Source organism: Variovorax sp. J2P1-31 (assembly GCF_030317215.1).
Lineage (GTDB): Bacteria > Pseudomonadota > Gammaproteobacteria > Burkholderiales > Burkholderiaceae_C > Variovorax.
This window is the reverse complement of the sequence record NZ_JASZYA010000006.1, coordinates 1-186,643: the sequence shown is the minus strand read 5'-3', so window position 1 is coordinate 186,643 and position 186,643 is coordinate 1. Positions and strand designations below refer to the sequence as shown.

At 70.4% G+C, this 186,643-nt stretch carries 169 protein-coding genes, 3 pseudogenes and 1 riboswitch; of the genes and pseudogenes, 109 read left to right on the top strand and 63 right to left on the bottom strand.

Annotated elements, in window-relative coordinates; genetic code table 11:
- Positions 1 to 467 precede the first annotated feature (467 nt).
- Positions 468 to 1,160 (top strand): HAD family hydrolase, encoded by a 693-nt coding sequence (locus QTI20_RS30380; RefSeq protein WP_286556461.1) that lies wholly within the window; start codon positions 468 to 470, stop codon positions 1,158 to 1,160.
- Between the two features lie 4 nt (positions 1,161 to 1,164).
- Positions 1,165 to 2,553 (top strand): patatin-like phospholipase family protein, encoded by a 1,389-nt coding sequence (locus QTI20_RS30375; RefSeq protein WP_286556459.1) that lies wholly within the window; start codon positions 1,165 to 1,167, stop codon positions 2,551 to 2,553.
- Here QTI20_RS30375 and soxR read toward each other — a convergent pair.
- Positions 2,550 to 3,038 carry a redox-sensitive transcriptional activator SoxR gene (soxR, locus tag QTI20_RS30370; RefSeq protein ID WP_286556455.1) on the bottom strand — a complete coding sequence of 163 codons (489 nt, stop codon included), beginning with the start codon at positions 3,036 to 3,038 and terminating at the stop codon, positions 2,550 to 2,552. The genes QTI20_RS30375 and soxR overlap by 4 nt on opposite strands.
- 92 nt (positions 3,039 to 3,130) lie before the next feature.
- Here soxR and QTI20_RS30365 point away from each other — a divergent pair, with 92 nt between their 5' ends.
- The gene (locus tag QTI20_RS30365) at positions 3,131 to 3,592 is read left to right on the top strand and encodes a RidA family protein (protein ID WP_286556454.1); all 462 of its coding nucleotides are present in this window, start codon (positions 3,131 to 3,133) and stop codon (positions 3,590 to 3,592) included.
- Between the two features lie 4 nt (positions 3,593 to 3,596).
- Positions 3,597 to 4,802 (top strand): MFS transporter, encoded by a 1,206-nt coding sequence (locus tag QTI20_RS30360; protein ID WP_286556452.1) that lies wholly within the window; start codon positions 3,597 to 3,599, stop codon positions 4,800 to 4,802.
- A gap of 3 nt (positions 4,803 to 4,805) precedes the next feature.
- Here the strand turns inward: QTI20_RS30360 and QTI20_RS30355 are convergent, their stop codons facing one another.
- Positions 4,806 to 5,582: an IclR family transcriptional regulator gene (locus QTI20_RS30355; protein WP_286556451.1), complete on the bottom strand. Its 777-nt coding sequence runs from the start codon at positions 5,580 to 5,582 to the stop codon at positions 4,806 to 4,808.
- 172 nt (positions 5,583 to 5,754) lie between these two features.
- Here QTI20_RS30355 and QTI20_RS30350 point away from each other — a divergent pair, with 172 nt between their 5' ends.
- The 6 genes from QTI20_RS30350 to QTI20_RS30325 all read left to right on the top strand — a co-directional run bounded on the left by QTI20_RS30350 (position 5,755) and on the right by QTI20_RS30325 (position 11,511).
- Complete coding sequence (locus QTI20_RS30350) at positions 5,755 to 7,284, top strand: class I adenylate-forming enzyme family protein (protein ID WP_286556449.1); 1,530 nt, start codon at positions 5,755 to 5,757, stop codon at positions 7,282 to 7,284.
- Complete coding sequence (locus tag QTI20_RS30345; RefSeq protein ID WP_286556447.1) at positions 7,281 to 8,078, top strand: citryl-CoA lyase; 798 nt, start codon at positions 7,281 to 7,283, stop codon at positions 8,076 to 8,078. The genes QTI20_RS30350 and QTI20_RS30345 overlap by 4 nt, the downstream gene beginning before the upstream one ends.
- Positions 8,075 to 8,902 (top strand): DNA polymerase Y subunit UmuC family protein, encoded by an 828-nt coding sequence (locus tag QTI20_RS30340; RefSeq protein ID WP_286574321.1) that lies wholly within the window; start codon positions 8,075 to 8,077, stop codon positions 8,900 to 8,902. Before QTI20_RS30345 ends, QTI20_RS30340 begins: the two co-directional genes overlap by 4 nt.
- A gap of 11 nt (positions 8,903 to 8,913) precedes the next feature.
- A complete protein-coding gene (locus QTI20_RS30335) occupies positions 8,914 to 9,750 on the top strand; it encodes an SDR family NAD(P)-dependent oxidoreductase (protein ID WP_286556462.1) in 837 nt (278 codons plus the stop codon).
- 34 nt (positions 9,751 to 9,784) lie between these two features.
- A complete protein-coding gene (locus QTI20_RS30330) occupies positions 9,785 to 10,768 on the top strand; it encodes a Bug family tripartite tricarboxylate transporter substrate binding protein (protein ID WP_286556444.1) in 984 nt (327 codons plus the stop codon).
- Between the two features lie 71 nt (positions 10,769 to 10,839).
- Positions 10,840 to 11,511 (top strand): glutathione S-transferase family protein, encoded by a 672-nt coding sequence (locus QTI20_RS30325; RefSeq protein ID WP_286556442.1) that lies wholly within the window; start codon positions 10,840 to 10,842, stop codon positions 11,509 to 11,511.
- 14 nt (positions 11,512 to 11,525) lie between these two features.
- On the opposite strand, the gene QTI20_RS30320 is transcribed toward QTI20_RS30325, so the two are convergent.
- Complete coding sequence (locus QTI20_RS30320) at positions 11,526 to 12,572, bottom strand: alpha/beta hydrolase (RefSeq protein ID WP_286556440.1); 1,047 nt, start codon at positions 12,570 to 12,572, stop codon at positions 11,526 to 11,528.
- 236 nt (positions 12,573 to 12,808) lie between these two features.
- Between QTI20_RS30320 and QTI20_RS30315 the strand changes: the two genes are divergently transcribed.
- The 4 genes from QTI20_RS30315 to QTI20_RS30300 all read left to right on the top strand — a co-directional run bounded on the left by QTI20_RS30315 (position 12,809) and on the right by QTI20_RS30300 (position 17,212).
- Positions 12,809 to 14,416 (top strand): MFS transporter, encoded by a 1,608-nt coding sequence (locus QTI20_RS30315; protein ID WP_286556439.1) that lies wholly within the window; start codon positions 12,809 to 12,811, stop codon positions 14,414 to 14,416.
- Positions 14,417 to 14,475: 59 nt separating this feature from the next.
- Complete coding sequence (locus QTI20_RS30310; protein ID WP_286574319.1) at positions 14,476 to 15,024, top strand: DUF3304 domain-containing protein; 549 nt, start codon at positions 14,476 to 14,478, stop codon at positions 15,022 to 15,024.
- Between the two features lie 88 nt (positions 15,025 to 15,112).
- The gene (locus QTI20_RS30305; protein WP_286556435.1) at positions 15,113 to 16,333 is read left to right on the top strand and encodes an MFS transporter; all 1,221 of its coding nucleotides are present in this window, start codon (positions 15,113 to 15,115) and stop codon (positions 16,331 to 16,333) included.
- A 33-nt stretch (positions 16,334 to 16,366) separates the two neighbouring features.
- Positions 16,367 to 17,212: a PA4780 family RIO1-like protein kinase gene (locus tag QTI20_RS30300; RefSeq protein WP_286556433.1), complete on the top strand. Its 846-nt coding sequence runs from the start codon at positions 16,367 to 16,369 to the stop codon at positions 17,210 to 17,212.
- On the opposite strand, the gene QTI20_RS30295 is transcribed toward QTI20_RS30300, so the two are convergent.
- Positions 17,213 to 18,241 (bottom strand): AraC family transcriptional regulator, encoded by a 1,029-nt coding sequence (locus QTI20_RS30295; protein ID WP_286556431.1) that lies wholly within the window; start codon positions 18,239 to 18,241, stop codon positions 17,213 to 17,215.
- A gap of 154 nt (positions 18,242 to 18,395) precedes the next feature.
- Here QTI20_RS30295 and QTI20_RS30290 point away from each other — a divergent pair, with 154 nt between their 5' ends.
- From QTI20_RS30290 to QTI20_RS30235, 12 genes are all read left to right on the top strand, one after another.
- Entirely contained in the window at positions 18,396 to 19,577 is a 1,182-nt protein-coding gene (locus QTI20_RS30290; RefSeq protein WP_183027414.1) for an isovaleryl-CoA dehydrogenase, read from the top strand.
- A gap of 150 nt (positions 19,578 to 19,727) precedes the next feature.
- Positions 19,728 to 21,392, top strand: a complete 1,665-nt coding sequence (locus tag QTI20_RS30285; RefSeq protein ID WP_286556430.1) for an AMP-binding protein — start codon at positions 19,728 to 19,730, stop codon at positions 21,390 to 21,392.
- 149 nt (positions 21,393 to 21,541) lie between these two features.
- A complete protein-coding gene (locus QTI20_RS30280) occupies positions 21,542 to 23,164 on the top strand; it encodes a carboxyl transferase domain-containing protein (RefSeq protein WP_286556429.1) in 1,623 nt (540 codons plus the stop codon).
- 10 nt (positions 23,165 to 23,174) lie between these two features.
- Positions 23,175 to 23,966 carry an enoyl-CoA hydratase/isomerase family protein gene (locus tag QTI20_RS30275; RefSeq protein WP_286556427.1) on the top strand — a complete coding sequence of 264 codons (792 nt, stop codon included), beginning with the start codon at positions 23,175 to 23,177 and terminating at the stop codon, positions 23,964 to 23,966.
- Between the two features lie 157 nt (positions 23,967 to 24,123).
- Positions 24,124 to 24,789 carry a DUF4126 domain-containing protein gene (locus QTI20_RS30270; protein ID WP_286556425.1) on the top strand — a complete coding sequence of 222 codons (666 nt, stop codon included), beginning with the start codon at positions 24,124 to 24,126 and terminating at the stop codon, positions 24,787 to 24,789.
- An 11-nt stretch (positions 24,790 to 24,800) separates the two neighbouring features.
- Positions 24,801 to 26,183 carry an adenosylmethionine--8-amino-7-oxononanoate transaminase gene (gene bioA, locus QTI20_RS30265; RefSeq protein WP_286556424.1) on the top strand — a complete coding sequence of 461 codons (1,383 nt, stop codon included), beginning with the start codon at positions 24,801 to 24,803 and terminating at the stop codon, positions 26,181 to 26,183.
- Positions 26,167 to 27,393 (top strand): 8-amino-7-oxononanoate synthase, encoded by a 1,227-nt coding sequence (bioF, locus tag QTI20_RS30260; RefSeq protein WP_286556422.1) that lies wholly within the window; start codon positions 26,167 to 26,169, stop codon positions 27,391 to 27,393. The genes bioA and bioF overlap by 17 nt, the downstream gene beginning before the upstream one ends.
- Positions 27,390 to 28,064 carry a dethiobiotin synthase gene (gene bioD / locus QTI20_RS30255; RefSeq protein WP_286556421.1) on the top strand — a complete coding sequence of 225 codons (675 nt, stop codon included), beginning with the start codon at positions 27,390 to 27,392 and terminating at the stop codon, positions 28,062 to 28,064. The genes bioF and bioD overlap by 4 nt, the downstream gene beginning before the upstream one ends.
- Positions 28,065 to 28,097: 33 nt before the next feature.
- On the top strand, positions 28,098 to 30,098 hold the full coding sequence (locus QTI20_RS30250; protein WP_286556420.1) for an acetyl/propionyl/methylcrotonyl-CoA carboxylase subunit alpha: 2,001 nt from the start codon (positions 28,098 to 28,100) through the stop codon (positions 30,096 to 30,098).
- Positions 30,099 to 30,156: 58 nt separating this feature from the next.
- Positions 30,157 to 31,071 carry a DUF4349 domain-containing protein gene (locus QTI20_RS30245; RefSeq protein WP_286556418.1) on the top strand — a complete coding sequence of 305 codons (915 nt, stop codon included), beginning with the start codon at positions 30,157 to 30,159 and terminating at the stop codon, positions 31,069 to 31,071.
- A 13-nt stretch (positions 31,072 to 31,084) separates the two neighbouring features.
- Positions 31,085 to 32,023, top strand: a complete 939-nt coding sequence (locus QTI20_RS30240) for a 2-hydroxyacid dehydrogenase (RefSeq protein WP_286556416.1) — start codon at positions 31,085 to 31,087, stop codon at positions 32,021 to 32,023.
- 47 nt (positions 32,024 to 32,070) lie between these two features.
- Positions 32,071 to 32,991: a hydroxymethylglutaryl-CoA lyase gene (locus tag QTI20_RS30235; protein WP_286556414.1), complete on the top strand. Its 921-nt coding sequence runs from the start codon at positions 32,071 to 32,073 to the stop codon at positions 32,989 to 32,991.
- Between the two features lie 3 nt (positions 32,992 to 32,994).
- Here QTI20_RS30235 and QTI20_RS30230 read toward each other — a convergent pair whose 3' ends face one another.
- Genes QTI20_RS30230 through nirB form a run of 4 tightly spaced genes read right to left on the bottom strand, consistent with a single transcriptional unit; the run spans position 32,995 to position 38,458 of the window.
- Positions 32,995 to 34,734: a bifunctional protein-serine/threonine kinase/phosphatase gene (locus tag QTI20_RS30230; protein WP_286556412.1), complete on the bottom strand. Its 1,740-nt coding sequence runs from the start codon at positions 34,732 to 34,734 to the stop codon at positions 32,995 to 32,997.
- A gap of 7 nt (positions 34,735 to 34,741) precedes the next feature.
- Positions 34,742 to 35,554: a formate/nitrite transporter family protein gene (locus tag QTI20_RS30225; RefSeq protein WP_183027402.1), complete on the bottom strand. Its 813-nt coding sequence runs from the start codon at positions 35,552 to 35,554 to the stop codon at positions 34,742 to 34,744.
- A gap of 35 nt (positions 35,555 to 35,589) precedes the next feature.
- Entirely contained in the window at positions 35,590 to 35,934 is a 345-nt protein-coding gene (gene nirD / locus QTI20_RS30220; RefSeq protein ID WP_286556411.1) for a nitrite reductase small subunit NirD, read from the bottom strand.
- A gap of 7 nt (positions 35,935 to 35,941) precedes the next feature.
- On the bottom strand, positions 35,942 to 38,458 hold the full coding sequence (gene nirB, locus QTI20_RS30215; RefSeq protein ID WP_286556410.1) for a nitrite reductase large subunit NirB: 2,517 nt from the start codon (positions 38,456 to 38,458) through the stop codon (positions 35,942 to 35,944).
- Positions 38,459 to 38,861: 403 nt separating this feature from the next.
- On the opposite strand from nirB, the gene QTI20_RS30210 reads away from it, so the two are divergent.
- From QTI20_RS30210 to QTI20_RS30190, 5 genes are all read left to right on the top strand, one after another.
- Positions 38,862 to 39,350: a YbaK/EbsC family protein gene (locus tag QTI20_RS30210; protein WP_286556408.1), complete on the top strand. Its 489-nt coding sequence runs from the start codon at positions 38,862 to 38,864 to the stop codon at positions 39,348 to 39,350.
- The gene (locus QTI20_RS30205) at positions 39,347 to 39,628 is read left to right on the top strand and encodes a DUF1289 domain-containing protein (protein ID WP_183027398.1); all 282 of its coding nucleotides are present in this window, start codon (positions 39,347 to 39,349) and stop codon (positions 39,626 to 39,628) included. Before QTI20_RS30210 ends, QTI20_RS30205 begins: the two co-directional genes overlap by 4 nt.
- Positions 39,625 to 40,269, top strand: coding sequence for a 2-hydroxychromene-2-carboxylate isomerase (locus tag QTI20_RS30200; RefSeq protein ID WP_286556406.1), 645 nt, complete (start codon positions 39,625 to 39,627; stop codon positions 40,267 to 40,269). Before QTI20_RS30205 ends, QTI20_RS30200 begins: the two co-directional genes overlap by 4 nt.
- Positions 40,270 to 40,419: 150 nt before the next feature.
- A complete protein-coding gene (locus tag QTI20_RS30195) occupies positions 40,420 to 42,114 on the top strand; it encodes an MFS transporter (protein WP_286556404.1) in 1,695 nt (564 codons plus the stop codon).
- Between the two features lie 129 nt (positions 42,115 to 42,243).
- Positions 42,244 to 42,390, top strand: coding sequence for a hypothetical protein (locus QTI20_RS30190; protein WP_183027395.1), 147 nt, complete (start codon positions 42,244 to 42,246; stop codon positions 42,388 to 42,390).
- Positions 42,391 to 42,393: 3 nt separating this feature from the next.
- Here the strand turns inward: QTI20_RS30190 and QTI20_RS30185 are convergent, their stop codons facing one another.
- Positions 42,394 to 43,506: an ABC transporter substrate-binding protein gene (locus QTI20_RS30185; RefSeq protein ID WP_286556402.1), complete on the bottom strand. Its 1,113-nt coding sequence runs from the start codon at positions 43,504 to 43,506 to the stop codon at positions 42,394 to 42,396.
- A gap of 181 nt (positions 43,507 to 43,687) precedes the next feature.
- Here QTI20_RS30185 and QTI20_RS30180 point away from each other — a divergent pair, with 181 nt between their 5' ends.
- On the top strand, positions 43,688 to 49,588 hold the full coding sequence (locus QTI20_RS30180; protein ID WP_286556401.1) for an excinuclease ABC subunit UvrA: 5,901 nt from the start codon (positions 43,688 to 43,690) through the stop codon (positions 49,586 to 49,588).
- Between the two features lie 16 nt (positions 49,589 to 49,604).
- Here QTI20_RS30180 and QTI20_RS30175 read toward each other — a convergent pair whose 3' ends face one another.
- Positions 49,605 to 50,504, bottom strand: a complete 900-nt coding sequence (locus QTI20_RS30175; RefSeq protein ID WP_286556399.1) for an SMP-30/gluconolactonase/LRE family protein — start codon at positions 50,502 to 50,504, stop codon at positions 49,605 to 49,607.
- Between the two features lie 243 nt (positions 50,505 to 50,747).
- On the opposite strand from QTI20_RS30175, the gene QTI20_RS30170 reads away from it, so the two are divergent.
- The 3 genes from QTI20_RS30170 to QTI20_RS30160 all read left to right on the top strand — a co-directional run bounded on the left by QTI20_RS30170 (position 50,748) and on the right by QTI20_RS30160 (position 53,295).
- The gene (locus QTI20_RS30170; RefSeq protein ID WP_286556398.1) at positions 50,748 to 51,248 is read left to right on the top strand and encodes a hypothetical protein; all 501 of its coding nucleotides are present in this window, start codon (positions 50,748 to 50,750) and stop codon (positions 51,246 to 51,248) included.
- A gap of 112 nt (positions 51,249 to 51,360) precedes the next feature.
- On the top strand, positions 51,361 to 52,332 hold the full coding sequence (locus QTI20_RS30165) for a Bug family tripartite tricarboxylate transporter substrate binding protein (RefSeq protein ID WP_286556397.1): 972 nt from the start codon (positions 51,361 to 51,363) through the stop codon (positions 52,330 to 52,332).
- A 111-nt stretch (positions 52,333 to 52,443) separates the two neighbouring features.
- Positions 52,444 to 53,295 carry a Fic family protein gene (locus tag QTI20_RS30160; RefSeq protein WP_286556395.1) on the top strand — a complete coding sequence of 284 codons (852 nt, stop codon included), beginning with the start codon at positions 52,444 to 52,446 and terminating at the stop codon, positions 53,293 to 53,295.
- Positions 53,296 to 53,626: 331 nt separating this feature from the next.
- Here the strand turns inward: QTI20_RS30160 and QTI20_RS30155 are convergent, their stop codons facing one another.
- Both QTI20_RS30155 and QTI20_RS30150 read right to left on the bottom strand, forming a co-directional pair.
- Complete coding sequence (locus QTI20_RS30155; protein WP_286556113.1) at positions 53,627 to 55,069, bottom strand: NAD-dependent succinate-semialdehyde dehydrogenase; 1,443 nt, start codon at positions 55,067 to 55,069, stop codon at positions 53,627 to 53,629.
- A 128-nt stretch (positions 55,070 to 55,197) separates the two neighbouring features.
- Entirely contained in the window at positions 55,198 to 55,770 is a 573-nt protein-coding gene (locus tag QTI20_RS30150; protein ID WP_183027388.1) for a TetR/AcrR family transcriptional regulator, read from the bottom strand.
- Positions 55,771 to 55,858: 88 nt separating this feature from the next.
- On the opposite strand from QTI20_RS30150, the gene QTI20_RS30145 reads away from it, so the two are divergent.
- Entirely contained in the window at positions 55,859 to 57,103 is a 1,245-nt protein-coding gene (locus tag QTI20_RS30145; protein ID WP_286556112.1) for an MFS transporter, read from the top strand.
- A gap of 10 nt (positions 57,104 to 57,113) precedes the next feature.
- Here the strand turns inward: QTI20_RS30145 and QTI20_RS30140 are convergent, their stop codons facing one another.
- The gene (locus tag QTI20_RS30140; protein ID WP_286556111.1) at positions 57,114 to 57,941 is read right to left on the bottom strand and encodes an HAD-IIB family hydrolase; all 828 of its coding nucleotides are present in this window, start codon (positions 57,939 to 57,941) and stop codon (positions 57,114 to 57,116) included.
- 103 nt (positions 57,942 to 58,044) lie between these two features.
- On the opposite strand from QTI20_RS30140, the gene QTI20_RS30135 reads away from it, so the two are divergent.
- From QTI20_RS30135 to QTI20_RS30125, 3 genes are read left to right on the top strand one after another with little or no spacing between them, the layout of a single operon-like run.
- Positions 58,045 to 59,040 carry an ABC transporter ATP-binding protein gene (locus QTI20_RS30135; protein WP_286556109.1) on the top strand — a complete coding sequence of 332 codons (996 nt, stop codon included), beginning with the start codon at positions 58,045 to 58,047 and terminating at the stop codon, positions 59,038 to 59,040.
- Positions 59,037 to 59,885: an ABC transporter permease gene (locus QTI20_RS30130; RefSeq protein WP_286556108.1), complete on the top strand. Its 849-nt coding sequence runs from the start codon at positions 59,037 to 59,039 to the stop codon at positions 59,883 to 59,885. The genes QTI20_RS30135 and QTI20_RS30130 overlap by 4 nt, the downstream gene beginning before the upstream one ends.
- A gap of 1 nt (position 59,886) precedes the next feature.
- Positions 59,887 to 60,690 carry an ABC transporter permease gene (locus QTI20_RS30125; protein WP_286556107.1) on the top strand — a complete coding sequence of 268 codons (804 nt, stop codon included), beginning with the start codon at positions 59,887 to 59,889 and terminating at the stop codon, positions 60,688 to 60,690.
- 5 nt (positions 60,691 to 60,695) lie between these two features.
- Here the strand turns inward: QTI20_RS30125 and QTI20_RS30120 are convergent, their stop codons facing one another.
- From QTI20_RS30120 to QTI20_RS30100, 5 genes are all read right to left on the bottom strand, one after another.
- Positions 60,696 to 61,124, bottom strand: coding sequence for a GtrA family protein (locus QTI20_RS30120; RefSeq protein WP_286556105.1), 429 nt, complete (start codon positions 61,122 to 61,124; stop codon positions 60,696 to 60,698).
- Entirely contained in the window at positions 61,102 to 62,088 is a 987-nt protein-coding gene (locus QTI20_RS30115; RefSeq protein WP_286556103.1) for a glycosyltransferase family 2 protein, read from the bottom strand. The genes QTI20_RS30120 and QTI20_RS30115 overlap by 23 nt, the downstream gene beginning before the upstream one ends.
- The gene (locus QTI20_RS30110; RefSeq protein ID WP_286556101.1) at positions 62,085 to 63,842 is read right to left on the bottom strand and encodes an ArnT family glycosyltransferase; all 1,758 of its coding nucleotides are present in this window, start codon (positions 63,840 to 63,842) and stop codon (positions 62,085 to 62,087) included. Before QTI20_RS30110 ends, QTI20_RS30115 begins: the two co-directional genes overlap by 4 nt.
- 12 nt (positions 63,843 to 63,854) lie before the next feature.
- Entirely contained in the window at positions 63,855 to 65,483 is a 1,629-nt protein-coding gene (locus QTI20_RS30105) for a peptide chain release factor 3 (protein ID WP_286556099.1), read from the bottom strand.
- Positions 65,484 to 65,598: 115 nt separating this feature from the next.
- Positions 65,599 to 66,264 carry a hypothetical protein gene (locus QTI20_RS30100; RefSeq protein WP_286556097.1) on the bottom strand — a complete coding sequence of 222 codons (666 nt, stop codon included), beginning with the start codon at positions 66,262 to 66,264 and terminating at the stop codon, positions 65,599 to 65,601.
- 141 nt (positions 66,265 to 66,405) lie between these two features.
- A riboswitch (S-adenosyl-L-homocysteine riboswitch) is annotated at positions 66,406 to 66,473 on the top strand.
- A 65-nt stretch (positions 66,474 to 66,538) separates the two neighbouring features.
- On the opposite strand from QTI20_RS30100, the gene ahcY reads away from it, so the two are divergent.
- The 4 genes from ahcY to QTI20_RS30080 are packed head-to-tail and all read left to right on the top strand — an operon-like array spanning position 66,539 to position 70,312.
- Positions 66,539 to 67,978, top strand: coding sequence for an adenosylhomocysteinase (gene ahcY, locus QTI20_RS30095; RefSeq protein WP_286556095.1), 1,440 nt, complete (start codon positions 66,539 to 66,541; stop codon positions 67,976 to 67,978).
- A gap of 15 nt (positions 67,979 to 67,993) precedes the next feature.
- A complete protein-coding gene (locus QTI20_RS30090) occupies positions 67,994 to 68,797 on the top strand; it encodes a TlyA family RNA methyltransferase (RefSeq protein ID WP_286556093.1) in 804 nt (267 codons plus the stop codon).
- Positions 68,775 to 69,608 (top strand): methylenetetrahydrofolate reductase [NAD(P)H], encoded by an 834-nt coding sequence (metF, locus tag QTI20_RS30085; protein ID WP_286556090.1) that lies wholly within the window; start codon positions 68,775 to 68,777, stop codon positions 69,606 to 69,608. Before QTI20_RS30090 ends, metF begins: the two co-directional genes overlap by 23 nt.
- A complete protein-coding gene (locus tag QTI20_RS30080) occupies positions 69,605 to 70,312 on the top strand; it encodes a septal ring lytic transglycosylase RlpA family protein (RefSeq protein ID WP_286556088.1) in 708 nt (235 codons plus the stop codon). Before metF ends, QTI20_RS30080 begins: the two co-directional genes overlap by 4 nt.
- A 6-nt stretch (positions 70,313 to 70,318) precedes the next feature.
- Here the strand turns inward: QTI20_RS30080 and QTI20_RS30075 are convergent, their stop codons facing one another.
- Positions 70,319 to 71,248, bottom strand: coding sequence for a 23S rRNA (adenine(2030)-N(6))-methyltransferase RlmJ (locus QTI20_RS30075; RefSeq protein ID WP_286556087.1), 930 nt, complete (start codon positions 71,246 to 71,248; stop codon positions 70,319 to 70,321).
- Positions 71,249 to 71,460: 212 nt separating this feature from the next.
- Between QTI20_RS30075 and rplM the strand changes: the two genes are divergently transcribed.
- From rplM to mdtD, 4 genes are all read left to right on the top strand, one after another.
- Complete coding sequence (gene rplM / locus QTI20_RS30070; RefSeq protein ID WP_062479213.1) at positions 71,461 to 71,892, top strand: 50S ribosomal protein L13; 432 nt, start codon at positions 71,461 to 71,463, stop codon at positions 71,890 to 71,892.
- A gap of 12 nt (positions 71,893 to 71,904) precedes the next feature.
- Positions 71,905 to 72,297 carry a 30S ribosomal protein S9 gene (gene rpsI / locus QTI20_RS30065; protein WP_183027376.1) on the top strand — a complete coding sequence of 131 codons (393 nt, stop codon included), beginning with the start codon at positions 71,905 to 71,907 and terminating at the stop codon, positions 72,295 to 72,297.
- 212 nt (positions 72,298 to 72,509) lie between these two features.
- Complete coding sequence (gene erpA / locus QTI20_RS30060; RefSeq protein ID WP_183027375.1) at positions 72,510 to 72,881, top strand: iron-sulfur cluster insertion protein ErpA; 372 nt, start codon at positions 72,510 to 72,512, stop codon at positions 72,879 to 72,881.
- A 107-nt stretch (positions 72,882 to 72,988) separates the two neighbouring features.
- Positions 72,989 to 74,407 carry a multidrug transporter subunit MdtD gene (mdtD, locus tag QTI20_RS30055; RefSeq protein WP_286556085.1) on the top strand — a complete coding sequence of 473 codons (1,419 nt, stop codon included), beginning with the start codon at positions 72,989 to 72,991 and terminating at the stop codon, positions 74,405 to 74,407.
- Positions 74,408 to 74,411: 4 nt separating this feature from the next.
- Here mdtD and QTI20_RS30050 read toward each other — a convergent pair whose 3' ends face one another.
- Positions 74,412 to 75,530, bottom strand: a complete 1,119-nt coding sequence (locus QTI20_RS30050; RefSeq protein WP_286556084.1) for an anhydro-N-acetylmuramic acid kinase — start codon at positions 75,528 to 75,530, stop codon at positions 74,412 to 74,414.
- Positions 75,531 to 75,554: 24 nt separating this feature from the next.
- Positions 75,555 to 76,904 (bottom strand): M23 family metallopeptidase, encoded by a 1,350-nt coding sequence (locus QTI20_RS30045; RefSeq protein ID WP_286556083.1) that lies wholly within the window; start codon positions 76,902 to 76,904, stop codon positions 75,555 to 75,557.
- Positions 76,905 to 77,063: 159 nt separating this feature from the next.
- On the opposite strand from QTI20_RS30045, the gene tyrS reads away from it, so the two are divergent.
- Positions 77,064 to 78,296 (top strand): tyrosine--tRNA ligase, encoded by a 1,233-nt coding sequence (tyrS, locus tag QTI20_RS30040; RefSeq protein WP_286556082.1) that lies wholly within the window; start codon positions 77,064 to 77,066, stop codon positions 78,294 to 78,296.
- A gap of 25 nt (positions 78,297 to 78,321) precedes the next feature.
- Here the strand turns inward: tyrS and QTI20_RS30035 are convergent, their stop codons facing one another.
- The gene (locus QTI20_RS30035) at positions 78,322 to 78,921 is read right to left on the bottom strand and encodes an OmpA family protein (RefSeq protein ID WP_286556081.1); all 600 of its coding nucleotides are present in this window, start codon (positions 78,919 to 78,921) and stop codon (positions 78,322 to 78,324) included.
- A complete protein-coding gene (locus tag QTI20_RS30030; protein WP_286556079.1) occupies positions 78,921 to 79,388 on the bottom strand; it encodes a FecR family protein in 468 nt (155 codons plus the stop codon). The genes QTI20_RS30035 and QTI20_RS30030 overlap by 1 nt, the downstream gene beginning before the upstream one ends.
- Positions 79,389 to 79,488: 100 nt before the next feature.
- On the opposite strand from QTI20_RS30030, the gene QTI20_RS30025 reads away from it, so the two are divergent.
- Both QTI20_RS30025 and dtd read left to right on the top strand, forming a co-directional pair.
- Positions 79,489 to 80,433, top strand: a complete 945-nt coding sequence (locus tag QTI20_RS30025; RefSeq protein ID WP_286556077.1) for a cation diffusion facilitator family transporter — start codon at positions 79,489 to 79,491, stop codon at positions 80,431 to 80,433.
- Positions 80,430 to 80,870 carry a D-aminoacyl-tRNA deacylase gene (dtd, locus tag QTI20_RS30020; RefSeq protein ID WP_286556075.1) on the top strand — a complete coding sequence of 147 codons (441 nt, stop codon included), beginning with the start codon at positions 80,430 to 80,432 and terminating at the stop codon, positions 80,868 to 80,870. The genes QTI20_RS30025 and dtd overlap by 4 nt, the downstream gene beginning before the upstream one ends.
- On the opposite strand, the gene ybeY is transcribed toward dtd, so the two are convergent.
- Positions 80,867 to 81,319 (bottom strand): rRNA maturation RNase YbeY, encoded by a 453-nt coding sequence (gene ybeY / locus QTI20_RS30015; protein ID WP_286556074.1) that lies wholly within the window; start codon positions 81,317 to 81,319, stop codon positions 80,867 to 80,869. The genes dtd and ybeY overlap by 4 nt on opposite strands.
- A 1-nt stretch (position 81,320) precedes the next feature.
- A complete protein-coding gene (locus QTI20_RS30010; RefSeq protein WP_286556072.1) occupies positions 81,321 to 82,268 on the bottom strand; it encodes a PhoH family protein in 948 nt (315 codons plus the stop codon).
- 31 nt (positions 82,269 to 82,299) lie between these two features.
- Here QTI20_RS30010 and ruvA point away from each other — a divergent pair, with 31 nt between their 5' ends.
- Together ruvA and QTI20_RS30000 are read left to right on the top strand one after the other, a co-directional pair.
- Positions 82,300 to 82,872, top strand: coding sequence for a Holliday junction branch migration protein RuvA (gene ruvA / locus QTI20_RS30005; protein ID WP_286556070.1), 573 nt, complete (start codon positions 82,300 to 82,302; stop codon positions 82,870 to 82,872).
- Positions 82,869 to 83,858 (top strand): hypothetical protein, encoded by a 990-nt coding sequence (locus tag QTI20_RS30000; RefSeq protein ID WP_286556069.1) that lies wholly within the window; start codon positions 82,869 to 82,871, stop codon positions 83,856 to 83,858. Before ruvA ends, QTI20_RS30000 begins: the two co-directional genes overlap by 4 nt.
- Positions 83,859 to 83,870: 12 nt before the next feature.
- Here the strand turns inward: QTI20_RS30000 and QTI20_RS29995 are convergent, their stop codons facing one another.
- From QTI20_RS29995 to QTI20_RS29960, 8 genes are all read right to left on the bottom strand, one after another.
- Positions 83,871 to 84,626, bottom strand: coding sequence for a hypothetical protein (locus QTI20_RS29995; RefSeq protein WP_286556068.1), 756 nt, complete (start codon positions 84,624 to 84,626; stop codon positions 83,871 to 83,873).
- A gap of 121 nt (positions 84,627 to 84,747) precedes the next feature.
- The gene (locus QTI20_RS29990) at positions 84,748 to 86,070 is read right to left on the bottom strand and encodes a ParB/Srx family N-terminal domain-containing protein (RefSeq protein ID WP_286556067.1); all 1,323 of its coding nucleotides are present in this window, start codon (positions 86,068 to 86,070) and stop codon (positions 84,748 to 84,750) included.
- Positions 86,071 to 86,206: 136 nt separating this feature from the next.
- The gene (locus QTI20_RS29985) at positions 86,207 to 87,160 is read right to left on the bottom strand and encodes a phosphatidate cytidylyltransferase (protein ID WP_183027361.1); all 954 of its coding nucleotides are present in this window, start codon (positions 87,158 to 87,160) and stop codon (positions 86,207 to 86,209) included.
- A gap of 4 nt (positions 87,161 to 87,164) precedes the next feature.
- Positions 87,165 to 87,839, bottom strand: a complete 675-nt coding sequence (locus tag QTI20_RS29980; RefSeq protein WP_183027360.1) for a lysophospholipid acyltransferase family protein — start codon at positions 87,837 to 87,839, stop codon at positions 87,165 to 87,167.
- 28 nt (positions 87,840 to 87,867) lie between these two features.
- On the bottom strand, positions 87,868 to 88,302 hold the full coding sequence (locus tag QTI20_RS29975; RefSeq protein ID WP_286556064.1) for a hypothetical protein: 435 nt from the start codon (positions 88,300 to 88,302) through the stop codon (positions 87,868 to 87,870).
- Positions 88,299 to 89,618 (bottom strand): phosphatase PAP2/dual specificity phosphatase family protein, encoded by a 1,320-nt coding sequence (locus tag QTI20_RS29970; RefSeq protein WP_286556062.1) that lies wholly within the window; start codon positions 89,616 to 89,618, stop codon positions 88,299 to 88,301. Before QTI20_RS29970 ends, QTI20_RS29975 begins: the two co-directional genes overlap by 4 nt.
- 129 nt (positions 89,619 to 89,747) lie before the next feature.
- Positions 89,748 to 91,517 (bottom strand): bifunctional alpha/beta hydrolase/class I SAM-dependent methyltransferase, encoded by a 1,770-nt coding sequence (locus tag QTI20_RS29965; protein WP_286556061.1) that lies wholly within the window; start codon positions 91,515 to 91,517, stop codon positions 89,748 to 89,750.
- Between the two features lie 52 nt (positions 91,518 to 91,569).
- Positions 91,570 to 92,181, bottom strand: a complete 612-nt coding sequence (locus tag QTI20_RS29960) for a CDP-alcohol phosphatidyltransferase family protein (RefSeq protein ID WP_286556060.1) — start codon at positions 92,179 to 92,181, stop codon at positions 91,570 to 91,572.
- A gap of 75 nt (positions 92,182 to 92,256) precedes the next feature.
- Between QTI20_RS29960 and ruvB the strand changes: the two genes are divergently transcribed.
- The 4 genes from ruvB (at position 92,257) to QTI20_RS29940 (ending at position 96,561) form a co-directional block, all read left to right on the top strand.
- A complete protein-coding gene (gene ruvB, locus QTI20_RS29955) occupies positions 92,257 to 93,312 on the top strand; it encodes a Holliday junction branch migration DNA helicase RuvB (protein WP_183027355.1) in 1,056 nt (351 codons plus the stop codon).
- A gap of 163 nt (positions 93,313 to 93,475) precedes the next feature.
- Positions 93,476 to 94,459: a CDF family Co(II)/Ni(II) efflux transporter DmeF gene (gene dmeF, locus QTI20_RS29950; protein WP_286556058.1), complete on the top strand. Its 984-nt coding sequence runs from the start codon at positions 93,476 to 93,478 to the stop codon at positions 94,457 to 94,459.
- Between the two features lie 54 nt (positions 94,460 to 94,513).
- Entirely contained in the window at positions 94,514 to 95,392 is an 879-nt protein-coding gene (locus QTI20_RS29945) for a UDP-2,3-diacylglucosamine diphosphatase (RefSeq protein WP_286556057.1), read from the top strand.
- The gene (locus tag QTI20_RS29940) at positions 95,389 to 96,561 is read left to right on the top strand and encodes a glycosyltransferase (RefSeq protein WP_286556055.1); all 1,173 of its coding nucleotides are present in this window, start codon (positions 95,389 to 95,391) and stop codon (positions 96,559 to 96,561) included. Before QTI20_RS29945 ends, QTI20_RS29940 begins: the two co-directional genes overlap by 4 nt.
- Here the strand turns inward: QTI20_RS29940 and QTI20_RS29935 are convergent.
- The 6 genes from QTI20_RS29935 to QTI20_RS29910 form a co-directional block, all read right to left on the bottom strand.
- Complete coding sequence (locus QTI20_RS29935) at positions 96,548 to 98,290, bottom strand: cytochrome c biogenesis protein DipZ (protein WP_286556053.1); 1,743 nt, start codon at positions 98,288 to 98,290, stop codon at positions 96,548 to 96,550. The genes QTI20_RS29940 and QTI20_RS29935 overlap by 14 nt on opposite strands.
- A gap of 94 nt (positions 98,291 to 98,384) precedes the next feature.
- A complete protein-coding gene (locus QTI20_RS29930) occupies positions 98,385 to 99,740 on the bottom strand; it encodes an ATP-binding protein (protein ID WP_286556051.1) in 1,356 nt (451 codons plus the stop codon).
- Positions 99,741 to 99,770: 30 nt separating this feature from the next.
- Positions 99,771 to 100,193, bottom strand: a complete 423-nt coding sequence (locus QTI20_RS29925) for an organic hydroperoxide resistance protein (protein ID WP_286556049.1) — start codon at positions 100,191 to 100,193, stop codon at positions 99,771 to 99,773.
- A gap of 142 nt (positions 100,194 to 100,335) precedes the next feature.
- Positions 100,336 to 100,467, bottom strand: coding sequence for a hypothetical protein (locus tag QTI20_RS29920; protein WP_257624864.1), 132 nt, complete (start codon positions 100,465 to 100,467; stop codon positions 100,336 to 100,338).
- 1 nt (position 100,468) lies between these two features.
- On the bottom strand, positions 100,469 to 101,032 hold the full coding sequence (locus tag QTI20_RS29915) for a thioredoxin family protein (protein WP_286556047.1): 564 nt from the start codon (positions 101,030 to 101,032) through the stop codon (positions 100,469 to 100,471).
- Positions 101,033 to 101,073: 41 nt separating this feature from the next.
- Positions 101,074 to 101,445, bottom strand: a complete 372-nt coding sequence (locus tag QTI20_RS29910) for a hypothetical protein (RefSeq protein ID WP_286556045.1) — start codon at positions 101,443 to 101,445, stop codon at positions 101,074 to 101,076.
- Positions 101,446 to 101,714: 269 nt separating this feature from the next.
- Between QTI20_RS29910 and QTI20_RS29905 the strand changes: the two genes are divergently transcribed.
- The 3 genes from QTI20_RS29905 to QTI20_RS29895 all read left to right on the top strand — a co-directional run bounded on the left by QTI20_RS29905 (position 101,715) and on the right by QTI20_RS29895 (position 107,320).
- Positions 101,715 to 102,455 carry a response regulator gene (locus QTI20_RS29905; RefSeq protein ID WP_183027346.1) on the top strand — a complete coding sequence of 247 codons (741 nt, stop codon included), beginning with the start codon at positions 101,715 to 101,717 and terminating at the stop codon, positions 102,453 to 102,455.
- Between the two features lie 134 nt (positions 102,456 to 102,589).
- Positions 102,590 to 103,843, top strand: coding sequence for a metallophosphoesterase family protein (locus QTI20_RS29900; RefSeq protein WP_286556043.1), 1,254 nt, complete (start codon positions 102,590 to 102,592; stop codon positions 103,841 to 103,843).
- A gap of 3 nt (positions 103,844 to 103,846) precedes the next feature.
- Positions 103,847 to 107,320: an ATP-binding protein gene (locus QTI20_RS29895; protein ID WP_286556041.1), complete on the top strand. Its 3,474-nt coding sequence runs from the start codon at positions 103,847 to 103,849 to the stop codon at positions 107,318 to 107,320.
- On the opposite strand, the gene QTI20_RS29890 is transcribed toward QTI20_RS29895, so the two are convergent.
- Entirely contained in the window at positions 107,317 to 107,994 is a 678-nt protein-coding gene (locus QTI20_RS29890) for a helix-turn-helix domain-containing protein (protein WP_286556039.1), read from the bottom strand. The genes QTI20_RS29895 and QTI20_RS29890 overlap by 4 nt on opposite strands.
- 98 nt (positions 107,995 to 108,092) lie before the next feature.
- Here QTI20_RS29890 and QTI20_RS29885 point away from each other — a divergent pair, with 98 nt between their 5' ends.
- Positions 108,093 to 109,247: an NAD(P)/FAD-dependent oxidoreductase gene (locus tag QTI20_RS29885; protein WP_286556038.1), complete on the top strand. Its 1,155-nt coding sequence runs from the start codon at positions 108,093 to 108,095 to the stop codon at positions 109,245 to 109,247.
- A gap of 32 nt (positions 109,248 to 109,279) precedes the next feature.
- Entirely contained in the window at positions 109,280 to 110,725 is a 1,446-nt protein-coding gene (locus QTI20_RS29880; RefSeq protein ID WP_286556036.1) for a M81 family metallopeptidase, read from the top strand.
- Positions 110,726 to 110,778: 53 nt separating this feature from the next.
- On the opposite strand, the gene QTI20_RS29875 is transcribed toward QTI20_RS29880, so the two are convergent.
- The 10 genes and pseudogenes from QTI20_RS29875 to QTI20_RS29830 form a co-directional block, all read right to left on the bottom strand.
- Positions 110,779 to 111,435, bottom strand: a complete 657-nt coding sequence (locus QTI20_RS29875) for an energy transducer TonB (RefSeq protein ID WP_286556034.1) — start codon at positions 111,433 to 111,435, stop codon at positions 110,779 to 110,781.
- Entirely contained in the window at positions 111,432 to 111,866 is a 435-nt protein-coding gene (locus QTI20_RS29870; protein ID WP_286556032.1) for an ExbD/TolR family protein, read from the bottom strand. The genes QTI20_RS29875 and QTI20_RS29870 overlap by 4 nt, the downstream gene beginning before the upstream one ends.
- Positions 111,867 to 111,878: 12 nt before the next feature.
- On the bottom strand, positions 111,879 to 112,307 hold the full coding sequence (locus QTI20_RS29865) for an ExbD/TolR family protein (RefSeq protein WP_183027338.1): 429 nt from the start codon (positions 112,305 to 112,307) through the stop codon (positions 111,879 to 111,881).
- A 34-nt stretch (positions 112,308 to 112,341) separates the two neighbouring features.
- Positions 112,342 to 113,214 (bottom strand): MotA/TolQ/ExbB proton channel family protein, encoded by an 873-nt coding sequence (locus QTI20_RS29860; RefSeq protein WP_286556030.1) that lies wholly within the window; start codon positions 113,212 to 113,214, stop codon positions 112,342 to 112,344.
- Between the two features lie 34 nt (positions 113,215 to 113,248).
- The gene (locus QTI20_RS29855) at positions 113,249 to 114,430 is read right to left on the bottom strand and encodes an alanine racemase (RefSeq protein WP_286556028.1); all 1,182 of its coding nucleotides are present in this window, start codon (positions 114,428 to 114,430) and stop codon (positions 113,249 to 113,251) included.
- Positions 114,427 to 115,212: pseudogene (locus QTI20_RS29850) on the bottom strand (alpha/beta fold hydrolase); the annotation flags it as partial. The pseudogene QTI20_RS29850 and the gene QTI20_RS29855, both read right to left, overlap by 4 nt.
- 159 nt (positions 115,213 to 115,371) lie before the next feature.
- Positions 115,372 to 116,811, bottom strand: a pseudogene (locus QTI20_RS29845) (M81 family metallopeptidase); the annotation flags it as partial.
- Positions 116,808 to 118,478 (bottom strand): serine hydrolase domain-containing protein, encoded by a 1,671-nt coding sequence (locus QTI20_RS29840; RefSeq protein ID WP_286556026.1) that lies wholly within the window; start codon positions 118,476 to 118,478, stop codon positions 116,808 to 116,810. The gene QTI20_RS29840 and the pseudogene QTI20_RS29845, both read right to left, overlap by 4 nt.
- Positions 118,479 to 118,511: 33 nt before the next feature.
- Positions 118,512 to 119,906: an MFS transporter gene (locus QTI20_RS29835; RefSeq protein ID WP_183027334.1), complete on the bottom strand. Its 1,395-nt coding sequence runs from the start codon at positions 119,904 to 119,906 to the stop codon at positions 118,512 to 118,514.
- A 2-nt stretch (positions 119,907 to 119,908) separates the two neighbouring features.
- Complete coding sequence (locus QTI20_RS29830) at positions 119,909 to 122,170, bottom strand: TonB-dependent receptor (RefSeq protein ID WP_286556025.1); 2,262 nt, start codon at positions 122,168 to 122,170, stop codon at positions 119,909 to 119,911.
- Positions 122,171 to 122,354: 184 nt separating this feature from the next.
- On the opposite strand from QTI20_RS29830, the gene QTI20_RS29825 reads away from it, so the two are divergent.
- From QTI20_RS29825 to QTI20_RS29775, 11 genes are all read left to right on the top strand, one after another.
- On the top strand, positions 122,355 to 123,116 hold the full coding sequence (locus QTI20_RS29825) for a helix-turn-helix domain-containing protein (protein ID WP_286556024.1): 762 nt from the start codon (positions 122,355 to 122,357) through the stop codon (positions 123,114 to 123,116).
- A gap of 306 nt (positions 123,117 to 123,422) precedes the next feature.
- Positions 123,423 to 124,559 carry an ABC transporter substrate-binding protein gene (locus QTI20_RS29820; protein ID WP_286556022.1) on the top strand — a complete coding sequence of 379 codons (1,137 nt, stop codon included), beginning with the start codon at positions 123,423 to 123,425 and terminating at the stop codon, positions 124,557 to 124,559.
- Positions 124,560 to 124,589: 30 nt separating this feature from the next.
- Positions 124,590 to 125,462 carry a branched-chain amino acid ABC transporter permease gene (locus QTI20_RS29815; RefSeq protein ID WP_286556020.1) on the top strand — a complete coding sequence of 291 codons (873 nt, stop codon included), beginning with the start codon at positions 124,590 to 124,592 and terminating at the stop codon, positions 125,460 to 125,462.
- Complete coding sequence (locus tag QTI20_RS29810; RefSeq protein ID WP_286556018.1) at positions 125,459 to 126,448, top strand: branched-chain amino acid ABC transporter permease; 990 nt, start codon at positions 125,459 to 125,461, stop codon at positions 126,446 to 126,448. Before QTI20_RS29815 ends, QTI20_RS29810 begins: the two co-directional genes overlap by 4 nt.
- Entirely contained in the window at positions 126,445 to 127,242 is a 798-nt protein-coding gene (locus QTI20_RS29805) for an ABC transporter ATP-binding protein (protein ID WP_183027328.1), read from the top strand. The genes QTI20_RS29810 and QTI20_RS29805 overlap by 4 nt, the downstream gene beginning before the upstream one ends.
- Entirely contained in the window at positions 127,239 to 128,000 is a 762-nt protein-coding gene (locus QTI20_RS29800; RefSeq protein ID WP_219213608.1) for an ABC transporter ATP-binding protein, read from the top strand. The genes QTI20_RS29805 and QTI20_RS29800 overlap by 4 nt, the downstream gene beginning before the upstream one ends.
- Positions 128,001 to 128,108: 108 nt before the next feature.
- On the top strand, positions 128,109 to 129,338 hold the full coding sequence (locus QTI20_RS29795; RefSeq protein ID WP_286556015.1) for an FAD-dependent monooxygenase: 1,230 nt from the start codon (positions 128,109 to 128,111) through the stop codon (positions 129,336 to 129,338).
- 15 nt (positions 129,339 to 129,353) lie between these two features.
- Positions 129,354 to 130,121 carry a maleate cis-trans isomerase family protein gene (locus QTI20_RS29790; protein ID WP_286556013.1) on the top strand — a complete coding sequence of 256 codons (768 nt, stop codon included), beginning with the start codon at positions 129,354 to 129,356 and terminating at the stop codon, positions 130,119 to 130,121.
- Positions 130,118 to 130,948, top strand: coding sequence for an alpha/beta fold hydrolase (locus QTI20_RS29785; RefSeq protein WP_286556011.1), 831 nt, complete (start codon positions 130,118 to 130,120; stop codon positions 130,946 to 130,948). Before QTI20_RS29790 ends, QTI20_RS29785 begins: the two co-directional genes overlap by 4 nt.
- Before the next feature lie 64 nt (positions 130,949 to 131,012).
- Positions 131,013 to 132,089, top strand: a complete 1,077-nt coding sequence (locus QTI20_RS29780; protein WP_286556008.1) for a 2,5-dihydroxypyridine 5,6-dioxygenase NicX family protein — start codon at positions 131,013 to 131,015, stop codon at positions 132,087 to 132,089.
- Positions 132,082 to 132,714, top strand: coding sequence for an isochorismatase family protein (locus QTI20_RS29775; RefSeq protein ID WP_286556007.1), 633 nt, complete (start codon positions 132,082 to 132,084; stop codon positions 132,712 to 132,714). The genes QTI20_RS29780 and QTI20_RS29775 overlap by 8 nt, the downstream gene beginning before the upstream one ends.
- A 20-nt stretch (positions 132,715 to 132,734) precedes the next feature.
- On the opposite strand, the gene QTI20_RS29770 is transcribed toward QTI20_RS29775, so the two are convergent.
- Entirely contained in the window at positions 132,735 to 133,412 is a 678-nt protein-coding gene (locus tag QTI20_RS29770; protein ID WP_286556005.1) for a TetR/AcrR family transcriptional regulator, read from the bottom strand.
- Between the two features lie 101 nt (positions 133,413 to 133,513).
- Here QTI20_RS29770 and QTI20_RS29765 point away from each other — a divergent pair, with 101 nt between their 5' ends.
- Both QTI20_RS29765 and QTI20_RS29760 read left to right on the top strand, forming a co-directional pair.
- A complete protein-coding gene (locus QTI20_RS29765) occupies positions 133,514 to 134,125 on the top strand; it encodes a DUF938 domain-containing protein (RefSeq protein ID WP_286556003.1) in 612 nt (203 codons plus the stop codon).
- A gap of 34 nt (positions 134,126 to 134,159) precedes the next feature.
- Complete coding sequence (locus tag QTI20_RS29760) at positions 134,160 to 134,306, top strand: hypothetical protein (RefSeq protein WP_286556002.1); 147 nt, start codon at positions 134,160 to 134,162, stop codon at positions 134,304 to 134,306.
- 181 nt (positions 134,307 to 134,487) lie between these two features.
- Here QTI20_RS29760 and QTI20_RS29755 read toward each other — a convergent pair whose 3' ends face one another.
- The gene (locus QTI20_RS29755; protein WP_286556001.1) at positions 134,488 to 135,174 is read right to left on the bottom strand and encodes a GntR family transcriptional regulator; all 687 of its coding nucleotides are present in this window, start codon (positions 135,172 to 135,174) and stop codon (positions 134,488 to 134,490) included.
- A 163-nt stretch (positions 135,175 to 135,337) separates the two neighbouring features.
- Here QTI20_RS29755 and QTI20_RS29750 point away from each other — a divergent pair, with 163 nt between their 5' ends.
- Genes QTI20_RS29750 through QTI20_RS29730 form a run of 5 tightly spaced genes read left to right on the top strand, consistent with a single transcriptional unit; the run spans position 135,338 to position 139,767 of the window.
- Positions 135,338 to 135,829 (top strand): TRAP transporter small permease, encoded by a 492-nt coding sequence (locus QTI20_RS29750; protein ID WP_286556000.1) that lies wholly within the window; start codon positions 135,338 to 135,340, stop codon positions 135,827 to 135,829.
- 22 nt (positions 135,830 to 135,851) lie between these two features.
- Positions 135,852 to 137,129 (top strand): TRAP transporter large permease subunit, encoded by a 1,278-nt coding sequence (locus tag QTI20_RS29745; protein WP_286555999.1) that lies wholly within the window; start codon positions 135,852 to 135,854, stop codon positions 137,127 to 137,129.
- A 28-nt stretch (positions 137,130 to 137,157) separates the two neighbouring features.
- The gene (locus QTI20_RS29740) at positions 137,158 to 138,150 is read left to right on the top strand and encodes a TRAP transporter substrate-binding protein (RefSeq protein WP_286555997.1); all 993 of its coding nucleotides are present in this window, start codon (positions 137,158 to 137,160) and stop codon (positions 138,148 to 138,150) included.
- A 35-nt stretch (positions 138,151 to 138,185) separates the two neighbouring features.
- Positions 138,186 to 138,836 carry an RraA family protein gene (locus tag QTI20_RS29735; protein ID WP_286555995.1) on the top strand — a complete coding sequence of 217 codons (651 nt, stop codon included), beginning with the start codon at positions 138,186 to 138,188 and terminating at the stop codon, positions 138,834 to 138,836.
- Position 138,837: 1 nt separating this feature from the next.
- Positions 138,838 to 139,767, top strand: coding sequence for a sugar kinase (locus QTI20_RS29730; RefSeq protein ID WP_286574316.1), 930 nt, complete (start codon positions 138,838 to 138,840; stop codon positions 139,765 to 139,767).
- A 13-nt stretch (positions 139,768 to 139,780) separates the two neighbouring features.
- Here QTI20_RS29730 and QTI20_RS29725 read toward each other — a convergent pair whose 3' ends face one another.
- Positions 139,781 to 140,734, bottom strand: a complete 954-nt coding sequence (locus QTI20_RS29725) for a LysR substrate-binding domain-containing protein (protein WP_286555991.1) — start codon at positions 140,732 to 140,734, stop codon at positions 139,781 to 139,783.
- A gap of 83 nt (positions 140,735 to 140,817) precedes the next feature.
- Here QTI20_RS29725 and QTI20_RS29720 point away from each other — a divergent pair, with 83 nt between their 5' ends.
- Positions 140,818 to 142,107, top strand: coding sequence for an MFS transporter (locus tag QTI20_RS29720; RefSeq protein ID WP_286555989.1), 1,290 nt, complete (start codon positions 140,818 to 140,820; stop codon positions 142,105 to 142,107).
- Here QTI20_RS29720 and QTI20_RS29715 read toward each other — a convergent pair.
- The 7 genes from QTI20_RS29715 to QTI20_RS29685 all read right to left on the bottom strand — a co-directional run bounded on the left by QTI20_RS29715 (position 142,097) and on the right by QTI20_RS29685 (position 149,891).
- Positions 142,097 to 142,873, bottom strand: coding sequence for a sulfite exporter TauE/SafE family protein (locus QTI20_RS29715; RefSeq protein WP_286555987.1), 777 nt, complete (start codon positions 142,871 to 142,873; stop codon positions 142,097 to 142,099). The two genes, QTI20_RS29720 and QTI20_RS29715, sit on opposite strands and share 11 nt — an antisense overlap.
- Positions 142,874 to 142,967: 94 nt before the next feature.
- Positions 142,968 to 143,882: a LysR family transcriptional regulator gene (locus QTI20_RS29710; protein WP_286555986.1), complete on the bottom strand. Its 915-nt coding sequence runs from the start codon at positions 143,880 to 143,882 to the stop codon at positions 142,968 to 142,970.
- Between the two features lie 42 nt (positions 143,883 to 143,924).
- Positions 143,925 to 145,172 carry an NAD(P)/FAD-dependent oxidoreductase gene (locus QTI20_RS29705; RefSeq protein WP_286555984.1) on the bottom strand — a complete coding sequence of 416 codons (1,248 nt, stop codon included), beginning with the start codon at positions 145,170 to 145,172 and terminating at the stop codon, positions 143,925 to 143,927.
- A 16-nt stretch (positions 145,173 to 145,188) separates the two neighbouring features.
- On the bottom strand, positions 145,189 to 145,617 hold the full coding sequence (locus QTI20_RS29700) for an SRPBCC family protein (protein ID WP_286555981.1): 429 nt from the start codon (positions 145,615 to 145,617) through the stop codon (positions 145,189 to 145,191).
- A gap of 12 nt (positions 145,618 to 145,629) precedes the next feature.
- Positions 145,630 to 146,034 carry a YybH family protein gene (locus tag QTI20_RS29695; protein ID WP_286555980.1) on the bottom strand — a complete coding sequence of 135 codons (405 nt, stop codon included), beginning with the start codon at positions 146,032 to 146,034 and terminating at the stop codon, positions 145,630 to 145,632.
- Between the two features lie 26 nt (positions 146,035 to 146,060).
- The gene (locus tag QTI20_RS29690) at positions 146,061 to 147,104 is read right to left on the bottom strand and encodes a Rieske 2Fe-2S domain-containing protein (RefSeq protein ID WP_286555978.1); all 1,044 of its coding nucleotides are present in this window, start codon (positions 147,102 to 147,104) and stop codon (positions 146,061 to 146,063) included.
- Positions 147,105 to 147,260: 156 nt separating this feature from the next.
- Positions 147,261 to 149,891, bottom strand: a complete 2,631-nt coding sequence (locus QTI20_RS29685) for a LuxR C-terminal-related transcriptional regulator (RefSeq protein WP_286555976.1) — start codon at positions 149,889 to 149,891, stop codon at positions 147,261 to 147,263.
- Between the two features lie 234 nt (positions 149,892 to 150,125).
- Here QTI20_RS29685 and QTI20_RS29680 point away from each other — a divergent pair, with 234 nt between their 5' ends.
- The 8 genes from QTI20_RS29680 (at position 150,126) to QTI20_RS29645 (ending at position 159,414) form a co-directional block, all read left to right on the top strand.
- A complete protein-coding gene (locus tag QTI20_RS29680; RefSeq protein ID WP_286555974.1) occupies positions 150,126 to 150,818 on the top strand; it encodes a type 1 glutamine amidotransferase domain-containing protein in 693 nt (230 codons plus the stop codon).
- A 22-nt stretch (positions 150,819 to 150,840) separates the two neighbouring features.
- Positions 150,841 to 151,161, top strand: coding sequence for a 2Fe-2S iron-sulfur cluster-binding protein (locus QTI20_RS29675; RefSeq protein ID WP_286555973.1), 321 nt, complete (start codon positions 150,841 to 150,843; stop codon positions 151,159 to 151,161).
- A gap of 65 nt (positions 151,162 to 151,226) precedes the next feature.
- A complete protein-coding gene (locus QTI20_RS29670) occupies positions 151,227 to 153,053 on the top strand; it encodes a DUF1302 domain-containing protein (protein ID WP_286555972.1) in 1,827 nt (608 codons plus the stop codon).
- Between the two features lie 29 nt (positions 153,054 to 153,082).
- On the top strand, positions 153,083 to 154,414 hold the full coding sequence (locus QTI20_RS29665; protein WP_286555971.1) for a DUF1329 domain-containing protein: 1,332 nt from the start codon (positions 153,083 to 153,085) through the stop codon (positions 154,412 to 154,414).
- A gap of 14 nt (positions 154,415 to 154,428) precedes the next feature.
- A complete protein-coding gene (locus QTI20_RS29660) occupies positions 154,429 to 155,565 on the top strand; it encodes a WD40/YVTN/BNR-like repeat-containing protein (protein ID WP_286555969.1) in 1,137 nt (378 codons plus the stop codon).
- Entirely contained in the window at positions 155,562 to 157,895 is a 2,334-nt protein-coding gene (locus QTI20_RS29655) for an efflux RND transporter permease subunit (protein ID WP_286555968.1), read from the top strand. Before QTI20_RS29660 ends, QTI20_RS29655 begins: the two co-directional genes overlap by 4 nt.
- A 159-nt stretch (positions 157,896 to 158,054) precedes the next feature.
- Positions 158,055 to 158,420, top strand: a complete 366-nt coding sequence (locus QTI20_RS29650) for a cupin domain-containing protein (RefSeq protein ID WP_286555966.1) — start codon at positions 158,055 to 158,057, stop codon at positions 158,418 to 158,420.
- Positions 158,421 to 158,535: 115 nt separating this feature from the next.
- A complete protein-coding gene (locus tag QTI20_RS29645) occupies positions 158,536 to 159,414 on the top strand; it encodes a helix-turn-helix transcriptional regulator (protein ID WP_286555964.1) in 879 nt (292 codons plus the stop codon).
- Here the strand turns inward: QTI20_RS29645 and QTI20_RS29640 are convergent.
- Together QTI20_RS29640 and QTI20_RS29635 are read right to left on the bottom strand one after the other, a co-directional pair.
- On the bottom strand, positions 159,302 to 160,042 hold the full coding sequence (locus QTI20_RS29640) for a TetR/AcrR family transcriptional regulator (protein WP_503011459.1): 741 nt from the start codon (positions 160,040 to 160,042) through the stop codon (positions 159,302 to 159,304). The genes QTI20_RS29645 and QTI20_RS29640 overlap by 113 nt on opposite strands.
- Before the next feature lie 88 nt (positions 160,043 to 160,130).
- Positions 160,131 to 160,742, bottom strand: a complete 612-nt coding sequence (locus QTI20_RS29635) for a TetR/AcrR family transcriptional regulator (protein ID WP_286555962.1) — start codon at positions 160,740 to 160,742, stop codon at positions 160,131 to 160,133.
- A gap of 172 nt (positions 160,743 to 160,914) precedes the next feature.
- On the opposite strand from QTI20_RS29635, the gene QTI20_RS29630 reads away from it, so the two are divergent.
- The 19 genes from QTI20_RS29630 (at position 160,915) to QTI20_RS29540 (ending at position 184,887) form a co-directional block, all read left to right on the top strand.
- Positions 160,915 to 162,153 carry an efflux RND transporter periplasmic adaptor subunit gene (locus tag QTI20_RS29630; RefSeq protein ID WP_286555961.1) on the top strand — a complete coding sequence of 413 codons (1,239 nt, stop codon included), beginning with the start codon at positions 160,915 to 160,917 and terminating at the stop codon, positions 162,151 to 162,153.
- A 13-nt stretch (positions 162,154 to 162,166) separates the two neighbouring features.
- On the top strand, positions 162,167 to 165,331 hold the full coding sequence (locus tag QTI20_RS29625) for an efflux RND transporter permease subunit (RefSeq protein WP_286555960.1): 3,165 nt from the start codon (positions 162,167 to 162,169) through the stop codon (positions 165,329 to 165,331).
- Positions 165,324 to 166,760: an efflux transporter outer membrane subunit gene (locus QTI20_RS29620; protein WP_286555958.1), complete on the top strand. Its 1,437-nt coding sequence runs from the start codon at positions 165,324 to 165,326 to the stop codon at positions 166,758 to 166,760. Before QTI20_RS29625 ends, QTI20_RS29620 begins: the two co-directional genes overlap by 8 nt.
- Complete coding sequence (locus QTI20_RS29615) at positions 166,757 to 168,079, top strand: NAD(P)/FAD-dependent oxidoreductase (RefSeq protein ID WP_286555956.1); 1,323 nt, start codon at positions 166,757 to 166,759, stop codon at positions 168,077 to 168,079. The genes QTI20_RS29620 and QTI20_RS29615 overlap by 4 nt, the downstream gene beginning before the upstream one ends.
- 164 nt (positions 168,080 to 168,243) lie before the next feature.
- Positions 168,244 to 169,455, top strand: a complete 1,212-nt coding sequence (locus QTI20_RS29610; protein ID WP_286555955.1) for a serine hydrolase domain-containing protein — start codon at positions 168,244 to 168,246, stop codon at positions 169,453 to 169,455.
- A 214-nt stretch (positions 169,456 to 169,669) separates the two neighbouring features.
- On the top strand, positions 169,670 to 170,776 hold the full coding sequence (locus QTI20_RS29605; RefSeq protein ID WP_286555953.1) for a Gfo/Idh/MocA family protein: 1,107 nt from the start codon (positions 169,670 to 169,672) through the stop codon (positions 170,774 to 170,776).
- A 180-nt stretch (positions 170,777 to 170,956) separates the two neighbouring features.
- Positions 170,957 to 171,868: a sugar phosphate isomerase/epimerase family protein gene (locus QTI20_RS29600; protein WP_286555952.1), complete on the top strand. Its 912-nt coding sequence runs from the start codon at positions 170,957 to 170,959 to the stop codon at positions 171,866 to 171,868.
- Entirely contained in the window at positions 171,865 to 173,037 is a 1,173-nt protein-coding gene (locus QTI20_RS29595) for an aldose 1-epimerase family protein (RefSeq protein ID WP_286555949.1), read from the top strand. The genes QTI20_RS29600 and QTI20_RS29595 overlap by 4 nt, the downstream gene beginning before the upstream one ends.
- Positions 173,038 to 173,083: 46 nt before the next feature.
- Positions 173,084 to 174,142 (top strand): LacI family DNA-binding transcriptional regulator, encoded by a 1,059-nt coding sequence (locus QTI20_RS29590; protein ID WP_286555948.1) that lies wholly within the window; start codon positions 173,084 to 173,086, stop codon positions 174,140 to 174,142.
- A 29-nt stretch (positions 174,143 to 174,171) separates the two neighbouring features.
- Positions 174,172 to 174,942, top strand: coding sequence for an SDR family NAD(P)-dependent oxidoreductase (locus QTI20_RS29585; RefSeq protein WP_286555945.1), 771 nt, complete (start codon positions 174,172 to 174,174; stop codon positions 174,940 to 174,942).
- Between the two features lie 155 nt (positions 174,943 to 175,097).
- Entirely contained in the window at positions 175,098 to 176,348 is a 1,251-nt protein-coding gene (locus QTI20_RS29580) for an ABC transporter substrate-binding protein (RefSeq protein WP_286555944.1), read from the top strand.
- A gap of 10 nt (positions 176,349 to 176,358) precedes the next feature.
- The gene (locus tag QTI20_RS29575) at positions 176,359 to 177,309 is read left to right on the top strand and encodes a carbohydrate ABC transporter permease (RefSeq protein WP_286574314.1); all 951 of its coding nucleotides are present in this window, start codon (positions 176,359 to 176,361) and stop codon (positions 177,307 to 177,309) included.
- Positions 177,309 to 178,163 carry a carbohydrate ABC transporter permease gene (locus QTI20_RS29570; protein ID WP_286555941.1) on the top strand — a complete coding sequence of 285 codons (855 nt, stop codon included), beginning with the start codon at positions 177,309 to 177,311 and terminating at the stop codon, positions 178,161 to 178,163. Before QTI20_RS29575 ends, QTI20_RS29570 begins: the two co-directional genes overlap by 1 nt.
- A 52-nt stretch (positions 178,164 to 178,215) precedes the next feature.
- Complete coding sequence (locus QTI20_RS29565; RefSeq protein WP_286555939.1) at positions 178,216 to 179,394, top strand: ABC transporter ATP-binding protein; 1,179 nt, start codon at positions 178,216 to 178,218, stop codon at positions 179,392 to 179,394.
- A gap of 29 nt (positions 179,395 to 179,423) precedes the next feature.
- Positions 179,424 to 180,629, top strand: a complete 1,206-nt coding sequence (locus tag QTI20_RS29560) for a CaiB/BaiF CoA transferase family protein (RefSeq protein ID WP_286555937.1) — start codon at positions 179,424 to 179,426, stop codon at positions 180,627 to 180,629.
- Positions 180,626 to 181,771, top strand: coding sequence for an extracellular solute-binding protein (locus tag QTI20_RS29555; RefSeq protein ID WP_286555935.1), 1,146 nt, complete (start codon positions 180,626 to 180,628; stop codon positions 181,769 to 181,771). Before QTI20_RS29560 ends, QTI20_RS29555 begins: the two co-directional genes overlap by 4 nt.
- A 25-nt stretch (positions 181,772 to 181,796) precedes the next feature.
- On the top strand, positions 181,797 to 182,564 hold the full coding sequence (locus QTI20_RS29550; protein ID WP_286555933.1) for an enoyl-CoA hydratase/isomerase family protein: 768 nt from the start codon (positions 181,797 to 181,799) through the stop codon (positions 182,562 to 182,564).
- Complete coding sequence (locus QTI20_RS29545) at positions 182,565 to 183,788, top strand: fumarylacetoacetate hydrolase family protein (RefSeq protein WP_286555931.1); 1,224 nt, start codon at positions 182,565 to 182,567, stop codon at positions 183,786 to 183,788. It begins immediately after the preceding gene.
- 52 nt (positions 183,789 to 183,840) lie between these two features.
- Complete coding sequence (locus QTI20_RS29540; protein ID WP_286555929.1) at positions 183,841 to 184,887, top strand: LacI family DNA-binding transcriptional regulator; 1,047 nt, start codon at positions 183,841 to 183,843, stop codon at positions 184,885 to 184,887.
- Between the two features lie 215 nt (positions 184,888 to 185,102).
- Here the strand turns inward: QTI20_RS29540 and QTI20_RS29535 are convergent, their stop codons facing one another.
- Positions 185,103 to 185,888: an AraC family transcriptional regulator gene (locus tag QTI20_RS29535; RefSeq protein WP_286555928.1), complete on the bottom strand. Its 786-nt coding sequence runs from the start codon at positions 185,886 to 185,888 to the stop codon at positions 185,103 to 185,105.
- A 91-nt stretch (positions 185,889 to 185,979) separates the two neighbouring features.
- Between QTI20_RS29535 and QTI20_RS29530 the strand changes: the two genes are divergently transcribed.
- Both QTI20_RS29530 and QTI20_RS29525 read left to right on the top strand, forming a co-directional pair.
- Positions 185,980 to 186,258: a hypothetical protein gene (locus QTI20_RS29530; protein WP_286555926.1), complete on the top strand. Its 279-nt coding sequence runs from the start codon at positions 185,980 to 185,982 to the stop codon at positions 186,256 to 186,258.
- Positions 186,258 to 186,643 (top strand): annotated as a pseudogene (locus tag QTI20_RS29525) (hypothetical protein); the annotation flags it as partial. The gene QTI20_RS29530 and the pseudogene QTI20_RS29525, both read left to right, overlap by 1 nt.

The window sequence follows — 186,643 nt, the reverse complement described above, 5'->3', positions numbered from 1 at the left end:
CGAGCCCTGATCCGCGAAACGCTCCGCTCCTCAGCGCATCCAGAGGGGCTTGAAGACCGCTCGGGCCTTTGCTTCGCTCGGCCCACAACGCGCTGCAGGCGCGTTGCGCCTGCAGCGCTGGGGCTTTTTGTATTTGTGTTTGTCTTTCGTCGGGCCGAGCGAAGCGATGGCCCGTTCATCTCCCCAATCCCTTCTGGCTGCGCCGAGGAGCGCAGCGGTTCGCGGATCAGGGCTCGCGATTGTCTGAGCGAAGCGAGTTCGAGCGAGACCCCGCGAACCGCGAGCACCGCAGGTTGCCCGTAGCGAAGCGGAGGGACGCAGACAGCAGGGTCGCCTTTTCTTTGCTTACTTTCTTTTGGCGAAGCAAAAGAAAGTGAGTCGCCCGCCGGGGCGAGACCCGGCCCCAGACCTCACTTCCCAATGTTCGGTTGATACCATCCAGGCCAAGCCATCAGACAAGAAAACACATGACAGCCTTCCCCTTCTCCGCCGTCCTCTTCGACTGCGACGGCGTCCTCGTCGACTCCGAACCCATCACCAACGGCGTCCTGCGCGACATGCTCGAAGAGCGCGGCTGGACGCTCAGCAGCGACGAGTGCATGCGCATCTTCGTCGGCAAGGCCGTCAAGGACGAGGCCGCTTTGATCGAGGCGAACACCGGCAGCCCGGTCACCTCGGCGTGGCTCCAGAGCTTCTGGACGCGCCGCAACGAACGCCTGACGAACGAGCTGGTCGAGATCCCCGGCGCACCCGCCGCCATCCGTGCACTGCATGCCACGCTCGGCGGCAAGATCGCCTGCGCCTCGGGCGCCGACCGCATCAAGGTCGAGATGCAGCTGCGCAAGATCGGCGTGTTCGACGCTTTCGAGGGCCGGATCTTCAGCGGCCACGAGATGCCGCGTTCCAAGCCCGCGCCCGACGTCTACCTCGCGGCCGCCGCCGCGCTCGACGTCGACCCGGCCCGCTGCGCGGTGGTGGAAGACACGGTGACCGGCGCCACGGCCGGCGTCGCGGCCGGGGCCACGGTGTTCGGCTACAGCCCGGGCGGCCTGGGCCACAGCGGGGCCGATGCGCTGCGGGCCGCGGGCGCGGTGCAGATCTTCACCGACATGGCGCAATTGCCGGCGGTGCTCGCCGCCTGGCGCGGCGTCCCGGCCTGAGCCCATGCGCGCACGCAGCCGGCCCTTTCTCTTGAGCGCGGGCCTGCTGCTCGCGGCGGCCCTGCTGGCCGGCTGTTCGTCGGTGCGCCCCTGGATCAACGAACCCCTGGGCGACGGCCCGGCGCCCGTCGCCACGCTGTTCAACCCCGACCGCGACCCGAGCCTGCTGGTCGCGGTCACGCTCTCGGGCGGCGGGGCGCGTGCCGCGGCCTTCGGCTACGGCGTGCTGAGCGAACTGCAGCGCACCCACTTCCAGTGGAACGGCCAGGACAAGAACCTGCTCGAGTCCACCGACGTGATCAGCGGCGTCTCGGGCGGCAGCATCCTGGCCGCCTACTACGCGGCCTTCGGCGCCAAGGGGTTGGTCGGCTTCGAGGCCGATTTCCTGCGGCAGAACTTCCAGAACAGCCTGATCACGCAGACCCTGCAGCCCACGCACCTGATCGAGCTCACCTCGCCCTGGTTCGGCCGCAGCCAACTGCTTGCGCGCCGGCTCGACACGCTCTACCAGGGCATGACTTACGCCGACATCGCGCGCCAGCCGCGCCACCCGCAGCTGGTGATCGCGGCCACCGACATGTCGCTGGGCACGGGCTTCGAATTCACCGACGACCAGTTCGCGCTGATCTGTTCCGACCTGGGCAGCGTGCCGCTGTCCTTCGCGGTCGCTGCTTCTTCGGCGGTGCCGCTCGCGCTGAGCCCGATGACGCTCAAGAACCATGCGGGCGACTGCCACGCGCGCAACGTGGTGCCGCGCTTCGCCGGTCTGGAGGGCGGCGACTACCGCACCCGCATGTACCGCTCGCAGGCCAACAGCTACCTCGATGCGGCGCGCCGGCCCTACATCCACCTGGTCGACGGCGGGCTGGCCGACAACCTGGGCGTGCGCCGCCTGCTCGACCGTGCGCTGGCCGGCGGCGGCCTGCGCGACAGCTTCGTCGAGGTCGGCATCCCGCCGGGCAGCGTGCGCCAGCTGGTGCTGATCACGGTGAATTCCGAGCGCGACCCGGCCAACAACATCGACATGAGCGACCGCGTGCCGAGCTTCATGGAGGTGGCCGACGCCCTGCTGTTCGGTGCGGGCGCGCGCGCCACCACCGAGACCCAGGAGTACCTGGCCGACATCACGCGCCAGTGGCGCGCCGAACTGCGCCGTCGCGTGCAGGGCGGCAGCGACGTGTTCGCGCCCGATGCCGAAATCCACGTGGTGCAGGTCAACCTGCGCGACGCCGAGGGCGAGCAGCGCCGCAGCCTGCTGCAGGTGCCCACGGCCTTCACCATCTCCGACGCCGAGGTCGACGGCCTGATCGAGGCCGGCCGGCAGGTGCTGCTGCGCTCGCCGGAGTTCGAGGCGCTGCGCCGTTCATTGGGCGCGCGCCGCGTCGAGCCCTAAGGTGCTTCGCACTGCGCCGCATCGAAGTGCGGCCCCGGCCCCAGCCGCGACAGCGTGTCCTGCGGATTGCGCAGCGGGCAGACCTTGAGCGACAGGCAACCGCAGCCGATGCAGCCGTCGAGCTGGTTGCGCATCTGCGTGAGCGTGAGGATGCGCGCGTCGAGCTCGTCGCGCCATTGGCTCGACAGCCGGCGCCAGTCGGCCCCGGTGGGCGTGCGCCCGGCCGGCAGGGCCTGCAGCGCATCGGCGATAGCGCCCAGCGGAATGCCCACGCGCTGCGCCACCTTGATGAAGGCCACGCGCCGCAGCACCGAGCGCGGGTAGCGCCGCTGGTTGCCGGCGCTGCGCTCGGCATGGATCAAGCCGCGCGATTCGTAGAAATGCAGCGCCGACACGGCCACGCCGCTGCGCGCGGCCAGTTCGCCGACGCCGAGCTCGGGCGAAGGGTCGGTCGGGTCCGGTGGGGAAGAGGGGGCATTGGCCATGGCGCTCCGAGGGTCGATCGCGCGAAGCGCTTGACCTCAAGTTAAGTTGAGATTCGATACTAGCGCCTTCTTCCTCGCATCCCCTGTCCAGCATGTCCTTCTTCACGCTCCCCTTGCATGTGCCGGCCGCCCTGCCGCTGTTCATCAACCCGCCGCGCCTGGCCGGCCGGCGCGCCGATGGCGGCTCGCATGTGGCGGTGGCCACAGCGCCCGCGCGCTTCATCTACCTGGCGGAGCAGGGCGGCGAGGACGCGACCGGTGCGCTGTCGCCGGACTTCGAGGCCCAGCTCGCCCAGGCCCTGCGGAACCTGCGCATGGCGCTGACCGGCGCCGGTGCCGGGCTGCAGCACGTGGTGCGCCTGCGTGTGCTGGTGGTCGGCCACAGCGAGGCCCGGCTGGCCCTGCTCGCGCGCACGCTGGCCGCCGTCTGGGGCGAACTGCCGACGCCGGCCTGCACGCTGATCCCCGTGCCCTGCCTGGCGCGCGAGGGCATGCTGTGCGCGTTCGAGGCCACGGCGGTCAAGGCGATCGCTGCCGCGACCCTGGCAGACTGAGGGCATGTCCTCCGCCACCGTCCTGCCGCGCGCACCCGCCGCCTACCTGAGCCTGCCCGTCCTGTTGCTGATGGCCGTGGCCACCGGCCTGTCCGCGGGCAGCAACTACTTCAACCAGCCGCTGCTGCACTCGATCGCGGTCCACCTGCGCGTGAGCGATGCCGCGGCCGCGCTCACCGTCACGCTGGGGCAGGTGGCCTATGCCTGCGGCCTGCTGCTCCTCGTGCCGCTGGGCGACAAGCTCGAGCGGCGCGGCCTCGCGGTCGGGCTGATGCTGCTGGCCTCGATCGGCCTGTTCATGAGCGGCTTCGCCACCAGCCTGGGCCTGCTGATCGCGGGCACCGTGATGACCGGCCTGTTCTCGGTCGCGGCGCAGACGCTGGTGCCGATGGCCGCCACCTTGTCCGATCCGCAGCGCAGCGGCCGCGCGGTGGGGCTGATGATGAGCGGTCTGCTCACCGGCATCCTCGCGGCGCGCAGCGTGGCCGGGCTGCTGTCGGCCGTGGGCGGATGGAACACGGTCTACCGCGTGGCCGGCGTGCTGATGGTGGCCGTCGCGTCGGTGCTGTGGTTCGTGCTGCCCCGCTCGCGCAATCCCGTGCCGCAGAGCTATGCGCGCACGCTGCGTTCGCTGGGCACGCTGCTGCGCAAGCATCCGCGGCTGCGCAGCCGCGCGCTGATCGGCGCGCTGACCTTCGCCTCGGTCAGCGTGCTGTTCTCCACCATGGCGCTGATGCTGTCGGGGCCGGTGCATGCGATGAGCGACGTGCAGATCGGCCTGGTGGGCCTGGTCGGCGTCGCGGGCGCGTTGATGGCCAGCGTGGCCGGCCGGCTGGGCGACCGCGGCTGGGTCCAGCAGGTCACGGCCGTGTCGGTGCTGCTGCTGGCGCTGGGCTGGGTCTTCCTGTGGCTGGGCGGCGCCAGCCTCGGCTTCTTCCTGCTGGGCATGCTGGTGGTCGACATCGCACTGCCCGGCGTGCACATCAGCAACCAGAACGTGATCTACAAGCTCGAGCCCGAGGCGCGTTCGCGCATCAACGCGGTCTACATGACCAGCTATTTCGCGGGTGCCGCCTGCGGCTCCGCGCTGGGAGCGCTGGCCTGGCGGCATGGCGGCTGGGGCATGGCCTGCGCGTTGGGTGTGGGGCTGGCCGCGCTGGCCGGCACCGCGTTGGCTTACGACCAGCGGCTGGTGGCGCGCCGCCGCTAGCCCTCAGCCCGCCGGCATGCGGCCCGGCGCGGGCTGCTGCAGCGCCATCTGCAAGGCCTCGACCTCGCGCTGCATGGTGCGCACCACCATCGCCTCGCGCTCGGCCATGCGCGAGGCGATCGCGCTCACGCTGACGGCGCCCAGCACCTGGCCCGTGCGGTCGCGGATCGGCACGCCGATGCTGGTCACGCCGGCCACCGCGTAATTGGTGATCGAGGCATAGCCGCGCTGGCGTGCCTGCGCCACCAGCTTCTGCAGGATCGCACGCGTCAGGCCGCCGTAGGGCTTGAGCTGCGGCTCGATGCGCGCCAGCACGGCCGGCAGTTCGGCCTCGGGCATGAAGGCCAGCAGCGCGAGCCCGCCGCCGCCGATGCCCAGCGGGCGCCGCTTGCCCACCTCCACCGTCAGCACCTGGATCGGGAACGAACCCGACTGCCGGTCGAGGCAGAAGGAGTCGGCGCCGCTGCGCACCACCAGGAAGGCCGAGTCGCCGGTGTCCTGCGAGATGCGCGCGAGGAAGGGCGCGCACTGCTGGCGCAGCCCGAAGTGCGAGGCCGCGGCCAGCCCCAGTTCGTAGGCGAAGTGGCCCAGCCGGTAGCGGCGGTCGGCGTCCTGCATCACCAGGCCGCCCTCGACCAGTTGCTTGAGCAGCCGGTGCACCGTGGGCTGGGCCAGGCCGCTGGCCGTCACCAGGTCCGACAGGCGCTCGCCCTCGCGGTAGTTGGCGGAGATCAGGCGCAGCAGTTCGATCGCGCGGTCCAGGCTCTGGACAGTACTCATGGTTTACCCGTGGAACGACATGGAAATCCGGATTATGGACTTTGTGTGTTGGTGCTTCGAAAGTGCATCGCGATACTTCGTGCCTTCGAGAGCGCAGGGATCGACGAAAGACTTTCCGTGTGCTGGCCATTAAGTCCGTATTGCGGACTATGAGGCTCAACCCAAAGCCGCCATGTACCCCATCGATTTCTTCTACCGCGCCGCGCGCCTCCTGCCCGAGCGCATCGCCCTGCAGAGCGGCGACACCGCCCTGCGCTACGACGAGCTGCGCCTGCGCGTCGATGCCGCGGCCGCCGCGCTGCAAGCGCTGGACCCCACGCCCGGCTCGCGCGTGGGCGTCTGCGCGGGCAACACGGTCGAGCACATCGTGGCGCTGCTCGCGGTGCTGGCCGCGGGCAAGACCTGGGTGCCGCTCAACTGGCGCAACCCGTCCGCAGAGCTCGACCGCATCGTGGCCTTCACCGAGCCCTCGATCGTGCTCGCCGAGCCCGCGCACCTGGGCACCTTGGACCTGAAAGGCGTCGGCGCCGTGATCGCGCTCGGCGACGCGGCCACCGGCCAGCCGCGCTTCCAGGACCTGCTCTACCGCCACCGCGGCGAAGTGCCCAGGCCGCACGGCCGTTCGCGCGACGAGGTGCAGGCCATCAAGTTCACCGGCGGCTCGACCGGCGTGCCCAAGGGCGTGATGCAGCCCTACCGCGCCTGGGTCACGACCATCGTCAACCAGATCCATGCCTTCGGCTTCGATGCCGACGAGCGCTACCTGGTGGCCGCGCCGGTCACGCACGGCACCTCGACCTACCTGCTGCCGATCCTCGCGGTGGGCGGCTGCCATGTGCTGCCGGCCGACGCCAAGGCCGCGACGCTGCTGCAGTGCTTTCGCACCCAGGGCATCACCACCACCTTCATGCCGCCCACGCTGCTCTACATGGTGGCGGCCGAGTCGGGTGCGGACCGCGAGCACTTCCCCGCGCTCAAGCACCTGATCTATGGCGGCGCGCCGATGCCGCCCGAGAAGATCGGCCGCATGCGCGCCTTCTTCGGCCCGGTGCTGGAGACCACCTACGGCCAGACCGAGGCGCCGCAGGTGGTGAGCGTGATGCGCGCCGAGGACTTCGCCGACGAACGCAACTGGCGCTCGGTCGGGCGCCAGGGCCTGTTGACCGACATGGCCATCATGGACCCGCAGGGCGCGCTGCTGCCCGTGGGCGAGGTCGGCGAGATCGTGGTGCGCGGCGACCTGGTGATGGCCGGCTATTGGAAGATGCCCGAGAAGAGCGCCGAGACCCTCGTCGACGGCTGGCTGCACACCGGCGACCGCGGCTACGTCGATGCGCGCGGCTACCTCTACCTCAAGGACCGGCTGCGCGAGGTGGTGATCACCGGCGGCTTCAACGTCTACCCGATCGACGTCGAGAGCGTGCTCGACCAGCACCCGGCGGTGCACGAGTCGGCGGTGTTCGGCATCGAGGACGACAAGTGGGGCGAGGCGGTGCACGCGGCCGTGCAGCTCAAGCGCGGCGCCGTGCTGAGCGAGCAGGAACTCATCGCCTTCGCCAAGCCCGAACTGGGGTCGGTCAAGACGCCCAAGGCCATCCATTTCTACGACGACCTGCCGCGCAGCGTGGCGGGCAAGGTGCACAAGCCGACGATCAAGGCCGAGGTGCACCGCAAGCTCAACCGCCAGGAGACCGCAGCATGACCCAGGCAGGGAACACGCCCCACACCGAGCTCTGCACGCACTCGCAGACCTCGATCCACTACCGCAACGAGAATCTGGTCGAGGACATCCTCGGCAAGAAGACTTTCACCGAAGTCATGTTCTCGCAGATCATGGGCCGCGAGGCCAGCGCGCACGACCTCCGGGTGGTCGACGCGGCGCTGATCGCGATCATGGAGCACGGGCTCACGCCCAGCGCCATCGCCACGCGGCTGGTCTACATGAGCTCGCCCGAGAACATCCAGAGCGGCGTGGCCGCGGGCCTGCTGGCCGTGGGCAGCCAGTTCATCGGCACGGTCGAGAACTGCGCCGTGCTGCTGAAGCAGATCATCGACGCGCCCGAAGGCATCGAAGCCGCGGCGCGCGAGGTGGCGCAGCGCCACCAGCGCGAACGCAAGCCGCTGCCCGGCTTCGGCCAGCACCTGCACAAGCCCGACGACCCGCGCGCCGCCCGGCTGCTGGCCATCGGCCGAGAACATCCCGAATTCAAGGGCGACTACCTGAAGGCCATCGCGGCGCTGTCGACGGAGGTCGACCTCGCCTACGGCAAGCACATCACGATCAACGCCACCGGCGCGGTCGGCACGCTGCTGGGCGAGCTCGGCATCCCGCCCGCGCTGATGCGCGGCTTCGCGGTGATCTCGCGCGCCGCCGGCCTGGTGGCGCACATCGCCGAAGAGCAGCGCGTGCCCACCGGCCGCTTCATCTGGGACCTGGTCGACCACGCGGTGCCGTACCAGGGCGAGGGCGAAGGCCACAACAAGGCCCGGCCTTGAGCGGCACCATGGCACGGCCCGGCGTCCTGGTGCTCGACTCGGTCACCAGGTTCGGCCCCGAGGCGCACGGCGCGGTCGCGATCGCGGCCTCGCACGGCGGCGTGATCGCGGCCCACATGGCATTGGCCGGCGGCATCGTCGGGCTGCTGCTCAACGACGCGGGCATCGGCCTCGACCAGGCCGGCCTCGGTGGCCTGGCGTACTGCGACCGCTTCGGCGTGCCCTGCGCGGTGGTCGACCACCGCAGCGCACGCATCGGCGACGGCGCCGACCATGCGGCGCGCGGCCTGGTCTCGCGCGCCAACGCGGCGGCCACGCGGCTCGGCGTGCAACCGGGCATGCCGGCGCGCGAAGCGGCCGAGCGCATGCAGGCGGCGGCGCTGGCCCCGGTCTTCCCCGGCCCGCTGCCGGCCGAGGCGCGCGAGACCGTCGCGCTGGCCGGTGCGCTGCGCCCGCTGGTGCTGATCGATTCGGTCTCGCTGGTGCAGCCCGGCGACGTCGGCGCCGTGGCCTTCACCGGCTCGCACGGCGGCCTGCTGGGCGGGCGGCCCGAGACCGCGATCAAGGTCGATGTGTTCGCCGCGCTCTACAACGACGCGGGCATCGGCGCCGACGAGGCCGGCCTGTCGCGCCTGCCCGCGCTCGATGCGCGCGGCATCGCGGGTGCGACGGTGGCCGCGATGAGCGCGCGCATCGGCGACGCGCACTCAGCCTATGCCACCGGCGTGCTGAGCCATGTCAACCACACGGCCGAGATGCTGGGCGCGTGGGCCGGCATGCGGGCGCGCGACTTCGCCGTGCTGATGTGCGGCGCCATTCCATGAGCACCTCTTCCATGAGCCCCAACGACATCCACGCCGGTGCCACGCCGCCCGCCGGCCGCCAGCGCGTCGCCGGCAAGGTCGCGCTGGTCTTCGGCGCCGGTTCCTCGGGCCCGGGCTGGGGCAACGGCAAGGCCGCGGCCGCGGTCTATGCGCGCGAAGGCGCGCGCGTGGCGGCGGTCGACATCGACCGCGCGGCCGCCGAGGCCACGCGCGACGTGATCCGTGCCGAGGGCTTCGATTGCGAGGCCTACGTGGCCGACGTCACCGTGTCCGAACAGGTGGCCGCGGTGGTGGCGCAGGTGCAGGCGCGCTTCGGCACGGTCGACATCCTGCACAACAACGTCGGCATCACCCGCATGGGCAGCGTGGTCGAGATGAGCGAGGACGACTGGCGCCAGGTCATCGACACCAACCTCACGGGCGTGTTCCTGACCTGCAAGCACGTGATCCCGCTGATGCTGGCGCAGCAGCGCGGCGCGATCGTCAACATCTCCTCGCTGGCCTCGATGCAGGTCAACACCTATCCCTACATGCCGTACTACGCGGCCAAGGCCGGGCTCAACCACCTGACGCGCGCGCTCGCGGTGCAGTACGCGGCGCAGGGCATCCGCGCCAACGCGGTGCTGCCGGGCGTGATGAACACGCCGCTGATCCACACGCAGATCGCGGGCCGCTTCGCGAGCACCGAGGAAATGATCAGGACGCGCAACGCCGCCAGTCCCATGGGCCGCATGGGCGATGCCTGGGACGTGGCCTATGCCTCGCTGTTCCTGGCCTCGGACGAGGCGAACTACATCACGGGCGTGTGCATTCCCGTCGATGGCGGAAAAAGCTGTGCCGGGCGTTGAGCCCTTTCGAACAAAGAGATCCAGGAGACAAACCATGAACCGACGCCAACCCCTCGTCCTCGCCACCGCCTTCGCCGCCGCCCTGCTGGGCCTCGGCGGCGCCGCCTTCGCCCAGGGCGCCTTCCCCGACAAGCCGGTGAAGCTCATCGTGCCCTTCCCGCCGGGCGGCACTTCGGACATCACGGGCCGGATCCTGGCCGAGGCGCTGGGCAAGGAACTGGGCCAGCCGGTGGTGGTGGAGAACAAGGGCGGCGCGGGCGGCACCATCGGCGCGCGCTTCGTGGCCGACGCCAAGCCCGACGGCTACACGCTGCTGCTGGGCACCTCGAGCACCAACGGCACCAACTCGGCGGTCTACAAGAACCTGCCCTTCGACGGCGTCAAGAGCTTCACGCCCATCACCCGCATCGTCACCGTGCCCGGCGTGCTGAGCGTGACCGCCAGCTTCCCGGCCAGGACCTATGCCGAGTTCTACAAGCTGGCCAAGGAGTCGCCGGGCAAGTTCTCGTACGCCTCCTCGGGCAACGGCGGCGCCACGCACATGGCGATGGAGTACTACAAGTCGTTGAGCGGCCTGCGCATCGTGCACGTGCCCTATCGCGGCACCGGCCCGGCGCTCAACGACGTGGTCGGCGGCCAGGTGCAGATGATCTTCGACACGCTGGCCTCCTCGTACCCGCACATCAAGGCCGGCACGCTGATCCCGATGGCCGTGGCCGCGCCGCAGCGCGCGGGCGAACTGCCCAACGTGCCGACCTTCGTCGAGACCGGCCTCAAGACCTTCAACGAAGGCTTCTGGAACGGCGTGCTGGCGCCGGCCGGCCTGCCGCCCGAGGTGCTCAAGACGCTGCACGGCGCGGTGATCCGCGCGCTGCGCACGCAGTCGGTGAAGGACCGCTATGCCGCCACCGGCGCGCTGGTGGTCGAGGACACACCGGAAGCCTTCACCGCGCTGATCACGGCCGACATCGCCAAGTGGAAGAAGGTGGCGGAGTTCGGCAAGATCACGGCGGACTGAGCACGCCGCGGCCGAACGGCCCTGGGGATGTGCCCCTGGCCGCGCGGGCCTCGCTTCGGTAGGCTCGGCGCATGATCGTCCTGCACCACTGCGTCAGCGCCCGCTCCTTCCGTCCGCTCTGGATGCTCGAGGAACTGGGCGCCTCCTACGAATTGCGCATGCTGCCCTTCCCACCGCGCGCGCTGGCCCGTTCCTTTCTCGAACTCAACCCGCTGGGCACCGTGCCGCTGCTGGTCGACGGCGACACGCGCATGACCGAGTCGGCCGCCATGTGCCAGTACCTGGCCGAACGCTGCGATCCGCAGGGCCTCACCGGCCTGGCGGTGCGGCGCGACGAGCCGGCCTACGGCATGTGGCTCAACTGGCTGCACCACGGGGAAGCGACGCTGACCTTTCCCCAGACGCTGGTGCTGCGCTACGGCCGCTTCGAGCCCGCCGAGCGACGGCTGCCCCAGGCCGCGGCGGACTACACCAAGTGGTTCCTCGCGCGGCTGCGCGGCATCGATGCGGCACTGGCGGATCACGAATGGCTCTGCGCCGATCGATTCACCGCGGCCGACGTGTCGGTGGGCTATGCGCTGATGCTGGCCAGCCACCTGGACTTGGTCGAACGCTTTCCGGCCAATGTCGCGGCGTATTGGCAGCGGCTGCAGCGGCGCGAGGGCTACGCGCGTGCACTGGCCGCGCAGGCCGCGGCGGCCGAAGCACAGGGCGTGAAGGCGCAGGCGGCCACGGTCGGCTGACGCGCGCCGCGCCCTCAGCGCGTGAAGGCTTCGCGCAGACGCGCGCCCGCGAAGGCCTGCGCTTCGCGCGCCTTCTCGAGCACCGCGGCCGCGCCGAAGAATTCGTGCGCGACCCCTTCGTATTCGCGCCGCTCCACGGGCACGCCCGCGGTGTTGAGCGCGTCTTCGAGCTTCGCGCCGTCGCTGCGCAGCGGGTCGAGTCGCGCATTGATGAGCGTGACCGAGGGCAGGCCGGCCAACTGCGCATCGATCAACTGCAGGCGTGTGTCCTTCAGGTCGTCGTCGCTGCGCACCAGGTGTTCGACGAACCACTTCACCATCGCGCGGTTGAGCGGCTTGGCGATCGCGTTCTCGATGTACGACTCGGTGTTGAGGCTGGTCTGCGCCACCGGGTAGACCGACAGCACGTGGCGCGGTTGCGGCAGGCCGGCATCGCGCGCGGCAATGGCCGTGGCCACGGCCAGGTTGCCGCCGGCGCTTTCGCCGGCCAGTGCGAGCCGCGACGGATCGCCGCCGAGCGACGCCGCATTCGCGCCGAGCCAGCGGTAGGCCGCCAGCGCATCGTCCCAGGCCGCGGGGAAGCGGTGCTCGGGCGCCTGGCGGTAGTCCACCGACACCACGATCGCACCCGAGGCCTTGGCCAGGCCGCGCGCGCCGCCGTCGTAGACCTTGCGGTCGGCGATCACCCAGCCGCCGCCATGGAAGTACAGCACCACGGGCAACGGCCCCGTGCCCTCGGGCGTGTAGACCGTGGCGGGCAGGGCGCCCGCGGCACCGTCGACCGAGATCTCGCTGGTGCGCACGCCCGGTACCAGATCCTCGGGCCGGGTCGAACGGCCCTGCTGCTGCAGCAGGGCGTTCACCGCATCGGCGGCCGTGGGCTGCCGGCGCGCCTCGGCCACCTCGAGCTTCTCGATGGCCTTGGGGTGGAGCGACTCGTGGGCCTTGGCCAGTGCCAGCATGTCGTCGTCGGCGCGCAGCGACGCCACGGCATTGGAGATCGCGTTGATCACGGGGTTGGGCTTGCCGTCGTCGTCGTGGCGGAGATCGTCGTCGCTCATGGAAGCGTCCTTCAGGGAAAGAGGGAAGATGAAGTGAAGCCGCAGCAGCAGCGCGGCGCTTGCGCACAGCGTTGTGTCCAGGGCTTCGAACGTGTGTCGGACGGCGGCCCGAGGCGCGGTGAGCGGCCGACAGACGCACCCGTGCGGTGCGCGCCTGCCGCCGCGGCGCCGATTGACGCCCGAGGCGCTTTCGCCCCACAGTGCGCAGGCGCCGTCCCTGGCGTGCGAGGAACGCCATGACCCAGATCGGCAAGCCCCCCTGCGACGACGCCGCGATCCGCAGCGGAGCGGTCGCCGCGCCGTGCTCGGCGGCGGCCAAGCGCGGCATCCTGCTCGCGGCCATCCTGGGCTCGAGCATGGCCTTCATCGACGGCACGGTGGTCAACGTGGCGTTGCCCGCAATCCAGCGCGACCTGCATGCCGATGCCTTCCAGGCGCAATGGGTGGTCGAGTCCTATGCGCTGTTCCTCGCGGCGCTGCTGCTGGTGGGCGGCTCGCTGGGCGACCGCTTCGGCCGGCGCCGGATCTTCGCGATCGGCGTGGCGCTGTTCGCGCTGGCCTCGGTGGCCTGCGCGCTGTCGGCCACGGTGCAGCAGCTGATCGCGGCGCGCGCGCTGCAGGGCATCGGCGCCGCGCTGCTGGTGCCGGGCAGCCTGGCCTTGATCAGCGCGTCCTTCCCCGAAGGCGAGCGCGGCAAGGCGATCGGCACCTGGTCGGGCGCGAGCGGCATCACCGCGGCCATCGGGCCGGTCATCGGCGGCTGGCTGGTCGACCAGTATTCGTGGACCTGGGCCTTCCTGATCAACGTGCCGCTGGCCGCGGTGGTGCTGTGGGTCGTGTGGCGCCGCGTGCCCGAGAGCCGCAACCCGGCGGCGGGCCGGCTCGACATCGCGGGTGCGGTGCTCGCGACGCTGGGCCTCGGCGGCATCGTCTACGCGTTCATCGAGGCGCCGGTGCAGCAGTGGCGCGCGCCGGCCGTGATCGCCGCGCTGGTGCTGGGCCTCGCCGCCAGCGTGGCCTTCGTGGTGGTGGAGGCGCGCACGCGCGAACCGATGCTGCCGCTGGCCCTGTTCCGGCGCCGCAACTTCGGCGGCGCCAACCTGCTGACGCTGCTGCTCTATGCGGCGCTGGGCGGCAGCCTCTATTTCTTCCCGCTCAACCTGATCCAGGTGCAGGGCTACTCGGCCACGGTGGCGGGCGCGGCGCTGCTGCCCTTCATCCTGATCATGTTCGCCTTCTCGCGCCAGGCCGGGAAACTGGTCGACCGCTTCGGCCCGCGGCTGCCGCTGGTGGTCGGGCCGCTGATCGCGGGCCTGGGCTTCGCGCTGTTCACCGTGCCCGGCACGCAGGCCAATTACTGGACGGCCTTCTTCCCCGCGGTGGTGGTGCTGGGCATCGGCATGACGATCACCGTGGCGCCGCTCACCACCACCGTGATGAACGCGGTCGGGCCCGAGCAGGCGGGCATCGCCTCGGGCGTGAACAACGCGGTGTCGCGCACGGCCGCGGTGCTGGCGGTGGCGGTGTTCGGCCTGGTGATGGCCGGCGCCTTCGATGCCAGCCTGGCGGGCGCGCTGCGCGAGATGCACGCGTCGCCCGAACTCGCGGCCCATCTGGCGGGCCAGCGCAGCCGGCTCGCCGCGGCCGCGCCGCCGCCGGGCCTCGATGCGGCCGCGGCGCAAGCCGTCACGGCGGCGGTGCAGCAGGCCTTCGTCGCGGGCTTCCGCTGGGTGATGGGCCTGGGCGCGGCGCTGGCCTGGCTGAGCGCGCTGAGCGCCTGGCTGTGGATCGGTGGACGGGCCGACGGCGCCAGCGTCTCGGCCGGGGCTGCGGAGGCTCGTTAGACTGCCTGGACGATGCGCCGTGTCACCGGCAGCAGCGTCGCCAAAGGGAGAGAAGAATGATGAACGAAGGCAAGTGGAATGCCGTGGGGCATGGCTGCGCGCGGGGCGCCTGCGCGGCCGCGGCCGGCCTGCTGCTGTCGCTGATGGCGGCCTGCGGCGGCAGGACGGTGCAGTTGGGTGTGCGGGGCTACATGCACGACGAGGCCGACGATCCCGTGCGGTATTTCAAGGTCGACGGTGTCATGGGCGCGATGCCCGATGCCGACGGCGAGCCGGGCAGGATCGCCTGCTGCGTGAACCTCCCGATCGAATGGCGGCCCGGTCTCACGGCGACGGTCGAGTTCGGCCACGGCACGGCGAGCCCGCCGGCGCGCAGGATCCTCACGGTGCCGGTGGAGGAATACCGGGGCCACGCGCGCGGCACCCTGCAGGCGCATTTCTATCCCGAGGGCCGGGTGCGCATCGTGGTCTCGCGCTTCGCGCCGGGGCATCCGCGCTATCCGCTGCTCGAGGGCGTGGCGCTCGATTGGGGCATGTACCGCAACTACTGTGCGCTGCGGCCCTCCGACGCGGTCTGCCAGGTGCTGCCCAGGGACGGGGCGCGCTGACCGGCCGACCGCTCGCATGTCCGCAAACGGCCAGCGCCGCGGGGCGCCGTCGCCGATGCTCGGTGCCTCGCCATTTCCGCGCCCCGCCATGCACGCCCCGCTGCCCCGTTCCTTCGCCGCCCTGACCGGCGCCAACCTGGCGGCGCAATCGGCCGAGCAACTGAGCCTCGCGGCCACGCCCCTGGTGGCGGTGCTGATGCTCGGCGCCGGCCCGGGCGAGATCGGGCTGCTCGCGGCGCTGCAGACCCTGCCCTTCCTGATCCTGTCGCTGCCCCTGGGCTGGATGGCCGACCGCCTGCCCCGGCGGCGGCTCATGGTGGCCGGCGAGGTGTTGCGCGCGCTGTCGCTGCTGGCCTTGCTCGCGGCCGTGCTGCGGGATCGGTTGTCGGTCGAAGGTCTGGCGCTGCTGGGTTTTCTGGGGGCGGTGGGCACCGTGGCCTTCAGCGTCGCGGCGCCCGCGCTGGTGCCGGCCCTGGTGCCGCGTGAAGCATTGGCGCGTGCCAACGGACGGCTCGAGCTGGCGCGCAGCGCGGCCTTCGCGGGCGGGCCCGCACTGGGCGGCGCCCTGGTGGCCTGGGCCGGCGCACCGGCGGCGTTCGTGCTGGCGGCGGTGCTGTCGCTGGCGGCCGTGGCGCTGTTGTTCCGGCTGGTCGAGCCGGCGCGTCCCGCGCGGCCACCGCGCCATCCGCTGCGCGAAGTGCAGGACGGCGCCTCCTTCGTCTGGCGCGACCCGTTGCTGCGCCCGATGCTGCTGACCGGCGCGGCCTGGAACATCGCCTGGTTCGTGCTGCAGGCCGCGTACGTGCCCTATGCGGTCCGCGTGCTGGGCCTGGGCGCGGGCGCCATCGGGATCACGCTCGGCGCCTTCGGCGCCGGCATGGTGGTGGGCGCGCTGCTGGCGCCGCGCGTGGTGGCGGCCTTGCCCTTCGGTCGCGCGATCCAGCTCGGCCCGCTGGTGTCGGTGCTGGCCGCCGCGGCCATGGTCGCCACGCTTTTCCTGCCCAGCGGCGTGCTCGCGGCATCGGCCTTCTTCCTGTTCGGCGCCGGCCCGATCGTGTGGACCATCACCTCGACCACGCTGCGCCAGAGCCTCACGCCGGCCGCGATGCTGGGGCGCGTGGGCGCGCTGTTCCTCACGGTCAACACCGGCGCCCGCCCGGTCGGCGCCGCGCTGGGCGGCCTGGCCGGCGCGGGCTGGGGCGAGTCCGCCTGCCTCTGGCTCGCGCTGGCGGGCTTCGGGGTGCAGGCGCTGCTGATCCTGGGCTCGCCGGTCGGCGGCCTGCGGCGGATGCCAGCGGCGGCGGGATGAAGGGGCCGCCGCACGTCAGCGCAGAATGCCTGCATGAAAGCACCCCCCCGATTGCAGTCGCTGGTCGACGAAGGTCTGATCGACACCGTGGTGCGACAGCTGATGAGCGGCAAGGAAGCCATGGTCTACGTGGTGCGCTGCGGCGACGAGACGCGCTGCGCCAAGATCTACAAGGAAGCGACGAACCGCAGCTTCCGCCAGGCCGTCGACTACACCGAGAACCGCAAGGTCAAGAACACCCGCCTGCAGCGCGCGATGGCCAAGGGCACCAAGTTCGGCCGCCAGGCGACCGAGGCCGCCTGGCAGAGCGCCGAGGTCGACGCGCTCTACCGGCTGGCCGCGGCCGGCGTGCGCGTGCCCGAGCCCTACAACTTCTGCGACGGCGTGCTGCTGATGGAGCTGGTGACCGACGCCGAGGGCGATGCCGCCCCGCGCCTCAACGACGTGGTGTTCACGCCCGAGGACGCGCTGCGCCACCATGCGAGCCTGCTGGTCGAGGTGGTGCGCATGCTGTGCGCGGGCGTGGTGCACGGCGACCTGTCGGAATTCAACGTGCTGCTGGCGGCCGACGGGCCGGTGATCATCGACCTGCCGCAGGCGGTGGACGCGGCCGGCAACAACCACGCCAAGCGCATGCTGCTGCGCGACGTCGCGAACCTGAAGAACTTCTTCGGCCAGTTCGCGCCCGAGCTGCTGCAGACCCACTACGGCGACGAGATCTGGGCACTTTACGAAAGCGGCGAACTCGATCCGGGCACCCCGCTCACCGGCCGCTTCGCGCATGCGACCGGGCCGGTGGACCTGGGCAACGTGCTGCGCGAGGTCGACGATGCGCGCGCCGAGGAGGCGGCGCGGCTGGTGCGGATGGCGGCGCGCTAGCTACCGGCCTTCCTGCCGGAACGCCCCCGGCGCCACCCCGGTCCAGCCGCGGAAGGCGCGCGAAAAACTCTTCTCGTTGCGAAAGCCCACGGCCAGCGCGATCTGCTTGATCGGCCGCGTGGTGCGCCGCAGCTGGTCGATGGCCTGCTCGCGCCGCACCTCGTCCTTGAGCGCCTGCAGCGAGGTGCCTTCCTCGCTGAGCTGGCGGTGCAGCGTGCGGCTCGACAGGTGCAGCTCCGCGGCCAGCGCCTCGCCGGTGCCCGGGCCGCCCGCGCGCGCGCTCAGCAGCTCGCGCACGCGCTGGCCCAGCAGCCGGTCGCGCCGGTACTGCAGCACGGTGAGCGGCAGCGCGCGCTTGAGCATGGTGCGCAGCGCCGGCTCGTCGCGCTGCATCGGCAGCGCGAGATAACGCTCGTCGAAGCTGTAGCTGGCGCGCGCCGCATCGAAATGCAGTTCACCGCTGAACATCAGCGGGTAGGCGTCGCGGTGCGGCGGGGGCGCGAAGGGAAAGCTGGCGGCGCGCAGCGAGATGCGCGAATCGATGGCCCAGCAGGCATAGCCGTGCAGGAAGCGCAAGGTCGACACCAGGCAGAACTCGCGCAACGCCGGATCGAGCGCGCGGTGCTCGGTGACCGCCACGGTCGCGATGCCATCCGCCACCCGCAGGGCCAGCGTGATGTCTTCGGTCAGCAGCCGGTGGTGCCGGCACCAGCGCTTGATGGCCACGCCCAGGTCGGGCGAGCTCAGCGAGGCGCGGCACAGCATGCCGTGGCTGCCCCAGGGCAGCCGGCGCGAGAACCAGCCCAGCGCCTCGTCGTCCAGTTCCTGCATCGCGTGGGCATTGAGCGCCTCGAACTGCGCGGCCGTGACGCGGGCGCCTTCGCGGGCCAGCTCCTGCGGCGCGATCTGTGCCTGCGCCAGGGCGGCCGCCGGGTCCACGCCGTAGTGCGCATAGCCCTGCACGATCGCTCGCACGAAGGCCATGGGCGTGGCCGCGCGGCCGGGTTTGAGGAAGGCGGGGGAGGGCATCGCGAAACCAAAAGGTGTGGCGTAATTTGCAACCATTGTGGCGGCAAATGCGAAGCCTGCGGGCGTAAGCTGCGGCTTTTGCGCGCGCAGCCGTCCCGGTTCCCGTTCCCGTGCCTGCGAGCGCACCGTGCACCCTTCAGAGGAGACAAGCCCCATGCCCGCCCCGACCCTTCCCGGCCTGAACTTCGACCTCGGCGACACCGTCGACGCGCTGCGCGACGCGATCGCCGATTTCGCGGACCACGAGATCACGCCCCGCGCCGCCCAGATCGACAGCGACAACCTGTTCCCGCACGACCTGTGGAAGAAGCTGGGCGACCTCGGCCTGCACGGCATGACGGTGAAGGAGGAATACGGCGGCACCGAGCTGGGCTACCTCGCGCACATGGTTGCGATGGAAGAAGTCTCGCGCGCCTCGGCCTCGGTGGGCCTGTCGTATGGCGCGCACTCCAACCTGTGCGTGAACCAGATCCACCGCAACGGCAGCGAAGCGCAGAAGAAGAAGTACCTGCCCAAGCTGGTGAGCGGCGAGCACGTGGGCGCGCTCGCGATGAGCGAACCCAATGCCGGCTCCGACGTGGTCAGCATGAAGCTGCGCGCCGAGAAGAAGGGCGACCGCTATGTGCTCAACGGCAGCAAGATGTGGATCACCAACGGCGGCGACGCCGACACGCTGGTGATCTACGCCAAGACCGAGCCCGAGATGGGCGCGCGCGGCATGACGGCCTTCATCGTCGAGAAGGGCTTCAAGGGCTTCTCGGCCGGCACCAAGCTCGACAAGCTGGGCATGCGCGGCAGCAACACCTTCCCGCTGTTCTTCGACAACTGCGAAGTGCCCGAAGAGAACGTGCTGGGCGGCGAAGGCATGGGCGCCAAGGTACTGATGAGCGGCCTCGACTACGAGCGCGCGGTGCTGTCGGGCGGTCCGCTGGGCATCATGGCCGCCTGCATGGATGCGGTGATTCCCTTCGTGCACGAGCGCAAGCAGTTCGGCCAGAGCATCGGCGAGTTCCAGCTGATGCAGGGCAAGATCGCCGACATGTACTCGACCTGGCAGGCCACGCGCGCCTACGTGTACGCGGTGGGCAAGGCCTGCGACCGCAACGACCACGCGCGCACCTTCCGCAAGGACGCGGCCGGCGCCATCCTGTACTCGGCCGAGAAGGCCACCTGGATGGCCGGCGAGGCGATCCAGGCGCTGGGCGGCGTGGGCTACACCAAGGACTTCCCGGTCGAGCGCCTGTGGCGCGACGCCAAGCTCTACGAGATCGGCGCGGGCACCAGCGAGATCCGGCGCATGCTGATCGGGCGCGAGCTGTTCTCGGAAACGGCCTGAAGGCGGACTTCCGGACGCAGAGGGCGCAAAGGTTTCGCGAAGAACGCAAAAGAGCAGCCGAATCTTCTGATTGAATCTTTCGCGCCTTCTGCGAAACCTTCGCGTCCTCTGCGTCCGGTTTCCGAATTTGTATTCGACATGGAGACAAGCATGACTCTGACCGAAAGCTATGCCCGAGGCGCCACCGACGTCCCCCTCATCGAACAACCCATCGGCGCCTTCTTCGACGACATGGTCGCGAAGCAGCCCGATCGCGAGGCCCTGGTCAGCCGCCACGAAGCACAGCGCTTCACGTATCGCGAACTGCAGACCGCGTCGAACCGGCTTGCGAGCGCGCTGCTGAACCTGGGCCTGGTGCCCGGCGACCGCGTGGGCATCTGGTCGCACAACAACGTGCCCTGGGTGCTGCTGCAGATCGCGACCGCCAAGGTCGGCCTGATCCTGGTCAACATCAATCCGGCCTACCGCACCTCGGAGCTTGAGTACGCGCTCAACAAGGTCGGCGCCAAGGCGCTGGTGACCATGGCGCAGTTCAAGACCAGCGACTACCTGGGCATGCTGCGCGAGCTGGGCCCGAAGCGGCTGCCGCTGCTGCAGCACACGGTGTGGATCGACAAGGCCGGCGATGCCGAGCAGCCCGGCATGCAGCGCTTCTCGGCCCTGCTCGCGAGCGGCGATCCGCAGGACGCGCGCATCGCGCAGATCGGCGCCACGCTCGAGGCCACCGACCCGATCAACCTGCAGTTCACCAGCGGCACCACCGGCTTCCCCAAGGGCGCCACGCTGACCCACCGCAACATCCTGAACAACGGCTTCTTCATCGGCGAGTGCATGAAGCTCACGCCCGAAGACCGGCTGTGCATCCCGGTGCCGCTCTACCACTGCTTCGGCATGGTGCTGGGCAACCTGGCGGTGCTCACGCATGGCGCGACCATCGTCTACCCCAACGACGGCTTCGACCCGCTGACCGTGCTCGAGACGGTGCAGGCCGAGCGCTGCACCGGGCTGCACGGCGTGCCCACGATGTTCATCGCCGAGCTCGACCATCCGCGCTTCAAGGAATTCGACCTCTCGACGCTGCGCACCGGCATCATGGCCGGCTCGCCGTGCCCGACCGAGGTGATGAAGCGCGTGGTCGACCAGATGCACCTGGGCGAGATCACCATCGCCTACGGCATGACCGAGACCTCGCCGGTGAGCTGCCAGAGCAGCACCGACACGCCGCAGGACAAGCGCGTGTCGACCGTCGGCACGGTGCAGCCGCACCTCGAAATCAAGATCGTCGACCCCGAGACCGGCGCCACCGTGGCGCGCGGCCAGTCGGGCGAGTTCCTCACGCGCGGCTATTCGGTGATGCACGGCTACTGGCAGGACGAGGAGAAGACCCGCGAAGCCATCGACGCCGAGGGCTGGATGCACACCGGCGACCTGGCGGTGATGGACGCCGAGGGCTACGTCAACATCGTCGGCCGCATCAAGGACCTGGTGATCCGCGGCGGCGAGAACATCTACCCGCGCGAGATCGAGGAATTCCTCTACCGCCATCCCAAGGTGCAGGACGTGCAGGTGGTCGGCCTGCCCGACAAGCGCTACGGCGAGGAGCTCTGCGCCTGGATCATCGTCAAGCCCGGCCAGACGGCCACCGAAGACGAGGTCCGCGATTTCTGCAAGGGCCAGATCGCGCACTACAAGGTGCCCAGGTACATCCAGTTCGTGGCCGAGTTCCCGATGACGGTGACCGGCAAGATCCAGAAATTCAAGATCCGTGACGAGATGAAGGCCCGACTGGGGCTGGAAGAAGCGAAGACGGCATGAAGCCAACCCGGACAGCCGAACGCAGAGGACGCGAGGGTTTCGCAGAGGTCGCAAAAGGAAAACCAGACTTGAAGGATTTCTTCTGCGACTTCTGCGCCACTTTTGTCTTCCTTGCGCGTTCGGAAGTCCGCTCCCGAATTGGATAACCCATGAGCAAACTCGAAACCAAACTGAATGCGCGCAGCGCAGACTTCCAGGCCAACGCCGCCGCGATGCGCGCACTGGTCGACGACCTGCATGCGCAGTTCTCCAAGGTCGAGGCCGGCGGCGGCGAGGCCGCGCGTGCGAAACACGTCGCGCGCGGCAAGCTGCTGCCGCGCGACCGCGTGGCCGAACTGCTGGACCCGGGCACGCCCTTCCTCGAGATCGCGCCGCTGGCGGCCTACGGCATGTACCTCGATGCCAAGGGCGCCGAATCGGCACCCGGCGCGGGCCTGATCGCCGGCATCGGCCGCGTGAGCGGCGTCGACTGCATGATCGTGTGCAACGACGCCACGGTGAAGGGCGGCACCTACTACCCGCTCACGGTGAAGAAGCACCTGCGCGCGCAGGAGATCGCCGAGCAGAACCGCCTGCCCTGCATCTACCTCGTCGACTCCGGCGGTGCCAACCTGCCGAACCAGGACGAGGTCTTCCCCGACCGCGACCACTTCGGTCGCATCTTCTACAACCAGGCCAACATGAGCGCGCAGGGCATCGCGCAGATCGCGGTGGTCATGGGCTCGTGCACGGCGGGCGGCGCCTACGTGCCGGCGATGAGCGACGAGTCGATCATCGTGAAGAACCAGGGCACCATCTTCCTGGGCGGCCCGCCGCTGGTGAAGGCCGCGACCGGCGAGGTCGTGACGGCCGAGGACCTGGGCGGCGGCGACGTGCACACGCGCCTGTCGGGCGTGGCCGACCACCTGGCGCAGAACGACCTGCATGCGCTGTCGCTCGCGCGCTCGGCCATCGCCAACATCAACCGCAAGGACGCGACCGAGGCGCCGCACCCCGACGTGCGCGCGCCAGAGTTTCCGCGCGAGGAGCTGTACGGCGTCATCCCCACCGACACGCGCAAGCCCTTCGACGTGCGCGAGATCATCGCGCGCATCGTCGACGGCAGCGAGTTCCACGAGTTCAAGTCGCGCTTCGGCGCCACGCTGGTCTGCGGCTTCGCCGAGATCGAAGGCATGCCGGTGGGCATCGTGGCCAACAACGGCATCCTGTTTTCCGAGTCGGCCCAGAAGGGCGCGCACTTCATCGAGCTGTGCTGCCAGCGCAAGATCCCGCTGGTGTTCCTGCAGAACATCACCGGCTTCATGGTCGGCCGCAAGTACGAGAACGAAGGCATCGCGCGCCACGGCGCCAAGATGGTGACGGCCGTGGCCACGGCCAACGTGCCCAAGTTCACGATCATCATCGGCGGCAGCTTCGGCGCCGGCAACTACGGCATGTGCGGCCGGGCCTACAGCCCGCGCTTCCTCTGGATGTGGCCCAACGCACGCATCAGCGTGATGGGCGGCGAGCAGGCCGCGAGCGTGCTGGCCACGGTCAAGCGCGACGGCATCGAGGGCAAGGGCGGCCAGTGGAGCGCCGACGAAGAAGAAGCCTTCAAGGCGCCGATCCGTCAGCAGTACGAGGACCAGGGCCATCCCTACTACGCGACCGCGCGGCTGTGGGACGACGGCATCATCGATCCGGCCGACACGCGCCGCGTGCTGGCGCTGGGCCTGGCGGCGGCGCGCAACGCACCCATCCCCGAGCCGAAGTTCGGCATCTTCCGAATGTAAGGGGCAGGGCATGAGCGACTTCACCAAGCTGAAACTCACCCTCGACGGCCCGGTCGCCCGCATCTGGCTCGACCAGCCCGACACGCGCAACGCCTTCGACGACGTCGTGATCGCCGAGCTCACGCAGGCCTTCCTCGAGGCCGGTGCGGCGCCGCAGGTCAAGGCCATCGTGCTGGGCGCCAACGGCCCGGCCTTCTGCGCGGGGGCCAACCTGAACTGGATGCGCCGCATGGCCGACTACACGCGCGACGAGAACCTCGCCGACGCGGGCAAGCTGGCCGAGATGCTGCGCACCATCGCCGAATGCCCCAAGCCCACCATCGCGCGCGTGCAGGGCGACGTGTACGCGGGCGGCATGGGCCTGGTCGCGGCCTGCGACATGGCGGTGAGCGTGGATGCGGCCTGGTACTGCTTGAGCGAAGTGAAGATCGGCCTGGTGCCCGCGACCATCAGCCCCTACGTGATCCGCGCGATGGGCGCGCGTGCGTCCCAGCGCTACTTCCTCACGGCCGAACGCTTCGGCGCGGCCGAGGCGCACCGCATCGGCTTCGTGCACGAAGTGGTGGCGGCCGATGCGCTCGACGCCAAGGTCGACGAACTGCTCAAGGCCCTGACCGGCGCCAGCCCCGCGGCCGTGCGCGCCTGCAAGACGCTGCTGGCCGATGTCACGGGCCGCGAGATCGACGACGCGCTGATCGCCAAGACGGTCGAGGGCATCGCCGACATCCGCGCCAGCGAGGAAGGGCGCGAGGGCGTGCAGGCCTTCCTGCAGAAGCGCAAGCCGTCCTGGATCGACCGATGAACACGGACATCCGGACGCAGAATGAAGCCAGAAGTGCCGCAGAAGGCGCTGAAGGAACCCTGTGGCGGTTTCCTCTCGCGACTTCTGCGGAACCTTCGCGTCCTCTGCGTCCGGCGGTCCGCCTTGCGTTCTTTTCTGATCGACGCCGGCCCACCGCATGACCGCCAATCTCGACCTGCCCCAGCTGCTCGCCCTGGCCGCCGCCATCGGCTGGGCCAGCGGCATCCGCCTGTACCTGGTGGTGCTGCTGACCGGGCTGGTCGGCTACATGGGCTGGGTGCCGCTGCCCAGCGGCCTGCACCTGCTGGCGCATCCGGTGGTGCTGGCCGCGAGCGGCTTCATGGTCTTCGTCGAGTTCTTCGCCGACAAGATCCCCGGGCTCGATTCGCTCTGGGACATGGTCCACACGGTGATCCGCATTCCCGCGGGCGCCGCGCTCGCGGCCGGGGTGTTCGGTGCCGACCATGCGCTGATGGCGCTGGTCGCCGCGCTGCTGGGCGGCGGCTTCGCGGCCACCGCGCATGCGGCCAAGGCCACCACGCGCGCGGCCATCAACACCTCGCCCGAGCCTTTTTCCAACGTCGGCGCTTCGCTGGTCGAGGACACGGCGGTGCCGGCCGGGCTCTGGCTCGCGCTCGCGCATCCGGTCGTCTTCCTCGTGCTGTTCGTGCTGGTGCTGGCGCTGAGCGTGTGGCTCATCCGCAAGAGCTGGCGTTTCCTCAAGGCGCTGCTGGGCCGCGTGACCCGCATCTTCAGCGGCCGGCCCGATCCCGGCGTGGCGCCCGCGTTCCGCCGCAACCGCGGCGACGACGGCCCCGCCTGATCCCGCGCGACATGGAGCTTCCCCTGACACCCGCAGATTCCTCCCGCAATGCCGACTGGCAGGCGCGCAGCCGACGCCATGTCTGGCACCCCTGCACCCAGAGCATCCGCCTCGAGGCGGTGCCGCCGCTGCCGATCGCGCGCGGCGAGGGCGTGTGGCTGGTCGACCACGACGGCCGCCGCTACCTCGACGCCACCAGTTCCTGGTGGGTCAACCTGTTCGGCCACGCCCATCCCTTCATCAACGCCGCGCTCAAGGACCAGCTCGATGCGCTGCCGCACGTGATGCTGGCCGGCTGCACCCATGCGCCCGCGGTCGAACTGTCCGAGCGCCTGGGCGCGCTGACCGGCGGCGTGCTGGGCCACTGCTTCTATGCCTCCGACGGCGCCTCGGCGGTGGAGATCGCGCTGAAGATGAGCTTCCACGCCTGGCGCAACGCGGGCCGTGCCGACAAGCGGCGCTTCGTCGCGCTGCGCCAGGGCTACCACGGCGAGACGCTGGGCGCGCTGCATGTGACCGACGTGGCGGTGTTCCGCGACGCCTATGCGCCGCTGCTGGGCGAGGCGCACCTGGTGCCCTCGCCCGACGCGCGCCTGGCACAGGACGGCGAGGACGCCGCCGCCGTGGCGCGGCGCGCGGCGGATGCGCTCGAGGCCCTGCTGGCCGCGGAGCACCACAGCATCGCGGCGCTGATCGTCGAGCCGCTGGTGCAATGCGCCGCCGGCATGGCGATGCACGACCCCGAATACCTGCGCCGGGTGCGCGCGCTGTGCGATCGCTACGCGGTGCACCTGATCGCCGACGAGATCGCGGTCGGCTGCGGGCGCACCGGCAGCTTCTTCGCCTGCGAGCAGGCCGGCATCTGGCCCGACTTCCTGTGCCTGTCGAAGGGCATCAGCGGCGGCTACCTGCCGCTGGCGCTGGTGATGACGCGCGACGCGATCTACCAGGGCTTCGTCGACGACGACGTGGCGCGCAGCTTCCTGCATTCGCACTCCTACACCGGCAACCCGCTGGCCTGCCGCGCGGCGCTGGCCACGCTCGACCTGTTCGAGCGCGAACAGGTGCTGGTGCGCAACCGCACGCGCGCGGCGCGCATCCTGCACACGCTGCGCGACGCGCTGGGCACGCGCGCGGTCACGCACCTGCGCCAGCGCGGCATGATCACCGCCTTCGACGTGAGCGCGCCGGGTGAACGCTTCGCCGAGCGCTTCCATCTGGCGGCGCGCGACCAGGGGCTGCTGATGCGGCCCATCGGCACCACCGTGTACCTGATGCCGCCCTACGTGATCGGCGACGACGAGATCGACCACCTGGTCGCGGGCACCGTCGCCGTGCTGGACGCGATCGCACCGCATGCCAGGGAAGGGGGCCGCAATGTCGCGCTTGCTTGAAGGCCTGCAGCAGCAGATGGCCGCGCTCGACGCGCAGGCCCTGCGCCGCCGCCGGCAGATCGCCGAGACGCCCTGCGCGCCCGCACAGGTGCTGACCCGGCCCGGCGGCGCGGCGCCGCGCGAACTGCTGGCCTTCAGCAGCAACGACTACCTGGGCCTGGCCGCGCACCCGGCCATCGCCGCGGCGCTGGCCGAAGGCGCGGCGCGCTATGGCGCGGGCAGCGGCGGTTCGCACCTGATCCTGGGCCACTCGCGCGCGCATGCGCAGCTCGAGGAGCGGCTCGCCGAATGGATGGCGCCCCACATCCCCGAAGCGCAGAGCCTGTTCTTCTGCACCGGCTACATGGCCAACCTCGCGGTGCTGTCCGCGCTGGGCGGCGCCGAGGCGGTGATCTTCTCCGAGGCGCTCAACCATGCCTCGCTGATCGACGGCGCGCGGCTGGCCAGGGCGCGGGTGGTGGTCTACCCGCATTGCGACCTGCAGGTCCTCGAGGCGCAGCTCGCGGCCAGCGATGCGCCGGTCAAGCTGATCGTGAGCGACGCGGTGTTCAGCATGGACGGCCGCATCGCGCCCGTGGCCGAGTTGCTGGCGCTGGCCGAGCGCCACGACGCCTGGCTGGTGCTCGACGATGCGCACGGCTTCGGCGTGCTGGGCGCGACCGGGCGCGGCGTGGTCGAGGCCCTGGGCCTGCGCGCCGAGCGGCTGGTGCTGATCGGCACGCTGGGCAAGGCGGCCGGCGTGGCCGGGGCCTTCGTCGCCGCCCACCGCACCGTGATCGACTACCTGGTGCAGCGCGCGCGGCCCTACATCTTCACCACGGCCGCGCCGCCCGCCATCGCGCATGCGTTGCTCACCAGCCTGACGCTGATCGAGGGCGAGGAGGGCGTGCACCGCCGCGCCTTGCTGCGCGCCCGCATCGCCGAGTTCCGCGCTGGCGTGCAGGCCGTGCTGCCGGCCGATGGCCGTGCCCGGCTGGCCGATTCGTCGGTCGCGATCCAGCCGCTGATCGTGGGCGAGAACGCACGCGCGATGCAGCTCATGGCGCAGCTCGATGCGCTGGGCCTGCATGTGGGCGCGATCCGCCCGCCCACCGTGCCGGTGGGCACGGCGCGGCTGCGCATCGCGCTGTCGGCCGCGCACACCGCGGACGAGGTCGCGCGGCTGGTCGAGGCCCTGGGACAGGCGTTGTCGACGGAGGCGAGCGCATGAGTTTCTTCATCACCGGCACCGACACGGGCGTCGGCAAGACCCTGGTGAGCAGCGCGCTGCTGTGGTCGCTGGCCGCATCGGGCCGGCGCGCGGTCGGCATGAAGCCCGTGGCCGCGGGCCTCGAGCCGGTCGATGGCGCCTGGTGCAACGAGGACGTGGTGCAGCTGCAGGCCGCGGGCAACGTCGAGGCCCCGCTGGCCCTGCGCTGCCCCTACCTGCTGCGCGAACCGGTCTCGCCGCACCTGGCCGCGCGCGCCGAGGGCGTGCGTGTCGAACTGCCGCCGCTGCTGTCGGCCTTCGAGGCCTTGCGCGCGCTGGCCGACGTGGTGGTGGTCGAGGGCGTGGGCGGCTTCCGGGTGCCGCTGGGCGAAGGCTTCGACAGCGCCGACCTGGCTACCGCGCTGGGCCTGCCCGTGGTCCTCGTCGTGGGCCTGCGCCTGGGCTGCCTCAACCATGCGCTGCTCAGCGCCGAGGCCATCCGCGCGCGCGGCCTGGTGCTCGCGGGCTGGGTCGGCAGCCACATCGACCCCGGCATGCGCGCGCTCGAGGGCAACCTCGACACGCTGCGCCGCCACCTGAGCGCGCCGTTGCTGGGCGTGGTGCCGCACCTTGCCGCGCCCGACGCCGCCAGCGCGGCCCGCCACCTCGACCTGGGCGCGCTGCGCGCCTGAACCTCCTCCATTCGACATCGACAAAGGTCCCCCATGTTCAAGAAGATCCTGATCGCCAACCGCGGTGAAATCGCCTGCCGCGTGGCCGCCACCGCGCGCCGCCTCGCCATCCGCACGGTCGCCGTCTACTCCGACGCCGATGCCAACGCCAACCATGTTCGAGCCTGCGACGAGTCGGTGCACATCGGCGGCAGCGCGCCCAAGGACAGCTACCTGCGCTGGGAGCGCATCCTCGAGGCCGCCAAGGCCACGGGGGCCGAAGCCATCCACCCGGGCTACGGCTTCCTGAGCGAGAACGAGGAGTTCGCGCAGGCCTGCGCCGACGCCGGCCTGGTCTTCATCGGCCCGCCGCCCTCGGCCATCAAGGACATGGGCCTCAAGGCCGAGTCCAAGCAGCTGATGGAAAAGGCCGGCGTGCCGCTGGTGCCCGGCTACCACGGCCACGACCAGGACCCGGGCCTGCTGCAGCGCGAGGCCGACCGCATCGGCTACCCGGTGCTGATCAAGGCCAGCGCGGGCGGCGGCGGCAAGGGCATGCGCGCGGTCGAGAAGTCGGCGGACTTCGCGGCCGCGCTGGCCTCCTGCCAGCGCGAGGCCATCAACAGCTTCGGCGACGACGCGGTGCTGATCGAGAAGTACGTGCAGCGCCCGCGCCACATCGAGATCCAGGTCTTCGGCGACACGCACGGCGACTGCGTCTACCTGTTCGAGCGCGACTGCTCGGTGCAGCGGCGCCACCAGAAGGTGCTCGAAGAAGCACCCGCGCCCGGCATGACCGAAGCGATGCGCGCGCAGATGGGCGCGGCGGCCGTGGCCGCGGCCAAGGCGGTGAAGTACGTCGGTGCGGGCACCGTGGAATTCATCGTCGAGCAGCGCGACGGCGGCGAGATGAACTTCTTCTTCATGGAGATGAACACCCGCCTGCAGGTCGAGCATCCCGTGACCGAAGCCATCACCGGCCTCGACCTGGTGGAATGGCAGCTGCGCGTGGCCTCGGGCGAGCCGCTGCCGCTGAAGCAGGGCGAACTCCAGATCCACGGCCACGCGATCGAGGCCCGCATCTGCGCCGAGAACCCCGACAACAACTTCCTGCCTGCCACCGGCACGCTGCAGGTCTACCGCAAGCCGCAGGCCACCGCCTTCCAGCGCAGCCGCGTGCGCATCGACGACGGCGTGCGTGAAGGCGGCGAGATCTCGCCCTTCTACGACTCGATGATCGCCAAGCTGATCGTGCACGGCGCGACGCGCGACGAGGCGCTGGCCCGGCTCGATGCCGCGCTGGCGCAGGTGCACATCGTGGGCGTGTCGACCAACGTGCAGTTCCTGCGCGGCATCCTGGCCACGGCTTCGTTCTCGCAGGCCAACCTCGACACCGCGCTGATCGAGCGCGAGCGCGCGGTGCTGTTCGACCGCGAGCCGCTGGGCCTGCCGCTGGCGGCCGCCGCCTCGGTCGCGCGCACCCTGCTCGACGAACGTTCGACCGGCACGCCCGACCCCTTCAGCCAGCGCGACGGCTGGCGCTCGCTGGGCGTCACGGCGCGCATCTTCGCCTTCGAGTTCCGCGGCGAACCGCAGACCGCCACGCTGCGCTACCTGCACGACGGCGCGCTGACGCTGGACGCGGGCGGCGTGTCGGGCCCGCTGGTGATCGGCCGGCTGCCCGAGGGCCAGATCGAGCTGTCCTTCAACGGCCAACGCCACACGCTCGACGTCTACGAGCGCCAGGCCACGACCCATGTGTTCGCGGCCAAGGGCGCGACGAAGATCACCGCCATCGACCGCCTCGCCCACGCGGGCGACACCCAGGCCGAAGGCGGCCGGCTGACCGCGCCCATGCCCGGCAAGGTGGTGTCCTTCGCGGTCAAGGCCGGCGACAAGGTCACGCGCGGCCAGCCGCTGGCGGTGATGGAGGCGATGAAGATGGAGCACACCATCGCCGCGCCGGCCGACGGCACGGTGGAAGAACTGCTCTACGCGCCGGGCGACCAGGTGACCGAAGGATCGGAATTGCTGCGCATCGCGGCCGCCGCTTAACCCCGTTCGCAAGGCTGGGACGTATCAGAGGCATCCACTGCTTTTTTCCAAGGACGCCATGACGCATCGCCAGCCCCTGTTCCTCGCCCGCGCACTCCTGCTGCCCCTGCTCGCGGCCCTCGCGCTCACGGCCTGCGGCCGCAGGAACGCGGAGCTCGCCGAGCCGGCCGCCGCGCCGCCCGCGCCGATGATGGCCGCGCCGGGCTTCGGCGGCGGCGCGGAGAAGCGGGCGCGCGTGCAGCAGGAGGCCGCATCGGCGGACCAGGCCGAAGCCTCGCCGCTGCAACGCTTCCTCGCGGTGCGCCAGGACCTGAACGTCGAGGTGCCGCCCGAACAGCTGGCCGATGCCTGGGCCAAGGTGCGCGACCTGTGCGGCACGCTGCAATGCGAACTGCTGTCCTCGTCGCTGCTGCGCGAGACGCCGCAGCAGCCCGGCAACGCGCAGCTCGAGATGCGCGTGCTGCCGGCCGACGTCGACAAGCTGCTGGGCGGCCTGACCATGGTGGCCCACGTGGTTTCGCACACCACCACCAGCGAGGACAAGACCGCCGAGGTGATCGACGTCGAGGCCCGCATCCGCAATCGCACCGAGTTCCGCGACAGCCTGCGGGTGATGCTGCGCGACACCGTGACCAAGCGCACCATGGCCGACCTGCTCGCGATCCAGCGCACGCTGTCCGACACCCAGGCCGAACTTGACGCCATGGCCACGCAACGCAAGGTATTGGGGCAGCAAACCAGCAAGCAGCACATCCAGATCCAGTTCACCCCGACTCGCGCGCTGGTGCGCGGCGGCGACAGCTACAGCCCGATGGCGAAGGCGCTGCGCAATGCGGGCGCGGTGCTCGCCGAGAGCGTGGGCGCGCTGATCACCTTCGTGGCGGCGGTGCTGCCGTGGGTGCTGTTGATCGGGCTGCCCCTGGGCTGGCTCGCGCGCGTGCTGTGGCGCCGCCGCCGGGCCCGCGCGGCCTGACTAAGATCCGTTCATGCGAATCACCGTCTGCCTCACCGACACCCGCCCCGAATCCTGGATCGAGGGCCTGCGCGCCGCCTTGCCCGATGCCGAAGTCTCGGCCTGGACGCCCGACGCGCCGCCCGCCGACCACGCGGTGGTCTGGGCCCCGCCCCAGGCCTTCCTCGACCAGCAGCCCAGCCTGCGCGGCATCTTCAACATCGGCGCCGGCGTCGATGCGCTGACCAAGCTCAGGCTGCCGCCGGAAGCCCGCATCGTGCGGCTCGACGACGCCGGCATGTCGGTGCAGATGGCCGAGTACGTGTGCCATGCGCTGATCCGCCACTTCCGCGACTTCGACGGCTATGCCGCCGATGCGCGCGACGGCCGCTGGAGCTACCGCAAGCCCAACGTCCGCCAGGACTTCCCGGTCGGCGTCATGGGCCTGGGCGTGCTGGGCCAGCGCGTGGCGAAGGCGGTGGCGCAGTTCGATTTCCCGGTCAAGGGCTGGAGCCGCTCGCCCAAGCAGATCGAGGGCGTGCAGTGCTTCGCGGGCCACGCGCAGCTCGATGCCTTCCTGGCCGCGAGCCGGGTCGTGGTCTGCCTGCTGCCGCTCACGCCCGACACGCGCGGCATCCTGCGGCGCGAGACGCTGCAGAAGCTGCACGGCGGCCGGCCCGGCGGCTACGTGATCAACGTGGCGCGCGGCGGCCACCTGGTCGAGGCCGACCTGATCCCGCTGCTCGACGACGGCCTGCTGGCCGGCGCCACGCTCGACGTGTTCGAGACCGAGCCGCTGCCCGCCGACCACCCCTTCTGGCGCCACCCGAAGATCGACGTCACGCCGCACGCCTCGGCCCGCACCCAGCGCGAGGAGTCGATCGCCCAGATCGCCGGGAAGATCCGTGCCGTCGAAGCGGGTGGGGACTTCGACCGCATCGCGGGCGTCGTCGATCCGCAGCGCGGATACTGACGACAAGAACGATGGCCCGCTGAACCTGTAACGCCACGAGAACGCCCATGAACATCCCCTCCAGAGTCAAGATCGTCGACGTCGGCCCCCGCGACGGCCTGCAGAACGAGAAGCAGCCCGTGCCCGCGGCGGTCAAGATCGAACTCGTGCACCGGCTGCAGGACGCCGGCCTGAGCGCGATCGAGGTCACGAGCTTCGTCAGCCCCAAGTGGGTGCCGCAGATGGCCGACAACGCCGAGGTGATGGCCGGGCTGCGGCGCAATCCGCGCGTGACCTACTCGGTGCTCACGCCCAACATGAAGGGCTTCGAGGCGGCGATCGCCGCGCCGCGCAACCAGTGGCCCGACGAGATCGTGGTGTTCGGCGCCGCCAGCGAGGCCTTCAGCCAGAAGAACATCAACTGCTCGATCGCCGAGAGCATCGAGCGCTTCGCGCCGGTGGTGGCGGCCGCGCGCGAACACGGCATCCATGTGCGCGGCGCGATGTCGTGCACCGTGGGCTGCCCCTACGAAGGCGAGATCGATCCCTCGCGCGTCGACATGCTGGCCGGCCTGATGAAGGGCATCGGCGTGCAGCACGTGGGCGTGGCCGACACCATCGGCGTGGGCACGCCCAACAAGGTGCGGCGCGCGCTCGAGGCCACGCTCAGGCACTACGGCATCGACGACGTCTCGGGCCACTTCCACGACACCTACGGCCAGGCGCTCTCCAACACGCTGGCCAGCCTGGAGATGGGCGTGTGGCAGTACGACACCTCGTCGGCCGGCCTGGGCGGCTGCCCCTACGCCAAGGGCGCGACCGGCAATGTCGCGACCGAGGACGTGGTCTACATGCTGCACGGCATGGGCATCGAGACCGGCATCGACCTCGATGCGCTGATCGACGCGGGCGTCTACATCAGCGATGCGCTGGGCCGCGAGCCGAGCTCGCGGGTGTCGAAGGCGATCCGCACCAAGCGCGCGGGCTAGGGCTCAAGGCCCCAGGGCGCGCAGCGCGAGCAGGCCCACGATGGCCAGGCCCAGCAGCGCCGCCAGGCCCTGCCAGAAGCGCACCGGATGGCGCTCGATCAAGGGCGGCGTGCGCGTGCGCAGGAACTCCGCCCCCGGTGACCGCAGGTCGTGCGCCAGTTCCGAGGCGGCCTGCTGGCGCCGGGCCGGGTTCGGCTGCAGCGCCTTGTGCAGCACCGCATCGACCCAGGCCGGCAGCTCGGGCCGGAAATGGCGCACCGGCGTGTAGCGCAGCCGCTTCGCGTCGGCGGCCGAGCGCACGCGCGAGGCCTGCAGGCCGTAGGGCAGCTGGCCGGTGAGCATGCGGTAGGCGATCACCGCCAGCGAGAAGATGTCCGAGGGCGCGCTGCCGCCCTGGCCCGTGAAGTATTCGGGCGCGGTGTACTGCAGCGTGCCGGCGATGGCGAGCGCGCGGCGTTCGTCGGCGCCATCGGCCAGGCCCGCGACGTGGGCCGAGGCCAGGTCGATGATCTTCACCGTGCCGCTGCGGTCGATCATCACGTTCTCGGGCCGCAGGTCCTGGTGCAGCATCTCGCGGCCGTGCAGCGCCTGCAGGCCGCGCGCGAGCTGCGCGACGATGCCGCGCACGCTGTCGAGCGAGGGCCGCGGATGGTCGACCATCCACTGCGCGAGCGTCTGGCCCTCGACGTAGTCCATCGCGACGAAGAGGTGGCTGCGCGGCCGTTCGATGCGGCTGGCCTTGAGCACGTGCGGGCTGTCGACGCGCCGTGCCACCCATTCCTCGCGCACGAAGCTGTCGAGGTGCGCGGCGTCCTCGCGCAGGTCGACCGAGGGCAGCTTGAGCACCACGCGCTGGCCGGTGGCGTCGTCGGTCGCCAGGTGCACGTGGCTGCGCGCGCTCACGTGCAGCTCGCGCACCAGCGTGAAGCCCTCGAAGCGGTCGCGCGGCGCCAGCGGCGCGGCGATCGCCAGGCCTTCGCGCTGCGCGGCGAGCTGTGCCGCGCTGGCGTCGGGCAGTGCGTCGATGCGCAGCAGCTGCACGGTGCTGTCGTCGGCGCCGCCGCGTTCGTGCGCCGCGCGGCTGAGCAGGCCGGCGGCCGCATCGAAGTCGTCGCCGCAGCGCGCGAGCGCGCGGTGGACGGCGGCCGCCTCGAGCCCGCCGTAGGCGCCGTCGGTGGCCAGCAGGTAGACCTCGCCCACCTCGGCATTCCAGTGGCGGTAGTCGATCTCCACGTTGGGGCCCGCGCCCAGCGCGCGCCCGAGGCAGGACTCGGCCGCGGACAGGTGCACGCGGTGGTCGTCGGTGAGCTGTTCCAGCGCCTGCGCATGCAGGCGGTAGACGCGCGCATCGCCCACATGCAGCAGGTGCAGTTCGCGGCCCTTGAGGATCAGCGCGCTGAAGGTGCAGACGTAGCCGCGGTCCTTGTCGAAGCGCGCGTCGCTGCGCATCGTCTGCGCGTGCAGCCAGGCGTTGGTGGCGGCGAGCACGCGCTGCGCCGCGCGGCGCACCGACCAGGCTTCGGAGGTCGCGTAGTAGTCGTCGAGGAAGCCGCGCACCGCGGCCGCGCTCGCGACCTGGCTCACGCGGCTGGAGCCGATGCCGTCGGCGATCGCCAGGGCGATGCCCTTGGCCGCCAGCAGCGCGCCCTGCGGCAGCATCGCGCCGTGGAAGTCCTGGTTGAGCGCATGGGCGCCGGCCAGCGAATGCTGGCCCAGCGTCACGCGCGGCGCGGGCTGCGGCAAGGCCGGCTCAGCCGATGGCGCGCTTGGGCGCGGTCTTGTAGTGGGTGGCGTAGAGCGTGAGCCCGACGAAGCTCAGGCCGCCGACCAGGTTGCCCAGCACGGTCGGGATCTCGTTCCAGATCAGGTAGTCCATCAGCGTGAACTTGCCGCCCAGCAGCAGGCCGGTGGGGAACAGGAACATGTTGACGATCGAGTGCTCGAAGCCCATGTAGAAGAAGATCATCACCGGCATCCACATGCCGATGGCCTTGCCCGACACGGTGGTCGACATCATGGCCGCGACCACGCCGGTCGAGACCATCCAGTTGCACATCACGCCGCGGATGAACAGGGTCAGCATGCCGGCCGCGCCGTGCGCGGAGTAGCCCAGCGTGCGGCCTTCGCCGATGTGGCCCAGGCGTTCGCCGACCGCGTTGGGCGCTTCGCTGAAGCCGAAGGTGAAGATGATCGCCATGAACACCGCGACCGTGAGCGCCCCGGCGAAGTTGCCGCAGAACACCAGGCCCCAGTTGCGCAGCACGCCGGCCCAGGTCGCGCCCGGGCGCTTGTCGAACACCGCCAGCGGCGCCAGCGTGAACACGCCGGTCAGCAGGTCGAAGCCCATCAGGTACAGCATGATGAAGCCGACCGGGAACAGCATCGCGCCGACCAGCGCATTGCCGGTGTTGACGGTGATGGTCACGGCGAAGGCCGCGGCCAGCGCGAGGATGGCGCCGGCCATGTAGGAGCGGATCAGCGTGTCGCGGGTCGACATCAGCAGCTTGGATTCGCCGGCGTCGACCATCTTGGTCACGAATTCGGCGGGTGCGAGATAGGCCATGAAGGATCCTTGGAGAGAACGGAAAGGAGGAGGGGTCAGTTCAGTGCGACCTGCACGCGGCCGGCCTCGACGCGCACCGCATGGGCGCGCACCGAGTGCTCGGGGAACTCGAGGCATTCGCCGCTCCGCAGGTCGAAGTGGTTCTTGTAGAGCGGCGAGGCGACCACGATGCGTTCGCCGATGCTGCCGACCAGGCCGCGCGACAGCACGCTGGCGCGCGACTTGGGGTCGACGTTGTCGATGGCGAAGAACTGCCGCGCCGCGGCGACATGGAAGATCGCGACGTGCACGCCGTCGACCAGCGCGCAGACGCCGGTGTCGGGCAGGATGTCGGTGGCCGCGCAGACGGCGGTCCAGTGGCGGGTGTCGGGGTGCTTCATGGTGTGCTCAGGCCGTGGCCTCGTCGCGTTCCTCGGCGCGCGCGGGCCGGATCTGACCGCGCTCCTCGACGAACACGATGTGCTCGTCGGGCTTCTCGCTGTTGACGAAGGAGCGGAAGCGCTGGCGCGTGGCCGGGTCGTTGACCGCGGTCTTCCACTCGCATTGGTAGGTGTCGACCACATGCTGCATCTGGGCCTCCAGCGTGGCGCCCAGGCCCAGCGAATCCTGCAGCAGCACGCCCTTGAGGTAGTCGAGGCCGCCCTCGAGGTTGTCGCGCCAGGTGCTGGTGCGCTGCAGCCGGTCGGCCGTGTGCACGTAGAACATCAGGAAGCGGTCGATCAGCCTGACCAGCGCGTCCTTGCCCAGGTCCGAGGCGATCAGTTCGGCGTGGCGCGGCTTCATGCCGCCGTTGCCGCAGACGTAGAGGTTCCAGCCCTTCTCGGTGGCGATGATGCCCACGTCCTTGCCTTGCGCCTCGGCGCATTCGCGGGTGCAGCCCGAGACGCCGAACTTGATCTTGTGCGGCGTGCGCAGGCCCTTGTAGCGGTTCTCGAGTTCGATCGCGAGCGCCATGCTGTCGTCCACGCCGTAGCGGCACCAGGTCGAGCCCACGCAGCTCTTCACCGTGCGCAGCGACTTGCCGTAGGCATGGCCGGACTCGAAGCCGGCCGCGATCAGCTCTTCCCAGATCGGCGGCAGCTGCTCGAGGCGCGCGCCGAACAGGTCGACCCGCGCGCCGCCGGTGATCTTGGTGTAGAGCCCGTACTTCTTCGCCACCTGGCCGACGGCGATCAGGCCGTCGGCCGTGACCTCGCCGCCGGGCATGCGCGGCACCACCGAATAGGAGCCGTCCTTCTGGATGTTGCCCAGGAAGTAGTCGTTGCTGTCCTGCAGGCTGGCCAGGTCCTGCTTGAGCACGAAGTCGTTCCAGCACGAGGCGAAGATGCTGGCCGCGGTGGGCTTGCAGATGTCGCAGCCCAGGCCGTGGCCGTGGCGGGCGAGCAGGTCGGCGAAGGACTTGATCTCGCCCACGCGCACCAGGTGGTAGAGCGCCTGGCGCGAGTAGGGGAAGTGCTCGCACAGGTGGTCGTTCACCGCCATGCCGCGCTGGGCCATGGCCATCTTCATCACCTGGGTGACCAGCGGCACGCAGCCGCCGCAGGAGGCGCCGGCCCTGGTGCAGGCCTTCATGTCGGCGACGGTGCAGACGCCGTCGCCCACGGCCGCGCAGATCGCGCCCTTGCTCACGTTGTTGCACGAGCAGATCTGCGCGCTGTCGGGCAGGGCTTCGACGCCCAGGCCGGGCCGGGCCGTGCCGTCGCTCGCGGGCAGGATCAGGAACTCGGGCTCGGCCGGCAGGGCGATGCCGTTGAGCGCCAGCTGCAGCAGCGTGCCGTACTCGGCCGCATCGCCGACCAGCACCGCGCCCAGCAGCCGCGTGCCGTCCTCGCTGACCACGATCTTCTTGTAGACCTGCTTGTGCTCGTTGACGTACTGGTAGGCGCGCGACTTCGGCGTCTTGCCGTGCGCGTCGCCGATGCTCGCCACGTCCACGCCCATCAGCTTGAGCTTGGTGCTCATGTCGGCGCCGGTGAAGGCCGCGTCCTGCTGGCCCGCGATGTGCCGGGCCGCCACGCGGGCCATCTCGTAGCCGGGCGCGACCAGGCCGAAGGTCTGGTCCTTCCAGGCCGCGCATTCGCCGATCGCGTAGATGTCGCGGTCGCTGGTGCGGCAGTGGTCGTCGACCGCCACGCCGCCGCGCGCGCCCAGGGCCAGCACGCACTGGCGCGCGAGTTCGTCACGCGGGCGGATGCCGGCCGAGAACACGATCATGTCGGTCTCGAGCCAGGTGCCGTCGGCGAACACCATGCGGTGCCGCGCGCTCGCGCCGTCGACGATCTCGACCGTGCTGCGGCTGGTGTGCACATGCAGGCCCAGCGCCTCGATGCCGTGGCGCAGCGCGCGCCCGCCGCCCTCGTCGACCTGCACCGCCATCAGCCGCGGCGCGAACTCGACCACGTGCGTCTCCAGGCCCATGTCGCGCAGCGCCTTCGCGCATTCCAGGCCCAGCAGCCCGCCGCCCACCACCACGCCGCGCTTCGAGCGCGCGCCGCAGGCCTTCATCGCTTCCAGGTCCTCGATGGTGCGGTAGACGAAGCAGTCCGGCCGGTCGCGCCCGGGCAGCGGCGGCACGAAGGGCGAGGACCCGGTGGCCAGCACCAGCTTGTCGTAGTGCAGCACCTCGCCGTCGGCCGTGGTGAGGGTGCGCTCGCGGCGTTCGATGGCCACGGCCCGCGCGGCCAGGCGCAGGCTGAAGCCGCTCTGCTCGAAGAAGCCGGGCGCGACCAGCGAGAGCGCGTCGGCACTCTTGCCGGCGAAGAATTCGGAGAGGTGCACCCGGTCGTAGGCGGGGCGGGGCTCTTCGCAGAGCACCGTGACTTCGGCGCGTTCGAGCCCCAGTTGGTGCAGCTGCTCGAGAAACTTGTGGCCCACCATGCCGTGGCCGATCACTGCGATTTTCATGTCGTGTCCTGCGGGCAACCGATCCCGAGGAAGCAGGGCACGGGTCCGGTGGACAGACCGTGGCGCCTCCGCAGGGCATGGGTTGCGAATCGGGTTGGAACAGACGAAACGCCAGCCTTGTCGCTGTCGCTTCGCTCGGATCTCGCCGTCATTAGCGGAGGCACTGTCAAAAACCCGCGGCAACGCTGCCGGCGGAACAGTGAAGGCTGTCATGCAATATGCGTGCCGTGTCCGGAGGGCCTGCGGCGTGCGCATTTCCAGGGATTCGCGGCGCGGCACGGCCGGCCATGCGCCACCCTGGCGCATGGGTGTCCGCCTTGGTGCACGACGGGCGCCCGGCTTTTTCGTATGCTCGACCCTGCCCCGCCTCGAAGGCGCCCCCACCCCGACAGAGAATCCAGCCATGTGCGGCTCCGAACTCCATTCCCTTCCCGACGGCGTCCAGCGCGTCGCCCGCCTGCTGCAGGACGCCGGCCATCCGCATGCGCCGCGCATGCTCGACGACGCCGCGCGCACCGCGCAGCAGGCCGCCGATGCGCTGGGCATCGCGGTCGGCCAGATCGCCAAGAGCATCGTGTTCCGGCGCAAGAGCGACGATGCCGCGGTGCTGGTCGTGACCTCGGGCGACAAGCGCGTCGACGAGAAGAAGGTCGATGCCATCGTCGGCAAGACCGGCCGCGCCGACGCCGACTTCGTCAAGGCCAAGACCGGCTTCTCGATCGGCGGCGTGTCGCCCTTCGCGCATGCGACCGAACTGGTGATGCTGATCGACCGCGAGCTGTTCCGCTTCGACGAGGTCTGGGCCGCGGCCGGCCATCCGCATGCGGTGGTGAAGCTGCAACCCCAGGACCTGGAGCGCCTGACCGGCGCGCCGGTGGCGGAGGTCGTATGACGGCCGCCCTCGACCGCGAGGCCACCGTGCGGCTGATCGAGCGCGCGGCCGGCATCGACGCCACGCCCGACGCCGAGATGCCCTCGCCCTGCGTCTCGGTCTGCCGCATGGACGACCACCGCGAGTTCTGCGTGGGCTGCCTGCGCACCATCCCCGAGATCGCGGGCTGGAGCCGCATGGACGGCGCGGGCAAGCGCGCGATCTGGGGCGCCATCACGCAGCGCCTGCAGGCCATGCCCGCGCCGGCGGACGACCTGCCGCAGGAGTGGGCGCCATGAAGCACATCACCTTCTACCTGGACTTCATCTCTCCGTTTGCCTACCTGGCCTTCGAGCACCTGCCCGAAGCCCTCGAAGGCCTGAGCTACAGCGTCGACTACAAGCCGGTGCTGCTGGGCGCGATGCTCAAGCACCATGGGTTGATCGGCCCGGCCGAGGTGCCGAGCAAGCGCGCCTGGACCTACCGCCACGTGCTGTGGCTGGGCCATGCGCACGGCATCCCGATCGAGATGCCGGCCACGCATCCCTACAACCCGCTGCCGCACCTGCGGCTGGCGCTGTCGACCACGCACGACGGCACGGTCAGCCGCCATGTGGCCGAAACCGTGTTCCGCGACATCTGGCGCGGCGGCGCCGAGGCCGGCGACGAGGGCCGGCGCGCGGCGCTGGCCGCGCAGCTGAAGATCGTGCGCGATGGCGCCGGCGATGCGGCCAAGGCCGCGCTGCGCGCCAACACCGACGAGGCGCTGGCCCGCGGCGCCTTCGGCACGCCGGCCTTCGAGCTCGACGGCCGCATGCTCTGGGGCTTCGACAGCCTGCCGATGCTGCGCGCCGCGGTGCAGGGCGATGCCTGGTTCGAGGGGCCCGGCTGGACCGCGGCGGACCAGCGTCCGGGTTTGCAGCGCCCGAACAAACCCTGACTTTTCTGCATCCCGAAAACCGGGGCGCGGGTTTCACCTTAAATCGTCAGCAACGGTTCAGTTTGGCGAAAGGCTCGGGTCAGTCGTGACTCCAAGAATGCGGCACGGTCCAGGAAAAGGGCCGCACCTACACAACAGGAGACGACAGCCATGGCAGCCACACTAGATTCGAGGGGAGTGCCGCATCCGGCCCCCCGGCCCATGTCCCAGGAGGAGAAGAAGGTCATCTTCGCCTCCTCGCTCGGGACCGTGTTCGAGTGGTACGACTTCTACCTCTACGGATCGCTGGCGGCCATCATCGCCAAGCAGTTCTTCAGCGGCCTGGATGCGGGCGCGGCCTTCATCTTCGCGCTGCTGGCCTTCGCGGCCGGCTTCCTGGTGCGTCCTTTCGGCGCCATCGTGTTCGGCCGCCTGGGCGACATGATCGGCCGCAAGTACACCTTCCTGGTCACGATCCTGATCATGGGCCTGTCGACCTTCATCGTCGGCCTCTTGCCCAGCTACGCGACCATCGGCGTCGCGGCGCCGGTGATCCTGATCGCGCTGCGCATGCTGCAGGGCCTGGCGCTCGGCGGCGAGTATGGCGGTGCCGCCACCTACGTGGCCGAGCACGCGCCGCACGGCAAGCGCGGTGCCTACACCTCCTGGATCCAGACCACGGCCACGCTGGGCCTGTTCCTGAGCCTGCTGGTGATCCTGGGCGTGCGGCTGGGCGTGGGTGAAGCGGCCTTTGCCGACTGGGGCTGGCGCATTCCCTTCCTGGTCTCGATCCTGCTGCTGGGCATCTCGGTGTGGATCCGGCTGACGCTGTCGGAATCGCCGGCCTTCCAGAAGATGAAGGCCGAGGGCAAGACCTCCAAGGCGCCGCTGGCCGAATCCTTCGGCCAATGGAAGAACCTCAAGATCGTGATCCTGGCCCTGGTGGGCCTGACCGCCGGCCAGGCCGTGGTCTGGTACTCGGGCCAGTTCTACGCGCTGTTCTTCCTCACGGCCCAGCTCAAGGTCGATGCGACCGCGGCCAACCTGATGATCGCCGCGGCCCTGCTGCTGGGCACGCCCTTCTTCGTGGTCTTCGGCACGCTGTCGGACAAGATCGGCCGCAAGCCGATCATCATGGCCGGCTGCCTGCTGGCCGTGGTCACCTACTTCCCGGTCTTCAAGATGCTGACCGAAGCCGCCAACCCCGACCTGGCCAAGGCACAGGCCACGGCCGGCGTGACGGTGACGGCCGACCCCGCGACCTGCTCCTTCCAGGGCAACCCGGTGGCCCGCGAGATCGACTTCAAGAGCTCCTGCGACATCGCCAAGCGCTACCTGGTGCAGAACTCGGTGAGCTACGAGAACGTGGCCGGCCCGGCGGGTTCGCCCGCGGTGGTGAAGATCGGTGAGAAGAGCGTGGCCGCACCCGTGGGCAACGTGGTCAACCTCAAGTTCGACGAGGCTTCGGTCAAGTCCATCGCGGCCTTCAAGAAGGAAGTCGGCGACGACCTGAAGATCGCCGGCTATCCGGCCAAGGCCGACCCGGCCAAGGTGAACACGCTGCTGACGGTGGCGCTGCTGTTCTGGCTGGTGCTGCTGGTGACCATGGTCTACGGCCCGATCGCCGCGATGCTGGTGGAGATGTTCCCCACGCGCATCCGCTACACCTCGATGAGCCTGCCCTACCACATCGGCAACGGCTGGTTCGGCGGCCTGCTGCCCACCACCGCCTTCGCGATCGTGGCCAGCACCGGCAACATGTACAACGGCCTCTGGTACCCGATCATCATCGCGGGCGTCACGCTGGTCATCGGCACCTTGTTCATCAAGGAAACCAAGGACGTCGACATCTATGCAAATGATTGATTGATCGACACAGGCCTCGACCGCGAGCGCGCGGCGAGGCTGTTCAGCACAGAGGCTTCATGCGGGCCAACCGGCCGCATGAAGCCTTTTTTCTGAGCACTGTCGCTCGTCCAGAAGGAGACTCAACCCATGTGGAAAATCGTCGTCGGCTTCGTCATCTTCGCCGCCATCGCGCTCTTCATCATCAGCAAGGCGGGCGACAAGATCGACATGTCCGGCGAGAAGCACAGCGGCGACGTGCACGCGCCGGAGCCCGCCGCCAGCGCGCCCAAGTGAGCTTCAGCGCTTGAAGCGGCCTTCGCTGATGATCGACAGATCGGCGAAGTCGATGCCCGTGTGGTCGGTGGGCGAGTAGCTGACGTCCAGGCCGCCGCCCAGGTCGAAGCCGCGGATGCTCTCGAGCGCCGCGAGCACGCGTGGCCGCGTGGGCTTGGGGCCGGCGCGGCGCAGCGCCTCGACCAGCACCTTGGCCGCGGCGAAGCCTTCGAGCATCTGCGGCGACAGCGCTTCCTGGCCCTGGGCCTTGGCCAAGCCCATCGCCTCCTTGACCATGGGCTGGCCGCTGGCGCGTTCCGAAGGGAAGACCTGCGTCACGATCACGCCCGAGCTGACCGGGCCCAGCTGCTTGATGAAGCCGCTGGAGGCATTGTTCGACAAGGTCACGACCTGGGCCGCCGAGCCCGCGGCGCGCAGGCCCTTCACGCCGTCGACCACCGCATCGCCCGAGGCGATCCAGAGCACCGCCTGCGGGTTGGCCTTGGCCAGGGCCGGCAGGATGGTGCCGTAGTCGGGCTTCTCGCGGTCGGCCGGGATCACGGCCACCGGCGTGAGCCTGGCCTTGGTGAAGCCGGCGGTCGCGCCCTCGAGCCCGTCCTTGCCGAAGGAATCGGCCGCGTGCACCACCGCGATCCGGTCGATGCCCACGGTGTGCAGGTGCTGCACGGCCTTCTCGGCCTCGCGCTGGTAGGTCGAGCGCACGTTGAACACATGCTTCTGCAGCGGCTTGTGCAGCACCATCGCGCCCGTCGAGGGCCCGACCAGCGCCACGCCGTGCTTGTCCAGCCAGGGCAGGATGGCCTGCGTGTGCGGCGTGCCGCGGCTCAGGAACAGCGCCAACACCTTGCGCTCCTCGATCAGCACGCGCGCGTTCTCGCCGGCGCGCTTGGGGTCGAAGCCGTCGTCCAGGCGGACGATCTCGATGCGCTCGCCGTTCACGCCGCCTTGCGCGTTGACGCTGTCGATCACCAGCTGCGCGCCCGCGATGGTCTCGTTCACGCCCGAGGCCACCGGGCCGGTGGTGCCGGCCGTCTGGCCGATCACGATCTGCGCCGCGACCTGCAGCGCGCTCAGCGTCAGCAGGCCGGCCGTGCAAAGCAGGCGGAGGGACTTCATGCGGTGTGTTCCGGTGAGGACAAGGGGGAGGACCGGGGGCCCTCGGCGCTGACCGCATTTGTTACCAATTGTCTCAAGTGTTCCAGCGTGGAAACCCTTGCATCCCGTGCGCCATGTGGACGGGCCCCCGATGCCTTCCCCGGCGCTTCCTAGAATGTCTGCCCCACCCCCCAAGGCATTCATGACACAGGGCTCGATCCGGATCCGCGGCGCACGCCAGCACAATCTCCAGAACCTCGACCTCGACATCCGCACCGGCGAGATGACCGTGGTCACCGGCCCCAGCGGCTCGGGCAAATCGAGCCTGGTGTTCGATACGCTCTATGCCGAAGGCCAGCGCCGCTATGTCGAGACCTTCTCGGCCTACGCCCGCCAGTTCCTCGACCGCATGGACAAGCCGGCGGTCGACAAGGTGGAGGGCGTGCCGCCCGCCATCGCCATCGACCAGACCAACCCGGTGCGCTCCTCGCGCTCCACGGTCGGCACGATGACCGAGCTCAACGACCACCTGAAGCTGCTGTTCGCGCGCGCCTCGCAGCTGTTCGACCGCGAGACCGCGCTGCCGGTGCGGCACGACACGCCCGACACCATCTATGCGGCGATGGTCGAGCGGGCGGCTGCGGGCATCGGCGCCGGGCCGCCCCAAGCCGATGCGGCCCCCTCGGGGGGCAGCGAACCACGCAAAGCGGGGAGCGTGGGGGTCGAAGTTGACCCGCGCATCGTGGTCACCTTCCCGGTCGAGCTGCCGGCGTCGACCACGCCCGACGAAGTCACGCAATGGCTGTCGGCCAGCGGCTTCACGCGCGTGCAGGCCGAGCGCGAGGTCGCGACCCCGACCGGCCCGCGCAAGGTGCTGGACGTGGTGGCCGACCGCTTCCGGCTCGCCGGTGCCGAGCGCGCCCGCGTGCTCGAGGCCATCGAGACCGGGCTCAAGCGCGGCGTGGGGCGGCTCACGGTGTACGCGGTGCCGGCCGACGAAGGCGCGGCGCCCGAGGTGTGGAAGTTCTCCACCGGCCTGCACTGCCCCGAGAGCGACATCCGCTACGGCGACCCGATCCCGTCGATGTTCTCCTTCAACTCGGCGGTGGGCGCCTGCGACACCTGCCGCGGCTTCGGCCGCGTGATCGGCGTCGACTTCGGCCTGGTCATCCCCAACGACAAGCTCACGCTGCGCGCGGGCGCGGTCAAGCCGATGCAGACGCCGGCCTGGAAGGAGGCGCAGGACGACCTCATGCGCCACGCCGAGGACGCCGGCATCCCGCGCGACACGCCCTGGGCCAAGCTCACGCAGGCGCAGAAGGACTGGGTCATCGACGGCTCGCCGAACTGGAACGGCAAGTGGAACCAGCAGTGGTTCGGCATCAAGCGCTTCTTCGGCTACCTGGAGAGCAAGGCCTACAAGATGCACATCCGCGTGCTGCTGTCGAAGTACCGCAGCTACACGCCGTGCCCGACCTGCGCCGGCGCGCGGCTCAAGCTCGACAGCCTCTTGTGGCGCATCGGCAGCAAGCAGGACGCCGACGCGGTGCTCGCACCGGCCAAGCGCTTCATGCCGGTGGGCGTGAAGTGGTCGCGCGAACAACTCGAGGCGCTGCCGGGGTTGTGCCTGCACGATTTGATGCTGTTGCCGATCGAGCGGCTGCGCAAGCTGTTCGATCGCATGGGCATGACTCCCTCCCCCGCTGGGGGAGGGCAGGGGTGGGGGCCGGCGGCGCTCGCGGAGGCTGCGACGGTGGGTGAGGCTGAAAGCCCCCATCCCAGCCTTCCCACAAAGGGGGAAGGCGTCAGTCAGGGCGATGCGCAGGCCCTCAAGCTGCTGTTCGAGGAAATCACCACCCGCCTGCGCTACCTGCACGACGTGGGCATCGGCTACCTCACGCTCGACCGCCAGAGCCGCACGCTCTCGGGCGGCGAGGTGCAGCGCATCAACCTCACGACCGCGCTCGGCACTTCGCTGGTCAACACCCTGTTCGTGCTCGACGAGCCCAGCATCGGCCTGCACCCGCGCGACATGAACCGCATCACCGAAGCCATGCTGCGCCTGCGCGATGCGGGCAACACGCTGGTGGTGGTCGAGCACGACCCGGCCGTGATGCTGGCGGCCGACCGCGTGATCGACATGGGCCCGGGCCCGGGCATCCGCGGCGGCCAGATCGTGTTCGACGGCACGACGGACGAACTGCGCAACGCCGCCACGCTGACCGGCGACTACCTCGGCGGCCGCAAGCAGATCGGCATGGGCTTCAAGCGCGCGGTGACCGACAGCACGCCGCGCCTGATCCTCGAAGGCGCGCGCGAGCACAACCTGCAGAACCTCACGGTCGACTTCCCGCTGCAGCGGCTGGTGGTGGTCACCGGCGTCAGTGGCTCGGGCAAGTCCACGCTGGTGCAGGACGTGCTGGCACCGGCGCTGATGCGCCACTTCGGCAAGGCGACCGAAACGCCGGGCGAGCACGACCGCCTGCTGGGCGCCGACCACCTGAGCGAGGTCGTGTTCGTCGACCAGTCGCCGATCGGCAAGACCGCGCGTTCCAACCCCGCGAGCTATGTGGGCGCCTGGGACGCGGTGCGCGAGATCTTCGCCACCGCGGCGCTGTCTCGCCAGCGCGGCTACACCGCGAGCAAGTTCAGCTTCAACTCGGGCGACGGCCGCTGCCCGACCTGCGGCGGCTCGGGCTTCGAGCACGTGGAGATGCAGTTCCTGTCGGACGTGTACCTGCGCTGCCCTGACTGCGACGGGAAGCGCTACCGGCCCGAGATCCTCGAGGTGATGATCGAGCGCGGCGGCCGCCAACTCAACGTGGCCGACGTGCTCGACCTGACCGTGGCCGAGGCCGCCGCGCTGTTCGCCATCGACCGCGAGGTGCTGCGCACGCTGCAGCCGATCTCCGACGTGGGCCTGGACTACGTGAAGCTGGGCCAGCCCGTGCCCACGCTGTCGGGTGGCGAAGCGCAGCGGCTCAAGCTCGCGGGCTTCCTGGCCGAGGCCGCGAAGAACGGCACCGCGAGCCGGCAGGCCGTGGCCCGCAAGGGCACGCTGTTCCTGTTCGACGAGCCCACCACCGGCCTGCACTTCGACGACATCGCGCGCCTCATGCGCGCGCTGCGCAAGCTGCTCGACGCCGGCCATTCGCTGGTCGTGATCGAGCACAACCTCGACGTGATCCGCGCCAGCGACTGGTTGATCGACCTGGGCCCCGAGGGCGGCGACGGCGGCGGCCAGATCGTGGCGGTCGGCACGCCCGAGCAGGTGCGCGAGATGAGTGGCACCGCGACCGGCGAGGCGCTGCGCGACTACGAACTGGCGCTCGGCCCGTCGCGGCTGGCGGCGCGCGAGCGCGGCGGCGCGAATTTGGTACCGCGCGCGCTGCCGGCCTTCGGCCGCGACGCGATCCAGATCGTCAACGCGCGCGAGCACAACCTCAAGCACCTGAGCGTGGACATCCCGCGCGGCAAGTTCAGCGTGGTCACGGGCGTGAGCGGCTCGGGCAAGTCGACGCTGGCCTTCGACATCCTGTTCAACGAAGGGCAGCGGCGGTACCTCGAATCGCTCAACGCCTATGCGCGCAGCATCGTGCAGCCCGCGGGCCGGCCCGAGGTCGACGCGGTCTACGGCATCCCGCCCACGGTGGCGATCGAGCAGCGCCTGTCGCGCGGCGGCCGCAAGAGCACGGTGGGCACCACCACCGAGGTCTGGCATTTCCTGCGCCTGCTCTACGTCAAGCTCGGCACCCAGCACTGCATCCACGACGGCACGGCGGTGCAGCCGCAGACGCCGGACAGCATCGCGGCCCAGCTGCTGAAGAACTTCAAGGGCCAGCACATCGGCCTGCTGGCGCCGCTGGTGAGCAACCGCAAGGGCGTCTACACCGAACTGGCCGACTGGGCGCGGCCACGCGGCTACACCCACCTGCGGGTGGACGGCGGCTTCCTGCCGACCAATCCGTTCCCGCGGCTCGACCGCTTCAAGGAGCACAGCATCGAACTGCCGATGGGCAGCCTCGACGTGCTGCCGCAGAACGAGGCCGCGCTGCGCGCGCTGCTGACCAAGGCGCTGGAGCACGGCAAGGGCGTGGTCCACGTGATGAGCGAGCTCGACGGCCTGCGCGCCGCGATGATGGCCGGCGCGCCGACCGCGGGCCTCGGCCGCACGCACGTGTTCTCCACGCTGCGCGCCTGCCCGGTCTGCAGCACCAGCTATGCGGAACTCGATCCGCGGCTGTTCAGCTACAACAGCAAGCACGGCTGGTGTCCCGACTGCGTGGGCACGGGCGTCAAGCTGACCAAGGACCAGCGCAAGGTCTACGACGACTCGGTGCTGGCCGACGACCAGAAGGGCCGTGAACAGACCTTCGCCGAACCCGAGGCCGAGGACGTGGGCGAGACCGCCTGCCCGACCTGCGAGGGCACGCGGCTCAACGCCACGGCGCGCGCCGTGAGCTTCGGCGCGGCCAGCATCGGCATCACCGAGATCGCGCGCATGAGCGTGACCGACATCCGCAAGTGGTTCGAAGGCCTGGTGCTGAGCGGCCGCGAGGCCGAGATCGCGCGCGACCTGGTGCCCGAGATCAAGAGCCGGCTCGAGTTCCTCGAAGAGGTGGGCCTGGGCTATCTCACGCTCGACCGCGGCGCGCCCACGCTCTCCGGTGGCGAGGCGCAGCGCATCCGCCTGGCGGCGCAGCTGGGCAGCAACCTGCAGGGCGTGTGCTACGTGCTCGACGAGCCGACCATCGGCCTGCATGCGCGCGACAACCAGATCCTGCTCAACGCGCTGCACAAGCTGGGCGACAAGGGCAACACGCTGGTGGTGGTGGAGCACGACGAAGACACCATCCGCCGCGCCGACCACATCATCGACATCGGCCCGAGCGCGGGCAAGCGCGGCGGCCGTCTGGTGGCCGAGGGCTCGGTGGCCGACATCGAGGCCGCGGGCGACTCGCAGACCGGGCGCTACCTGCGCGATGCGATCAGGCATCCGCTGGCGGCGCGCCGGCCGGTGCCGCTGCCCGAGCCGGGCGCCCCCGACTGGCTCACGGTGCATGGCGCCGACCTGCACAACCTGCAGGACCTGACCTCCACCGTGCCGCTGCACCGGCTGGTCGCGATCACCGGCGTCAGCGGCTCGGGCAAGTCGACATTGGCGCGCGACGTGCTGCTGGCCAACGTGCAGGCCATCGTGGTCCAGCGCATGACCAAGGCCGGCCGCGACAACGACGCCGTAGGCAAGCGGCCCGCCTGGTCGGGCTGCCGCTCGATCGACGGCTACGAGACCATCGACCGCGTGCTCGAGGTCGACCAGACGCCGATCGGCAAGACGCCGCGCAGCTGCCCCGCGACCTACATCGGTTTCTGGGACACCATCCGCAAGCTCTTCGCCGACACGCTGGAAGCCAAGGCGCGCGGCTACGGCCCGGCGCGCTTCAGCTTCAACACCGGCGAGGGCCGCTGCCCGGCCTGCGACGGCGCGGGCGTGCGCACCATCGGCATGAGCTTCCTGCCCGACGTGAAGGTGCCCTGCGAGGTCTGCCACGGCACGCGCTTCAACCCCGAGACGCAGGCCGTGACCTGGCGCGGCAAGAACATCGGCGACGTGCTGCAGATGGAGGTCGACGAGGCGGTCGACTTCTTCGCCGCCATGCCCAACATCAGCCATCCGCTGCAGCTGCTCAAGGACGTGGGCCTGGGCTACCTCACGCTGGGCCAGCCTTCACCCACGCTCTCGGGCGGCGAGGCGCAGCGCATCAAGCTGGTGACCGAGCTGAGCAAGGTGCGCGACGACATCACGCGCCGCGGCCAGAAGGCGCCGCACACGCTGTACGTGCTCGACGAGCCGACCGTGGGCCTGCACATGGCCGACGTCGAGAAGCTGATCCACGTGCTGCACCGGCTGGTCAACGGCGGCCACAGCGTGGTGGTGATCGAGCACGACCTCGACGTGATCGCCGAGGCCGACTGGCTGATCGACCTGGGCCCCGAAGGCGGCAACGGCGGCGGCCGCATCGTGGCCGCGGCACCGCCCGAGGAAGTGGTGCGCCTGGGCACGCACACCGGCGTGGCCCTGGCCGGCGTGCTGGCGCGCTGAGGCAGCGGGCGCCCGTTCAGCAGGGCCAGCCCGCGCCCGGCACTTCCACCGGGACGGCCAGCAGCTGGGCCTCGCGCGCGGCCGTGCGGTGGTGCTCGAGGAAGTCCGGCGCGACGCACAGGTAGAGCGTGCGTCGCGCCGGGCCGCCCAGCGTGCAGGCGAAGGTGCCCAGCGCGCCGGTCGAGATCTCCTGCAGGATGCGGCCGCCCTCGGCCACGCGCAGCGCGCGGTTGTGCGTGGCATCGGCCAGCCACACCGCGCCCTCGGCGTCGAGCACGGCACCGTCGGGTGCCACGGCCACGCTGCCGATGAGCTCGCCGACGTCGGTGCTGGTGGGCAAGGGGCCGAACACGGCCCAGTCGCGGCGCGGCCCCAGGTCGCCGTCGGCGCGGATGTCGAAGGCCGAGATCCGGTTGCCCATGGTCTCGACCACGATCAGCGTCTTGCCGTCGGGCGTGATCATCGCGCCGTTGGGGAAGTACAGGTCCTCGGCCACCACGCGCGCGCTGCCGTCGGGCGCCACGCAGGCCAGCTTCGCGGTCGACGCGGCGCCGCCGCCCATCAGGTCGAAGCCGAAGTTGCCCACATAGGCACGGCCTTGCCCATCGACCACCATGTCGTTCAAGTGACCGCCCGCGATGCCCGACAGGTCCGCATGCACGGCCAGCGTGCCATCGGCTTCGCGGCGCAGCACACGGCGATCGCGCATCGAGCTGATCAGCAGGCGCCCGTCCGGCAGCCAGCCCAGGCCCGAGGGCTGCTGCGGCACTTCGGCCTCGGTGTTCGCCTGGCCCTGGGCATCGACGGAGACCACGCGGTGCGTGTAGAAGTCCGACAGCCACAGCCGGCCGTCGTGCCAGCGCGGACCTTCGAGAAAGCTGAAGCCCGACAGGACTTCGGTGAATGCTGGGGTCATGGGAAAGGCTTTCGTTGCGTCTGATGAGCGGGCCATGCTGCCGCAGCGGGCCCCGTGCGTCGACCGGGCGCAACCCTAGGCGGCGCAGCGCAAGGGCGCGCCCGCGCACTTCGAGCGTCGGCCTGCTCCTACCGGCAACGGCTAGAAACACTCACGTGCGGATTCGGGGAACTTTTGAAGATGGCACCGGTGGCCCAGCGGGCCGCGACCTTCTTCTTTCATCACTCTCTGGGAACCCCGTTCATGAACACTCTGCTCAAGACCTGCGCCGTCACCTTCGCCGCCGCGGCGCTGCTGTCCGCCTGCGGCGGTGGCAATGACGACGATCCGAGTCCCAGCGACCGCACGGGCGTACTGACCGTCACCGAGGCCAGCGTGAGCGGCCTCGACGGCGTGTACGGCAACGGATCGCTGAACCTGACCGACGTCGACAAGATCAACCCCATCGGTTCCAGTCCCCAGGTCTGCAGCTTCAAGTTCGACGGCGCGAACCGCGTGCTGGGCGACGGCACGGCCTTCGGTGACATCCGCTACCAGCCCGATGCCAACGTGCTCTATGTCGCGTTCATCACCGTCAACGGCCGCGAGTTCAGCAGCGGCGAGGGCGTCGACACCGCGGTGCAGCGCGACCGCGATCGCATCCAGTTCAGCGGCAAGAAGCTGACGGCCACCGACAACAGCGGCGCCACCTTGCGCGTGACCGGCCTGGTGCCGATGCGCGGCAGCCGCCCCACGGGCTGCTGAGCGTGCGCGCGCAGGCGCGATCGCCTGCGCGACAGCACCGGGGGTGAGCCCCGATTGCCGGGTGGAAGGGCGGCGGGCCCAATGCAGGTCTTATTCGATTTCAGGAGAGACCATGTCCCGCCGTTCCTTTTCACGCTGCGCCATCGCGATGGCCGCCGCCGTGCTGGTGTCCCCCCTGACAGCCCTGGCCCAGGGCTTTCCGCAGAAACCGGTCAAGCTGGTGATCGCCTTCCCGGCCGGTGGCCCGACCGACATCACGATGCGCCAGCTGGCCGACAACGCCGGCAAGATCCTCGGCCAGCCGGTCATCATCGACAACAAGCCCGGCGCCGGCGGCACGCTGCCCGCGCAGGCGCTGCAGACCTCGCAGCCCGACGGCTACACGGTGGCGCAGATTCCGCTGGGCGTGTTCCGCCTGGGCTACACCACCAAGATCAACTGGGACCCGCTCAAGGACATCACCTACGTCCTGAACGTGACCGGCTATGCCTTCGGCATCGTGGTGCCGGCCGACAGCCCGTTCAAGACCTGGGCCGATTTTGTCGCCTACGCGAAGGCCAATCCCGGCAAGCTGACCTACGGCTCCACCGGCAACCTGACCAGTCCGCACCTCACCACCGAGATCGTCGCGCAGAAGGCCGGCATCCAACTGCAGCACGTGCCCTACAAGGGCAGCGCCGACCTGATGCTCGCGGTGGTCAGCGGCCAGCTGATGGCCGCCGCCGACAGCACCGGCTTCGCGCCGCAGGTCGAGGCCGGCAAGCTGCGCGTGCTCAACACCTGGGGCGAGAAGCGCCTGGCCAAGTTCCCCGACGCGCCCACGCTCAAGGAACTGGGCTACGACGTGGTGCAGAACTCGCCCTTCGGCATCGGCGCCCCCAAGGGCACGCCGCCCGAGGTGGTCAAGAAGCTGCACGACGCCTTCAAGCAGGCGATGGAAGAGCCCAGCTACGTGGCCGCGCTGGGACGCTACGACATGCTGCCGAACTACATGAGTTCGGCGACGTACACCAAGTTCGCGCAGGACACGGTGGTGAAGGAGAAGGTGGTGATCGAGAAGCTGGGGTTGGCGAAGGGGCAGTAGGCCTCGCACATGGATTTCGTGTTTTTCTATACATCTCGGCTTCGATATGTATAGAAAATCCGTTTTTATATACATGAGCGGGGCTGCCATGCAAAAAAACTTTCATTGCCCATGGTCGCCCTCGCTTCTCTTCATCAGCTCGACCCCGTACGCTTCGACACGCCGGCGATCCTGAAGAAGCTCGCCAGCGCAAGCCGCCAACTCGCTGAACTCAAGGGCATTGCCGCAGCGATCCCGAACCAGGGCATTCTGATCAACACGCTTGGGTTGCAGGAAGCGAAGGCCAGTTCGGAGATCGAGAACATCGTGACAACGCACGATGAGCTCTTCAAGGACGACGTGCTTCCCGAGGCATTCGCCAATCCAGCCGCCAAGGAGGTTCTGCGCTACCGCCAAGCGCTGCGCGTCGGATTTGCCCAAGTGCAGGCAAGCGGATTGATCACGGCGAATCACATCGTGGACATCCAGTCGGAGCTGAGCGAGAGCATCCACCCCTTCTATGACGGCAACGCCCGCACGGGTCGCATCCTCAATGTGCTGTATCTGGTCAAGGAAGGGCTGCTCGACATTCCGGTGCTGTACCTGAGCAGCTACATCGTTCAAACCAAGTCCGACTACTACCGCTTGCTGCAGATGGTGCGTGAGGACGATCGCTGGGAGGAATGGGTGATCTACCTGCTGGAGGCCGTGGAGGAAACCGCACAACGAACGGTGGCGACCATCCATGCCATCAAGGTCGCACTGGCCGATTACAAGCATCGCATCCGCGAGGGCTACAAGTTCTACAGCCAAGACCTGATCAACAACCTCTTCACCCACCCGTATACGAAGATCGACTTCGTTCAGCGAGATCTCAAGGTGTCGCGTCTCACGTCGACCAAGTACCTGGAGGCCTTGGTCGATGGGGGCTTCGTGCAGAAGCAGAAGTCGGGCGCAGCAATTACTACGTCAACCTGGTGCTGACCGAGATCCTGCAGCGCGAGTCGTCAAGCCGGTGAGCGCGACCGCGAGAAGGCTGGTGCCGTGAACGGAAAAAGCCGCCACCGTTCGCCGGTCGCGGCTTTTCAAGAAGAAAAGCATCGCCCCTCTTCTTCGTGAAACACCGCGGAACCGGCTTTGCCGGGCCGCTGGTGTTGCCCCCGGAGGGGGAAGGCGAAGCGACACGCAGTGCGCGAGCCCTCGGGGGAGGGCCCAGTGCTACCGCGGAACCGGCTTTGCCGGGCCGCCGGTGTTGCCCCCGGAGGGGGAAGGCGAAGCGACACGCAGTGCGCGCCGCCCTCGGGGGCGAACCCAATCACCCGGCCATGATCGACACCGCCTTGGTGTTCAGATAAGCCTCGACCGCCTCCGGTCCGCCTTCCGAGCCGTAGCCCGAATCCTTCACGCCGCCGAAAGGCATTTCCGGCGAGGGCGTGGCGGGCTGGTTGATCCACAGCATGCCGACCTCGACGCGGCGTGCCAGCAGCTGCGCGTTGCGGATCGACGCGGTGAAGGCGTAGCCGGCCAGGCCGAAGGGCAGGCGGTTCGATTCGGCGATCGCTTCTTCGATGGTGTCGAAGCCGCGGATGGCGGCGATCGGGCCGAAGGGCTCGTTGTTGAACACGTCGGCGTCGAGCGACACGTCGGTCAGCACGGTCGGCGCGAAGAAGTTGCCGCTGCTGCCCACGCGTTCGCCGCCGGTCGCGACCGTGGCGCCCGTGGCTTGTGCATCGGCGACCACCTTGGCCATCGCCGTCAGGCGGCGGTCGTTGGCGAGCGGGCCGATGGTCGTGCCGTCGGCCAGGCCATCGCCCAGCTTGAGGCCCTGCGCGTGCTTGACCAGCAGTTGTGCGAACTCGGCCTTGAGGCTGTTGTGCACCAGGAAGCGGGTCGGCGAGATGCAGACCTGGCCGGCGTTGCGGAACTTGGCGGCACCGGCGGCCTTCACGGCCAGCGCCACGTCGGCGTCCTCGGCCACGATCACCGGTGCGTGGCCGCCCAGTTCCATGGTCGCGCGCTTCATGTGGGCGCCGGCCAGCGCGGCCAGCTGCTTGCCCACGGGCGTGGAGCCGGTGAAGGTGATCTTGCGGATGATCGGGTGCGGGATCAGGTAGTTCGAGATCTCGGCCGGGTCTCCGAAGACCAGGCCCACGGTGCCCGACGGAATGCCCGCGTCGACGAACGCCTTGATCAGCGCGGCGGGTGCGGCGGGCGTTTCTTCCGGTGCCTTGACCAGGAAGGAGCAGCCGGCGGCCAGCGCGGCGCCGAGCTTGCGCACCACCTGGTTGATCGGGAAGTTCCAGGGCGTGAAGGCGGCGACCGGGCCCACGGGCTCCTTCATCACCAGCTGCTGCGCGGCCAGGTTGCGCGAGGGCACGATGCGGCCGTAGACGCGGCGGCCTTCGTCGGCGAACCATTCGATGATGTCGGCGGAGGCCAGCGTCTCGCCCTTGGCTTCGGCCAGCGGCTTGCCCTGCTCCTGCGTGAGCACCTGCGCGATCTCGCCGGCACGCTCGCGGATCAGCCCGGCGGCGCGGCGCATGATCGCGGCGCGTTCGTTGGCGGGCACGTCGCGCCAGGCTTCGAAGCCCTTCTGCGCGGCGGCCAGCGCGCGGTCGAGGTCGGCGATGCCGGCGTGCGCGACCTGACCGATCACCTGGCCGTTGGCGGGGTTGCGCACGTCGAGCGTCTTGCCGCTCACGGCGTCGACCCATTCGTTGGCGATCAGCAACTGGGTCGAGGGATAGGAAGTGGTCATGAGGCGTCTTTCGTCGGACAACAGATGGAGGAAGGGGGGTGGACGGGGACCGGGGTGAGGCGCCGCCGTCGCGGGCATCGGCGCGGGGCCGAGCGCACGATGCTACGCCACCCGCGCGTCGTTTCTCTTCAGCGGGTCGGAGTGCCCACGATGGCGAAAAGCTCATCGACCAGCTGCGTGGCCGTGGCTGGCGCCAGCGGCGCCTTGCCGAAGATCAGCCGGTAGACGATGGGCGCGACCACATGGTCGATCACCTGGCGCAGTTCGGGCGCGCGGTCGCCGCGGGCCAGGGCCTGGTCGATCAGCGTCCTGGCTTCGGCGCGCCGGTTGCGCAGGCAGTCGGTGTCGTCGTCGTTGTGGAGCGCAGCGGCCGCCTTGAGCAGCGAGGTGCTGCGCGGCTGGCCCAGGTGCTCGATCAGTTCCTTGGCCCAGGCGGTCATGTCGCGCTGCAGGTCGCCGGTGTCGGGCAGCGGCCGTTTGGGATCGAGGCGTTTCGTGGCGGTCTCGGCCAGCAGCCCGGCCATGTCGCCCCAGCGGCGGTAGATGCTGGAGGCACTGACGCCCGCGCGCTCGGCCACGGCCGGCACCGTGACCTTCTCGCGGCCGTGCTCGGCCACCAGTTCCTCCAGCGCCTTGCGCACCACGGTCTGCACCTGGGCGCTGCGGCCGCCGGGGCGGCGAAGGATGGGAGAAGAGTCCATGGCGCCACTTTAACGCAAAGATCGTTGCATTAAAAATCCAGCCTGCCTACAATACGCAAAAGCAAATTTATTTGCGTTAAAGGATCCCATGCCTTCCTCCTCTTCTCCCGCCTCGAGGGCGCCGCTGGCCAGCGGCGCGGCCACGCCCTGGCGCCTGCCGGCGGGCGCGGCCTTCGCGCTGCTGGCCGCCGTGCTGTTCACATTCTTCCTCGCCGCCGCGGCACCGTCGCCGCTGTTCGTGCTGTTCCAGCAGCGCTGGGGCTTCTCCTCGGCGCTGCTGACGGTCGCGTTCGCGGTCTATGCGCTGGCGCTGCTGGCCTCGCTGCTGGTGGGCGGCTCGCTGTCGGACCATGTGGGGCGGCGCCCGGTGATCGTGGTGGCGCTGGTGCTGCAGGCCGCGGCCATGGTGATGTTCCTGATGGCCCGCAGCATCGGCGGCATCGTGGCCGCGCGCATCGTGCAGGGCCTGGCCACGGGCGTGGCCAGCGGCACGCTCAGCGCGGCGGTGGTGGAGGCCGCGCCTTCCGCGCGCAAGCGCCTGGGCATGCTGATCACCAGCGTCTCGCCGCTGGCCGGCCTGGCCGTGGGCGCGCTGCTGACCGGGCTGACGGTCTCGATGACGCGCGACCCGGTGCCGCTGGTCTTCGGCGTGCTCGCGCTGCTGCTGGCGCTGGCCGCCGTGGCCGCCTTCTTCCTGCCCGAGAGCGTGACGCCGCGGCCCGGCGCCTGGGCCTCGCTGGTGCCGCGCATGGCGGTGCCGCGGGCGGCGCGCGCGGTCTTCGTGCGCAGCCTGCCGGTGCTGGTCACCAGCTGGGCGCTGGGCGGCCTGTTCCTGTCGCTCGTGCCCTCGCTGCTGCGCCAGGTGTTCGGCATCGACAGCGGCGTGGTCAACGGGCTGGCCATCGCGGTGCTGTTCGGCATGGGCGCGGCCTCGCCCACGCTCATGAGCCGCTTCGGCGCGCGGGTGTCCCTGCTCGGCATGCTGTGCATCGCGGCGGGCGCGGCACTGCTGATCGGCGCCTTCGCGATCGCTTCGGTGGCGCTGTTCTTCGTCGGCACGGTGGTCGCCGGCCTGGGCTTCGGCTCGTCCTTCTCGTCGCAGGTGCAGGCCCTGGCGCCGCTGGCCCAGCCGCACGAGCGCGCCGAGCTGTTCGCGGCCATCTTCTTCGTCAGCTACCTGGCCTTCAGCGTGCCGGCGATGGGCGCGGGCCTGCTGATCGCGACCCTGGGGCTGCGCACCGCGGTGGAGGGCTATGCGGCGGTGCTGATCGCGATGGCGCTGCTCGGCGCCTGGACGCAGTGGCGCGCACCGCGCCCGGTGGCCGTCGCCTGAGCGCGGGCGCTCAGCGCGCGCCGAGGATCGCGGCCGCGGCCTCGGCGAAGCCCGCGCCGCGCTCGCCCGCCGTCACGTAATGCGGCAGGTCGGCGAGCTGCGGCACGAAGCGCGCCACGTTGGCCACGCCGATGCTGTGGTCGAAGGTCTTGAACATCAGCTGGTCGTTGGTCGAGTCGCCGACATAGGCCCAGCGGTCCATCTCGCGGTCGAGGTCGCGGTCCCAGAGCTCGCGCACGATCCAGCGCGCGCCCACCAGCTTGTTGTGGTCGCCGTACCAGCCGTTGATGTGGATGCTGCTCACGGTCGCGCGCATGCCTTCGCTCTGCATCAGCGCCACCACGGCCGCGATCTGCGCTTCGCTCAGCTGCTGGAACTCGCTGTGGTCGATCGCGATGTCGGTCTCGCGGCCCGGCGAGTCGGTGGCGCGCACCGCGCCCGGGATCTCGCGCTCGATGCGTTGCAGCACCGTCTGCATGCGCTCGAGGTTGGCGGCGCGTGTGGCGGCGTCCTGCAGGTAGCGCTTCTCGATGCGGCCGTCGGCCAATGGCAGCAGCGCCACCGCGCCGTTCTCCGCCACGATGGCGTCGACCGGCCAGGCCGTGACGAAGGGCACGCTCCAGCCCACGGGGCGGCCGGTGATGGCCGCGACCCGAAGGCCCGCGTGCTTCAGCGCGGCCAGTGCCGCCAGTGCATCGGGCGTGATGGCGCCGTCGGTCGTGAGTGTGTCGTCGATGTCGGTGAACACGCCGACGAGCGCGCCGCGCGCCTGCGCGCCCCATCGTGTCAGTGGCAGCAGGTGGTTCGGCGAGGAGGGCAGGGAAGACGACACAGGCATGGAAAGGAATCTCTGAAGGGGCCGTGATCGTACCGGGTGGCGTTTCGGCTTTCGTGTAGCATCCCGCCCCCGCCGCGCCTCCAGGGCCGGCGCGGCACGCTTCATGACCCACATCCTCGTCGACCAGCTCCTCAAGACCTACCGCATCTCCGAGCGCGACCCCGGCGTGATGGGCGCGCTGCGCGGGCTCGTGCACCGCCGCCATCGCACGGTGGAGGCGCTGTCGGGCGTGTCCTTCGCGCTCGAACGCGGCGAGCTGCTGGGCTTCATCGGGCCCAACGGCGCGGGCAAGTCCACCACCATCAAGATCCTCGCGGGCATCCTGCGGCCCGACGGCGGCCGGGTGGAGATCGACGGCCACGACCCGTTCCAGGACCGCGAGCGGCACGTGGCACGCATCGGCGTGGTCTTCGGCCAGCGCACGCAACTGTGGTGGGACCTGCCGGTGGGCGACGGCTTCGACCTGCTGCGCGACATCTACCGCGTCGACCCGCAGCGCTACCGCCGCACGCGCGACGAACTGGTGGCGCTGCTGAACCTGGAGCGGGTGCTCGACCAACCCGTGCGGCAGCTCTCGCTGGGCCAACGCATGCGCGCCGAGATCGCGGCGGCGTTGCTGCACGAACCCGAGATCCTGTTCCTCGACGAGCCGACCATCGGCCTCGATGCGCCCTCGAAGCTGGCGGTGCGCGACTTCGTGCGGCGCGCCAACCGCGAGCGCGGCACCACCGTGCTGCTGACCACGCACGACATGCACGACATCGAGGCGCTCGCGCGGCGCGTGATCGTGATCGGCCACGGCCGCGTGCTGGCCGACAGCCCGGTCGAGGCGCTGCGCGCGCAGGTGATGGCCGAGCGCCGGCTGGTGGTCGACTTCGCCCAGGGCGCCGCGCTGCCGACGCAGGTGCCGGGCGCCACCGTGCAGGCGCGCGACGGCCAGACGCTGGTGCTCGACTTCGATCCCGCCGTGACCACGGCCCCGGCGCTGATCGCGCGCATCGCGGCCGCGCATCCGGTGGAAGACCTGCGGCTCGAAGGCCTGGCGATCGAGGCCGTGATCGCGCGCTTCTACGCCCTGCATGGCGCGGCCGAAGCATGAGCCGCGGCCTGCGGGCGGCGACGCGCCCCTACATCGCCGCCTTCGCCTCGCGCTTCCTGCAGATGCTGCAGTACCGCACCGCCGCGCTCGCGGGCTTCGCCACGCAGTGCTGGTGGGGCGGCATCAAGGTGATGGTGTTCGCCGCCTTCTACGGCGGCACGGCCGTCGCGGGCGCCAGTTCGCCGATGTCGCTCGCACAGGCCATCACCTACACCTGGCTGGCCCAGGGGCTGCTGGTGCTGATGCCCTGGATGGGCGATCCGGAGGTGGGGCAGGCGGTGCGCACCGGCGCGGTCGCCTACGACCGGCTGCGCCCGGTGGACGCCTATGCGCTGTGGTTCGCGCGCAGCGCGGGCTGGATCGCCGCGCGGCTGTTGCCGCGCGTGGCGCTCATGGCCGCCTTCGCCGCGGTCGCGCTGCCGCTGGCGGGCCTGGGCGACTGGGCCTGGCAGCTGCCGGCGAGCGTGGCGGCGGGCGCCGCCTTCCTGCTGTCGGCGGGGCTCGCGCTGCTGCTCTCGACCGCGATGGTGATGCTGCTCAACGTGGCGGCCACGGCGGCGCTCAACGAGCGCGGCATCAATGCGGTGGCGACGCCGGTGGTCATCGTGCTCTCGGGCAACCTGCTGCCGCTCGCGCTGCTGCCGGACGCCTGGCAGACCGCGCTGCGGGTCCAGCCCCTGGCCGGCCTGATGGACATTCCGGCGCGGCTCTACTTCGGGCAGCTGAGCGGCTGGCATGCGGCGGGCGGCCTGGGGCTGCAGTGCTTCTGGGTCGCGGTGCTGGTGGCCTTGGGCCGGCTCGCGATGGGGCGCACGATGCGCAACCTGCAGGTGCAGGGCGGCTGAGATGGGCGCGTTTCCTCTTTTCCTGCGCCTGGTGCGCGCCTCCGTGGGCGGCCAGGCACGCTATCCCGCGTCCGCGCTGCTGCTGACCGTGGGCCAGTTCCTGGGCACGGGCATCGAGATGGTCGCCGTCTGGGCCCTGTTCCATCGCTTCGGCAGCGTGCAGGGCTGGCACATCGGCGAGGTGGCGCTGTTCTATGGCCTGGTGAACTGCATGTTCGCGATCGCCGATGCGCTGGGGCGCGGCTTCGACGTGCTCGGCACCGAATTCCTGCGCACCGGCGCCTTCGACCGGCTGCTGCTGCGCCCGCGCCCGCTGGCGCTGCAACTCATGGGGCACGACTTCCGCATCAGCCGCCTGGGCCGGCTGCTGCAGGGCGTGGCGGTGCTGGTGTTCGCCACCCACCAGGCGCCCATCGCCTGGACGCCGGCCACGGTGGCCGTGGCGCTGTTCGCGCTGGTCGGCGGCATCGCGCTGTTCCTCGGCATCCTGGTGCTGCAGGGCACGCTGGCCTTCTGGACCGTCGAGAGCCTGGAGATCGCCAACGTGCTGACCTACGGTGGCGTGCAGGCGGCGCAGTACCCGCTGGCGCTCTATGCGAACTGGTTTCGCCGCGTGCTGACCTTCGTCGTGCCGCTGGCCTGCGTGGCCTACTACCCGGCGCTGGCCATCCTGGGCAAGGCCGATCCGCTGGGCGCCCCGGCCTGGATGGGCGCGGTGTCGCCGCTCGCGGGCTTCGTGTTCCTGGCCGCGGCCTTCGGCGCGTGGCGGCTGGGCCTGCGGCGCTATGCGTCGACGGGCAGTTGAGCGAATCAAGGCTCGCGCGGACCCTTCGGGGCATCGTTGAACACGAATTTGCGCGCGGCGGCGAAGTTGACGACCAGTCCCGCGCAACTGCCCAGGGCCACGCCCAGCGAGGGCGCGACGGCGCCCTGCACCCAGTGCAGGGTGAGCGCGTAGACCGCGTAGTTGATCGCGGCGCCACCCAGCATCGACGAGAGGTAGGCCAGGTACTCGCGGCCGAGGGCGAGGCCGGTGCGCGGCGCCGAGCCGTTGCGGAAGGTGAAGGAGCGGTTGAGCCACCAGGTGCTCGTGGCCGCGGCGAGGAAGGAAACGACGCGCGCCCCATACCAGCCCAGCCAGGGCGCGAGCAGGTGCAGCACCGCCAGGTCGACCAGCAGGCCGGCCACGCCCACCACGCCGAAGCGCAGGAAGCGACTAGCGAGCAGCGTCTTCAGCATGGGGGGAGCAGAAGAGCGGCGCCGGGATCGAGAGGTAGATCAGGCGCTTGGCTTCCTGCCGGCCGAGCGTGACGGTGTGCAGGATCGCGCCGCTGGCCTGCGCCAGCATCGCCGACAGCATCACGCCCACCGACAGCAGCGCGGTCGGCAGCCGCGGGACCAGGCCGGTGTGCAGGTAGTCGATCATCAGCGGCACCGCGAGGATCACCGAGAGCAGCGCGAGCAGGCCCGCCACCACGGTGAAGAAGGCCAGCGGGCGCTCGCTCACGAACAGGCGCAGGATGGTGCCCAGGATGCGGCGGCCGTCGCGGAAGGTCGACAGCTTGCTCTGCGTGCCCTCGGGCCGTGCGAGGTAGGGCACCGGCAGCTCGACGTAGGGCATGCGCAGTTCGAGCGCGTGGACGGTGAGCTCGGTCTCGGTCTCGAAGCCGTGCGCCGCCGCGGGAAAGGACTTGACGTAGCGGCGCGAGAACACGCGGTAGCCCGACAGCATGTCCTTGAAGTGGCCGCCGAACAGCGCGCCCACCGTGGCCGTCAGCAGCGTGTTGCCCAGGCGGTGGCCGGGGCGGTAGGTCTGCGGGTTGCGCCCGTCGTCGAAGCGCGCGCCCACCACCATGTCGAGGTTCTCGTGAACCAGCTGCTCGACCATCTGCGCGGCGTTCGACACGTCGTAGGTGGCGTCGCCGTCGACCATCACGTAGACATCGGCCTCCACGTCGGCAAACATCCGGCGCACCACGTTGCCCTTGCCGCGCAGCGCCACCTGCGTGACGCGCGCACCGTGGGCGCGGGCGACGGCTGCGGTGTCGTCGGTCGAGTGGTTGTCGAAGACGTGGATGGTCGCCTGCGGCAGCGCCGCCCTGCAGTCCTCGATCACGGTGGCGATGGCGCCCGCCTCGTTGAAGCAGGGAAGGATGACGGCGATGCGCGGGCCGGGGCGCGCGGCGGAGTCGGGTGCGCTCATGGCGTGCCTCGGGGTTTCAGTTGGTAGAGTTTCACCGGACCGTCGGACCGCACAGGGTCGAAGTAGCGATCGAAGCCGGGTTGCGCGGCCACCTGCGGGAAGCGGCCGGTATGGACCACCAGCGCATCGAAGTGCTCGGCGGCCAGCTTCCGATGCAGTTGGGCAGGGTCCAGCGCCGTGTAGTCGCTGTAGCGCCAGGGGCCGAACACATCGCCCCACACGGGCTGCGGCGCGTAGTAGAGCGAGTCCTCGACGCCGATCTGGTAGATGCGCCCGACCGGATGGGCGCGCAGTTGCGACCACAGGGCATAGCCCGTCACGCGCTCCGTGAGCAGGGTCTCGCGCGCCGCGGGCGTCGGGGCGATCCGTTTCCAGTACCGCACGCCGTCCGCCGCCGCGAGCACGGCCAGGCAGGCGAGCGCCAGGCCGGCCGTCGCGCGCACCAGGTGCCGCTGGTGCAGCGCCGGCCACAGGGCCGCCACACTTCGCACGAGATGCACGCAGGCCGCGGCGGACAGCAGCGCGAGCAACGGATAGGCGGGCGTCAGGTAGCGTGGATAGGGCGCACTGGCGACCCAGACGAGCACCATGTAGGCGGACAGGATCAGCGCCCGGCGCACCGCCGCGCTGCGTCTCAATGCGGGAATGAAGGGCACCGCGATGGCCGGCCACAGGGGCCAGGCGGGCAGGCCGTGGTTGCGCCGCAGGTCCTCGAACTGGCCCCGGTAGTCGAGGGCGTTCCAGTCGGTGAATCCGAACAGTCGTCCGCCGACGGGATTGAAGGGATCACCGGTCAGCAGCGCGTTGCGCGCATACCAGTAGATGCAGGGCGCCAGCAGCCCGCCCAGCACCAGCAGCCATGTGCTCGGCCGGCGGTCGTGCCGCGCCAGGCCGAGCGCGAACAGGGGCAGCAGCGTGAGCAGCTGGTACTTCGAACCGATCGCCAGCCCGATGGCGAAGGCGCATGGCAGCAGCCATCGGCGGTCTTCGCTGAGCCGCCATTGCTGGTAGGCGGCGGCCGCGACGAGCACGAACAACGCCACGCCCAGTTCGACATAGGCGCGGGTGAATTCGCTCAGGGTCAGCAGCACCCACAGCGCGGCGGCAAGACAGGCCGTGAGCCGGTCCAGATGCTGCCGGCCCAGGCGGTACACGAGCCCGGCCGTGAGCCAGCCCGCGAGCGCATGCAGCAGGTGCGGCAGCACGTCGTTGCCGAACAGCAGCGCCGCGGCGTAGAGCAGGTCGAAGTTGTAGGGGAACCAGGGGTAGCGCAGCCATGCGTTGACCGTCAGGTGGCCGCTCGCGGCCCACTGTTGCGCATGCGGCAGGTGGTAGAGCAACTCGTCCCAGGCCATGGGCGGCGGCAACGGGGCCATGAAGGTGCAGAGCAGGGCCAGGGCCAGCACCGCGAGGGCCCAGCGTTCGGACACCGGCGTCGTTTGCGACCGGGCTCGAATCCACCACTGGTGCAGGGCCGCGCCTTGCGCGATGGCTGGCCGGATCCCCAGCAGCAGGCCTGCCGCGATCAGGGCCAGGACGACGCGCGACGTCAGGTGTCCGGCGATCGCCAGCCACTGCAGCGCGCAGATGCCGATCCCCAGTCCAAGCGCGATGGCCAGCGGGGCACCGAGCCGCGTACGCGGATCGCGGTCGATCTTCAGCATTCGCAGCAGCGCGTCGCCCATGCCCCAGCAGGCGAGGACGACCAGCGTCAGGGCACCGTACTGCGCCAGTACATGGCCGAGCTTGTCCATGTCGCCCGGCGTCTAGCCGGCGCTCTGCAGTGCCAGCCCCGCGTGCTCGCGCAGCGGATGGAAGTGGATCCTCGGAAAACGTTCCTGCGCCAGCCGCACGTCGTAGGGCGAGGTGCAGAGGAAGGCCAGGGTGTCGGCCGCGTCCTTGGCCATGCGCACCGGGTAGGCGTGGACGAACTCGCGCAGCTCGGCCGGGGTGTCGGCCGTGATCCAGCGCGCGCCGGTGTACTGGCAGCCCTCGAGCCGCACGTCGGCGTCGTACTCGGCCTTCAGGCGGTGCTGCACCACTTCGAACTGCAGCTGACCGACGGCGCCCAGCAGCATCGGGCCGCCGACCTCGGGCCGGAAGACCTGGATCGCGCCCTCTTCACCCAGCTGGGCCAGGCCCTGCTGCAGTTGCTTGGTGCGCAGCGGGTTCTTCAGGATCACGGTCATGAAGAGCTCGGGCGCGAAGAAGGGCAGGCCGGTGAACATCAGGCTCGCGCCGTCGGTGATGGTGTCGCCCAGCTGCACGCCGCCGTGGGTGGTGAAGCCCACGATGTCGCCCGCGTAGGCCTCTTCCACGGCCTCGCGGCGCTGGCTCATGAAGGTCACGACGCTGGTGGGGCGCAGTTCTTTCGAGGTGCGCTGCACCTTGAGCTTCATGCCCGGCGTGTACTTGCCCGAGGCCATGCGCACGAAGGCGATGCGGTCGCGGTGCGAGGGGTCCATGTTGGCCTGCACCTTGAACACCACGCCGGCGAAGTCCTTGTCGGCGGGCTGGATCTCCTTGACCACCGGCTGGCGGTTGACGATGGTGGTGCTGGTGCGCGACTGCGGCGCCGGCGCCAGGTCGACCAGCGCGTCGAGCACTTCCATCACGCCGAAGTTGTTCACGCCCGAGCCGAAGAACACCGGCGTCTGCTTGCCGGCCAGGAAGGCCTCGCGGTCCCAGGCCGGCGAGGCGCCGGCGGCGAGCTCCATGCTCTGCTCGGCGTTCTCGAACTCGGCGCCGAAGCGCTTGATCAGCTCGGCGCGGTTGTTCAGCGCGATGGTCTCGAAGTCCTGCGGCAGGCGCTCCTTGCCCGAGTCGAACACCGTCATGGTCTGCGTGCGCAGGTTCATGATGCCGCCGAAGCTCTTGCCCTGGCCCACGGGCCAGGTCATGGGCACGCAGGGCATGCCCAGCTCGCGCTCGATCTCGTCGAGGATGTCCAGCGGCTCGCGCACTTCGCGGTCCATCTTGTTGACGAAGGTGATGATGGGCGTGTCGCGCTGGCGGCAGACCTCGATCAGCCGGCGCGTCTGCGCTTCCACGCCGTTGGCCGCGTCGATCACCATCAGCGCCGAGTCGACGGCGGTGAGCACGCGGTAGGTGTCTTCCGAGAAGTCCTTGTGGCCGGGCGTGTCGAGCAGGTTGATCACGTGGTCGCGGTACAGCATCTGCATGACCGAGGAGGCCACCGAGATGCCGCGCTGCTTCTCGATCTCCATCCAGTCGGAGGTCGCGTGGCGCGAGGCCTTGCGCGCCTTGACCGAGCCGGCGATCTGGATCGCGCCCGAGAACAGCAGCAGCTTCTCGGTCAGCGTGGTCTTGCCCGCGTCGGGGTGGGAAATGATCGCGAAGGTGCGACGGCGGCGGGTTTCGGATTCGAAGGTCATGGCGTGAACGCGGGGCGCGCGAAGGACGGTGAGCGCGAGGCGCTCACGGCGCGGCGGCTACGCAAAGCCGTCGATTTTAGCGAGCCGCCCCCGGGCTGCGGGGCGCCGGGGCTTGTTACATCGGCGGCGTGAAGCCGTGGCGCCCCGCGATCACGCGCATGGCGGTCGGCGTGCCGTTGCGTTCCTGCGCGTTGACCAGCACCTTGGCGCCGGGCGTGAGCAGGGCGTCGGTGCCGGGCCTGAAGGTCACGACGGGCACGTTCGGCGGCACGATCACCGTCTTCTCGCCGCCTTTGTAGCTGAGCTTGAGCTGCTGGCCGCCGCGCGCGGACGAGGGCGCGGCCGCCAGGTCGGCCACCGTGGCGTTGGTCATGGTGCTCTGCGGCTGCAGGTCCCAGGGGAAGTGGCCCTCGCCGGTGCCGCGCGCGGCCTCGGGGAAGACCAGCACCTCGAGCGCCTTCTGGGTGCCGTCGGGCTGCGGCATCGCGGCCGTGCCGACGAAGCTGCCCTGCTTGATGTCGGCCAGCTTGATCCGGTAGACCTCCGACACCGGCAGGTCGGCCGCGCGCGCGAGCGTGACCACCTCGCCGCCGCGGTCCTTGACGATCAGTTGCTTGGTGTCGTTGTAGACCACCGTGCCGCGGATGCGGACCAGCGGGGCGGCCGCGGGCGCGCTCGCTGAAGCGTTCTGGGCCGAGGCCGCGAGCGGCAGGGCGATACCGGCCGCGAGCACGGCGCCGGCCAGGGCGGCCGTAGGGAGTTTGGCAAAGAGGGAGTGCATGGAACCTCGGGCGACCACGCCAGACGCCAGCGGCGCTGTCACGCGATCGAAGCGACATGGTGGACTTCGGCGGCGGGCGCATCTGTCGGCCGGGGCCCCGACTCGCGGCGCACGGCCCACGGCGCAGTGGGCTAAAATCCGCGCTCCGAGGAGCGTTGCAGCGCCGCCAGGCGTGAGGCTCGGACCCATCGCAACGACGCTCATCCGCTGTTCTCGCGCGGTGAGTTTTCCCGTCGACCACAGTGGCCTCGTTCAAACAAGTTTTGGAGTTTCCATGAGCGCTGTTCTCAAGCCCACCCCCGTCTCGACCGCCGACCAGGCGATTGCCGATCTGTCCCTCGCCGCCTGGGGCCGCAAGGAAATCCGCATCGCGGAAACCGAAATGCCCGGCCTGATGGCCATCCGTGAAGAGTTCGCCAAGGGCCAGGCGCTCAAGGGCGCGCGCATCACCGGCTCGCTGCACATGACCATCCAGACGGCCGTGCTGATCGAGACGCTGCAGGCGCTCGGCGCCGAAGTGCGCTGGGCCTCGTGCAACATCTTCTCCACGCAGGACCACGCCGCCGCCGCCATCGCCGAAAAGGGCACGCCGGTGTTCGCCATCAAGGGCGAGTCGCTCAAGGACTACTGGGACTACACGCACGCCATCTTCGACTTCGGCCCCAAGGGCACGAAGGGCGAAGGCCCGAACATGATCCTGGACGACGGCGGCGACGCCACGCTGCTGATGCACCTGGGTCAGCGCGCCGAGAAGGACCTGTCGGTGCTCGCCAACCCCACCAGCGAAGAAGAGCGCATCCTCTACGCCGCGATCAAGGCCAAGCTGGCCGTGGACGACAGCTGGTACACCCGCAAGTCGGCCGAGATCATCGGCGTGACCGAGGAAACGACCACCGGCGTGCACCGCCTCAACGAGATGTCGGCCAAGGGCACGCTGCTGTTCCGCGCGATCAACGTCAACGACTCGGTCACCAAGAGCAAGTTCGACAACCTCTACGGCTGCCGCGAATCGCTGGTCGACGGCATCAAGCGCGCGACCGACGTGATGATCGCCGGCAAGGTGGCCTGCGTGGCCGGCTACGGCGACGTGGGCAAGGGCTCGGCCCAGGCGCTGCGCGCGCTGTCGGCGCAGGTCTGGGTCACCGAGATCGACCCCATCAACGCGCTGCAGGCCGCGATGGAAGGCTACAAGGTCGTGACCATGGAATACGCCGCCGACAAGGCCGACATCTTCGTGACCACCACCGGCAACAAGGACGTGATCACGCACGACATCATGGCCAAGATGAAGGACCAGGCCATCGTCTGCAACATCGGCCACTTCGACAACGAGATCGACGTCGCGTCGATCGAGAAGTACGAATGGGAAGAGATCAAGCCGCAGGTCGACCACATCACCTTCCCCGACGGCAAGAAGATCATCCTGCTGGCCAAGGGCCGCCTGGTGAACCTGGGCTGCGGCACGGGCCATCCGAGCTTCGTGATGTCCTCGTCGTTCGCGAACCAGACCATCGCCCAGATCGAGCTGTTCACCAAGCCCGACGCCTACCAGGCCGGCAAGGTCTACGTGCTGCCCAAGCACCTCGACGAGAAGGTCGCGCGCCTGCACCTGAAGAAGGTCGGCGCCATGCTGACCGAACTGACCGACGCCCAGGCCGCCTACATCGGCGTCGACAAGGCGGGTCCGTACAAGGCGGACACCTACCGTTATTGATGGCGCACCCAAGCTTTGCGCGCTGATCAATTGTTGGTGGAGCGGGGCCTCGCGGCCTCGCGTTCACAGGCCGTCCGCCTGATCGCGGGCGGATTGCGCTGGCGCGATGCCGGCAGCGGCGCCGAATGGCGCAGCGTGGGCAAGAACCGCGACGAGATCCCGGCCTCGGCCGAGCTCGAGCTCGCCGATGCCGCGGAGTCGCGCTATGTCTCGCGCGGCGGGCTCAAGCTGGAAGGCGCCTTGCGCGCCACCGGCGTCGACCCGACGGGCAAGCACTGCCTCGACGTGGGCCAGTCGACCGGCGGCTTCACCGACTGCCTGCTGCAGCATGGCGCGGCGCAGGTGGTGGGCATCGACGTCGGCCATGGCCAGCTGCATGCGCGCATCCGCGAGGACGAGCGCGTGACGGCCATCGAGAAGGTCAATGCGCGCGCGCTGGTCGTCGACGACCTGGCCGAAGAGGTCGAGCGCACCGATTTCGACCTGATCGTGGCCGACCTGTCCTTCATTTCGCTCACGCTGGTGCTGCCCGCGGTCGTGCCCTTCCTGGCGGCCGAGGGCGAGTTGCTGCTGCTGGTCAAGCCGCAGTTCGAGCTGCAGCCGGGCCAGGTGGGCAAGGGCGGCATCGTGCGCGACGATGCGATGTACCCGATCGTCGAGCAGCGTCTGCGCGAGAGCTGTGCCGCGCTGGGCCTGCGCGTGCTGCGCTGGATCGACAGCCCGATCGCCGGCGGCGACGGCAACCGGGAATTCTTCATCCATGCCATCCACGCGGACGGCGACCCAGGAGCCGCACGTGCGCCTTCCGCTGAGCTTTGAGTTCTTCCCGACCAAGACGCCCGAGGGCGCGGTCAAGCTGCGCGCCGTGCGCCAGCAGCTCTACGAGATGAAGCCCGAGTTCTGCTCCGTGACCTATGGCGCGGGCGGCTCGACCCATGCGGGCACCTTCGCCGCGGTGGGCGAGATCCTGGCCGAGGGCGTGGACGCGGCCAGCCACTTCTCCTGCATCGGCGCCACGCGCGCGACGGTGCGCACGCAGCTGGCCGAGCTCAAGGCCATGGGCGTGAAGCGGCTGGTGGCGCTGCGCGGCGACCTGCCCAGCGGCTACGGCGTGGGCGGCGAGTTCCAGTACGCGAGCGACCTGGTCGGCTTCATCCGCGCCGAGACGGGCCGCGATTTCCACATCGAGGTGGCCTGCTACCCCGAGGTGCATCCCCAGGCGCGTTCGCCCGAGGCCGACCTGCAGGCCTTCGCCGCCAAGGCCAAGGCCGGCGCCGACTCGGCCATCACGCAGTACTTCTTCAACGCCGACGCGTATTTCCGTTTCGTCGACGACGCCCGCCGGCTGGGCATCGACACCCCGGTCGTGCCCGGCGTGATGCCCATCACCAGCTCGACCCAGCTGATGCGCTTCTCGGACGCCTGCGGCGCCGAGATCCCGCGCTGGATCCGGCTGCGGCTGCAGAGCTACGGCGACGACACGGCCTCCATCAAGGCCTTCGGCCTCGATGCGGTGGCCCAGCTGTGCGAACGCCTGTGCGCGGGCGGTGCGCCGGCGCTGCACTTCTACACCATGAACCAGGCCACGGCCACGCTCGCGCTGCTGGAGCGACTCGGGCTGGACGCATGAGTCGCGGCGCGCGCCATGGACCCTGGCGCGCGGCGCTGCTGAGCCTGGCAGCGGGCTTCCTGATGACGGCCTGCGCGTTGCCGCCGGCCCCCGATGCGCCCACCGAGCCCGTGGCCGGCGCCATCTCGCCCGACCTCGCCCTGCAGCCCCTTCCCACCGGCCTGGCCGTGCCACCCGGCGTGGCCCCGCGTTCCGACGTGCCCTCGGTGCGCTACGACCTGGCGGTCTCGGGCCCGGACGAACTCACGCCCGACGACGGCGTGCCGGGCGACGACGGCCCGCGCACGATCTTCCAGCGCGGCGGCGCCTCCTGGTACGGCATCGGCTTCCACATGCGCAGGACCGCCAACGGCGAACGCTTCGACATGGGCGCGATGACCGCCGCGCACCGCACGCTGCCCTTCGGCACCGTGGTCTGCGTGCGCAGCCTGGTCAACGGCCGCGAGGTGCTGGTGCGCATCAACGACCGTGGGCCCTTCGGGCCGGGTCGCATCATCGACCTGAGCCGTGCCGCGGCCGAGGCGCTGGACATGCTGAGCATGGGCATCAAGCAGGTCGCGCTGCATGTGGTCGACCAGCCGGGCATGCGCTGCAACGGCGAGGTGGCCGATGTGACGGCGCTGCAGCAGTCGGCGCCCGAGGAGCCGGTCGCCGCGCCCGTGGCCCGCGCGGTGCGCAAGGCGCCGGTGCGGCGTCGGCGTTAGGCCGGTTCAGCCGCCCGCGTCGAGCGAGAAGGTCGCGTTGCGGTCCTGGCCCAGGCGCTCGACCAGCTGCGGCAGCGCGGCCGCCATCTGCGCCTTGAGCGTGTAGGGCGGGTTGATCAGGAACATGCCGCTGGCCGGCAGGCCGGGGCGGCGCGTCTCGCCCGCGGGCGTGGTCGTGATCTTGCTCGACTTGACCGTCAGCGTGGCGTGCAGCCAGGATTTGCCGGCCTTGGTCGCCATGGTCTTGAGCCGGCGCGGCAGGTCGTGTGCCTCGGGCCGCGGGATGATCGGGTACCAGACCGCGTAGGTGCCGGTGGCGAAGCGCTTGAGCGCGCCTTCGACGAAATCGAGCACCCGCGCGTAGTCGCTCTTGATCTCGTAGCTCGGGTCGCACAGCACCAGCGCGCGGCGCGAGGGCGGCGGCAGGAACTTGGTGGCGCTGCCGAAGCCGTCCTCGGTGAGCACCGAGATCTGGCGCCCGGCATCGAGCTGCGCGATGTTGGCCGTGAGTGTGCGGCCGTCGGTCGGGTGCAGCTCGAACAGCTTGAGCCGGTCGTGGTCGCGCAGCAGGTGCTGCGTGATGAAGGGCGAACCCGGGTAGATCCGGGCGCCGCCCTTGGGGTTGAAGTCGCCGATCACCTCGAGGTAGCGCGTGATCGCGTCGGCCTGGGGCACTTCGGCCTTGGGCGGGGCGCCCTTCTTGGGCGGGGCCGCGGGCGGCGGCGGCGCCAGCAGGCGCAGCACGCCCTGGCTGGCTTCGCCGCTGGTGTCGGCGTAGTCGCCGTCCAGCCGGTACAGGCCGGCGCCGGCGTGGGTGTCGACAACGGTGAGCGCCGCGTCTTTTTCCAGCATGTGGTCGAGCGTGGCAATCAGCACCGTGTGCTTGAGCACGTCGGCGTGGTTGCCGGCGTGGAAGGCGTGGCGGTAACTGAACATAGGGGTCGATCGTACCCGCACCGGGCGGGTCAGGTTGCTCCAAGTCCTTGATTCTTCGTATAATCGAGGGCTTCGCAGCGTTTTGTGACCCCGCGGCGAAGCGCGCAACGACCGTTTCGGCGGTGTTGCGGATCCCACCTAAGAGATTCCCACCAGAGGAACGCCGACCGTGGAAAAGGGCCCGCCAAACCCTCTTTTGAAGAGAAAAACTCATGACCAAAACGTTCAGCGCCAAGCCCGCTGACGTGACGCACGAGTGGTTTGTGATTGACGCGACCGACAAGGTCCTCGGACGAGTAGCCAGCGAAGTTGCTCTCCGTTTGCGCGGCAAACACAAGGCCATTTACACGCCTCACGTCGATACCGGTGACTACATCGTCATCATCAACGCCGCGCAACTGCGCGTCACCGGCGCCAAGTCGATCGACAAGGTGTACTACCGTCACTCGGGCTACCCGGGCGGTATCACGGCGACGAACTTCCGCGACATGCAGAACAAGCACCCGGGCCGCGCCCTGGAAAAGGCTGTCAAGGGCATGCTGCCCAAGGGCCCGCTCGGTTACGCGATGATCAAGAAACTCAAGGTGTACGGTGGCGCTGAGCACCCGCATACCGCCCAACAGCCCAAAGTGCTGGAACTGTAAGGAGCCTTGAGAATGATTGGTGAATGGAACAATGGCACCGGCCGTCGCAAATCCAGCGTCGCTCGCGTGTTCATCAAAAAAGGCACCGGCAAGATCACGGTCAATGGCAAGGACATCCAGGCCTATTTCGGCCGCGAGACCTCCATCATGATCGCGAAGCAACCGCTGTTCCTGACGAACAACGTCGAAACCTTCGACATCATGATCAACGTGGCCGGTGGCGGCGAATCGGGTCAAGCCGGCGCTGCGCGCCACGGCATCACCCGCGCCCTGATCGACTACGACGCGACGCTGAAGCCGGTGCTGAGCCAGGCTGGCTTCGTGACGCGCGATGCGCGTGAAGTCGAGCGGAAGAAGGTCGGTCTGCACTCCGCCCGTCGCCGCAAGCAATTCTCCAAGCGCTGATCTTCGCTGCTGCGCCACTGCACGGCGGCGTTGCAAATCCTCACCGGACGCGAGTCCGGCTCCGGTTTGCGCCTTGCCCTGCAGCGGCTCGCGACGCGAATATCCGCACTTGGCACATTGCGAAAGCCGCCCTCCGGGCGGCTTTTTGCTGCTTGCAGTAGCATCCCCTCATTGGCCGCACGTTCGGCCCACCCCCCACAGGAGTCCCGCACATGAGCGCTGTTGCCGAAACCATCCAGACCCCCACCCAGATGCCCGAGCCGATCGTCTTCACCGACAGCGCGGCGGCCAAGGTGGCCGATCTGATTGCCGAAGAGGGCAATCCCGAGCTCAAGCTGCGGGTGTTCGTGCAGGGCGGCGGCTGCTCCGGCTTCCAGTACGGCTTCACCTTCGACGAGATCACCAACGAAGACGACACGACCATGACCAAGAACGGCGTGTCGCTCTTGATCGACGCCATGAGCTACCAGTACCTGGTCGGCGCCGAGATCGACTACAAGGAAGACCTGCAGGGCGCCCAGTTCGTGATCAAGAACCCCAACGCCACCAGCACCTGCGGCTGCGGCTCGAGCTTCTCGGCCTGAACCACCGATCACGAGGGAGCCGGCCTTGCGTCTGACTTCCCCGATCTCCCGATAAACCGCCCCAGGGCGGTTTTTTGTTGCCTGTCGCTGTCGCTTTCTTCTTTCCCATGGCTTCTGAGATCTCGGCTCGCAAGAGCCTCCTGTGGCTGGTCGCGGTCGGCTTCTTCATGCAGACGCTGGACGCGACCATCATCAACACCGCGCTGCCGGCCATGGCCGCGAGCCTGGGCGAGAGCCCGCTGCGCATGCAGTCGGTGGTGGTGGCTTACTCGCTGACGATGGCGATGCTGATCCCGGCCTCGGGCTGGATCGCCGACCGCTTCGGCACGCGCCGGATCTTCTTCTCGGCCATCGTGCTCTTCGTGCTGGGCTCGGTGGCCTGCGCGTTGTCGCAGAGCCTGGGGCAGCTGGTCGCGTCGCGCGTGGTGCAGGGGCTGGGCGGCGCGCTGCTGCTGCCCGTGGGGCGGCTGTCGCTGCTGCGCACCGTGCCGCGCAGCGAGTTCCTGCAGGCCATGAGCTTCGTCGCCATCCCGGGCCTGATCGGGCCGCTGCTGGGGCCGACGCTGGGCGGCTGGCTGGTGCAGTACGCGTCCTGGCACTGGATCTTCCTGATCAACGTGCCGGTGGGGCTGTTGGGCTGCATCGCCACGCTGCGCTTCATGCCCGACCTGCGCGGCGCGGTGCGGCAGCGCTTCGATGCCGCCGGCTACGCGATGCTGGCCCTGGGCATGGTGACGATCTCGCTGGCCCTCGACGGCGTGGCCGAGCTCGGCCTGCGCCAGGTCAGCGTCTTCGTGCTGCTGGTGTTCGGCTTCGCCAGCCTCACGGCCTACTGGCTGCGCGCCGCGCGCGAGCCGGCGCCGCTGTTCTCGCCCCTGCTGTTCAAGGTGCCCACGCTGAGCATCGGGTTGCTGGGCAACCTGTTCTCGCGCCTGGGCAGCAGCTGCATGCCCTTCCTGGTGCCCCTGCTGCTGCAGGTGTCGATGGGCTATTCCCCGGTGCAGGCGGGGCTGATGATGCTGCCCATCGCGCTGGCGGGCATGGCGATGAAGCGCTTCACCACGCCGCTGATCACGAACTTCGGCTATCGCCGCGTGCTGGTGGTGAACACCGCCCTGGTCGGCGTCGCGATGGCCACCTTCGCCTTCGCCGCGCCGGGGCAGCCGCTGGTGGTGCACCTGCTGCAGCTGCTGTTCTTCGGCGCGGTCAATTCGCTGCAGTTCACCGCGATGAACACCGTGACGCTGCGCGACCTCGACGGCAGCATGGCCAGCAGCGGCAACAGCCTGCTGTCGATGGTGCAGATGCTGGCGATGAGCCTGGGCGTGGCGGCCGCGAGCTCGGTGCTGGGCGGCTACACCGGCATGTTCGGCACCCAGGCCTCGGTGGACACGCTGCATGCCTTCCAGGCCACCTTCGCGACCATGGGGCTGATCACGCTGGCTTCGGCCATGATCTTCTGGCATCTGCCGCCGCAGGCGCGCGCGGTGCAGCCGGCGCAGCCCGAGGTCTCGGGCCAGGGCTGATCGCTCAGGCGGGGTAGAGCGCGCCCAGCACGCGTTCGCCCCGGGCGCCGGTCGCGCTGGCCAGGTTGCCGGGCTCGCGGCGCACCGTGGCGCGCGCCAGCCAGGCGAAGGCCGCGGCCTCGACCTGCTGGGGCGGCAGGCCGCGTTCTGCCGAGGACACGACCTGCACGCCCGGCAGCAGGGCCGCCAGCCGCGTCATCAAGTGCGTGTTGAGCGCGCCACCGCCACAGACCACCAGTTCGGCTGCCTCGGCGCCGTAGCGCCGCAGGTCGTCGGCACAGGCACCGGCCGTGAGCTCGCACAGCGTGGCCTGCACGTCGGCCGGCGCGCTGGCGTCGTCGCCCAGCCGCGCCGCCAGCCAGGCCGGGTGGAACAGGTCGCGGCCGGTGCTCTTGGGCGGGGCCTTGGCGAAGAAGGGGTCGGCGCGCAGCCGGGCCAGCAGCGCGGGCCGCACCTGGCCGCTCTCGGCCCAGCGGCCGCCCGCGTCGAAGGGCTGGCCGGTGTGGGCCTGGCACCAGTGGTCCATGAGCGCGTTGGCGGGCCCGCAATCGAAGCCCAGCACCGGGCGCTGCGCATCCGAAGCGGGCAGCACGCTGAGGTTGGCGATGCCGCCGAGGTTGAGCACGCCGACGGTGCGGTCGGCACGGCCGAACACCGCGCGGTGGAAGGCCGGCACCAGCGGCGCGCCCTGGCCGCCGGCCGCGACGTCGCGGCGCCGGAAATCGGCCACCACGTCGATGCCGGCGAGTTCGGCCAGCAGCGCGGGGTTGTCGAGCTGCAGCGTGTAGCCGATGCCATCGAACGCGCCCGGCCGGTGGCGCACGGTCTGGCCGTGGGCGCCGATGGCGGTGATGTCCGCGGCGACGAGGCCGGCGTCGGCCAGCAGCTGCCCGACCACGCCGGCATAGACGCCGACCAGGCCGTTGGCCGCCAGCGCGGCGCGATGGAGTTCGTTGTCGCCGGCGGTGTTGAGGGCCAGCAGCTCCGCGCGCAGCGCGGGGGGGAAGTCGGCCGTGGCGTGGCCGACGACCGTGATCTGGCCGGCGTCGGAGAACGCGGCCAGCACGCCGTCGACCCCGTCGAGCGAGGTGCCCGACATCAGGCCGATGAAGCGCTCAGCCATGCGCGATGCCGAGGGCGGCGGGCCTTATTCGGCGCTGGCCTGCACGACCGAGAAGGCGGCCGACAGTTCCATGCGCGTGGCGAGCGCCAGGCGGTTGAAGGCCGGGCGGGCCGCGGCGGTGATCGGCGTGCCGCCGTCCTGCTGCGCGATGTTGGCCGGGTTGGTGTGCTGGCCGTTGACGCGGAATTCGAAGTGCAGGTGCGGGCCGGTGGCCCAGCCGGTCGAGCCGACCGCGCCGATGAACTGGCTCTGGTTCACGCTCTGGCCGACCTTGACGTCGATGCGGCTCAGGTGGGCGTAGACCGTCTGCTGGTTGTTCCGGTGCTTGAGGATGATGATGTTGCCGTAGCCGTTCTGGCGGCCGGCGAACTCCACCGTGCCGTCGCCGACCGCGCGCACCGCGGTGCCCGTGGGCGCCGCGAAGTCGATGCCGTTGTGCTGGCGCCAGCTGTTCATGATCGGGTGCATGCGCATCGCGAAGCCGCTGGAGATGCGCGAGAACTCGACCGGCGAGGCCAGGAAGGCGCGCACCAGGCTGTCGCCGTTCGGGCGGTAGTAGCCGCCCTTCTTGCCGGGCTCCTGGAACCAGAGCGCCTGATGGGTCTTGCCGTTGCTCTCGAATTCCGCCGACAGCACGCGGCCGCTGCGCAGCGACTGGCCGTCGGCCTCGAAGGTCTCGTACACCACGGCGAAACGGTCGCCCTTGCGCAGCGAGCGGAAGTCGACGTCGTTCGAGAAGATGTCGGCCAGCTGGCTGGCGACGGCGTCGGGGATGCGGGCCTCGTCGGTGGCGGCGAACAGCGAGCTGCGCACCACGCCGCTGGCCAGGCGGCTCGCGGCCGTCAGCTGGTCGACCTCGGTGCGCACGCTGAAGCCCTTGGCACCGCGCACCACCACCAGGCGCTTGAAGGCGCCGTCGCCGTCGGGGATCCAGCGGGCGCTCAGGCGCTGCAGCGTGTTGTCACGGGCGGCTTCGGCGGTGACGGTGCGGCCGGTGCGGTTGAGCAGCGCGGCGCGCGCCTCGGCATTGCCGCGCACGAAGGCCGCGGCCGCCGGGTCGGCGATGCCCAGGCGCTTGAGCAGCGCCTCGATGGTGTCGCTCGAGCGCGTGAGCTCGGTGCGGAAGAGGGTGAAGTCGTGGTTGTCGAGCGCTTCGACCTGGTCGTCGGCGGCCAGCGGCTTGACGGCTTCCAGCACCTGCTGGACCGGCAGATCGGCCACGTCGGGGCCGAGCGAAGCGACGGCGAAGGCACCGCCGCCCGCGCACAGCAGCAGCGCGCCGATGGCGCTGGCGATGTGCTTCGGGTAGGTGCGGAACGTGTGGGCCACGCGGGAAGCGAGCAACTCCTCGGCGGCGAGAATGGCGTGGATCAACGTCTAGGGCCCTGTGTCGGTTCAGCGGGTCCTCGGTGCACCGCTTGCAGTGCACGTCTGTAGGACGGTGCTGAAGAAAGCGCCGCTTAGAATCCGACGCTTGTGAAAAGTCGGGCTGAGTATAGCTTCGGCGCCGCCTGAAACTGCCAAAAAGTCCCAATGAAGTCCGAGCTTGTTACATCCCAACCCCTCTCTGATACTGTAGGACACGCGCTTGAAGTGTCGCTGCGCGGCACCGACGAGCTGCTGCCCCAGGACGAGTGGGTGCGCAAGCTGCAGCGCGCCGAGGCCAGCGGCACGCCGCTGCGCATCAAGCTGGGGCTGGATCCGACGGCGCCGGACATTCACATCGGTCATACGGTGGTCCTGAACAAGATGCGGCAGTTGCAGGATCTGGGCCACACCGTGATCTTCCTGATCGGGGACTTCACCACCACCATCGGCGACCCCTCGGGCCGCAACAGCACCCGCCCGCCGCTGACCCGCGAGCAGATCGAGGCCAACGCCCAGACCTACTACCGCCAGGCCAGCCTGGTGCTGGACCCCTCGAAGACCGAGATCCGCTACAACTCCGAGTGGAGCGACCCGCTGGGCGCGCGCGGCATGATCCAGCTGGCCGCCAAGTACACGGTGGCCCGGATGATGGAGCGCGACGATTTCACCAAGCGTTTCAAGGCCGGCCAGTCCATTTCGGTGCACGAGTTCCTCTACCCGCTGATGCAGGGCTACGACTCGGTGGCGCTCAAGAGCGACCTGGAACTGGGCGGCACCGACCAGAAGTTCAACCTCCTGGTCGGACGCCATCTCCAGCAGGAATACGGCCAGGAACCGCAGTGCATACTCACTATGCCGCTGCTGGAGGGGCTCGACGGCATCGAGAAGATGTCCAAGAGCAAGAACAACTACATCGGCCTGACCGAGCCGGCCAACACCATGTTCGCCAAGGTGCTGTCGATTTCAGACGACCTGATGTGGCGCTGGTACACGCTGCTGAGCTTCCGCTCGCTGGCCGAGATCGAGGCGCTCAAGGCCGAGATCGCGGGCGGCCGCAACCCCAAGGACGCCAAGGTCGCGCTGGCCAAGGAAATCACCGCGCGCTTCCACGACGTGGCGGCCGCCGATGCGGCCGAGCAGGATTTCGTCAACCGCAGCAAGGGCGGCGTGCCGGACGAGATCCCCGAGGTGAGCCTGTCGGGCGCGCCGCTGGGCATCGCCCAGCTGCTCAAGCAGGCCGGGCTGGCCGCGTCGACCTCCGAGGGCAACCGGCTGATCGACGGCGGCGGCGTGCGCGTCGACTCGGCGGTGGTCTCCGACAAGGGCCTCAAGCTCGAGGTCGGCAGCTACGTGGTGCAGGTCGGCAAGCGCAAGTTCGCGCGCGTGCTGCTGGGCTGAGGCGGGCGCCTCTTCCCGCGCTTCATCAGCGCACTTCGATCGTCACGCGCCGGTTGCGCGGTTCCACGGTCTCGTCGGGGGTCGGCACGGCCAGTTCGCGTTCGCCGCGGCCGATGGCCAGGATCCTGGCCACGGGGAAGCCGCGGTCCGTGAACATCTGGCGCACCTGCTGGGCGCGCCGGCGCGACAGGTCGTCGTTCTGCTCGACCGAGCCGACCGTGTCGGTGTGGCCCGTGATCACGATCTCGCCGCCGCTGCGGGCCAGCGCCGCGGCCAGCGCCTCGGTCAAGGTGGACTGGGAGTCGCCGGCCAGGGCCGTGCCGCCCAGGTCGAAGAACACGGTGTAGCGCTGCGGGGGCGGCGGCCGGAGCTCGAACAGGCTGCGGTTCTCGCTCGCGACCTTGGCCGGGTCGGCCTGGTCGACGACCGGGGCGCCGGTGGCGCCGCGTGCCGCGGTGGCCCGCGCGTAGGGCTTGCTGAGTGTTTCCTGGCCGCCGTTGGCGCTGACCACCACCGCCGAGGCGGAGCCGTCGTCCTGCGGCAGCAGCACGACGCGGGTGCCGGGCGCGGCGCAGGCGGCGAGCAGGGCGCTCAGGGCGAGCGCGGCAAGAAGGCGCAAGGACATCACGGTTGGGGATCGGCCTGCACGATGAAGTCGGTGCCGCGGATGCCGATGGTCGCGGTCTGGGTCTCGATGCGGATCGCATCGGGATGGGCCTTGCCGATCAGGCCGGTGATCATGCGCATCGAACCGCGCAGCAGCGAGACCAGCAGGCCGCCGTCGTGGGTGGTGGCATCGAAATGGAATTCCTTGACGTCCAGCCGCGACGAGGGGCCGAGCACCATGGTGGTCCCGTCGCGCAGCACCACGCTGGCAGCCGAGTCCGGCCCGGTCACGACCCGGTCGATGGGCGACAGCGCGTCGCCGGGCGTGGCTTGTCGCGCCACGCCGCCGGAACCGAGCAGTTGCACGTCGCCGCGCACGGACTTGACCGTGCCGGCTGGCTGTTCGGCGGGGGCGGCGCTCTGCGCGAACGCTGCGCCGCCGAGCACGCTCAGGGCGCAGAGAAGGGGCAGGTATCGGGTTTTCATGGTGGGGCGGGGAATGGGCCGCCATGGTAAGCGACCGGCCGCTGCGATTCCTCACACCGCGATAATTCACGCCTCAACCGTGTGGCAGTACCGATCTACCGTGGCTTCGACGCTCGACGACTCTTCTCGCAAACCCCGCTGGGGGCCGGCGGCGCTGCTGCGGCTGTCGATCGCGGTCGCGCTCCTGACCATCGTGCTCAAGGGCGGCGCGGGCTACATCACCAACTCGATGGGCCTGATCTCGGACGCGATGGAGTCCTTCGTCAACCTGGCCAGCGCGATGTTCGCGCTGGCGATGGTGACCATCGCCGAGCGGCCGGCCGACGAGGACCATCCCTACGGCCACCACAAGGCCGAGTACTTCTCCTCGGGCTTCGAAGGCATCCTGATCATCGGCGCGGCGCTGGCGATCGGCTGGGTCGCGGTGCTGCGCCTGCTGTCGCCCCAGCCGCTGGAGCAGCTGGGCTGGGGCCTGGCGCTGTCGATCGTGAGCTCGGCCTTCAACGCCGGCCTGGCCGTGATGCTGTTCCGCGCGGCGCGCGCGCACCGCTCGATCGCGCTGGAGGCCGACGGCCGCCACCTGGTCACCGACGTCTGGACCTCGGCCGCGGTGGTGGTGGGCATCGTCGCGGTGCATTTCACCGGCTGGCTGTGGCTCGATCCGCTGCTGGCCATCGGCGTGGCGCTCAACATCGTGCGCGAGGGGGCCAAGCTGGTCTGGCGCTCGTCGCAGGGGCTGATGGACCAGGCGCTCGATGCCGAATCGCTGGCCGCGCTGCAGGCCGCGCTGGCCCGCTTCGCGGCCGAGCGGCCCGAGGGCCCGCGGCTGCGCTTCGACGACCTCGTCACCCGCAGCGCCGGCCAGCGCCGCTTCGCCGACCTGCACATGCACGTGCCGGGCGACTGGTCGCTGCAGCGCGCCGCCGGTCTGCGCGATGCGGTGGAGCAGGCGCTGATGGACGCGGTGCCGGGCCTGCGCGTGACCATCCAGCTGCTGCCGCTGGACATGGAAGCACGCGCGGTGCAGATGGCGGCGCACGAATGAAAGCCGTGCTGCAGCGGGTGCGCGAAGCCCGCGTCGACATCGACGGGGAAACCGTGGGCGCGATCGGCCCGGGCCTGCTGGTGCTGCTGTGCGCCGAGCGCGGCGACAGCGACGCGGTGGGCGACCGGCTGCTGGCGAAGATCCTCAAGCTGCGCATCTTCTCCGACGCGGCCGGCAAGATGAACCTCAGCCTGCAGGACGTCGGCGGCGGCCTGCTGCTGGTGAGCCAGTTCACGCTGGCCGCCGACGCGAGCGGCGGCAACCGCCCGAGCTTCACCGGCGCCGCGGCGCCCGACGAGGGCCGGCGCCTCTATGACCGCTTCGTGGCGCAGGCCCGCGCCGCGCACCCGGTGGTCGCCACCGGCGTGTTCGCGGCCGACATGCAGGTGCACCTGGTCAACGACGGGCCGGTGACGATCCCGCTGCAGATGAGCTAGTAAGGGTTGCGGATGCCGAGTTCGGCCAGGATCTCGATTTCGTAGGCCTCCATCTCCTCGGCGTCGGCCTCGCCGGTCTCGTGGTCCCAGCCCTGCGCATGCAGCGCGCCGTGCACCAGCAGGTGGGCGTAGTGCGCGGCCAGCGTCTTGCGCTGTTCCTTCGCCTCGCGCGCCACCACCGGCGCGCACAGCACCAGGTCGGCCATCACCACCGGCTCCTGCGCATAGTCGAAGGTCAGCACGTTGGTCGCGTAGTCCTTGCCGCGGAACTCGCGGTTGAGCTGCTGGCCTTCGTCGGCATCGACGATGCGCACCGTGATTTCGCCGTCGACCGCGAGCGCATGGCGCAGCCAGCGCGTGACGCTGTGGCGCGGCAGCGCGAGCCGGTGGCGCTCGACGTCCTTGAAGCGCGCGAACTGCAGGGACAGGGAGAGTGCGGGCAGCGCCATCTCAGTGCCCCTCGGTGCGCTTGCGCTGGCCGTCGTAGGCGTCGACGATGCGGGCCACCAGCGGATGGCGCACCACGTCGGCGCTGCTGAAGCGCGTGATCGCGATGCCCTTGACCCGCTTGAGCACCCGCTCGGCGTCGATCAGGCCGCTGAGCTGCGACTTGGGCAGGTCGATCTGGCTCACGTCGCCGGTGACCACGGCCTTGGCGCCGAAGCCGATGCGCGTGAGGAACATCTTCATCTGCTCGGGCGTGGTGTTCTGCGCCTCGTCGAGGATCACGAAGGCGTTGTTCAGCGTGCGCCCGCGCATGAAGGCCAGCGGCGCGATCTCCAGCGCGTTGCGCTCGAAGGCCTTCTGCACCTTGTCGTAGCCCATCAGGTCGTGCAGCGCGTCGTACAGCGGGCGCAGGTAGGGGTCGACCTTCTGCGACAGGTCGCCGGGCAGGAAGCCCAGCCGCTCGCCGGCCTCGACCGCGGGCCGCGTGAGCACGATGCGCTGCACCGCGCTGCGCTCCAGCGCATCGACCGCGCATGCCACGGCCAGGTAGGTCTTGCCGGTGCCGGCCGGGCCGATGCCGAAGGTGATGTCGTGGCGCGCGATGTTCTCGAGGTAGCTGGCCTGCGTCGGCGTGCGCGCGCGCAGGTCGGCGCGGCGCGTGACCAGCATCGGGCCGGCCTCGCCGTCGGCCGTCATGCCCGAGTCGCTGGCCAGCGTGAGCTGCACCACCGCGGGGTCGATCGGCCGCTCGGCGATCTCATAGAGCGCCTGCAGCACCTCGAGCGCCTGGTCGGCGATGGCCTTCGGGCCCTCGACCTTGAACTGCTCGTGGCGGTGCGCGATCGTCACGCCCAGCGTGTCCTCGATGCGGCGCAGGTGCTCGTCGAGCGGGCCGCACAGGTGGCCGAGGCGCACGTTGTTGAGGGGCTTGAAGGTGTGGCGAACGATCAAAGGATAATTCCGGCTCTAGAGAAGGGCACCCATGATAGGCAAATTGACCGGCACGCTGGCCGAACGCAACCCACCGCAGGTGGTGGTCGACTGCAACGGCGTCGGCTACGAGGTCGACGTGCCGATGAGCACCTTCTACAACCTGCCGCACACCGGCGAGCGCGTGTCGCTGCTCACGCACTTCGTGGTGCGCGAGGACGCGCAGATTCTCTACGGCTTCGGCACCCCCGCCGAACGCGCGGCCTTCCGCCAGCTGATCAAGATCTCCGGCGTCGGCCCGCGCATGGCGCTGGGCGTGCTCTCGGGGCTCAGCGTGGCCGAGCTGGCGCAGATCGTCACGCTGCAGGACGCGGGCCGGCTGGTGAAGATCCCGGGCATCGGCAAGAAGACCGCCGAGCGCCTGCTGCTGGAGCTCAAGGGCAAGCTCGGCGCCGACATCGCGCTGCCGCAGCACGCGGTGTCGGATTCGCAGACCGACATCCTGCAGGCGCTGGTCGCGCTGGGCTACAGCGACAAGGAGGCGGCCGCCTCGCTCAAGGCCCTGCCCAAGGACGTGGGCGTGAGTGATGGCATCAAGCTGGCCCTGAGGGCGCTGGCCAAATGAGCTGGCGCGGCGGGTGGCAGCGCACCGCCGCGAAGGCCCGCAAGGTCTATCCGCGCGGCGAGGCCCCCGGCTGGGTGGCGCTGTGGCAGCGGCTCGACCCGCGCCAGGAATCGCCCGAGGGCGATGCGCTGCTGGGCCGGCTCGCGCTGATCTGCTGCGTGCCGATCCTGATCGGCTACGGCAGCGCCGGCCTGCTCTACGGCCACCTGGCCCTGCTCACACCCGGCGGCTTCATCGACATGCCGGGCGCCTGCGCGTGGCTCACGGCCACGGCGAGCCTCGCGCTGGCCGTGGCGGTGATCGACCTGCTCCTGGCCGGCGACGCTCCCCCGCCGCCGGCGCCGCAGCCGCGCAGCACCACCACCACGCACACCATCTGGCTGGCGCCCGGCCGTCCCCTGCGGCAGGTCGCGCTCAAGACCGCGCTGCCGCCGATGCCGGCGCCCGCGGCGCGGATGCGGCGGCTGCGTGCCGCGGGCTTCATCGTCGCGGCCATCGCCTGCGCCTCGGCGCTGGTCGGGCGCGGCTTGCTGGCGCTGGGCCTCGAGGCCTTCGCCCGGCCGGTGATCGCGCTGGCGCCGCGCGCCGAATGGCCGCTGTGGCCGCTGCCCTCGGTCTGGCCGTGGCTGCTGCCCTTCGCGCGCGACGACTTCGTGCTCGGCCTGATCGTCATCGGGGTCGGCCTTTTCTTCTTCACCCAGTTCCTGGCCTGGCGCAAGGTGCGGCGCGCGTGGCTGCCGCTGGCGGTGATCGTTCCGCTGCTGGTGGCGCTGGCCTACCTCGGCTCGGCCGCCTACGACTTCGCGGCGGCGCGCCGGCTCGGCGGACTGCGCGACGCCGACCTGGTGTTCGCGCTGGCACGCGACCCGGGCCGCCACAACGCCTACACCTTCCTCAGCCTCTGGATGGCGATCGGCTGTGCCAGCGTCGGGCTGCTGCTGGGCTACCTGATGGGCCGCTCGGGCAGCCTGGACGACGAGGACTGACGCCCGGGCGCTTCAGACCGCGTAGCGCGCGATGCCCTTGAGGTCGCCGACGAAGCGGTGGGTGCCGCTGTGGGTCACGGTCAGCCAGGGACAGCCCCAGACCGTGCCGCCATGGCGGTTGACCAGGTCGCAGAAGTGGTAGTCCTCGCCCTGCAGCCGGCCGCCCACGGCGGTCGAGCGGAAGAACTGGTAGATCGGATAGTCGACCTCGTCGTCGGCGGAGGCCGGCAGCCCGGCCGCGTCGATCAGGTGCACCAGGCAGTCGCGCGCGATCAGCATGATGCCGGTGCCGATGGCATCGACGCGCAGCGGCTGGGCGCCGATCGTCATGGTCGGCGCATCGCCGGCCAGCTTGAACATGCCGCTGTAGTCGCCGGCCAGGTTGGCCAGCGCCGCGGGCGCGATGTCGGGATGGGCCTGGACGATGGCCTTGATCCGGGTCCAGTCGATGCGCCGCTTGGGGCACATCGCCGCCACCACCTCGCGGTGCCGCCATTCGAACATCGCGGCCAGCTCCTCGACGTCGAAGCCCATGTCGTCGTCGATGAACAGCAGGTGGCTGGCGCGGGTCTCGTGGAGGAAGCGGTTGGCCAGGAAGTTGCGCGCGTGGTCGATGGCGCTGACGCCTTCCTGCAGCAGCAGCTCGAAGCCGATGCCGTGCTGGAAGCAGTGGGTCTGCAATGCGCTCAGCCCGAGCACGTACGGCGACGCCATCGCACCGTAGTGCGTGGGCGTGGCGACGGCCAGGGAGAAGGGTTCGGTGTGCATGGATCGGCTTCCGCGGGGTGTGACGGCAAGGCGCGATCTGATCGCTGCCCCGCCACCCGGTCAACCGACGTTCGCGCACGCCGCTATGAAATACGCGCGCGGGCCCCGCGGCCCACGCCCCTCACTCGCTCTGCAGCCAGCAGGCCGGCGCCGTCGAGGCCGCGCCGCCGCACTGGCGGAAGCGCTTGGCATACCAGGCCTTGCCGGCCGAGCGGTAGCGGCCGGAACTGTTGAGGTCGGTGCGCCAGATCTCTTCTTCCATCAGGTCGTTCCAGGTGCCGGCGGCCGTCGGGGGCGCGAGCTTGCCCAGGTCGGCCGCGGTGCGGCCGCCGTCGACCGGGTCGGTGCCGGCCAGCGCCACCATGCGCAGCGCCGCATCGCGGGCCGCGGCCACGTAGCTGGTCATGCTGTCCGAGGCCCGCGGCACGGCCTTGCCGGCCGTGATCTCGATGCGCGCGCGGGCCAGGTCGGTGCGGGTGTAGGCTGCCAGGTCGAAGCCGTTCTTGCGCAGCCACGAAGCCCAGTAGAACTCGGCGAACTCCGACACGTTGCTGTTGTCGTAGCCCAGGCCGCGCGTGAAGTAGACCAGCGAGCGGTACGGGTCGTCCTGCATCGTCACCAGCCCCACCTTGGCGGGCAGCTGCTCGGGCGTGATCGGCCGCTGCTGCGCATCGAAGAGCCAGGTGTACTGCTGGGCCTTCATCTGGTCCCAGAAGGCGCTGTCGCTGCCCGCGCTGCTGAAGTTGGCGGCCACGCGCACCCACACCGGCAGCTCGGCGCCGCCGTCGGCCAGTTCGTTGAGCGCGGTCATCGTGTGGTGGCCGTCGGTCAGGTAGAGCGTGCCGCCGCGGCCCACCACCACGGTCTTGAGCACCTGCGCGGCGCTCGAGCCCGCGGTGGGCACCGGGTCCTTGCAGGCGAAGGTCTTGGGATCGATCAGCCGCACCGTCATGGGCAGGTAGCGCGCATCGTCGACGCCGCCCTGGCCGTTGTCGGCGCAGTAGTCGTCGACCCGCTTGCGTTCGGTGCGGTAGAGGTAGCGCGAGTAGTTGTCGTTGGCGTCGTCGCCCAGGTAGCCGGCCGGGGTCGGCGCGAAGCGCGTCAGGTCCGGCTGCTTGCGGCCCAGGTGGTAGTAGATCTGGTCGTAGCCGACCGAGGGCTGGGTCGGATGCAGGTCCTTGATCGCGACCTTCAGCACGTCGCCCGCCACCGCGCTCAGCAGGGGGTTGGGGGCGACCGGCGGCTCGGTCACGACCGGGGGCGGCGCGGCCGGGTCCGGGTTGACGGCCACCGGTGGCGTCTCGGCCGCGGGCGGCGCGCCCCCGTCGCTGCCGCCACCGCAGCCCGCGAGCAGCAGGGCGCAGAGGACGCTCAGGGAAGACAAGGTGCGGAGGACGGGAACCGGGCCGGCGTGCGGGCGCCCGAAGCGGGAGGCGAGAGACATGGGGCGGGGATGCGGGCCGCACGGCGCGCAGCACCGCGAGGGCCCTTCAGGAAGAGGAAAAATTCATTCTGCGAAGCGAATGTGACAGTTCCATGGCGAAGCCCGTGGCCGCGGACGGCCTTTGGCCGGCCGGCGTTCAGGGCGTCCACCAGTAGCGCAGCGCGTGGAAGAACACCGGCGCCGCGAACACCACCGAATCGAGCCGGTCGAGCATGCCGCCGTGGCCTTCGATCATCGTGCCCCAGTCCTTGACGCCGCGGTCGCGCTTGATGGCCGACATCACGAGGCCGCCGAAGAAGCCCATGAGGCAGATGGTCAGCGCCATCAGCGCGGCCTGCCAGGGCGTGAAGGGCGTGGCCCAGGACAGCGCCGCGCCCAGCGCGGTGGCGCTGGCCACGCCGCCGATCAGCCCTTCCCAGGTCTTCGAGGGCGAGAGCTCGGGCGCGACCTTGTGCCGGCCGAAGAGCTTGCCCCAGACGTACTGCAGCACGTCGCTGCCCTGGACCACGATCACCAGGAAGGCGATCAGCAGCAGGTTGCGGCCCTCGAAGCCGGGGATCTGCAGCGTGAGCAGCGCCGGCACGTGGCTGATGCAGAACACGCAGACCATCAGGCCCCACTGGATCTTCGAGGTGCGCTCGAGGAAGCGCTGGGTGTCGCCGCCCACCGCGGCCAGGATCGGCAGCACCAGGAAGGCGTAGACCGGGATGAAGATCGCGTAGAGCCCGTACCAGTCGATCCAGATCAGGAAGTACTGCACCGGCAGCGCGATGAAGAAGGCCACCGCGATCGCATGGTGGTCGCCGCGCCGGGTGTAGGCCAGGCTCATGAACTCGCGCAGCGCATAGAAGGAGATCAGGTAGAACAGCACGATCACGCCGCCCTTGCCGAAGGCGAAGGCCAGGCCGATCACCGCCACCATCACCCACCAGGCGTTGACGCGCGAATTGAGGTTGTCGATCACCGGGTGCGGCTGGCCGTGGGCCACGCGCCACTTGAGCAGCGCGCCGATGGCCGAGGCCAGCACCAGCACGCCGAACACGCCGCCGAACAGCGTCAGCGTGGTCTGGGTCGAAGCGGAAAGGTTCATGGCTTCAGTCTTCCGCCTTGTCGTATTCGGGGCGCAGCGCAAGCATCGCGGCGCGCGCGCGTGCGATGAAGGCGGTCTTGTCCTCGCCCTCGGCCAGCACCAGCGGCGCGCCGTAGCGCACCGTGCAGGCCAGCGGGATCGGCACCAGCATGCCCTTGGGCAGCACGCGCTTGAGGTTCTCGATCCACACCGGCACCAGCCGCACGTTGGGGCAGGCGCGCGCCAGGTGGAACAGGCCGCTCTTGAGCGGCAGCAGGGTCTCGTCGCCGGTGTTGCGCGTGCCTTCGGGGAACATGATCAGCGAGTCGCCCGACTGCAGCGCCTGCGTCATCTGCTCGACCGGGTTGGGCGCGCCGGCCGCGGTGCCGCCGTCGCGCCGGATCATCAGCGCGTTGAACACGTCCTCGCCGATGAAGCGGCGCAGCGCCGAGGCCTCCCAGTAGTCCTGGCCCGCGACCGGCCGGGTGAGCGCGCGCAGGTCGGGCGGCAGCGTGGCCCACAGCAGCACGAAGTCGCCGTGGCTGGTGTGGTTGGCGAAGTAGAGCGTCTGCTCGGCCTTGGGGCCGGTGCCCGACCAGAGGCCGCGCACGCCGGTCAGCAGCTTGGCCGCGCCCACGATCAGCCAGGACGAGACGACGGCGGCGGCCTTGCGCAGGCCGCTGCGTGGAGAAGGGTTCATGGTGTCCAAGGGAAGAAGGGGGCGGCGCTCACCGCAGGTCCTGGGTCAGCAGCGCCAGCAGGAACATCGCGCTCTGGCAGGCCACGGTGATGGCGTGGCGCTGCATCAGCTGGCGCGCGCCCAGCGCCCGCGCGCCCAGGTCGCGCGGCGTGTCGGGCGCGAAGCGCAGGCCCAGCTTCTGCAGCGCGAGGTCGAGCGTGCCCAGCGAGGCGATGGCGCCGCTGGCCAGGTCCTGGAACAGGCCCACGTCGAGGCGGATGCGCAGCGCCAGGTAGCGCTCGAGCACGCCGATCACGGCCACGGCGCCGAAGCCCATGCAGGACAGCAGCGACAGCGAGCGCCCGGTCAGGGCGAGCACCGAGACCGCGACCAGGCTCAGGCCGAAGCCCCAGGCGGCGACGGTGCCGGCGGCCTGCAGCAGGCGCGCGGTGGCGGAACACAGCGAACGTTCGTGGTCGGTCATGGCGTGCGAGTGTGCCGTGTCGCGAGGTCGAGCGCGCGCCGCCAGGCATCGCGCAGCACGATCTGCGGCCGGGCGCGCCGCACCTGGGCCTCGGCATCGCGCGTGCCGTCGTGCAGCCGCAGCCAGGCGATGCTCGCCGCCGCGCTGCGCGAGAAGCCCAGCGCGCAGCAGACCCAGACGGCCTGGCCGGCCTGGCGCCGGGCCTCGATGAGCTGGGCCGCGCGGCGCAGCCGGTCGGGCGGCGGCACCACCAGGTCGAGCATCGGCAGGCAGTGCGCACCGTCGACGGCGGGCAGCTGCAGCTCGGCGCACAGGCTCAGGAGCTGCGGCCGGCCCGCGGCCTGCCATTCGGCCGCGCTCGGGATGCGCCCGAGCCGCAGCCCCGGCGCGACCTCGACCGAGGCCGGCAGCCGCCGCGTCCAGGCCCGCGCGTTGAGCGCCGCGCCCAGCCGGTAGGGCGCGAACAGCCAGCGCGCGGCCCAGCGCATGCGGCCATGGCGGTCGATCTGGAAGCCGCGCGCGCCCAGGCCCGCGTAGTTGAGTGCCACCAGCGCCAGCGAGGCGGCCGGCCAGCCGAGCCACAGGCCCCACCCGCCGATCGCCAGCGCGGCGCCGAGAAAAGCCGCCGCGCCGACGCCGTACAGCGCCGCGAGCTTCCAGCGCTGCGGATCCCGCGCCAGCCGCCAGCCCTGGCGCAGCGAGGCCACGCGTTCCAGCGGCCAGAGCCAGACGCAGACCAGTCCCAGCAGGGCGCCGGTCGGGATGTCGATGAAGTGGTGCTGCCAGGTCGTGAGCACCGAGGCGCAGATCGCAAAGGCCCAGAGGTGCAGCACCAGCCGCGCCCACAGCGGGCGGATGAACTGCCGGTACCAGTCCCAGAGGATCACGGCCAGCGCGATGTGCAGCGAGGGCGCCTGGTTGAAGGGCTGGTCGAAGCCGCGCAGCGCGTCGAACAGGAAGGCCGGCGCGCCGCTGACCGCGGGCTGGCCGAAGCTGAAGCGCAGCGGCCAGAGCAGGAAGCAGCTCACCGCGATGACGGTGGCCGTGACCAGCCGCAGCGCATGCCGGTCCATCGTGTGCCGGTCGCGCGCGAGGAACGGCGACAGCGCGTAGAAGACGTTGATGGTCCAGTAGGGAAAGATGGTCCAGGGCCAGAAGGGCAGGCCATGTTCCCAGTCGAAGGCCAGCGTCGGCACCACGGCGCGCGAGGCGGCCCACCAGTTGGCGAGGCCGTAGGTCGAATAGAACAGCGGCCCGAGCAGCACCAGCCAGGCGATGGCGCGCTTCCACAAGCCCTTGGCGAACCACAGCTTCATCGGCACCCTCTTTTTCGGTGTTCAGCGCGGGACACCGCGGAACCGGCTTTGCCGGGCCGCCGGTGTCGCCTCCGGAGAGGGGGAGGGAGAAGCGACACGCAGTGCGCGAAGCCTGGGGGAGAGCCCATCTCAATGGCCGGTGCGGATGGCCAATGAGACCGTGAAGATCCCCCACTCGTCGACCCGCTGCGCGATCTTGCGGAAGCCCGCCTCCTCCACCAGCTGGTCCATCTCGGCCTGCGTGCGGCGGCGCATCACCCAGGCTTCGCCCTGGCGGTGGCTGGTGAGCGCGCGCGCGATCATCTCCAGCTGCGGATGCCAGGGCTGGCCGGTGTAGACCAGGTAGCCGCGGTCCTCCACCGCGTCGCCCACGCCGGCCAGCGAGCGGCGCACCATCTCGTTGTCGGGGAACAGCTCGTAGAGGCCCGACACCACCGCCAGCGTGGGCCGGGGCGTCACGCGGGCCAGGCTCATGCGGTCGAAGGCGTCGGCCTGCACGAAGCGCGCGATGTCCTGCAGTTCCTTCTCGGCGATCAGCGCCGTGCCGTCGCGCACGTTGATGTCGCTGTAGTCGCGCAGCAGGATCGAGCTGGCCTTGACCGGGCTGGCCGCCACCGCGTCCAGCACATAGCGGCCGTGGCCCGCGGCGATGTCCATCACGCGCACCTCGCGGTGCTGCGCGGCCAGCCGCTCCATCGCCTCGCGGATCAGCTCCTCGACATGCACCTTGCGCTGGCGGATGCCGCGCCAGCCGATGGAGTCCAGGTAGGTCCGGTCGATGCTGCGGCCCAGCGCGCCCTTGCCCTCGGGCGCATTGCGGTAGACGTAGTCGAGCGTGCTGCCCGAGTCGAAGCCGGTGTCGTGCCCCAGCTTCACGCCGCGCGAGAACTTGCCGCCGAAGCGCAGGCCGGCGCGCGTGAGCGCCCAGTAGGCGCCGCGCGGCGACCAGGGCGACAGCGGCTCGGCCAGCGCGCGCGACTCGTCGGCGGTCGCGCCGCGCAGGTGCGCCTCGCGCAGGTCGACCGCGGGCACGGGCGCGTCGAAGCGCTCGAGGATGAAGGCGCGGACCGCGGCCACGGCCGGCGCGCGGTCGCGTTCGCCCAGGGTGTCGTGGAAGAAGCCGGGCAGTTCCAGCTTGGTCTTGACCGCGCTGCCCAGGCGCTCGAAGAACTGGTGCTGCGGCTTGTGGTGCACCACCCAGTCGGACCCGGAGATCAGCAGCTGCACCGGCAGCGTGATCGCGTTGGCATCGGCCACCACGCGGTCGGCCGCGGCGTACAGGTCGAGCAGGATGTTGACCGCGATCGGGCGCGAGATCAGCGGGTCGCGCTCGTAGCTGGCGATGCGCTGCGGGTCGTGGGTGAGGAACTTGGGCTTGACGTAGCTGTTGACGAAGAACAGGCCGCGCAGCTTGTGCATCAGCCCCAGGCCGGCGCGCGCGAAGGGCACGTAGAGCTTGACCTGGAAGGCCGGCGAGGCGAGCGTGAGGCCGCGCACCTTGGGCGCGTAGTCGTGAGCCCAGGTCGAGATCAGCACCGCCCCCACGCTCTGCGCGATCACGTGCAGGTCGCGCTCGGGCACGCCGTGCGCCGCGCCGATGTGGTCGACGAAGGTCTGGACGTCGCGCACCGAGGTCGCGAAGCTGGGGCTGTGGCCGCGCGGGCCGGGCGAGTGCCCGTGGCCGCGCGCGTCCCAGGCGAAGAAGTCGAAGTCGGGCAGGTCGAGCTCGTCGACCAGGTGCGCCATGCGCGCGCCGTGCTCGTGGCCGCGGTGGAACAGCACGATCGCGCCGCGGCGCACCGCCCCGGTGGCGGGCCAGTGGCGGTAGAACAGCGAGACGCCGTCGTGGGTGTTGAAGTGCTGTTCGGTGAAGCTGCGTGAAGTGATCGTGTCGGTCATGGCGTCCCTGGGGTTTGCGGGTTGGTCTTGTTGGTCTTGGGGAGAGGCGTGTTCAGGGCTGCAGCGCGGCCTCGGCCAGCGCGCGGCGGATGCGGTTGACGATGGTCCAGGCCACCCCCGCCGCCAGCAGCGGCATCAGCCAGGCGGTGGCGGCCGGCAGCGGCCAGCCCAGCGCGACATAGAGCCCGAGCGCGCCGAACACGAAGGCGCGGTCGCTCTTGCCCAGCGGCCCGTCGTAGCGGCGCGAGGCGCCCACCGTGGGGCCGAGGGCGCCGGTGAATTCGCTCAGGCCGGCCAGCACGATCACCGTGCCGACCCAGAAGGGGCTGAAGGGCGCGACCAGGGCGAAGGGCAGGTAGAGCGCCGCGTCGGACAGCACGTCGGTCAGTTCGTTGAGGAAGGCGCCCAGGGCGCTCTGCTGGCCGTGCTCGCGCGCGAGCATGCCGTCGATGGCGTTGAAGGCCATGCGCAGGAACATCCAGAGCGGGATCAGGGCGAAGAAGCCGGCGCGCGGCGCGGCGAAGAAGAGCCACAGGCCCAGCGCCACCGAGATCGCGCAGGCCGCCAGCGTGACCTGGTTGGCGGTCACGCCGAGTGCATGCAGGCGCCCCACGAGCGGCCGCAACAGGGCCTGGAACCGGGGCTTCAGCTCATAGATGGACACGCGCTCCCCCTCATTGTTGGACGCATCATTCTGCGACCAGGCGGCCGACTAAACTGTCCGACAAACACCCGAATCATGACCATTCAGACCGACGATTTCGCCCCCGCACCGCCCCGCGTGGTGTCGGCCGCCCCGGCCTCGCCCAACGAGGAGGCGATCGAGCGCGCGCTGCGGCCCAAGCTGCTCGACGAGTACGTGGGCCAGGCCAAGGTGCGCGAGCAGCTCGAGATCTTCATCGGCGCGGCGCGCCAGCGCGGCGAGGCGCTCGACCATGTGCTGCTGTTCGGTCCGCCCGGCCTGGGCAAGACCACGCTGAGCCACATCATCGCGGCCGAGCTGGGCGTGAACCTGCGCCAGACCTCGGGCCCGGTGCTCGAGAAGCCCAAGGACCTGGCCGCGCTGCTGACCAACCTCGAGCGCAACGACGTGCTCTTCATCGACGAGATCCACCGGTTGAGCCCGGTGGTCGAGGAAATCCTCTACCCCGCGCTGGAGGACTACCAGATCGACATCATGATCGGCGAGGGCCCGGCCGCGCGCAGCATCAAGCTCGACCTGCAGCCCTTCACGCTGGTCGGCGCGACCACGCGGGCCGGCATGCTGACCAACCCGCTGCGCGACCGCTTCGGCATCGTCTCGCGGCTGGAGTTCTACACGCCCGAGGAGCTGGCGCGCATCGTCACGCGCAGCGCCGGCCTGCTCAAGGTGCCGATGGACCCGAGCGGCGGCTTCGAGATCGCGCGCCGTTCGCGCGGCACGCCGCGCATCGCCAACCGGCTGCTGCGCCGGGTGCGCGACTACGCGCAGGTCAAGGGCGAGGGCCGGATCACCGAGGACATCGCGCACAAGGCGCTGGCCATGCTCGACGTCGACCCGCAGGGCTTCGACCTGATGGACCGCAAGCTGCTCGAGGCCGTGATCCACCGCTTCGACGGCGGCCCGGTCGGCCTGGACAACATCGCGGCCAGCATCGGCGAGGAGCGCGACACCATCGAGGACGTGATCGAGCCCTACCTGATCCAGCAGGGCTACCTGCAGCGCACGCCGCGCGGGCGGATCGCCACGCTGGCGGCGTACCGGCACCTTGGGGTGGCACCGCCGACCCGCGACGGCGACATGTTCGGCGCCTGAAAAGGCCCACCCCCGAAGGCTTGCCCACTTCGTGTGGCTGCGCCTTCCCCCTCAAGGGGGCGACGCCAGTGGCCCGGCGAAGCCGGTTCCACGGCGCCCCGGCCCTTCTTGCATCTCGGGCAAAGGCCGGCTGGCATAGTGCCAGCCGAAAGGAACCCCGCCCATGCACACCCATGACCTGAGCGCCTGGCAGCACAGCCATCGCTTCGACACCGACAGCCACGCGGCCGAGCGCAGCACCCGCCTCGTGATGTGGATCACCGCCGCCACCATGCTGGTGGAGATCGGGGCCGGCTGGTGGTTCAACTCGATGGCGCTGCTGGCCGACGGCTGGCACATGAGCTCGCATGCCTTCGCGCTGGGACTCAGCGCCTTCGCCTATGCGGCGGTGCGGCGCTATGCGGCCGATCCGCGCTTCGCCTTCGGCACCTGGAAGATCGAGGTGCTGGCGGGCTTCGCGAGCGCCCTGCTGCTGCTGGGCATCGCGGCGCTGATGGTGATCGGCTCGCTGCAGCGGCTGTGGTCGCCCGAGCCGATCCACTACCGCGAAGCCATCGTCATCGCGGTGGCCGGGCTGCTGGTGAACCTGGTCTGCGCGCGGCTGCTGGGCGGCGCGCACCACGCGCACGACGAGCACCATGGCCACGGCCATGGGCACGACCACGCACACGACCATGGCCATGGCCATGGCCAGGATCTCAACCTGCAGTCCGCCTACCTGCACGTGCTGGCCGACGCCGCCACCTCGGTGCTCGCCATCGCCGCCCTGGTCGGCGGCTGGCTCTACGGCTGGGCCTGGCTGGACCCGGTGATGGGCATCGTCGGCGCGGTGCTGGTGGCGGTCTGGGCCAAGAGCCTGCTGCTGCAGACCGGCCGCGTGCTGCTCGACCGCGAGATGGACCACCCCGTGGTCGACGAGATCCGCGAAGGCGTCGAGCAGGGCCTGGCCGACTCGCACACCCGCGTGGCCGACCTGCACGTCTGGCGCGTGGGTCGCAACGCCTACGCCTGCGCGCTCAGCGTCGTCACGCATTCGCCCACGCTCGGCGCCGACGAGGTGCGCGCGCAGTTCTCGATGCACGAGGAGATCGTGCATTCGACGGTCGAAGTGCAGCGCTGCAGCGACATCCACCACCCCTGTCACTGAAAATTCACGCCGCCGCCGCGCGGCGGACATGCGCGGGGCCGACGCTGCGGTCCCATGCAACGCGACGATGCCTTCCTTCGCGCATGGCGCGACACCGCGGCCCCCTCTCTCGAGACGGCCGACGATCCACCGACGCGGCCGCCGCTGCGCTACCGCACGCTGTGGATCTCCGACCTGCACCTGGGCACGCCGGGTTGCCAGGCGCATGCGCTGCTCGATTTCCTCAAGCACACCGAGTGCGAGACGCTCTACCTGGTCGGCGACATCATCGACGGCTGGCAGCTGCGGCGGCAGTGGTACTGGCCGCAGGCGCACAACGACGTGATCCAGAAGCTGCTGCGCAAGGCGCGCAAGGGCACGCGCGTGATCTTCGTGCCGGGCAACCACGACGAGTTCGCGCGCAAGTACGTCAACCACGACTTCGGCGGCATCGAGGTGGTGGAGGACTGGGTGCACGAGACCGCCGACGGCCGCGCGCTGTGGGTGATGCACGGCGACCTGTTCGACGGCGTGATCCAGTGCGCCAAGTGGCTGGCCCACGTGGGCGACTCGCTCTACGAATTCACGCTGCGGCTCAACCGCCACCTCAACTCGCTGCGCGCGCGCATGGGCCTGCCCTACTGGTCGCTGTCGCAGTACCTCAAGCTCAAGGTCAAGCGCGCGGTCAGCTACGTGGGCGACTTCGAGAACGCGGTGGCCCGCGAGGCGCGCAAACGCGGCGTGCAGGGCGTGGTCTGCGGCCACATCCACCACGCCGAGATGCGCGACATCGACGGCATCCTCTACTGCAACGACGGCGACTGGGTCGAGAGCCTCACGGCCCTGGCCGAGCAGGCCGACGGCACGCTGGAGATCCTGCGCTGGGCCGAGCACATGCCGGTGGCCGCGCGCACGCGCCGGGCCGCGCCCAAGCGGCAGCCGGTGTCGGCATGACCGGCGCGCGCACGGTCGACCTGGTCTATCTCGATGCCGGCGGCGGCCACCGCGCCTCGGCGCTGGCGCTGCGGGCCGCGATCGCGCGCGCGGGCCTGCCCTGGACCGTGCGCCTGCTGAACCTGCGCGAGGTGCTGGACCCGACGCAGAAGTTCCGCCGCATGACCGGCATGGAGCCCGAGGACTACTACAACAAGCGCATCGCGCGCGGCTGGACCGCGGGGCTGGCGCAGGAGCTCAAGCTGCTGCAGGCCATGATCCGCTGGTGGCACGGGCCGACCGTGCGCCTGCTGCAGCAGCACTGGCTGGCCACCGAGCCCGACCTGGTGGTGTCGATGATCCCCAACTTCAACCGCGGCCTGCGCGAGTCGCTGGCCTCGGCCCTGCCCGGCGTGCCCTTCGCGACCGTGCTGACCGACCTGGCCGACCACCCGCCGCGCTTCTGGATCGACAAGGGGCTGGACCAGCACGTGGTCTGCGGCTCGGCCCATGCGCTGCAGCAGGCGCGCGACGCCGGCCTGCCCGCGAGCCACATCCACGCCAGCTCGGGCATGCTGCTGCGCGACGATTTCTATGCGCCGCCGCCGGCCGACCGCGCGGCCGAGCGTGTGCGCCTCGGCCTCGATCCCCATCGCCCCACCGGCATCGTGCTGTTCGGCGGCCAGGGCGCGAAGGCCATGCTGGGCATCGCCAAGCGTCTGCCCGACACCCAACTGATCCTGGTCTGCGGCCACAACGCCGCGCTGGCCAAGGCGCTCGAGGCCCTGCCCGCGCGGGCGCCGCGGCGGGTGCTGGGCTTCACGCCCGAGGTCGCGCGCACCATGCAGCTGGCCGACTTCTTCATCGGCAAGCCCGGGCCCGGCAGCCTCAGCGAGGCGGTGCAGATGCGGCTGCCGGTGATCGTGGTGCGCAACCGCTGGACCCTGCCGCAGGAGCGCTACAACACGCAGTGGGTGCGCGAGCACGAGGTCGGGCTGGTGCTGCCCAGCTTCGCCCGCATCGACGCCGCGGTGGCGCAGCTGGTGCGCGAACTGCCGCGCTACCGCGCCGCCACCGGGCGCCTGGACAACCGCGCGGTGTTCGAGCTGCCGGCCATCCTCGAGCGCATCGTGGCCCAGGCCGACCTGCCGGCGCCCGACTTCCGCACCCCGGGCCTCAGCCGAAGGTGAAGGCGTAGGCCTGCGCGCCGGCGTCGAGGAACTCGATCTCGAACAGCCGGTCCGGGCCGGGCGCGGCCTGGCGCACCAGCTGGTAGAGCTTCTGCGCATCGACCACGCCTTCGCCCTGCGCGTCGGTGTCGGCGCCGTGGTCGGCCAGCGGCGGCTGGCCGTCCACGCGCACCCGGAAGCGCACCGGCCGGCCGTCGGCCGCCGGGCCCAGCACCAGGTGCAGGTCGCGCGCATGGAAGCGGTAGGCGATGCGGCCGTTCGCGCCGCGGGCCACGATGCGCTCGGGCTCGGCGGTCCATTCGCCGGCCAGCGCCCACTGGTTGGTGCGCAGCGTGGCGGCGCCCGGGTAGGCCTGCGCGCGGTCGCGCACCAGGCCGCCCGGCACAGCGAAGCCCTGCGCCTGCGCGTAGCCCAGGTAGGTCTCGCCCGACAGCACCGGCGCCGTGCCGGGCGCGGCCTGCACGCCCTGGCCCTGCGGCGACACCAGCGTCGACGGCAGGTTCGCCCGGCCCGCCTCGGCCAGCAGCTGCTGCAGCACCTGCTCGGCCTGCGCGTAGTCGCCCTCGCCGAACTGGTGGTGGCGGATCCGGCCCTGCGCATCGACGAAGTAGAAGGCCGGCCAGTAGCGGTTGCCGAAGCCGCGCCAGAGCGCGAAGTCGTTGTCGACCGCCACCGGGAAACCGACGCCCAGCTCGCGCACCGCCCGGTGCACGTTGGCCGAACGCTTCTCGAACGCGAACTCCGGCGCGTGCACGCCCAGCACCACCAGGCCCGCGTCCCGGTACTTCTCGGCCCAGGCGCGCAGGTAGGGCAGGGTGCGCAGGCAGTTGATGCAGGAGTAGGTCCAGAAGTCGACCAGCACCACCTTGCCGCGCAGGCCTTCGGCCGTGAGCGGCGGCGAGTGGATCCACTCGGTCGCGCCCGCGAGCGAAGGCAGCGTGCCTTCGGTGTGCAGCACGCGCGCCGGTGCCGGCGCCTGCCAGGCGGTGGGCATCAGGCCGCCGGCATCGGTCGCCGGTGCCGGCAGGCGCACCTTCTCCACCAGCGCCTGCTCCAGCGCCGAGGTGGTGCCGATCGACAGGCGCGCGAGCAGGCCCGTGTCCAGCCCCAGCGCGATCGCGCCCACGCCGACCAGCACCGCGGCGCCGGCCGCGCGCCGCAGCCATTCGCCGGTGTGCAGCGAATGCTTCATCAGCGCGAACAGCCGGCCGCCGAACAGCAGCGCCGCGGCCAGCGAGGTGCAGGCGCCCGCGGCATAGGCCAGCAGCAGCAGGGAGGTGCCGACGCTGGCGCCGTTGAGCGCAGCGCCCGTGAGGATCAGGCCCAGGATCGGCCCCGCGCAGGGCGCCCAGAGCAGCCCGGTGCCCACGCCCAGCAGCAGCGGCGAGCCGACGGCCGAAGGCGCGTCGGACAGCCGCAGGCCCAGCGCGACCAGCGGCCGGCTCAGCCGGTCGGCGAGGGCCGGGAACAGCAGCGTGAGGCCGAAGCCCGCCAGCAGCGCGATCGCGGCGTAGCGGCCGTACTGGTTGAGCGTGACCACCCAGCCGCCGCCCACCGCGGCCAGCGTGGCGATGGCGGCGAAGGCCAGCGCCATGCCCGCCAGCATCGGCAGGCCGTGCGAGCGGAAGGGCCGGTCGGCCCGTGCGAAGACGAAGGGCAGCACCGGCAGGATGCAGGGGCTCAGGATGGTGAGCACCCCGCCCAGGTAGGCGATGAAGAGGATGAGCATGGCATGGCTCCTGGTGTGGAAGGGGCGTGCGGGCTCCCGGCGGCCTCGCGAGGTGCGAGCCGCGGCGGGAGAAGAGGCGTGGGGGCGGCGGGCGTCAGCCCGGTGTGGCGGTGCGGGTGCTCATCGTGAGGCGTGCCTCCAGTCCGCCTTCGGCGCGGTTGTGCAGCGTGAGTTCGGCCCCCATCGCCATCGCGAGCTGGTGCGCGATGGCCAGGCCCAGGCCGGTGCCGCCGGTGCCGCGGTTGCGCGAGCCCTCGACGCGGTAGAAGGGCTGGAGCACGGCCTGCAATTCGGCCGGCGGGATGCCCGGGCCGTTGTCCAGCACGCTGACCGTCAGCCGGTCCGCTTCGGCGTGCACGCGCAGGCGCACGTCGGAGCCGAACTTCAGCGCGTTGTCGATCAGGTTCGTCAGGATGCGGCGCAGCGCGTTGGGCCGCGTCACGATGGGCGCGCCGGCGCGGCCTTCGATCGGCACCGGCTGCCCCACGTCCTCGTAGTCGGCGGTCATGCTCTCGAACAGCGCGTCGGCGTCGATGCGGCAGGGCGGCTCGGTGGCGCCGTGCAGGGTGCGCGCATAGGTCACGCCCTCGCGCACCAGCGTGTGCATCGCGTCGAGGTCCTGGCGGAACTTGGCCTGGTCCCGTTCGTTGTCCATCAGCTCGGTGCGCAGCCGCATGCGGGTGATGGGCGTCTGCAGGTCGTGCGAGATCGCGGCCAGGATCTCCACCCGTTCGGCCATGTAGCCGCCGATGCGCCGCTGCATGGCGTTGAAGGCACGCGTCGCGCGCACCACCTCGGTCGGGCCTTCCTCGGCCAGCGGCTGGGCCTGGAGGTCGGGGCCCAGCTCGTCGGCCGCCGCGGCGAGCTGCGCGAGCGGCCGCGTGACCAGCCGCATCGCGTGCCAGGCGCAGGCCGCCAGCACCGCGAGCTGCCCCAGCAGCATCCACAGCACCCAGCCCGAGACCGGCATGCCGACGCGCCGCGCATGCACCGTCACCTCGCTGCCGTCCGTGAGCCGCACCGCGATCTGCAGGCTCTCGCGCGGCGAGGCCACCTCCACCACCTGGCGCACCGCGAAGGGGTGCAGCGCATCGACGATCGCGTCGGCGAACTGCTGCAGCGCCAGCGAGCCGGGGGCGGTGCCCACGACGGGCTCGCTGCCCAGCACGAAGCGGTAGTTGCGCCGCTCGAGGCGGTCGAGCCAGCCCGCGCGCTCGTCGGCCGGCAGGCGGTCGAGGATCGCGACCGAGCTCGCGATGTCGCGCTCGATGCCGATCATCATCAGTTCGCGCAGCGCCGTGTCGCGCTCGTAGCGGATCGCGGTGAAGGTCAGCAGCTGCGCGATCGCGAGGCCGATCACGATGATCAGCGTCACGCGGGCGAACAGCGAGCGCGGCACGAACCGCCGCCATGCCGCGGGCGTCTGCGAGAGGGCGGGGGACGTGGCCATGGCTCGTTTATAGGCGCTGCGCGTTCAGGCTCAGACCAGGGTGATCGCGACGTCGACGTTGCCGCGGATCGCCTTGGAGTAGGGGCAGGTCTGGTGCGCGGCATCGACCAGCGCCTGCGCGACCTCGCGCTCGAGGCCCGGCAGGCTGACGTGGAGCCGGGCGCGCAGGAAGTAGGCGCCGTCGGCGTTGGCGAGGTCGACCTCGGCGTCGATGGCGGTGTCGGCCGGCACCTTGACCTGGAGCTTGTTCGCCGCCAGGCCCATCGCACCGATGAAGCAGGCCGACCAGCCGGCCGCGAACAGCTGCTCGGGGTTGGTGCCCGTGCCCTTGCCACCGGGCGAGGAGAGCTGGATGGCCAGGCGGCCGTCGTCGCTGCGGGCGTCGCCGTCGCGGCCGCCGGAGGAGGTGCGGGTCTTGCCGGTGTAGAGGATCTTGGGGGTCGATGCGGTCATGGTGATGTCCTTGAACGAGGATGAAACAAGAGGGTTTCTGAAGGGAACGCAGTCATTGTTTTCCGTGTTCGCAGGGGTCCATCCAGCTTGTGTATGCCTCTGTATCCGTGCCGGAAATCCACACACTACGTTTCCCGTCGGCTCAGCGCCGGGCGCGTTTCTTCTCGGCGCCCGTGGCCGCGCGGGCCGTGATGCATTGGCAGCTGACCGGGTTGCGGAGTTCGTGCGCGAGCCCGCCGGCCATGAAGAGCAGGGCGAACCAGAGCGTCTTCATGTCAGGAGCCCGGGGCCGGGGCCGGCTCGGCCAGCAGCGCCTGGATCTTCTTCTCCGTCTCGCCGTAACGGCCCTCGCCGAAGTGCGAATAGACGACCTTGCCCTGCTTGTCGATCAGGTACACCGCGGGCCAGTACTGGTTGCGGAAGGACTTCCAGGTCGCGTAGCTGTTGTCCTGCGCCACCGCGTGCGTGATCTTGAGCCGCGCGATCGCGTCCTTCACGTTCTGCTGCGATTTCTCGAAGGCGAATTCCGGCGTGTGCACGCCCACCACGACCAGGCCCTGGTCCTTGTACTTCGCGTGCCAGTCCTTCACGGAGGGCAGGTGGTTGAGGCAGTTGATGCAGGTGTAGGTCCAGAAGTCGACCAGCACCACCTTGCCGCGCAGCGCGTCGAGCTGCAGCGGCGGCGAGTTGTGCCAGGCCTCGATGTTCTGGAAGGCGGGTGCCGGCGGCGCGGTGCCCGCGGCCATGTCGCCGCCGGAGGCCGAAGCCGCGAAGGTGAAGACCGCCGTCGAGGCCGCGAGGCCCGCGGCGAGCAGGAGGAGGCTGGATCGGATGCGCATGGTGGGCTCCATGAAGTGGGTTTGGGGGGCGGGCGGCGGCTTCAGCGCAGGTCGAGGCGCGCGCTGCGCGTCGTCGGTGCGGCGGCGTCGTAGAAGGCCGGCACGCGGCTGCCGGCGAAGGCTTCGGCGCGCAGGTTCTGGTGCGGCGCGTGGGCGCGGGCATAGGCTTCGGCCTGCACCGCGGCGCGGTCGCGCGGCGCGGACGGTGCGGCGGCGACCAGCGACGAGGCGGCGTCGGCGTTCTGGTTCGACACATGCGCGGCCGCAATGGCCTCGGCACGGACGGCGCTGCGGGCCACGGTCGAGCGTGCCTGCAGCACGCCCTGGTATTCCTCGGCCTGGGCCGTGCCGAGCGCGAGCAGGGCGATGGAAGCGAACGAAGCGGAGAGGGCGATGCGGGAGAGCGTCTTCATGGGGATGTCCTTCGGGGAGTGGAGGGGGTGTTTCGAATCAACGACCGGATTCTTCGCCGCCTCCCACCCCTTGGGCGCCCGCTGTGTATGCCTGTGTATCGGCATCGGAAATCCACACATTACGTTTCTCGGTGGCGCGTGCAGGCCCTGCCGTCCGCGCAACAGACGGTGTCCGCTTCGGCGCGGGATACACAGGCATACAAAGCCCGGCCCGGCGCCCGGCGGCGGCGCTACATTGCGGCTACGCCCCGCCTTTTCCCACTGCCGCCATGACGCCCAAGACCTCCGACCACATCCTCATCGTCGACGACGACCGGGAGATCCGCGAGCTGCTCAGCACCTACCTGGTGAAGAACGGCCTGCGCGTGGTCGCGGTGCCGACGGGCCGGCACATGCGCGCGGCGCTCGAGGCCTCGGGCCCCTTCGACCTGATCATCCTGGACCTGATGCTGCCCGGCGAGGACGGCCTGACCCTGTGCCGCGACCTGCGCACCGGCAAGTACAAGGCCACGCCCATCCTGATGCTCACCGCGCGCAGCGAGGAGGCCGACCGCATCCTGGGCCTGGAGATGGGCGCCGACGACTACCTGGCCAAGCCCTTCTCGGCACGCGAGCTGCTCGCGCGCATCCGCGCCGTGATGCGCCGCACGCGCATGCTGCCGCCCAACATGGGCGCGGTCGAGCCCTCGCAGAAGCTGGCCTTCGGCGACTGGCAGGTCGACACCGTGGCGCGCCACCTGCTCGACGACAGCGGCGTGATGGTCGCGCTCAGCGGCGCCGAGTACCGGCTGCTGCGGGTGTTCCTCGACCACCCGCAGAAGGTGCTGAGCCGCGACCAGCTGCTGAGTCTCACGCAGGGTCGCGAGGCCGAGCTCTTCGAGCGCTCGATCGACCTGCTGGTGAGCCGGCTGCGCCAGCGCCTGCGCGACGACGCGCGCGAGCCGCGCTACATCAAGACGGTGCGCAGCGAGGGCTATGTGTTCGCCTCGAGCGTGCAGGGGCTGGATTGAGGCGCGTCGCGCGTTCGCAGCGGTCATACTGACGCCGTTCGAACGCGGCCCGCGGGCTGGACCGGCGACCCTGCGATGGCTTGGGCAGGCTGCCGGAAACATCATCATCAGCCGACCCCACCCAGCGAGGACGCATGAAATTCATTCATGCCGCAGACATCCATCTCGACAGCCCCCTGCACGGCCTGAGCGCGTACCCCGACGCGCCGGCCGCGCAGCTGCGCAACGCCTCGCGCGAGGCGTTCTCGCAGCTGGTCGAGCGGGCCATCGACGAAGGCGTGGCCTTCCTGGTGATCGCGGGCGACCTCTACGACGGTGACTGGCGCGACCACAACACGGGCATCTTCTTCAGCAAGGAAATGGGCCGGCTGCAGCGCGCGGGCATCCCGGTGTTCCTGCTGTTCGGCAACCACGATGCCGAGAGCGAAATGACCCGGAAGCTCACCCTGCCCGACAACGTGAAGACCTTCTCGGCGCGCAAGCCCGAGGTGCACCGGCTCGACGGCCTGAAGGTCGCGCTGCACGGCCAGAGCTTCCGCGACAAGGCCGTCACCGACAACCTCGCACTGGGCTACCCCGCGCCCGTGCCCGGCTACTACAACATCGGCGTGCTGCACACCGCGCTCGAAGGCAGCGCCGCGCATGCCAACTACGCGCCCTGCTCGCGCGCCGAGCTGCATGCGCGCGGCTACGACTACTGGGCGCTGGGCCATGTGCACGAGTTCCAGCACTGGGCCGAGGCCTCGCACATCGTGTTCCCGGGCAACCTGCAGGGCCGCCAGATCCGCGAGACCGGCCGCCGCGGCGCGGTGCTGGTCACGGTGGAGGACGGCCAGACCATGGTCGAGCGGCTGTTCCTCGACGTGCTGCGCTGGGAGAGCGTGGAGGTCGATGCTTCGGATTGCGCGTCGATGGACGACGTGGCGCGGCAGGTGGGGCAGCAGCTCCATGCGCTGCTGGCGGTCGATGCCCAGGTGCCGCGCGCGGTGCGCGTCACGCTGCGCGGCCGCACGCCCGCGCATGGCGCGCTGTTCGGCAAGGCGCATGAACTGCGCGCCGAGGTGCTGGGGCAGATCGCCGCCATCGGCAACGAACGGCTCTGGCTCGAGAAGGTCAAGCTCGCGACCGAGCCCGTGGCCGAGCGCGCCGACATCGGCGCGCGCAGGGACGCGATCGCCGACCTGCAGGAGATCCTCGATGAGGCGAGCAGCGACCCCGAGTTCTTGCAGAAGCTGCGCACCGAGCTGCAGCCCTTCTTCGCCAAGGTGCCGGCCGACGTGAAGGAAGAGGTGCCGCTGCTCGCCATGGCGCGCGAGGGCGACTTCGGCCGGCTGCTGCAGCAGGTCTCGCCCGCGCTGCTGGCCAGCCTGATGGACGGGGAGAAATAAGGCATGCGCATCCGGCAACTGCAACTGCTCAAGTACGGCAAGTTCGACGGCACCAGCCTCGAGTTTCCATCCCACGCCGCGGCCGACTTCCATGTGGTGGTCGGTCCCAACGAGGCCGGCAAGTCGACCGTGCGCAACGCGATCACCGAGCTGCTGTTCGGCATGCCGCTGCGCACCCGGCTGGACTTCCGCCATGCGCTGGCCGAGATGCGGCTGGGCGGCGTGCTGCAGGGCGGGCCCGGCGAGCTCGCCTTCCATCGCGCGCGCGGCCGCACGCCGCTGCGCACGCCGACCGACGCCGTGATGCCCGACGCGCAGCTCGCCCCCTTCCTAGGCGCCGCCGACAAGGACTTCTTCGAGCAGATGTTCTGCATGGACCACGACCGGCTGGTCGAAGGCGGCCGCAGCATCCTCGACAGTTCGAAGGACGTGGGCCGCGTGCTGTTCCAGTCGGCCGCGGGCATCGCCAGCCTCGGGCCGGTGCGCGAGGCGCTGGAGAAGCAGGCCGGCAATCTCTGGGCGCCACGCAAGGGCAGCAGCGACTACGCGCAGGCCGCACAGCGCTTCGACGAGGCGCAGGCGGAACTCAGGAACGCGCAGGTCAAGACCAAGGTCTGGACCGAGGCCAAGGCCGCGCTCGACACGGTGTTGGCCGGCATCGCCACCGAGGAGGAACGGCGCCTGGCGCTCGAGGTCCAGCGTTCGCGCCTCGAGCGCGTGCGCCGGCTCGGGCCCAGGCTGCTCGAGATCCGCGGCTTCGAAGCCGCCTGGGCCGAGCCCGGCGAGGTGATCGATTTTCCCGCGACTGCGCTGGCCGAACTGCGCACGGGCGCCGAGGCGCTGTCGCGCGCCGAGGCCACCTGCCAGGCGCGCGCCAAGGACGTCGAGGCGCGCCGCGGCGAGCACGGCGAGGTGGCGTACGACGCGGGCGTGCTCGCCCTGAGCGCCGACATCGAGGCGCTCGACCGGATGCGCAACCTGTGCGCCAACCATCCGCGCGAATTGCCGCTGCGCGAGGCCGAGGTCGAGCGCCTGCTCGCGGAGGCCCGCGACGCCGCCATGCAGCTGGGCTGGCCCGCGGGTGAGGCCGAGATACGCGCGGGCCGGCCCAGCGCGTTGGCCCTGCAGGCCGTGGTCAACCTGCTGCGCGACCGCGGCGGCCTGCACCAGGCGGCGCGCGGCGCGCAGGAGGCGGTGCGCCAGAAGACGCAGGAACTCGAGAACCATCGCGAAGACCTGCAGGCGCTGCCTGCATCGGAAGTCTCGCCGGCCTTGCGGCAGGCGCTGGACGATGCCCTGGCGCTGGGCCACAGCGCCGCGCGCCAGCGCAGCCTGGCGTCGGCGCTCGAGGCCGCGCAGGCCCGGCGCGCGCAGGCGCTGGCGGCTTTGGGCCCCTGGCAGGCGCCCGTCGACGCGCTGCGCGCCATGGCCTTGCCCTCGCCCGCGCGCCTCGGCGCGCTGCAGCGCCAGCGCCACGACGCCGCGACGGCCCTGGCCCATGCGCGTGGCAAGCGCGACGACCTGCAGGCCGTGGCCGACCGCCTCGCGCTGGCGCTGCAGCAGTTCGAGCAGGCCCATGCCGTGGTCACGGCCGAGCAGGTGCGCACGGCACGGGACGGCCGCGATGCGGCCTGGCTCGCGGTCAAGGACGGCGAGATCGGCCTGGCCGAGGGCGCGCCGAGGCTCGACGCCGCGATCCGCCGCGCCGACGAACTGGTCGATGCCCAGCTCGGCACGGCCACCGAGGCCGCGACCCTGCAGGGCACGCGGCAGAACCTGGCGCTGGCCCAGGCCGACGTGGCGCGCCAGGACACGGTGCTGGCCGAACGCGCGGCCGAACTGGCGGCGCTCGACGCCGACTGGGCCGCGCTGGCCCACAGTGTGGGCTGGGCCGGCATGCCGCTCGACGACGCGGCCCAGGGCCTGGCGCAGCGCGACGAGGCGCTGGCGGCCCACGACGAAGCGGCGCAGCGGCAGCGCGAGTTCGACGAAGAGGCCCGCGCCGGCCGCGAGGCGCAGGCGACGCTGGTCGCCGCGCTGCAGGAAGCGGGCGTGGAAGTGCCGGCCGGCATCGCCTTGTCGGCGCTGTGCGCGCAAGCCAGCCTGCAGGTGCGCCAGGCCGACAGCACCCAGGCCAGCCGCGACGCCCTGGTGCAGCAGTGCGCCCAGGCACAGCGGGCGCTCGAGGGCCTGCGCACCCTGGCCGATGCGGCGGATGCGCAGTACCGCCAATGGGAGGCCCAATGGGCGGCGGCCCTGCGCAGCGCCCGGCTCGAAGCCGCTTCTTCGACCTTTGCCGAAGCCGAGGGCGCGGTCGCGCTGGCGCAGCGGGTCACCGAGCGGCTGGAGCGCGCCGACCAGATCCGGCGCGAGTACATCGACACCATGCGCGCCGACCTGGACCGGCTCGAGGCCGAGGCCCGGCGTCTCGGCGCCGCGGTCGAGCCGCCGTGGCTGGCGCTGGGCGACTGGCCCGAGGTGGCGCGGCGGCTGGCGCAGCGGTTGCGCGACAGCACCGCGGCGCGGCAGCAGGCGGCGCTCGCCGAGCAGGCCCTGGGCCGGGCCGTGTCGTCGCTGGCGGAGGCCGAACTGGCCTTGGCCACGGTGCAGGCGCAGCTCCGGCCGCTGCTGGCGCTGGCCGGCGTGGTGTCGGTGGCCGAGGCGATCCCGCTGGTCGAGCGATCCGACCGCCGCCGCGCATTGCGCCAGACGCTCGAGGACGCGCGCGAAGCCCTGATCCGCGATGGCGACGGCCTGGCGCGCGAAGCCATCGAAGCCGAGGTCGCGGCGCTCGACCCGACCCAGGTGGCCGGGCTCGGCGAGCAGACGAAAAGCGAGCTGGCGGCACTGGCCGAGCGCCTCGCCGCGCTGGTGCGCCAGCGCGTGACCGCCGAGCAGGCGCTGGCCGCGATCGCGGGCCAGGCCAACGCGGCGATCGCCGAGGCCAAGCGGCAGGAGGCGCTGGCCGCGATGGGCGACGTGGCCGAGCAGTACCTCGAGGTCGCGACCGCGGGCAAGCTGCTCAAGTGGGCCATCGACCGCTACCGCGACCGCCAGCAGGGGCCGATGCTGCAGCGCGCGAGCACGGTGTTCGCCGAACTCACGCTGGGCGATTTCGTCAAGCTGGGCGTCGACTACGAGAAGGACACGCCGGCCCTCTACGCCAAGCGCCGCGGCGGGGCGGTGGTCGAGGTCGCGGGCCTGAGCGAGGGCACGCGCGACCAGCTCTACCTGGCGCTGCGCATCGCCGCGCTGGAGCTGCACCTGGTGAGCGCGCCGCCGCTGCCCTTCGTGGCCGACGACCTGTTCGTCAACTTCGACGATGCGCGGGCCCAGGCCGGCCTGCGCGTGCTGCGCGCGCTGTCGGCGCACACGCAGGTGATCTTCCTGACCCACCATGCGCACCTGCTGCCGCTGGTGCGCGAGGTGTTCCCCGAGGGTGCGAACGTGGTCGCGCTGGAACGCGAGCCGGCCTAGGCGCGCGGCGCGCGCTTCTTTGCCGCCGGCTCGGCCGGGACCGGCAGCGAAACGCTCTCGCCCCAGGTCATGCCCAGGATCTTCGCCAGTTGCCGGCTCACGCTCACATAGGCGTGGCCGATGCGGCTGTCGAAATAGAGCGAGTCGCCGCGGCCCAGGCGCAGCACCTCGCCATGGTCGAAGTGCACCTCGATCTCGCCCGAGAGCACATAGACGAACTCCTCGCCCGTGTGGCGCACGAAGTCCTCGGGGCCGTGCACGCGGCGCGCATGCACCGTGCCGACGATCGGGCTCATCTGCTTGCCCGCGGCCGTGGTGCCCAGGAACTCGTAGGCGATGGCCTGGCCGCGGTACACCACGCCCTGGCCCGCGCGCGTGACCACCGGCCCGGCCAGCGGCGCGGGCTTGACGCCGGCGCCCGCGAACATCGCGTTCATGTCCATCTCGAGCGCGCGGCCCAGCGCGGTGAAGTTCTCGTAGCCCAGCGCGAGCTGGCCGCGTTCGGCGCGCGAGATGGTGGTGATCGACACACCCGAGCGTTCGGCCAGCTGCGCCAGCGTCCAGCCGAAGCGCTTGCGCGCGGCGCGCAGGCGCAGGCCGAAGGCGGCGGGGTCCAGCGTGGGCGGCGACTGTTTCGGCCGGGCGCCCTTGGGGGTCGCGGTGTGTGGATTCACGCGGGTTCTTCTCGTCGGTAGTGCGCGGCCATTCTGCCAGCCGGTCCCGTGCGCGAATTGATTTGCGTATCCGCAAATTTGTTCCTACACTTTTCCCCATGAACACCCCCACCACCGCGCCCCTCGTGGCCGACTACCTCGTGATCGGCGGCGGCATCGCCGGCGCTTCCGTTGCCCACTGGCTGGCGCCGCATGGCCGCGTCGTGCTGCTCGAGCGCGAATCCCAGCCGGGCTACCACTCCACCGGCCGCTCGGCCGCGCTGTTCATGGAAAGCTACGGCACGCCGCAGGTGCGCGCCCTCACGCTGGCCAGCCGCGCCTTCTTCGACCATCCGCCCGAAGGCTTCAGTGAGCACCCGCTGCTCACGCCACGCGGCGCGATGATGGTCGCGAGCGAAGAACATCTGCCCACGCTCGAGGCCCACTGGGCGGTGCTGCGCGCCATGGACACCGGCGCCGAGCGCCTGAGCCGCGAGGAGGCGCTGGCCCGCGTGCCCGCGCTGCGGCCCGAGCAGGTGGCGGCCGCGCTGTACGAGCCCGACGCGGCCGACATGGACGTGCATGCGATCCACCAGGGCTACCTGCGCGGCATGCGCCGGGCTGGCGGCCTGCTGGCCTGCGATGCCGAGGTCACGGCCGTCGAGCGTGTCGGCGAGCGCTGGCGCGTGACGGCTGGCGGCAAGGTCTACGAGGCGGCCGTGCTGCTCAACGCCGCCGGCGCCTGGGTCGACACCATCGCGCGGATGGCGGGCGTGCCGCCCATCGGCATCGAGCCGCGCCGCCGCTCGGCCCTGATCTTCGCGCCCACCGAAGGCGCCGACACCGCGCACTGGCCCATGGTCTACAGCGCCGACGAGGGCTGGTACCTCAAGCCCGACGCCGGCATGCTGCTGGGCTCGCCGGCCAATGCCGACCCGGTCGACCCGCACGACGTGCAGCCCGAGGAGCTGGACATCGCCTTCGCCATCCACCGCATCGAGGAAGCCACCACGCTGGCCATCCGCCGCCCCACGCGCACCTGGGCCGGCCTGCGTTCCTTCGTGGCCGACGGCGACCTGGTGGGCGGTTTCGAGCCCTCGGCGCCGGGCTTCTTCTGGGTCGCGGCCCAGGGCGGCTACGGAATCCAGACCTCGGCCGCGATGGGCGAGGCCTGCGCCGCGCTGGCCCGCGGCCTGCCGCTGCCCGAGCGCATCGCGGCCTTCGGCCTGACGACCGAGATGCTGGGCCCGCAACGGCTGCGCACCGCGGCCTGAGCGGCACCATCGCAACGTCCAAGGGCCTTGTCATGCGAGTCTTCAGCGCGACCCTCGCGGTCGAAACCAACACCTTTGCGCCGATGCCGACGGCGCTGTCCTCGTTCAAGGAGTTCGGCCACTACCCGGCCGGCCAGCACCCGGACCAGATGAGCCTCTATGCGGGCCCGCTGTGGGCCGCGCGCGTGCGCGGTGCCGAGCGTGGCTGGCATCTGCAGGAAGGCGTGGTGGCGGGCGCGCAGCCCGGCGGCATCACCACGCGCCATGCCTACGAGACGCTGCGCGAGGAACTGCTCGCCGACCTGCGCGCGGCCATGCCGGTCGACATGGTGCTGCTGGGCCTGCACGGCGCGATGGTGGCCGACGGCTACGACGACTGCGAGGGCGACCTGCTCCAGCGCGTGCGCGCGATCGCCGGCCCCGACCGGGTGGTCGGCGTGGAGATCGATCCGCACTGCCACCTGACCGAGGCCATGACCGCCAACGCCGACCTGATCATCGCGTTCAAGGAGTACCCGCACACCGACATCCTCGAGCGTGGCCTGGAGCTGGTCGACCTCTGCGCCGCGATGGTCGAGGGCCGGATCCAGCCCGTGGCCGCGGTGGTCGACTGCGAGATGATCGTCACGGTCCACACCTCGCGCGAGCCGGCGCGCGGCTTCGTCGACCGCATCCAGGCGCTGGAAGGCAAGGACGGCGTGCTGTCGATCTCGATCGCGCACGGCTTCTCCTGGGGCGACGTGCCCGGCATGGGCACCAAGCTGCTGGTCTACACCGACGACGACGCGCCCCGGGCCCAGGCGCTGGCACGCCAGCTGGCCGACGAGTTCATCGCGCTGCGCGAAGGCCTCGGCGTGCCCTACCCCGACATCGACACCGCGCTCGACCAGGCCCTGGCCTTCGACGGCGGCCCGGTGGTGGTCTCCGACGGCGCCGACAACCCCGGCGGCGGCGCGGCCAGCGACGCCACCTTCATGCTGCGCCGGATGATCGAGCGCGGCATCGGCGATGCGGCGCTGGGCCCGATGTGGGACCCGATCGCGGTGCGCATCGCCTTCGATGCGGGCCTGGGCGCGCGACTGCCGATGCGCATCGGCGGCAAGATCAGCCCGCTGTCGGGCGACCCGCTCGACCTGCTCTGCACGGTCAAGGCGCTGCATCACGACCTGGTGATGAGCGGCCTGTCGGGCACGCCGGTGCCGATGGGCGACTGCGCGCTGGTCGAGGCGAACGGCATCGAGATCGTGCTGGTCACGCGGCGCAACCAGGCCATGGGCACCGACCTGTTCACGCAGCTGGGCTGCGAGCTGGCGGCGAAGAAGATCGTGGTGGTGAAGTCCTCGCAGCACTTCTACGCCTCCTTCTCCCAGGTGGCGAAGCAGGTGATCTATGCGGGCGCGCCGGGCAGCGTGACGCTGGACCTGCGGACCTTGCCCTACCAGAAAGTGCAGCGGCCGAAGTGGCCGCTGGATGTGTAGAAGCCGAGCGCCCCGCAGACCGGGGCGCGCAGCCGCTTCGTTCGCACGCGTTCTCAGTCGAACTTGAAGATGAACTCCTGCGTGGCGGTCAGTTCCGCATCGCCGGTGGTCTGGCACTCGTACTTCATCATCGCCAGGCGCACCGCGCCGTGGTAGACCCGCGGACCCGAGAGCACGCGCACTTCCGTCACGCGGCCACCCTTGATGTGGGCCTCGGCCGTCACCACGCCGCTGATGCCGTCGTCCAGCGCCTTGCGCGGCATCTGCGGCGCGACCTGCTTGGGGCAGGCCACGGCGATGTCGGTGGCGGTCGTCTTCGGTGGCGCGGGCGGTGCCGGTGGCGTGGGCGGCGCGGCCGGCGGCGGGGGCACGGCCTGCGTGCTCTGCACCGCGGTGATCGCGGGCGCCGAACTCACGGGCGGTGTCACGGCCGGCGGCGGCACGTAGGCCGGCCGCGGTGGCGGCGGCACCTTGGCCACTTCCTGGCGCACGATCTTCTTCGGGGGCGGCGGTGGGGGCGGCGGTGGCGGGGGCGGCAGCTTGACCTCGGTGATGATGGTCGCCTCCATCGGCTTCTTGATCAGCTCGAGCGCATGCCCGCCCAGGCCCGAGACCAGGCCGTAGCCGATCAGGCCGTGGGCCAGCACCATCACGCCGATGCTCACCGGGCCGAAGCGGGACTTGGGGTTGAAGTCTTGGGCGCGCGTCATGGGATGAACTGCTCCGAGCCGACGATGCCCAGCTTGGTCAGGCCGGTGCGCTGGGCCGCGGCCATCAGGCCGGCCACGATCTCGTACTTGGCGCGCTTGTCGGGGCGCAGGTGCACCTCGGGCTGCACCTCCTGCGCGGCCACCACCTCGAAGCGGCGCTCGACCTCGGCGCGGTCGGCGATGACCTCGCCGTTCCACAGCACGTTGCTGCGCTCGTCCACGTCGATGCGCAGCACCTCGGGCTTGATGTCGCTGGGCGGCGGGTTGCCCGTGGGCATGTTCAGGTTCACGGCGTGCAGCTGGATCGGGATCGTGATGATCAGCATGATCAGGAGCACCAGCATCACGTCGATCAGCGGCGTGGTGTTGATGTCCATCATGGGCTCGTCGGAGGGCGCGCTGCGGCGGCGCCCCGGCTTTTCTTTTCGCATGGGCTTGCCTTGTCAGTTGCGCGCGGGCGGCTCGGTGATGAAGCCGACCTTGGCGATGCCCGCGGCCTGGCAGGCATAGATGATCTTGCCCACCGGTTCGTAGTCGGACTGCCAGTCGCCGCGGATGTGCACCTCGGGCTGCGGGTTGAGCGCGGCCACCTTGGTCAGCTTGTCGGTCAGGCTCTTCGTGTCGCGCACCGGGGTGTCGTACCAGTAGATGCGGCCGGCCGCGTCGACCGACAGGACCACGGTCTCCGGCTTGCTCTCGCGCACCTCGTTGCGTTCCTTGGGCACCTGCACCGGGACCGAGTAATTGACCACCGGGATGGTGATGAGGAAGATGATCAGCAGCACCAGCATCACGTCGACCAGCGGCGTGGTGTTGATGGCCGCGATGACCTGTTCCTCGTCGCCGCCGGCGGAGGGGATGTTCATGGCCATGGTGCGCCTCGCATGTCTTGCAGCGGCAGCCGCATCAGGCGTGGGTGCTGCCGCTGCCGGCCAGGATCACCGAGTGCAGCTCGCCGCTGAACTCGCGCACGTCGTCCATCACCGCGACGTTGCGGCGCAGCAGCCAGTTGTAGCCCAGCACCGCGGGCACCGCCACGGCCAGGCCGATGGCGGTCATGATCAGCGCCTCGCCCACCGGGCCGGCGACCTTGTCGATCGAGGCCTGGCCCGCGACGCCGATGGCGGTGAGCGCGTGGTAGATGCCCCAGACGGTGCCGAACAGGCCCACGAAGGGCGAGGTCGAGCCGACGGTCGCGAGCAGCGACATGCCGTTGCTCAGGCGGCGCTGCACGCGCTCGGTGGCGCGGTGGATGCACAGGTCCACGAAGTCCGCGAAGTCGACCTTGCCGCGCAGGCCGTCGTGCTTCTTGGTGGCATGCACGCCGGCGTCGGCGATGAAGCGGAAGGGGCTGGTGGTGGCGAGCTGCTCGGCGCCGCTCTTGACGCTGTTGGCGTTCCAGAAGGCATCGTCCACCTGCTTGGCCTGGCGGCCCATGCGCGACTGCTCGAAGAGCTTCATCACGATCACGTACCAGCTGCTCATCGACATGATCACCAGGATCGCGAGCACGGCCTTGGTCACCGCATCGCTCTGGGCCCACAGGGCGCCGATGCCGTAGGGGTTGTCGACCTTCACCGCGGCGGCGTGGGTGGTGGCCGGAGCCGGGGCCGCCGCCGCGGCGGGTGCCGGGGCCGCAGGGGCCGCGGCGGGGGCGCCGGCTTCGCTCGTCGGTGCAGCGGTGTTCTGAGCGTGGGCGGCGGGCAGTACGCCGGCGAGGCAGAGGGCCAGGGCCATCGCGGCGGCCGGCGCGAAGCGGGCGAGAAGCGTCTTGATCATGAATGTCTCCAGGGAAATGAAAGAAGGGTTGCGCTCACGCATCCAGCGTGCCGGCCTGCCATCCGCGGGTCTTGCCCCAGATGGCATGCACGTCGGCACCCGCGGCGCGCACCACGTGGTAGCGGTCGTAGGGGGCGGCGGTCATGCAGGCGTGGTGCGGCAGGATGCGCACGCGGCTGCCCACGGGCAGTGCGGCGAACAGCGCCTGCAGGTCGCCGTTGCCGGCCACCAGGCCGTGCTCCTGGTGCAGCTCGGCCACATGCAGGCCGGCCAGCGGCGCACCGCCTTCGGCCGGGCACACCAGGCCGTAGCCCAGGTCGTCGCGGAACTGCGCGCCCGAGCTGTCCTTCGACAGCGCGAGTGCGCCGGCGTCGATCAGCACGCGGCCCGAACGCGGGTTGTGGCCGATCACCGTGGCCAGCACCGACATCGCGATGTCGTCGACGCCGCAGATGCCGCGCGCGACCTGGTCGAGGTCGAAGAAGGTGTAGACGCCGGGGCGCATCTCGGTCACGCCGGCCAGGCTCTGGGCGCACACCGCGGTGGGCGTGGCACCGACGCTCACCACGCTGACCGGGAAGCCGGCCGCGCGCAGGCGTTCGGCCGCATGCACCGCACCGGCGCGCTCGACCTCGGCAATCGCGCGGATCGCCTCGCGGTTGTCGGCGCCGTAGCTGTGGCCCGCATGGGTCAGCACGCCGGCCAGCGTGAAGGCTTCGCTCTGCCGCACCGCATCGGCGACGGTCAGCAGCTCGGCATCGTCGGGCGCCAGGCCGCCGCGGCCGCCGCCGGTGTCGATCTCGATCAGCAGCGGGAAGCTGGCGTCGAGCGCGCGTGCCTGTTCGGCCGCCGACAGCACGGCCTCGACGCGATCGGCCAGCAGCGTGATGCGCGCGCCGTGGGTGCGCTGGATGCGGTCGAGCGCCTCGATCTTGCTGGCGCTGATGCCCACCGCATAGGTCAGGTCCAGGAAGCCGTGGGCCGCGAAGTAGTCGGCCTCGGCCACGGTCGAGACCGTGATGCCGCCGGCCTGGCCGCGGGTGGCCAGGCGCGCCACTTCGGCCGACTTGGAGGTCTTCAGGTGCGGGCGCAGCGCCACGCCGTGGTGCGCGGCGCGCTGCGCCATCGCTTCGCAGTTGCGTGCGAGGATCGTGCTGTCGAGCAGCAGCGCCGGCGTGGCGAGTTCGGCCAGCGCCATGTCTGCGAAGGCGGTCATTGCGAAGCCCCGATCCGTGCCACCACCTGGTCGACGGCGGCCGCCACCTGGCTCACGAAGGGCGGCAGCAGCACCAGCGTCATGTGCTCCGCGCCTTCGATCAGCTGCAGGCTGCTCTGCGTGGACAGCGTGGTGTGCGCTTCCTGGAACTCGGGCCAGCGTTGCTGCACCGCGTTGGCGCTCTCGGCGCCTTGCGGGAGCTTCTGCAGCGCGGCCCACAGCACGGCCAGCGGACGCGCGCCGTAGTCGGGCGAGGCGCCGGCCTGGCGTGCGACCTGCTGCAGCGCGACGAGTTCGGCCTTGGTCGTGTCGACGGCTTCGGGCGTGTAGGTCGCGATCAGCTGTTCGATGACCTGCGGCATGTCGGCGAAGAGGGCCTGGATCGGCGCGAACTCCGGCGGCGGCGGGCCGCCGGCCTGGAACTTGACGCGCTTGTCGCGCTCCGCGGCCAGCACGGCTTCGGGGACTTCGGAGAACACTTCGAACTGCTCGGGGTGGCTGGCGTCGAGCATCACGATGCCGGCCACGTGTTCCGGATAGAGGCCGGTGTAGATGCGGTTGAGCAGGCCGCCCAGCGAGTGGCCGATCAGCACGATCGGGCCGGTCACGCCGGCGGCCGCGAGCAGCGCATGCAGGCGGTGCGCGGTGCGCACGCCGTCGAAGCCTTGGCCGTCGGACTCGCTCCAGCCGGTGCCGGCACGGTCGTAGCTCACGACCGGGTGCCTGGCGGCCAGGGCCTGCTGCAGGCGGCCGTAGATCGGCGAGGCGCAGCCGCCGCCGGCTTCGATCACCAGCGTGGGTTGGGTGGCGCTGGCGGGTGCGGGGCCGCTGCGCTGCAGGTGCATCGTGCGTCCCTCGATGGTGTAGAGCTCGCCGGGTGCTTTCATCTTCAATGGTTCCTTCTTCGTGGAGGGCGTGCCGCGCGTCGGTTCTTCCACGCGCGGCCAGTAGTCGAGGTCGCGCACGCGGTAGGGCAGGTTGGCGAAGTCGTTGCTCAACGCGGCCGGCGTCGAGACATAGAGCACGGCCTTGGCGATGGGGCCGAACTGCGCGTGGAAGTGCTGCGCGGACTTGACCACGATCAGCTTCTTGTTCGCGAGCGTGATGCCCAGGCCGGTGAACAGGTCGGTCGACATGACCTGGTTGCGCTTGCTGATCAGCACGATGTCCAGGCCGTTCGCGGCCTGCACCCAGACGGTGGTGCCCAGCAGCGTGCGCGTGCCGGCCGTGAGGCCGCCCTGGGAATAGTCTTCGGCCACGGCCTTGACCGTGACGCGCAGGTCGACCGGGTCGCCCGAGGCGATGCCGCACTTGCCACCCAGGCGCAGGTCGAAGCTGGCGCCGACGCCCGCGTCGCGGCACAGGTGGATTGCGCCCAGGTCCCAGAAGGCGCCCATGGCCACGTCGGCGATGTTGCGCTCGAGGATGGCGCGCAGGATGAAGGTGGCATCGCTGGTGGCGCCGCCGCCCGCGTTGTCGGCCATGTCGGCGATCACCACCGGGCCGCCTTCGACGGCCATGGCGGCGTCCAGCGTTTCCTCGACCGAGGGCGCGTGGGCGCCGATGCGGTGGCGCAGGTCCCAGAATTCGCGGCCCAGTTCGTCGGCCAGCCTGGCCGCCAGGGCGGGGTCGTTGTCGGTCACGACCCAGAGCTTGGCGCCGGCCTCGGGCACGTCGGCCCAGGGGAAGCCGTGGCCCAGCGAGACCGAGAGCACGCCCGGCTGCTTCTCGGCCGCTTCCATGCGGCGCACGAAGCTGGCCATCGGCTCGCGCGTGGTGTGCCACAGGCCCACCATGCGGCAGTCGTGCACGGCCGTGGTGGGCTTGACGCGTCCTTGCGCGGTGTCGACCACGATGCGCGTGAGTTCCTGCATGCGCACCACGGCATCGGTGTGCGGGTATTCCTTGTAGCCCACGATCACGTCGGCGCCGCTCACCATCTGCTGCGTGAAGTGGCAGTGCAGGTCGAGCTCGACGCCGATCGGCACGTTCGGGCCGACGATGGCGCGCACGCGCGAAATCAGGTCGCCTTCGCAATCGTCATAACCGTCGGCGACCATCGCGCCGTGCAGGATCAGGATCACGCCGTCGACCGGGCCGGCATCGCGCAGGTCGGCCAGGATCTCGTCGCGCAGGCTCTCGTAGACCGTGCGCACGGTGCGGCCCAGCGGCTGGGCGAAGGCCAGCAGGCTCTCGACCATGTCGTGGCCCTCGGCCGCGAGCAGCCGGCGCAGCTCGACCGCGAACATGCCGTAGCCGTCCGCGTCGCGCGTGCTGGAGTCGCCGTGGAAGACGCCGTATTCGTTGAAGCTTCCCCAGCCGGTGGGGGCCGAGACGAAGGTGTTGGTCTCGGTGGCGAGCAGGGCGGCGAAGAACTTCATGCGCGGGACTCCTCGCGGACCAGGTGGATGTTGTGGGTGCGCAGCGTGTCCATGCGCAGGCCGACGACCTTGTCGCCCTGCCGCTCCACGTTCAAGATCGAGTGGCCCATGCGCGCCAGCAGCGGATCGGTCGAGGTCAGCACCATCACGTCGGCCGACAGGATGTCGAGCACGACGGTGTGATGGCCGTAGTGGCCCCGCACCGTGAGCAGCAGCTTGCCGTCGGCCAGTTCCATGCGCGCGCTGGCGTCGAGGTCGGGGCTGCGGTAGTCGCCGCACAGTGGCGGCGCCAGCGTGGCGGCATCGGGCGCGGCCTCGGCCAGGCGTTCGAAGCGGCGCGGCTCGCCGCCTTCGAACAGCGTCAGGGACTCGTTTGTCTTCGCTGCATCGAGGTCGGAGACCTGGAGCACCAGGTCGTTGACCGGCAGGTCCTGCAGGCCCAGCCAGAGCTTGCCCTCGCCGTGGTGCATCGGCAGTGTGGCATTGCCCTGCCACGACATGGCGAGCTTGCCCGCCACGTCGGCGAAGGAGATCAGCTTGCCGGTGGCCGGCGCGTGGTAGCGCTGGCCGACCAGGCCGGGGAAGTCGGCGGCCTGCGGGCGCGTCTCGTGCGGCGCGAGCTGGTCCTCGAGCAGCAGGTCGACCACCTTGCAGGCGAAGCTGCTCGGCGCGATCGGTGCCCCGTTGACCATGATGACGATGTCGAGCCCGTGGCTGGGCACGCTCAGCATCTGCGAGGTGGCGCCCAGCACCGCGCCGGCGTGGTGCAGGATCTCGACGCCGCGGTAGGGATGGCGCGCCAGCCCGTAGCCGTAGGTCACGGTCGAGCCCGAGGCCAGCGTGGTCGGCGCCGACAGCGCGTCCCAGCTGCGCGGGGTGCCCACGGTCTTGGCGGGCGCGCGCAGGTGCGCGAGCCAGCGCAGCATGTCGTCCACGGTCGACACCAGCGAGCCGCCGCCGTCGAGTTCGCAGGGATAGAGGCCGCGCTGCCAGCCGCCTTCGGCCGCCGGCATGTAGAGGCCGGCCAGGCCCGGATGCACGTCGAGGTCGGTCGCCACCGAGGCGGTGTCGGGCATGCCCAGCGGGCCGAACAGGCGGGCCTTGAGGAAGGCGTCGTAGCTCAGGCCGCTGACGCGCTCGATGATCTTGGCCAGCAGGTGGTAGCCGCCGTTGCTGTAGACCATCTGCGTGCCGGGCTCGAAATTGAGTTCGCCCTGGCGCGCCATCGCGGGCAGGCCCGGTCCGGGGTGGCAGAAGGTCATGCCGTGCGCCATGACCCAGAGCTCGTCATGGCCGCGCCAGCCGCTGGTGTGGGCGAGCAGCTGGGCCACGGTGGGGCCCTTGTCGCTCAGCGTCGGCAGCTCGGGCAGGTAGGTCTGCGCCATCGCGTCGAGTTCGACCAGGCCGTCCTCGACCAGCAGCAGGATGCCCATCGCAGTGAAGTGCTTGCTGGTCGAGGCGATGCGCATGCGGCTGGTCGGCGTGAGGGCCACGCCCATCTCCAGGCTGGCCATGCCGAAGGCGCGGCGGTACAGCAGCCGGCCCTGCTGGGCGATGCCGATCACCAGGCCGGGCGCGTCGCTGCGCTGGAAGGGGGCCAGCAGCGCATCGATCGCGGCCAGCGCGGCCGTCACTTTGTCGGCCGGAAGGGGAACAGGTTCAGACATGGGAGGCTCTGCAGGAGAAGACATGGAAGGGACTCAGGCGGTGGTCTGCGCCGCCTGCATCAGGCGTGCGAAGCGGCCCTCGGTGGCGCGCAGCACCATCGCGCCGAGCACGCCGCCCACCAGCGTGGTGATCACGACGGCGGTGGCCAGGCTGTTGCCGCTGACCGAGCCCTTGAGGCTGTCGGACAGCAGGCCCACCGTGAGCGGGCCCATCACGCCGAAGGGCAGGCTGGCCATGGTGAGCAGGGCGATGGTCCGTGCGCGCAGGTGCGCGGGGGCCGCGTCCTGCAGCACGTTGGGCAGCAGCACCGCGCCGCTGATGAGCGGCACGACCAGCAGCGCGAGCAGCATGAAGACGTCGGTCGACGAGCGCATGAACAGCATCAGCACCGACAGCAGCGCCGCGCTGAGGTTGCCCAGCATGATGATGCGCAGTGCGGCGGCCGGGCCCATGCGGCGCTGCGCGAAGCGCATCACCAGCACGCCCAGCGCACCGCCGACCAGCGTGCCGGTGAGGAAGGCCAGGCCGATGCCGCGGCCCACCTCGGCCGGCGTGGCGCCGAACTCGCGCGCCGCGACCACCGGCAGCCAGGTGCCGATCGAGCTCAGGCCCACGGCGCCCAGGCCGAAGCCGATCACCAGGCCGGCGAAGGTGCGCCAGTTGCCCACCAGGTGCTCGCGGAAGCCGATGGCGTTGGCGGGCGTCACGGTGTCGAAGCTCACGCTGGCGGCCTTGCCCTTGCCGCCGCGGCCGCCGCGTATCGACAGCACCAGCAGCGCCACGGGGATGCCCGCCGCGGCCATCACGAAGAAGGTCAGGCGCCAGGCCTCGTAGCCCTGCATCGACACCGGCAGCAGGTGCCGCAGCTCGTCGGTCAGGTTCACCACGCTGCCGCCCAGCAGGGCGCCGAGCGCGCTGCCGAAGATGATCGACAGCGCGAACACCGCGTTGGCGAACACCCGCTGCGCGCGCGGGAACAGGTCGGGGATCATGCTGTTGGTGATGGGCGTGAGGCCGGCTTCGCCGACGCCCAGCCCGATCGAGGCGATGAACAGCACGCCGTAGCCTTCGGCCGTGCCGCGCAGGCCGGTGGCCGCGCTCCACAGCACCACGCAGGCGGCGAGCACCACGCGGCGGTCGTAGCGGTCGCTGAGCCAGCCCAGCGGCAGGGTGGCGATGCCGGTGAACAGCACCAGGCCGGCGCCCTGCAGCAGGCCGATCTGGGTGTCGGACAGCGACAGCGACAGGCGCACCGGCTCGGTCAGCAGCGTGAGCACGACCTTGTCGACCGCCCCCAGCACCGTGGCGATGATCAGCACGACCAGTGCGTACCAGGCGCTGGGCGGGGCCTTGACGACCCCTTCGGACACCCCGGCCGACGACCCTTCGGTCGCCAGCGGGGGCGCGATCGGCGTGAACAGCGCCATCGTCAGAACGGCACGGTCATGGTCACGCCGATGGTGCGCGCGGGCGCCAGGGCCACCAGGGCCTGGGTGGGTGCGGTCACGCCCACTTCAGCCGACACCAGGCCGCGCTTGTCGGCCAGGTTGCGCACGTAGGCGGCGATGCTGAAGCGCGGGAACTCGATGCCGGCCTGCAGGTCGACCATCGTGTAGGCCGGCAGGTTGATGCTGGGCGCGACGGTGCTGCCTTCGTAGCCCGCGTTGCGCTTGCCGGTGTAGCGCGCGGCGACGCCGACGTAGGCATCGCGGCCGGCCAGGTTGAAGTTGCGCGTGATGCCGGCGGAAGCCGCGACGCGCGGCGTCGAGGGCAGGCGGGTGCCGGCCTTGGCCTGGAGGCCGGCGGCATCGGTCTGCAGGCGCGCATCGATCAGCGACAGCGAGCTGCTCAGGTTCCAGTCGCGGCTGGGCTTCCAGCCCAGCATCAGCTCGGCACCCTTGATGCGCGCATCGCCGGCGTTGGTGAAGAAGCTGAAGCCACCGTCGCGGATCGGCTGCTGGATGTTCTTCCACTCGATGTCGTAGAGCGCGGCCTCGACCGACACCGTGCGGTTCAGCAGGTCGGCCTTGTAGCCGAGCTCGTAGCTCCACAGCGAGTCCGACTCGTACATCGGCTTGACGACGTTGCGGTTGGTGTTGGGCTTCAGGCCGTTGGGGCCGCCCGGGCGGTAGCCGCTGGCGGCGCGGAAGTAGACGTTGCTGGTCTTGTCGAGCGCGTACTTGGCCGTGGCCAGGTAGGTGGTCGGGCTCTCCGACGAGTTGCCGCCGTTGGTCATCGGCGCGCCCGGCACCAGCAGGCCGGTGCTGCGGTCGCTGTACGACTGCTTGTTGTGGGCCAGGCGAACGCCACCGGTGAAGGACAGCGCGGAGGTGGCGTTCCAGGTGACGTCGCCGTAGGCCGCCGCTTCCTGGTAGCGGTTGGGCTTGCCGGTGACCAGCAGGTTCGTGCTGGGCAGTCCGCCGGCCAGGTTGGCGTCGATGCTGCCCGTGACGTTGCCGCGCTCGCGGTTGAAATAGAGCCCGGCCAGCCATTCGAAGGTCTGGCCCGAGCGCGAGGTCAGGCGGAACTCCTGGCTGGTGCGGTGCTGGTCGACGTTGCTGCCCAGCGGGACCGAGACCACGGGGTAGCCCAGCGAGCGCAGCGGCGGCGCATAGATGGGGCTGATGTCGGCGGCATTGCTGATCTTCACGTCCTGCACGGAGGTGATCGAGTTCAGGCGGGCCCAGCCGAAGTCGTATTCGACGTCCAGGCCCCACAGCGTGGTGCGGTTCTTGTAGGGTTCGCCGGTGGACAGGAAGCGCGTGCGTTCGCCGTAGACCGGGCGGCCGGTGGCGATGGTCATGTCCTCGAAGCCCAGGCCCCGGCGGTTCACTTCCTGCGCGGTCGCGGTCATGCGGATGGTCAGGTCGCTGGTCGGCGTGAGCAGCAGCGAGAGGCGGCCGCCTTCGGTGTGGCCGCGGTCGACGTTGGTGCCACCGGCCGGGCCGACGGCGTTGTAGCTGCCGCCGACGCGGTCGCTGAAGGCCGACAGGCGCACCGCGGCCGTCTCTTCCTTGATCGGGATGTTGAGCATCAGGCCGGTGTTGAAGCCGCTGCCGCCGCCCTTGGTCGACGAGGCGCCGAACTTCACCGCGCCCGAGAACTCGGTGGTGTCGGGCTGGTTGGTCACGTACTTGAGCACGCCGCCCATGGCGCCGGCGCCGTACAGCGTGCCTTGCGGGCCGCGCAGGATTTCGATGTGGTGCAGGTCCAGCATGCCCATGTCCAGCGGCGTGAAGCCGCCCAGCGCATAGGCCGAGCTCATGCCCGTGGCCACGTCGTCGATGTAGACGCCCACGGTGGCGATGGTCTGCGACGGGCCGGTGGTCAGCCCGCGCATGCTCAGCGAGCCGCCGACGGTGCCGCTGCTGGTGAGGTTCACGCCCGGCTGGTCGGCGATGTAGTCGGCCAGCTTCTTCGCGCCTTCGCGCTCCAGCTTCTCGCTGGGCACCACGTTGACCTGCATCGGCACTTCACGCACCGGCTCGCGGCGGCGCGTGGCCGTGACGGTCACGCTGTCGAGCGCGTTCGTCGCCTTGCTCTCGGTTTCGGCCGCGGGGGCGGCGGTCTGCGCTTGCGCGGCCTGGCCCATCAGGACGGCGGCCGAAGCCACCAGCAGGGCGAGCGGCGTGGCGCGCAGGAAAGAGGGGCGGGGGAGCCGGTTGAAGCCGGTGTTGTCGAGACGAATCATTGGGTGAGGCACTCCATCGAGGGGGTTGTGACGGCGATCGATCCGGACGGCATCCTACAAATGAATTTCCATATTGGCAATTTATTTTCCTATTTGTATAAATTCACCAAATGGACAAAAGTTGCCTTAGCGTTTAGATTCGAAGCCGCCATCCGTGTCGGCCCTAGGACCTCCAAAAAAAGCCATGATCGAAGTCCCCTCTGCCCATGCCCCCGCATCCAATGCACCGGGAGAAACCATCCGCGCGTTGCGCAAGCGGCTCGGCCTCACGCTCGGCGAGGTCAGCGCGCGGACCGGACTAGGGGTTTCTACTTTGTCCAAATTGGAAAAAGGGCATGCCTCGCTGTCGTACGAGAAGCTGCACCTGATCAGCCGCGGGCTGGGCGTCGACATGGCGCAGGTGCTCGAGCCCTCGGGCAGCGCGGCCGTGGTCGGTGCGCGCGGCGTGCCCTCCACGCCCGCGGGCTACAGCGCGGGGCGGCGCATCGTGCAGCGGCGCGGCGAAGGCATGGCGGTGGGCAACCGCACCTACAGCCAGACCTACCTCGCCACCGAGCTGCTGAACAAGCGGCTCACGCCCATGGTCACCGAGGTGCGCGCGCGCAGCCTCGACGAGTTCTTCGCCGAGTTCGGCGGCTTCATCCACCACCCGGGCGAGGAGTTCAGCTACGCGCTCGAAGGGCGCATCGAATTCCACACCGAGCTCTATGCGCCGGTGGTGCTCAACCCAGGCGACTCGGTCTACTTCGACAGCGCGATGGGGCACGCCTACCTGGCCGTGGGCGAGGGGCCGTGCCGGCTGCTCTCGGTGTGCGAGTCGGTGGGCGATGCGCATCCGTCGATGCGCGCACCGGCCGAGATGCCGCCCGCGGTGCAGCGCGCCGATGCGGGCGCCGCCAAGGCGCCGCAGGCCGCGCCGGCCGAGCGGCGCAAGCGGCATCCCTGAAGACCCCGCCGCTCCCGATCGCCTTCGCCGCCGCATGAGCGCTGGCGCGCCGGTCCGGCACGCCCCGATCGGGGGAGCCGCGCCGCGTGCTGGTGCGGCAGGCACGCGCCGGCCGGTCGCCAGCGTCCTCCGGCGCCGAAAAAGCGGCGTGGCGCCTGGCATGCGGATTGCTAACTAACCGATCAATTAATTGTCAGGGTTAGTCCCGTGGCGTGGCGCGGTGCACGCCCTAAACTTCGCCTGAAATTAATTGATCGACTAATTATGTAAGTCCTGCCTCGGCAGACGCTCTTTCAGGAGAACCTCATGAACTTCCAATGGAAATCCCTCGCAGCGGCGTGGATGCTGCCGACCTTCTGCCTCGGCGCCTGGGCGCAGGACACCGTCAAGATCGGCGTGATCCAGCCCCTGACCGGATCGGTGGCCTACAACGGCCAGGCCTTCGTGGCGGGCGCCAAGCTGGCGGTCGAACAGCGCAACGCGGCCGGCGGCGTGGGCGGCAGGAAGATCGAACTGGTGATCGAGGACGGCCAGTGCCGCCCCGCCAACTCGGTGAACGCGGCCGAGAAGCTGATCCAGCGCGACAAGGTGGTGGCCGTGACCGGCGCCTTCTGCAGCTCGGCCACGGCCGCGGTCATGCCGGTGGCCGAGAAGTACAAGGTGCCGCTGCTCAGCGGCGTGTCCTCCAAGGCCGACCTGACCGAGAAGGGCATGCAGTACTTCTTCCGTTCGGCCGAGACCGACCGGCTGATGTCCAAGACCTTCAGCAAGATCCTCGCGGACAAGCTGCAGCTCAAGAACGTGGCCTACATCGGCGTCAACGACGACTGGGGCCGCGGCGGTGTCGAGGACTTCTCCAAGGACCTCTCCGGCATGGGCGTGAAGACCGTGATGAAGGAGTACTTCGACCACGGCGCGACCGACTTCTACACGCTGCTGACCAAGCTGCGCGCGGCCAAGGCTGACGGCGTGTTCGTGGCCGCCGAGACGCAGGACGGCTCGATCCTGGTCAAGCAGTTCAAGGAGTTCGGCCTCAACACCAAGATCTTCGGCGTCGGCTCCTGGGCCACGGCCGACTTCATCGGCCTCACGGGCGCGGCCTCCGAAGGCGTCTACGCCGCCGTGCCCTATGCGTCGAGCATGCCCGGCGAGCGCAACAAGGCCTTCGTCGACCAGTACACGGCGGCCTACAAGGAGAAGCCGGGCAAGTACGGCGCGGCCGGCTTCAACGCGCTGAACATCCTGATGGAAGCGGCCGCCCGCGCAGGCAAGGCCGAGCCCGAGGCGATCCGCGACGCGCTGCGCAAGACCGACTACCAGGCGCCCAACGGCCGCTACCGCTTCACCGAGAAGGGCGAGGGCTACGGCTTCGACGTGGTGCTGGTGCAGATCGTCGGCAAGGAGCCGAAGGTCGTGGCCGAGTCCCCCACCGAGAAGCCCTGAGCCGCGGCGCGCCCGCTGATCGGAACGCAGATGGAACTGCTCCTGCAATACCTCGCCAACGGCCTCGTGACCGGTTCGTTCTATGCGCTTTCGGCGCTGGGCCTGACCCTGATCCTCGGCCTCATGCGGGTGGTGAACTTCGCCCACGGCGAGCTCTACATGCTTGGCGGCGTGATGGGCTGGTGGGCCACCACGCGGCTCGGCCTCGACTTCTTCACCGGCCTGCTGCTGGTGGCCGTGGCGATGGGCGCCTTCGGCTGGCTCATCGACCGCTTCCTGATCGAACGCATCCGCGACCAGGGCGAGGAGGCCGGCATCCTGCTGACCATCGGCCTGTCGATCTTCCTGGCCAACACCGCGCTGCTCGCGGTCGGCACCGCGCCGCTCAAGGTCGAGGCGCCGATCTCCGCCGGCCCGGCCTTCCTCGGCCCGATCGTGCTGACCAAGCTGCGCCTGTTCGCGGTGGCGGTGTGCGCGCTGCTGATCGTCGGGGCCTGGCTCACGATTCACAAGACCCGCCTGGGCCGCTCGATGCGCGCCACCTTCCAGGACCCGATGGCCGCGCGGCTGGTGGGCATCCGCACCGCCAACGTCTACGCCGCGACCTTCGCGATGGGCACCGTGATCGCCTCGATGGCCGGCATGCTGCTGGGCTCGATCTATTCGGCCCAGGTGTCGGTGGGCGGGCTGGTGAGCATGAAGGCCTTCGTGGTGGTGATCCTCGGCGGCATGGGCAGCTTCGCCGGCGCGATCGCGGGCGGCCTGCTGCTGGGCGTGGCCGAGGCCCTCTGGGGCGGCTACGTGGCGACCGGCTGGGTCGACATCATCGGCTTCGCGCTGGTGATCCTGACCCTCGTCTTCAGGCCCTACGGCCTGTTCTCCAAGCGCGCGGAGCGAGCATGAAATTCGAACGCAACTTCCTCTTCGGCTTCCTCGCGCTGGCCGCGTTGGTGCCTTTCGTGGTGCGGGACCAGTACCTGCTGCACATCGCCATCATCGTGCTGTTCTACGCGGTGCTGGCCACCAGCCTGAACCTGGTGGTCGGCTACGTCGGCGAGTTCTCGCTGGGCCACACGGCCTTCCTGGGCACCGGCGCCTATGCCGCGGCCATCCTCTCGACGCAGCACGGCTGGCCGATGTGGGCCACCGTGCCGGTGGCGGGCGCGCTGGCCGCGGCGATGGGCGTGGTGATCGGCGCCATCACGCTGCGCCTGCAGGGTCCGTTCTTCGTGATCGTGACGCTGTCCTTCGCCGAGGTGCTGCGGCTGGTCGCCGACAACTGGATCGGCCTGACCAACGGCCCGATGGGCATCGCGGGCATCCCGCAGCCCGCGATGCTGGCCGAGGCCGGCAACCTCGGCGCCAAGCAGTTCTACTACGCCGTGGCCTGGGGCGTGCTGGCCATCGCGCTGTACCTGTCGTACCGCTTCGTGCATTCCAACGCCGGACGCGCGGCCGTGGCGATCCGCGAGAACCGCTTCGTCGCGCAATCGATCGGGGTGCGTCCGCTGACCTACTCGATGCTGGCGCTGGTGCTCGGCGCCTTCCTGTCGGGCATGGCCGGTGGCTTCTATGCGCACTACATCTCCTTCGTCGGGCCGGAGATGTTCCGCTTCGCCTTCATGATCAGCATGATCATCATGGTGCTGATCGGCGGCAAGGGCACGCTGGTCGGACCGCTGATCGGCGCGCTGCTGGTGACGCTGCTCGAGGAGTACCTGCGCGAGACCAAGGAGCTGCGGCTGTCGATCTTCGGCCTGGCCGTGATCGCCATCGTGCTGTTCCTGCCGCAGGGCCTGATGGGCTTCGCGCAGCGGCGGCGCGAGCGGCGCATGCCGACAGCCGCATCGACCAAGCTGGCGACGCCGGCCACCGGGAGATCCGCATGAACGCCGCCCTGAGCCTGCCGGCCGGCGCGACGCTCGAAGTGCGCGGCCTGGGCAAGTCCTTCGGCGGCATCAAGGCCGTCAAGGACATCAGCTTCGACGTGCGCCCGGGAGAGATCGTGGGCTTGATCGGCCCCAACGGCGCCGGCAAGACCACCTGCTTCAACCTGATCACCGGCTTCTACACGCCGAGCACCGGCCAGGTCCGCTATGGCGGTGCCGACGTCACCGGCGAGAAGCCCTTCCGCATGGCGCGCCGCGGCATCGTGCGCAGCTTCCAGAAGACCAACATCCTGAAGTCTCTGACGGTGTTCGAGAACGTGCTCACCGGCCACTACCTGGAAGCGCGCCAGTCGCTGTGGCAGACCTTCTTCCCGGGCCGCCGGGTGCGCGAGACCGAGCAGGCGGTGCGCGACAGCGCCGCGCGCATCGTCGAGACCATGGGCCTGTCGCAGCGCATGGACACCGCCGCCTCGGTGCTGTCCTGCGGCGAGCTGCGCCTGCTGGAGGTCGCGCTCGCGCTGGCCGCCAAGCCGCAGGTGCTGATGCTCGACGAACCCGCGGCCGGGCTCAACAGCCAGGAGGCGCGCGTCTTCGGCGACATCCTCAAGACCCTTCCGGGCCGGCTGGTGCAGTCGGTCCTCATCGTGGAGCACAACATGGGACTGGTGATGGCCGTGTCCGACCGCGTGGTCGTGATGCATTTCGGAGAGAAGCTGGCCGAGGGCACGCCGGCCCAGGTGCAGGGCGACCCGCGCGTGGTCGAGGCCTACCTGGGCGGAGGGAAGAAGGCATGAGCGCCGTCCTCGAACGCTCGCCGCCGGCCGGTGCCGCGCCTGCGGGCGAGCCGCTGCTGGCGCTGCGCCAGCTGCATGTGAGCTACGGCAAGACCGCGGCCCTGCACGGCGTCGACCTGCGCATCGCGCCCGGCGAGGTGGTGGCGCTGATCGGCGCCAACGGCGCGGGCAAGAGCACGACGCTGCGCGCGATCTCGGGCCTGCTCAAGCCGACGCGCGGCGAGATCCTGTTCAAGGGCCACGCCATCGGCGGCATGCCGGCCGACCGCATCGTGGGGCAGGGCATCGCCCAGTCGCCCGAGGAGCGCCACGTCTGGCCCGCCATGACGGTGCACGAGAACCTGGCCCTCGGTGCCTACCTCTGCAAGTCGGCCACGGTGGTGGAGGAGCGCGCCGCCAAGGTCTACGCCCGCTTCCCGCGGCTCAAGGAGCGCTACCGGCAGCTGGCCGGCACGCTCAGCGGCGGCGAGCAGCAGATGCTGGCGATCGGCCGCGCGCTGATGTCGGAGCCCACGCTGCTGCTGCTCGACGAGCCCAGCCTGGGCCTGAGTCCGCGCATGGCCGAGGAGGTGTTCGACTTCGTGCGCGAGATCCACGCGCACGGCGTGACGGTGCTGCTGGTGGAGCAGAACGTGCACAACGCGCTGTCGGTCGCGGCGCGGGCCTACGTCTACGAGACCGGCCGCATCGTGGCGGAGCGGCCGGCGGCCGAACTGCTCGAGGACACCGCCTTGCTGAGCGCCTACCTGGGCGGCTGAGCCGGTCGGAAGAGGCCGGCCCGCGAAGGCCGGCCTTCTTCCTCCCCGTTAATTAATTGTGTGTTTATTTATTAAGCGCCGGACCTGTCCGGTACGAAGGAGATCGTGATGAGCAAGCCCTTGCGTGTAGGGATCGTGGGCGCCGGCATCGGCGGCGTGGCATTGGCGCGGGCCCTGCGCCTGCGCGGCATCGACGCGCACCTGTTCGAGCGGGCGCCCGCCTTCGGCGAGATCGGCGCGGGCGTGCAGATGACCCCCAACGCGGCCAAGGTGCTGCAGGCGCTGGGCCTGGGCGATGCGCTCGAACGCATCGGCTTCCTGCCCGAGGCGATGGTCGGGCGCAACTGGGACACGGCGCGCGAACTGTTCCGCACGCCGCTGCGCGAGACCTGCCCGCGGCTGTTCGGCGCCGGCTTCTATCACGTGCACCGGGCCGACCTGCACGCCATCCTGTGCGAGGGCATCCCGGCCGACAAGGTTCGCTTCAACGTGCAGTGCGTGGGCATCGAACAGGGCGCGCAGGGCGCGACCGCGCGCTTCGCCGACGGGTCGTCCTTCGAGGCCGACCTGATCGTCGGCGCCGACGGCATCCATTCGGTGGTGCGCGACGGGCTCTGGGGCAAGACCGCGGCGCGCTTCACCGGCCACATGTGCTGGCGCGCGCTGGTGCCGGTCGAGCAGCATCCCTTGCCCTTCGTGAGCCCGGACGCCTCGTTCTGGATGGGCCCGAAGGCGCACATCGTGACCTACTACGTCAAGGGCGGCGCGGCCGTGAACATCGTGGCGGTCAACGAGAGCGCCGACTGGGTGGCGGAGTCGTGGACCGAGCCCAGCACCCGCGAGGAACTGCTGGGCGCCTACCAGGGCTGGCACCGCGACATCGTCGACCTGTTCGAGCGCGTGGACAGCGCGCAGACCTTCAAGTGGGGCCTGTTCGACCGCGACCCGATGCCCCAGTGGTCGCAGGGCCGGGTCACGCTGCTGGGCGATGCCGCGCATCCGATGCTGCCCTTCCTGTCGCAGGGCGCGGCGATGGCGATCGAGGACGCCTACGTGCTCGCCGCCGCCCTCGCGCACCGCGCGGGCGACATCGAAGCCGCGCTGCAGGCCTACGAAACGGAGCGCCGCCCGCGCACCGCGCGCGTGCAGCTGGAGGCGCGCGAGCGTGGCCGGACCTACCACCTGTCCACGCCAGAGGACCTGCGCCAGCGCGACCTGGAGATGCAGCGCCAGCAGGCTCAGAACCCCAACGCCGTGGGCATCAAGGCCGAGTGGGTCTACGAGTACGACGCGACGCGCTGCGTCGAGCGATTCGATGCCGAGGCCGTGTCGGCCTGAACCGGAGAAGAAAAGATGAAGACGAACTACCGCATCGGGCAGATCGTGCCCAGCTCGAACACCACCATGGAGACCGAGATCCCGGCGATGCTGCGCCTGCGCGAGCAGATCCGGCCCGAGCGCTTCACCTTCCATTCCTCACGCATGCGCATGAAGCATGTGACCAAGGAAGAGCTGGCGGCCATGGACGCCGAGTCCGACCGCTGCGCGCTGGAGCTCAGCGACGCGCGTGTCGACGTGCTCGGCTACGCCTGCCTGGTGGCCATCATGGCGATGGGCCACGGCTACCACCGGGCCTCGCAGGAGCGGCTCGCGGGCGTGACCGCGGCCAACCAGGGCGCGGCGCCGGTGGTCAGCAGCGCCGGCGCGCTGGTCGACGGGCTGCGCGTGTTGGGCGCGAAGCGCATCGCGCTGGTGGCGCCCTACATGCTGCCGCTCACGAAGCTGGTGGTCGACTACATCGCACACGAGGGCTTCGAGGTGGTGCACTGGCGCGCGCTCGAGATCCCCGACAACCTCGAGGTGGGGCGCCACGATCCGGCGAAGCTGCCGGGCATCGTGGCCGGCATGCCGACCGACGAGGTCGACGTGATCGTGCTGTCGGCCTGCGTGCAGATGCCCTCGCTGCAGGCCATCGCGCAGGTCGAGGCGCGCACCGGCAAGCCTGTCGTGACCGCCGCCGCCGCGACCGTCTACGCCATGCTGTGCCAGCTGGGCCTCGAGCCCATCGTGCCCGGCGCGGGCGCGCTGCTTTCCGGCGCCTACCCGAAGGCGGCGGCATGAGCGAAAGCACTTTCCTGTACGGCGCGCAGGTCCACGCCAACGGCATCCGCCAGCACTGCCTGCGCTACGGCGGCGCGGAAGGCGCGCGGGCGCAGCGCGACGCCATCGTGCTGATTCCCGGCATCACCAGCCCGGCCGTGACCTGGGGCTTCGTGGCCGAGCGCTTCGGCCGCCACTTCGACACCTATGTGCTCGACGTGCGCGGCCGCGGCCTGAGCGAAGCCACCGACACGCTCGACTACAGCCTCGACGCACAGGTGGCCGACGTGATCGCCTTCGCGCAGGCGCTCGAGCTGCCGCGCTACGCGATCGTCGGCCATTCGATGGGCGGGCGCATCGGCCTGCGCGCCGCGTCGCGGCGGCCCGAGGGGCTCACGCGGCTGGTGGCGGTCGATCCGCCCGTCTCGGGTCCGGGCCGGCGGCCCTATCCCGCGCAGCTGCCCTGGTACGTGGACTCCATCCGCCTGGCGCAGCGCGGCATCTCGCTCGAGCAGATGCGCGCCTTCTGCCCCAGCTGGAGCGAGGCACAGCTGCGCCTGCGCGCGCAATGGCTGCACACCTGCAACGAGCGCGCCATCGTGACCAGCTTCGAGGCCTTCCAGACCGACGACATCCATGCCGATGTTGCGCGCATCGCGGTGCCGACGCTGCTGCTCACCGCCGAACGCGGCGACGTGGTGCGGCCGGCCGATGTCGACGAACTGCGCGGCCTGCTGCCCGCGCTGCTGGAGCGGCGCGTGCCCGATGCGGGCCACATGATCCCGTGGGACAACGAGGCCGGCTTCCACGCCGCCTTCGGCGACTTCCTCGGCCAGGCCCTGGACTGAGCGGCCGCGCCGCTCCTGCGTCCGACTTCCTTCCTCTTCAACCCTCACTGCCCGGAGACCCCTCATGGCCGTCAGCGACACCGACCTCATCCGCGCCTGGACCCAGGTGCTCACCCTGTCCAAACTCGAACCGGGCGCGGCCGTCACCGTGCTCACCAGCGAGCAGACCCACCCGCAGACGCTGCGCTGCGCGATCACCGCCGCGAGCATGATGGGCGCCAGCGTGAGCCGGCTCGACCTGCCGCCGGTCAACGGCGACAAGGCGCTGAGCCGCGATCCGCTGGCCTACCTCGGCACCACGCCGCTGACCGGCAACCGGCCGGCGATCGCCGCGCTCAAGGCCTCCGACCTGGTGCTCGACCTGATGACGCTGCTGTTCTCGCCCGAGCAGCACGAGATCCTGCAGGGTGGCACCAGGATCCTGCTGGCCGTCGAACCGCCCGAGGTGCTGCTGCGCATGGTGCCGACCGCCGCTGACCGCGAGCGCGTGCTGGCCGGCGTCGCCCTGCTCAAAGGCGGCCGCGAGATGCGCGTGACCTCGGCCGCGGGCACCGACCTGCGCTGCCCCTACGGCGAATACCCGCTGACCGCCGAATACGGCTTCGTCGATGCGCCCGGACGCTGGGACCACTGGCCCAGCGGCTTCGCCTTCACCTGGCCCAACGAAGGCCAGGCGGACGGGCGCATCGTGCTGGCCAAGGGCGACGTGCTGCTGCCCATGAAATCCTATGTGGGCGAGCCCATCACGCTCACGGTCGAGAAGGGCTTCGTGACGCGCATCGACGGCGGCCAGGAGGCCGAGATGCTCAGCGAGTACATCGAGTCCTTTGCCGACCCCGAGGCCTATGCGATCTCGCACATCGGCTGGGGCCTGCAGCAGCGCGCCTACTGGTTGACGCTGGGCCTCTACGACCGCGAGGGCACGATCGGCATGGACGCGCGCGCGGTCAGCGGCAACTTCCTGTTCTCGCTCGGCCCCAACAACGAGGCGGGCGGCAGCCGCACCACCGCCTGCCACATCGACGTGCCGATGCGCCGCTGCACGGTCACGGTGGACGGCCGCGAGGTCGTGCGCGACGGGCGCGTGGTGGAGTCGCTGATGCCGGCGCCCCCGGCCGCACAGGAGGCCGCCCATGCATGACGCACAGGACACGGCCGTCTACCGCCAGCAGGGCTTCGGCGCCTCGCTGCGCCTGGCGCCGCCCTTTGGCCTGCTGATCGTCGACTTCGTCGAAGGCTTCGCCGACCCGGCGGTCTTCGGCGGCGGCAACATCCCGCAGGCGATCGCGCGCACCCACGGCTTGCTCGACCTGGCGCGGGCCCAGGGCTGGCCGGTGGCGCACAGCCGGATCGTCTATGCCGACGACGACGGCGATGCGAACGTGTTCTCCGACAAGGTGCCGGGCATGCTGACGCTCAAGGAGCACTCGCCAGCGAGCGCGATCGTGGCCTCGCTGGCGCCGCGCGCGGGCGAACTGGTGGTGCGCAAGAACGTGCCCTCGGCCTTCTTCGGCACCACGCTCGCGTCCTGGCTCACGCAGCGCGGCGTGCGCACGCTGGTGGTGGCCGGCTGCGTGACCAGCGGCTGCGTGCGGGCCAGTGTGGTGGATGCGATGTGCTGGGGCTTCGCGCCGGTCGTGGTGAGCGATTGCGTGGGCGACCGCGCCATCGGTCCGCACGATGCGAGCCTGTTCGACCTGGCGCAGAAGTACGCCGAGGTGCTGCCGCTCGAGGAACTGCGTTCGAGGCTGGCGCTGGCGGGCTGACGCCGTCGCCTCGGGCCGTCTCAGGCGGCCTCGAAGCCGCCCACCACGAAACGCGTGACCTGCTCGATCAGCGACGCCGTGTCGGCGGGGTCGTAGACGCCGGGCCGCGTCATCTCCTCCATCCGGTGCGTGTCCGAGAAGGCATAGAGGTAGGTGCCGATCATCATCGTGACGCGCCAGTGCGCATCGAGCTCGCTCAGGCCCGGCAGCGCGGCGCGCAGCGCCTCCACATAACGCAGGGTGGAGCTGCCGTAGGCCAGCGTGCGCAGCTCGTACGAGATCTCCGGCGGCTCGGTGTGCAGCCGGGCCTGCAGCCGCAGGAAGGCGCGACCCTGCGGCGAGGCGCGCAGCGAGACCGTGGGCAGCAGGAAGGCCCGCACGACTTCGCGCGCCGTGGCCGTGCCCGCGCGCTGCAGCGCCTCCAGGCGCTCGATGCGCTCGAGCGACACCGGCTCGCTGCGGCGCAGGAAGGCCTGCTCGAAGAGGCCGAACTTCGAGCCGAAGTAGTAGCTGATCAGGGCCTGGGTCACTTTGGCCTTCTCGGCGACCTCGCGCATGGAGGTGCCGGCGTAACCCAGCGTGGAGAACACCGTTTCGGCCGCATCGAGGATCTCGTCGCGCACGACGCTCGTGCCTTCGGGCCGGCCCGGTCCTCTGGGCTTGCGATGCTGCTGGGTGTCTTGTCTTTTCTCGGGCATCGCGGACCTGTAATTAATTGGTTGATCAATGATTATCCGATATGCCTCGGCGACGTGCTGGCCCCTGCTACCCTTTGCCAGCCCCCTCTACGCCACCCCGTATGTCCGATCTCCCGACCAGCCCCTCCGCCGAACGCAACAAGCAACCCATCCTCGAGGTCCTGCGCCGCACGCTCGGCCCGCAGGGCCGCGCCCTCGAGATCGCGGCTGGCACGGGCCAGCATGCGGTGTGGTTCGCCGCGGGCCTGAGCCCCTGGCTCTGGCAGCCGAGCGAGGCCGATGCGCGCATGCTGCCCCTGCTGTCGCGCCGGGTCGAGGAGGCCGCGTTGCCGAACCTGCAGGCACCGGTGCTGCTCGACGTGACGGCGCCGCAGTGGCCCGCGCAAGGACTGGCCTTCGGCCGCGAATTCGATGCGGTCTTCTGCGCCAACATGCTGCACATCGCGCCCTGGCCGGCCTGCGCCGCGCTGATGGACGGCGCGGCGCGCCACCTGCGGCCGGGCGGCCTGCTGCTCACCTACGGGCCCTACTTCGAAGAGGGCCTCGAGGTGCCCAGCAACCAAGCCTTCGACGAGGACCTGCGTGCGCGCAACCCCGCCTGGGGCATCCGCCGCCTCGAAGACGTGGTGGCACAGGCGGCGCGCGCGGGGCTGGCCCTGCGCGAGCGGCATGCGATGCCGGCGAACAACCTGCTGCTGGTGTTCACGCGCTGAGCGTTCAGCACAGGTCGTGGCGGACCGCGTGCGCATGGTGCGCATCGATCTGCGCGACCTGCGCGTCACCGATCGTTTGCGCTTCGGTGCCGAGCGCCGCGAAGGCCCGCATCATCTGGCCGACCGTGGGCAGGGACTGGTGCTCGCGCCGTGCGTCGTCGGACCAGAGCCCGGCGCGTAGAGCGCGTAGAGCGCGTCGAGGTCGGGCGCGTCGGCGGGTTCGGGAAGCACATCGTTGGCGCGCATGAGCGGGGTTCCAGGTGAAGAGGAACCGAGCGTAGGGTGGGTCGCGGTGAGGGCGGTAGAACGCATCGGCCAAGCGATGGCGCGATGCCGCCACCGTCGATCCGGCGCCGCGGGCCCTAGGCCGCGTCGCGCGGCTTCACGCGGCTGCGGCAGGCGATCAGGTAGGCGTCGCGCGTGCTCTGGATGTGGCCGCGCAGGATGGTCTGGGCGCGCCGGGTGTCGAGGTTGCGGATGGCATCGACCACCACGCGGTGGTTGTCCTGGCAGTGCGTGACCTGGTCGTTCTCGACCGGCAGCCGGTAGCGCAGCGCGGTGATCTGGGCCGAGACCAGGTTGAAGGCGGCCTTGAGGTAGCTGTTCTCGCAGTGCGCGACCAGTGCGTTGTGGAACTCGGTGTCCAGCCGCGGGAAGGCGCTGTGGTCGGCGTTGGCGAAGGCCGCCGCCATGTCGTCGAGGCAGGCGTCTAGCGACTTCACCAGTTCCGCGTGCTGGTACTTCATCGCATCGGCCAGCGCCTCGCATTCGATCATCGATCTGAACTGGCAGATGTGGGCGACCTCGGTCTCGTCGAGCTGGAACACGAAGGTGCCGCGCTGCGGATGGATCACCACCAGGCCCTCGAGCCGCAGCCGCAGCAGGGCCTCGCGCACGGGGGTCTTGCTCATGCCCAGCATGCCCGCCAGCACCGACTCGGACAGGGCCTCGCCGAACTGCAGCGGGCCGTTGACGATGGCGTTGCGGATGCGCTCCACAGCGAGATCGGTCAGCGACTTGGGGCGTTCGACGGGGTCGGAGAAGTTCATGTTGCGGCTGATTGTCGGTTGGCGTGCACCCTAGAACTTACCCTAATTTTCACTTCAGGTCTTAGATGTTGTACTTCGTGCCTGCAATCTCATATATCAGGCACCAATGAAGACAACAGTGGGCTCCCTTCCCGCGCTTTCCCCGGTCGATCGGATCTATCGCATGTTCGAACACCTGCTCGTGCTGGGCCTGGCGGTCATGGCGTTGATGGTGTTCGCCAACGTCGTGCTGCGCTACGTGTTCAACAGCGGCCTCACGCTGACCGAGGAAGTCGGGCGGCTGATCTTCGTGTGGCTGACCTTCCTGGGCTCGATCGTGGCGCTGCGCCAGGGCACGCACCTGGGCATGGACTCGGTGATCCGCCGCCTGCCGCACCGCGCCAAGGTGGCGTGCTTCGTCGCCAGCCATCTGATGATGCTCGGCTGCTGCGCGATGCTGTGGATCGGCTGCTGGCGCCAGACGGTGCTCAACATCGACAACCGCGCGCCGGTCTCGGGTCTGCCGATGGCGGTGCTGTACTCGGTCGGCCTGGTGAGCGCGCTGCTGATGGGGCTGACACTGCTGTCGAACCTCTGGCGCGCCTGCACCGGCCGCATGAGCGACGCCGAACTCGCCATCGTGCGCGAGTCCGAAGACAACGCCGTGGCGCACTGAACGACGGCCAGGACCTCCCCCCATGACCGTCTTCATCTTCATCGGATCGCTGCTGGGCGCCATGGCCCTGGGCATGCCCATCGCCTTCGCGCTCATGGTCAGCGGCGTCGCGCTGATGGCGCAGCTGGGCATCTTCGAATCCCAGATCCTGGCCCAGAAAGTGGTCGACGGCGCCGACAACTACCTGCTGATGTCGGTGCCCTTCTTCCTGCTGGCCGGGGAGATCATGAACCTCGGCGGCCTGTCGCGCCGCATCGTCGACGCGGCCATGGCCGTCATCGGCCACATCCGCGGCGGCCTGGGTTACGTGGTGGTGATCACCGGGATCGTGATGGCCAGCGTCTCCGGCTCGGCCATCGCCGACACCGCCGCGATCGCGGTGCTGCTGATCCCGATGATGCGCGAGGCCGGCTACAACCTGGGCCGCGCCAGCGGGCTGATCGCGGCCTCGGGGATCATCGCGCCGGTGATCCCGCCGTCGATCGGCTTCGTGGTCTTCGGCGTGAGCGCCGGCCTGTCGATCACCAAGCTGTTCATGGCCGGCATCGCGCCGGGCCTGATGCTCGCGGGTTCGCTGCTGGTGACCTGGTGGTGGCTGTCGAAGCGCGAGAGCGTCACGCCGCCGCCGCGCAAGCCGGTGGGCGAGATGCTGCGGGCCATCGCGCGCAGCGGCTGGGCCATGGGCCTGCCGCTGATCATCATCGTGGGCCTGAAGATGGGCGCCTTCACGCCGACCGAGGCCGGCGTGGTGGCCGCGGCCTATGCGATGTTCATCAGCGTGGTGGTCTACCGCGCGCTGACGCTGCGCGACATCTACCGTGCGCTGCTGAGCGCGGCCATGACCTCGGCCGTGATCATGTTCCTGGTGGCGGCCTCGATGGTCTCGGCCTGGCTGATCACCGTGGCCGACATCCCCGACCAGATCATCGCGCTGGTCGAGCCCTTCATGGGCAACAAGACGCTGCTGATGTTCGTGCTGATGCTGATCGTGGTGATCGTCGGCACCGCGCTCGACTTCACGCCGGCCATCCTGATCCTCACGCCGGTGCTGATGCCCATCGTCAAGCAGGCCGGCATCGACCCGATCTACTTCGGCGTGCTCTTCATCATCAACAACGCGATCGGGATGATCACGCCGCCCGTCGGGGCCGTGCTCAACGTGGTGTGCGGCGTCGCGCGCATCCGCATGGACGACGCGATCAAGGGCGTCATGCCCTTCATGGTCGCGCAGCTGATCGTGCTGCTGCTGTTGATCCTCTTTCCCGCGCTGGTCACCGTGCCGGCCGCCTGGTTCCACTGATTCACCCGCAACACCAAGGAGACATACCGTGAAATTCAAACGCATCCTGATCGCCGTGGCCGCCACCCTCGCGCTCGGCGCCGCGCAGGCCCAGGTGGCGAAGTTCGGCTTCGGCGCGAGCGACGACAACTCGCAGGGCCTGGGCGCCAAGCGCGTGGCCGAACTGGCCAAGGCCAAGACCGCGGGCCGCGTGAACATCTCGACCTACGGCAGCGGCAAGCTCGGCACCGACCCGCAGATGCAGTCGGCGCTGCAGGGCGGCGTGCAGGAACTGATGGTGGGCCCGACCTCGAACCTGGTGGGCCTCATCAAGGAGTACGCGATGCTCGACCTGCCCTTCCTGGTCTCGAACTTCAAGGAGGCCGACGGCCTGCTCGACGGCCCCGTGGGCCAGGCGCTGGCGCAGAAGCTCGAGGCTCACGGCCTGGTCGGTTTGGCCTACTGGGAGAACGGCTTTCGCCACCTGACCAACTCCAAGCGGGCCGTCACCAGGCTCGAGGACATGCAGGGCCTGAAGATCCGCGTGATCCAGAACCCGGTGTTCATCGACACCTTCAAGGAGCTCGGCACCAACCCGGTTCCGATGCCCTACACCGAGCTGTACGGCGCGCTCGAGACGCGTTCGGTCGATGCGCAGGAAAACGGCCTGGGCCTGATCGAGTCGGGCAAGTTCTACGAGGTGCAGAAGTTCCTCTCGCTGACCGGCCACAGCTACACCCCCTACATCGTGCTGGCCAGCAAGAAGTGGTTCGACAAGCTCTCCGAGGCCGACCGTGCCGCGGTGCGCCAGGCGGCCGTCGAGGCCGGTGCCTACCAACGCAAGATCAACCGCGAGCAGTCGGCCATGCTGGTCGGCGAGATGAAGAAGCACGGGCTGCAGGTGACCGAGGTCGCGCCCGCGGAGATCGCGCGCATGCGCGAGAAGGTCAAGCCCGTGCACGACAAGTTCACGCCGCAGATCGGCAGCGCGCTGATGGCGCAGGCCAAGGCCGAGATCGCCAAGGCCGGCGGCGGCAACTGAATCCCCTCTCCATTCCCCAGACAGAGAACATCCCCATGAATCTTTCCGATATCGTTTCCGCATTCCAGTCGGTCGCCACCGCGTCGGTGGCCGATGCCGTCGACAAGGTCTGCGGCAAGCGCGGCTACCTCGACGAGGCCATCAAGCCCCGCATCAACGACAAGCGCGTCGTCGGCCCGGCCGTGACCGTGGTCGAAGTCGCGACCGACGAATTCCTGCCGCCGCAGCACGCGCTGGACCTGATCGACGAGGCCGAGGCCGGCAGCGTGATCTGCATCGCCATCAGCGGCGAGGCCGACGTGGCGGTGTGGGGCGGCCTGATGACGGCCGGCGCCTTCGCCAACGAGCATGTGGGCGCGGTGCTCGACGGCGGCGTGCGCGACATCGCGGAGATCCGCCGCGACTACGACTTCCCGGTGTTCTCGCGCAGCATCTCGCCCGGCACCACGCTGGGCCGCCACAAGACCGTGGCCTCGCAGGTGCCGGCCATGATCGGCGGCGTGATGATCCATCCGGGCGACATCATCGTGGCCGACATCGACGGGGTGGTGGTGGTGCCGCGCGCGCAGGTCGAGGCGGTGCTCGAGATGGCGCAGGAGATCGACGTGCGCGAACTGGAGCAGGCCAAGCTGATCGTCGCGGAGCGTTCGCTGCGCAAGGGCCTGGCCAAGTATGGGCGCATCTGACATGGGCATCGACATCGTCTCGATCGGCGAGCCGATGATCGAGTTCAACCAGGTGCGCCCCGACGCGCCGGAGTTCCGGCAGGGCTTCGGCGGCGACACTTCCAACGCGACCATCGCGGCCGCCCGCCAGGGCGCGCGCACGGCCTACGTCACGCGCGTGGGCGCCGACGAGTTCGGCAGTCGGCTGCTCGCGCTGTGGCGCATGGAGCAGGTCGACACGCAGGCGGTGGCGTGCGATGCGGGGGCGCCCACCGGCGTCTACTTCGTCACGCACTCGGCGCAGGGCCATGCCTTCAGCTACCTGCGCGCGGGCAGCGCGGCCAGCCGCCTGACCGGGGCCGAACTGCCGGCCGCGTTGATCCGCGGCGCGCGCTTCCTGCATGTGTCGGGCATCAGCCAGGCGATCAGCACCAGCGCCTGCGATGCCGTCTTCGATGCGATCGCGATCGCGCGCGAGGGCGGCACGCAGGTGGTCTACGACGCCAACCTGCGGCTCAAGCTGTGGTCGCTGGCGCGCGCCCGCGCGGTGATCCGCGAGACGTTGGCGCACTGCGACATCTTCCTGCCCAGCCTGGAGGATGCCGAGCTGTTCACCGGGCTGCACGACGCCGAGGCCATCATCGACTGGTGCCTGCAGGCGGGCGCGCCCACGGTCGTGCTCAAGCTGGGCAAGCAGGGCGCGATCATCGGCACCGCGCACGGGCGCGTGCGCATCGCCGGCCACACGGTCGAGGCGGTCGACGCCACGGGCGCGGGCGACTGCTTCGCCGGTGCGCTGATGGCGCGCCTGGTCGCGGGCGATGCGCTGGCCGACGCGGCGCGCTATGCCAACGCGGCCGCCGCGCTTACCACCACCGGCTTCGGCGCGGTGGCGCCGATCCCGCGGCCCGAGGCGGTGCGGGCCTTCCTGGCGAGCCACGGCACGGCGTAGCGGCCATGCCGCCTCAGGCCGCCACTTCCTCCCGCAACCGCTGCGCGCGCCCCGGCGCCGCGACCAGCGGCTGCGGCTCGATGGCCTGGCGCACCAGCTCGGCCAGCCGCAGCACCGGCGCCTCGGGCCGGGCCTGCGCGCGGTAGAGCCACAGGCCCATCGGCGGCAGCTTGGGCAGCCCCGCGGCCGCGGCATCGATGCCGCGCACCGACGCCGGCTGGCCGAAGGGCGTGCGCAAGGTCAGGCCGAGCCCGGCCGAGGTCGCGGCCCAGAGCGCGCCCAGGCTCGAGCTGCTGAAGGCGTGGCGCCAGGGGATGCCCGCGCGGTCGAGCGCGTTCGTCGCGATGTCGCGCACCGGGCAGGGCGCGTCGAGCAGCACCAGCGGCAGCGCCTCCGCGCTGCGCGCCTGCCGCTCGGGCCACCACTGCGGCCGGTCGCCTGCGGCCGTGCCGATCCATTGCAGCGGCGCCTTGAGCAGCCGCTCGCCGTAGGGCATCGGCGGATGGTCGCCCGTGTCCCAGACCAGCGCGAGGTCGAGCTTGCCCAGCGTCAGCCGCTCGCGCAGTTCGGCGCAGCGCACCATGCAGGCCTCGATGCGCACCTTGGGATGGGCGCGCGCGAAGCGGCCCAGCACCGTGGGCAGCAGCGTCTCGCCGAAGTCCTCCTGCAGGCCCAGCCGCACCCAGCCCTCGAGGTCGGCGCCGCGCATCGCGGCCGCGGCTTCGTCGTTGAGCTCGAGCAGCCGGTGCGCATAGGCCAGCAGGGTCTGGCCGGCGTCGGTCAGCTCGAGGCCGCGGCCGGCCTTGCGGAACAGCGCGGTGCCGGCCTGCGCCTCCAGCTTCTTCAACTGCGCGCTCACGGCCGAGGTCGAGCGCCCCAGCTTGTCGGCCGCGCGCGCATAGCTGCCCAGCGCGATGCCGGTGGAGAAGCTGCGCAGCACGTCGAGATCGAACATCACCTGGCTCATCTGGACTGTCCTGGATTTTGGGATGGTATGGCCATTATTTTCTGATTTTCAAAACCTTGGCGGCGCCCGAGACTTCGCCCACCATGCAATCCGACGCCGCGCTGTCCCTCCCTTCGCCTGCTTCCTCCACCCTCGGTCCGCGCCATCGCTGGAAGGTGCTGGCCGCCGGCGTGGCCGCCAACGCGGCCTTCTCGGTGGCCTTCAGCGGCATCCCCATGACGGCCGTGCTGATGCGCTCGGGCTACCGCCTCGACAACGCCACGCTGGGCCTGGTGCTGGGCCTCATGGGCCTGGGCATCGCCTTGAGCGAACTGCCCTGGGGCCTGCTCACCGACCGCTGGGGCGACCGCCCGGTGCTGCTGCTCGGCCTGGGTGCCACCGCGGCCGCACTCGCGGCGATGGCGCTGTGGGCCGCGCCGCATGGCGAGCATGTGCCCGGCCTGGGCTGGCTGGCCGTCGGCCTGCTGAGCGTGGGCCTGCTGGGCGGCAGCGTCAACGGCGCCAGCGGCCGGGCCGTGATGACCTGGTTCGGCGAAAGCGAGCGCGGCCTGGCGATGAGCATCCGCCAGACCGCCGTGCCGCTGGGCGGTGCCGTCGGCGCGCTGCTGCTGCCCCTGCTGGCGCTGCACGGCGGCTTCCGCATGCTGTACGCGGTGCTGGCCGGGCTGTGTGCGCTGGGGGTGCTGATGGCCTGGGCCTGGGTGCACGAACCCGCGGTGCCGATGCGCGCACCGGCGCCCGTGGCCGGTGGCGCGCACGAGCGCGGGCCGCTGCACGACGCGCGCATTTGGCGCATCGTGGCGGGCATCGGCATCCTGTGCTCGGCGCAGTTCGCGGTGCTGTCCTTCGGCACCGTGTTCCTGCACGACTTCGGCCACCTGGGTTGGGCGGCCATCACCGCCGCGATGGTCGCGGTGCAGGTCGGCGCGATGGTCATGCGCGTGTGGAGCGGCCGCTGGACCGACCGCCGCCGCAACCGCCCGGCCTACCTGCGCGGCTGCGCGCTGCTGAGCCTGCTGTTGTTCGCGGCGCTCGGCGCGTTGACGCTGTCGGGCGCGATGGCCACGCAGACCTCGGCGGGACGCATCGGCCTGCTGGTGCTGCTGACGCTGGCCGGCATCAGCGTCTCGGCCTGGCACGGCGTGGCCTACACCGAGCTCGCGACCCTGGCGGGCGCGGCGCGCGCCGGCACCGCGCTGGGCATGGCGAACACCAGCGTCTTCCTGTTCTGCTTCGTCACGCCGCTGCTGATCCCGCACCTGCTCACGCTGCAGGGATGGCCGCTGGTGTGGTTCGTCGCGGGCGGGTGCGCGCTGGCGGCCATGCCCTTGATGCTGCCCGCGCGGGTGCGGCAGGGGCAGGCTATCCCCTGAGGTACCGCCCGATCAGCGCCAGCCCCGAGCACAGCACGACCAGGCTCACGATGCGCATGAACTGCGCCCTCGAAAGCCCGAGCGTGAGCCGTCGGCCGATGGCCGTTCCCACCAGCATCGCGGGCAGCAGCCACAGCGCGAGCAGCAGCAGCGCCCGGTCGGCATAGACGCCCGCCAGCAGGAACAGGACGGCGCGCGTCAGCGTCGAGAGCCCGATCAGCGTGGACTGCGTGACGCGGATGCGCTCGGTCGCCTCGATGCGTCCGGCCAGGTAGATCGCGTAGATGAAGCCGCCGCTGCCGAACAGCGCGGAGAACAGCCCGCCGACCGCACCGAAGGGCCAGGCGGCGCGCGGCGACAGGCGCGCTTGCGGCTTGACGCCGCTGAGCGCGTAGAGCCCGTAGCCCACCGCGAAGAATCCCAGCGCGGCCAGCAGCACCTCGGGCCGGCCGCGCAGCAGGATCGCCGCGCCGAGCAGGCTGCCCAGTGCCATCGCGGGCACGATGCGCCGCAGCTCGCCGGTGTCGGCCGAGCGGCCGTCGCGCAGCACGTTCACCGTGGCCGCCGCGAAGTCCAGCAGCGCGAGCAGCGGCACGATCACCGCCACCGGCACGAACTGCGCGAGCAGCGGGCCGGCCACCAGCGCGGTGCCGAAGCCGGCCAGGCCGAAGATCACATAGGCGAGCGTGACGCCGGCGCAAACCCACAGCAGGTGCAGCGGTGCGAGCGGCAGCGCGGCCGACACGGAAGAGAAGAGGGCGTCCACGCGGCGGGGTTCCGATGACAAGAAGAGGAGCCCGAATCTATAGACGTCCGCATCGCCCCGCCAATAGAGAATGCGGCGCGCTGCGATCTCGAAATCAGCTGGATGGGCCGCGGTCCTCGCGCCCCACGGCGCTCACCAGGGCGTCGGCAAAGCGCAGCACGCGCGCCGGCGCGTCGGGTCGCCAGAGCGCGAGCACCTCGGTCGTGCAGGCGGCGTCTTCCAGCGCCAGCACGCACACGCCCTCGGGCGCCTGCCGGCCCATCGAGGCCGGCACCACGGCCACGCCCAGGCCGCCCTGCACCAGCGCCAGTTGCGCCCACTTGCGCGAACGCACCGGAGCCGCCGCGGGCTGGAAGCCGGCCGCTGCACACAGCTCGGCCACCCGGTGGCTCAGGCCGCCGCGTTCGCGGTGCGGCAGCGCGACGAAGCGCTGGTCGCGCAGTTCCGCCAGCGCGATCCGCGCGCGGCCCGCAAGCGCATGGGCGGCCGGCACGAGCGCCACCAGTGGCTCCTCGTACAGCACGGCATGGCGCACGCCCTCGTAGCGCCGCAGGATGGGCGCGCGCGCCAGGCCGATGTCGGCGCGGCCCTCGTGCACCTCGAGCGCCTGGCTCTCCGACGAGGCCTGCGCCACCTCGATCGTGATCGACGGGTTCTGCGCGGCATAGTGCTGCAGCAAGGCGAGCAGGGGGGCTTCGAGCGGGACCGAACTCGAGTGCAGCAGCTGCAAGGTGCCCTGGGTCCCGCGCTGCGCATGCGCCGCGTTGGCCGCCGCGGTTTCGAGCGCCGCGAGGATGCGCCGCGCATCGGCATAGAGCGACTGGCCCGCGGGCGTCATGGCCAGCTTGCGCGTGTCGCGCAGCAGCAGCGGCACCTGCAGCTCGCGCTCCATCTCGCGCACCTGCCGGCTCAGCGCGGACTGCGCGACGAACAGCCGCTCGGCCGCGAGGCTGAAGCCGCCCGCATCGACGATCTCCACGAAGTAGCGCAATTGCCGATGGGTGAGCATGGCGGGATTCTGGCATTCGGACATGCCGGTCCGGGCGCAGGGTCAGGCGCCGATCGCCTCCGGCGCCAAGGACTTCAGCGCCGTGCCCGCATCCGCCAGCCGCCCCGCATCCACCTGCCAGCCCTCCGCCACCATCCGCTTTGCCAGCATGAAGTCCTGCGGCCGGTTCACCGCATGCACCGCGATCACGCGCTGCTCGCGCAGGTAGAAGGCGCAGAAGGCATCGGGGTCGTCGACTTCGCGCACCACGCATTGCGTGTGCCCGTCGGCCAGGCCGACCATCTGCAGCTTGAGGTCGAACTGCTCCGACCAGAACCACGGCACGCTGTGGTGCGGCGTGGGCTGGCCGCACAGCGTGAGGGCCGCGGTGCGTGCCTGTTCGGTGGCGGACGGCACCGACTCCAGCCGCATCGAGCGTCCGAAGTGCCCGTTGAAATGGTTCGCGCAATCGCCGATCGCGAGGATGTGCGGATCGGCCGTCCGCGCATGCGCGTCGACCACGATGCCGTTGTCCACCTCCAGGCCCGCGGCTTCGGCCAGCGCCGTGTTCGGCAGCAGGCCGATGCCGACCAGCACCAGGTCGCAGGCGAGGGCGCTGCCGTCCTGCAGGCGCACACAGGTCACGGTGTCGCCACCTTCGAGCGCCTCGATGCCGACGCCGATGCGCAGGTCGATGCCGCGGCGCCGGTGCGCGGCCTCGAGGAAGGACGAGAGTGCAGGGCCGACCGAGCGGGCCAGCACGCGTGGCTGCGCTTCGACCACCTGCACCCGCAAGCCCCGCTTGCACGCCGAGGCCGCGGCCTCGAGCCCGATGTAGCCCGCGCCGATGACCACCAGCCGGCGTCCTTCGACGAGTTCGGCCCGCAGCCGGTGCGCATCGTCCAGCGTGCGGATCATGTGCACGTTGGGCCGGTCGGCGTGGGGCAAGGGCAGGGGCCGCGGGCGCCCGCCGGTGGCCAGCACCAGGTGGCCGTAGGCCAGGCGCGTGCCGTCGGACAGCTGCAGTTCGCGGCGCGCGCGGTCGATGGCGGTGGCCGCGACGCCGGTGCGACACTCGATGGCCTGTGCTTCGTAGAACGTGGACCGGCGCAGCAGCAGCGAGTCGCCGGTGACTTCGCCGGTGAGGCCGGCCTTGGACAGCGGCGGACGGCGGTAAGGCAGGTGCGGCTCGTCGCCCACCAGCGTGACGCTGCCCGCGTACCGGTTCTGGCGCAGCGCGGCCGCCAGGTCGGCGCCCGCCTGACCGGCACCGACGATCACGACGTCGCGCGACACGAGGGAAGAACTCATCGTCGGCGCTCCGGGCTCACAGCGACTGGCGGATGAAGTCGAAGATCTGCCGCTCGATCGCGGCCCAGGCCGGGTACCAGGCCTCGGGCGCGATGTCGACCAGCGTGGCGGTGTGGCCGAACTTGAGGCAGCAGCCCGCGCCGGCCGGCGTCACCGCCACCACGCCCTCGTAGTCGGTCAGCGGGAACGCTCCGGTGTCGACCAGCGCGTAGCGGTAGAAGCGGTCGGCCGCGCGGTATTCCACGAGCCGCTCGAGGATGGGCGGCGCGCCCTCGGGCGGATGCACGCGGCGCAGTGCGCCCGGCCGCGGCGCGGTGCCGCCCGGGTATTCGGCCCGCACGAAGAAGCCGCCCGCGGTCAGGCGCGGGAAGCCCTCCCAGCTGACGAAGTCCCATACCTTGTCGGCAGGCGCATCGAAGCGCGCCGCGATCTCGAAACTGGCCATGACTGCCGCGCCTCAGACGATCGGGCCGGTGGCGAAGAAGTCCGCCTCCACGCGCCAGGTGTCGGCGCAGCGGCGCCACACCGCCGTGTAGCGGAACTGGACTTCGGCGCCGCCGCCCTGCGGCGTCAGGTAGGAATTCGAGATCTCGTAGGCCATGTTGCCGTCGGCGCGGATGAAGTGCGGTTCCTGCCGGGCCCGCGAGAAGCCCTGGAAGAAACCGCCGAACAGTGCCGCGATGGCCGCATGGCCGACCACCGCCGGCGCGTCGGGGGCCGACACCACGGGCTGCATCGATTCGGGCACGTAGTACTCGGCCACCAGCTTCGCGGCGTCGGCGGCGGCGAAGTTCCGCTCGAAGCGGTCGCTTTGCGCCTGGATGGTCTTCCTGATCTCTTCCAGGGTGTGGGTATCGCTCATGACGGGCATTCCTTGGGCTTCGGTGTTCAACGGATGAAGTCGCGCGAGGGGTGGGCGCGCGGGTAGTCGCGCAGGAACTGGTAGTACCTGGCCAGCGCGGTATCGGCCTTGGTCAGGTAGCCGACCTTGTGGTGGATGGTGTCGAGGATGGGCTTGTCCTCGGCGGCGGTGCGCGCGAGCAGGAACTTGCCGGCGTCGAGGCGTTCGCGCACGGTCATGCCGGCCTCCAGTTCGACGTTGCGCACCAGCACCGAGATGTAGACGTAGTGCGTGCCCGGCTTGGGCATCGAGAAGCCCGCGCAGATGCCCAGCCACCAGCCGTCGACGCCGCCCTGCTGGAAGAAGGTGCTGGTGCCGTAGATGCCGGCCTCCCAAGAGATCTCCTGGTTCTCGCGGTGCAGCGCCTCGAACTTCATGCGCAGGCCCCACTTCTCCCAGCTGATCGCGTCCATCGGGTCGCCGCTCTTGAACTGGAAGCCGTGCACCACCGAGATGTGCTGCGTGTCGGGCGTGTTCGACGCGAAGATCCACGGGTCGCAGTGGTACTTCTCGGACACGATGGCCTCGTAGGCCAGGTCGCTGTCGGGGAAGTCGAACTGCACCAGGTCGAACAGCGGCTCGTAGCCGTTGAAGGCGTAGATGATGCCGAAGCGCTCGATCACCGGGAAGGTGTAGAGGCAGGCCTTGGGCGGCGGCGGCAGGCCCGCGCCGGTCTTCACGCACATGCCGTTCTCGTCGTACTCCCATTGATGGAAGGCGCACTGGATGCGGTTCTCGATCACGCGGCCCACGGCCAGGTCGGCGCCGATGTGCGGGCAGTAGGCGCTCTGCACGCGCGCCACGCCGTCCTCGCCGCGGTAGATCACGACGCGGCCGTCGAGAAAGTCGCGGCCGACGATCTGGCCCACGCCGACTTCGCTCGACAGCGCGATCGGGAACCACGATTGGCTGAACAGGCCGTTCTCGCCTTCGGGCGGCACGGGCTTGCCGCTGAAGCGCTCGCGCTCGGCCAGCGGGATCGGCTCGCGCCGGAGCGGCTTGTGGATCTGGATCGGGGCTTCTTCGATCATCGTGACTTCTCCTGGTGGGTGATGCCGCGGGAAGTGCGGCGGACGGATGCATTGCAGCAAAGGCCAGCGCTGCGCACCATCGACCCAAAAGGGGTAGGGGAAGACCCGCGTCACGGAAGAAGCACCGCCCGATGCGGTGCGGCGCCCCGCGGCGACTCAGAGCAGGCCGAGTTCGCGCGCGCGCGTCAGCGCCTGCGAGCGCGCGCCGGTGTCGAGCTTCTCGTAGAGGTGCTTGCGGTGCGTCTTCACCGTGCCCTCGGCGATCGTCAGGCGCCGCGCGATCTCCTTGCTCGACAGGCCTTCCGACAGGCAATGGAGGATGTCGGTCTCGCGGTCGGTCAGCAGCAGCCGCGCGCCGGTGAGCGGCCGGCGGCGTGCCGGGGCGGCTGCGCTCGTGGCGGCCGTGGCCGCCCTGCGCGTGTACTCGAGCGCACGCTGGAGCACCGGCGCCTCCACGCTGATCGAGTGCGTGCGCAGGTAGTCGACGAGCTCGTGCACCAGCTCGGCGTTGTCGAGGAAGGGCCGCCGCAGGCCGGTGCGCTGTGCTTCGTCGACGCTGTGCGTGAGCCAGCGCGAGGCGTCGCGGTAGCGCCGGCCGCGCAGCGCGACGCAAGCCTCGAACAGCGCGCCTTCGAGGGCCGACGCGCCGTCGCGCACATGCACCAGCGATTCGCGAAAGGCCGCGAGCGCGGCGCCTGCATCCTCGAAGCGAAGCCGCGCGATCGCGATGCGCACCTTCTCGAGCCACAGCGGTGCAAGCACGCGGGCGCCGCTGGACCGTGCCCGCGCCGGCAGGCCCGCGCCGGCCATCAACGCGAAGCCGTGATCGCAGGCCTGCTCGGCCGCCGCCAGCTGGCCGCGCCGCGTCTCGCGCTGGGCGCGGGCGGTCTGCACGGCCGCGCGCAGCCGGACCATGTCGCGTCGTTCGGCCAGGTCCTCGAAGTCCTGCAGCACGCGATCCTGCTGCGCGTTGTCGCCGTGCTGCAGGCTCCAGGCCAGGGCCAGCTGCAGCAGCCGGGCATAGGGCTCGAACCAGGCATGCAGAGGATAGAGGTCGTCGATCCAGTCCGCGCCGTCGGGCAAGGCATCGCGCCCGGCCATCCAGCCGGCGTGGGCCATCAACAGCCGGGTCATGCGGTGCTGGGGGCTTGGCTCGCCGAACAGCGAAGCCGTCAGTTGCAGCGTGCGGCCATAGACGGGCGCGGCCTCGCCCACGCGGCCCTGGCCGTGCAGCGCCAATGCGTACTGCAGCTGGCCGTAGAACTCCACATAGGCGCTCTTCTCCGCTTCGGCGCCGATGATCGATGCGCGCGCCGCCGACGCGGCGCGGTCGTAGAGGCCGGCGTTGTTGAGCATCGCGGCCTGCACGGTGTCGCGGCTGGGCAGCAGCAGCGGTTCGTCCTCGCCCGAGTCCTCGCGCAGCGCGGCCAGCGCGTCGAGCCATGACTCGTCGAAGGGCGCATCGCGGTAGGTCGCGATCACCGCCTCCACCGCCACGATGTCGCCGCGCAGGGCATCGGCCTGCGGCTGCTGTTTCAGATGGGCCAGCGCCGTGGCGGCCGCATCGATGCGCCCGGTCTGCGCCTGCCAGTAGATGCGCGCCAGCGCCGCCTTGGGGAAGCGTGTGGGCTGCTCGACCGAGGGCGCGCCGTCCAGCGCGTTCAGGCCCTCGCGCCAGCTGATGCGCCAGCCGCCGCAGACCTCGTTGATCTGGGCCTCGAACACCGCGTCGCCGGTGGCCGCGGCGTGGCGCAGCGCCTCGCGCGGATGGCCGGTGCCGGCGAAGTACTGCGCCGCGCGGCGGTGCAGCGCATGGTGCATGGCCGGCGCATGGGCGCGCAGCCGGCGCTTGAGGAAGCGCCGGAAGACCGGGTGGAGCACGATGCGGTCCCAGTCGCTTTCGCCCTCGAGCACGGGCAGGCCGGTGTCGACCAGTGCCATCAGCCGGGGCCACATCGCGCCGAGCCGCGCGGCCTCGAGCACGCCGGGTTCGATCACGCCGAAGACCGCGCATTGCATCAGCACCTGCACGTCGGCGGCCGGCAGCGGATCGAGCAGCTCGTGCTGCATGTAGTCGGCATAGGCGTCGACCGTGTGGTCGAGCATGGCGTCGAGCCCGACCTGCGCCGCGGCGCCCTGCCAGCCCTGCGTGCTGATGCACAGCACCGGCCAGCCCTGCGTGGTGGCCCACCAGCGCGCGGCCGCTTCGGCGCCGGCATGGTGCACCGTGGCGATCTCGTCGGCCGACAGCGCGAGCTCGGCCGCGCGCAGCACGTCCACCGGCACACGGCCGCGCAGGCGTTCGAGCGGCAGCGCGCGCCCGTTGCGGCAGGCCAGCACCACGCGGCGCTGCGCCGCGGCCTCCAGCACGATGCGGCCGACCAGCAGCAGCACGGCGGGCGGCGGCGGCGTGCCGTCGAGGTCGATGAGCAAGGGCGTGGCCGCAGCCTGCGAGGCGGCCAGCGCGCCCAGCGCGACGTCGGTGGCGCTCTCCGCATCGAGCGAAGGCGGCACGGCATCGATGTCGAACAGGCGGCAGAAGGAGCGCAGCGCCTGCCCCAGCGTCACGGCGCCGTGCAGGCGCCAGATGCGGGCCGGCTGCCCCGTGTCAGTGCATCGGCCCAACGCGAGCGCCAGTCGATCGAGCAGCCAGCTCTTGCCATGGCCGCAGGGCGCGTGCAGTACGCACAGGCCGCGGGATTCTTCCTTCGCAAGCAGCCGGGCCAGCAGTGCAGGGCGGTCGAGCGTGTGGCGGGGCTCCGATGCGGGGTGGCGCATTGCGTTCATGGGTTCTTCTTCTTTCATCGTGCGACGCGCTCGTCGGTCGCCTGGGGGTGGCGCTGTTTTTAGCAACTTGCACGCCAGGGCGTGACAGGTCAGACCCTAGCCTCCGGATCGCCGCGCCTACCCCTTTACGGGAGAGTGCCCGGCGCGCGATGCACTCCTAAGCTGAGGCCATCGACAGCGCACCCGCATCCCGTTGGCGCGCCATGTCGAACGCATCGAATCCTGGAGATTGCAATGACCTATCGCGTGTTGATGGTGCTGACATCACACAAGCTGCTGGCCGACGGCGAGACGGCCGCGGGCAGCTGGCTCGAAGAATTGGCCGGTCCGTACAAGGTGTTCACCGCCGCCGGCTGCGCCGTCGACTTCGCATCGATCAAGGGCGGCCAGGCGCCGATCGATCCGGCCAGCCTGGAAGCGCCGTGGCTGTCGGATGCGGGCCGTGCCGTGCTGGACAACGCCAGGGTGATGGCGCAGCTGGCGCAGACGCCGGCGCTGCCGTCCTTCGATGCGGCGGCCTATGACGCGGTCTTCCTGGTGGGCGGCGCCGCGGTGATGTGGGACTTCCCCACCGACCCCGCACTGGGCCGCCTGCTGCAGCAGATGGGCCGCCAGGGCCGCGTCACGGCGGCCGTGTGCCATGGTGTCGCCGGCTTCCTCAACCCCGGCGCGGCCGGACTCGTCGCGGGCAAGCACATCACCTGCATCAGCGATGCCGAGGACCGCCTGGCCGGCTACGACGCGCTCGTGCCCTTCATGCCCGAAGCGCCCCTGCGCAGCGCCGGCGCCCGGCTGTCGTTCGCGGCGCAGCCCTTCGGCGGCCATGCCGTCAGCGACGGCCTGGTGATCACCGGCCAGAACCCGGCCTCGGCCGCGCGCTGCGCCGAGCTCGTGGTCGAGCGCATGAAGAAGACGGCCCGCGCCTGATCGCGAAGGTCCCCGACGATCCATGACGACGATATTTGTCATCGATGCCGACGGGCATCGCCGCGCGCTCGCGGCCGTCGAAGGCGCTTCGCTGATGGAGCTGCTGCGCGACGAGGGCGCGGTCGAGGCCGTGTGCGGCGGGGGCGCCTCCTGCGGCACCTGCGCGGTGCGCATCGAGGCTCCCGGGTGCGAGGCGCTGGCACCGCCCGGCGCCGACGAGCGACTGCTGCTGGACGGCCTGCAGAGCGTGGGCGGTTTCGGCGCCGGCCTTCGGTTGAGCTGCCAGATCCCCTGCACCCCGGCGCTGGACCAGGTGGTGCTGCACCTGGTGCCGGCCTTCTGACACCGGCCCTCGACGCGCCCGCCGGGCGTCCCCATTCCAAACCACACCACGAGAGAGAGAACGTCATGCCTTTGCATAGGATTCCGCGCGCCCGCAGGCCGCTGCCCCTGTCCATCGCCGTGCTGGCCCTGAGCGCGGGCGGCGGCGCGTCCGCCGGCAGCTTCCAGACCGAGGACGGCGTCGACGTGCGCTGGTCGCTGTCGACCTCGGTCGGCACCAGCATCCGCACCCGTGACGCCGACCCGGCGCTGGTCTCGACCGGCAACGGCGGCTTGTCCGGCATCCAGAACGACAACGGCAACCTCAACTTCCGAAAGGGCCGGCCCTTCTCGACCGTGGGCAACGTGCTGGGCGACGTCAACGTCAGCAAGGACGGCTTCGGCGTCTTCCTGCGCGGCAAGGCCTGGTACGACCAGCGCCTCGAGAGGCAGGGCGTGGCCCACGGCAGCTACGCGAACGGCTACGTCGCCGGCGCGCGGCTGGACGACAGCCAGTTCGAGCGGCTCTCGCGCTTCTCGGGCGTCGCGCTGCTCGATGCCTACGTGTTCGGCGAGTTCCAGCTGCCGAGCCAGCGCGCGCTGTCGGTGCGTTTGGGCAACCAGGTGGTGAACTGGGGCGAGAGCCTGTTCGTGCCCGGCATCAACCAGTACAACGCCTTCGACCTCACGGCCGCGCATCGCCCGGGCGCCCAGGTCAAGGAGATCCTGCTGCCGGTGCCGCAGGCCTTCGCCAGCCTGCAGCTCAGCGACAACGCCAGCGTCGAGGCCTTCTACCAGTTCAAGTGGCGCAAGTCGGTGCTCGACGGTTGCGGCACCTTCTGGTCGGCGGCCAACCTGGTGAACTGCGCGCCCGACGGCACGCTGGTCGGCGCCGGCCCCTACAGCGATGCGCAGATGTACCACGGCGTGCCGGCCCTGGGCGGCGCCAACTTCCGCATGACGCTGGCACCCGAGCGCCAGCAGCGCGACAGCGGCCAGTTCGGCGTGGCCGGGCGCTACCGGGCCGAGGCCCTCGGCACCGACTTCGGCCTGTACCACGCGCAGTACCGCGTGCGCACGCCCTTCCTCAGCGCGATGCTGGTGCCGAGCACCACGCCGGGCTCGGTCTGGAGCATGACCATTCCCGGCGCCTCGCGCGCCATGCAGTCGATGCTCGACTACGGTGCCGAGCGCACCAAGGTCACGGGCCTGAGCTTCTCGACGGTGGTGAAGGGTGTGTCGGTGTTCGGCGAGATCAGCCGCACCACCGGCCTGCCGGCACAGATCAACGGCACCGACCTGCTCAACGGCGTGGTCGCGGGCGTGGGCCCGCAGGCCGCGCTGGCCGGCCGGGCGGCCGGCAGCTATGTGCGCGGCTACGACCTCAAGTCGAAGACGCAGGCGCAGGTCTCGGCGCTGCAGATCGTGCCGCGCGTGCTCGGCGCGGAAAGCCTCACGCTGATCGGCGAGGTGGCGGTGCAGCAGTGGTCGGGCATCGGCGACGCGGCCGGTGGCGCGCGCTACGGCCGGGCCTTCGTCTACGGCTCGGGTCCGGTGTCGATCCCCGGCGTGGGCGAGATCTGCGGCACGCTCAACGCCAACCCGGCCTATTGCGAGAACAAGGGCTTCGCCACCCGCAACGCCTGGGGTATCCGCCTGCTGGCCGAGGCCAGCTACTCGAACGTGTTCGCGGGCGTGAACGTGAAGCCGCGCCTGTTCTTCTCGCGCGACCTCAAGGGCTGGTCGGCCGACGGGCTGTTCTCGCAGGGCCGCATGGCCATCGCGCCGGGCGTGCGCTTCGAGTACGGCAACCGCTACTACGCCGACCTGAGCTGGACCCGCTTCTCGCGCGCCAAGTACGACGAATTCCACGACCGCGACTTCGTGTCGGTGGTCGCGGGCATGAGCTTCTGACGACGAACCCCCGAGTGGAGAACACGACGATGAACCATCACCTCAAGCGCGGCCTGGCCGCGGCCCTTCTGCTGGCCGCCTGCGCCGTCCAGGCGCAGGACCTGCAACGCCTCGGCAAGGACCTGACACCGGTGGGCGCCGAGAAGGCCGGCAACGCCGACGGCTCGATCCCGGCCTGGAGCGGCGGCCTGACCCAGCCGCCCGCGGGCTTCGACCGCAGCAAGGGCTACGCCGATCCCTATGCCGGCGAGAAGCCGCTCTATGTGGTGACCGCCGCCAACGCGGCGCAGTACGCCGCGCTGCTGTCGCCCGGCCAGCTGGAGATGCTCAAGCGCTACCCCGACAGCTACAAGCTGCGCGTGTTTCCCACGCACCGCAGCGCGGCGCACCCCGACTGGTACCCCGAGGTCGTCAAGCGCGATGCGGCCAAGGCCAGGCTGGCCGAGAACGGCGGCGTGCAGAACGTGGCCGGCGCGCCCACGGTGCCGTTCCCGATCCCCACGCTCGGCGTGCAGGTGATCGAGAACCACAAGCTGCGCTACCGCGTGGACTCGGTGCAGATGAACGTGTCGGTGGGCGCGGTCCAGGCCAACGGGGCCTTCACGCCGATCCGCTGGAACTACGAGCTGGACTTCGCGGGCCGCATGCCCGACGCCGAGCCGAACCGGATCTTCTATTTCAAGCAGCAGACCCTGAGCCCCAGCAATGCCGCGGGCGAATCCACGCTGATGTGGGAGACCATCGACACCACGCAGGAGCCGCGCTCGGTCTGGACCTACAACCCCGGGCAGCGCCGCGTGCTGCGCGCGCCCGATGTCGGCTACGACTCGCCCTATTTCAACGTCGACGGGCTGGCGACCATCGACGACAGCGACATGTTCGCGGGCGCGACCGACCGCTACGAATGGAAGCTGGTGGGCAAGAAGGAGATGCTGATCTCCTACAACAACTACGCGCTGGCCTCCAAGCAGCTCAAGTACGCGGACGTGATCAAGGCCGGCCACATCAACCAGGACCTGACGCGCTACGAGAAGCACCGCGTGTGGGTGGTCGAGGCCACGCTCAAGCCCGGCGCGCGCCACATCTACGGCAAGCGCGTGTTCTACGTCGACGAGGACACCTGGCAGGTGGCGCACGTCGACCAGTACGACATGCGCGGCGGCCTGTGGCGCGTGCACGAAGGCCATGCGATCCACTACTACGACCTGCCCGGCACCTGGTATGCGCTGGACACCCAGTACGACCTGCAGGCGCGCCGCTACTTCTTCTCCTACCTCGGCAACGAGGACAAGGTGGCGACCTTCAACAAGCCCAAGTCGCGCGCGAACTATTCGCCCGACAGCCTGCGCCGCGTGAACTGAGAAAGGCCGAGCCCGTGCACCGTGCATTTCTCGTGAGCGCCGCGGCCCTGTGCGCCGCCGCGGTGGCGGCACCCGCCTTACCCGCCGCGGTCGACCTGCTGGAACTGCCGGCGCGGGCCACGCCGCGCGCCGCGCAGTCGGTGCAGGTCGGCATCGCCGCGCAGGGCGCGCGGCTGGTGGCCGTGGGGGAGCGGGGCATCGTGCTGCGCTCGGAGGACGCGGGCGCGCACTGGCAGCAGGCGGCGGTGCCGGTCTCGGTCACGCTGACGGCCGTGCAATGGGCCAGCGAGACGGTGCTGTGGGCCGTCGGCCACGACGGCGTGGTGCTGCGCAGCGAGGACGCGGGCCGCAGCTGGCAGCGCCGGCTGGACGGCCACGCGGCCAACCGCATGGCGGCGCAGGCCGCGGCGGGCGCGCTCGATGCCGCGAAGGCCGTGCGCGCGACGGCGCCCGACACCGCTGCCCGCATCCGGGCCGACCAGGCGGTCGAGCGCGCCGCGTTCATCGCGGCCGACGCCGAGGCCGCCGAGGCCGCGGGCCCGTCGCGCCCCTTGCTCGCCCTGCATTTCGAGACGCCGGCCATGGGCTGGGTGGCGGGCTCCTACGGCCAGCTGTTTCGCACCGTCGATGGCGGTGCGCACTGGGAGTTCGTCGGCGGGCGCATGGGCAACGACGAGAACCTGCACCTGCACGCCATCCATGCGCGCGGCGACACGCTGCTGATCGCGGCCGAGGCCGGCCGCATCTTCCGCAGCGACGACCGTGGCGCGCACTGGCGGGTGCTCGACACCGGGGCCGGCGCCGCGCTCTACGGCGTGCTCGAGCGCCGCGACGCGGACGGTCCCTGGCTGCTGGCCTACGGTTTCGGCGGCCGCCTGCTGGCCAGCCGCGACGGCGGCACTCAATGGCGCACCTTGCCCACCGATGTGCCGCGCCCGACCTTCGTCGCCGCGCTCGACGACGGCGCCGGCAGTGCGCTGCTGCTCGGCCAGGATGCGAGCCTCTGGCGCCTCGACGGCGGCAGGCCGCCGCGGCCCGCGGGCCAGGTGAAGCTGGCCCGCGCCGCGGCCTTCGCCGGCCTGCCCGAGGGCCGCTTCGCGGTGGCGGGCATCGGCGGCGTCGCCATGCTGGCGGCACAGGCTCGGCCATGAGGATGCAGCGCCTGTCGCAGCGCATCGAGGCGCTGCTCTTCGCGCGTCGGTCGGTGGTGCTGCTGCTGTTCGCGCTCGCGTCGCTGCTGTTCGCCTGGCAGGCGAGCGGCCTGCGCGCCGATGCCAGCCTCGAGAAGACCGTGCCGCACCACCATCCCTTCGTGGCCAACGCGCAGGCCTTCGAGAACGAACTGCGGCCGCTGGGCAATGTGCTGCGCATCGCGGTGGCGACCACGGCCGGGAGCATCTACAGCCCGGCCTACGTCGAGACCTTGAAGAAGATCACCGACGAAGTGTTCTTCATCCCGGGCGTGGACCGCGCGAACATGAAGTCCCTCTGGACGCCCAACGTGCTCTGGGCCGAGGTCACCGAGCAAGGCTTCGCGGGCGGCGTGGTGATGCCGACCGGTTTCGACGGCTCGCCCGCCAAGCTCGACGAACTGCGGCTCAACGTGCTGCGCTCGGGCCGCATCGGCAGCCTGGTGGCGGCCGATGGCCGCTCGAGCATGCTGCTGGTGCCGCTGCTCGAGAACGACCCCGAGACCGGCCGCCGGCTCGACTATGGCGCGCTGTCGCAGCGCATCGAGACCCAGGTGCGCGACCGCTTCCAGCAAGGCGAGATCTCGGTCCACGTGACGGGCCAGGCGAAGATCATCGGCGACCTGATCGAAGGTGGCCGCGACATCGCGCTCTTCTTCGGCATCACCGTGCTGCTCTCGGCGCTGCTGCTGTGGGGCTATTCGCGCTGCTGGCGCAGCACGTTGGCGGTGATCGGCTGCTGCCTGCTGGCGGTGGTGTGGCAGCTGGGCGTGGTGCGGCTGCTCGGCTTCGGGCTCGATCCCTATTCGATGCTCGTGCCCTTCCTCACCTTCGCCATCGGCGTGAGCCATGCGGTGCAGAACATCAACACCGTGGTCAGCGACCAGGCCGCGGGGCTCGGTCCCCTGCCGGCCGCGCGGCGCACCTTCGCGCTGCTGTTCGTGCCCGGCACCAACGCGCTGCTCTGCGACGCGGTCGGCTTCTCGACGCTGCTGGTGATCGACATCGGCGTGATCCGCGAACTGGCCATCAGCGCCTGCGTCGGCGTGGCGGTGATCGTCTTCACCAAGATGTTCCTGCTGCCGGTGATCATGTCGTACATCCGCGTGAGCCCGCGCGCGCTCAAGCACCAGCGCGCGCGCGACGCCGGGCCGCACCGTGTCGCGCAGCGGCTCTCCGCATTGGTGCAGCCGCGCGCCGCCCTGGCCGTGGCCGCGCTGATGGGGCTGCTGCTGGCCGGCGCCTGGTGGGCCAAGCGCGACCTGCAGATCGGCGACCTCGATCGCGGCGCACCCGAGCTCCGCGCCGAGGCCCGCTACAACCGCGACAACGCCTACATCGCCGCGCACTACAGCCAGAGCCCCGACGTCTTCGTGGTGATCGTCAGGACGCCGCCGGGCCAGTGCGGCTCCTACGAAGCCGGCGCGGCGATCGAGCGGCTCACCGGCGTGCTGCAGGACACGCCTGGGGTGGAGTCGAGCCACTCGCTGTTCGACGCGGTGAAGACCTATGTGGTGGGCTCCAACGCCGGCGACCTGCGCTGGCATGGCCTGTCGCGCAACCGTTTCGTCAACAACGCGGCCTTCAAGACCCTGCCCACCGAGCTCTACAGCAGCGACTGCGCGATGCTGCCGCTGTCGGTCTACCTGGCCGACCACAAGGCGCAGACATTGCGCGACGTGGTGCAGGCGGTCGAAGGTTTCGCGGCGGTCCACAACGGCCCGGCGGTCGAATTCCTGCTCGCGGCCGGCAACGCGGGCATCGATGCGGCCACCAACGACGTGATCGAGCGCATGGAACCGCGCATGATGGCGCTGGTCTATGCGCTCGTGGCGCTGCTGGTGTGGTGGGAGTTCCGCTCGTGGCGCGTGACGGTGGCGCTGATGCTGCCGTTGTACGTGACCTCGGTGCTGTGCGAGGCCATCATGGCGCAGCTGGGGTTGGGCGTGAAGGTCGCGACCTTGCCGGTGGTGGCGCTGGGCGTGGGCATCGGCGTCGACTACGGCATCTACATCTGGAACCGCATGCAGGGCTTCCTGGACGAGGGCATGGCGTTCCGCCGCGCCTACTTCGAGACCCTGAAGACCACCGGCGTGGCCGTGGCCGTCACCGGCGTCACCCTGGCGCTGGGCGTGGCGACCTGGGTGTTCTCCTCGATCAAGTACCAGGCCGACATGGGGCTGCTGCTGGTGTTCATGTTCCTGTGGAACATGCTGGGGGCGATCTTCCTGATGCCGGCCCTGGCACGGCTGCTGCGCCAGGGGACCGGTGAATTTCGTGAGACGAATTGAGAAGTCGTGCGTCCCGTTGCGAAGTGGGCCCGTTTCTGCGCGCCGCCGCGACCTAGTATTTCGCAGCGGCGCCGCAGACGAGAACAGGACGCCGCCGGCCACGTCCCTCGCCGTCGAGGGCGTGATGTGCACGAGCCCCCGAAGAAACAGGAGACAACGATGCTTGCAACCCACGAGACAGCGGCGGCAGAGGCCGGTGTCGGCAGCGAGAAGGTGTTCGAGAACGACAAGGTGATCGTCTGGAACTTCGAACTCGCGCCCGGCGCCGAGACGCCGGTCCATACCCATGAGCGCTCCTACATGTGGTACGCCATCCAGGGCGCGCCGCTGCAGATCTACGACGAGCACGGCAAGGACCTGGGCGTGTTCGACGTGCCCACCGGTGGCGTCTTCTCGCTCAAGTGCGAGAACGGCGTGATCGAGGTGATGTCGGACATCGGCAAGGGAGCGACCGTGCCGGCCCGGCACAAGGCGCGCAACATGGGCCAGGCGCGCTACCGCGAGGTGCTGGTCGAGTACAAGTGAGCAGCTAGCGCTTTCCCGACTGGCTCACGGGCGCGGCGCGCGGCACCATTCGGACCGATCCGCTCTCCGTACGCGACGCGACCGTGGCGCTGTGGGAGCCCGGAAAGGAGCCGATGTGTCTGCCCCGTTGCGAATCCTCCATGGCGCCTTCGGTCGGGTGGTGCTGCTGCAGGTCGAGCGTTCGATGGCGCTGCATGCGCACCGCGACTGCCACATCGTGTTCAAGGTCGGCGGCGCCGAGATCCAGTTCGGCGTGGGCCGGCGCGAGCATCCGGTGACGGCCCAGAGCGTGCTCATGATCAACACCTGGGAGCCGCACTTCTACGACCACCGTGGCACCGAGCCCTGCGTGCTGCTGGCGCTCTACCTGCATCCGCGCTGGCTCAAGGAGGTCGACCGGATCTTCACCCGAAGCGCGAGCCCGAAGTTCTTCACCCGGCCCGTGGCCCTGCTCAGCCGGCGCCTGGCCGGGTTGCGCGACGACATCCTCGACCTGCTGGGCCAGCACGAGCCGGCGGCGCCCGAGGCGGTCGAGGCCTTGATCGCCGACGTCTTCACCGAGGCCGTGACGCTGACCGCGCCGCCGTCGCGCCTGCGCTGGAGCGGCGTGCATGGCGAACTGGGCTACGACGCGCGCATCCGGCAGGTGGTCGAGGGTGCGATGGCGGGCAGCAACGCGCCGCTGTGCCTGGACGAACTCGCGCAGTCGGCCAGCCTGTCGCGCGCGCAGTTCTTCCGCCTGTTCCTGCGCTCGACCGGCCTCACGCCCAAGACCTTCGTGAACATGCTGCGCATGGAGGAGTGCCTCAAGAGCGTGGTGCGGCGCGACACCCCGCTGCAGCAGATCGCGCTGCAATGCGGCTTCGACACGGCCGGCAATTTCACGCGCTTCTTCTCGGCGCGCCAGGGCATGGTGCCGAGCAAGTACCGGCGGGTGGCGGAGCTGCTGGGCCCCGACGACCAGGACCTGCGCGTCCGCTCTCCACGGTCTTGACGGTCCTTGCGACGGGGCGCTTCGACGGGCAGGCGATGGACTCGGTCGGCGCGCCGGCGGTACTGCCGTGGGCGGGTGCGGTGTGATGGCCCACGGCCGCAGCGCTTTCCGCCCTCGCGCAGGACGCGTAGAGGATGCCCATCACCGATTGCACATGCAGGTCGTCCCGCGCGCTGCGCCGTGACTGGGCCAGCTCGAACAGCAGTCCCGTCATGCCGGCCTGAAAGGCGTCCGCGAGCAGGCCGAGGTCGGCTGGCGCAATACCGGGCCGGAGCTCCCCGCGCGCCAGGGCCCGGGAGAACACCGCCATCAGATGGGTGTCCATCTGCCGGCGTGCCCGCACGACGCGGCGTTTGACGTAGGGCTGGGCCTCGGTCCACTCGACCTTGCACAGGATGATCCGCAGCACCCGCCGGATGGAGTGGCTGCGGGCCGTCTCCAGCAACGCGGCGCTCAGGTGGTCGCAGGCCTCCTTGAGCGAGTCGCCCGGCGCCACGTGCTCGGTCGGCATCCGGATGCTCTCCAGCAATTCCGCCAGCAGGGCGTGCTTGTCCTTGAAGTGCCAGTAGACCGCGCCGCGCGTCACCAGCGCCTTGCGCGCCACGTCTTCCAGCGAGGTGCTGGACACGCCTTTGCTGCAGAAGGCCAGGGATGCTGCGTGGAGGATCCGTTGCCGCGTCTGCTGCGCTTCCCCGTGGGTTCTGCGGACCACCGGTCTACTCGCTCATCAGCATGCGGAAGACCCGCTGCACGACGGCGGTGGTGGCGGCCTTGTTCATCGACGGGTCGCACAGCGCGCGGATCGCCAGCCCGTCGAACATGGAGCTCAGCACGGTGATGCGAGCCTCCAGTTCGGTCTTCGGCAGCTTCCTCAGGGTCGGCGATTGCAGCCAGAGATCGCGCATCCGGCTGCGCAGGGTCTTGTCGACCTGCTGGATCGCGGCGGCGATCACCGGATTGCGCGAAGCCTCGGCCAGGATCTCCAGGTCCAGCCCGTTGCGATGCTCGCTGGCGCGCGCATGGATGCCTTCCGCAACCTGGGCCACCACGGCCTCGACGATGCCGAGCGACTGCGCGGCATCGCCGATGCGCCGGACCAGCTCCAGGGTTTCGTGCAGGTACTGCTCGACGATGCCGGTGACGATCGCCTCCTTGTTGTCGAAGTAGTGATAGATGTGGCCGGCGCTCATGCCCGCGGCCTGCGAGATGCGCTGGATGCTGGTGCCGTGAAAGCCGTGATCGCGAAAGCAGGCGCTGGCGGCGTCCAGAACCTGCTGGCGGCGTGCTTCGCCGCGCACGGGTTCCGGCGCCTGGGGGGGAGCGCTCATGGCGTGGTCCTCTTGTTGGATGGGATGTCTCGTTTGTACAGCGTTCATCGACAGGGCCAGCGTCGGTGCGCAAGGACCGGGGTTGGACAAAAATAGAATATTCATTCTAGAATGATCATTCTAATCGGGTCAATGCCTCGGCGTGGCCCGCTCCAACACTGCGAATCTGTCCATGAACTCCTTCCGCGAACCCCTGTTGTCCGTGCGTCCCTTTGCCTTCGCGGCGGTGACGCTTCTGGCGCTCTCCGCCTGTGGCGCAAAGGACGGCGCGCCGGCTGCCACCGCCGCCGCGCCGCCCCCCGCCGCCGTCGGCGTGATCGTCGCGACCCCGTCCGATGTGGGCCTGGTGACCGAACTGCCCGGCCGGCTCGAAGCCTCGCGGGTGGCGCAGGTGCGCGCCCGCGCGGCCGGCATCCTGCAGGAGCGCGTGTTCCGCGAAGGCAGCGACGTGAAGGCCGGCCAGCCGCTCTTCAGGATCGATGCCGCGCCCTACACCGCCGCCGCGCAGAGTGCCGCCGCCGCGCTGGCGCGGGCCGAGGCCAACGCGGCGCAGGCGCGCGCCCTGGCCGAGCGCTACCAGCCGCTGGTCGCGGCCAATGCGGTGAGCAAGCAGGAGTACGCCAACGCCGTGGCGGCGGCCAAGTCGGCCGATGCCGACGTGGCCGTGGGCCGCGCCGCGGTGGCCACGGCACGCATCAACCTGGGCTACGCCGCCGTCACGGCACCGATCTCGGGCCGCATCGGCCGGGCCCTGATGACCGAGGGCGCGCTGGTCGGGCAGGGCGATGCCACCGAGCTCGCGGTGATCCAGCAGATCGACCCCATGTACGTCAACTTCACCCAGTCGGCCAACGAGGTGCTCAAGCTGCGCCGCGCGATGGAAGACGGTCAGTTCAAGCGCGCGCGCGGCGGCGATGCCGCCAGCGTGCGCCTCGTGCTCGAGGACGGCACCGAATTCCCGCGGGCCGGCAAGCTGCTGTTCTCCGATCTCACGGTCGACGCGAGCACCGGCCAGGTCACGCTGCGCGCGGAGGTGCCCAACCCCGACGGCGCGCTGCTGCCGGGCCTGTACGTGCGCGTGCGCATCGAGCAGGCGCAGGCCGCCAATGCCATCAGCGTGCCGCAGCAGGCCGTCACGCGCACCGGCCAGGGCGACACGCTGAGGGTGGTCGATGCCGACGGCAAGGTCAGCGTGCGCGAAGTGAAGGTCGGCATGGCGCGCGACAACCGCTGGCTGGTGCGCGAGGGCCTCGAGGCCGGCGAGCAGGTCATGGTCGACGGCTTCCAGAAGCTCCAGATGATGCCGCCCGGCACGCCCGTGAAGGCGGTGCCGTGGCAGGACCCGGCCGTGAAGAAGGCCGAGGCGCCCACCGCCTCGGCTGCAGCCACGGCCGCCATGCCCAAGCCCTGAGAGGACCCGATGCATGGCCAAATTCTTCATCGATCGCCCGATCTTCGCCTGGGTGATCTCGTTGTTCATCATCGTGCTCGGCCTGGTGGCGATCACGCAACTGCCGATCGCGCAGTACCCGCCGGTGGCGCCGCCGACCATCACCATCAACGTGAGCTATCCCGGGGCCTCGGCGAAGACGCTCGATCAGAGCGTGCTCTCGGTGATCGAGCGCGAAATGAACGGATCGCCCGGCCTGGCCTACATGGAGTCCTCCAGCGAGGCCAACGGCACGGGCCAGATCTCGATCAGCTTCGAGCCGGGCACCGATCCCGACCTGGCGCAGGTCGACGTGCAGAACCGCCTCTCGCGCGCGACACCGCGCCTGCCGGCCGCGGTCACGCAGCAGGGCGTGCGCGTCGAGAAGGCCTCGACCAACTTCCTGATGATGGTCGCCCTGGCCACCGAGGACCCGGCCTACACGGTCTATGACCTGGGCGACTATGTCTCGCGCAACGTGCTGCCCGAACTCCAGCGCCTGCCGGGCGTCGGCCAGGCGCAGCTGTTCGCTTCCGAGCGCGCGATGCGGATCTGGATCGACCCGGCCAAGCTGATCGGCTTCAACCTCTCGACCAGCGACGTCAACGCCGCCATCGCCGCGCAGAACGCGCAGGTGGCCTCGGGCTCGATCGGCGACCTGCCCAACCTCGACGCGCAAGCGATCTCGGCGACGGTGCAGGTGCCCGGCCAGCTGGCGAACATCGAGGAGTTCGGCAACGTCGTGCTGCGCGCCAACCGCGACGGCTCGACCGTGCTGCTCAAGGACGTGGCCCGCATCGAGATGGGCATCGAGACCTATGCCTATGCCTCGCGCCTGAACGGCAAGCCGGCGATCGCGGTCGGCATCCAGCTCTCGCCCAGCGGCAACGCGCTGGCGACCGCCACGGCGGTGCGCCAGCGCATGGAACAGCTGCAGGCCTACTTCCCGGATGCGGTGAAGTGGCAGATCCCCTACGACAGCTCGACCTTCGTCTCGATCTCGATCGAGCAGGTGACGCACACGCTGGTCGAGGCCATCGTGCTGGTGTTCCTGGTGATGTTCCTGTTCCTGCAGAACTGGCGTTACACGGTGATCCCCACCATCGTCGTGCCCATCGCCCTGCTGGGCACCTTCGCGGCCCTGCTCGCGCTGGGCTTCTCGATCAACGTGCTGACCATGTTCGGCATGGTGCTGGTGATCGGCATCGTGGTGGACGACGCCATCGTGGTGGTCGAGAACGTCGAACGCATCATGAGCGAGGAGGGGCTGCCGCCGCTGGCCGCCACGCGCAAGGCCATGGGCCAGATCTCGGGCGCCATCGTCGGCGTGACGCTGGTGCTGATCGCGGTGTTCGTGCCGCTGGCCTTCTTCTCGGGCGCGGTCGGCAACATCTACCGCCAGTTCTCCGCGACCATGGTGGTGTCGATCGCGTTCTCGGCCTTCCTGGCGCTGTCGCTCACGCCCGCGCTCTGCGCCACCCTGCTCAAGCCGGTGCCGGCCGGGCACCAGCACGAGAAGAAGGGCTTCTTCGGCTGGTTCAACCGGCGCTTCGCGAAGACCGCCAAGGGCTATGAGGGCTGGGTGGCGCGCTTCCTCAACCGGGGCGGCCGGATGGCGGTGCTGTACGTGGCGATCATCGGCGTGGTGGCGCTGTGCTACACGCGCCTGCCCACTTCCTTCCTGCCGAACGAGGACCAGGGCTTCGTGCTGGTCAGCGTCCAGCTGCCGCCCGGCGCCACGCAGCAGCGCACGCTCGACGCGGTGAAGAAGGTCGAGGAATACATGCTCCAGCAGCCCGAGGTCAAGGAGATCGTCGGCATCCTGGGCTTCAGCTTCACCGGGCGCGGGCAGAACGCGGCCATCGCCTTCGCCACGCTGAAGGACTACAAGGAACGCAAGGGCGAGGCGCACACCGCGGCCGCCATCGCCCAGCGCGCGGGGGCGGAGTTCTCGCAGATCCGCGACGCCTTCATCATCCCGCTGTCGCCGCCGCCGATCCCCGAACTGGGCCAGGCCTCGGGCTTCACCTTCCGACTGCAGGACCGTGGTGCGCACGGCCACGAGGCCCTGACCGCGGCGCGCAACCAGCTGCTGGCCGCCGCCGCGAAAAGCCCGCTGCTGGCCGGCGTGCGGGCCGATGGCCTGGAAGACGCGCCGCAGCTGCAGCTGGACATCGACCGCGCCAAGGCGAATGCGCTGGGCGTCAACTACGCGGCCATCAACAGCGCGATCTCGACCTCGCTGGGCTCGAGCTACGTCAACGACTTCCCGAACCAGGGCCGGCTCCAGCGGGTGCTGGTCCAGGCCGAGGCCGCCGCGCGCATGCAGCCGGACGACCTGCTGCAGCTCAACGTCGTCAACGACGAGGGCCAGGCGGTGCCGCTGTCGGCCTTCATGAAGACGAAGTGGAACACCGGCGCCATGCAGATGGTGCGCTACAACGGCTACCCGGCGATGAAGATCGCGGGCGATGCGGCACCGGGGCGCAGCACCGGCGAGGCGATGGACGAGATGGAGCGGCTGGCGGCGGAGCTGCCCAAGGGCTTCGCCTTCGAGTGGACCGGGCAGTCGCGCGAAGAACGCCTGGCCGGCTCGGCGGCGATGGTGCTCTATGCCTTCGCCATCCTGGCGGTGTTCCTGTGCCTGGCCGCGCTCTACGAGAGCTGGACCATTCCGCTGGCCGTGATCCTGGTCGTGCCACTGGGCGTGCTGGGCGTGGTGGTGGCCGTCATGGCGCGTTCCATGGCCAACGACGTCTACTTCCAGATCGGGCTGATCACCATCATCGGCCTGTCGGCGAAGAACGCGATCCTGATCGTCGAGTTCGCCAAGGACCTGCAGGCCGAGGGACGCAGCGTGGTGCAGGCCGCGCTGGAAGCGGCGCACCTGCGCTTCCGGCCGATCGTCATGACCTCGCTGGCCTTCACGCTGGGCGTGGTGCCGCTGTTCATCGCCTCGGGCGCCAGCTCCGCGAGCCAGCGTGCCATCGGCACCGGCGTGATCGGCGGAATGATCACCGGCACCGTGCTGGCCGTGGTCTTCGTCCCGACCTTCTTCGTCATCGTGAGGACCTTGTTCAAGGGCAGCGCGCGCCAGCAGGACATCTACGCCGCGCATGCCCATGCCGCAGGCATCGAGGGAGAGAAAAGTCATGGTTGATTCGTTCTTCAGGCTGGCGACGCTGGCCGGCGCGCTGCTGCTCGGCGGCTGTTCGCTGATCCCGACCTACGAGCGGCCGGCGGCGCCGGTGCCCCTGGCCTATCCCGGCGCTTCGGGCGCTCCGGCGGCCGAGGCCGGCCCCGCCGCGGCCAGCCTGCCGTGGCAGGACTTCTTCACCGATCCCCGGCTCGCGGGCCTGGTCCGGACCGCGCTGGCGAACAACCGCGACCTGCGCGTGTCGGTGCTGCGCATCGAGCAGGCGCGCGCGCAGTTCCAGATCGAGCGCTCGGCACTGTTCCCGGCGCTGGGCGTGACGGGCACGGGCTCGCGCTCGAGCCCCAATGCCTACCAGGGCCTGGTGCCGGGCCAGGGCAGCGTGGCCTCGCAGTACAGCGTCAACCTGGGCGTCACGGCCTGGGAGCTGGATTTCTTCGGCCGCGTCCGCGCGCTCAAGGACCAGGCGCTGGCGCAGTACCTGGCCACGGACGAGGCCCGCAAGGCGGTGCAGATCAGCCTGGTCGCCTCGGTCGCCAACGGCTGGCTCACACTGCTGGCCGACAACGCCCTGCTCGAGATCACGCGCCAGACGCTGGACACGCGCGAAGAATCGGTGCGGCTGACCCAACTGCGTTTCGACAGCGGCGTGGCTTCCGAACTCGAATTCCAGGCCGCGAACTCGCTGCTGGAAACCGCGCGCGCGGCCTACGCGCAGCAGATCCGCGTCCGCCAGCAGGACGAGAACGCGCTGGCGCTGCTGCTGGGCGCGCCGGTGCCGCCCGAGGCCACCGCCGGTGTGGCCGCCGACCTGGACGGCATCGCCCCGATGCCCGAGCTGCCGGCCGGCGTGCCCTCGGACCTGCTGGCCGCGCGGCCCGACATCCGCGCCGCGGAGCAGCAACTGATCGCGGCCAACGCCAACATCGGCGCGGCACGCGCGAACTTCTTCCCGCGCGTGACGCTCACCGGCGCCTTCGGCAGCGCCAGCACCGAGTTCTCGGACCTGTTCGAGCGCGGCACCCAGGCCTGGTCCTTCGCGCCCGCCGTGACGCTGCCGATCTTCGATGCCGGCCGCAACGCCGCCAACCTTGCATCGGCCCAGGCCGGCCGCGAGATCGCGGTGGCGCAGTACGAGCAGTCGATCCAGATGGCCTTCCGCGAGGTGGCCGACGCGCTCGCGGGCCGCGCCACGCTGGGCGAGCAGGTGCGTGCGCAGCGCGCGCAGGCCGATGCCGAGCGCGTGCGCTTCAGGCTCTCCGACCTGCGCCAGCGCAACGGCGTGGCCAGCACGCTCGACCTCTTGGACGCGCAGCGCGCGCTGTTCGCGGCGCAGCAATCGTCGGTGGCCGCGCGCCTGCTGCAACTGCAGAACCAGGTCACGCTGTACAGGACGCTGGGCGGCGGCTGGCAACAGCGCGAAGGCCCGCCATGACGCACTCCCCGCAGCAACGACAGGAACCCTCCGTGCCGCGCATCGTCGTGGTCGGCGGCGGTGTGGCCGGGCTGGAACTGGCGAGCGCGCTGGGCCGCCAGGCGCGGCGCGGCGGCCGCTTCGGCGTCACGCTGGTGGACGCCGAAAGCTCGCACATCTGGAAGCCCATGCTGCACACCATCGCGGCCGGCACGCGCGACGTGTACCAGCAGCAGGTGGCCTATGCGGCGCAGGCCCAGCGCGCCGGCTTCGCGTTTCAGCCGGGCGCCATGAGCGCGCTGCATGCCTCGGCGCGCGAGATCGAGATCGCGCCGCTGGTCTCGCCCGACGGGCGATGGATAGTGAAGCAGCGGCGCATCGGCTACGACGCCCTCGTCATCGCGGTGGGCAGCGAGGCCAACGACTTCGGCACGCCCGGCGTCCGCGCGCTCTGCTACCGGATCGATTCGCGGCGCGAAGCCGAGCGCTTCAACCTGGAGGTGCGCATCCGGCTGCTGCAATGCCTGGCCGAGTCGACCGAGCTGCCGATCGCCATCGTCGGCGGCGGTGCGACCGGCGTCGAGCTGGCGGCCGAACTGGTCCAGATGGCGCAGGAGGCCGGCACCTACGGCGCGCCGGCGCTGGCCTCGCGCATGCGCATCACGCTGGTGGAGAGCGGCCCGCGCTTGCTGGCGGCCTTTCCGGCGGCGGTGGCGGAGGGCGCCCGCGCGCGGCTCGAGTCGCTGGGCGTGCGCGTGCGCGTCGGCGAACGCGTGAGCTCGGTGACCGAAGACGGCCTGGTGCTGGCCGGCGGCGAGACCGTCCCCGGTGCCATCCGCGTCTGGGCCGCGGGTGTCAAGGCGCCCGACTTCCTGGGTCGCCTCGATGGCTTCGAGAAGAATGCCAGCCACCAGCTGAGCGTGACGCCCAGCCTGCAGACCGTGGGCGATCCGGCCGTCTTCGCGATCGGCGACTGCGCCCACCTCCAGCTGCCCGGCATGGCACGCGCGCTGCCTGCGACCGCGCAGGTCGCACACCAGCAGGCCTTGCACCTGGCCCGCCATCTGCCCGCATGGCTCACACGGGGCACCGGGATACCCGCCTTCGGCTACCGCCATGCGGGCGGCCTCGTGTCGCTCGCACGCTTCGATGCCTACGGCCATCTCGAACAGCACGGCCTGATCGCCGGCGGCTCGTTCCGCGGCTGGGCCGCGCAGGCCGGGCATGCGCTGCTGTACCGCGCGCACCAGTCGCGGCTGCACGGCTTCTGGATCGGCGGCCTCATGTGGCTCGTCGACCGGATCAATGGCCGGCTGCGGCCGAGGATCCGGCTGGACTGAGCTTCGGCATCCTGGCCACCTCCTGCGCCCGCAGCGTCTTTCCCGGACAGGGGCAGTGACACCTTTCGAATGGATCGTGTCTCGATGCGCAGGGAAGCCGGACCCCGCTTGGTGTCCAATCTGCTGCCTCGGCACATCACAACACCACGGAGGGAGGCTGCAGCATGAAGCTTGGCAAGATCGTTCTCGGAGGGCTCGCCGTTCTGGCCATCGCCGGTACTGCGGGCTGGTTCAGTCTGGACAAGGAAACGCGCGGCCTGCTCGCCACGCTGCCGACCGACAGCGACGTGCTGTTCTGGAACCAGGCACAGCGCGACGCGGGCTTCCGGGCCCTCGACCGTCTGCCCGTGCTGGCCAAGGCGCGCGTGGTGGCCGCCGGCACCACGCCGTCCCCGCTGCCGCCCGGACCGCCCCTGGCGCTGCCGCTGGACGTCGATGCCTTCATGGCGCAACAGCGCAGTGCCGCGCTCGTGATCCTGCAGGGCGGCAGGCTGCGCCTGGAACGCTACGGCCTGGGCTTCGACGCCCAGGGGCGCTGGACCAGTTTCTCGGTGGCGAAATCCCTCACCTCCACCCTGCTCGGCGCCGCCGTGCGCGACGGCCACATCCGCAGCCTCGACGACAAGGTCAGCGACTACATCCAGGAGATGAAAGGCTCGGCCTATGACGCTGTCAGCATCCGCGACCTGCTGACCATGACCTCGGGCGTGCGCTGGAACGAGAACTACGCCGATCCGCAGTCGGACGTGGCGCGCTTCAACAAGCATCGGCCCGAGCCGGGCGTCGATGCGCTGGTGAGCTATCTGCGCCAACTGCCCCGGGTGGCGCCGGTGGGCACGCGCTGGAACTACAGCACCGGCGAGACCAACCTGGTGGGGGTGCTGGTGGCGCGGGCCACGGGCAAGCCGCTGGCCGACTATCTCTCGGAGAAGATCTGGCGGCCGGCCGGCATGGAGCAGCAGGCCACCTGGATGCTGAGCCGCACGGGCCAGGAGATCAGCGGTTGCTGCATCCAGGCGGCCACGCGCGACTTCGCGCGCTTCGGCCAGTTCATCCTCGACGGTGCAAGGGTCGGCGGGCAGCCGATCGTGCCCGACGACTGGCTGGCCCAGGCCACCACCCGGCGCGCCGACACCGGCCAGCCGGGCCGCGGCTACGGCTACCAGTGGTGGACCTACGACGACGGCAGCTTCGCGGCGCGAGGCATCTTCGGCCAGGGCATCTTCATCGACCCGAAGCGCCAACTGGTCATCGCCTCCAACGGCGACTGGGCCGGCGGGGCATCGAGCCGGGTCGACGGCGCGGCGCGGGATGACTTCTACAAGGCGGTGCAGAAGGCGATCGACGACGAGGGGGCAGGGAAGCCCGGCGGCTAGATGTCCGGCGCGAGCACTGAGCCAGGGATGCGTCGAATCACCTCAAAACACCTCATACCCTTGCGTTGAGCCCGGCGGCGCCGTCCCTTAATCTCCGTTGAAGGCAGCGCGACGACTGCCTCCATTCGCGTCAAGATAGAACGGAGACAAGCATGAAGGAACGGACTGTGCGGCTGCCGCACCGGCAAGGGGCGCTCGCCCTGGAGCGCATGCCATGAGCGGGCTCGACGGCCTGGTGCCCGACGCACCGATCCGCTGCCGCGCGTTCCGTATCGGCGCCGTGGGCGCCGGTTTCATCATGGCGGACGTGCAGCTCGCGGCCTACCGCGAGGCCGGCTTCCCGGTGGTGGCCATCGCCTCGCGCACCCGGGCCAAGGCGGCCGCGGTGGCGCAGCGCCACGGCATTCCCACGGTGCACGACGACCCCGAATCGCTGATCCGCGACCCGCAGGTCCAGATCGTCGACATCGCCTATCCGCCGGATCTGCAGCCTGCGCTGATCCGCCTGGCGCTGGCGCAGCCGCATGTGAAGGCGGTGCTCGCACAGAAGCCGCTGGCGCTCGACCTCGCCACGGCCAGCGCACTGGCCGACGAAGCGAAGCGCGCCGGCAAGCTGCTGTCGGTCAACCAGAACATGCGCTTCGACCAGTCGATGCGGGTGCTCAAGCAACTGCTCGATCGCGGCGACCTCGGTGCGCCGGTGCTCGCGACGATCGAGATGCGCGCCATCCCGCATTGGCAGGAGTTCCTGCGCGGCTATGGCCGGCTCACGCTGGCCAACATGAGCGTGCACCACCTCGACGTCCTGCGCTTCCTGTTCGGCGAGCCCGAAGACATCTACACCGCCGCGCGCCCGGACCCGCGCACCGGCTTCGCGCACCGCGACGGCATCGTGTGCTCGACGCTGCGTTTCCGCAGCGGTGTGATGGCGGTGAGCCTGGAAGACGTCTGGACCGGCCCGCACGGCGACGGTTTCCAGTCCGACACCTACATCAAGTGGCGCGTCGAAGGCACCGAGGGCGTGGCCGAGGGCACCATCGGCTGGCCCGACTATCCCGACGGCAGCCCGAGCACGCTGCGCTATGCCTCGCGCATGACCCCGGGCGGCACCGGCGGCGCATGGGTGCAGCCGCAATGGACCACGCGCTGGTTCCCGCAGGCCTTCGCCGGCGTGATGGAGCAGCTGCAGTGGGCACTGCACAGCGGCGAGCCGCCGCTGCTCGACGTGGCCGACAACGTGAAGACGATGGCGCTGGTCGAGGCGGGCTACCGATCGCTCGAAGAGAAGCGCGCGGTCTCGCTGTCCGAATACGGCGCCTGAGAACGTGCGAATGAACCTGCTGCGCACCCCGATCCCGCGCCTGCGGTGCTCATCGCACGCGAGTGCGGTTCCGCTCCTCAACGCAGGCTCGGGGCGCTCGCGACGGTTCCTTCACACGTTCTGAGATACCCGGCCGCCGAGGCGGCGTTTTTGAAGAACAACCCACAGGAGACAAGCGACATGATTCAAGTCGGAATTTTCAGCGGCTATTTTCCCTATGCGCTCGAGGAGTCGGCGCGCCGCATCAAGGCCCAGGGCTTCAATACCGTGCAACTGGACCTCGCGTTCAAGGACATGGACTTCTCCACGCCCGAGGCGATCACGCGCGAGAAGTGCCACCGCGTGCGCGACACCTTCCGCGCGCACAACCTGCCGATCAGCTGCATCTCGGCGTACACCAACATCGTTCATCCCGATGCGGCCGAGCGCCAGCGCCGCAACGACTACCTGAAGGCCACGCTGCGCCATGCGCGCGATTGCGGCACGCCCTATGTCATCAGCGAGACCGGCACGGTGAACCCCGAGAGCGACTGGTCCTCGCATCCCGACAACAAGACCGAGCGCGCCTACGAGGACTGCGTGAAGGTGGTGCGCGAGCTGGCGCAGGAAGCGCACGACCACGGTGCAATGTTCCTGGTCGAGACCTACGTGAACAACATCATCGGCTCGGTGGAGGAAACGCTGCGCCTGTTCGCCGACGTGAACCACCCGGGCCTGGGCCTGCTGATGGACCCGACCAACTACTTCGAGACGCACAACATCGACCGCATGGACCAGGTGCTCAACCAGATGTTCGACGCGCTCGGCGACAAGGTACGCATCGCGCATGCCAAGGACGTGAAGCGCAGCAGCGGCACCGACAAGGGCGAGAAGTTCGCCGATATCGACGCCTCCGAGGCGCACCAGTTCCGCGGCGTGGGCGAGATCGAGCTGCCGGCGCCGGGCCTGGGCGCGCTCAACTACGGCCTCTACCTCAAGCGGCTCGCGCAGCACCATCCGAACATCCCGATCATCATCGAGCACCTCGATGAAGCCGACGTGCCGCGCGCCAAGAAATTCCTCGACACCCAGTTGCTGGAGGCCGGCGCGTGACCCAGCTGCACGGACGCAGGTACACGCGGCGGTCGCTGCGCGAGCACGCGGGCACGCTGTCGCAGTTCGCGGGCGTGCGGCTGGTCACGCTGGGCGACGGCGTGGAGCGCGGCATCCGCTGCCTCGAGTTCCGCACCGGCGCGGGTTTTGCGTTCCATGTGCTGGTCGACCGCGCGATGGACGTCGGCGCCTGCGAGTACCGCGGCGCGGCCATCGGCTGGCAGTCGCCCACCGGATTTCGCCACCCCGGCCTGCACGAGAACGCCGACGAAGGCGGCCTGGGCTGGTTGCGGTCGTTCTCGGGCCTGCTCGTGACCTGCGGGCTGGACCACACCTTGTTCATGGACAGCGACCCGGCGGGCCACTACCACTACGGCCCGCGCGAGGCGGTCCAGAGCGGCCTGCATGGCCGCGTGGCCAACATCCCCGCGCGGCTCACCGGTTACGGCGAGCGCTGGGAGGGCGACGAATGCATCCTGTGGTGCGAAGGCGTGATCCAGCAGTCGACGGTGTTCGGTGAAGACCTGCACCTGGTGCGGCGCATCGAGGCCCGCGTGGGCGAGCGCGCATTCACGCTGCACGACCGGGTGGTGAACCACGGCTTCTACCGCACGCCGCACATGTTCTGCTATCACATCAACGTCGGTCACCCGGTGCTCGACGAGGGCAGCCGCTACATCGCACCGGTGCGCCACACGCCCTGGGCCGCGCACGCCGATGCGCTGCAACGGCAGTCGGCCGGCTACCGCACGCAGGCCGGGCCGCGCCACGACTTCCACGAACAGGTGTACGAGCATGCGATGGCCGCCGATGCGCAGGGCCGCATCCCGGTCGGCCTGGTCAACGACGGCTTCGACGGCGGGCGCGGCATCGGGCTGTCGGTCGAAGTCAACCGCGACGAGTTCCCCTGCCAGTTCCAGTGGCAGAACTTCCAGAAGGGCCAGTACGCAATGGGCATCGAGCCCAGCACGAACCATGTGCTGGGCAAGCCCTTCGCGCGCGAGCGCGGCGAACTGATCTGGCTGGAGCACGGCGACGAGCGCCGCTACACCACGCGCTTCGCGGTGCTCGACGGTCGCGACGACATCGAGGCCTTCGAGGCCCGCGTGCGCGCCATCTGCGCGCAGCCCGAGGCCGAGTACCCGGTGGTCACGGGGCGCTGGGACTGAGGTGGAAGGCGTGCGCGACACGGCCACAGCGGGAATACTCGGCGGCATGAACGATCCGACCCCCGCGCCCGAGGATGGCCATGGCCGCTCGCGGCTGGAAGACGTGGCACGCGAAGCGGGCGTGTCCAAGGCCACCGTCGATCGCGTGCTGCATGCACGCAAGGGCGTGCGTGCGACCACGGTCCAGCGTGTGGTGAAGGCGGCTGCGCGGCTGCATTACCTGCCCGACGAGAACCTGCACCGGGTGATCCGCCCGCGGCCCATGGCCTTGAGCTTCATGCTGCCCGCGGGCACCAACCAGTTCATCCGCATGCTGGGCGACCACGTGGAGATCGTCGAGAAGCAGCTCGAACCCTTCAACGTGCGCTGCCGCCGCGTCGAGATCGAGGGCTTCGACGCCGAGGTGCTCGCGGCCCGGTTGCTGCGTCACGGCCGGCAGTGCGACGGCATCGCCTTCGTGGCGCTGGAGCATCCGCGGGTGCGCGAAGCGGTGGACACGCTGGTGGCCGAGGGCGTGCACGTGCTCACGCTGCTGTCAGACCTGCCGGATTCCCGACGGGCCGCCTATGTGGGCATCGACAACCGTGCGGCCGGCCGCACCGCGGGCTACCTGCTCGGTCGGATGCTCCGGCGCGAGAGCGGCAAGGTCGGCCTGATCGCCGGCAGCCTGAGCTACCGCGGCCACGAGGAGCGCGAGGTCGGCTTCCTCGACGTGCTGGCCGAGCAGTTCCCCGCACTGCAGGTGGTGGGCCTGCGCGAGGGCCAGGACGACGCACAGCAGAACTACCTGCAGGCGCGCACGCTGCTGCGCCAGCATGCGGACCTGGTGGCGCTCTACAACATCGGCGGCGCCTCCGACGGCATCGGCCGGGCGCTGAAGGAGGCAGGCCTGGAGCGCAAGGTGGTGTTCGTCGGCCACGAGATCACGCCCGACACCCGCGCCATGCTGATCGACGGCACGCTCGATGCGGTCATCAACCAGAACCCGCAGACCGAGGTGATGAACTGCGTGCGCATCTTCGCCAACCTGCGCGCCGGACGCGATGCGCTCGCCGGCGTGGAGCCGATACGCGCCGGCATCGCGGTGCGCGAGAACCTGCCCTGAAGGGCTCCTTTCACTCTTTCTCAGACGACATGACGACCATGGACATGACCGGCCGCAAGGTGCTCATCACCGGCGCTGCAGGCGGGCTCGGCACCGCGATCACCTGGGCCTTCGCCCGCGCCGGCGCGCAGGTGCATGCGCTCGACATCGATGCCGCGAAGGGCGAGCGCCTGCTCGCGGCCGGCAGCGCGGAAGCGGCCGAGGTGCGCGAACGGGTGCGCTTCGTGCGCGGCGACCTGTCCGATGCGCAGGGCCTGGGCCTGCAACTGACGGCGCTGTTCGAGGCCATCGGCGGCATCGACGTGCTGATCAACAACGCGGCTGTCTACCCCTCGCGCGCCATCGAGGACTACAGCATCGAGGACCATCGCCAGGTGCAGTGCGTGAACGTCGACGCCGCACTGGTCTGCGTGCAGGCCGCCCTGCCGCACATGAAGCGCCAGCAGCACGGGCGGATCATCAACGTGGTGAGCATCACGCTGTACGGCGGCTGGTCGCTGCTGCTCCCCTACGTGACCTCCAAGGGGGCGTTGCTCGGCATGACGCGCGCCATGGCGCGCGAACTCGGGCCGCACGGCATCACGGTCAATGCGGTGTCGCCGGGCGCGTTCCCGACCGACGCCGAGAAGATCCATCCGGACCCGCAGGGCTACGAGCGCTTCGTGCTCGAGCACCAGTCCGTCAAGCGCCGCGGCGCGCCCGAGGACATCGCCAACGCGATGCTGTTCTTCGCTTCCGAAGGCGCCGGTTTCGTGACCGGGCAGACGCTCAACGTCGACGGCGGCTGGGTCATGCAATGACCCTCGCCCCTTCGCAGAACTAGGGAAATCCCGCGCCTGCGCGCTGCAGGTGTCAGGCTACATTGCGAATTGTTAGCGCTAACAGTTAGCGCTAATTCAACTTCCATCAACGCACAGACGTGACCGGCCGCAGGGCCGACCCAGGAGACAGAAGCATGAATCACCGCCATTCCCATGGCCGTCGCGCGACCCTCGCGCGCCTGGCCGGGCTCGCCACCCTCGCCGTGTCCGCGGCAGGCGCCGTGCATGCGGCCGACAAGCAGATCGTGACCTTTGCCGCGGCCAGCTTCGCCGAGCCCGCGCGCGGCGAGAAGATGCGCGCCTGGATCGGCAAGTTCAATCAGAGCCAGGACAAGGTCGAGATCCAGCCGGTGACGATCCCGTTCTCGTCCTTCTCGAGCACGATCTTCACGCAGATGGGCGGCAACGCCGGCCCGGACCTCGTGCGCTTCGACCTGCCCGAGTTCTATGCCGCGGTCGATGCCAAGCGGCTGGCGCCCATCGACGACGTGATCGCCGACGGCGCCTTCCCGCTGACCGGACCCGACAAGTACATGAAGGTCGGCGGCGCGCGTTACGGCGTGGTGTTCGAGGTCAGCAACTACGCGATGGTCTTCAACAAGAACCTGTTGAAGGGCAAGGCGCCGGCGAACTTCGACGAATTCCTGGCCGCGGCCAAGGCCGCCACGGCTGCCGGCAACTACGGCTACGCCTACCGCGCCACCATGGCCGAGCGCGGCGGCTTCTGGTATGACCTCTGCAACTACGTCTATGGCTTCGGCGGACGCTGGTCCGACGAGCAGGGCAACCCGACGATCAACAGCGCCAAGGTGATCGAAGGGGTGGCCGCGTACAAGAAGATGTACGACGCCGCCGCCACGCCCAAGGGCGCCGACGCCGCCACCTACCGCCGCATGTTCGCCGAAGGCAAGGTCGCGATCCAGATCGACAACGGCGGTGTCGCGGCCAACCTGGCGACCGCCGCCAAGGGCTTCGAGGTCGGCGCCGGCCCGTCGCCCTTTCCCACGCGCGCGCAGGGCATGATCCTGGCGCCCATCGGCATCAACGCCAACAGCAAGAACAAGGCGGCCGCCGGCACCTTCCTCAAGTGGATGCTCACGCCCGAGGCGCAGCGCGACCTGCAGTTGATCCACGGTGCCTCCAGCGTGGCGATCGCCGTGCCGCGCTCCGACGAAGAGGTCGCCAAGTGGCCGTGGATCACGGTGTACGACCAGCAGACCGCCCACAGCGTGCCCGCGTTGCCGCAGGGCCTGGAAGTCAAGGCGCCCGAGATCCAGCAGGTGGTGATCGAGCAGGTCATCCGCGTGCTGCAGGGCGGTGTCGATCCGGCCAAAGCCATGAACGATGCGCAGCAGACCGTGCTGACGCGCGTGCTGAAGCGCTGACATGGCCGCCGTGCTTCGTTCTTCCGCCGCCAAGCCCGGCGCAGCGCAGCCGGTGCGCGCCGGTCGGCCGAGCCGCCTCGACGGCCACCGGCTGATGCCCTACGCGCTGGTGCTGCCGGCCACGCTCTACCTGCTGGTGTTCCAGGGCTATCCGCTGCTGCGCGAGCTGATGCTGAGCTTCACCTCGACCTCGCTGCTCGCGCCGGCGGACGGCCAGTGGGTCGGGCTGCAGAACTACGCCGACCTCTGGCGCGACCCGGACTTCCATCGCGTGATCTTCACCACGCTGCTCTACACCGTCGCCTGCGTGGCCTCGGCCATCGGCCTGGGGCTGGGGTCGGCATTGCTCCTGGACGCGCCCTTCCGTGGCCGCGGCATCGCGCGCGCACTGGTCACCATCCCCTGGGCCGCGCCCCCGGTGGCGGTGGCGCTGATCTTCATCTGGATCTACAACGCGCAGTACGGCGTGTTCGGCCACACGCTGCGCTTCTTCGGCATCGAGGCCGGCCAGGAGAACTGGCTCGACAGCATGCAGCATGCGATGCCCGCGGTGCTGATCACCACCATCTGGCAGATCTTTCCCTTCGCTTCGGTGGTGCTGCTGGCCGCGCTGCAGGGCGTGCCCTCCGAACTGCGCGAGGCCGCGGTGATGGACGGCGCCGATCGGCTGAGCGTGTTCAAGGCGGTGGTGTGGCCCACCATCCGGCCGTCGGTGGCGCTGCTGGCGCTGTTCTCGACCATCTGGTCGCTGCGGCGCTTCGACCTGATTTGGCTGCTCACGCAGGGCGGGCCGGTCGGCTCGACCAACACGCTGGTGATCGACCTGTATCGCCGCGCCTTCGTGAACCACCACCTCGGCCAGGCCGCGGCGGTGGGCATGGTGGGCGTGGTCATCGCGCTGGCCGTGACGCTGGTGTACTTCCGCTACACGGCGCGCGCCGAGAAGCAGGGGGCCCGCTGATGAGCGCCGCCGCTTCCGTCCCCATGCCGGCGATGTCCACGCGCCATGCGCTGCGCATGCTCGCGGTGCTGGCCCTGCTCGGCGCCGCCGCCTTCCCGATCTACTGGATGCTCGTGACCTCGCTCACGCCGTCGGAGGCGCTGTTCGGCGACCGGCCGCAACTGCTGCCTTCGCTGTCGCGGCTGCCGGTCTATGGCGAGGTGTTCGCGATCAAGCCGGTCGCGACCTGGCTGCTCAACAGCGCCTGGGTGGCCATCGGCACCACGGTGCTGAGCATCGCGCTGGCGGTGTTCCCAGCCTATGCGCTGTCGCGCTTCCGCTTCGGCGGGAAGGGCGCGATCGGCTTCGGCCTGTTCGCCACGCAGATGCTGCCCGAGGCCATGCTGGTGGTGCCGCTGTACGCGATCTTCTCGCAGCTCTCGCTGCTCAACACGCTCTCGGGCCTGATCCTCGCGAACACCGCCTTCACCGTGCCGGTGATCACCTGGATCCTCAAGGGCGCGATCGACGGCGTGCCCATCGAGGTCGAGGAGGCCGCGCGGATCGACGGCTGCTCGCGCGTCGGCATCGTGCTGCAGGTGGTGGTGCCGCTGATCGCGCCCACGCTGGCGGCGGCGGCGGTGATCTCCTTCTTTCACGGCTGGAACGAGTACGTGTTCGCGCAGACGTTGATCACCGAGGAGCGGCTGCACACCGCCTCGGTCGGGCTGGCCGGCTTCATCGGCGAGCTCAGCACACCGCTCGACGCGGTCATGGCCGTGGGCGTGATGTACACGCTGCCCGCGGTGGCCTTCTACCTGGTCGTGCAACGCCACGTTGTTTCCGGCATGACGGCCGGCAGCGTCAAGGGCTGACCGGCGACCCCTTCCACAGCACACCACAGACACACAGAAAAGGAGAAGCCTCATGGCCTCCATCCAACTTCAGCACATCACCAAAGACTTCGCCGACAAGCAGGTGGTGAAGGGCGTTTCCCTCGACGTGCCCGACGGCGAGTTCCTCGTGCTGCTCGGCCCCTCGGGCTGCGGCAAGTCGACGCTCCTGCGCATGCTCGCCGGGCTCGAGAGCATCAGCGGCGGCGAGATCCACATCAACGAGCGCCGCGTGGACGAGCTGCCGCCCACCGAACGCGACATCGCCTTCGTGTTCCAGTCGTATGCGCTCTATCCGCACATGACGGTGCGCCGCAACATCGCCTTTCCGCTGATCATGCGGCAGCACCGCTGGTGGTTCCACATCCCGCTGCTGGGTGGCATGGCCAAGCGGCGCATCGAGCGCTCGCCGGAAGTCTCGCAGCTGGTGGAGCGCACCGCGCGCACGCTGGCGCTGACCGAATGGCTCGACAAGTTCCCGCGCACGCTGTCCGGCGGGCAGCGCCAGCGCGTGGCGCTGGGCCGCGCGATGGTGCGCCAGCCGCAGGTGTTCCTGATGGACGAGCCGCTGTCGAACCTCGACGCCAAGCTGCGCACCACCATGCGTTCGGAGATCACCAAGCTACATCAGCGCGTGGGCGGCACCTTCGTCTACGTGACGCACGACCAGGTCGAGGCCATGACCATGGGCACCCGCATCGCCCTGCTCAAGGACGGCGTGGTGCAGCAGTTCGGCACGCCGCGCGACATCTACGAGCAGCCCGCGAACCTCTACGTGGCGCGTTTCATCGGCACGCCGCCGATGAACCTGCTGCGCGTGCAGGCCGATGCGCAGACGCTCGCGATCGGCGACACGCGCATGACCATGCCGGTGCAGCTCCAGAGCCTGGCAGGCGCGCAGGGCGGCGATGCGGTGCTCGGCGTGCGGCCGAATGCACTCACGGTGGCCCGCGCCGGGCAGGGCCTGGCGGGCACGGTGTCGCTGGTCGAGCACGTGGGCGCCGAGTCGCTGGTGGCCGTGAGCCTCACGCAGGCGCAGACGCTGCATGAAGAAGAAGGCAACGCCGGTGCGGACGTGATGGTGACCCTGCCCGGCTACACCGACCTGCGCGCCGGCGAAGCGGTGGTGGTCGGCCTCGACCTCGCGCAGGCCGTGCTGTTCGACGCCGCCACCGGCCGCAACCTGGCGCTCGCGGCGCGCCAGGTGCAGTGAAACGAATCCCCCAACCCGTCAACGACTCCATGAACAAACCATCCAACATCCTCGAGGGCTTCCGCGTCCTCGACTGCTCCATCGCCATGGCCGGTCCCTTCGCCGCCCAGCGGCTGGGCGACCTCGGCGCCGACGTCATCAAGGTCGAGCCCGTGACCGGCGAATGGCAGCGCCACGTCTCGGCCGGCGGCGCGCGCGGCAACCGCATCAACGTGTCCTTCCTCTCGCTCAACCGCAACAAGCGCAGCCTGGCGGTCGACCTCAAGAACGACGAGGGTCGCGACGCGCTCTACGAGCTGGTGCGCACCTCCGACGTGTTCCTGCAGAACTACCGCCCTGGCGTGGCACAGCGCCTGGGCGTGGACTACGAGACGCTGTCGAAGATCAACCCGCGGCTGGTCTACGTGTCGATGTCGGGCTACGGCGAGGACGGCCCCTACAAGCTCTGGCCCGGCCAGGACCTGCTGCTGCAGGCCATGAGCGGCGCGATGCTGTCGACCGGTCGTGCCGGTGAGCCGCCGACGCCCGCGGGCCAGTACCTGGTGGACGCCATCACGGCCTCGACCGCCTTCGAGGCCGTGATCGCCGCGTTGCTGCACCGCGAGCGCACCGGCGAGGGCCAGCTGGTGAAGGTCAACATGCTCGACGCGATCGTGGCGCTGCAGATGCAGGAGCTGTCGGTGTTCAGCGTGGCGGGCAAGCCGCAGGAACGCACGGCCGAGCCGCACGCGCATGTCTACATCCGCGCGCCCTACGGCGTGTTCGCCACGCAGGACGGCTTCCTGGCGCTGGCCTTCCCGAAGATGGCGGCGCTGGCGCAGGTGATCGAGGCGCCCGAGCTGGCCGGCTTCGACGACGAGCGCGACACCTTCGCGCGGCGCGACGAGATCTTCGTCATCACCCGCGACCGGCTGCGCCATCGCCCCACCGCCGACTGGCTCGAGGCTTTCCGCGCGGCCGACATCTGGGCGGGACCGGTGTACGGCTACGCCGACGTGATGAACGACCCGCAGATCGTGCACAACGGCACCTTCGTCGAGTACGAGCACCCGACCGAGGGCAAGGTGAAGACGCCGGGCTTTCCGATCCAGTTCACGCGCACACCCTCGAGCGTTCGGCGCGGCGCGCCGCTGGCGGGCCAGCACACGCGCGAGATCCTCGGCGAGCTGGGCTGGGGCGCGGAGCGCATCGACGCGCTGATGAGCGCCAAGGTGATCGGAGAAGACACGCTGTGACGAGCCCTGCCTACCGCGGCCTCACCTGGGACCATCCGCGCGGCTACGTCGCGCTGGAGCGCGCGGCGCAGCGCGCACGCGCCGACGGGCTGGACCTGACATGGGAGCGCCAGCCGCTCGAGGGTTTCGAGTCGCATCCGATCGAGGAACTGGCCGAGCGCTACGACCTGATCGTGCTCGACCATCCGCACATCGGCGATGCGGTGGCCGGCGACTGCCTGCAACCGCTCGCATCGCTGTACGACGCGGCCACGCTGGCGGACTGGCGCGCGCAGAGCATCGGCCAGTCCTTCGACAGCTACCGCTATGCGGGCACGCAGTGGGCGCTGCCGCTGGACGCCGCCACGCAGGTCGCGGTGGCGCGCGAAGACCGGCTCGAGGGCGCACTGCCGCGCGACTGGACCGAGGTGCTCTCGCTCGCGCGGCGCCAGCCCGTGTGCCTCTCGCTGGCCGGACCGCATGCCGCGCTCACCTTGTTCAGCATGGCGGCCGCGCACGGCGACGCACCGGCGGCGAGCGACCCGGACCGGCTGTTCGCAGGCGAGGGCGCGGTCGCGGCGTGGGACCTGCTGACCGCGCTGCATGCGCAGTCCTTCCGCGGCTGGGCCGCGTTGAACCCGATCCGCATCCTCGACGCGATGGCGCGCGATGCCGAAGCGGTGTACTGCCCGCTGGTCTACGGCTACGTCAACTACGCGGTCGCGGGCGAGGGCCGGCAGCCGCTGCGCTTTGGCGATGTGCCGGCCGGTCCCGAAGGCCGCCTGGGTTCGACGCTCGGTGGCACCGGCCTTGCGGTGAGCCGCCGCGCCAGGGTGGACGAGACGCTGCGCCGGCATCTCGCGCAGCTGATGAGCCCTTCGATGCAATGCGACTTTATTCCCTTCGCCGACGGCCAGCCGAGCGCGCGCGCGGCGTGGCGCGATGCGCGCGTCAACGCGGCCTGGAACGGCTTCTACGCGCAGACGCAGGCCACGCTCGAGCAGGCCATCGTGCGACCGCGCCACCCCGGCTACATCCCGTTCCAGACCGCGGCCTCGGCGCTGGTCCGCAACGCGCTGGCCGACCGGCTGGCCGCGGCTCCGGCCTTGGCCGCACTGCAGGCGTTGTATGCGCGCTGCCGTCCCGCGGGCAGCGAAGTCTGAACTTTTTCTCTCGAAAGCATCTGCCATGAACCACATCCTGTTCGAGGTGTGCGACCACATCGCCACCCTCATCCTCAACCGCCCCGAGAAGCTCAATGCCGTCACGCCCGAGATGGCCGACGCACTGGTGGCGCACGTGAACGACTGCAACGCGCGCGCGGACATCCGTGCCGTGGTCCTCACCGGCGCCGGCGAGAAGGCCTTCTGCGCCGGCAGCGACATCGCCGAGCTCGACGGCTACGACTCGCCCTGGACCTTCCGCAACCGGCCCGACTACTGCGATGCGATCCGCGCGCTGCGCAAGCCGGTGGTGTGCGCCATCAACGGCTATGCGCTGGGCGGTGGGCTCGAAACGGCCATGTCCTGCGACATCCGCATCGCGGCCGACCACGCCAAGCTCGGCGCCCCCGAAGTCAAGCTGGGCTGGATCGGCGGCGGCGGCATGTCGTACATGCTCGCGCACAGCATCGGGCCCTCGAACGCCTCGCTGATGCTCATGGGCGGTGACCCGATCACGGCGCAGCAGGCGCTGCAATGGGGCCTGGTGAGCGAACTGGTGCCGGCGGCCGACCTGCTGGCGCGCGCACAGGCGATCGCCGCCACGCTGGCGAGCCGGCCGCCGATCGCGGTCCAGACCGCCAAGGCCAATGTGCGCGCCGCCTATGCGATGCCGCTGGAGATGGCCATCCAGTACGAACGCGACCTGCAGACCGTGTGCTTCGCCACCGAGGACGCGGGCGAAGGCCGTGCGGCCTTCAAGGCGCGCCGTCCCGCACAGTTCAAGGGGCGTTGAATGCAGTCATGGCATGAATCCCTGAGCGTGCAGGCGACGCTGCCGCGCGATGCCGAGCGTGCGCTGCTGGTCGGCCGCGTGTGGGTGCCCGGCCCCGGTGGCGGGCCCACGCTGGTGACGGTGCGCGACGGGCAGCTGTTCGACATCGGCGCGCTGGCGCCCACGATGTCGGCACTGCTCGATCGCGGCGATGCGGTGCAGGCGGTACGCGGCGCCGCCGGTCCCTGCCTGGGGCCGCTGTCCGACTGGCTGGCCGACACCGCCGCGCACGGGCCGGACATCGCCCGGCGCCACCTGCTGGCACCCAATGACCTGCAGGTGGTGAAGGCCGCCGGCGTGACCTTCGCGGCCAGCATGGTCGAGCGCGTGATCGAGGAGCAGGCACGCGGCGACGCGGGCCGCGCCGAGGCGGTGCGCCGGCAGGTCGTGGCCGTGGTCGGCGACGACCTCTCGGGCATCCGCCCGGGCTCGCCCGAGGCCGACCGGCTCAAGGCGGTGCTGCTGGCGCAGGGCCTGTGGTCGCAGTACCTGGAGGTCGGCATCGGGCCCGACGCCGAAGTCTTCACCAAGGCCGCGCCGCTGGCCTCGGTCGGCACCGGCGTGCAGGTGGGCCTGCACCCGGGCTCGACCTGGAACAACCCCGAGCCCGAGGTGGTGCTGGTGGTCGATGCGCGCGGCCAGGTGGTGGGCGCCACGCTGGGCAACGATGTCAACCTGCGCGACTTCGAAGGCCGCAGCGCGCTGCTGCTGGGCAAGGCCAAGGACAACAACGGCGCCTGCGCCATCGGCCCCTTCATCCGCTTGTTCGACGCGCAGTTCGGCATCGACGACGTGCGTGCCACCGTGGTGTCGCTGCGCGTCGAGGGCGAGGACGACGGCTTCGTGCTCGATGGCGCGAGCTCGATGGCGCGGATCAGTCGCGACCCGCTGGACCTGGTGCGCCATGCCATGGGCGCGCACCACCAGTACCCCGACGGCATCCTGCTGTTCTGCGGCACGATGTTCGCGCCGATCCAGGACCGCGACGCGCCGGGCGCCGGCTTCACGCACCACGTGGGCGACCGGGTGGCGATCCATGCGGAACGGCTGGGCACGCTGGTCAACCGGGTGGGGCGCAGCGACGCCATCCCGCCGTGGACCTTCGGCATCGGCGCGCTGATGCACAACCTGGCCGGTCGCGGCCTGCTGACAGCGCAGGGAGCGGAAACGCGCGCTGGCGCATGACGCCTTCGCCCCGGAACGTCGGCCGGTTGGCGGCAGAATGCGGGGCCCGCCCATGAACGACAACGACAAACGCCAGACCCGCCGCCGCTTCGGCACCAACTCGGTCACCATGGCCGACGTCGCCCGGGTGGCCGGGGTGTCGGCGCAGACGGTGTCGCGCGTGCTGCGCGAGCCGGGTGGTTGTTCGCCGCAGACGGTGGAGCGCGTGCGCGAGGCGATCCGCGCCACGCAGTACGTGCAGAACCACGCGGCCAGCCATCTCGCATCCAACCGCAGCATGACGGTGGCGGCGGTGATCCCGCAGATCGCGGCCTCGATCTTCGCGGAGACCTTGCAAGGCCTCTCGAACGTGCTGCTGCAGGCGGGTTACCAGGTGATCATCGGCCACAGCGACTACAGCCACGAGCGCGAAGAGGCGGTGGTGCGCAACCTGCTCGGGCGTCGCCCCGATGCCTTCTTTCTCGTCGGCACGCGCCACACCGACGCGGTGCGCGAAATGCTCGCGCGCGCCGCCATTCCGGTGGTCGAAAGCTGGGCCTGGACCGACACGCCCATCGACCAGCTGGTGGGTTTTTCCAACCAGTCCGCGCTGTCGGAGGCCGTGGCCTACGCGCGGCGGCAGGGTTATGCGCGGCCGACCTTCGTCGGATCGCTGCGCCCCGGTGACGACCGTGCGCGGGAGCGTCTCGACGGCTACCTGGCGGGCATGGCGCAGCACTATCCGGGCGTGGCGCCACGCACCGTCGTGACCGAGGACCTGCCCTACACCATGGCCAGCGGCCGGGCCCTGCTCGACACCGCCCGCGAACGCCATCCCGACAGCGACCTGCTGCTGTTCTCGAGCGACCTGCTGGCCGCGGGGGCGCTGCTGGCCTGCCAGCGCCAGGGCATCGCGGTACCGCAGGCGCTGGCCATCATGGGCTTCGGCGACTACGAAGTCGCGAGCGAACTGAACCCCGGCCTCACGACCATCGCGGTGCCGACGGTGCGCATGGGCGAGGAAGCCGCGCGCATCCTGATCCGTCGCCTGCGCAACGAGACGCCAGGCACCCGCACGGTGGACCTGGGCTTCGAGCTGGTGGCGCGGGGCAGCGCCTGAGCGTCCCTGCGCGATGACGGCTGTGAAGAAATCCTGTCCGTGATGGCGCGACGCACCGGCTTCTTCAGACGCTCTCTTCGGCGCTTCCATGTTTCCGATGTCCTTCTCGAGCGCGCGTCGCGCCCCTCGGCGTCAGCGGTTTCGCCTGGCAGTCGGCCCGGCCTGTGGATCGGACGGCCGAACGCCGGCAGGTCGCCGACGCGCGTCCCGCCCGCTCACAGCCGCGTCCGATAGACCGCCGGCGTCTCCCCGAAGGTGCGCCGGAACAGCCCGATGAAGGCGCTCGCGGTCGCATAGCCCAGGTCCAGTGCGATGGCGGTCACCGGCATGCCGGCCGCCAGCATTTCCAGCGAACGCATCATGCGCGCCCGCTGCCGCCAGGCCGTGAAGTTGAAGCCGGTCTCGGCCACGAAGCGGCGGCTCAGCGTGCGCGAACTCACCGCGGCCCAGGCCGCCCAGGCCTCGAGGTCGCGCGCGTCGGCCGGGTCCGCGATCAGCGCCTTCGCGATCCGCTGCAGGCGCGGGTCGGACGGCAGCGGCAGGCCGAAGGGCTCGACCGGCAGGTGGCGGATCTCGTCGAGGATCAGGGCCGCGACATGGGCGCGGGCACCGTCGAGCGGCAGCGACTGCAGGGGCCAGCTGGCGGCCCGCAGCACCGCCTCGCGCAGCAGGCCCGAGGTGCGGATCGTGCAAGGCCGCGGCGGCAGGTCGGCGCAGGCCGACTCCGCCACATAGACGCTCCAGCCGTGGAAGGGCCCGTGCGACCGGCCCGAATGCCGCTGGTGCGGCGGCAGCCACACCGCATGGATGGCGGGCACGATCCAGACGCCGTCCTCCACGCCCACCGACAGCAGGCCGCGCAGCGAGCCGAACAGCTGGCCGCGCGCATGGGAATGTGCGCCGGACGCCAGCTCGCCGTCCTGGCTGCCCTCGGCCGCGATCACCACGGGGCCGTCGTCGCGGTCGACATGGTCGGCGAGTTGGAGCAGGGGGTCGAGCATGGCGGATTCGAGCTATTGGTTGGCCGATCCAGTCTACAGCCGCCGGTATGTTCGTCCTTACGCTGGAGGCCAACCCTTCAGGAGATTGCCCATGCGCGCACAGGACGTCCTTCCGGACACACAGAACGAGATCGAGATCCAGGGCACCACCGTCCGCAAGGGCACGGTCGGCGCCTTCCTCGTCAACGCCGCGGCCTTCGCGAATCCGGCCCTCACGCCCGCGGCGCGCGAGGCCGCGCTGCGGGACCTCGAAGACTTGCTGCCCGCGCTGCGCGCGCTGGGCCTGTTCGAGGTGTTCGAGATCCGCGACCCGCAGCTGCGCGCCTTCGTCGAGGCGCGGATCGGCGCCGCATCGCCCGCGGAGGCGTGATGCGGCTCGACACGACGAGGTTCCCGCTGGTGTTCATGCGCGAGGCGCAACAGCAGCCGTCGGCGGCCGACACGCCGGAGCAGGCGCTCGAAGCGCTGCTCGACCGCGGCGAGCGCTTCGTGCTGCTCACCGACCACCTGCCCGGCGACCATGCCGACGAGAGCCACGAGGACCGCAAGCAGCGCGCGCTGTTCTTCAAGCGCCACAAGGCGCGGATGCGTGCGCTGTGCCAGGGCATGGTGCCAGGGCCTGTTAACGCTATTTCCGGGGTTGGGTGGGCTGAGCCTGGGGCTGGTTGCACGGCGCCCGTGCGCAGCAAGGCTTGCGCCTTGCAAGCGCGGGCAACGCCGCAGACGGCCCCTGGCTCAGCCAACCCTTCGGGAAG

Excerpts from the sequence above, each read along its gene's own strand:
- QTI20_RS30380 (WP_286556461.1), top strand. The coding sequence starts at position 468 with ATGACAGCCTTCCCCTTCTCCGCCGTCCTCTTCGACTGCGACGGCGTC.
- QTI20_RS30375 (WP_286556459.1), top strand. The coding sequence starts at position 1,165 with ATGCGCGCACGCAGCCGGCCCTTTCTCTTGAGCGCGGGCCTGCTGCTC.
- soxR (WP_286556455.1), bottom strand. The coding sequence starts at position 3,038 with ATGGCCAATGCCCCCTCTTCCCCACCGGACCCGACCGACCCTTCGCCC.
- QTI20_RS30365 (WP_286556454.1), top strand. The coding sequence starts at position 3,131 with ATGTCCTTCTTCACGCTCCCCTTGCATGTGCCGGCCGCCCTGCCGCTG.
- QTI20_RS30360 (WP_286556452.1), top strand. The coding sequence starts at position 3,597 with ATGTCCTCCGCCACCGTCCTGCCGCGCGCACCCGCCGCCTACCTGAGC.
- QTI20_RS30355 (WP_286556451.1), bottom strand. The coding sequence starts at position 5,582 with ATGAGTACTGTCCAGAGCCTGGACCGCGCGATCGAACTGCTGCGCCTG.
- QTI20_RS30350 (WP_286556449.1), top strand. The coding sequence starts at position 5,755 with ATGTACCCCATCGATTTCTTCTACCGCGCCGCGCGCCTCCTGCCCGAG.
- QTI20_RS30345 (WP_286556447.1), top strand. The coding sequence starts at position 7,281 with ATGACCCAGGCAGGGAACACGCCCCACACCGAGCTCTGCACGCACTCG.
- QTI20_RS30335 (WP_286556462.1), top strand. The coding sequence starts at position 8,914 with ATGAGCCCCAACGACATCCACGCCGGTGCCACGCCGCCCGCCGGCCGC.
- QTI20_RS30330 (WP_286556444.1), top strand. The coding sequence starts at position 9,785 with ATGAACCGACGCCAACCCCTCGTCCTCGCCACCGCCTTCGCCGCCGCC.
- QTI20_RS30325 (WP_286556442.1), top strand. The coding sequence starts at position 10,840 with ATGATCGTCCTGCACCACTGCGTCAGCGCCCGCTCCTTCCGTCCGCTC.
- QTI20_RS30320 (WP_286556440.1), bottom strand. The coding sequence starts at position 12,572 with ATGAGCGACGACGATCTCCGCCACGACGACGACGGCAAGCCCAACCCC.
- QTI20_RS30315 (WP_286556439.1), top strand. The coding sequence starts at position 12,809 with ATGACCCAGATCGGCAAGCCCCCCTGCGACGACGCCGCGATCCGCAGC.
- QTI20_RS30310 (WP_286574319.1), top strand. The coding sequence starts at position 14,476 with ATGAACGAAGGCAAGTGGAATGCCGTGGGGCATGGCTGCGCGCGGGGC.
- QTI20_RS30305 (WP_286556435.1), top strand. The coding sequence starts at position 15,113 with ATGCACGCCCCGCTGCCCCGTTCCTTCGCCGCCCTGACCGGCGCCAAC.
- QTI20_RS30300 (WP_286556433.1), top strand. The coding sequence starts at position 16,367 with ATGAAAGCACCCCCCCGATTGCAGTCGCTGGTCGACGAAGGTCTGATC.
- QTI20_RS30295 (WP_286556431.1), bottom strand. The coding sequence starts at position 18,241 with ATGCCCTCCCCCGCCTTCCTCAAACCCGGCCGCGCGGCCACGCCCATG.
- QTI20_RS30290 (WP_183027414.1), top strand. The coding sequence starts at position 18,396 with ATGCCCGCCCCGACCCTTCCCGGCCTGAACTTCGACCTCGGCGACACC.
- QTI20_RS30285 (WP_286556430.1), top strand. The coding sequence starts at position 19,728 with ATGACTCTGACCGAAAGCTATGCCCGAGGCGCCACCGACGTCCCCCTC.
- QTI20_RS30280 (WP_286556429.1), top strand. The coding sequence starts at position 21,542 with ATGAGCAAACTCGAAACCAAACTGAATGCGCGCAGCGCAGACTTCCAG.
- QTI20_RS30275 (WP_286556427.1), top strand. The coding sequence starts at position 23,175 with ATGAGCGACTTCACCAAGCTGAAACTCACCCTCGACGGCCCGGTCGCC.
- QTI20_RS30270 (WP_286556425.1), top strand. The coding sequence starts at position 24,124 with ATGACCGCCAATCTCGACCTGCCCCAGCTGCTCGCCCTGGCCGCCGCC.
- bioA (WP_286556424.1), top strand. The coding sequence starts at position 24,801 with ATGGAGCTTCCCCTGACACCCGCAGATTCCTCCCGCAATGCCGACTGG.
- bioF (WP_286556422.1), top strand. The coding sequence starts at position 26,167 with ATGTCGCGCTTGCTTGAAGGCCTGCAGCAGCAGATGGCCGCGCTCGAC.
- bioD (WP_286556421.1), top strand. The coding sequence starts at position 27,390 with ATGAGTTTCTTCATCACCGGCACCGACACGGGCGTCGGCAAGACCCTG.
- QTI20_RS30250 (WP_286556420.1), top strand. The coding sequence starts at position 28,098 with ATGTTCAAGAAGATCCTGATCGCCAACCGCGGTGAAATCGCCTGCCGC.
- QTI20_RS30245 (WP_286556418.1), top strand. The coding sequence starts at position 30,157 with ATGACGCATCGCCAGCCCCTGTTCCTCGCCCGCGCACTCCTGCTGCCC.
- QTI20_RS30240 (WP_286556416.1), top strand. The coding sequence starts at position 31,085 with ATGCGAATCACCGTCTGCCTCACCGACACCCGCCCCGAATCCTGGATC.
- QTI20_RS30235 (WP_286556414.1), top strand. The coding sequence starts at position 32,071 with ATGAACATCCCCTCCAGAGTCAAGATCGTCGACGTCGGCCCCCGCGAC.
- QTI20_RS30225 (WP_183027402.1), bottom strand. The coding sequence starts at position 35,554 with ATGGCCTATCTCGCACCCGCCGAATTCGTGACCAAGATGGTCGACGCC.
- nirD (WP_286556411.1), bottom strand. The coding sequence starts at position 35,934 with ATGAAGCACCCCGACACCCGCCACTGGACCGCCGTCTGCGCGGCCACC.
- nirB (WP_286556410.1), bottom strand. The coding sequence starts at position 38,458 with ATGAAAATCGCAGTGATCGGCCACGGCATGGTGGGCCACAAGTTTCTC.
- QTI20_RS30210 (WP_286556408.1), top strand. The coding sequence starts at position 38,862 with ATGTGCGGCTCCGAACTCCATTCCCTTCCCGACGGCGTCCAGCGCGTC.
- QTI20_RS30205 (WP_183027398.1), top strand. The coding sequence starts at position 39,347 with ATGACGGCCGCCCTCGACCGCGAGGCCACCGTGCGGCTGATCGAGCGC.
- QTI20_RS30200 (WP_286556406.1), top strand. The coding sequence starts at position 39,625 with ATGAAGCACATCACCTTCTACCTGGACTTCATCTCTCCGTTTGCCTAC.
- QTI20_RS30195 (WP_286556404.1), top strand. The coding sequence starts at position 40,420 with ATGGCAGCCACACTAGATTCGAGGGGAGTGCCGCATCCGGCCCCCCGG.
- QTI20_RS30190 (WP_183027395.1), top strand. The coding sequence starts at position 42,244 with ATGTGGAAAATCGTCGTCGGCTTCGTCATCTTCGCCGCCATCGCGCTC.
- QTI20_RS30185 (WP_286556402.1), bottom strand. The coding sequence starts at position 43,506 with ATGAAGTCCCTCCGCCTGCTTTGCACGGCCGGCCTGCTGACGCTGAGC.
- QTI20_RS30180 (WP_286556401.1), top strand. The coding sequence starts at position 43,688 with ATGACACAGGGCTCGATCCGGATCCGCGGCGCACGCCAGCACAATCTC.
- QTI20_RS30175 (WP_286556399.1), bottom strand. The coding sequence starts at position 50,504 with ATGACCCCAGCATTCACCGAAGTCCTGTCGGGCTTCAGCTTTCTCGAA.
- QTI20_RS30170 (WP_286556398.1), top strand. The coding sequence starts at position 50,748 with ATGAACACTCTGCTCAAGACCTGCGCCGTCACCTTCGCCGCCGCGGCG.
- QTI20_RS30165 (WP_286556397.1), top strand. The coding sequence starts at position 51,361 with ATGTCCCGCCGTTCCTTTTCACGCTGCGCCATCGCGATGGCCGCCGCC.
- QTI20_RS30160 (WP_286556395.1), top strand. The coding sequence starts at position 52,444 with ATGGTCGCCCTCGCTTCTCTTCATCAGCTCGACCCCGTACGCTTCGAC.
- QTI20_RS30155 (WP_286556113.1), bottom strand. The coding sequence starts at position 55,069 with ATGACCACTTCCTATCCCTCGACCCAGTTGCTGATCGCCAACGAATGG.
- QTI20_RS30150 (WP_183027388.1), bottom strand. The coding sequence starts at position 55,770 with ATGGACTCTTCTCCCATCCTTCGCCGCCCCGGCGGCCGCAGCGCCCAG.
- QTI20_RS30145 (WP_286556112.1), top strand. The coding sequence starts at position 55,859 with ATGCCTTCCTCCTCTTCTCCCGCCTCGAGGGCGCCGCTGGCCAGCGGC.
- QTI20_RS30140 (WP_286556111.1), bottom strand. The coding sequence starts at position 57,941 with ATGCCTGTGTCGTCTTCCCTGCCCTCCTCGCCGAACCACCTGCTGCCA.
- QTI20_RS30135 (WP_286556109.1), top strand. The coding sequence starts at position 58,045 with ATGACCCACATCCTCGTCGACCAGCTCCTCAAGACCTACCGCATCTCC.
- QTI20_RS30130 (WP_286556108.1), top strand. The coding sequence starts at position 59,037 with ATGAGCCGCGGCCTGCGGGCGGCGACGCGCCCCTACATCGCCGCCTTC.
- QTI20_RS30125 (WP_286556107.1), top strand. The coding sequence starts at position 59,887 with ATGGGCGCGTTTCCTCTTTTCCTGCGCCTGGTGCGCGCCTCCGTGGGC.
- QTI20_RS30120 (WP_286556105.1), bottom strand. The coding sequence starts at position 61,124 with ATGCTGAAGACGCTGCTCGCTAGTCGCTTCCTGCGCTTCGGCGTGGTG.
- QTI20_RS30115 (WP_286556103.1), bottom strand. The coding sequence starts at position 62,088 with ATGAGCGCACCCGACTCCGCCGCGCGCCCCGGCCCGCGCATCGCCGTC.
- QTI20_RS30110 (WP_286556101.1), bottom strand. The coding sequence starts at position 63,842 with ATGGACAAGCTCGGCCATGTACTGGCGCAGTACGGTGCCCTGACGCTG.
- QTI20_RS30105 (WP_286556099.1), bottom strand. The coding sequence starts at position 65,483 with ATGACCTTCGAATCCGAAACCCGCCGCCGTCGCACCTTCGCGATCATT.
- QTI20_RS30100 (WP_286556097.1), bottom strand. The coding sequence starts at position 66,264 with ATGCACTCCCTCTTTGCCAAACTCCCTACGGCCGCCCTGGCCGGCGCC.
- ahcY (WP_286556095.1), top strand. The coding sequence starts at position 66,539 with ATGAGCGCTGTTCTCAAGCCCACCCCCGTCTCGACCGCCGACCAGGCG.
- QTI20_RS30080 (WP_286556088.1), top strand. The coding sequence starts at position 69,605 with ATGAGTCGCGGCGCGCGCCATGGACCCTGGCGCGCGGCGCTGCTGAGC.
- QTI20_RS30075 (WP_286556087.1), bottom strand. The coding sequence starts at position 71,248 with ATGTTCAGTTACCGCCACGCCTTCCACGCCGGCAACCACGCCGACGTG.
- rplM (WP_062479213.1), top strand. The coding sequence starts at position 71,461 with ATGACCAAAACGTTCAGCGCCAAGCCCGCTGACGTGACGCACGAGTGG.
- rpsI (WP_183027376.1), top strand. The coding sequence starts at position 71,905 with ATGATTGGTGAATGGAACAATGGCACCGGCCGTCGCAAATCCAGCGTC.
- erpA (WP_183027375.1), top strand. The coding sequence starts at position 72,510 with ATGAGCGCTGTTGCCGAAACCATCCAGACCCCCACCCAGATGCCCGAG.
- mdtD (WP_286556085.1), top strand. The coding sequence starts at position 72,989 with ATGGCTTCTGAGATCTCGGCTCGCAAGAGCCTCCTGTGGCTGGTCGCG.
- QTI20_RS30050 (WP_286556084.1), bottom strand. The coding sequence starts at position 75,530 with ATGGCTGAGCGCTTCATCGGCCTGATGTCGGGCACCTCGCTCGACGGG.
- tyrS (WP_286556082.1), top strand. The coding sequence starts at position 77,064 with ATGAAGTCCGAGCTTGTTACATCCCAACCCCTCTCTGATACTGTAGGA.
- QTI20_RS30035 (WP_286556081.1), bottom strand. The coding sequence starts at position 78,921 with ATGTCCTTGCGCCTTCTTGCCGCGCTCGCCCTGAGCGCCCTGCTCGCC.
- QTI20_RS30030 (WP_286556079.1), bottom strand. The coding sequence starts at position 79,388 with ATGAAAACCCGATACCTGCCCCTTCTCTGCGCCCTGAGCGTGCTCGGC.
- dtd (WP_286556075.1), top strand. The coding sequence starts at position 80,430 with ATGAAAGCCGTGCTGCAGCGGGTGCGCGAAGCCCGCGTCGACATCGAC.
- ybeY (WP_286556074.1), bottom strand. The coding sequence starts at position 81,319 with ATGGCGCTGCCCGCACTCTCCCTGTCCCTGCAGTTCGCGCGCTTCAAG.
- ruvA (WP_286556070.1), top strand. The coding sequence starts at position 82,300 with ATGATAGGCAAATTGACCGGCACGCTGGCCGAACGCAACCCACCGCAG.
- QTI20_RS30000 (WP_286556069.1), top strand. The coding sequence starts at position 82,869 with ATGAGCTGGCGCGGCGGGTGGCAGCGCACCGCCGCGAAGGCCCGCAAG.
- QTI20_RS29995 (WP_286556068.1), bottom strand. The coding sequence starts at position 84,626 with ATGCACACCGAACCCTTCTCCCTGGCCGTCGCCACGCCCACGCACTAC.
- QTI20_RS29990 (WP_286556067.1), bottom strand. The coding sequence starts at position 86,070 with ATGTCTCTCGCCTCCCGCTTCGGGCGCCCGCACGCCGGCCCGGTTCCC.
- QTI20_RS29985 (WP_183027361.1), bottom strand. The coding sequence starts at position 87,160 with ATGAACCTTTCCGCTTCGACCCAGACCACGCTGACGCTGTTCGGCGGC.
- QTI20_RS29980 (WP_183027360.1), bottom strand. The coding sequence starts at position 87,839 with ATGAACCCTTCTCCACGCAGCGGCCTGCGCAAGGCCGCCGCCGTCGTC.
- QTI20_RS29975 (WP_286556064.1), bottom strand. The coding sequence starts at position 88,302 with ATGACCGACCACGAACGTTCGCTGTGTTCCGCCACCGCGCGCCTGCTG.
- QTI20_RS29970 (WP_286556062.1), bottom strand. The coding sequence starts at position 89,618 with ATGAAGCTGTGGTTCGCCAAGGGCTTGTGGAAGCGCGCCATCGCCTGG.
- QTI20_RS29965 (WP_286556061.1), bottom strand. The coding sequence starts at position 91,517 with ATGACCGACACGATCACTTCACGCAGCTTCACCGAACAGCACTTCAAC.
- ruvB (WP_183027355.1), top strand. The coding sequence starts at position 92,257 with ATGACCATTCAGACCGACGATTTCGCCCCCGCACCGCCCCGCGTGGTG.
- dmeF (WP_286556058.1), top strand. The coding sequence starts at position 93,476 with ATGCACACCCATGACCTGAGCGCCTGGCAGCACAGCCATCGCTTCGAC.
- QTI20_RS29945 (WP_286556057.1), top strand. The coding sequence starts at position 94,514 with ATGCAACGCGACGATGCCTTCCTTCGCGCATGGCGCGACACCGCGGCC.
- QTI20_RS29940 (WP_286556055.1), top strand. The coding sequence starts at position 95,389 with ATGACCGGCGCGCGCACGGTCGACCTGGTCTATCTCGATGCCGGCGGC.
- QTI20_RS29935 (WP_286556053.1), bottom strand. The coding sequence starts at position 98,290 with ATGCTCATCCTCTTCATCGCCTACCTGGGCGGGGTGCTCACCATCCTG.
- QTI20_RS29930 (WP_286556051.1), bottom strand. The coding sequence starts at position 99,740 with ATGGCCACGTCCCCCGCCCTCTCGCAGACGCCCGCGGCATGGCGGCGG.
- QTI20_RS29925 (WP_286556049.1), bottom strand. The coding sequence starts at position 100,193 with ATGACCGCATCGACCCCCAAGATCCTCTACACCGGCAAGACCCGCACC.
- QTI20_RS29920 (WP_257624864.1), bottom strand. The coding sequence starts at position 100,467 with ATGAAGACGCTCTGGTTCGCCCTGCTCTTCATGGCCGGCGGGCTCGCG.
- QTI20_RS29915 (WP_286556047.1), bottom strand. The coding sequence starts at position 101,032 with ATGCGCATCCGATCCAGCCTCCTCCTGCTCGCCGCGGGCCTCGCGGCC.
- QTI20_RS29910 (WP_286556045.1), bottom strand. The coding sequence starts at position 101,445 with ATGAAGACGCTCTCCCGCATCGCCCTCTCCGCTTCGTTCGCTTCCATC.
- QTI20_RS29905 (WP_183027346.1), top strand. The coding sequence starts at position 101,715 with ATGACGCCCAAGACCTCCGACCACATCCTCATCGTCGACGACGACCGG.
- QTI20_RS29900 (WP_286556043.1), top strand. The coding sequence starts at position 102,590 with ATGAAATTCATTCATGCCGCAGACATCCATCTCGACAGCCCCCTGCAC.
- QTI20_RS29895 (WP_286556041.1), top strand. The coding sequence starts at position 103,847 with ATGCGCATCCGGCAACTGCAACTGCTCAAGTACGGCAAGTTCGACGGC.
- QTI20_RS29885 (WP_286556038.1), top strand. The coding sequence starts at position 108,093 with ATGAACACCCCCACCACCGCGCCCCTCGTGGCCGACTACCTCGTGATC.
- QTI20_RS29880 (WP_286556036.1), top strand. The coding sequence starts at position 109,280 with ATGCGAGTCTTCAGCGCGACCCTCGCGGTCGAAACCAACACCTTTGCG.
- QTI20_RS29875 (WP_286556034.1), bottom strand. The coding sequence starts at position 111,435 with ATGACGCGCGCCCAAGACTTCAACCCCAAGTCCCGCTTCGGCCCGGTG.
- QTI20_RS29870 (WP_286556032.1), bottom strand. The coding sequence starts at position 111,866 with ATGCGAAAAGAAAAGCCGGGGCGCCGCCGCAGCGCGCCCTCCGACGAG.
- QTI20_RS29865 (WP_183027338.1), bottom strand. The coding sequence starts at position 112,307 with ATGGCCATGAACATCCCCTCCGCCGGCGGCGACGAGGAACAGGTCATC.
- QTI20_RS29860 (WP_286556030.1), bottom strand. The coding sequence starts at position 113,214 with ATGATCAAGACGCTTCTCGCCCGCTTCGCGCCGGCCGCCGCGATGGCC.
- QTI20_RS29855 (WP_286556028.1), bottom strand. The coding sequence starts at position 114,430 with ATGACCGCCTTCGCAGACATGGCGCTGGCCGAACTCGCCACGCCGGCG.
- QTI20_RS29840 (WP_286556026.1), bottom strand. The coding sequence starts at position 118,478 with ATGTCTGAACCTGTTCCCCTTCCGGCCGACAAAGTGACGGCCGCGCTG.
- QTI20_RS29835 (WP_183027334.1), bottom strand. The coding sequence starts at position 119,906 with ATGGCGCTGTTCACGCCGATCGCGCCCCCGCTGGCGACCGAAGGGTCG.
- QTI20_RS29830 (WP_286556025.1), bottom strand. The coding sequence starts at position 122,170 with ATGATTCGTCTCGACAACACCGGCTTCAACCGGCTCCCCCGCCCCTCT.
- QTI20_RS29825 (WP_286556024.1), top strand. The coding sequence starts at position 122,355 with ATGATCGAAGTCCCCTCTGCCCATGCCCCCGCATCCAATGCACCGGGA.
- QTI20_RS29820 (WP_286556022.1), top strand. The coding sequence starts at position 123,423 with ATGAACTTCCAATGGAAATCCCTCGCAGCGGCGTGGATGCTGCCGACC.
- QTI20_RS29815 (WP_286556020.1), top strand. The coding sequence starts at position 124,590 with ATGGAACTGCTCCTGCAATACCTCGCCAACGGCCTCGTGACCGGTTCG.
- QTI20_RS29810 (WP_286556018.1), top strand. The coding sequence starts at position 125,459 with ATGAAATTCGAACGCAACTTCCTCTTCGGCTTCCTCGCGCTGGCCGCG.
- QTI20_RS29805 (WP_183027328.1), top strand. The coding sequence starts at position 126,445 with ATGAACGCCGCCCTGAGCCTGCCGGCCGGCGCGACGCTCGAAGTGCGC.
- QTI20_RS29800 (WP_219213608.1), top strand. The coding sequence starts at position 127,239 with ATGAGCGCCGTCCTCGAACGCTCGCCGCCGGCCGGTGCCGCGCCTGCG.
- QTI20_RS29795 (WP_286556015.1), top strand. The coding sequence starts at position 128,109 with ATGAGCAAGCCCTTGCGTGTAGGGATCGTGGGCGCCGGCATCGGCGGC.
- QTI20_RS29790 (WP_286556013.1), top strand. The coding sequence starts at position 129,354 with ATGAAGACGAACTACCGCATCGGGCAGATCGTGCCCAGCTCGAACACC.
- QTI20_RS29785 (WP_286556011.1), top strand. The coding sequence starts at position 130,118 with ATGAGCGAAAGCACTTTCCTGTACGGCGCGCAGGTCCACGCCAACGGC.
- QTI20_RS29780 (WP_286556008.1), top strand. The coding sequence starts at position 131,013 with ATGGCCGTCAGCGACACCGACCTCATCCGCGCCTGGACCCAGGTGCTC.
- QTI20_RS29775 (WP_286556007.1), top strand. The coding sequence starts at position 132,082 with ATGCATGACGCACAGGACACGGCCGTCTACCGCCAGCAGGGCTTCGGC.
- QTI20_RS29770 (WP_286556005.1), bottom strand. The coding sequence starts at position 133,412 with ATGCCCGAGAAAAGACAAGACACCCAGCAGCATCGCAAGCCCAGAGGA.
- QTI20_RS29765 (WP_286556003.1), top strand. The coding sequence starts at position 133,514 with ATGTCCGATCTCCCGACCAGCCCCTCCGCCGAACGCAACAAGCAACCC.
- QTI20_RS29760 (WP_286556002.1), top strand. The coding sequence starts at position 134,160 with ATGGTGCGCATCGATCTGCGCGACCTGCGCGTCACCGATCGTTTGCGC.
- QTI20_RS29755 (WP_286556001.1), bottom strand. The coding sequence starts at position 135,174 with ATGAACTTCTCCGACCCCGTCGAACGCCCCAAGTCGCTGACCGATCTC.
- QTI20_RS29750 (WP_286556000.1), top strand. The coding sequence starts at position 135,338 with ATGTTCGAACACCTGCTCGTGCTGGGCCTGGCGGTCATGGCGTTGATG.
- QTI20_RS29745 (WP_286555999.1), top strand. The coding sequence starts at position 135,852 with ATGACCGTCTTCATCTTCATCGGATCGCTGCTGGGCGCCATGGCCCTG.
- QTI20_RS29735 (WP_286555995.1), top strand. The coding sequence starts at position 138,186 with ATGAATCTTTCCGATATCGTTTCCGCATTCCAGTCGGTCGCCACCGCG.
- QTI20_RS29730 (WP_286574316.1), top strand. The coding sequence starts at position 138,838 with ATGGGCATCGACATCGTCTCGATCGGCGAGCCGATGATCGAGTTCAAC.
- QTI20_RS29725 (WP_286555991.1), bottom strand. The coding sequence starts at position 140,734 with ATGAGCCAGGTGATGTTCGATCTCGACGTGCTGCGCAGCTTCTCCACC.
- QTI20_RS29720 (WP_286555989.1), top strand. The coding sequence starts at position 140,818 with ATGCAATCCGACGCCGCGCTGTCCCTCCCTTCGCCTGCTTCCTCCACC.
- QTI20_RS29710 (WP_286555986.1), bottom strand. The coding sequence starts at position 143,882 with ATGCTCACCCATCGGCAATTGCGCTACTTCGTGGAGATCGTCGATGCG.
- QTI20_RS29705 (WP_286555984.1), bottom strand. The coding sequence starts at position 145,172 with ATGAGTTCTTCCCTCGTGTCGCGCGACGTCGTGATCGTCGGTGCCGGT.
- QTI20_RS29700 (WP_286555981.1), bottom strand. The coding sequence starts at position 145,617 with ATGGCCAGTTTCGAGATCGCGGCGCGCTTCGATGCGCCTGCCGACAAG.
- QTI20_RS29695 (WP_286555980.1), bottom strand. The coding sequence starts at position 146,034 with ATGAGCGATACCCACACCCTGGAAGAGATCAGGAAGACCATCCAGGCG.
- QTI20_RS29690 (WP_286555978.1), bottom strand. The coding sequence starts at position 147,104 with ATGATCGAAGAAGCCCCGATCCAGATCCACAAGCCGCTCCGGCGCGAG.
- QTI20_RS29685 (WP_286555976.1), bottom strand. The coding sequence starts at position 149,891 with ATGAACGCAATGCGCCACCCCGCATCGGAGCCCCGCCACACGCTCGAC.
- QTI20_RS29680 (WP_286555974.1), top strand. The coding sequence starts at position 150,126 with ATGACCTATCGCGTGTTGATGGTGCTGACATCACACAAGCTGCTGGCC.
- QTI20_RS29675 (WP_286555973.1), top strand. The coding sequence starts at position 150,841 with ATGACGACGATATTTGTCATCGATGCCGACGGGCATCGCCGCGCGCTC.
- QTI20_RS29670 (WP_286555972.1), top strand. The coding sequence starts at position 151,227 with ATGCCTTTGCATAGGATTCCGCGCGCCCGCAGGCCGCTGCCCCTGTCC.
- QTI20_RS29665 (WP_286555971.1), top strand. The coding sequence starts at position 153,083 with ATGAACCATCACCTCAAGCGCGGCCTGGCCGCGGCCCTTCTGCTGGCC.
- QTI20_RS29655 (WP_286555968.1), top strand. The coding sequence starts at position 155,562 with ATGAGGATGCAGCGCCTGTCGCAGCGCATCGAGGCGCTGCTCTTCGCG.
- QTI20_RS29650 (WP_286555966.1), top strand. The coding sequence starts at position 158,055 with ATGCTTGCAACCCACGAGACAGCGGCGGCAGAGGCCGGTGTCGGCAGC.
- QTI20_RS29635 (WP_286555962.1), bottom strand. The coding sequence starts at position 160,742 with ATGAGCGCTCCCCCCCAGGCGCCGGAACCCGTGCGCGGCGAAGCACGC.
- QTI20_RS29630 (WP_286555961.1), top strand. The coding sequence starts at position 160,915 with ATGAACTCCTTCCGCGAACCCCTGTTGTCCGTGCGTCCCTTTGCCTTC.
- QTI20_RS29625 (WP_286555960.1), top strand. The coding sequence starts at position 162,167 with ATGGCCAAATTCTTCATCGATCGCCCGATCTTCGCCTGGGTGATCTCG.
- QTI20_RS29620 (WP_286555958.1), top strand. The coding sequence starts at position 165,324 with ATGGTTGATTCGTTCTTCAGGCTGGCGACGCTGGCCGGCGCGCTGCTG.
- QTI20_RS29615 (WP_286555956.1), top strand. The coding sequence starts at position 166,757 with ATGACGCACTCCCCGCAGCAACGACAGGAACCCTCCGTGCCGCGCATC.
- QTI20_RS29610 (WP_286555955.1), top strand. The coding sequence starts at position 168,244 with ATGAAGCTTGGCAAGATCGTTCTCGGAGGGCTCGCCGTTCTGGCCATC.
- QTI20_RS29605 (WP_286555953.1), top strand. The coding sequence starts at position 169,670 with ATGAGCGGGCTCGACGGCCTGGTGCCCGACGCACCGATCCGCTGCCGC.
- QTI20_RS29600 (WP_286555952.1), top strand. The coding sequence starts at position 170,957 with ATGATTCAAGTCGGAATTTTCAGCGGCTATTTTCCCTATGCGCTCGAG.
- QTI20_RS29590 (WP_286555948.1), top strand. The coding sequence starts at position 173,084 with ATGAACGATCCGACCCCCGCGCCCGAGGATGGCCATGGCCGCTCGCGG.
- QTI20_RS29585 (WP_286555945.1), top strand. The coding sequence starts at position 174,172 with ATGACGACCATGGACATGACCGGCCGCAAGGTGCTCATCACCGGCGCT.
- QTI20_RS29580 (WP_286555944.1), top strand. The coding sequence starts at position 175,098 with ATGAATCACCGCCATTCCCATGGCCGTCGCGCGACCCTCGCGCGCCTG.
- QTI20_RS29570 (WP_286555941.1), top strand. The coding sequence starts at position 177,309 with ATGAGCGCCGCCGCTTCCGTCCCCATGCCGGCGATGTCCACGCGCCAT.
- QTI20_RS29565 (WP_286555939.1), top strand. The coding sequence starts at position 178,216 with ATGGCCTCCATCCAACTTCAGCACATCACCAAAGACTTCGCCGACAAG.
- QTI20_RS29560 (WP_286555937.1), top strand. The coding sequence starts at position 179,424 with ATGAACAAACCATCCAACATCCTCGAGGGCTTCCGCGTCCTCGACTGC.
- QTI20_RS29550 (WP_286555933.1), top strand. The coding sequence starts at position 181,797 with ATGAACCACATCCTGTTCGAGGTGTGCGACCACATCGCCACCCTCATC.
- QTI20_RS29545 (WP_286555931.1), top strand. The coding sequence starts at position 182,565 with ATGCAGTCATGGCATGAATCCCTGAGCGTGCAGGCGACGCTGCCGCGC.
- QTI20_RS29540 (WP_286555929.1), top strand. The coding sequence starts at position 183,841 with ATGAACGACAACGACAAACGCCAGACCCGCCGCCGCTTCGGCACCAAC.
- QTI20_RS29535 (WP_286555928.1), bottom strand. The coding sequence starts at position 185,888 with ATGCTCGACCCCCTGCTCCAACTCGCCGACCATGTCGACCGCGACGAC.
- QTI20_RS29530 (WP_286555926.1), top strand. The coding sequence starts at position 185,980 with ATGCGCGCACAGGACGTCCTTCCGGACACACAGAACGAGATCGAGATC.